This window comes from Hymenobacter sp. BT730 (genome assembly GCF_030542105.1).
Taxonomy (GTDB): Bacteria; Bacteroidota; Bacteroidia; order Cytophagales; family Hymenobacteraceae; genus Hymenobacter.
Map to the genome: position 1 here is coordinate 1 of NZ_JAUOFB010000006.1, position 171,031 is coordinate 171,031.

The following is a 171,031-nucleotide window of genomic DNA, read 5'->3' on the forward strand; positions in this document are numbered from 1 at the left end:
ACGCGGGGCACCTACCAGCCCTTCGTTACCCTGCTGACCAACGATGGGGCTGTCGTCACGGCAACGGCTCAACCCATCACCGAGGCGGTGCTAGCCGGGTTCGACGTCTACGTTATTGCCAACGCCCGCGGGACCGGCGACTTAAACGATACGCCCGCGTTTACCGAGGCCGAGTGCACCGCCATTCAAGCGTGGGTGCGCCAGGGCGGCGGGCTGCTCTTAATCACGGACCATTTCCCCATGGGCGCTGCAGTGGAACGGCTGGCCCGGAAATTTGGCGTGCAGATGCAAAAGGGCCTGGTGCAGGACAGCGTGTACCACGACCCGGCGGTGAAGGATGAAAGCCAGCTGGAATTTTCCCGGCAAAACCACTTACTAGCCGATGGTCCCCTCACCCAGGGCGTGGAGAAGGTCATCACCTTCACCGGGCAGTCGCTGAAGTGTGAAAACCAGTGCCTGTCCTTTCTGAACCTTTCCGATGCGGCCTATGATTTGACGGCTCAACCTGCCATTGTCAAGGACGGGGACGACACGCGGGTGACGGTGACCTTTGACCACCCGCAGTCGGCGAAGGGCCGGTCTCAGGGGGTGGCCCTCCAGGAGGGGCAGGGCAAAGTGGTGGTGCTGGGCGAAGCCGCGATGCTCAGCGCCCAACGCAACCGGGACAACACCAAATTCGGGATGAATGTGAACCCCGACAACAAAAAGCTGGCGCTGAATATCGTCCACTGGCTGGCCAGCAACTAAAGCCTGGGGCCTGAATGCCATTCCCGACGCGTCAGGCGCCGGCAATACCGGTCTAGGATAGCTTAGGACAGCCCGCTCCTATTCCTAGGAGAATACTTCTTTCAAAATTTATGCGGTCCGGGCCATGAGGATAACAGGTAAACAAACGACCATCTTTTGATACCGCCACACCGGTTAGCTGGTAGTTATCATCTGAAAACACTTGTTCCCATTGATTGCTACTTGTACTCATGAGTGGATAGTTTTAATTGAAATGTTACCAATAGAAATTTTACAGGTCAATACGTTTCTATGCTTGCTTTTTATAAATAAACTTAAAGTGTCCATTATCCTCCGGGCCACTCTTTTCATCATGAAATTTTACCAGCAAGACTTATAATTTTGAACTTGAATAAAGTGGCAAAACCTTCATCCTGGGTGAAAATAAAAATATCCTCCGAACGAGAAGCAATGAAATCTTCCTCCTCAGAGCCTCTGATGATATAGTCTTTATCGGCCGAAGCAGTCCGGTTGTTTTTAATTTAATCAAGGATTAAAATTCTCCGCCGTAACCTTAAGCAAATCCATATCCGGGAAACTGCCAAGCAACGAAAGCGCATGTTTAGTTAATTCCTGGGGAATACGGCCCGCGAGGTGTTTTAAACGGGCACCATTGTCAGGAAAAACATCGAAAATGCCATACTCACCATTAGGCAGGCGGATGGCAAACCACGCAATAGTCTCTTCTTCTGCCATGGCCAAAGGCTGGGCATCTTTTAAAAATTGTACCACCTCCTGCTCGTGGCCCTCTTTCGCTTTAAAGGTGAGCAATAGTCCTTTTGTATTAGGTTCAGTTGGCGGTTGGGATGGTAGTTTGCTGGCAAGTATCTCTATTTTCTGGATATGCGGGGAGGTTTCAAATAATTCATCTGCTTTTTGTAGCAAGGCGCTGGCAACCGCCCCGTTAAGATGTGCATCACGGGATTCTTCATCAGGGAAAAAATCGACTATGCCATATTCAGACCGGCCAAAACGAACGGCAAACCAGGCTTTTGTTCCGGCCTCCTGCCGTACTAATGGAAGGGCAGAAGAAAGAAAATCTTCTACCTCGTCATCTTTGCCGTGTTTCGCCTCTAAACGAACGAGTAATCCTTTTGTAGTCATAGTCATGGTTCAATGAATTAATATGATTCTTTAAATTTCGTCTATTAAAGTGCTAGAAATTAATAGATTTCTATGCTTGTCTATTCCTAAGTTAGGTTTTCCTGTTTCATCCTTTTTTCGCCAAGTCGCGGCAAGGCAAAGTAGACGTACAGCAGCAAAACAGGGACAATGCTGAAAGGCACGCTCCACAGGCAGATGATTAAGGCAACCAAGTGCAGCGCAGGGGCAATTGCATATTCCTTTGTTAGAAAACGAATAAGCCTCTTATCAGTCTGATCTTCCAAAATTTCATCCTTTTTAATTGCGTACCACCAAACACAATTGTAAAAAAATGTCATTAGCACCAATGTGCCATGATATATCAATGCTGCCGTTCGCTCATCTGGTTTGCCTACATGACGAGCCAATAATCCGGTGGTAAAAGATTGAAGTGTAACAAACATCAAAAATAAAATATTCAGTATAAGTAGGTACTGGTCCGTCTGTTTTATATAAATAAACATATTGTGATGATTGGACCAGGCAATACATATAAATAGGAAAGACGCCGCGAACGCCGCATAAGCAGGCCATTGTTTGACAATCTCTTGTAGCAAGCCTGTTTCGGTTTCCGGTTTAGGCAGTTCAGTGGCTAGCAATGTTGCCGCTATAGCTAAAACAGCATCACTAAAATATTCGAGCCGATCAGTTGGCCGATGATTATGCATAAGAACTGTTTAAAATTCAACAATAATATTACCCTGACATCATCACTGGTTTCTTCTCTTTGCCGGGTTGAATTCGTGGCAATGGCCATAGAGTTCCTGCTTGCAAAACAGGCAGCTGCCGCAGGCAATGTTGAACGGCACCAGCACATGGTCGCCGACTTTTAGCTTTTCAGCGCCTGAGTCGACGGCTTCCCCTATGCCGGTAAATTCATGATCGAAGGTCATGCCCACGCGGGTGTCGGGGACCAGGCCATGGTAGAGGTGCAGGTCCGAGCCGCAGATTTAAGGAGTGGGTCACCCGCACAATGGCCTAATCGGGGTGTTTGATTTCGGGTCCGCACGGATGCGGAAGGGCCCGCGAAAATTCATGGCTAACATAGACCAGGTAGGTTAAGAGGAGGTTGAAAAAAAGCAGGTGGTGAACCCGCAAGGCGCACCTAGCACAATCATTTCTTCTACCTGCTCCGCAGAGAACTGAACCCGCAATGGCGAATGAGACAGAAGCCCGAGGCGATTCTCCTACGAAGGGGCGCAGAGCATCAACTACCGGTAATACAATCTCTTACGAACGGACCGGGGAGGTGGCTAAAAACTAGAAAATAAAACTAGAGAATACGGATTTCCCATCCGTTTTACTACGGAATCTTCATGCTCCAATCGGTTTTCACGACTGGAGCAGCAGGGGCAGTTGGCCCAAATGGTGCCCACCGCTCCACAGTGGGTTTAAGAAAAGGGTAGAATTGGTAATCGCGCAATAGCTGAATTCCTCATTAATCATTAATAAGGCCCCCTCAAGCTTAGCAAAGGCCGACATAAGTAGCTACTTCCTACCAAGTAAAGGTATTTGCCGAAATATTACCCCATGGCCCCAGTCACCTTTTAGGGCTGATATAAGCGTCGCTCAGATTTGATCATGACTCAACGAACGAAGGCCCTGCTGTTTTTCCTGCTCCTGCCGACGTGCGCGTTTGCGCATGGAGAAGAGGTGTTGGCCACGGTTTTCCTCTTCCTGGGGTCCCTGTTGCTCTTCTTTGTGTTGGTGCTACTGATCCCTGTGCCCTATGCGCAAAAGCAGTACTGGTCGCCGTTTATTTGACTACCCTGGGTGTAGCAGCTTACGGAACCAGTGGCCTGCCGTACCGGGATAATATGACCTTGATCAACTGGGTGATCGGGCTAACCCCGGTATTGACTACCGGTGCGGCTTATCTGTGGATGTCGAGCAGATGAAGGAAGCAAAACATGGACTAGACAGGACTTTTCTGTATGAGGCGCTCCTAGAAAGTCCTTTCCTCCTCTCGTTTCTGTCCCTATACATATGATTTACTTATCGGACAGCCTCCAACAGCTGCACTCGGAAGCCACGAGCAATCACGTAATCAACACCCAGGAACAAAACGCTATACGGTTTTTCCACTGGAGTCAGCACTTCTTCCGGCTCAAAGTAGCGTAGGGTGACTCCCTGTTGGTGGCAGATGGAGATGACCTTTCGCGCGAGGGATAAAGGAGCACTCTGCAGCAGGATTCCTTGCCCATGGCGGATACTGGTGCGCGGGGCCTCCCGGTGTTGAAACGTATAGGAGCGCCAGGTGCGCCAGCCATGGCTCACTTGCGCTATGCACTGTTCAATAGCTTCTATCAATGCCTCCGGATTGCTTGGTTTCGATCCTAGGTGGAGCGTTACCTTCGGTTCGTTGTGATCCAGAAGCAGCGGATGCTCCACAAAGTAGACGAAGGCCCCCTCTGTCCCTTTCCGCAATCGGAATTCCGCTTTGCTGATAAAATCAATGCGGTACCTGCCAATCGAAGTGGCTACCTCGATATAGGTGGCTTGCGTGAAGGTGATAGCGGCAGACGGGCAAATAGCGAGCAAATCCGGGAGCAACATACCGGTACAGAAGCCTATAGAGAAAGGGATGATAAACTAGCGGCATCACGCTGTTGACCGCAGCAGTCTGCCATTATGGGTAGCCCTTTAATTGAACATAAGCTATAGCCCCCATCTTATATCACTCACAAGGTATCTTCAAATTATCTCTTAACATAAAGTGAGGTATCAGACGAGTCTGAGAATCGTGGTAGTTTTTGCTCCTACCTTCCCTACCTTGGAATGGTGGTACTTTGGCGAGTAACAGGGCTTCATTTGGGCGTTCACGCAACGCCTTCCTTTAGTCCCTTTCGTAAACAGTGAATGGTATACTAACTCCTTAAACTCCCCGGCAGTGTAGCGCCCTGCTTGCCACCAGGTGTTGTGTCGATTCTCAATGTTGAGTGAAAGGAGGAATAACTTGCTCGTATGATGGAAAATGCTTCTTGGGCTAAACAAGTAGTTCGGGCCATTAGTGACGTGGCAGACACGGCCTTTCAGCAACGGGCATGGATGGGGGCTGGTCCCGAGATGTCTTCCTTTGTGGAAACCTATTCCACCCTGTACGATGATAATGCCTTCGATGACTTCTTGGCTCAGCCAGAATGGAAACTGACAGGGTTGAACCACGCTGTGCGGCAGGAAATGGTACTCCTCGACCAGTTATTCCAAGCCTATCAAGAACCGGAGTCGCATGCAGAGATACTTGCCGACCCTAAGTGGCAGGAAGTGGTTCAACAAGCGCAGCAGGTCCTACGAACCATAGGTGAAGGACCAGCCAATGCTGAGCAGGAAGAAAACAGCTAGAGTTTAAGAAACGGTGCTTTAAGTAAGGCATGGGTGGACCTTATCTGGAGCTTGTCACATTTTACAAACGGTCGTTTCGGTAACGTGACAGGTTGGGCAGCTTATAAAAGAGCGTTTCCCACCTATGCCCGGCCCATTTGTAACAATAAGGGCCGCCTCACTTAAAAACGAGGCGGCCCTTCCCATAGGCAGGAGCTGGCAACTACTTACCTGACGAGGTAAAACAAATATACGCCAAGATACCCTTCTCCGCTTGAGACATGAAAAAGGAAAACAGGCACAGGAGCAAAATATAGAGGTATGTACTCCTACACATATCCCGAGAAAACAAAAAACCCGTTTCTGGATCAGAAACGGGTTTTTGTGGAGCTGCAGGGATTCGAACCCTGGTCCAGACAAGGAAGGCGTCGAGCTTTCTACGTGTGTATCTATGCTTAAATTTTCGTGGGAGCCCAGGCGCACATCAGGCCCTTGGTTTCCCCTTATCTGTTTGAGTTTCGCCTTGGCATCACAGCGCCACCAAGACTATCCTAACTACTTACGACGCCCCGAACTCACCCGTGAGAAGGAAGACGGGTGCGGGACGATGACATTACTTAGTACCTAGACTAAGCAGCCATGGCGTACGAATAGTCGCCATTTATTGTTTGGACGGCTTTTTAGCGGGAGATTCATCCAACTCCCGACACGCTTACTCGCGACTTGCTCAAGCTGTCAATTCCAGTCAGCCCCAGAAAAGAAAGAACGATACCCGCCCCAAGAGGCGGGGTGCGAAGGTACGCACATCAGGGAATAAACGTTGCTGCGGGGTGAATTTGTTCCATTTAAAGTAGTCCGGAGCAAGCACTATTGGCTACTTTCTACAGCCGACGCCCCACTTCCAAAGCCCGGGTTTTCGCGGTATCTTTGTGGCTAGTCGTATGGAGAATTTCGTTGTATCTGCCCGCAAGTACCGCCCAGCCACGTTTCGCAGCGTGGTGGGTCAGCAGCACGTAACCACTACCCTGCAGAACGCCATTCTGAGCAACCACCTGGCGCAGGCGTTTCTCTTTTGTGGGCCGCGCGGTGTGGGTAAAACCACCTGTGCGCGCATTCTGGCCAAAACCATCAACTGCACCAGCCTCACGGCGGAAGCTGAGGCGTGCAACGAGTGCGAGTCGTGCCGGGCGTTCAACCAGAACGCATCCTTCAACGTGCACGAGCTGGATGCGGCTTCCAACAACTCCGTGGAGGATATCCGCTCCCTGGTGGAGCAGGTGCGCTACGCCCCGCAGGCCGGCCGCTACAAGATTTATATCATCGACGAGGTGCACATGCTCTCCAACGCGGCCTTCAACGCCTTTCTGAAGACGCTGGAAGAGCCGCCGAGCTACGCCATTTTCATTCTGGCTACCACCGAGCGCCACAAGATTATCCCCACTATTCTCTCGCGCTGCCAGATCTTCGACTTCAACCGTATTAAGGTAGATGATATGCGCAGCCACCTGCGCTACGTAGCTACCCAGGAAAAAGTACAAGCCGAAGACGACGCCCTGCACCTGCTGGCCCAGAAGGCCGATGGCGGCCTGCGCGACGCGCTGTCCATGTTCGACCAGATGGTGACCTTCTCGGGCCACAATCTGACTTATAAAGACGTTATCCAGAACCTGCATATTCTGGATTATGAGTACTACTTCCGCTTGGTTGATGCTCTGCTGACGGAGAACCTCTCGGCGGCTTTGCTGCTGTTGGAAGAAGTGATGCAGAACGGCTTCGACCTGCACAATTTTGTGGTAGGCGCCGCCGAGCACCTGCGCGGTTTGCTGGTGTGCAAAGACCCGGTAACGGTGCAGCTGCTGGAAGTATCGGAAGGCATTCGGACGCGCTACGTGCAGCAGGCCCAGGCTGCGCCGCTTGCGTTTCTGCTCTCGGCCCTGAACCTGGTGAGCCAATGTGACCGGGAGTTCAAGCAGGCCAAAAACCAACGCCTGCACGTGGAGCTTACGCTCATGAAGCTGGCCTACCTTAACGGGGCCGTGCAGTTTGCCCGTGACCTGCAAGGCTCCGCCTCCGCCAGCAACGGCGAGGCGAAAAAAAAAACTAGTGTAGCGTCAGTTGCCGCTCCTGCTGCCAGTAGCCCGGCTAAACCACCCGTAGCGGCAACCCCGCAACCCACTAGCGACTCGCAAACAGCCGCTGCGCCTATCAAAGCTATTCCTGCCGATCCGGAGCCCCTGATTCCGGTGAACAACGGCGTAGAGGAGCTGCACGATACGCCCAGCATTGAGAATCCGCCTACGCCGGTGCCCACGCACCGCCAGGTGCTGGACAGCACGCCGCACGTGGAAACGGGCCGCCCCAGCGTGGCTGGCCACGAACCCGGCGACATACCAGTAGTAGCGGCGCCCATTCGGCCCATGCCTTCTCTCGCCAAAAGCGGGAGCATCTCTAAATTACCCAGCCTGGCCGGCATAAAAGAACAGGCAGCCCGGGAAAACACGGCCAGTCGTGCTACGGCTGTGGAAGAAGATGCGCCCACTATGTCTGGCGCGCTGCCCACCATTGATGATGCCCTGTTGCAACAGGCCTGGACCACGCTGAAGGACAGCTACAAAGCCAGCAGCATGAGTGTGTACACCGTGTTGAACCGCCCAATCCAAGCCGATGAAAAGCATGTCATCAAGCTCCTCGTTGATAACCCGGTGCAGGAAGACGTGTTCAACGAGTTTCGGGCGGAGCTGACGGGTGAGCTACGCCGCCGCACCGGCTACCCGCGCCTCACCTTGCAGGCCGAAATAGTAGAGCAGCAAAGCTCCGGCCGCAAGCTTTATACCTCTGCTGATAAGTTTGAGTATCTGGCTGAGAAATTCCCCGCGCTGGTAGAAATGCGCCAGCGCCTGGGCCTGGACACGGATTTTTAGGGAGGAGAAGCAAAGAAGTAGAACGCAACTCCCCTCCTTTTTAGGGAGGGGTGGCCGCAGGCCGGGATAGTAAATGACGTTGTTTCGTTTCACGAAGCCCTACCGTTATAAATCAAAAGGTGGTCATGCAGAGCGCAGCCGAAGCATCTCGCTGGTGTGGTAAACTCCAATGAAGCGGGCGAGATGCTTCGGCTGCGCTCTGCATGACGTTTCAGTAAACAACGCCACCCCTAACCCCTCCTCATCTGAGGAGGGGAACTAGCTTTTAGCCGAAGCATAACATAACGAGGTTTTAGGCACGCCATCAGCTATTCTGGCTTTGTTCTTTTCTATCAAGCTAGAATCCAAATTGGCTTTTAATTACAAGGCGGGCGGCCTATCTTTGATTTCTTGTTTCCTGCCTGAAATTCCGCTTCTGCTCTCGTGAAAAAACCCTTTCTGCTTTTGTTCCCGGCGGTAGTTGCGCTGGGCCTGACAACTCAGTGCCAGTCCAGTAAGCCTGCTGCTTCGGTCACCGAAACGGCTACCGCCCCGGCTTCCCAAACCAAGGAATATAAGTATACCACTGTAGAAGGCGACCCGCTGAAGGCCCGCATCTATACCTTGGATAACGGCCTGACGGTGTACCTCTCCGACTACGAGGACGCCCCACGCATTCAGACTTACGTGGCGGTGCGTGCCGGCTCTAAAAACGACCCCAGCACGGCTACCGGCCTGGCGCACTACCTGGAGCATATGGTGTTCAAGGGCACTTCCCGCCTGGGCACGCAAAACTGGGCCGCCGAGAAAACCGAGCTGGACAAGATTGAGGCGCTCTACGAAGTCTACCGCTCCAAAACCGACCAGACCGAACGTAAGCGCCTCTACCATCAGATTGACTCCATCTCCAGCGTGGCGGCCAAATACGCCGTGGCCAATGAGTACGATAAGGTGATGGGCGCCATTGGCGCGAAAGGCTCCAATGCCTACACCGCCAACGAGCAGACCGTGTACCAGGAGGATATTCCCTCCAACCAGATCGAGAAGTGGGCCGCCATTCAGGCCGAGCGTTTTGGTGAGCTGGTGCCGCGCCTGTTCCACACGGAGCTGGAGGCGGTATACGAGGAGAAAAACCGCGGCCTCGACAACGACTTCAACAAGGAGTTTGAGGCCCTGAATGCCAGCTTGTACCGCAAGCACCAATACGGCACCCAAACCACCATTGGTACCATTCAGCACCTGCAAAACCCGTCCATCACGGAAATCAAGAAGTATTTCGACCAGTATTATGTACCGAACAACATCGCGGTAGCCCTGAGCGGCGACCTGGACTACGACCAGGCCATCCGGGTAATTGACAAGTACTTTGGGCAGCTGAAGAGCAAGCCGGTACCTACGTTTACTGTGGCCCAGGAAGACCCCATTACGGCGCCCATTGTTAAGGAAGTGAAAGGCCCCGACGCGGAAAACGTCATGCTTGGTTTCCGCTTCCCCGGCACTACTACGCCCGATGCGCTGGTGCTGCGCATGATTGACAAGATTCTGAGCAACGGCCAGGCTGGCTTGATTGACCTAGACCTGAACCAGCAGCAGAAAGTGCTGCAGGCTGCCTCATTCACGGACATTAACTCCGACTACGCCTCACACATTCTCTACGCCACCCCGCGCCAGGGCCAGAGCCTGACGCAAGTGCGCGACCTGCTGCTGGGCGAGCTGACGAAGGTGAAAAAGGGCGACTTCCCGGATTGGCTGATTCCGGCCATCATCAACAACGAGAAATTGCAGCGCACCAAAAGCTACGAGAGCAATGAGGCCCGCGCCGGTGCTTTTGTATCGGCCTTTATTGCCCGTCAGGACTGGAAAGACTACCTCAAGCAGATTGACGACTTCGGTAAAATTACCAAGGCCGATGTGATGCGCGTGGCCAACCAGTACTACCAGAACAACTATGTGGCCGTGTACAAGCGCACGGGCAAAGACCCCAATACCGTAAAGGTGGTGAAGCCGGCCATTACGCCGGTGCCCGTAAACCGTGAGGTGGCTTCCGGCTTCTACAAACAGGTAACCGAAATGCCTTCGCCGGAGCTAAAGCCGGTGTTTGTGGACTACAAAAAGGATATTCAGGAGCTGAAGCTGGCTTCGGGTGTGCCGGTGTTCTACACCCATAACACCGAGAATAACCTCTTCGATTTGTATTACGTGCTCGATATGGGCACCAACAACGACCCGCGCCTGGGTTTGGCGGCCGACTATTTACAGTACCTGGGAGCCGGAAAATACTCGGCGGCACAGCTTCAGCAGGAGTTCTACAAGCTGGGCTGTTCCTTTGGCGTGCAGAGCGGGCAGGACCGCATCTACGTGAGCCTCTCTGGCCTCGACGACAACTTTGAGCCGGCTTTAGAGCTGTTTGAAAGTCTATTGGCCAACCCCAGGCCCGATGCCGCGGCCCTGAAAAACATGGTGGATGGCGTGCTGAAAGCCCGCCAGGACGCCAAGCTGAACAAGCAGGTGATTCTGAGCCAGGCCATGGTGAACTTCGCCAAGTATGGCCCCAAGAACCCCTTCACCTCGCAGTTGAGTGAGAAACAGCTGAAGGCCCTGAAACCCCAGCAGCTTACGTCGCTCATTCAGAAGCTGCCCACATATGAGCACCGGGTACTGTATTACGGGCCACGTTCGTTGGAAACGTGGCATAAAGAAGTCACACCCACTCAAGATTCCAAAACGCCTCAGACCCGCGTGCTGGTGCCTGGAATACTAGACATTCTTGAAAATAAGCACCGCACACCCGCCACGCTCACCCCTGTTCCAGCTAACAATGACTTCGTGGAGCAACCTATGAAGGACCGCAAAGTCTATTGGGTCGATTATAACATGGTGCAGGCCGAAATTCTGTTTTTGACGAAGGGTGATGCGTACGACAAGAATCTGGTGCCTACGGTGAGCCTGTACAATGAATACTTTGGCGGCTCCATGGGCAGCATCGTGTTTCAGGAGCTGCGCGAGAGCAAGGCCCTGGCGTACTCGGCTTCGTCGCGGTATGCCAATGCCGATAAGCTGGGCCGCTCAAACTATATCCTCTCCTACATCGGCACGCAGAGCGACAAGCTGCCCGAGGCCATGGCCGGCATGCAGACGCTGCTGAATGATATGCCCGTGGCCGAAGCCAACCTGCAGATTGCCAAAAACGCCATCCGCAACAGCATTGCCACGGAGCGCATCACCAAGTCCGATATCCTGTTCAGCTACGAGCGCGCCAAGCGCCTGGGCCTGGACTACGACCTGCGCCGCGACGTGTATGAGAAAACGTACAACATGAGCTTTGATGACCTGAAGAAGTTTCAGGAAGCCAAAGTGAAAGGCCAGAACCAGAGCATCCTGGTTATTGGCTCGAAAGAGCGCCTCAACTTCTCGGAATTAGCCAAATACGGGAAGGTGCAGCAGCTCACCTTAAAAGAAATTTTCGGGTATTAAGGCAGAGCTTAGGAATTAGGGCCTTGCTCTTAGTTTCTTTGCACCGCCTTATAGGCACCCACCTTGTTTTTGTAGTACCCGCGGCCAGAACTCTCCGTCACTCCGGCCCGGTCCGGCATCTATCCTTTCACATTAAACTTAAGACCTAAGACCCTAAGTCCCCAAGTCCTTACATACCAATGGCAGAGCAAAAAATCACCATCAAAAACGGCAAGCTGAACGTACCAGACCAACCCATTATTCCCTTCATTGAGGGCGACGGTACGGGTCCGGACATTTGGGCAGCTTCCGTAAAAGTGTTTGACGCGGCAGTAGAAAAAGCCTACGGCGGCAAGCGCCAGCTGATGTGGAGAGAAGTGCTGGCCGGGGAAAAATCATTCAAGCAGACCGGTAACTGGCTGCCCAACGAAACGCTGGATGCCTTCCGCGAATTCCTGGTGGGCATTAAAGGTCCGCTCACTACGCCCGTAGGCGGCGGCATTCGTTCCCTGAACGTGGCCCTGCGCCAGGAGCTGGACCTGTACGCCTGCGTACGTCCCGTGCGTTGGTTCCAGGGTGTGCCTTCACCCGTGAAGCACCCCGAGCTGACGGACATGGTTATCTTCCGCGAAAACACCGAGGATATCTACGCCGGCATTGAGTACATGAACGGCACGCCCCAGGCTCAGAAAATGCTGGAATTCCTGCAGGACGAGATGGGTGTGAAGAAAATCCGCTTCCCTGAGTCGTCATCGTTCGGCATTAAGCCCGTTTCGAAGGAAGGCACCGAGCGCCTGGTGCGCGCCGCCATCCAGTACGCCATTGAGCAGAAGAAGCCTTCCGTGACCATCGTGCACAAAGGCAACATCATGAAGTTCACCGAGGGTGCCTTCAAAACCTGGGGTTATGAGTTGGCCGAGCGTGAGTTCAGCGACAAAGTATACACCTGGAGCCAGTACGACAAAACCGCCGCCAAGCAAGGCCAGGAAGTAGCCGATGCCCAGCAGAAAGCGGCCCTGGAAAGCGGTAAAATCCTCATTAAGGACAGCATTGCCGATGCTTTCCTGCAGCAGATTCTGCTCCGCCCCGCCGAGTACTCGGTAGTGGCTACCCTGAACCTGAACGGCGACTATATCTCTGATGCGCTGGCAGCCATCGTAGGTGGTATCGGTATTGCGCCCGGTGCCAACATCAACTACATGACCGGCCACGCCATTTTTGAAGCTACCCACGGCACGGCGCCCAAGTACGCCAACCTGGACAAAGTGAACCCCGGCTCGGTTATCCTCTCGGGTGCCCTGATGCTGGAGTACATGGGCTGGCAGGAAGCCGCCGACCTCATCTATAAAGGCATCGAAGCCGCCATTGCCTCCAAGCGCGTGACCTATGACTTCGAGCGTTTGATGGAAGGCGCTACCCTGCTGAAGTGCAGCGAGTTCGGCGACGAGATTATCAATCGGATGTAGTAGTTTGGCTCTTGCCAATTCATAAGAAACCCCGCGTTGGCTTTAGCTGGCGCGGGGTTTTTGTTTACGTTTAATCAAATGGATTTTTTTAAAATTTTCCTTACAATAGCTCCCTTTATTTCTGCTGGTTTAGCTAGCTTCCTTACTTATTCCTTCGGCACGAAAGCCAAAAGAAAAGAATACCTATATCAAAACCGTGTCGAAAGCTTCAGACAAATAGCAATTAAGGTTTCAGAACTGAAAAAGTATTGTTTTGGAAAAATAGCTCTCATTCAGGGCAATGAATTCTCTCCCTTTTTCGACTTAGAAGGCAGCGGATTAATGCATAGAAGTGCTATTGCTGACACTGTTGACTTCAATCAAATATTCCTAACCAAGAAGAGCAGGCAGTATTTGGATGAACTTATTGCTCACATGTCTTTTATCTGCAATAAAGAGCTTGCTATATCAGGAAGGGGAATGCATGAAGAGCCTTCGAATGACAGTTCTGTATATGAGTCAACAGTTAAAAAAGCTGATGAATGCCTAGCAGTGTTGTACCGAGAGCTTGACTTAGATTAAAGCTCCTCACTGATACGAGCTTAAATCTTGTGACTAGCCTTTAGGTGAACTTCCTGTTACTCCTGCTATCCAATCTATGCCTTTGTTCCCACCTCTATCCATTCCGCTCGCAGCCGTATCCGTAGGCAAGCCCCAGCAATTAGGCTCGCCTGATGCCCCAAACCCACTGGCACGAAAATGGGTAACGGGCATTCGTAAAACCGCCGTTACGGAACCGCTGTGGCTGGATGCGCTCAACCTAGCCGGCGACGGGCAAGCCAACCTAAAAGCCCACGGTGGCCCCGATCAGGCATTGTGCGTGTATCCCGGCACCCATTATAGGTATTGGTCGGAGCGGCTGGGCCAGTCCCTGCTGCCCGGGAGCTTCGGCGAGAACCTCACGCTGGCCGGCCCCTGCACGGAGCAGGATGTCTGCCTCGGCGACGTATTTCAGTGGGGAGAGGCGCAGATTCAGATTTCACAGCCCCGCTCGCCCTGCTTTCAGCTGGGTTTGCGCTGGCAGCTGCCTTTACTACCCAAATGGCTGCAGGATTCAGGCTTCACGGGCTGGTACATGCGCGTGCTGCAGCCCGGCCGGGTGTCGGCGCAGGATACGCTGGAGCTAATAGAGCGGCCCTACCCTGAGTGGACGGTGGCCCGCGCCAACAGCGTGAAATATGAGCTGCGCGAAGACCTGGCGCTGTCGGCCGCGCTGGCCGCCTGCCCGGCATTGGGCCATTTGTGGCGGCAGAAAATGCTGGGCCGCACCTCCGGCGCCCTCCCGCTTTATGACGACGCCAACCGGCTGGAAGGACTTACCGCTGGGTAGCCCCACCAGCCGGTTGCCGGACGACTTAGTTTACCTGCTTTAGATACTCCGCCGCCGCGGTGTTCTTGGGATTGAGCGCGAGGGAGCGTTGATAGTTCTTTTTGGCCTGCGCCTTGTTATCCAAAGCCGCGTAGATTTCGGCCAGACTATCGTAGGCATTGGCGCTCTGCGGATACAGGCTCACGTTCAGCCGGAAGATTTCCAGCGCATCCTGCGGCTTGTTCTGTTTCAGCAGCGAATACCCCCAGGCATTCACCTCGTTTTCAGGCAACTGTAGCTTGGCATCTTTCTTTTTGGCCTGCTTCACGGCTTCCTGGGCGTGCGTAAACCCGCGCTGGCGCAGCTGCTGGTGCAGCGCCCGAATGGTGGGTGGCAGCCCAAAGCCCGTGGCCAACTGCATATCAGGAATATAAAAGCCCGCCAGCTCGTCGATGAAGGTATCGGGGTTGGCACCCGTCAGGTTGGTGAGCACCACAATGGCCAGGTCGTCGGCGGGGTAGAAGAATACAGCCGAGCGGCCACCACCCACTGGCGCCACTGCCCGATGCTCGGGGCGCGAAATGGTGGGCCAGCCCAGGGCATAGCCGTTCAGCAACCGGCTGAAGCCATCCTGCCCGCCGTTGTTGAGCTGGCCGGGCGTCCAGAGGGTAGTTATGCTGGCAGGTTTCAGCAGCTGGCCCTGTTGCAGGGCCAGCATCCAGAGGGCCATTTCCTCGGCCGTAGAGCTCATGCCCGCGGCAGTACGCAGCATCGGCGAAAACACCTCAAACATGTTGCGGAGCTGACGGCCCCGGCGCATTTGCCCATCAATGTTCTGATAATATGTGTAGCCCCGGGCGCTGTGCAGCAGTACGTCGTGCGCATCGCCGGAAGAAGTCAGCGGCATGCCCACCACGTTGAGCTGCCGCTCCTGAATAAACTGCGTGAAAGGCTGCCCGCTGAGCTGGTTGATAATTTTGCCCAGCAGCAGGTAGTTGGTTTGATTATAGGCGAACTTCTCACCGGTCTTAAACTCCATGGGCAGGGTTTGCACCTTGGCCCAGGCAGCAGTTTCGTTTTCTTCCGTCACCTGCACGCCTTCGGGCAGGATGTCGGGCAGGCCGGAGGTGTGCGTGAACAGCTGCCGCACCGTTACGGTCTGCCAGGCCGCGGGCAGGCCCGTCAGGTACCGCGACACGGGAGCGACCAGATCCAGCTTGCCGGCTTCCACCAGCTGCATGGCCGCTACGCCCACAAAGGCTTTGGTAATGGAGTTGAGCATGAAGCGCGTTTGCCGGGTTACCGGCACCGAGTCCTGCACATTGGCCAGCCCGTACTGCCCCAGCTTCACAATTTTGCCATGCCGCATAACGGCCAGCTGCAGGCCCGGAATGCGCTTTTGCTGCATGATGGTAGTCAGGAACGTGTCCACGCTGTCGGGGGCGACAGAGCTAGCTTGCACCCGAAAAAAACTGCTCATCAGGAGCAAAAGCAGGAGTCCTGGCAGGAAGCCTCGGGGGTGGATAAGGGTTGTTTTCATGTAGCGTAGGGGACAGGAATAGGAGATTTAAAAGGCAGATGCGCTAACCAGGGTAAACGTTGCCCGGTTTTATTAAAAATTCAATATATACTATAAAATACATGTACCTCGCGGCTGGTGCGGGTTTAGCCGTCGGGGCGTAACTTGCGGCTTCATTCAGTTCAGGTATGATGCTGGTTTCTTTATTGCGGACTTCTTTGGGGCGCCTGCGGGCGGTTGGGTTGCTGGAAGGCGTTTCCTTTCTGGTTTTATTGGGCATTGCTATGCCGCTGAAGTACCTGGCCGGGCAGCCGGAAGCCGTGCGCCTGGTGGGTATGGCCCACGGAGTACTGTTTGTGCTGTATGTGCTGCTGGTTATTCAGGCCGCTCTGGAGCATAGCTGGAGGTGGCAGAAAAGCCTGCTGGCACTGGTGGTATCAGTGCTTCCCTTCGGCACCTTCTGGGCCGATAAAAAGCTTTTCCGGGGGTAGTACCTTATTTCCAGGTGCGGCCTGGCAGGACTAATAAAATAAAAAGGGCACCCCAACCGGAGTGCCCTTTTGCCTTATTACGGCGGAGTAACTGGTTATAAATTACCAGCCGAATGCGGCAGGTACTCCATGCTTTTCAGGCGCTGGTAAGTGTCCTGCGACTGGCTGTACTGGCGCTCAATTTCCTGCCGGATTTCACCCGACAATCCCGGAGCCTGCAGGGCTTCCCGGTAGGCTTTCAGGGCCCATTCCTCGCCGTAGATGTTGGAGCCGAGGATGGCGTTTTCATCGAAACCCGTAACGGCAGCTTTGGCGTCCATCCAGCCCCGGTAGAGTTTGCCTTTCATCGTGGTGCTGGTTTCTGGCCTGATGCCTTGCTGCCGCAGGTAGCTGTTGAGCTTGTTGGCAAACTGCTGGCTTTGGTTGACCAATTGGCTATAATAGCTGGTAAGCTCGGGGTCCTTGCTTTCTTTTACGGCGCGCTGGTAGCCTTCTATCCGGTCGTTTACAAACAGGAGCAGCTCCTGCAGCGCGTCCGTCTGGCTTCTGACCAATGAGCCACCCGAGCTGCCGCTCTTCAGCAAGGAGCTTACCCCCAGCAGCAGCAATGCGCCGCCCAGAATTTTTTGCGTGGTGCTCATACTCCCAATCATGCCGCCTACCGTGCCTTTGCCAAACAGCGCAGAGCCTTTGCGGGAGGAGTATATATCGTGCTCGTCATACTCCGGGCTATAGGAGGCATAGCGGGACGAGCTGGTGCGGCCGGCTTTGCGGCTTTCCCAATTGGATTGATTTGCATAGTCCATAATTGACAGAAAAAAAGGGTTAAAAATCCAAAAATCTGTTCTAGCAATTACGGTGGTACCGGGGAGCAAGCAAGTAATACAAGAGTCAGGTATTCAGCACTTCACCCCCATTGGGATGCAGCGCCTGACCCGTAATATAGGAAGCGTCTTCGCAGGCCAGAAACACGTAGCATGGGCCTACTTCGGAAGGCTGGCCGGCACGCTTCATGGTAGTATCCTTGCCAAACATGGCCACTTTCATAGCCGGGAAGCTGGCCGGAATAAGCGGCGTCCAGATAGGACCGGGCGCTACGGCATTCACCCTTATTTTCTTGTCGGCCAGCTGCTGGGCCATAGAGCGGGTGAAGGCCGTGATGGCCCCTTTGGTGGAGGTGTAGTCTACCAGCTGCTCATGGCCGCGGTAGGCGTTGATAGAGGACGTGTTAATGATAGAGTCGCCTTCCTGCAGGTGCTCCAGCGCGGCTCTTGTGACGCGCACAAAGGAGAAGAAATTCACCTGAAAGGTATCCTCCCACTGCTGGTCGGTTATTTCTGTAAGGTCTTTGCTGGGAAACTGCTCGGCGGCGTTATTCACCAGGATATTGAGGCCACCCAGCTCCTCCACGGTGCGGGTCACTATTTCCTGGCAAAAGCCAGGGTCACGCAGGTCGCCGGGCATGGAGAGGCAGCGGCGCCCCTCCTGCTCTACCAGCTGGCGCGTTTGGTAGGCATCTTCTTCCTCAGATGGCAGGTAGCAAAAAGCTACATCGGCACCCTCACGGGCAAAGTGCACCGCTACCGAACGACCTATGCCGGAGTCGCCGCCCGTAATGAGGGCAATTTTGCCTTGTAGCTTGTCGCTGCCTTTGTAGCCGGGGCGGATATATTCCGGCTGGGGCGTCATTTCGCTTTCCAGACCAGGCTGCTGATCCTGGTGCTGAGGTGGTTGGAAGGTTGGTTTAGCATTCATAACGATTCAGCCATAATGTAGATAGACACTTTTCCAACGCAGGCAAAGTGGATAGGTTAATGGTTGAGCAGCAGTTTCATTTAAAAGATTTTGTCGTCGAAGCGAAGGGTACTCAACAGGAGGGCCTGGATTTTTTAGCGGTCTAAAGTCGGGGCTGATTTGTTTTCATTAGCCCGACAACCTGCCAAAGCAGCAACCTGCAGCGGCAGGATAATCCTCGCCAAACATGCCACGCCCTTCTATGTCTGTATCGGCCCATCTGCTGACCGACCGCCAGCTGCTCTTTTTGCTTTTGGGCTGTTTAGGAGAGCAAAGTCGCCGTAGAAGGCAAACTGATATCTTGGCGGCCCAACCGCTACCCTACTCTTTTCCAACCGACCTTTTCTTTCGATGCCTAAAATCATTTCGCCCCAGGTAGAATATGCCGGCCTGCTGGCCCAGGTAAAACAGCTGACGCCGGAAATCTTTGATCAGGACGGCCGCTTTCTGAATTTGCTGGAAGGCCGCTGGCAGGAATCCGGCACCCCCCGGGAGTTTATCTCGCCGGTAGATGGCACGGCGCTGGGTGGGCTGCCCATGCTGGACCACGCCGCCGGCCTGCGCGCCGTGCAGGCCGCCAAGCAGGAAGCCGCCGCCTGGGCTGCCACCGATTTGGATGAGCGAAAACGCCGCGTGCAGGACTGCCTAAACCAGCTGCGCCCGCAGGTAGACCTCATTGGCAAGCTGCTGATCTGGGAAATCGGTAAAACCTACAAGCTGGGCTTTACCGACATTGACCGCGCCATTGAGGGCGTGCAGTGGTACGTGGACAACATTGAGGGCATGCTGGACCAGCGCAAGCCCCTCGGCCTGGTAAGCAATATTGCTTCCTGGAACTACCCCATGTCGGTGCTGCTGCACGCGGTGCTGGTGCAGGCGCTGTGCGGTAACTCCGTTATTGCCAAAACCCCTACCGATGGCGGCTTTATTTCCCTGAGCGTGACGTTTGCCATTGCCCGCCGCTGCGGCCTGCCCGTTACGCTGGTGAGCGGCCCCGGCGGAGAGTTGAGCGACGTGCTGGTTAAGAACGAAGCTATTGATTGCCTCTCTTTTGTGGGCGGGCGCTACAACGGCCGCAACATTGCTGATGCCCTGAGTACCCACAACAAGCGCTACATGCTGGAAATGGAAGGCGTAAACACCTACGGCATCTGGGATTACTCTGACTGGGATGCCCTGGCCGACCAGCTCAAAAAGGGCTACGACTATGGCAAGCAGCGCTGCACCGCCTACGTGCGCTTTGTGGTAGAGCGTCGCCTGTTCCCGCAGTTCCTGGAAACCTACTGGAACACCATCCGCAGCCTGAAAGTGGGCAACCCCACGCTGGTAGATAATGTTGATGATAAGCTACCGGACCTGGCCTTCGGCCCCGTTATCAACAAAGCCCAGGCCGAAGACCTGGACCGCCTCTACGCTGATGCGCTGAAAACCGGCGCCACACCTATCTATGATGGCAAGCTGGACGACAGCCTGTTTCTGCCCGGCCAGGACCGCTCCGCTTACCGCGCCCCGCGCGCCCTGGTAAACCTGCCACGCCAGAGCGAGCTGTACTTCAAAGAGCCCTTCGGCCCCATCGACAGCATTGTACTGGTAGACCGGGTGGAAGAGTTGGTGGGCGAAATGAACATTAGCAACGGCGCACTGGTAGCCGCCGTGGCCTCGGACGATGCCAAGTGGGCCGAGCGCACGGCAAAGGAAGTACGCGCCTTCAAAGTGGGCATCAACAAGCTCCGCTCCCGCGGCGACCGGGAGGAAGTTTTCGGCGGTTTGGGCGAGTCGTGGAAGGGCGCGTTTGTGGGTGGCAAGCTACTGGTAGAAGCCGTTACACAGGGAAATACGCCGGTGCTGGGTAACTACGAAGACGCCACGCTGCTGCCGGAAAAGCCTTAGGCAGAGAATTTCGATTAAAAGTAAAAAGCCAGTTCACCACCCTAAAAATGAAGGGGGTAAACTGGCTTTTTACTTTTAATAATCAGTTTACCCTTATCGTCATTAGGGCACTTGGCGGTTGAGGTCTATATTTAGACCCATGCTCCAAGTATCAGACCGCGGCATGGCGCTGCCTTTATCTCCGTATCGTAAGCTGACGCCTTACGCGGATGCCGCCGAGTCCCGGGGCGTACACGTGCACCACCTCAACATTGGCCAGCCCGATATTGAGACACCGCCTACCATGCTGGCAGCCGTACAGCAAGCCAGCATCCGGGTGCTGGAATACAGTCCCACGGCCGGCTACCCCAGCTACCGGCACAAGCTGGCCAGCTATTACCAACGCGTGGGAATGCCCGTGGTGGCCGATGATATTCTGGTGACTACCGGCGGCAGCGAGGCCCTGCTGTTTGCCTTTATGTGCTGCTTTAATCCGGGTGATGAGCTGATTGTACCGGAGCCTTTCTATGGGCCCTACCTGGGCTTTGCGGAGGCCGCCGGGGCCCGTATTGTGCCCGTAATGTCGCACCTGGATAATGGCTTTGCGCTGCCGCCTATTGTCGAGCTGGCCGCCCGTATTACCCCGCGCACCAAGGCCATACTCATCTGCAACCCCAACAACCCCACCGGCTACGTGTACCGCCGCGACGAGCTGGAGCAGTTGCTGGCCTTGTGCCAGGAGCATCATCTGTACCTGTTTTCAGATGAAGCTTACCGGGAGTTTTGCTACGATGCACCCTTTCTCAGCCCGCTGCAGCTGCACGGCGCCGCCGAACATGTGGTAGTGCTGGACACCATTTCCAAGCGCTACAGCGCCTGCGGGGCGCGCATCGGGGCCTTTGTAACCAAGAGCAAGGCCCTATTCCAGGCCGCTTTCAAGTTTGCGCAGCTGCGGGTGAGTCCGCCGGGCCTGGCGCAGCTGTTTGCCGAAGCGGCCGCCGAGCTACCCCTCAGCTACTTCGACCATACCAAGGCCGAGTATCGTGCCCGCCGCGACCTGCTGCTGCGCCGCCTGCGCGCCATGCCCGGCGTGGAGTGCCCTACGCCCAGCGGCACGTTCTACATTATGGCCCGCCTGCCCGTGGACAGCACCGAGCGGTTTGCGCAGTGGCTGCTGGAAGAGTTTGACCACGATGGCCAAACCGTAATGGTATCGCCGGCATCGGGCTTCTACGCCACCCCTGGCGCAGGCCAGAATGAAGTACGCTTAGCCTACGTGCTGAATCTGCCGGCGCTGGAGGCAGCCATGAACTGCCTGGGGCATGCCCTGGAAGTGTATCCCGGTCGGTGTTAATAGCCCGCTGGTCGATAGTCCGTTGGTGGGAGCCAGACAAACATCTATCTTCCGGCCCTTCCTTTCCTGATTTCCCTTCTACTCTTCTGCATGGCACAGCCTACCATAACCGAAACTTCTTCTGCTAAAAAATACTCTGCCGGTCTGCGTATCTGGCACTGGGCTAACTGGGCCGTTATTTCGGGCCTTCTGAGCACCATTCTGTTTCTGAAGGTTATCATCAATATGCGCGGCCTGTTTCCGAAGATGCAGGAGGCCCTGGCGAAAAATGGCATTGAAGCCACCAAGGAGCAGCTGCGTGGTATTGGCGGGCTGGTCAGTCACCGCATCTGGGACTGGCACATTTACCTGGGCATAACCCTGTCCGGGCTGCTGCTGTGGCGCATTGTAGTGGAGATTACCCAACCGGCTTCGCAAAAGTTCAGCGCCCGCCTGCATCAGGCCAAGCAGTCTACCCAAGATGCCCCGCTTAAGCCTTTCCGCCTGCGGCACTCCGTGGCGGTAAAGTATTCTTACCTGATTTTTTATGTGCTGCTGCTGGTGATGGTCGTGACCGGGCTGGCCCTCACTTACGCTGATGACGTGGAGGCGCTACACAAGCTGGAGCACACCATTAAAGAAGTGCACAACGTGAATATGTATCTGATCCTGGCCTTCTTTGCGGTGCACCTCGGCGGGGTGGTCTGGGCAGAGCTGACCAAGGACCGCGGCGTGGTTTCTGAGATGATTCACGGCGGCGGGCCCCATCCGACGGATAAGCGGGCCTGATCCTTGCAGACTGAGTTTTTCTCAGGAAAAACGCCCGCCGAATGGTAACTTCCATCCGCCCTGGCGGCCACAATGCTGGCTCCTGGGGCGGATTTTTGGTTTCTTATCACTGTTTTGTATGCGCCGTTGTCTTTTGCTGTTGGGTGTTTTAGGATCGGGGTGGCTGATAAGCAGTACACCGCCGAAGCCGGCCGCCGCTCATTTTCTAACGCTGCGCCGCAATGGCGAGGCCATTGTGGCGGATACCCTCAGCTCCCGTTTTGATGTAACCCCCAGTGCCGGCCAAGTCCTCACGCTCACCATCGTGCCCGCCGACTCTCCCGATGACCCCGGCCTGACCATTATGGTGGATGAATTTAAGCCCGTCCCCGCCGTATACCGCTTCAAGGAGATACTGAGTGGCCACGTGCGTGAGGCCTCCTACCGCGTGGGCGAGATGTCTGCCGAATCCAAAGCCTGCCAGCTGAACGACGGCGAAGTGCGCATTACAGCCGTGGATTTGGAGCATCACCAGCTCACGGGCACATACCGGGCAGTACTTTGCCAGACCAATGTGGCCCGCAGTGCTGCCAAACGGCTGGTACTGGAAGGCAGCTTTACGTACCCATATGAGGTGCGGTAAGAGCACAAAAAAACGTCCTGCGAAGCGCAGTTGCCACATCTTGCCGGGGTAGCCATTACCATCCCGTGAGATGCGTCAACTGCGCTTTGCAGGACGCTAGTACTTGATTCTGTGCTTATAGCGTGGCCATATCAATCACGAAACGGTATTTCACGTCGGATTTTAGCATCCGCTCGTAGGCTTCGTTGATGTAGTTGATGGGAATCACCTCCACGTCGGAAACGATGTTGTGGCGGGCGCAGAAGTCGAGCATTTCCTGCGTTTCCTCGATGCCGCCGATGAGCGAGCCGGCAATGCGGCGGCGCTTGGCAATGAGGTTGAAGGCATGCAGCTGCGGGGCTTCCGGGGGTACCCCCAGCAGAATCATCGTGCCATCACGGCGCAGCAGATTCACGTACAGGCTCATGTCCAGCGGCGCCGAGACAGTGTTGATGATGAAGTCGAAGTAGTTGTTCACGCGCTTCAGCTGCTCAGCATCCCTGGTAACCACAAACTTGTGGGCACCCAGCGCTTTGGCATCGGCCTCTTTGTTAGGCGAGGTGCTGAGCACCGTTACTTCGGCGCCCATGGCTACAGCCAGCTTTACGGCCATGTGGCCCAGCCCGCCCAGTCCCATAACGCCCACGCGGTGCCCCTCACCTACTTTCCACTGACGCAGCGGCGAGAAGGTGGTAATGCCGGCGCACAGCAGCGGGGCCACTCCGGCCAGCGGCAGCGTATCAGGCACGCGCAGCGTAAAGGCTTCCGCTACCACAATATGGTTGGAATAGCCGCCGTAAGTGGGCGCGCCCGATTTCAGCTCGCGGCCGTTGTAGGTGCCCACAAAGCCTACTTCACAATATTGCTCCAGCCCCTCGCGGCAGCTGGGGCAGGTACGGCAGGAGTCTACCATGCAGCCCACGCCGGCCAGGTCGCCGGGCTTAAACAGGCGCACATGCTCGCCTACTTTTACCACCCGGCCTACTATTTCGTGGCCAGGTACCATGGGGAAGATGGAACCGCCCCACTCGTCGCGCACCTGGTGCAGGTCGGAATGACACACGCCGCAAAACAGAATTTCAATTTGCACATCGTGCGGGCCTACTTCGCGGCGCTCAAACTGGAAAGGCTCCAGCGGAATGTTTGCCGCAGGAGCAGCATAGGCTTTGGTTGGTAGCATAAAACAGGTTTATAAGTGCGGAGATAGAAACGTTAACTGATCCGGCGAAGGAAAGTTGGTGTGGATGCAGCGCATATTGCGCTTTCCCTATTTTTGAGGAATTCTACGGCTCCTCTATGTCTGCACTTTATTCGCCTTCCCGTCGGTTTTATGGCGGCTGGCTGTTGGCTTTTTTCTTCCTCAAAATACTGGGGCAGTACTTGCTCATTCACCCGGCCTACGAGCTCCACCGCGACGAATACCTGCATCTTGACCAGGCCAACCACCTAGCCTGGGGCTACATTTCGCTGCCGCCGCTAACCTCCTGGGTAGCGTGGCTGGTGCAGGCACTAGGCAACGGGGAGTTCTGGGTGCATTTCTTTCCGGCGCTGTTCGGGGCGCTTACGCTGGCCCTGGTGTGGGCCCTGGTGCACGAGCTGGGCGGCGGGCTCTACGCCAAACTGCTCGCCGCTACGGCCGTGCTGCTTTCGGCGCTGCTGCGCCTAAACCTGCTGTTTCAGCCCAACTCCTTTGATATTCTGGCCTGGACGGCCGCTTATTACTGTCTGATTCGGTACCTGAACACCCGGCGCACCGGCTGGATGCTGGCCTTGGGTATAGTGCTGGGCCTGGGCCTGCTAAACAAGTATAATGTGGTATTCTGGGCGGCGGGTATGCTGCCGGCCCTGGCGCTTTCCGAGCATCGGAACCGGGTGTTTGGCCACCGGGCTACCTATCTGGCGCTGGTCCTGGCACTGCTGATTTTCCTGCCGAATCTGCTCTGGCAAATACAGCACGGCTTCCCGGTGGTCTGGCACATGCAGGAGCTGCAAAAAACTCAGCTGGTACACGTAGAGCGCGCCGGGTTCCTGAAAGAGCAGCTGCTGTTTTTTTTGAATAGCCTGTTTGTGCTGGTGGCAGCCTTGGTGGGCCTGTGGCGTTATGCCCCTCTGAAGCCCTATCGGTTTGTGGGCTGGAGCGTGCTGTTTACGCTGGTGCTGTTTACGTACCTGCGGGCCAAGGGCTATTATGCCGTGGGACTGTACCCGGTGTTGCTGGCCATAGGGGCCGTGTATCTGGAGCACTTGCTACGCGCCGGGCGCTTGCGCTACGTGCGGCCGGTATTAGTGGCGGTTATAGCCGCATTGTTTATACCCATGCTGCTGATTGCCTTTCCCAACCGGCCACCCAAGGTCATTCAGCAAAAAGGTGAGCGGTATCGGGCAATGGGTTTGCTGCGCTGGGAAGATGGCCGCGACCATGCCCTACCCCAGGATTTCGCCGATATGCTGGGCTGGCGCGAAATGGCGACCAAGGCCGTGCAAGCGTATCAGCTGTTGCCTGATTCCCTGCGGCAGCACACGCTGGTGCTCTGCGATAATTACGGGCAAACCGGTGCGCTCAATTATTACGCCCTGCACCGGCTGCCTCCGGCCGTTTCCGTCAATGCTGATTACGTGTACTGGTTTCCGGACTTGCGCCACCTCCAGGCTATTGTATTGGTATCCAATGATGCGCTGTCGGCGGAAGATGCCCGGCATTTTGCCCACGTGCAGCAAACCGGCACCGTAGCCGAGCCCCTGGCCCGGGAGTTTGGCACCCGTATTTACCTGCTCATCGGCCCCGATGCGGCTATTCTGCGTCAGTTGGAGCAGGAGATAACGGATGGGCAGCAGCTAAAATAGCCGGCAGCTTACTGGGCCTTCTTTAATTGTTCCTGGGCGCCTTTACTGGTTTCTGCGGCTTCTACGGGCGGAGCTGCCGCGGCTGGCGGCGCCGTGTGGCCCGAGCGCAGCATTTCTTCCACCTGCGCGTGCAGCCGCTTCATAGACTGATGCGCAAAGCGGCGCTGCAGCATCCGCCCAAATAACTTAAAGCCCAGCCAGTAAAACGGGTTGCTGATCTTGCCTACCTGCGAAAAAGCATGGATGCGAAATACCACGCGGCCGGTACTTAGAAATTTATGCACGGTGAAATCAATCTGCCCGCGTTCAAAATGGCCTTCCAGCGTGCGGTAGTTGTAGCCCCACACTTGTTCTTCGCCCTCGGGAGAAGCCCGCTTTTCATCGGTTACGCCCCCAATACGCACGCCAAACCAGAAGGTAAAAACCAGGAAGCGCCCCCGTAGCACCATCAGGCGTTTTTCCAGCGGCTGCTCAGGCACGAAAATGCCGGTAATCAAGTCGGGAGGCGGGAAGGAATAGCGGCGCAGTACCTCCCGGGCAGCGGCCCAGCTACCATGCTCCTCCACGGGACCAGGCGTTTCGGGTGGCAGCTCTATTTCATAGTCATCCACGCGCCATCCGTTTTCGGCGGTGTACTCATTGGTAGCGGTTAAATCGAAGTTGACTTTGGCCTTTTCGTAGGCTTCCAGCCGGGGGCGGAACTGTTCCCAGAGCGGCCGCGGCTCAGCCGTGTTTAACATCGTGCTTGGCATGGTCGTGGTCGATGGTTTCAATAGTGACCGGGCCCAGCGCCCGGCCGCCGCTGTCTGCAGCCACCCGCTCGCAGAAGATGCGCCAGGTATGCTCCTGCACCAGCTTGCCCACGCCCAGGGTGTCATAGGCAAAAGCCACGAGGCCGTCGCGGGAGCGGGCCCAGGAGTGAATTTCGAAGCGAAAAACCTCCTGTGGCTGGCTTTCCAGGGAAAAGCGGATACGCCCCGCTTCCGGGTGGCCTTCCAGCGTTACAAACTCAAAAAAGGTTTTCTCGACTTTCGTTACCCGCACAGTACCATTCCAGGGGCCCAGAATCTTGATCCGAAACTCGTCGCCCACATCCAGGCAGTCAGATGCGCCTTGGCTTTTCTCGAATTCAGCCAGTAAGTCGGGGCAATACTCGGGCACGCGGCACCGCACGTGCTGCATAAGTTGCTCCACTGTTTGGGTGGCGCCCACAATATCCACGAAATAGCGGCGCTCCAGCAGCGGACCGGCCCCATCTGGCGCCTCCTGTTTGGCTTTACTCATGTGGCTTGTTTATTTTATGGCGGTATGTGCCCGGCTTGAGGCTAACGCAAGCAGTGAATTTCAGGTTGACATAAGCTGAGGCGCACAGGGTTTCCTACATTTGATACACGCAGCGTTTAGGCGGTTACGCCGTCTGTGGCTACGTTTTCTTTTCTCTACTTCTTTCTATGCGTAACTCCTTATTTGCTGGCCTGGCGCTTGGCTTGGGCAGCTTGTTGTTGAATCTGGCCCCTCGGCCCGCGTTGGCGCAGTCCGGCCCCGCTTCTTCCTTCGTAGCCGACAGCCTGGACCGCTACATCCAGCGCGGCATGCGCCAGTGGGAAATTCCTGGCCTGGCCGTGGTCATTGTGAAAGATGGCCAGGTAGTGGCCGCCAAAGGCTACGGCGTGCGGGCAGTGGGCAAGCCCGAGCCGGTAGATGCCAACACCCTGTTCATGATTGCCTCCAACACCAAGCTGTTCACGGGCACTGCCATTGCCAAGCTGGCCGAGGAGAAAAAACTCTCCCTCAACGACCACGTGCAGCAATACCTGCCCGGCTTCCGCCTGTACGATTCCACTGCTACCCGGCTGGTAACCGTGCGCGACCTGCTGGGCCACCACCTGGGCACCAAAACCTTCCAGGGCGACTTCACCTTCTGGGACTCCAACCTCAGCCGCCAGGAAATCATTGACCACATGCGCCTGCTGAAACCAGTAGCTCCCTTCCGCCAGGACTACGGCTACTGCAATGCTGGTTTTCTGGCGGCCGGCCAGATTATTCCGGTAGTTACGGGGGGCACCAGCTGGGAAGACTACGTGCAGCAGAACATGCTGCAGCCACTGGGCATGAACAATACTTACATGCTCACAGCCGGTATGGGCCAGCGGCCTAATCTGGCCCTGCCCTACACCAACACCTACGCCCCACTCAGCCTGCTGCCCTTAGACCAAGTAGACAACCTTGGCCCGGCCGCCAGCATGGTTTCCTGCGTGAATGACCTGGGCAAATGGCTGCGCCTGCAGCTGGACAGCGGCAAATACGAAGGCAAGCGCGTGCTGCCTTGGAGTGTGCTGCGGGCCACGCGGGATGCCAATACGCTGCTGACGACCCGCAGATCCACTCTACTGCCCACGCACTTCCGCACCTACGGGCTGGGCGAGTTTGCTACCGATTACAACGGCAAGCAGGTATACTGGCACACGGGCGGAGCTTCGGGCTACGTGAGCAACGTGTGCTTTGTACCGGAAGCCGTCCTGGGCATTGCTATTCTCACCAACCAGGACAACCAGAGCTTCTTTGAGGCCCTGCGCTACCAGTTGCTGGATAGCTACTTGGGCGTGCCCTACGTGGACCGCAGCGCCCAGTTTCTGGCTGCTTCCCGCCCCGGCAACGAGGAAACCAAAGCGGCCGTGGCCAAGCTGAAGGAACGGGTAGCCAAGAAGACCAGACTGGCGCTACCGCTTGCTGCCTATGTGGGCCAATACACGCACCCGCTTTACGGCCCCATCACCATTGAGAAAAAAGGCAAGCAGCTGGTAGCCAGCTTCAGCCGCCACCCCGCCCTGCGTGCTACGCTGGACTACATGGACGGCCAGGAATTCCGCGCCACCTACTCCAATGCTACCTACGGCATATTCCCGGCGGTTTTTGCGGTGAAAGACGGCAAAGTGCAGAGCGTGGAGCTGCGCGTGAACGAGGGCATCGACCAGGACCCGTATCTATTTGCCAGGAACTAATAATTGGTATGGATGAATGCCCGAACGGGCCGGTGGTTGCACAACTACCGGCCCGTTCGTCGTATAGGGAAGTAGATAACAACCGTCCGCTCGCGCGGAGTCGTGGCATTACGCTAGGGTGCTATACCCCAGCATTGTCTTCACGCCCGGTGTCCCGATTTCGCTCAACCGGACGAACGATTTTGTCCTTCTAATTCCTGACTTGATTCTTATGCCCTATTACCGTCCCGCCCATCCGCCCGTTGATCCACTGATAGTCCGAGACCTGACGCAGCTGCAGGAAACTATGCGCAAGCAGGTGCGCCTGGAGCCCCTGGCCCATGAGCCGCAGTTTATTGCCGGCTGCGACTCCTCTTTCCCGACACCGACTACTATCCTCTCGGTATTTGTGCTCCTGAAGTACCCGTCGTTGGAGTTGGTGGAAAAGGTGTGGAATACGGAGGTGGTTGAAATGCCCTATGTGCCGGGCTTCCTGTCCTTCCGCGAAGCGCCCAATCTGCTGAAAGCGTATACCAAGCTGCACCAAAAGCCCGATGTGATTATGGTAGATGGACACGGTATTGCGCACCCCCGCCGTATGGGTATTGCCGCACATCTGGGCGTGTTGCTGAATAAACCCACCTTCGGGGTAGCCAAACAAAAGCTCACCGGTACCTATACCGAGCCGGATATCACCAAAGGCAGCATTTCACCACTCACGGATAAAAACGGCGAGCTGCTGGGTGAAGTAATTCGCAGTAAGGACAAGGTAAATCCGCTGTTTGTGAGCCCGGGCCACCGCTGCGACCAGGCCACGGCCACGCGCCTCACGCTGGCCTGCCTGCGTGGCTACAAGCTACCCGAGCCTACCCGCCTGGCCGATTATTGGGCCGAGGAGTTCAAAAAAGAGCTACGCTAAACTGATAAGTATGGGCCGCTATTTTATATCAGTTGCCGGGGTGGTGAGCATGACGCTGGGCCTGCTGGCATGCAAGCCCGATTCGCAGCCTACCACGGCATCCACCTCCCCTACGGCCGCAACACCGCCCCGGCAGGAGACGAAACCAGCTACTCCTCTTCCTGATACTACCCTGTTGGCTGCCTGGCAGCAGTTCGACCAAGCCATACGAGCCCATGACACGCTGGCCCTGCAACGCCTGCTGGACCCCGCCGTAGGCCTGTGGGTACTGGAGCAGCCCGGCGCTATGCCGCGCGTCACGCACGTAGCCCACGTGCGCGACTTCCGCCGTGACTACCAAAGCCTCCCCCTGTTTTCGCTGGCGGAGCAACTGATGACGTGCTCCACTCCGCTGGTGGTAAAGCAGCTACCTGCCTTTGACTGTGGCATGCAGACGGATACTACCTCCGGTTATGCGCGGGATGGTTGCTTCGTTAGTTCAGCGGCTGAGTTTCGCCGTCTGGATGTGTGGCCCTATGCTACGGTAGTGGGTGGTACGGCTGCGGAAGGCCAAGGGGCGCAACGCCGCGCTATGCGGACCATCCTGCAAACCCGCTTCAGCTTTAAATTTCACTTTGCGAAATCAGCCGACGGTACCTGGCGGCTTGTGTTTCTGGATCTGCGTATTCCCTGTAGTGCCTGACAGGGGGAGCAAGCCAGACATGGCAAACGCCTCTTGTAGCGCCGCTAATGACTGGCCCGCTGGTTCCGGTAGCTCCAACAGGCGCGCTACGGCAGCATACACCGGCTGTGGAGTAGTTGCTTCACCCATTATTCCTCTATCTAAAACCTGCTGCTGCGACTTAGAAAGCTTCTGCCCATTGGCGGCGGGCAACAGCGGGTGATGCACAAACCGGGTGGTGCTAAATGCCGCCGTGGCAGGTACCTGCGCGGCCAGCCAAAGCTGGGCAGCGGTACTGGGCAGCAAATCGAGCCCGCGCACAATGAGTGTGGTGCCCAGGCGCACATCATCGGCAATAGAACCAATCTGGTAAGCAGCGGTGCCGTCTTTTTTGCGCACCACAAAATCGCCCAGGTTCTGCGCCAGCGGCACTTCTATCTGGCCTTGCCAGAGGTCGGTGAAAGCAATACGCAGGGTCAGGGGTACGTGGGCCCGCCAGGCGGTTTCAGGTATATCAAAGGAGACGTGCTGCTGGCGGCAGGTACCGGGATAGAGGCCATTATGGGAAGCACGTAGGATATCGGTACGGGAGCAGCGGCAGGCATACAGCAGCCCGGGCACGGCACGTAGCTTGTCCAGTAACTGTTGATATTCAGCCAGGCGGTGCTGCTGGGAGTAGCTCCGCTCAAAGTCCTCGGGGCCGCTGGGGCCTTGGTCATAGTCGAGGCCCAGCCATTCTATAGTGCGGAAAATATTGTCCAGGTAAGCCGGGCGGAGACGGGCGCGGTCCAGGTCATCAATGCGCAGGTGCAAAGTACCGTGGGCACGGCGTACCAGCAGCCATGTCAGCACGAAGTTGACGGCATTGCCCAGATGCAGGTAGCCGCTGGGCGTGGGCGCTAGGCGCGATACGACGGGAGAAGGATTGGCGCTCATTTAGACGCGAAAATTACGCTTCCCGGGCATTTGCAGGCGGCAGGATGGTTGAAACAAAAAAGAAAGTCATGCCGAGCTTTTCGAGGCACCTCGCCCGCTTCGTCTGTCATCCTGACGAAGGAAGGGCTTTTTCCCGCAGAAACGAGTCGTTGTTACGATGGTCGTTCCTCAGGCCTAAGGGCCTTCCCATAGCTCAGGATGACGTTTCTATCTATATGACGTTCGTTCAACCTATAGTTCTTACTTCAGCCGGAAACATTATTACCTCAATTGATGTATGTACATATATCAGACAGAAAACCACTTACCTTCTGCCCTGATTTTCAACCTACAGCATTATGAAAACGGTTTTCCACGCGGCTTCTACCCGCGGCCATGCCAGCCACGGTTGGCTTAACTCTTACCATACCTTCAGCTTCGGCGGCTACCAGAACCCGGATCGGGTGCATTTTGGGGCTCTCCGGGTGCTAAATGATGATACCGTGGCGGCGGGCATGGGTTTTGGCCGGCACCCGCACGACAACATGGAAATCATCAGTATTCCACTGTCCGGCGACCTGGAGCACCAGGACAGCACCGGCCGCAAAGCCGTTATCCGCCACGGCGACGTGCAGGTGATGAGCGCCGGTACGGGCATTGCGCACAGCGAGAAAAACCACAGCAACACGGAGGAAGTAAAGTTTCTGCAGATCTGGGTGTTCCCTAATAAGCGCAATGTAGCGCCGCGCTACGACCAGCAGACCTTCCGGGCCGAGGACCGCCACAACCTGTTCCAGCAGATCCTTTCCCCTTCCGCTGATGATGCGGGTGTCTGGATTCATCAGGATGCCTGGTTTCACCTGGGCGACTTCGACGCTGGCCAGACCACGGAATATGCAGTTAAACGCCCCGGCAACGGCGTATATGTATTTGTGCTGGAAGGCGACGCTACGGTGAACGGCCAGGCCCTGCACCGCCGCGACGGTCTGGGCGTTTGGGATACGGACTCGCTGCAGATTTCCGCCGATAGCCATACCCAACTCCTGCTCATGGACGTACCCATGAGCCTGTAAGCTGAGTTTTCAGCCTGCGTGTTCTTTTTTCGGCGGCTTTGGCTGCACTTTTTCGGCTACGGATCCTACCCGCGCCTTTTTGATTTTTCGATATGAAAGTTGCCACCACCACTTACCCGGTTCATGAGCTGATTCGCAAACGCTGGAGCCCCCGCTCGTTTGCCAGCTATCCGGTAGCGCCCGAAACCATGGGCCAGCTGTTTGAAGCCGCCTCCTGGGCCCCCAGCGCCATGAATGAGCAGCCCTGGCGCTACATCTACGCCCACCACGCCGATACCGAAGCTTTTCAGAAAATGGTAGACTGCCTGCTGCCCGGCAACCAGCCCTGGGCAAAGAATGCGGCCGTCCTGGTGCTGGCCTTGGCCAAAACCCACTACGATAACGGTACGCCCAACGGCGCTGCCCTCCACGACCTGGGCCTGGCCAACGGCAACCTGATTCTGGAAGCTACGGCTCTGGGGCTGCACGGCCACTTTATGGGCGGTTTCGACCGGGCCAAAGCGCAGGCAACCTTCCATCTGCCCGAGAACCTACAGCCCGCCGTCATGATTGCCTTAGGCTATCAGGGAGAAGCCGAACAGCTGGAGGAGCCCTTCCTGAGCCGTGAAAAGGCTGGCCGCCAGCGCAAGCCGGTACAGGAAATTGCCTTTCATCAAAGCCTGTAATCTTCACACATCTTCCCGAGCATTCTTATGCACTACCGCATCATCCGCGCCGCCGAACGGGGCCTGAAGGATATTGGCTGGCTGCAGAGCAACTTCACGTTCTCCTTCAGTAACTATTACAACCCCGAGCGCAGCGGCTTTGGCCTATTGCGGGTGTTTAATGATGATTTTGTGCAGCGTGGAGGCGGCTTTGGCCTGCACGCGCACAGCAACATGGAAATCATCTCGGTGCTGCTGGCCGGACGCATGAACCACAAGGACAGCTTGGGTTACTCGGAAGTGATTGAGCCGGGTGGCGTGCAGATTATGAGTGCCGGCAGCGGCCTGCGCCACGAAGAGCACAATGTGGGCGACGAGGAAGTGAACTTTCTCCAGATCTGGATTGAGCCCAAGCTGCAGAATGTAACGCCCCGCTATCAGCGTCGGCAGTTTCCGGAGGAAAAGCGCCGGAACCAGCTGGTCACTATTGTGAGCAATGAGGAAGGCACGGCACATTGCTGGATCAACCAGAATGCGCGGCTCTCGCTGGGCTATTTTGAGGCCGGCCGCACACTAGACTATGCCCTGAATCCGCTGAATAAAGCGGTATTCTTATTTGTGATAGAAGGCAGCGTGCTGGTAAACGGGCAGGCCGTAGAGAGGCGCGACAGTATAGGCCTGTGGGCTACCGATAAAATTGCCATTGAATGCTCTGCCGAAAGTAAGTTCCTCCTTATTGAGGCTCCTATTAATTCCTGAGCCGCTCCACTTACCTTATACCTAAAAGCCTCTCGCCCGGGAGGCTTTTTTATTTACCAATAACCGCCCCTCCAGGTACCTGCGCCACAACCACTCCGGTCTGATTTACGTTTTAGCAAACACAGGATCAACTGGTTAACTCCCTCATTTTAAAAACAAAAACCATGCGGCTCCCTAAATACATCTTCGCTCTGCTGCTCGCATTCTTTATGCTGGGCAGCAACCTCACCAGTGCCGTGGCCCAAACCAAGCCCAAGAAACACTGGAGTAAAAAAGCCAAAGGCGCCGCTATTGGAGCTGGTGCCGGTGCCGTAACGGGTGCCGTAGTGGGCGGTGGTAAAGGTGCCGTAGTAGGTACGGTAGCCGGGGCCGCAGCTGGCGGGCTTATCGGCAAGAAAAAGGATAGGAAGAAAGACCCCGTGCGCTATAAGCACTACACGCGCAAAGATTAAGCAGGCTGCCCTTTTCCCGAACACTCCAGTCGCTCCCGCTGGGGTGTTCGTTTTTTTGCCCGGACCGGAAATGGCCTGCTGGTTGGTGTGCGAAACCCGGGGTGCCAGTAAAGCATACCTTTCGCTTTATAGGAAGAAACTATTTCCTACCTTCTGGCACCCTATAACCACCCACCCAGGTGCTAACTCTCTCCACCCCTTTATTCCACCGAATGAAGCCCACTTCCTTCCTAGAAACCGAGCAAAGCCATCTGGCCCTGGCGCAGTACTACCGCTGGTTCCAGATCTACGAGCGACCCTACACAGAGAATCGCATAAAAAATGCCACCGCGCTGCTGGCTGATGATGCTTTAATCAAGTCTGTTATAGGTGACCTGAATGGCCCGGCCGAGTTTCAGGAACGCTTAATGGAATACAAGGACTGGCAAAATGCGCATCATGTGCAGTATGCAACCATCACACCTCTCTCCGATGATAAACTGTCTCTGCTAGGCCACGCCCTTTTTCAGAACATCCGCCCCGATGGCACCCGTCACAGCTTCACCATTCAGTATGATGCCCAGCTGACGCAGGTATCCGGTGATTTACCGGTGTTCACTTTTTTTAAGCTTACCCCTACCAGCACCGTAGAACCGGCTGAGTTTGCTGACGCTTATCCCCAAAACCGGGTGACTTCTTTTATGCATTACTGGCTGTATTGCATGGAAACCCATAAGGGTGATGCCACCAAAATGAGGGAACTGTTTACGCCAGATTTTGAGCTGAATATGGCCACGGGCGGACATATTAATAATTGGGAGCAGTTTGAGGCCTGGATAAAATCTACCTACTCCCGTATTCGCTATACCAGCCACCGCACCCGCAATCTAACGGTACAGCCCAATCCTGATGGCACCCTATCTGCATCGTTTATGATGGACTGGCAGGGCATTTCGGCCGATGGCGAACCCATGATAGCGGAGATGCAACACGAGTGGCTGCTGGAAGATAACCTGGACAACCGCTTTGCGGCACTTAAAAAGGTACAGGTGGTTGCTACCAAGCCTTTTCAGGTAAGCTATTCGTTTTAACGGGCGGCTTTCCGTTATAGGTTTCAGATGAGTGACCTTGCTGCCTACCAGGATTACGCCGTAAAAGCGCCCGACCCCAACCCCGAGAATACCCGCCAAGTCCTAACACAACTGGGGGCACATTTTGCCGGCATTGATCAGCAGCGCGACACGTATTTTGCTGAAGCGCGTGGCAAATTAAAGCTCAGGGAAGGCACCATCGAACACCTGCTGATTCATTATGAACGGCTGCCCGATGCACAGGGCGCCCAACGTACCCGCACGTATCATTACGAGGCAAGTCCCAGCCCGGAGGCGGTAGCGGCCTTGTTCGCCAGCCGTGCTGTACTGGGCGTTGTAGAGAAGGTGCGGCGTATCTACTTCCTCAGCAACGTCAAATTTCATCAGGACACGCTCCCCAATGGCGGGCAGTTCATTGAAGTAGAAGCCATGGATAAGTATGGGCAGTTGGCTCCGGAGCAGCTGCGGCAGCAATGCTTGGCTTACCTAACCTTGTTTGGCATAGAGCCAGACCAGATCCTGCCGGCCGGCTATGGCCCCCAGGCGGCACCGTAGTCCCATATCCAGACTGGTCAGTAGAGGTTGCTAGCCCGGCGCATCATAGGTAATAGCTACCACCTCTACTTCTTCTTCCTTCGGCCCCAGGCGCAGGGCAACGGTTTGCCCAAGCCGGGCGCCTATGACTGCCCGCGCAATAGGGGCTACAAAGGCTACTTTGCCTTCGGCAATGGACGCTTCGTCTACGCCTACAATGGTAAAATGGCGCTCTGCTCCAGGTTTGCCGCCGCTGCGCGTGCGCAGGGTGATGGTAGCGCCAAACCGTACTTCGTTGGTGGGCTGGGTACGCGAATCTACCACTTTGGCGCTGCCAATCCGCTCCTGCAGGGCTCCCAGGCGGCCATTGAGCACGGTAAGGCGGCGGGTGCGGTCGGCTTCATTCTCGCGGTTGGCCTCGGCCTGGGCACGCTCAGCCTCCAGCGCCAGTAGCTCAGCGCGAAGCTGCTCGAGGCCTTGCGGCGTTACATAATTGGGCGTACCCGGTGGCAGTGCCGCCCGCGGCGGAATAATGGGCGCCTCCAGGGAATCATCTTCTTTGGTAAATGCACGGCTCATGCTTCCTGCTAACGCAGCCTGGGGTACCAGGTTACTGCTACATCTGCTACGGGTTAGCCCACAAAAGGCCATACCAAACCCTGACCGAGCAGCTGTGCTCGGCTAGGACTTGATGTAGTTAGGAAAAGCAATTGCCAGCCTATTTACCCGGAATAACGCCCAGCAAGTGTAGCACCCAGCCAAGCAGGTAGAAGCTAGGAATCAGCAGCATGTACACCCACCAAGGAATGTGACTCATTCGCTCACGGAGGCCAATTCTTCTTCTCGTAATTGCCATAGCAGTATCCAACGTTACTGTGTTGTCACCTCAATATAAGCAACTTACGTCATATTTTATCCGCATATTTTTCAATTCAGCAGGGCTTTTTACCTGGCGGAGCTTTTCTTTCCTGGACGAGGAAAATGGCGCTGGATCAGGGGTAGTGTAGTTGCTATGCAACGGGGCTATATGGGGTTTAAATGCGCAAAGCCTGTATTACTATTCAACCTGCCGGCCAAATCTGCGTAAGTCGTAGCACGTTTTTGTTATTGTTTTTACCCATTTATTACCTCTTAACCATGAATCAACCACAGCAACCTAATCAGGGCGGCAACACTGGCTCTGCCAATTCGCAAGCAAACAATACAGGCAGCCGTACCTCCACCAGCACTAACACAAGCGGAGCTGATGATAACTCTTTGCTGGGTCAGGCTAGTCAGTGGCTCGGCCAGGGAAATGTGTCAGATTTAATCGGACGTTTGCCGGAATCGGTACAGGGCTTGGGCACCAAAGCCGTAAGCCGCTTCAACCAATTAACGACCACACAGAAACTGGTAGGCGGCGCCCTGCTGGTACTGGGCGTGAGCTACCTCACCCGTAGCGGCTCTAAATCATCTAATGGCGCTAAGAGCGCGGCTTATGATTACGATTCCTCGGATACGGCTGACACCTTGCACGAACTACTTTTATTTGTAAACGACCGGATAGAAGGCTACCAGCGGGCCGTGAAAGAAAGCCAGGATCCACAGCGGACTGGCTACTATAAGCAGTTGGTAAGTCAAAGCCAGCGTTTTGCCAACGAGCTGAACGATTACCTGCGTCGCCACGGCGACGACCGGGAAACCAGCACCACGATGAAAGGCAAGCTCTACCGGGGCTGGATGGATACAAAAGCGGCCCTGACCGGCTTCGACGAAGACGCCATTCTGGGCTCTAACATCTACGGCGAAGAGTGGGCTATCAAAGCCTACAAAGACGCCTTGGATAGCGGCTCACTTTCCGGCAGCCTCCGGCAGGCTGTGGAGCGCCAGTATGCGCAGTCGCAGAAAACGTATCAGGAGCTAAAGCGCATGGAAGGCAAGAAGTAAGCAGCCTTTTCACGCATTATCAAAAGCCATTAGGGGCCGCACGAATTCGTGCGGCCCCTAATGGCTTTTTTGCTTTCCCATATAGATCTGGCAGGCTATTTTCCGGTTTCGGTGCCTTCCAGCTTATAGCGGTTCATGAGTTTGAGCAGCACGCCGTTGGTCCAGCCAAAGCCGTCCTGCAACGGGTACTCGCCGCCGCCGGCTTTCAGTTGGGTATCCAGTACGTTGTACTTCTCCATCAGCTTGCCGGTTTGCTGGAATACGCTGGCGTTTAGATGCACCCAGCGGGTAGCAATAGTGCGCGCCAGCGCTGACTGATGGTAGCGCTCCAGCCCATCAATAGCCAGCCATTGCAGCGGGGCCCAGGCATTGGGCGCATCCCACTGCTGGCCACTTTGGTTTAGTGTGGTTACCAGGCCGCCATCTTTCAGAAACTTATCCTTCAATACATCCGCTACTTTTTTCGCCTGACTGGATGAGGCCAGCCCAAATGCCAGCGGATAGACGCCTGCCAGCGTTGGCACCATGGAACGCTGCTTCAGTCGAAGGTTATAGTCCTGAAACCAGCCAGCATTCTTATCCCAGCAGTATGCCAGTATGGCTTTTTTTCGTTGCTTGGCTTTGTTGTGAAAGGTCTTTGCCTGCGCAGCGTTTCCCTGCAGTTGATAGGTTCGGGCCAACGTGGATTCCAGGTAATACAGCAAGCAGTTTAAATCAACTGGGACAATATCCAGGGTTTGAATGGAGCCCAGTTGGCCATCGGGGCCAAACCAACGGGTGCTGAAATCCCAGCCAGAAGCGGCAGCAGCGCGCACGTTCTGGTAAAATGCATCGGGCGTTTGCTTGCTTTGTTTGGCGGCCGCTACGTCTTCGGCGTAGGACTCTTCCCGGGGCTGCTGGCTGCTGTCCCAGTAGCGGTTGAGCACCTCGCCATTGGGCATTTTTACTACCATGCGGTGCATGGTGCCGGGCTGCTGGAGGGAGTCGGTGCCGCCCATCCAGAAGGCATATTCCCGCAGCAGTTGGGGCTGGTAGCGCACCAGCGTAGCCTCTCCTTCTTCTTCGGCCAGCAGGTTCACCATCAGGGCAAAAAATGGCGGCTGCGAGCGGGTGAGGTAGTAGGTGCGGTTGCCGTTGGGAATGAAGCCATACTGGTCAATCAGGTAGGCAAAGTTGTCCACCATGTCCCGAATAACCGGGGTGCGGTGGCTTTGCTGCAAACCCAGCATGGTAAAGTAAGAATCCCAATAATACACCTCCCGAAACCGCCCGCCGGGTACGATATAAGGCCGCGGCAATGGTAGCAAGGAAGAGAACTGGGTTCCGGTATCCGGCTGCCGTTGCAGCACCGTCCAAAGCGTATCAATGTGGTGACGAATGCCGGCCGAAACCTGACTCTGATAGTGCCCGCCTACTTCGCCGGGGGCTATAAAATGCATGGCGACAAAAGCCTTCAGATCGAAACCCGGCTGGTCTTTTTGCTGCTGGTAGGCACGCAGTATGGCTTCCGGTTGCTCCCGGCCCACGGCATCCACGAAGGTTTTATTATCGGGAAACACGTGGGCCAGCTGCACGGCCTCAAACAGGCCGGGATATAGCTGCCGGGGCGAAGCTGTCTGGGCCTGCCCGCGTACACTCAGCAGCAGGCAGCCCAGCAGCAACAGCCGGTTGATAGAATAAGGAAGGCAGAGAGTCCTGCGCATGCGTTAACCTTTGAGGATGTCCTACTTCTGCAGTTCCAGCACCAGGGCGGTTTTGGCCGGCAGTTGCAGGGTGGAAATGTCGTTAATGGTTTCGTTGGTCAGTACGTTGCGGGCTTTGGTGAAGCCTTTGGTGCGCTCCACAAAGCGGGCCGTGGGTAGCACTGCTACTTTATCGGTGGGGTTGGTAGCTACCATCACAGTACCACTGTCATTGTAGCGGAAGTACACGTAGAGGTTGTCCTGCGGCAGGTACTGCATGAGTTTGCCCGAGTGCAGCGCAGGGTGCGTTTTGCGGTAGGTGGCCAGGGTGCGCACAAACTGGAAGGCCGCATTTTCCTGAGCCGTGCGACCGGCCGCCGTGAACTTGTCTTCCTTGTCGCCGGGCCAGCCGCCGGGGAAGTCCTTGCGCACTTCGGCATCGGTGGGGTTCTTGAAGTTCTTCATCAGGATTTCCGTGCCGTAGTACATGCTGGGAATTCCACGGGTGGTAAGCAGCCACGTAAGGCCCATTTTGTACTTGTCGAAATCCTCGCCGATAACCGACAGGTACCGGTCGTGGTCGTGGTTATCCAGGAACGTGACCAGCTTGGTGGGGTCCTGGTACACGGCATCCTGGGCCAGGGCCTCATACATACGCTGGGCGTTGCCCTCGTGCTTCAGCCCTTCTACCATGGCGCCTTCCAGCACGAAATCCAGTCCACCGGGCTGGTTGGATTTGAAGGGGAAGTTGATGTTGTTTTTCACGTAGTACGACTGGTCCACCACGTTATTCACCGACGACTCGCCGAAGATGTGGATGCGCGGATACTCCGTGAGCAGGGCCGCGTTGCAGCGGTTCATAAACGGCTGGTCGTTGTACATGTAGGTATCAATGCGCCAGGCATCTACCCCAAAGTTCTCCACCGACCAGATGGCGTGCTGAATCAGGTAGTTGGCCACATATGGGTTGCCCTGATTCAGATCGGGCAGGAAGGGTACAAACCAGCCATCCAGCGTCACCTTGCGGTCTATCTGGGAGGCGTGCGGGTCCGTGATGGGCTGCTGGCGGTAGGACGTGTTGGTGTAGGTGGGCCACTGGTGCAGCCAACTTTTCATGGGCAAATCCTGCAGAATCCAGTGGGTGTTGCCTACGTGGTTGTATACGGCATCCTGCACTACTTTCAGGCCGGCCGCGTGGGCCTTTTGCACAAAGGATTTGTACGCCTCATTGCCCCCAAAGCGCCGGTCAATGTTGTACTGGTCCGTGAAGCCGTAGCCGTGGTAGGAGGCGCGCATGGTGCCGCCCTCGTTGGTGAGCGGCTGGTTGTTCTCGATAACGGGCGTAAACCAGATGGCCGTAATGCCGAGGTCTTTTAAATAAGGAATGCGCTGGGCGGCGCCCTGCAGGTCGCCGCCGTGGCGGAAGAAGGGGTTATTCCGGTCGTGGTTGGGGTCGCGCAGGTCGGCGAATTTATCGTTGCTCGGGTCGCCGTTGGCAAACCGGTCGGGCATGGCCAGGTAGATGAAATCGGCCTGCGTGACACCCTGCCCTTTGGGGGAATTATCGCGCGCTTTCAGCTCCCAGGTTTTGGTGACGGTCTGGCTGCCTTTTTTGCCCACAATCCGCACGGTGCCGGGCTTGGCCGAGGCCGCAATGGTCAGGTCCAGGAAAGCGTAGTTAGGGTTCTCGACGGTGTTGGTTTTCACCAGCTTCACGCCAGGGTAAGCAATAGTGTAAGTAAGCGTGCCGGCGTTGGGACCATACACCAGCAACTGCAGATTGGGCCGCTTCATGCCTACCCACCAATTGGTAGGGTTGATGCGCTGAATGGCCGGGGTTTGGGCCAGGGCTATTTCCGGAAGTACCAGCACTAGTAGGGCCAGCAGCAGACGTAGAAAAGCTTTTATCATCTTGCTTATGGGAGAAATTGAAGTGTAAGAGGAAGTAGCTGTAGAAGGTGGAAAAGTAGCGTTTATTACCACCACTTTCCCACCCTTTCAGGAAATCGAAAATAAGAGGCCTTAACAGAGCTAATCCAGCAGTTGCTGCATCTGGCGGGCATTACCTACCGCTGCGCCACCCATGCCATTATTGAAATAGAGGTACACCTGCTTTACCTGTTTGGCGGCCTGTATTTCGTGCGCAATGCGCTGCAGAAAAACCTCATCATAGGGCGTTTTGTAGAGCTCCGGCACGCCGTGAAAACGGTAGTACAACACGTCTGTGTTGGCCACTACTTCGTCGGGCAGGGGCATGGGGTGGCTCTGGCCCACAAAGGCAATGCGGTGGCGGGCCAGTTCGCGGTACACCTCCCCTTCCCACCAGCTTAGGTGCCGAAATTCTACTACGTTGGTAAAGGCAGGATCCAGGCAATGCAGCAGGCGGGCCATCAGCTCCTCAGTATACGCGGCTTTGGGCGGGAGCTGGAAAAGTACGGGACCCAGCTTGTCGCGCAGGCCTTCCTGAATGGTGCCGTAGAAATCCTGCAGCACTGGCTCGGCCTCGGCATTAAACTTTTTGTAGTGCGTTACCAGGCGCGGGGCTTTCACAGCGAACTGAAAACCGGGCGGGCTCTGGTCGTAGAGCTTTTCCAGAAAGCCCAGCTCCGGCATTTTGTAGAACGTCACATTCAGCTCCACGGTGTTAAACTGCGTGCAGTAGTACTCAAACCACTTGCGCGGCGGCACTTCCGGCGGGTAGAAAACACCTTTCCAGTCGCGGTACGAAAAGCCGGAGCAGCCAATATGGTAAGCGGGCATCAGAGAGGACCATTGGTGGGAGCGTCCTTCTACGCGGTTTTTGGTAGGAGTTGTGATATTATCCAGATAGATAATGTGCCGTTGGCCATCCGGCAGCCTGCCTTTTCACCGAAATTGCAGGCTCCTTAACGATAAATTCAACCATGAAACTTATAGATAAAATTGCCTGGCTGCACCTGCACGAAGGCAGGCTGCTGAGCACCCGCAGCCGGGGCAAAGACCGGTACTACATTCCCGGCGGCAAGCGCGAAGCCGGCGAAACCGATACGCAAACTCTATTGCGCGAAATTCAGGAAGAGCTGACCGTCCAGCTGGACACGGCTGGTATAGTGTACCAAGGCACTTTTGAAGCGCCCGCGCACGGCCACCCCGATGGTATCCGGGTGCAGATGACCTGCTACAGTGCCCCTTATACCGGAGAGCTGCAACCCGCCGCCGAAATAGAGGAAATAGTGTGGCTCACGTACCGGCACCGGCCGTTGGTATCGGCTGTAGACCAGCTTATTTTTGATTGGCTGCGAGAGCGGCAGCTGCTGGCTGATTAGTGCGGGAGTGTGCGGGAGAAACCTCCAGGCACCCAATGTAGTAAGCAACGGAAAACCTTATGCCCTTTATCCTCTACTCCTGCCGCCATGAACACCGTGCATACTTTTTCTGCTGAAACCGAAGAAGCCCTGTGGCAGCAGGTATCTGCTGATATTAAGCGGGAAGAAGGATTATTAGAATACAACGCGGAGCTGATTCAGAACGGCTACCACATTGAGCTGGATATAGACATTGACTTAGGCGGCGGCTTTGAGGGTGGCTATGAAACTACCAAGTTTACGGCCCGGGTGCCTAACCACACCTCCCTGCGCTTTGCCCTGCACGAGCAGGACTGGGTGCATGAAATAGGCAAGTTTCTAGGCCTGACCGATGTAGAGCTGGGCGACCCGGAGCTGGACGCCGCCTTCATCATCACTACCAACGATACGGACGCCCTGCGCCGCCTGCTGCTCTCGGAACCGGCAGTGCGTCAGATGCTGCTGCGCTACCAGGAATTCCGCCTCACGCTGGCTCCTGCCTCGCACGATGCCGACGCTGAAGTGTACCTGACGTTTTCCAAGGATGCTGCCCTGGTAGAGCCCGAGCAGCTACGGGAAGTGTACCATATGCTGTATACCCTGCTGCGACAACTCTCTCCTTTACCGACTAGTAACGGGCTGAGTAGCTAGTCCAGTCAATCAACGCCTGCCTCATCTGCTAATGACCAAGGCACTAAGTGGCGCCCGCCAAAATCTACTGCACTACTGAGGCTACCAGCCTGGTATCAGCCCACCGCCAGGCGGCGTCCAGTTTCTGCTTGGTTTGCTGTGCCTGGGCCGTATTTCCAGAGGCCAGATAGGCCTGGTACAAGCCCGACAACGCCCAGCCATTATGAGGCAGATGCCGCAAATCCTGCTGGTACACCGCTATGGCCTCCGGATACTTTTTGGCCACCAGCAGCACCGCTCCCAGCTGATGCCGCACGGAAAAAAACCAGTCTGGCGGCTCGTTGTATTTGAGCTGGTCTTCCAGGACTACGGCTTCACGCAGCACCGTAATGCTTTGCTCGTACTTGCCCTCCTGCTGCAGAATAGCACCCTCCAGCTCCCGTTGGGCAATTTCAGTAATGGCGTGCATCTGGTTAATCCCGAATAGAATCCCCTTTAGCGCAGCTGTATCCCGGCCCAGAATGCGCAGGCTGGCCAGCTCTTTTCTGGCATTAGTCGGGTTCTTTTTACCCACCCAGGCCATGCCCCGCGCATAGTGCCGGATGGCTTGCGGATACACCAGCGTGGTATCGAAATTACGCATGGCCAGCACCTCATCCCAGCGCCCAAACTTCACGGCTACGTTATAGGGCGTGGTATAGAAATGCTGCAGCGAGGGCCCCATCATCGGGTCCTTCATCAGGGGCTTGTTGACGTATGCCGCCAGCTTTCTGGCGCCACGTAACGCCAGCTCCTGGTTGCCTTCCAGGGTAGCAGTGGCTGTTAGAAAGTGGTAGTTGTGCGGGTAATAGCCCAAGGGATAAGCGCCCTGCGCGTGGCAGGCGGCCGTGTAGCTGCTATCCGCCTGCAGGGCGCGCAGGTTGGCCAGCGTGCCCGCATGGTAGGCGCCGGTACGGATGTAGGTGTGGGAAGGCATGTGCAGCAGATGGCCCGCGCCGGGCACCAGCGAAGTCAGCAGCTGCGCACTGTGGTTGGCCGCTTCCGGGTGAGCCGAGGCCTCGGTGGCGTGAATGTAGAAGTGGTTGGCCCCGGCATGCTGGGGACTTTGCTTGATTACCTGCTCCAGCGTGTTCATGATTTCCGCCGTCCAGGGCTGGGGCTGGCCATTTTTCTGCCAGATGTCCCATGGATGCAGGTCCATCAGCGCCTCCGCGTACATGGCCCCAATGTCGGGGTCGGTGGGGTATTGCTGAAACACGGATTTGAGGGCCGCCGCGTAGGCTTTGTCATAAGCGGAGCGGTCCGTAACCGGCGTGGGTGGGTAGCGTTTGGCCAGGGCCGCAATCAGGGCCTGCTCTTTGGGCGTGGCCCGGGCGGCCAGGCGCTGCGCCGTTTGCACGGCTTTGTAGGCCCGGCTGAAATTATCGGGCTCCATACCGGCATTGTAATTAGGCCCCAGCACGTAGCTGTAACCCCAGTAGGCCATGGCGCAGGTAGAATCCTGCCGAATGGCCTCGTAAAACGAGCGGGCCGCCTCGGCGTGGTTGAAGCCATACGCCAGCATCATTCCCTGCTGAAAATAAGCTACTGCCTCTGGCTTTTGGGAGGAGATGGACATGGTGATGCCCGTTAGCCCCGGCAGCTTCGGCGCTTTCTTGCCTGAAGTGTACCAGGCCGTATCGGCAATGATGGGCGCGGCGCAGCTGGTCACGGTAACAGGCTGCCGCGCGGGCGGTACTGCGCTGCTCGTATTCTGCTGCTTGGTGACACAACCCGCCAGTGCGGCCAACGCCAGTAGCCAGGGGTTTATTTTTTCCTTCAGCATGGCCCTCTTTCCTTTAGATAAAACATGTCTTAGAAGCCCGCCCAACAGCTATGGCACCTTCCATGGGCTGCACTAGCTTGCTATGCGCCCAAAAGAGCGTTGGCTAGGAGCGGCAACCGGCCAATCATATAATTACATAAAATAATAACTATATACAAAAACGCATATAGAGCGAATTTGGCGCTATTTCCTACCGCAACCCCACTTTACGTAGTCCTCCCAAGCCGCCTTTTCGGAATTAATTTGTCTGTTTATCAGTAAATTATATAGAATTCCATTCACCCTTAACACTTACAGCCATGAACGACCAAACCGCCTTGATTACCGGTGCCTCCAGCGGCATTGGCTTCGAGCTGGCCCGCTGCTTCGCGCGCGACGATTACCGCGTCGTGCTCGTGGCCCGTCACCTCGATGAGCTGAAAGAAGCTGCCCGCCTGATTCACCAGGAATTTGGGGGCATAGACATTGTGCTGCTGCCCTATGATTTGAGCCTCCCCGAAAGCTCTGAGCAGATTTATGCCGAAACCACCCAGCGCGGCCTACGGATTGACGCCCTGGTGAACGATGCCGGATTCGGTGAAACCGGCTATTTCACCGATACTGACCTTCAGACCGAACTCAATATCATTCAGGTAAATGCGGCCTCCTTAGTGCACCTCACCAAGCTTTACCTGCGGGAAATGGTAGCGCGCAACGAAGGCCGGATTATGCAGCTGGGCTCGGTGGCCTCCTTCTCGCCCAGTCCTTGCCAGGCCGTGTACGCCGCTACCAAGGCCTTTGTGCTCAGCTTCACGGAGGCAGTGCAGCACGAGCTGAAACAGCAGAAATCGGCCGTTACTATGACCCTGCTCTGCCCTCCCCCCACCGATACCAACTTCTTCCGCACGGCGCACGCCGAGAATACCCGCGCCGCCCACCGCACCGCCGATGCCCGCCAGGTGGCCGAGGATGGCTATGATGCCATGATGGATGGCGAGGCCCGTTCCCTGCCCACCTTCACCGCCAAGGCAAACTTCTTCTCCAGCCTGCTCCTGCCCGATTCTGTACTGGCCACGCTGATGAACTCCCAACTGCACGAGGAACACAAATAAGGCTTTAACACTACGCCCACGCCTTCCAGCTACTAGTAGCTGGAAGGCGTGGGCGTTTTCAAGCTGTAGTGAATCATCTAAAGCCCGGCCTGGAAAGCCTTTTCCTTAAGAAAGCGCCTGCGGCGGCGGAGAGCCCGCTGGCCGGGACTTATCCTCGGGCAGGGGCACAAACTCGGCATTATCGTTTGGGGGCAAAGCAATGCGCCCGGCCTTCCAGTCGGCTTTGGCCTGCTCTATCCGTTCCCGGCGCGAGGACACAAAATTCCACCAGATAAACCGCTCCCCTAATGGCTCGCCACCCAGCAGCATGAGTGTGCTGGCTTCGTGGGCCACCAGTACCGGGTCCTGACCAGCGGTAAACACCAGCAGCTGGCCCGCCGTGTAGCGCTGGCCGCCCACTTCTACGCTGCCCTTGGCCACGTAGGCGCCGCGCTCAGGGTAGCCGCGCGGCAGCCCGAAGCGGGCACCCGGCTGCAGTACCACGTGCAGATAAAATAGCGGGGAGTGGGTTTTTACGTCGTTTCTCAGCCCAAAAGCGTCGCCGGCAATGAGCCGCATCCACACGCCGGGCTCGGTGAAGATGGGCAGCTCCTGCGGCTGGTAGTTGGTGAAGGCCGGTGCCGATTCCTCGGCAGCTTCGGGCAGGGCTACCCAGGTCTGAATCATTTCCAGGGCGCCGCCGGCCAGCGCGGCCGGGTCCTCAAACCGCTCCGAGTGAGCAATGCCGCTGCCGGCCGTCATCCAGTTTACTTCGCCGGGCCGAATGATCTGCTCCACGCCCAGACTGTCGCGGTGCGTTACCTGGCCGCCGAACAGGTAGCTCACGGTGCTAAGGCCAATATGCGGGTGCGGAAGCACGTCCAGGTTATGCATTTCCGATGGTGTAGCATTTACGGGGCCGGCGTGGTCCATGAAAATAAACGGCCCCAGCATGCGCCGCAGCCGATAAGGGAGAATGCGCCGCACGTTAAACCCAGCGCTAATGGCCGCCGGCCGGGCATCAATGACAAGGTCGAGCATGGGAAGGAAAGAAAAAGTGAAGATGACAACCGGCTACTGCCCTACTAACGCCAGCAGCTGCCGGGCATTGCCAATAGCGGAGGCATCAATATCGTTATTGAAGTAGACATACATTTCCTGCACCGGTACTTCCGCCTCCTGCACTTCCTGCACCAGTCGGCGCAGGAAGTCTTCTTCGTAGGGCGACTTATACAGCTCGGGCACGCCGTGCAGGCGGTAGTAGCCGGTAGAGGTGGTCTGCACCACGGCATCGGGCAGCAAGGGGTGGCTTTGTCCGCAGAATATCACGCCCCGGTTGGCCAGGGCCTGATACACCTCCGCCGTCCACCAGCTGGAGTGCCGGAACTCCAGCACGTTGCGGAAAGCGGGGTCCAGACTGTCGAGGATGCGGTTCAGCCGGTCTTCGGAATAGGCCATGCGCGGGGGCAGCTGAAAGAGCACGGGGCCCAGCTTGTCGCGCAGCCCTTCCTGCACCGTGGCGTAGAAATCAGTGAGCAGTTGGGTAGTGTTGTTGAACTGCTTATAGTGCGTGATAAGGCGCGGAGCTTTTACCGAGAACCGGAAGTCAGCGGGGCTGGCCTCGTACCAGGTTTCCAGAAAAGAAAGCTGCGGAAACCGGTAGAAAGTCACGTTCAGCTCCAGCGTTTGGAAATGCTGGCTGTAGAACTCAAACCACCGGCGCTGGGGCAGCTTATCGGGATAAAACACGCCTTTCCAGTGGCGGTAGTGGTAGCCGGAACAGCCAATGTGCCAGGTGAGCATAAGCAAGACTGGTTGAAACGAAGCGTGTACGGGCCACCGGACCGTGCGCGTTATCGGGTGCTTTGCTTACGACCGTTTCAGGCCCAGGCGCTCCACCGTTTCGCCCTCAAAATCAAACTGAATGAGAATGGCAGGCTCCGCGCCTACCACCCAGCCATCGTGACCCGGCGCGATGGCTACTACCTGCGGCGCTACATACTCTTCCACTGCTCCATCGGCGTACTGAACGGCGAGGTGGCCGGCCGCCAGAAAGCCCACGTGCGCGTGCTGGCAAAGCTCTGTGCCCACCTTCGGCTTGATGTCCTTCGACCACCGGAACCCCACCGGATACACCATCCGTTTCACGCGCGAGTTGCCGGTTTGCACTACATCAACTTGTACACCGCCAATTTCGTGGCGCGTGGCATTCTTTAAGGGGCCTAACAGGTCAGTGGTATTCATGGCTATGGGCGGGATGAAGTGTGGTAGTAACAGGAATCTAGCAGAATGGAATATAATAGATTAGTTACGTAACCAACTGCGGTTCCGGCACAACGCTGCTCTTGCTTACCCAGGCTGCAGAAGCGTTTAGGTGACATTGCGTAAGAAGTCTTAATTTTGCGGCCATCTCCATAAAACCCTGGTTTATGTAATAGCTGATTTCTTTCAAAAAACGAGTAGCCAACCCATGCGGCGGATGGCTATATCCCATTGCTTTTTGCGAAAGAATTCATGCTACTTCTACAAAACCTTGGGTATGCACACCCCAATAAAGATGTGCTGTTCGATGGCCTGAATCTGGCCGTCAACCACCACCAGAAAATTGCCCTGATTGGCAATAATGGCGTCGGAAAATCTACCCTGCTGAAAATTATGGCGGGCCTTCTGCCGCCTTCCAGCGGGCACGTACAGGCCAGTTCCACGCCGTATTATATTCCGCAGCATTTCGGGCAGTTCGACGACCTGACGGTAGCGCAGGCCCTGCACATCGAAGGCAAAATCATGGCCTTGCAGGAAATCCTGGATGGCCAGGCCACGGACTCTAACCTGGCTGTGCTGGACGATGACTGGACCATTGAGGAACGCAGCCAGGAGGCCTTACTACAGTGGGGACTGGCGGAGTTGAGCCTCACGCAACGCATGGCCAGCCTCAGCGGCGGGCAGAAAACCAAGGTTTTCCTGGCCGGCATAGCCATTCACCAACCCGAAATCGTGCTGCTCGACGAGCCCAGCAACCACCTGGATACCGCCGGCCGGCAGCTGCTCTACCACTTCCTACAAACCAGCTCCAGCACGCTGCTGGTAGTAAGCCACGACCGGAAACTGCTGAACCTGCTCGATTCCGTGTGTGAATTGAGCAAGCGGGGAATTACGCTGTACGGGGGCAATTATGAGTTCTACGCCGAGCAGAAGCAGGTGGAAAGCAATGCCCTGAGCCAGGATGTGAAGAGCCGGGAAAAAGCCCTGCGCAAAGCCAAAGAGACCGAGCGCGAGGCCCTGGAACGCAAGCAAAAGCAGGACGCCCGCGGTAAGAAGAATCAGGATAAGGCAGGCCTGCCCACCATTATGCTTGGCATGATGCGCAATAGCGCCGAAAACAGTTCTGCCCGCCTCAAGGGCATCCATGCCGAGAAAGTGGGTGCCCTTTCGCAGGAGTTGAGTGAGCTGCGCCAGGAGCTGCCCGATACCGACAAAATGAAGCTCGGCTTTGATAACTCTACCCTGCACAAAGGCAAAATATTGCTTACTGCCCAAGAGTTGAACTATGACTACGGCTCCCATTTGCTGTGGCGCGAGGCTTTAAACTTCCAGATTCAAAGCGGCGAGCGGCTGGCGCTACGCGGCCTGAACGGGTCGGGCAAAACGACCTTAATCAAACTGATGCTGGGTGAGTTGGAACCGACGCAGGGCACGCTATACCGGGCCGGGAATAAAGCGGTGTTCATTGATCAGGATTACTCCCTCCTCCACGACCAGCTCTCAGTGTATGAGCAGGCCCAGCAGTTCAATACCTCGGGGCTGCAGGAGCACGAAGTCAAGATTCGCCTGACGCGCTTCCTGTTTACCAGGGCGTATTGGGACAAACCTTGCAGCATCCTGAGCGGGGGCGAGAAAATGCGGCTCCTGCTGTGCTGCCTCATGATTAGCCACCAGGCCCCCGACCTCATCATCCTGGACGAACCCACCAACAACCTGGACATCCAGAACCTGGAAATCCTGACGGCCGCCCTCCACGACTACTACGGCACGCTTATCGTGGTATCGCACGACGAAGTTTTTCTGCAGCAGCTCCACGTGGAACGAGCAATTCTGTTGGGCTAAATCCGCAGCACAGCTTGCTAAAGCCCTTTCTACAATTACTTTACCCATACCCCAAACAAAATAACAGGCACTTACTTTGAAATACAAAGTTCTTTTAGTTGCTTTATAACTGACACTAAAGACTTACTCTCATGACCCTCAACAAAAGCATTCTGCGCATTGCCCTTGTCACAGCGTTCCTCTTGCTGATACCCCTGGTGGCCATGCAATTCAACACGGGAGTAACCTGGACCTTGTTCGATTTCGTGGTGGCCGGCACGCTCTTATTTGGTACGGGCCTCACGTATACCCTGGTGGCGGGGAAATGGAACAACACCACGTATCGAATGGCCGTGGGCGTGGCGGTGCTGGCCGGGCTCCTGCTGGTCTGGGCGCAGCTGGCGGTGGGGCTGGTCGGGAGCGAGGACAACCCCGTGAACCTGCTGTTTGGTGCGGTGCTTCTCGTTGCCATCATCGGGGCCATAGTGGCGCGCTTCCGGCCCCGGGGCATGTCTAATGCCATGTTCGCGGCCTCACTCACGTATGTGGTAGCTACCATTATAGCGGTGTTTATCTGGCTGCCCTCACCCGCCACCGCTGAACCCCAGGTGGGCCTGGTGAATGTGCTCGGGGCCAATATGGTTTTCGCTGCGCTGTGGGCTGTTTCGGGTTGGCTGTTCCGCCGGGCCAGTACCGCTGGCTCAACTCAGAACGGGCAGTTGGCGTCGTAGTTCATTAACCATAGAATTGCGTCCTAAATTATTAGCCTACAGAATATTATAACCATCCATAAACAAGAAATGCCCCGCAACCGGAGAGGTTGCGGGGCATTTCTTGTTTATGGATATAAAGGCTTTACTTAGTCTTGCCCGTCTGTAGCTTCTGATAGAACATAGCGGCAGCAGCCTGCAGCAGAGGCAAATCCGTGGTGCGCTCTTCACAGCGCTGCATATCATAGTGGCAAAGAGTACCGAAAGGCTTACCCGCCTCATCCTGAATCAGTACGCCACAATACGACACCACAGAAGTATCAATCACGCCTTTCACCCGGTCGTCAACCGCGGAATCGGTGATTTCCAGGGGAGCTTCCTGCCGGCCAACCAGGGAGCAGTAGGTGGCTTCCATGGGCGTAGCGCCGCCTTTGAGCAACTCAGAATCGTACCGGTCAAACAACAGTTCATTGTGCAGCACGTCGCCATCAAAGCGGAAGATACCGGTATAGCGGTGCGGCGTTCGACTGTTGAGATACTTCAGTGCCGCGTGAACTCCCTGCCGCTGCACTATCTCTTCCAGAGTCGATATTTCTTGCTGTTGCGGAGCATCCTGCCCTTTCAAAGAAGTTCTCATGCTATGCAATTTCGGCGTCAGATACTCAGGCCAGCTGGCAAACGTATGTCTACTCTGCCTAAAGGTAGAACACCTGCCTTTTGTTTAAGCAGGAAAGATTTGTAGTAATCTAAATTGCTCCGCTGGCTGGGTTTCGTTGCAGAGCATTTGCCTGCCTGACATGCTGAGCTTGTCGAAGCAGCTCCTCTACCGCTTTGCCCTGTACTGGCGCGAGTTTAACGGAGCGTAACTCCTGAAAATTCCTGGCGGGAGGCTACGCCTTCCGCCGTTCGCACCGCTTGCAGCCGGACTTGGTTCTGCGTAGCCTGCCGCTGCGCGTCAGTACAGTACCACCTCTATCACCTGGCTGGTCCAATGAGCTACATGCCCGCGCTGGTTAGGGCTCTGCCGCAGTAAGGGCAAGTCATGCCCCGTTCGCAAAACCGCTATAACTTGCCGGCCAGCTGAGCGGAGCACTACCGCCATAAACGTTTGATAACGGCAATCAGGTAACGAGCACACAGAATATGACTTCAGGTTTTTTTGCGCTACTGGATGATATTTCCGCTTTGGTAAAAGCAAGCGCGGCTAGTTTAGATGACGTACCCGCCCAGGTAGCCAAAACCACCGGCAAAGTATCCGGCATTGTCATCGACGATACGGCGGTGACGCCCAAATATGTCGTGGGCCTCGACCCATCCCGGGAGCTTTCTATTATTTATCAGATAGCCAAAAAATCACTATTCAATAAATTATTGATTCTGAGCCCGGCCGCCCTGGTACTGGGATATTTTGCCCCTTGGGCCATTACGCCTATTCTAATGCTGGGCGGGGCGTATTTATGCTTCGAGGGGTATGAAAAGGTGCACTCTATGTTTAGCCAGCACCACGAGGTGGACGTGGAAAGCGAGCAAGTAGAAAGGATTACGCCGGAGGAGTTGGAAAAGGAGCGCGTGGCAGGGGCCGTACGTACCGATATTATCCTGTCGGCCGAAATTATGGCCATTGCTTATAGCCAGGTAACCGACCAGCCGATCCTAAACCAGGTTTTCGTAATGCTTGCCGTGGCCGTTTTTATTACGGTGGCAGTTTATGGCTTTGTGGGCTTAATTGTGAAAGCCGATGATGTGGGGGTGCATATGGCCCAGGATAAATACCACCCCGCTACCCAAAAACTGGGGCGCGGCATCGTAAAATTCATGCCGCACTTCCTGAATATCCTAAGCTATGTGGGCACGGCCGCCATGCTTTGGGTAGGGGCCGAAATTATAGCCCACGGCATTCCATTTACCGCTCATTTACTGCACGATCTGGAAGAGGCGTTAGCCCACCTACCGGCGGTAGCATGGCTTGCCAAGGCGCTATCCTGTGCTATTGGCGGGTTAATGATTGGTTTCGTAGTTGAGAAAATAGTGCTGCTGGTGAAGAAGGTATTTCGGAAGGGAGAATAAGCTGCGCGGTTTTTCCGGCTTCCATCCCCTGTTTCTCCAATACTGCGGTGCTGACGCAAGTTTAGCGTACCGTTCGTGAGGCTACGCCTTCCATTGCCTGTTCTCTTGCCGGGTTGCCCCAACGTAGTTTGCCGCTTATTCCCAGTTACGTTATTCTTCACTACAATTTCTGACCGAAAATCTTCTCTTCATATCAGCACCTGCCCATGCGTCTGCTCTATATTACTCTATTTATTCTTTTGCTTTTTAACAACCGCTCTGTACAGGCTCTTACCTATAATGAGCCTTGGCACGAACAGGTAGTAAAAAATGCCGATTTTTTCGTTTTGGCTAAGGTCATATCGTCTGATCCAGACAAAGGATTGACGGCAAACATTATCCGTTCATTGGATGGCAGTAACCTCTCGGGCATCATTACAATAAATAATTTTTATCAGCTTGATATCTGTAGTTCCTCCGGTGGCCACGGACCTGAGTTTCATTTTGAGAAAACTGATACCTGTTACTTCTTTTTAAAGAAAAATGCAGCGGGCGTCTATAGTATAGCTACCCCAACCTCAGGATTTGCGCCTGTAGCAAATAAGAATGTTCGGGCTACATACCGCCATAGTTATCATCAAGCATCTGTTCCGCAGTCGGTATATGAGCCTACTATGACTGCTATTTTTCGCAAATACCATGGGCAAGATTTTGACACTGCTTATATCAATGACTTCATTAAGAAGTCACTTGCCTTAGCACCTGCTAAAATTGACGAAGAAGGCATGTCAACCTTCTTTTTACAGCATGTGGCCTTAGAAACAATGTTTCATCTAGGATTGACCAGTAACTATGCGCTTGTTCTTCCCTTCCTGCACGATACCAGTAATTTTCATGCACAGTTGAGTGCTGCTCGTGCCCTTACAGGTATTAACACACCGGAATCAAAACAGCAACTGCTGGCTATGCTTAACGACAAGGCAACGGGCGACTTCCCTAAGACGGTAGCAGTATGGACGTTGGCCTCTTATAATCCCAAAGATTTGAAAAAAGACTTAGAGAAGCTTCTTAAAAGAGCATCCAAAGAGGAAACCGGATTCGGCGGAAATTTTATGGACCCAAGAATCTGTACTAGTGTCCCAACGGTGAAAGAAGCACTTACTAAACTAACTGCACAGTTATAGGATCCGACTAACCATATTATGCGCTCAACAAAGATCATACTGCTTTTTTGTCTGATTTATTTCGGTTAAATTTCAATTACACGGTCAAAAAGACAGCAAAAACTCTTCTGCACCCGGTTTGCTAGGCCACTCGTAGAACTTCTTAACCGAAGCATCTACTTAAGCCCTATCAGCCATGAACTTTAACAACTATACCATTAAGGCACAGGAGGCCGTGCAAAAGGCCACTGAAATTGCCGGCGCCAACCAGCAGCAGGCCATTGAAACGGGCCATTTGCTGAAGGGTCTTTTCCAGAGCGACGAGAATGTGTTGTCGTTTCTGGCCAAAAAGCTGGGTGTCAACTTGAATATTCTTACCCCGCGTCTGGATGCTATTGTGGCCGCCTACCCCAAGGTGAGTGGCGGCTCGCCGTATCTGTCCAACGATGCTAACTCGGCGCTGCAGCGCGCCTCAGGCTACCTCAAGGAGTTCGGGGATGAGTATGTATCCGTAGAGCACCTGCTGTTGGGCTTGCTGGGCGGCAAAGACAGCGTGGCTACGCTGATGAAGGATGCGGGCTTTAATGAGAAAGACCTGAAAGCCGCTATTCAGGAGCTGCGCGGGGGTCGAAAGGTTACTAGCCAGACCGCCGAAGACCAGTACCAGAGCCTGAACCGCTACTCCCGCAACCTGAACGAGCAGGTCCGCTCCGGCAAAATGGACCCTGTTATCGGCCGCGACGAGGAAATCCGCCGCGTTCTGCAGATTCTCTCCCGCCGCACCAAGAACAACCCCGTGCTGCTGGGCGAGCCCGGCGTGGGTAAAACCGCCATTGTGGAGGGCCTGGCCCAGCGCATTGTGGCCGGCGATGTGCCCGAAAACCTCAAGGACAAGATCATCATGTCCCTGGACATGGGCTTGCTGGTGGCCGGCGCCAAGTACAAGGGCGAGTTTGAGGAGCGCCTCAAGTCCGTCATCAAAGAAGTAACCGACTCCGATGGGCAGATTATTCTGTTCATTGATGAGATGCACACGCTTATTGGAGCCGGCGGCGGTGGCGAAGGCGCTATGGACGCGGCCAACCTGCTGAAACCCGCCCTGGCCCGCGGCGAGCTGCACTCCATTGGCGCTACCACGCTCAAGGAATACCAGAAGTACATTGAGAAGGACAAGGCCCTGGAGCGCCGTTTCCAGGCCGTAATGGTGGATGAGCCTTCGCAGGAAGATGCCATCAGCATTCTGCGCGGCATCAAGGAGAAGTACGAGCTGCACCACGGCGTGCGGATTACAGACGACGCCGTTATTGCCGCCGTGGAGCTGAGCAGCCGCTATATCACCGACCGTTTCCTGCCCGACAAGGCCATTGACCTGATGGACGAGGCGGCCGCCAAGCTGCGCATCGAGCTGAATTCCATGCCCGCGGAACTGGACGAGGTGCAGCGCCGCATCATGCAGCTGGAAATTGAGCGCGAAGCCATTCGCCGCGAAAACAACAAGGACCGTGAGGCTATCCTGAGCAAGGAGTTGAGCGAGCTGAGCGAGAAGCGCGACGACCTGAAAGCCCGGTGGGAAAACGAGAAATCGGTGCTCACCAACATTCAGGAGCAAAAAGAAGCCATTGAGCGCTACAAGCTGGAAGCCGACCAGGCCGAGCGGCAGGGCGACTACGGCCGCGTGGCCGAGCTGCGCTACGGCAAGATTCAGGAAGCCGAAGCCAAGCTGAAAGAGGCGCAGGACATTGCCAACGCCAGCAAAGAAGGCGGCTCTATGCTGCAGGAAGTGGTAACCCAGGAGGACATTGCCGAGGTGGTGGCCAAGTGGACGGGCATTCCGGTGAGCAAAATGCTGCAATCGGACCGCGAGAAGCTGCTGCACCTGGAGGAAGAATTGGGCAAGCGCGTGGCCGGCCAGAGCGAAGCCATTGCGGCCATTTCTGATGCCGTGCGCCGCTCCCGCGCCGGCCTGCAGGACCCCAAGCGGCCCATTGGCTCCTTCATTTTCCTGGGCACCACCGGCGTGGGTAAAACCGAGCTGGCCAAGGCCCTGGCTGAGTACCTGTTCAACGATGAAAACGCCATGGTGCGCATCGATATGAGCGAGTACCAGGAGCGCCACGCCGTATCGCGGCTCATTGGGGCACCTCCCGGCTATGTGGGCTACGATGAGGGCGGCCAGCTGACGGAGGCCGTGCGCCGCAAGCCGTACTCGGTGATTCTGCTCGACGAAATCGAGAAGGCCCACCCCGATGTGTTCAACATCCTGCTGCAGGTGCTGGATGATGGCCGCCTCACGGACAACAAAGGCCGGGTGGCGAACTTCAAGAACACCATCATCATCATGACCTCCAACACGGGCGCCGACATCATTCAGAAGAACTTTAAGGAGCTGAATGAATACAACCACGATGAAGTGGTGGACCGCACCCGCGAGGAAGTGGTAGAGCGCCTGAAGCAGCACATGCGCCCGGAGTTCCTGAACCGCATCGACGAGATTGTGATGTTCCAGCCGCTGAAGCGCAAGGAAATTCGCCGCATCGTGGATATCCAGTTCAAGCAGATTCAGCAGCGGCTGGAAGAAGCCGGCATCCGGCTGGAAGCTACCGACGAGGTGCTGGACTTCCTCGGCGAGCAGGGCTTCGACCCGACCTTCGGTGCCCGGCCACTGAAGCGCGTGATTCAGCGCCTGGTGCTGAACGAGCTGTCGAAGGACATTCTCTCCGGCCGCGTGAGCAAGGATGCCGTGGTGGAAGCTGTGCTGGAAGACGGCCACATCCGGTTTAACAACGTGGAAATTCCGGCCGTTGGATAATTAGCATTGATTAACAAAAAGCCCCGTTGGCATGTGTCAGCGGGGCTTTTTGTTATTGGCTGTGGGACGAAAAAACGAAGGCAGGTTTAGTTTCTTCCCATTCTATTGCAGTGCTCATTTATAAGCTTAGTTTGGCTTTATAATTCATACGAAGCTTCAACTAAAGCCATGGCCACGCAACCCACTGATGCCATTACCCAGGAAGGAAAGCATGTTGAATCTTCATCCCGTGATGCATTTACCATTGGCCGAAAAGTTGGCATTCTGTTATTGCTGCAGTTAGCGGCCGCTCTCACGCTGCCCTTTATATTGTCTAAGTCCATAACGGTTGGCTCGCCGGCTTTTCTGACTGCTGTGGCCGCGCATTCCTTTCAGATTCGCGCGGCGGTGCTTCTCTCTTTTGTGGGTGCCGCGCTAACGGTATATCTGGGGGTCACGGCATATCCGGTATTCCGGCGCTATAGTAAGTCGGCGGCGCTATTGTTCTTGGTTGTTTGTGCCATCAGTGCAACCCTGGATATCGTGCAGGCCGGCACTATTATGTCGATGCTGGCTATCAGCAATCGGTTCGTTGAATCCGGCACCACCAATTCCGAGCTCTATGAGGTGGTTGGTGCGGCCGTTGCTTCCGCGAGACGCTCAGCCCACGCTACGCAGCTGCTTGCTATTGGTGCCTGGATATTTGTCTTCTATATTTCTCTGTTACGCTTCCAGCTGGTCCCGCGTGCGTTAGCGGTGCTGGGAGTTATTGGAATTACCCTGCAATTCATTGGCGTAACCTTAATGATGTTCCTTGGCTACCCCTCCATCGGACAGATGGCCATGCCATTGCTTCCCATTCAGATAATGGTGGCGGTCTGGCTGATTGTGAAAGGGTTTTACTGGCATCCGGACCGGCGCGAGCTTAGCGCAGCGTAATTCCTTGCCAGCTCTGAGGTGGAAGAAGGTTACATCGAGTTTAACAAAGTGGAAATTCCGGCGGTCTGGTAAGTAAGAATAATTAACAAAAATCCCTGCTGCCATATGGCAGCAGGGATTTTTGTTATACAGCATCAGTATACCCTTTGAAATGCTTAGGCTTTAAACGCCGTCGAATGTTTTTAGGAATTGGTTTGCCTTGCTGGTAGGCGGTGATGATTTCTTCTTCCCGTTGTTTACTAAACCGCACGCTTTTAGCAATGGTAATACCTGAAAGTATTACGCCTATGCCAAGCATATTCCCTGCTCCATATACCCCTTGGGCGCTAGCCACCGCACCATATCCCAGAAAGTAACCAGCCGGGAAGCCTAAGATGGCGCTGCCCGTACGACGACTGGCAAACAGGCGTTTCACAGCTTTAGCGGAATCGGCAGAAGCCGTTATTTGAGTAGAAACTCGTGTTGTTTGAGCAGAAATGGATAAGGTACTCAACCCTAATAATCCAGTGAGCAAACTGGCCCGGAGTATAGGTGCAATCATGAAGAAAATGGATAGATAGAAGGTGAATTATCCAGCAATTCTATCCCATTTTCCTCGATAAGGAAAACGCACCAACCATCATTCTTGAACTAAGAATATATTATCTGTCCTAAACTTAATTTCATGACAGGCAATCCTCGCTGGTGTTTTGCAAATTCATGGTATTAATGCCTTTGCTGGCTTTTAGAGGCATGCAAGCCGTTTATTTACCAGCGCCAGCCCACAGTAGCACCACCGTAGTAATTGCGACCCGGCGCGGGCTGGTAGTAGCGGTTGCCAAATGCGTTCAAATCGTTGCCCAGACTGTAGCGCCGGTCAGTAGCATTTTCGATGCCGGCAAATACATCCAGTTCTAAGTGTTGGCGGAGCACCTGGTGCCACCCACCGCGGGCAGCAAAGGTCCAATAGCCGCGGGCAAAAGTGGTATTGGCATCATTGAGAGGCAAACGAGCCTGGTGGGCGAGGCTGGGCGTTAAGTAAAACCCTTGGCGGAGGCTGGCATTGAGGCCTGCACTAAGGGTGTGCGGCGCGGTACCGGTGAGGCGGTTGCCGCTAAAATCGTTGCTGCCTTGCTGGTAACCCCGAAAGCGGAAATGGTTGTAGGTATAGCTGGCCCAGGCCTGCAGACCGGTTTCGGGGTGGGGCACATTACTTGTACCCTCATCTGACTGCGCTGGCTGCCACAACCAGCCACTGGCTGCCACCTCGGCCCCAAGCTGACGAGTGGCGCCCGAGTTGGAAAACAAAGCGGTGCCCTGTGCATTGCTGCGGGTTACAATGGTTTGGCGCAGCTCAAAATCAAAGACCGATACATCGAAGCGCAGGCGGTTGTGGAATAGCTGACCCCGCGTACCTAGTTCGTAGCTGGTGCCGCGCTCCGCCTGCAGATTGGCATTGAGGCTGCCGTCGGAAGGACGGATTTCCTCTTCGGTAGGTGGCGAAAAGCCGGTGCTTACGCTGGCATAGGCGGATATTCCGGGGGTTACCTCTTTCAGCAGAGCTACCCGGGGTGAGATTTCCGGACGAAAGCGACGCTCAAACCGGTAGGCATCCGGGCGCGCGGCTGCATCTGATACCCGGGCAATGTGGTAGGTCAGCCGGTTGTAGCTGGCGCCCAGCGTCAGGAGCCAGCCAGCGGGCAGGTCCCAGTCGGCTTGTGCAAAGCCAAAGCCAGTGCCAGTCCGGATTTCATCGTCGTAGCGCAAAGGGCCGGGGGTGCCGCCGAGGTTGGTATAGTTGCGGGAATTCTCAAAACTGCCCTGTAGCTCTGCTCCCACCGCCAGGCGCAGGGCCTGTCCGGCTAAGCTACTTTGGTAGCGAAAGGTGGTTCGCCCCCCTACTCCCAGCATGGTGTTACGCTCATAGTCTACCAGAAAAGGCGTGCTAATGACCGAGCCGGACAGGTAGAGCGTCGTTTTGTTCACCAGGCGGGAAGTGAAGCGGTACTCGTGCGTGCCGCCCACCAGCGCCGTGCGGGAGCGGTAGGCGGCCTGTTGTGCCACGGTGCCCGGCCCGGCGGGGCTATTGGGGCGAGCCTGCCGGGGGTTCTGCTGAAACTGCGCCAGGGTAAGGCCGCCGGGCAGCTGATAGTCCAGATTCGTGTAGAGCAGATGCAGCGCCACGCTGCGCTGGCTGGAGGGTGTCAGCTCACCATCGAGGGCCACTACCTCACGGCGCAGAGCACTTTGCTGCCGGTATCCATTCAGGGTTTGGCGTGCGTACTGGGCGCGCCAGCTGGTTGTTTCCGTACTGCTTTCCGCAGCCACGGTGTAGCGCCGCAGCCCAAAGCTGCCGCTGGTAAACCCAGCCTGGGCGCGGGTACTGCCCGCAGCCGGCCGGTGGGTACTGAACAATACTGCTCCGCCCGTTCCGGCCCCGTAGGCGCTGCCCGCAGGGCCTTTCACCACCTCCATACGACCAATGATGGCGGGGTCCAACAGATTCAGCGGGGTGCTGCCACTAGCCTCGGTGAAGGGAATATCGTTGTAGTAGACTTTCACATTGCGCACTCCAAACGGCGAGCGGAGCGTGCTACCCCGCATGCTGAGGCGGTAGCTGGCCGTAGCGCGCTCTTCCAGCCGCACACCCGGCAGCGTATTCACGGCGGCCGTAAGGGAAGGCTGGTTGAATTGACTGATGACGCGGGCATCTATTACCCCAATACTGGCCGCCGTTCGGCGCAGGGGCAACTGCTGGCCGTAGCCGGTTACGGTGGTTTCCGGGAGCAGTACGGTGCGGGTGGTATCCGGTGCGGGCAGGGTTTGCGCCAGTAGCGGGACGCTGCCCAGCAGCAATCCACTCAACAGGAAAAATCGGAACATCAGGGACAGGAAAAGCGGGTTTCTCCCAACGCGGAAGCCGTGCAGCGGGTTTGGCCGGGGCGGCGGCCAGTCGGGAATGATGATGCAACAACCAGCAAGCCCCCAATGGTTATAAACCAATGAGGGCTTGCGTAAAGTCAGGCTGTAGCTGACTTATTTTGAATCGTTGTTCGTTTTTTGGGCCGGGCGCTGCATCTGTTCCCGCTCTTGTTGCTGGCGAATTGCCTCGCGTAGGTAGGCCGCTTCGGCAAAGTGATTGGCATTAAGGCGGCTGCGGTATTTAGCAGGAATGGGCTTACCGGCTGCATACGCGGCGTCTACGGACTTTAGATGCGCTTTATTGAACATATTGGCATGCACAATAAAGCCCACTATGGTACCGGCCAGCACCGCAGCTCCCAGCGGGGGCGAAACCGCTTCATCGGCTACACTGCGGTTGCCGTACTCATCGGTGTGCTCTACGGGAAGGGCCAGCAGGGTGCCGGCCATGAAGGGCAGCACGTAAACCCAGCCCGCGTAGCGCTTTTTGCGGAACATGCTCAGCAGGGCGCCGGTAGTATCGGCCTCGGTACTTTTGGGGTGGTAGCTGGGCAGGTACCAATCGTTGAACAGCAGCACCGCTCCGGAGTCAACGGGAATAACGGGTTTGGTAGTAGCTGCTGCTGATGGCAGTGGTGGCGTTTGGGCCTGCACCGCCAGGCCAGTCAGCAGGAAGACCACGAGAAAGGCTAGTTGCTTCATGCTTAGTTGGCCGGCTTAACTTCGACAGGCTTGTACTGGATAATCGGCTGGTCGAAGAATCGGGGCTTCAGCTTGCGGCGCACATTGCGCGGGAGTGGTTGCCCGGCGCCGTACGCCGTGACGGTCTTTTCCAGGTTGCTGTTGCTATAGTGCACCATCTTGCCTATCCCATAGGCCACCAACGGCAAAACCACTAAGGCCGCAGCCGGGCTGGGTGCCTCCTCCTGAATGACGTAGCCGCCCCCGATATCCGTCTGCCGCCCGCTGGCGGTAACAATGCGCAGCGCCGTCAGGGCCGAGCCTACAATCCAGCTGGCGCCGCCGGCCTGCCGCTTGCTGTAGAGGTTAATCACGGCCTGCGCCGTATCGTTTTGCAGATATTGACTGCGCAGGCGCTGCTTGAAGGTTTCGGACTCCAGATTGGTGACCGGAGCCTGCGCCAGGGCACTCACGGCAAACAAGCTCATAAAGCCACTTAAGAGTAGGGGTTTAATCATAAAAGCGAAACGATAACTGAGAAGTAAATTTCCTCGCAAAATACTGCCTTCGCACAGGAGTAACAGCATTACTGCGCCTGATTTCTGGCTTCGATTTACGGCTGCATTTCAGACCTGTCTTCAGTTCGGCTTCTTTCCATCTTCCATCTGCTGAAGTTATGCCTGCTGAATAATTCAGCACTTAGCGCAGTTTTGCCAGCTGCCGGGGCAACTGACGTTGCATACGCCGGGGTAATTCATGTTTCTGCTCGTAAATCAACACCATTTCCCGCTCGCTAACCCGCGAGTTCCTGGCGGAAGCGTTAAGAGCGACATAGCCCAGGACACCAGTGCTAATTGTACCTACCACGATTTTTATAATAGAACTCGTTTGGGGGTTATCTGTTCCGCCGCCGGATGAGTGCCAACTAGGCCCAAAATCCCACTCACTGAGGACCGAATAAGCGGTACCAACGGCAAGAACGGGAGTCAAACCCAGCATCACTCGCGCGCTGCGGCGGTGTTTTAGGTAAATAGCCTGAATGGCCCGCAGGGTATCGGCGTGGGTATAGGTTGCGGCAGCAGCTGCCGGTTGGGCACTACGGATGATGGAATCAGCGGGGGTTTGCGACCAGGAGCTATGAGCTATACCGGTAAGTAATCCGAGAAAAAGCACTAATCGGAGCATAATCAGGAAGTAGTATATAGACACTTACGGCGGTAATATAGTAGTTCAGACTCCCGTGCCTAGCTTTGCCGTATGTCGTCCGTATTCCAGACCTACCTTCAATTAGGCTTCTTTCACATCTTCAATCTGCAGGCCTACGACCATCTGGTGTTTCTGCTGGCTTTATGCGCACCCTATGTGCTGCAGGACTGGCGGCGTGTGGTAGCCTTGGTTACCAGCTTCACCGTGGGGCACTCCATTACGCTGGCATTGGCTACCCTTGGTTTTATGCAGTACAGCCCCTCCCTGATTGAAGTGCTGATTCCCATTACCATTCTGCTCACGTGCCTGGTGAACCTGCGCAAGGCCGGGCAGCGCCCCAACCCCAAGGCGCCCATCGTGCTGGCGTTGCCTAACCTACTGGCTGTCAGCTTCGGCCTGATTCATGGCCTCGGGTTTTCCAGCTACCTGCGCGAGTTGCTGGGCCACCAGAGCCGGCCAGTGCTGGAACTGCTGGCTTTCAATGTGGGCGTGGAACTAGGGCAGCTCTTAATTGTGTCTTTGATCCTGATACTGGGCTTTATTGTACTGCGCATGCTGCGTGCTGCCCGCCGCGACTGGCTATTGGTAGTAAGCGGCGCCGCCGCCGGTATTGCGGCTATTTTATTGCTGCAGCACGTGTAAGGCAGGCTAAAGTCCAACCTGTATAGGGGCTGCTAATCTGATGCAACGTTATCAGCCCAAAAGTGTCTTATTTCGCATTGCCATTTCGTAGCTTTGATTTTCTGTCCTTTGCTTTTCGTTTCACCCCAGTTTTCATGCTGAAACATTTCTTCCTCACAGCCGGTGTGGCGGTGCTGGTAGCGGGCCCTTTAGCCGCCCAGAACACCAACTCCGGCACCGATAAATTCTCCCAGTTGGGGCCAGAGCTGCCCACGCCCAACACGTATCGCACGGCCTCCGGCGCCCCCGGCAGCGAGTATTGGCAGCAGCGCGCCGACTACAACATTCAGGTGAAGCTGGATGATGAGAAGCAGTCCATCACGGGTTCCGAGGACATCACCTACACCAACCTCTCGCCCGATGTGCTGACCTATCTGTGGGTGCAGCTGGACCAGAACATCATGGACAAAAACTCCATCACGCAAGCCACGGAAGTCGGCGAGCTGTCGGATAAGATGTCCTTCCGCGGGTTGGAGTACCTGATGAACTCTGATTTTGAAGGTGGCTTCAAGATTTCGGAAGTAAAGCTGAAGGGCGGCAAAGCCCTGCCCCACGTTATCAACCACACCATGATGCGCATTGACCTGCCCACGCCCTTGCGGCCCAAGCAGGCGGTTACGTTCAGCATCAAGTGGAGCTATAACATCAACGACCAGCTGAAAATCAATCAGCGCTCCGGCTACGAGTTTTTCCCCGAGGACAAGAACTACCTCTACGAAATTGCCCAGTTCTACCCCCGCATGGCGGTGTACTCTGACTTTCAGGGCTGGCAGCACAAGCAGTTTTTGGGCAATGGCGAGTTTGCCCTGCCCTTCGGTGACTACCGCGTGAGCATTACGGCTCCCGCCGACCACGTGGTAGCTTCTACCGGCACCCTGCAGAACCCTGGCGAAGTACTAACCGCTACCCAGCGCCAGCGCCTGGAGAAAGCCAAAAACGCTAAAACGCCTGTGCTCATCGTGAGCCAGCAGGAAGCTGAAGCCGCCGAGCAGAAGCGTGCCAAAGGTACCAAAACCTGGACCTACGCCGCTAAAAACGTGCGTGACTTTGCCTGGGCTTCGTCCCGCAAATTTATCTGGGATGCCATGCAGATTAAGCAGGCCGGCAAGCCCGTAATGTGCATGAGCTACTACCCCAAAGAGGGCAACCCACTGTGGGGCAAATACTCCACGGAAGTAGTAGCGCACACCATTAAAACCTACTCCAAGTACACCATCGACTACGAATACCCGGTAGCTATTTCAGTGCACGGCCCAGTGGGCGGCATGGAATACCCCATGCTGTGCTTCAACGGCGGCCGCCCCGAGAAAGACGGCACCTACTCAGCGGAGCGGAAATACGGGATGATTTCGGTGATTATCCACGAAGTGGGCCACAACTTCTTCCCCATGATCATCAACTCCGATGAGCGCCAGTGGACGTGGATGGACGAAGGCCTGAACACCTTTGTGCAGTACCTCACGGAGCAGGAATGGGAGCGTGGCTACCCCTCGCGCCGCGGCGAGCCCAAGCTGATTGTGGACTACATGCGCACCGGCAAAAACGTGCAGACCCCGATTATGACCAACTCGGAATCGGTGCTGCAGTTTGGGCCGAACGCCTACGCCAAGCCCGCTACCGGCCTGAACATTCTGCGCGAGACCATTCTGGGCCGTCAGCTTTTCGATTACGCCTTTAAGGAATACGCCCGGCGCTGGGCCTACAAGCACCCCGAGCCCGCCGACTTCTTCCGCACAATGGAAGACGCTTCCGGCACCGACCTGGACTGGTTCTGGCGCGGCTGGTTCTACACCACCGACTACACCGACCTCAGCATTGAGGGCGTGAAGTGGTACACCGTAGACTCCAAAAACCCCGAAATTGAAAATGCCCGCAAGCGCGAGCAGCTGAACGCGGCCCCCAAGACCCTTTCGGAGCAGCGCAACCTGCAGGATATCAAGCGCACCCTGGTAGACGACAAGCCCGAACTGAAGGACTTCTACAACCAGTATGACCCGCTGGCTACCACGGAGGCCGACAAGAAGCGCTACCAGGAGTATGTATCTAAGCTCACCCCTGAGCAGCAGAAGCGCCTTTCCGGCGGCCTGCACTTCTACGAGGTAAGCCTGAAAAACCTGGGTGGCCTCACCATGCCGGTTATTGTGCAGATGACCTACGAGGACGGCAAGCAGGAAGTAGTGAACATCCCGGCTGAAATCTGGCGCAAGAACAATGCCCAGGTAACCAAGGTGTTCATCACCGAAAAGCCGGTAGTAAGCTTCGTGCTGGACCCCTTCCTGGAAACGGCCGATACAGACCTCTCCAACAATGCCTTCCCGCACCGGAATTCGCCTTCGCGCTTTGAGCTGTTCGAACAGCAGCAGCGCGTGCAGACTAACCCGATGCAGAACGCCATGCAGCAGACGGAGAAGAAGTCAAGCGGCAGCAGCACAGGCGGCAGTAACTAGATATAGATAATAGTAGAAATATCACTCGTTAAACGACCTCCTTGCTTAGGCAAGGAGGTCGTTTTTTATGTAGCTTCCAGAAGCTAAATACACCGTGCTACATATGAGCTTTCAAGAGGATAAAGAGTACTTCGCGTTTAATGAACAAAGATTTAATTATTGGCCTATATACGATACTATCAAGCAGTATTACCCTCTTGGGATATATACCAATGAAGAGAGCAGGGGATTATATGATAGTTATCCTGGCAGCAAAGCATTGCAGTCAGTTATACATAACAATATCTGGAACAAAAAGAATTTCAGCCAAGGATGGAGCGAATTTGAAAAATTCCTTCGCCAATACTTTAAGAGGCAGGTTATAGGGACGACCTATGCAAATGCACCTAGCTTTAGTTCCTATGTATTATTAGAAAAAACCCACTTAGATAAGCTATTCCATTATAAAGAGCTGCATTTCACCGTTAGTTTACTTGGCCCCTTCTACACGATTTATGGCCTTGATTTCACTGGTATTAAACTAGAAGAAATATGGGACCCATTAGATACTTCAAATAGAAGAATAGTTGACCGTAGCTCTATTAGTGCTATTACAACTTCTCCTTACCTAGAGTATGAAACTCACTTTATTGACTTAGAGGCACAGATAAAACAGCGTTATCCTCAGTTTCGGATGGTTCCATTCAACATGAACATGAAGAGCATAAAAGGACTACGCACAGGATTGTATCTTCAACAAGAAAACTGTGTCTTCCACGCTTTATTTAATGAAATCCATTCTTTAGCTGATACTCACATAGTTCGTGGGGATAAGTTTTATGGCCATAACGAATGGAGAATTTAGTAGATAAGACCAACTTGTTAGTTAGGAGTTTGAAGAATTACGTTACCTAAGTTTTCAACAACTTTTCACATGGGACTACTCGACGGCTTACTCGGCAATGCATCAGAAAAGGATGCGCAGGAACTACAGGATGAGTTGACGAAGGTGCTGGCTTCTACCGAGCGGGTAGAACGGGCCTACGTGCTCATCCGGGACCAGATAGTGTTTACCAACAAGCGCCTGATTACCGTGGATAAGCAGGGAATAACGGGCAAAAAGGCTGAGCTGCTGAGCATTCCTTACCGCAGCATCACGCAGTTTTCTATGGAAACCACCGGGCACTTTGATATTGAGTCGGAGCTGAAAATCTGGGTGCGCGGTCAGGCGGCCCCCATCATCAAAACCTTCCGCGACGATAAAAGCATCCACGACATTTACCGGGCCCTGAGCGAGTACGCCTTGTAGAGCAGCTGCCTGCAATCATTTCGGCAGGCCAAGGCTCCTTAAGGCATACCCCTACTCTACCCCTGTTTATGCATAAGTTATTTCTGGCTACCGTTGTCGGCTTGTTAGCCTTGGGGCTGATTAGTAGCTGCAGGGAAGAAAATGTAGATCTGCAAATGGACTGCGCCCGTGGCCGGGTAATTAGCCACAGCTGCAACGGCTTGCTTATTCAGTTGCTAGAGGAGCCTACCATTGGTCAAAGCATTACGTATCAGGACACGGTATATACCAACGTTTTTGGCACCTACTCCCCACTTTCTGATACGCTAAGCGCTGGCGACACCTTCGTATTCAGTCTGCAGCCTGCCACTGATGCGGAAGCGGGTGCTCATCCTTGCCTGGCCATCTACCAGAGTTTCGACGTGCCCCAACTCACAGTGGGGCCGGCTAAATGCCAGAAATAGTTCTGGCTCCCAGGGCTGGCTATGTTAAACCGTGTTTAGCATAAGGGGCGGTGGGCCTGACTTATTATTTCATCTGCCCATGGCTCGATTTACTCGTACCCAAACCATTGCCCAAGCGAGGCAAACTCCGCTTATTCCGGTGTTTTATCACGCGCAGCAGTCCTATGCCCGCCAAGTCTTAAAGGCCTGTTATGAAGGCGGGGTGCGGCTTTTTGAGTTTACCAATCGGGGCCCCAACGACTTTACCATCTTTGCCGAGCTGCAGCGCTTTGTGGAAGCAGAATACCCCGACCTGCAACTGGGCGCGGGCACTATTTTCACGGCCGAGGAAGCGGAGCACTTTATTGATGCCGGGGCCGATTTTATCATCCAACCCATCATCAGCCCGGAAGTAGCCGCCGTTTGTCAGCGCCACGATTTGGCCTGGCTTCCCGGAGCCATGACGCTCAACGAGGTATACCAGGCCCAGCAAATGGGGGCCGCCTTGGTAAAGCTTTTTCCATCGGCGCAGTTAGGGCCAGCCTACCTGAAAGCATTGCGAGGCTCGATGCCCACCCTGCCCATAATGGTTACGGGCGGCATCCAGCCTACCGTACCGGTCCTCACGGAATGGCGCGATGCGGGCGCCACTTGTGCGGGGATTGATGCCCGCCTGCTGCTGACGGATAATCCAGCCACCTTATCGGCGCAGGTAACTATGCTGCTGCGGGCCCTGAGTACCAAAGTAGAATAGACAGGACTTATGAAACAAGCAGTGGGGCCCGGTAACGAATAGTACGTTACCGGGCCCCACTGCTTGTTTTTAGCCGAATAGGCTACCCTACCGGCGTTTGAATAGCTGGCGGTGCGGGGTTGTACTGGGGCGTAGCATTCTGGTGTTCGGCGGGACGCTTGCCTTTGTCGTCCTTCATATCCCGGCGGCTGAAGGGACGAATAATGAGGCGCAGCGCTTGGTCGGAGCTGAAGTAGCTGAAGGCCCAGTCGACGAAGGCTACCACTTTATTGCGGAAGCCCACCAGTGTCATCAGGTGCACAAAAAGCCACGTAAACCAGCCCATAATGCCGTTGAAGTGCACATCTTTGGGCAAGTCTACCACGGCCTTGTTGCGGCTCACAATGGCCATAACGCCTTTGTTCAGGTACTTAAAGTTTTCGGGCGCTTGTCCCTGCAGAACCCGCACCAGGTTCTTAGCCAGTAAATCCGCCTGTTGCTGGGCTACGGGTGCCAGCATGGGCAAGCCGCGGGGCATTTCCTCGGTCACCATATTGGCTACGTCGCCAATAGCGAAGACATTTTCGAAGCCTTCCACGCGGTTCCACTGGTTGACGTTGATGCGCTTATTGCGCGCCACAATTTCGGGCGGCAAGCCCGCCACGGCAGCCCCATTTACCCCGGCTGCCCAAATAAGGTTTTCGGTTGGAATAAAGTCAGTTTCGGAATAATAAGCCCGGCAGTTTTCGTAGCGCTTTATAGAAGTATTCAGGCGAATCTGCACGCCCAGCTCTTCCAGATATTCCTGTGATTTCTGCTGCGACTTTTTAGACATCGGCCCTAGTAGCTCTCCCCCGGCTTCTACCAGAATAATCTGCATCTGGCGCAAATCCAGCTCGGGGTAATCTTTGGGCAGTACGTGCTTGCGCATCTCCGCCAAAGAGCCACTGATTTCTACTCCAGTGGGCCCACCACCCACGACTACTATATTCAGCAGCGCCTGCCGCTCATCCGGATTTTCGGTGAGCAGCGCTTTTTCGAAGTTCTGAAAAATAAAGCTGCGCAGATTCAGGGCATTGGGAATGCTTTTGATCTGCATGGCATTGCGCTCCAGGCTCTCAATACCAAAGAAATTGGTGAGGGAGCCGGTAGCCAGCACCAGATAGTCGTAGCGAATGTCGCCGATGTGGGTAACCACCGTGTTGCGCTCCGGATCTACGCGCTGCACATCGGCCATGCGGTAGAAGAAATTCTCCTGGCCCGCAAATATTTTACGAATGGGATAGGCAATGCTGTCAGCTTCCAGCGCGCCGGTAGCTACTTGATAAAGAAGCGGTTGAAAATTGTGGTAGTTATTCCGGTCGATGACCACTACCTGCACTGGGGCGTGGCGCAATTCTTTAGCCAGACGCAGGCCGGCAAAGCCACAGCCTACAATTACTACCCGCGGATTTTTTGAAACCGGAAGGTTCGTATCCATATAAAATCAGCTACTAATGAAGCAAACACTGGCTTTACCGGGAAAACCCTTCGGAGGTTGCCTTGCGCAGCACGGGAACCGGGTAAAACGAAAAACGCCATGCTGGGGAGCATGGCGTTTCGTATGGTGGATTAGCACAGACGCTTAGTATTCGTCGTCCGTTTTCTTTTTGAAGTCGCCTTTTTTCACCTGGTTGATAAGCTGCAGCCAGCTAAAGGGGTTCAGCAGTGGGTTGTTGGCCTGCACCGATGGGCCGATGCCCATGCGCCGGTCCCGGTCGAACTGCTGCTGCTGCATAGTTTGGCGGTAGTTACCCACACTGGTAACCGGGGCATTGTTGAAAATGCGCCGCATAATCTCCTCGTTAAGGTTTTCGGCGGTGCGGGAGCCCCGCTCGGTGGGCAAGCGCAGGGCCAGAAAGGCCTTTTTAAAGTCTTTTTCCGTCACGTAGGGAAAAATGCGCACTTCCGGCAGCATGGTGGCATCTTCCTTCAGCTGCACAATAACGGAGTAGCTCTGGCGCGGGTAGTCCGGCGGAATTACCACCCACTGGTTGCGGTAGCCCAGGGAGCGAATCACAATACTATCACCGGCCAACACGGGCAGGGAGAAATAGCCGTAGGCGTTGGTGGCTGTGCCACGGCCGGCCTGGGGTACCATTACGGTGGCGCCTGGTACGCCCAAAAGGGAGTCGCCGGTAGCTACAATGCCCGTAAACTGCACTACGCGCCGCTGGCCCTGTGCCTGGGCACCCAAAGAGCAGGCCGCCCATATCAGCAGCACTAACGCGGCAAAAAGGTATTTATATCGAACTACAACAGACATACAAGGCATTACAGACTACAAGTATACGGCGCTTTTGGGGGGAGCCGGCCGGTTTAGCGTAAATTTGTGGCGCCCCCGGCCACTGGTTCTGCCCTCCTGCTTTTACAAAAGATGCGCCTAAAACACTTCACCGTTGCATTTGGCCTCCCAATTTTTAAAGCCCTCGGCGACGAAAGCCGCGTCCGCATCCTGCACTTGCTCTGGCGAAACCAGGAAATGTGCATTTCCGACCTGGAACAGGTGTTGGACTTCACTCAAACAAAGACTTCCCGCCAATTATTGTTTTTAAAAAATGCGGGGCTCGTCAGCTTCCGCCGCCTCGATAATTGGGTGTTCTATTATCTCAAGGACGAGGTGATTGAGTTGATGCAGCAGTTGCTGGGCTACCTGGAGCGCGACCCGCAGCTGGTGCAGGACCAGCAGGTGTATCAAACGCTCTGGTCTAACCGGGAACTGGCCGCGTATAAGCTGCAAAACCGCCGCTGGATCGGAACGCCCGTTTCTTAATCCATCCGTCCTTCTCCGTCTGCCCTCTTCCCTCTTCCCATGCTGCTTGATCATCACCTATTCGTCTGCACCAATCAGAAAAACGAAATCGGCCAGGATGTTGCCAGGGCGCTCAAAATGGAGCTTAAAAAGCAGGGACTGAAAAGCCTGCTGACGGGCGAAAAAAAACGCCGGAACCGCGTGCAGACCTGCAACTGCCTGGACCAGTGCAAGCACTGCAAGAAAGGTCCTGGCGCGGCCTTAGTCATTTACCCTGAGGGCACGTTTTATGGCGACGTGAAGCCGAAAGACGCCGCCGAAATTGTGCAGAAACACTTGGGCGAAGGCCAGGTTATTAAGCGGTTACTGATTGATTAATTCGCTTAGTCATCCAAATCTGCCTGTTATCCTTCACCGGGTCAGAAAGACAATGGAAAATACCCTCATCCCTCATTACTAGCTTCCTTGAAATCTTATCGTCACCTCTTTTTCGACCTTGACCACACGCTCTGGGATTTCGAAACCAATGCGGATGAAACCCTACGTCATCTGTTCGACCACCATGATCTGGCGCGTTACGGCACATTTACGGTCGACGAGTTTATTCAGGTGTATTCCGATATCAACCACGGCCTGTGGCGCCTGTATCAAAACAATAAAATAACGCAGCAGCAACTACGCGCCACTCGTTTCCCGCGAACCTTCGTGAAGCTGGGCCTGACAGAAGCGGACTCGCCGGCCGGCATTTCAGAGCAGTTCACGGATATTCTACCTAAGAAGTCAGCGGTATTTCCCTACACCTATGAGGTGCTGGACTACCTACGTGACAAAGGCTACGAGCTGCACCTGATTACCAATGGCTTCAAGGATATTCAGTACATCAAGCTAAGTGCCTCCAGCCTGACGGACTATTTCCAGGAAATTGTCACCTCTGAATGTTGTGGTCACCTCAAGCCCGATACGCGCATTTTTCAGCACGCGCTGGAGCGCACCGGTGCCACGGCCTCCGAGAGCCTGATGATAGGCGACAATCTGGAGTGTGACGTGCTGGGTGCCTATAATGCCGGTATTGATCAGGTGTATTTCAACCCCGAAAAGCGCCGCCACTTTAATGAGGTAACCTACGAAATCAGCTGCCTGAGCGAGTTGCGCGAAATCCTCTAACCACGCTTTTCCCATCAAGGGCTGGCAATTGCACCGTTCCTCCCGACCTTTGCCCGCTATGGTACAACTCATCGGACTCTCGGGAAAGCGCGGCAGCGGCAAAGACACCGTAGCTCACCTGATTCAATTATTGCAGCCCGAGCGCAACTGGCAGATCATGTCCTTCGGGGATGCCATTAAAGCGGTATGCGCCACGCTGGCGGGCGAAGACACCGCTCCATACTACAACCAAACGGGCAAAACCGAGCTGCTACCCGCTTTCGGCCGCACTCGCGGCGAAATGCTGCAGCAAGTGGGCGCGGCCCTGCGCGCCTGGGACTACGAAATCTGGGTGAAGGCATTTTTTGCCCGTCTGCCGCAAAATCAGTTTGTCATCATTCCGGATGTGCGCTTCCCCAACGAGGCCCAGCCTATTCTGGACCGCGGTGGCATTATGCTGCGCGTAGAAGGCGACCCACTCCACCAGCGCGGCGACGGCACCCGCGACGACAACCACCCCAGCGAAACGGTAATGGATACGTATGACCAGTTCACGGCCGTACTGCGCAACTCCGGCTCCCGCCAGGAGTTAGAACAGCAGGTACGGAACTTGCTCCAAAAACTTTAGAAAACAGTGTTATCTGAGCCTATATGCCCTTTAAAGAAACTGCACGTTGGACACTGTTATTTCTGATAACAATTCCTACTAGCTGTGTTCTGCTATTCACTTTTATACTAGGCAACTACTCGAGTTGGGTAACAAGCCAAGGACCCTCGGCTACAGCTATTGTACTAGCAAAGCGAGACAGTGTCCCTTCTAGGGCCATGACTCGTGATTATCGAGTCCGAGTTGTTTTTCAAATCGAAAACACCAGGTCAGTTATTGCTGACGCTGAAGTGAACAGTAATACGTATTCCTCTCTCCATATTAATGATAGGGTTAATTTACATTATGATGCTAAGCAGCCCATAAAAGTGGCTTTATCCTCAGAAGCATGGTTTCACTGGAACAGTTTGGCTGTACTACTGTTGGGCCTAGTATTGCTTTTGCCAATAGCCACAGCAAAGCATTATATCAGGAAGTGACTTATAGTATTTCCTAACCGATACCCGCTTTACTCTCTACCTTTGCCCCGCCCATCCCTACAATAATCTGCAACCCAAACCCGCAACCGCTATGGCCAACGGCTTTTTTAACGTTCCCACCCCGATTAATGAGCCTGTAAAAGGCTATGCGCCCAACTCGCCGGAGCGCCTGGAGTTGCTCAAGACTCTGAAAGAGCTTAAGCAGCAGCAGCGCGACATTCCCATGCACATCGGCGGCAAGGAAATCCGCACGGGCAAAACCCAGAAAATCACTCCTCCTCACGACCACCAGCACGTCCTCGGCCATTTCCATGCCGGTGATGCTTCGCACGTAGGTCAGGCTATTGAAGCGGCTCTGGCCGCCCGCACCTACTGGGCCGAAATGCCCTGGGAGCACCGCGCCGCAATCTTCCTGAAAGCCGCCGACCTGCTGGCCGGCCCCTACCGTGCCCGCCTGAACGCAGCTACTATGCTGGGGCAGAGCAAAAACGCCTTCCAGGCCGAAATTGACGCCGCTTGCGAGCTGATTGACTTTTTCCGCTTCAACGTGCACTTCATGCAGGAAATCTACCGGCAGCAGCCGGAGAGCCTGCCCGGCATGTGGAACCGCCTGGAGCACCGCCCGCTGGAAGGCTTCGTGTTTGCCCTTACGCCTTTCAACTTCACTTCCATTGCCGGTAACCTGCCTACTTCCGTAGCCATGATGGGCAATGTGGTGGTATGGAAGCCCGCCAACACCCAGATTTACTCAGCCCAGGTGCTGATGGAGCTGTTCAAGGAAGCCGGCGTTCCGGATGGCGTTATCAACCTGGTGTATGTAGATGGCCCTACCGCCGGTGATGTTATCTTCTCGCACCCCGATTTTGCTGGTATCCACTTCACCGGTTCTACCGGCGTGTTCCAGAACATCTGGAAGACCATCGGCCAGAACATCAGCAACTACAAGAGCTACCCACGCATTGTGGGTGAAACCGGCGGCAAGGACTTTATCCTGGCCCACCACTCGGCGCATCCGCGTCAGGTGGCCACGGCCATCAGCCGCGGTGCGTTTGAATATCAGGGCCAGAAGTGCTCCGCGGCTTCCCGCGTGTATATCCCCAGCAACATCTGGGATGAGGTGAAAGGCTACCTGCAGGAGGACCTGAAGTCGTTCAAAATGGGCGATGTGGAGGATTTCTCCAACTTCATCAACGCTGTTATCAGTGAGACCTCCTTTGATAAACTGGCCAAGTATATTGACGGTGCCAAGGCCGACGACTCCGCCGAAATCATTGCCGGCGGTAACTACGACAAGTCGAAAGGCTACTTCATTGAGCCCACGATTATCGTGACCAAGAACCCGCAGTACATCACCATGTGCGACGAGCTGTTCGGCCCCGTGCTCACACTGTACGTGTACGATTCGCAGGAATTCGAGAAAACGCTGGACCTGGTCGACGGCACCTCGCCCTACGCCCTCACTGGCGCTATCTTCTCCCAGGACCGCTACGCCATTGATCTGGCCTCGAAGCGCCTGGTGCACGCCGCCGGCAACTTCTACATCAACGACAAGCCCACAGGCGCTGTAGTTGGTCAGCAGCCCTTCGGCGGTGCCCGCGCCAGTGGCACCAACGACAAGGCCGGCTCCATGCTGAACCTGCTCCGTTGGGTGTCGCCGCGCGCTATCAAGGAAACCTTCGTGCCACCGGTCGATTACCGCTACCCCTTCCTAGGCGTAGACAACCACGAGGACCTGAACGTAGCGAAAGGCGGCTTCTAAGCCATTTGCCTTTGTATAGAAAAAGCCGCTCCGGATTACCGAGGCGGCTTTTTCTATACTACGAGTGTCATGCTGAGCTGGCCGAAGCATCTCTCCCGCTTCGTTGTGATGAATTAATCTTCGCTATCATCTTCAATTAGCCACTCAGCCTCATTATTTACGGGGCGAGGTAGTCTACCCTCTAGCCATGTTTTGAGATTATCAGGTGTGAAGTTCTTATCAGTATTTTCAATTACCCAAGACAGAAATTCCTGTGGGCCACCATTCATGTAAGGTGGTGGCGAAACTGGATAAAAAGTAGTAGGCAATTTCTCATCTAAGGACAGGTAATTGACAATATGGCCTAGTTCCTGAACTACTTGCCAAGCCAGTGGATGCTTAATATCAATTCTGAACTTCACCCACCATATCCCCTCTCCGCTTATTCCTTTCCCAATCGTGCCTTCAATGGCCGGTACTTGCAAGAGAAGGCGCTGAAGCGAGTTGAATATTTGGTCATTCATCATTGACAAATATGATATTCATGCGAAGCAGTAGAGATGCTTCGGCCAGCTCAGCATGACACATTCTACTACAACTCCGCCGGTGGCTGCGCCCGCATCGGCGTAATGTCTATTTCATCATAAATATCACGCACCCGCAGCGTGCTGGCCAGTTCCGGAATTTCGAGCGTGTCCGTCAGCTCGCCCAGCGGCGTGAACGACCACACGCCGCTTTCTTCGCGCCGAAACCACTCTACCAGGCAGGTGTGCTGGGAAACCAGCAGGTAGTGCTGCAATGAAGGGAGCTGTTTGTACTGATTGAATTTCCAGCTCCGGTCATGGTCGGCGGTGGAGGGCGAGAGGATTTCGATAATGAGCACCGGATGGCGCATGGTGCGTTCAGCTGCCAGATCTTCGGTATCACACGTCACCATCACATCCGGATAGGTATGATAATGACCCTCCTGGACCGCTAGCTGCACACCTTCCAGAAAAACGCGGCATCCTTTGCCACGCACGGCCTGCCGCAAGGCGAAAGCGCAGTTTTGCGCAATGAGGTTATGCCGGGGAGTAGCCCCCGACATAGCATACACTTCCCCCTCAAAAAACTCGTGCCGCTGCTCTGAAACTTCTTCCAGCGCCTGGTACTCTTCTACGGTATAGCGCCGTGGTGGGGATTGAGGATGTGCCATATCACAACTGCTGATTTGCCCAAATATACGCCATTCCCTTACCCACCCGGTTTAACCTTTGTTCCCAACCCTCCAAGCCCTACCTTTGCCCTTCAATGCCGTTCCCGAACGGCCTTTTCCCGTTGCTGCTTATGCTTCTCGCTGTAACTACCAACTACCAGCCTTCTGACTTTCTGCCGATTATCGTGCAGTTTGTGCTGGCTATTGCCTTCGTGGCTTTTTCCATGATTGCCTCTCACCTCATCGGTCCGCGCCGCAAGAGCCGCGTGAAAGATGAAGCCTTTGAGTGCGGTATCGAATCGGTGGGCAATGCGCGCACACCTATTTCGGTGAAGTACTTCCTCACAGCCATTCTGTTTGTACTGTTTGATGTGGAAGTAATCTTCATGTACCCCTGGGCAGTGAACTTCCGGGAGCTGGGCAAAACCGGCTTCTACGAAATGATTGTGTTCCTGGCGCTGCTCATGGCGGGCTTTGCTTACGTCATTAAAAAGGGCGTCCTGCGCTGGAACGAAGCCCGTTAGGGCAAACTTTTAGCCCGAAACGGGTGTTCAAAAGTGGAATTTTCCACTTTCTTCTACTGACCTTTCCTCATGGATAATAGAGTTCCTGAAATCAAAACCGTAGAGGCACCGGAAGGCATTGAGGGTGCAGGCTTCTTCGCTACGTCGCTGGAAAAGGTGGTGGGCATTGCCCGCGCCAACTCCCTGTGGCCGTTGCCTTTCGCTACTTCGTGCTGCGGTATCGAGTTCATGGCTACCATGGGCTCGCACTACGATATTTCCCGCTTTGGCTCCGAGCGTCCTTCGTTCTCGCCGCGCCAGGCAGACCTGCTGATGGTGATGGGCACCATTGCTAAGAAGATGGCTCCCATTGTAAAGCAGGTATACGAGCAAATGGCCGAGCCCCGCTGGGTACTGGCCATGGGCGCCTGCGCCTGCTCCGGTGGTATTTTCGATAGCTACTCCGTGCTGCAGGGCATCGACCGGATTATCCCGGTAGACGTGTACGTGCCTGGCTGCCCACCCCGCCCCGAGCAGGTGCTGGATGGCCTGATGCGTGTGCAGGATCTGGCCAAAAACGAATCTATGCGCCGCCGCAACTCGCCCGAGTATCAGGCCCTGCTGGCGTCTTATAACATTAAGTAAGAAGCCGGCAGCGGGGAGCGGGAAGTTCATTCCTGCTCCTCGCTGCCCTTCTCTCCTCTAGCTTCTTCCACCAGAATGGCTGAACAGAACGAAGAATCTCCCGCTGCCCAGGAAACTGCCGCGGCACTGGACCCGGCCGCGCAGAAAAACGCGCAGCTGCTGGCTTTGCTGCACCGCTTGTTCGGGGCCGATGCCTTTACCGATGTAGAGGAGCCCTACGGCATGCTGACGGTGACCACCACGCGTGAGCGGATTCACGATATCCTGGCCGGCCTGCAACAGGACCAGGAATTGCAGCTCAACTTCCTCACCACCATGTGCGGCATGCACTGGCCGGAGCGTGAAGGCGAGGAGCTGGGCATGGTCTACATGCTGCACAGCCTGGTGCACAACATCCGTCTACGCCTGAAAATTTTCTTCCCCATTGCCGACCCCGTAGTGCCCACGATGACGGACATCTACGCTACGGCCAACTGGATGGAGCGCGAGGCTTATGACTACTTCGGCATTCTGTTCCCCGGGCATCCTAACCTCATTCGCATCCTCAATGTGGAGGACATGGACTACTACCCCATGCGCAAAGAGTATGCGCTGGAGGACGGTACCCGCGAAGACAAAACCGACCTTTTCTTCGGCCGCTAGGCCCCTGATACCTTTATCATGGCAGTAAACGACACGCTGGAAGGCACCCATAAAATCATTGAGTCAGCGAAGGAGCAGGATGCGCGCATCAACCCGATGCACCCGGCCGTCAACGACTTCAACCAGGAGCTGACCACGCTGAACCTGGGGCCCACGCACCCCGCTACCCACGGCATCTTCCAGAATATTCTGCAGATGGACGGAGAGCGAATTATTTCGGGCGTGCCCACTATCGGCTACATCCACCGCGCCTTCGAGAAAATTGCTGAGCGCCGGCCTTTCTACCAGATTACGCCCCTGACGGACCGTATGAACTACTGTTCGTCGCCCATCAACAACATGGGCTGGCACATGACGGTAGAGAAGCTGCTGGGCGTTACGGTGCCCACCCGCGCCCAGTATATGCGCGTGATTGTGATGGAGCTGGCGCGTATCACCGACCACCTCATCTGCAACTCCATTCTGGGGGTAGATACCGGCGCATTTACGGGCTTCCTGTATGTGTTTCAGGAGCGTGAGAAGGTGTATGAGATTTACGAGGAAATCTGCGGTGCCCGCCTCACCACTAACATGGGCCGTGTGGGTGGCATGGAGCGTGACTTTACGCCCGTTGCCCTGCAGAAGCTGCGCGACTGGCTGAAGACCTTCCCGGCTGTGATGCGGGAGTTTGAGAAGATGTTCAACCGCAACCGCATCTTCATGGACCGCACCCAGAACGTGGGCGGTATCACGGCGGAAAAGGCACTGAACTACGGCTTCACGGGCCCCAACCTGCGCGCCGCCGGCGTCGACTACGACGTGCGGGTGATGAACCCCTACTCTTCCTATCAGGATTTCGATTTTGAAATTCCGGTGGGCACCAACGGCGACACCTACGACCGTTTCCTGGTGCGCAACGAGGAAATTTGGCAGAGCCTGCGCATTATCAATCAGGCCTTGGAAAACCTGCCGGAAGGCCCCTTCCACGCCGATGCGCCGCATTACTACCTGCCACCCAAGCAGGCCGTGTACCAGAACATGGAGGCCCTTATCTACCACTTCAAAATCATCATGGGTGAGATTGAAGCGCCGGTGGGTGAAGTGTATCACTCCGTGGAAGGTGGTAACGGCGAGCTTGGCTTCTACCTCGTTTCGGACGGGGGCCGCACGCCCTACCGCCTGCATTTCCGCCGCCCTTGCTTTATCTACTACCAGGCTTACCCCGAAATGGTGGTGGGCTCAACCCTCTCCGACGCCATCGTGACCTTGTCGTCGATGAACGTTATTGCCGGGGAGCTGGACGCGTAGTTTTTTGCTGAATTTGACTGATATGGAACCGACTACTGCGCCCGCTAAGCCGCAATTTTCTGAAGCTGCGAAGGCCGAAATTGCGCGCATTTGCAAGCAATATCCTGAAGAGCGCCGCAAGTCGGCCCTGCTGCCTGTGCTGCACATTGCCCAGGCAGAATTTGGCGGCTGGGTAAGCCCCGAAGTACAGGACCTGGTGGCCGAAGTACTGGGCCTGGCCCCGATTGAGGTGTACGAGGTGTCGACGTTCTACACCATGTTCAACCTGAAGCCGGTAGGCAAGCACGTGCTGGAAATCTGCCGCACGGGCCCCTGCATGCTGCGCGGCTCCGATGAGCTGACCGCTCATCTGGAGCGCATCACCGGCGCTAAAGTAGGCGGCGCCCCGTCAGAAGACGGTTTGTTTACCCTAAAAGAAGTGGAGTGCTTGGCCGCCTGCGGCTTTGCCCCCATTGTGCAGGTGCGCGAGAAGTACTACGAGCAGCTGGACACCCAGGAAGCCGTGGATGCTATGCTCCTGGAGCTGCGCAACCAGGTACACCGCCCGGCGCTGCCGTGGGAAGAAAATGGCCTCCCAAACGCGCTGGCCAACAACTAACGTCTTTCAGCTTACCGCTCAGAACTTATGGGACGCAAACTGCTGACCGAACATATTAACGTTGAAGGCATCGAAACCCTGGAGGTATACCGCAAGCATGGCGGGTACCGCTCGGTGGAGAAGGCCATCAAAACCATGACGCCCGATGAGGTGGTGGAAGAAGTGAAGAAGTCGGGCCTGCGGGGCCGCGGCGGCGCTGGCTTCCCCACGGGCATGAAGTGGAGCTTCCTGGCCAAGCCTGAAGGCGTTCCGCGCTACCTCGTCTGCAACGCCGACGAATCGGAGCCGGGCACCTTCAAGGACCGTCAGCTGATGTCGAAGCTGCCGCACCTGCTCATCGAGGGCATGATTACGAGCTCCTACGCGCTGGGCGCCAACACCTCGTACATCTACATCCGCGGGGAGTTGTTGTACGTGCTGCGCATCCTAGAAAAAGCCATTGCCGAAGCCTACGCGGCCGGTTACCTGGGCAAGAACATATTGGGCTCGGGCTACGACCTGGACCTGTACGTGCATCCCGGTGGTGGCGCTTACATCTGCGGTGAGGAAACGGCTCTGCTGGAATCCTTGGAAGGCAAGCGCGGCAACCCGCGCAACAAGCCCCCATTCCCGGCCGTGCAGGGCCTGTACGCCCGCCCCACGGTGGTAAACAACGTGGAATCTATTGCCGCGGTGCCGGTAATTGTGAACGAGGGTGGCGAGGAATACGCTAAAATCGGAGTTGGCCGGAGCACCGGTACCAAGCTGATTTCGGCCTGCGGCCACCTCAACAAGCCGGGCATCTACGAAATTGAGCTGGGCCTGCCCGTTGAAGAATTCATCTATTCCGATGAGTACTGTGGCGGCATCTGGAAAGGCCGGGAGCTGAAGGCGGTAGTAGCCGGGGGCTCTTCCGTGCCGATTCTGCCCAAAGAGCTTATCCTCAAAACCGCCGCTGGTGAAAACCGCCTGATGACTTATGAGTCGTTATCGGATGGTGGTTTCGTGACGGGTACCATGCTGGGCTCAGGTGGCTTTATTGCCATGGACGAGACGACCTGCATCGTGCGCAACACCTGGAACTTCTCCCGCTTCTACCACCACGAGTCGTGCGGGCAATGCTCGCCCTGCCGCGAGGGTACGGGCTGGCTGGAGAAAGTGCTCCACCGCCTGGAGTACGGGCACGGCCGCATGGAAGACATCGACCTGCTGGTGAGTGTAGCCAAGCAAATCGAAGGCAACACCATTTGCCCGCTGGGCGAAGCGGCTGCCTGGCCGGTTGCTGCCGCTGTGCGCCACTTCCGCGAGGAGTTTGAATGGCACGTGACCAACGCCAAAGATGCTGTGCAGCCCGGCGCAGTATTCCCCGGCAAGGCCGTGTTGGTTTAATTTTCTGGTAATTGACTTTCTCTTCCCTCACGGAAGCTTTGAATAATGGCTAAAATAACCTTCGACGGCATCGAGGTGGAAGTTCCGGACGGAACCACCATCCTCAACGCAGCCCGCCAGATTGGCGGCAGCATTGTGCCCCCGGCCATGTGCTACTACACGCCCCTGAAAGGCTCGGGCGGCAAGTGCCGCGCCTGCCTGGTGCGCGTAGCCGCCGGCTCGGCCAAGGACCCGCGCCCCATGCCCAAGCTGGTGGCCTCGTGCGTAACGCCCGTGCAGGATGGGATGATAGTGGAAAACACTACGTCTGAGCAGGTAATGGACGTGCGCAAAGGCATTGTGGAGATGCTGCTCATCAACCACCCACTGGACTGCCCCGTTTGCGACCAGGCCGGAGAGTGCGACCTGCAGAACTTCGCCTACGAGCACGGTGTAAGCACCACCCGCTACGTAGAGGAGCGCCGCACCTTCGAGAAAATCGACATTGGGCCGCTGATTCAGCTGCATATGACGCGTTGCATCCTGTGCTACCGCTGTGTGTACACCGCCGACCAGCTGACCGACAAGCGCGTGCATGGCGTACTGGGCCGTGGCGACGCCGCTGAAATCGGCACGTACATCGAGAACATCATCGACAATGACTTCTCCGGCAACGTTATTGATGTGTGCCCGGTAGGCGCTCTGACCGATAAAACCTTCCGCTTTAAGCAGCGCGTGTGGTTCACGAAGCCCGTGAATGCGCACCGCGACTGTGAGAACGAGAAGTGCGGCGGCCGCGTGGTACTCTGGTACAAAGGCAAAGATGTGCTCCGCGTAACGGCCCGCAAGGACGAGTACGGCGAGGTAAAAGAGTGGATCTGCAACACCTGCCGCTTCGACAAAAAGGAAACCGCTGACTGGACCATCGAGGGCCCGGCCCACATTGACCGTTCCTCGGTTATTTCGGCCAACCACTACGAGCTGCCCGTCGTGAATCCGCAGGTAATTGCTGATTTGCCCGAAAGCTCTATTCGTGATTTGGAGCAGAATCCGCCCATGAAACTGGGTAACTAGGTTTAGTATACACGGTTCTGCCACCCTTTTCTGAGGGTGATTTTAAGCAAGCAACTCTCCCATGATAGAAATACCAACCCTGGGCTGGCAATCCATCGTCATCTTCGTTGTATTCGCGCTTTCGCTGCTGATTGCTACGTATTGCACCTACGCTGAGCGGGTAATTGCCGCGTTTCTACAGGACCGCGTGGGCCCGGACCGTGCCGGCCCCTATGGCCTGGCCCAACCCCTGGCCGATGCGGTGAAGATGTTCACGAAGGAAGAATTCTTCCCCGGTGGCGCCAATAAGGCTCTGTTCATCTTCGGCCCCTGCCTGGCCATGATTACGGCCCTCATGTCGTCGGCGGTTATTCCGTTCGGTAACAACGTAAGCTTCGGCAACAACCTCTTTTTCCTTCAGGGAATTGAGGTGAACATCGGCATGCTGTGGATCTTCGGCGTGGTTTCGCTGGGCGTATATGGCGTGATGATTGGCGGCTGGGCTTCCAACAACAAGTTCTCACTACTGGGCGCCATCCGGGCAGCTTCCCAGAACATCAGCTACGAGCTGGCCATGGGCATGTCGCTGATTGCGGTGCTGATGATTTCCGGCACGTTGTCGCTGCGCGAAATCACGCTGCAGCAGTCCATTGCCGGTGAGTGGCACTTCTGGAACATTGTGAAACAGCCTTTGGGCTTTATCATCTTCCTGGTGTGCGCTTTTGCCGAAACCAACCGTACGCCCTTCGACTTGCCCGAGTGCGAGACGGAGCTAGTAGGCGGCTACCACACGGAGTATTCTTCCATGAAGCTGGGCCTATACCTGTTCTCGGAGTACGTGAACATCTTCGTGGTGTCAGCCGTGATGAGCGTGCTGTACTTTGGTGGCTTTAACTTCCCCTTTCAGTACGAGCTGCGCGACTGGCTGGTGAGCAACCATGATTGGACGCTGGCTTCAGCTCAGAACCTGATTACCTTCCTGGGTACGGCCGGTCTGTTCCTGAAGATCTTCGCCTTTATCTTCTTCTTCATGTGGATTCGCTGGACTCTCCCGCGCTTCCGCTACGACCAACTGATGCGCCTGGGCTGGACCATGCTCATTCCCTTGGCCGTAATCAATATCCTCATCACCGGCGGGCTCATCCTGTTCGGGGTGATTTAGTAACTTATCAGTAGCTCCCAAGCTGCTCCCTGACTATGCAACTCACCAACCGAGCCAAGGTACTGGAGAAAAAGCCGATGACGCTGGCCGAGCGGGCATACCTGCCGGCTATTTTCCAGGGGCTAAGCATCACGATGCGGCACTTCTTCATGAAGAAGGCCACCATCCGCTACCCCGAAGAAACGCGCCCCTTCTCCCCCATCTTCCGCGGCCTGCACGTGCTCAAGCGCGACGAGCAGGGCCGGGAGCGGTGCACCGCCTGCGGCCTCTGCGCCGTAGCCTGCCCCGCCGAAGCCATTACCATGGTGGCCGGCGAGCGGAAGAAAGGCGAAGAAGGCCTCTACCGCGAGGAGAAGTACGCCGTCAGCTACGAAATCAATATGCTGCGGTGCATTTTCTGCGGCCTCTGCGAAGAAGCCTGCCCGAAAGCCGCCGTATACCTGCAGCCCGATAAAATGGCTCCGCCACGCTATGAGCGCGACGAGTTCATTTACGGCAAAGACCGGCTGGTAGAGCCCGTGTCGCCTGATGCCCGCTCTATCCGTGGTATTCAGCTGACGCCGGAACAGGCCGAGGCGCTGCGCAGCAAGCTGGCTTAATTCAACTCCTCTATGGTGCTGCGCCGGCGCGGCACCACATTATTACTCTGATATGTCTCCACTCTTTCTCTTCCTGGCATTCGTGGCGCTGCTGAGCGCGCTGGGCGTGGTGTTTGCCAAAAACCCGGTGCACAGCGTACTGTTCCTGATCCTGACGTTCTTCGCGCTGTCGGGGCACTACCTGCTGCTGAACGCGCAGTTCCTGGCCGCCGTGAACATCATTGTGTACGCCGGCGCTATTATGGTGCTGTTCCTGTTCGTGATTATGTTCCTGAACCTGAACGTGGATACGGAGCCGCATAAACCTGCACTGGCCAAAATTGCTGCCGCCGTAGCTGGTGGCTCGCTGCTGCTCATCATGGTAGCCGCCATGAAAGACGTGCAGCCCGCTGGTTACGATGCCGCTACGTTCAACTCGCAGATTGGCATGGTGGATAAGCTGGGTATGGTGCTTTACACTCAATACCTGTTGCCGTTTGAGCTGGCCTCGGTGTTGTTCCTAGTGGCTATGGTGGGTGCCGTAATGTTGGGCAAGCGCGAACTGGGAGAGCGGAATTTCTAGACTTTCTTGTTCTATAAAAAAGCAGCGGCTGAGTTTTCAGCCGCTGCTTTTTTATGTTTGCCTCCATGGAAATCAAGCTATACAAATCACCTTGGCGAGCAGTAAAGCTTTTATTAGGATCTGGCGCTTTTGTGGCCTTAGGGGTGTGGCTGCTTCAGCAGGAAAATACGCAGCCATTAATCGTCTGGGCCTGTGTTCTGTTCTTCGGTCTTGGTATCCCGCTGGGCATTTTTCAACTACTGGACCGTCGCCCGCAAATCATTATCAATGAGGTGGGCATTTTTGATAGAACCACTTATAAAGGCATTATCAATTGGGAAGTAATTCAGGATGCCTATTTAGTAAGCGTACACCGGCAGAAAATCCTTTGCCTGGTAGTGCCCGAACAGTTCGAACCCTCCTACCACAAAGGGGTTCTTTCCCAATCCTTAGCGGAGCTTTCCAAATCCCTGGGGTTTCAGGAGCTGAATATTCCGCTGGGTATGATCAGCATTAATGAGTTGCGCTTGATTGAATTCATTCTGGCCATGGCAAAGGCGGAGCATCCGTCCCGTGCCACACTTTTGCAGGAGTATCAGGCCTAACCCCCATCTATCACCAGCCTCCCCGGTAGCTTTCTCCTAGTATGACTTTACCCGAAGCCACTTCCGCACCACGTGGCCCTTCCACAGCCACAAACCGGAGAGAATTACCACCGGCATAAACACGAACCGCACGGCAAAAGCAGCCCTCGCAATGCTGGCCACGGGGCCATAGATAAACCCCAGAATCGGAATGCTGAGCAACAGGTGTAGCCAGCGAATCAGCTTACGTTCGGTTGCAGCTTTCATAAGGTTTCTGTGAAAGTGACGGATTGCATTTCACAAAAAAGCGGCGACTGATGTCTCAGTCGCCGCTTTTCGTTTATTGGGCTTGGGAAGCAGACTGAGGTTGCTCAGCGGGCATGCGCATCCACGGCGGGCCGCAGCTGGTGCGCATTTTCTGGCGGAATTTCTCCCGCTCTTCTTCCGTCATGCCCTGCATGCGGGTTTCCATTTTATTGCGCCAATGTTCCTGGGCACGGGCTTTCCAGGTAGCGCCTCCCCCACCTTTGTGAAAACCGCCGAACAGGATGCGGCTCAGGACCAGCAGCCCCAGGGCCTGCACAAAGGTGAGTAGTGGCAGGCCGAAAATGGCGGGCATGAGCCAGTTCCAGAGGCTCATCACTACAAAGCCGGCCAGCGCCACAAATAGGGCGGCAAAAAGAAGGAATTTTAGGCCGCGAAGCAGCCAGAAGGAGCGGTTCATATATGAGTTGTTGTCGGGGTGCGAGAAGGAGGTATGACTAGCCGTTAAATCGTCGGCTTATTTAATCCGTGAAGAGGTCGGTGTAGAGGTCCTGCAGTTTGGTGCGCAGCTGCTGCACGGCGTAGTGCTTGCGCGAAATCAGGGTTTTAAGGGGCACGCCGGTTTCTTCCTCCATCTGCCGGAAGGTTTTGCCTTCGAACTCATGCCACACAAACACCTGGCGCTGGGCGGGCGGCAGCTCATCCAGGGCATCCAGAATGGCTTCCATAATGGCCTCACGGGCCAGTGCGGTTTCCGTGGAAGAGTCGGCGGCGGGCAGCACGTCAGCCAACAGCAAGGATTCTTCCGCGTCCTGGGTGGCATGGAAGGCGGCAGCTTCTTCTAAGGAAGAGGTTTTGGGCCGGCGGTACCGGTCGATGATTTTGTTGCGGGCCACGCGAAATAGCCAGGCCGCTACCTGCTCCACAGGCTTTACCATGCGGTAGCTTTGCACCAGCTCGTAGAACACATCCTGCAGCACGTCTTCCGCATCGGCCTCATCCGGAATACGCCGGCGGATGAACGACAGCAGCCGGCCGCGCTGCGCGCGCACGGCCTCCTGTATCTGCTGATCCTGGTGGCCGGCCGTCATGAAGGAGGCGTCGTCGTAAGTGATAGGTAGTGTTGCCATTCTGCTGATACAGACGGACAGGCGAAGAAAATACTTTATTGATGGATGCGCATTTTTTATTCGTCCTAAAAAGAGGAAGGCAACGACCAGAAGTCGTTGCCTTTCATCTTAACCAAATCAAAATCTTTGTTCTCCTAAGCCTACACAGGCGTTAAAGAACGGGGTAGCTTATTTGCCCATGGCGGGCAGCATTACCTTCAGCTCGGCGGAATACAGGCGGCCGATGAAAGGCGACGCCACAAACTCGCGCACTTCGCTGTCGAATACATTGCTCACCTGCGCCGAGGCGGTGAGGTATGTGTTGATGCGGTAACCAGCGCTCAGGTCTACGTTCACGAAGCCGCCCAATGGGCCGTAGTTCCAGGTGCGGCCGTAGCGCGCGTTTTCCTTAATGCCCAGCTCGGGGTTGGCCTCGGCAGCTACGTTGATACCGGAGAAGAAATCATATTCCTGTACCCAGCGCGTGAACACCGAGCCAAAGAACTTCTTGCCGCTGTAGTTCACGGCCAGGCTCATTTTGTGAGCAGGCGTGTTGATGGGCAGGTCGATTTCCGCTACTACTTTGCCGTCCTTATTGCCGTCGTTGCGCAGGTCTTTCTTGTCGAGTTCGTAGCCGAACCAGGAGTAGTTCAGGGCCAGGCCCACGGTTTTGGTGAGGTAGTAGTTCAGGCCCAGATCGGCGCCGTAGGTATTTACCTTGCCAAAGTTCACGTAGGTGAGCAGTACCGCCGCACCGGCATCGGGCGTGCCCGGAATTACCTGACTGATGGGCGTATCGCCGCGCTTCACCACTTTGCGGCCCTGCGTGGCAATGTTGATGGCTGGGCTCAGGAAGTTTTCCGACACGTTGTAGTAGGCGTTGGCATCTACGAAGAACTTCTCCGAGAGCTTGCCTTTGTAGCCAGTTTCAAACGAGTTGATGGTTTCTACTTTTAGCTTTTCGATTACGGTGCCGTCGCTGAGCGTGTAGCCTTCCCCGTTGCCAATCAACAGGCCGCCGAACAGGTAGCCATCCAGGTTTAGAATGGTGGGTGCGGCAATGCCGCGGCCGTAGGTTAGGCGCACCGACTGGTCGTTTTTCGTCCAGACTAAGGCCGCTTTCGGAATGAAGTTGAAGCCGTACCGGTCGTGCTGGTCAGCGCGGGCCGCTACAATGGCTTTGAAGCCCGAGCCAAAGGCCCGCTCCACCTGGCCATATGCACCAATCTGATTGATGACGATAGCGCCGTTCTGGTCGAACAGGTAGGTGTGCTTGCTGTCGGCTATGTCGCGCTGGTACTGAGTGCCCAGCACCACGGCAAAGCCTTTGAACTCGTTGTTGTACTGCAGCTCCCCATTGATGCGGCGGGAATCATCACGGAACAAGGCGCCGCGCTTCAGGGCAATGCCGGCATCCTGGTTCTGGCCAAACCACTGCTCGCTGTAGGAGCGGCGGCGGGCCTCTTCCTCACTGAAACCGGCATCCTTAAAGCTCAGGTAGTTCTGGGTGCGCTGGTTGATGGCGTAGGTTTTATCGGTCATGCTCCAGGTGTGGTACAACTGCGCAAACACGTGCGGCGACACGTAGCGGGCGTGCAGGTAATGCACCTGCCAGTCCTTAATCTGGTTGCGGCCGGCGTTGGTCTGAGCCACGTAGCTGGAGTTGTTGCCGCCGTAGCTCAGAATCACGTCGGCTTTATCGGTCAGGCTGTAATACAGGGCTGCTTCGCCGTGCAGGCTCTTGAAGCTGCGGTCCAGTTCCAGCTCCTCGGCAGCGTGGAATTTGGGTGGCACGGCGGGCGTAGTCGGCGTAGCGGCTTTGGCAAATGCCGTGTTGTTGTAATACACGGTATCCACGTAAGGGAAATCCATGCCCTTGGTGTATTCTCCGGTCACCTTAAAGGCGAACTTGGAATTCAGAATCTGCGCGTGCCGGAAGCGGGCCGAAAACACGCTTTGGTTGCCTACACCCAGCGCCGCCGTGGTACCGGCGGAAGTGCGCGGGTCTTTGCTCAGGGTGTTCACCAAGCCATTATGGGCATTGGGGCCGTACAGCGCCGCCGATGGTCCCAGAATCACTTCTACCCGCTCAATATCCTCTTTCACTACGCTGGAAAGCGGCCCCAGCGGCAGACCGGTGGCAATGAGCGTGGAGAGGCGTGCATCATTCATCTGCAGGTTTTTGGGGTTGAAGGCGCTGTTAAAGCCGCGCACGTTCAGGCCCGTACCCAGCACGCCGGTCCGGATGTAGTCCACGCCTTTCTGGCGGGCCAGCAACTCGCCCACGTTAAAGGAAGGCAGCTCCGAAATCTGCCGGGAATTAATAACGCTGATGGTGGCCGGAGCTTCCGTTAGCTTCTCAGGCCGGCGCGAGGCCGATACTACCACTTCCCCGGCCATGACGGAGGCGTCGCTCATGGTAACGGTGCCCAGGTCGGCTACGTCCTCTCCCACTGTCACGGTGCGGTCGGGCAGCTGGTAGCCTACCATGGAAAAGCGCACGGTGTGCGTGCCGGGCGAAATGCCACTGAGCGTAAAAGTGCCATCGGAGGCGGTGGCAGTGCCCATGTTGCGGCCGGGGAGCGTAACGTTTACGCCCGTCAGGGCCTGCCCACTTCCATCGGTAACGCGGCCCCGGATGCCGCCGCTCTGGGCCACGGCCCACAGTGCCTGGGTGCTCAGCAGGAGAATTAGTAGAATTCTGGAGGCCATAATAGGTAGGGTTATTTGAGTGGGAAGTTTGGGTTGGGAGAGAGTATAGGCTGAATCTACAGGGCTCCTTAACCGCCTGCTTTCCACGGCATTAAAAAAGGAAGGTGGACTTAACCAACCTTCCCTCTTCACTTAATCAACAACTATCTTTTTATCAACCACTTATCTCCGAGACCAGCAGCATGGACTTTATACGCACGCACAGGTGCGGAATGCAGGATTTTACCTCCGCCAGCAGGTCCAGCAGCAGGCGCTGCTTGTGCGCATTGCCAAAATGTGGCCTCCCCGACTCTACCATTTTCGCTACTAATTGCTCGTCATCAATTTCGTTTTCTACATACCTACTAATGTGGTAATACCACTGCAGCGTGGGCAGATAATTAGGCCGCGCCTGGTATTCCGCCTCCTTGTGCAGTAGCTGAAATTTGCGACACGCTTTCAGCAGCTTATCATATTTTTCCTGCAGCACCAACGACTGAAAATAGGCCACGAAAAAGATGTGCCAGCGGTGCGCCAGAATATCCTTGCTGTTATCGCGCAGGAAGCTGTCGGCCATTTTTTCGCCGTCGGCGGGCTGGCCGTTCAGGTTCAGGCATTTAATGTAAAAAGCCATAAACCCGATTTTATTCCGCAGGTTATTCGTGTGCCGCAGCGAGGGAAATGACTGCTTCATTAAAGCCAATGCCTCGTGTATTTTGCCCTGCCGCAGCAGAATGGCGCTGTAATTATTGAGGTAATGTAAGTGGTCGGTATTTTTCTGTTTAATAGATAAATACCCGTACTCTTCGGCCTGCTGCAGCACGTCGAATTTAGAGTGCAGCAATACGCAATTGGCGTAATAATTAAACAGGATGCGGCGCGAATAAAATACGCCCTTTTTGAGCAGCACATCCAGCGCATCGTACACCTCTTTCAGCTTATCAAAAGCCGAATAATTAAAATACAGAAACGTAAGCCGCACCACCGCGAAATAGCGGTTTAAACCATCCAGCGTTTCGTCATTAAAGGTATCGAGCAACCACTGCTCCCACTGCCGGCTTTCGGTGGTATTCTGTGCGTACTGGCTGGTAATGTCCAGGGTAGCATCGTGCAGTTTTTGGAATACCTCCTTGCTCTTCTCGTAATTCGGGCGCTGCCGCTCAATGAACTGCGACACCGTGTGGTGGTCTTTATAGCGCATCCGGATCAGCAGAAACTGCCGGTAGCTCAGCGTCAGCTCATAGAATTTGGTGAAGTAATATTCCGGCCTATCATAGCGCGCAATAGCCTGCAGCAGCACTTTTTCCTCCGCGGGGCTGATGGAATCCGTCATGATTTTCTGATCCAGCTGGTTGATGTGGATCAGGTGCTTGTCCACGTCAATGCTGTCCAGCCGCTGCTGAATCCACTGCTTCAGGTTGGAGTACTTGCGCTTATCAATGGCCGTGCGAAACGCTACCGGTGTGCGCGGGTGCTGGCAGTTATGTTCAATAGTCTGCAGAATTTCCCGGTTGTCGGCGTCCTGAAACTGCTGCACCTGCATGAGCCAGGCAATTTCGTGTGGCAATACATCCGACGCGAAATCAGCGAATTTCTCCAGTTTCTTTTTCATCGGGCAGGCGGGAATTGGGTTGGTAGCGCGCCTTCGAAGTTAGTGCTTTCGTCTTCGCGAAATGCAGGAATATTTCCGGCAATTTTCACCCCTCAATTGGCTCGATAATAAGTCGTCCTTTATTCAACCATCAGAAAAACCGCGGAGGTCATTAATCCAAATTTAAGTTGTAAACCATTGGATATCTGCTTACTTAGTGAAGCACATTTATCCATCATTCTATTATTCCTCTGCTGATATGAAAAGACTGGAAAACAAAGTGGCCGTTATTACGGGCGGTGCCGGCAGCATTGGCAAAACCACCGCCAAGCTGTTTTTGGCGGAAGGAGCTAAAGTAGTGCTGGTAGACCTCAAAGAAGACGACCTGAAAAAGGCCGCCGATGAGCTGCAGGGCGGGGCTAACCTCACTTACTGCGTCGCCGATGTTACCCAGTCAGACCAGGTCCGGAAATACGTGGGGGAAACGGTAAAAGCCTTCGGCAAGATTGACGTGTTTTTCAATAACGCGGGCATTGAGGGCGTGGTAAAACCCATTACCGAGTATCCAGAGGAGGTTTTCGACAGGATTGTGGCCGTTAACATTCGCGGCGTGTGGCTGGGGGCCAAGTACGCCTTGCCCCAGATGAACGATGGCGCCAGCATGATTATTACCTCCTCAGTGGCGGGCCTCAACGGTAGCCCCAACGTAAGTGCCTACATCACCAGCAAGCACGCCGATGTGGGGATTATGCGGGCCGTAGCCGTAGAGGCCGCGCCCCGCCGAATTCGGGTAAACTCCGTGCATCCCTCGCCGGTAGAAAACCGCATGATGTATTCTTTGGAAGAGGGATTCGCCCCCGGTCACGCCGAGGACGCCCATAAATCTCTGGTTGCCACCATACCGCTGGGCCGCTACGCCCAGCCGGAGGAAATCGGCCAGCTCGTATTGTTCCTGGCCAGTGACGAAAGCCGCTTTATTACCGGCACCACGCAGGTAGTAGATGGCGGCATGGGCGTGATATGAACTAGTACTGTAGCCAATAATGCCACTGGCCCCACCCGAAACCGATTGGTTTCCGGCGGGGCCAGTGGCATTATTACTACGACTATACGAAGTGATACAGGAACGTAATAACGCCGGTGTACGCCGGCTTTTTAACGTCTTTGATTTCCATTGTTACCTCTATGCGTGCCTTGGCAATGCCGCGCAGATCTTTTACTGAAAGCAGCTTGGCGTGCAAACGCACCTCACTATTCACCAGCACTGCCTGATTAAACCGAAGGCTTTCGATTTCATAGTTCACCTGCATTTTCAGGTTCTCAATGGCCACAATCTGACACCAGAAATACGGCAGCAACGACACCGTGAGGTAGCCATGCGCAATAGTGGCCCCAAACGGGGACTCCGTTTTGGCCCGCTCGGCATCCAGATGAATCCACTGGTGGTCAAGCGTCGCGTCAGCAAATTGGTTGATCTGCTGCTGGGTGATGGTGTGGAAATCGGTTACGCCCAGGTCCTGCCCTTCGTACTGGGCCAGCTCAGCCAGGCTGCTGATAGTAATGATGCTCATTGGAAATGAAAGTGGTGGAGGAAACCAGTAACGCAAAGATGCGTTGCCGGGGCCATTTTATTCCGCCACAAATTCCTTCACCAGCTTATTAAATTCCGTGGGCTGCTCGTAATGCGCAAAGTGCCCTGCCTGCGGCAGCAGCACCTGCCGGACCTGCGGCAGCCGCGCCACGCCGGCGGCGGATACCTGCGCCGTAGTCAGCGTGGGGTGCAGCCCCCGGTTCGGTATCAGGAAATCATCGGCCCCAAACACCACCAGCGTGGGTTGCTGCACCTGCGGCAGGCGCTCAAACACCGGCCCGTCCAGCATGCCCGACATGCTGTTGACTACCGTTTGCGCGTACTGCCGGAAGTCCTCGCACTGCATCATAGCCAGCCGCTCTTTTATCCAGAGGTCCACGCTGGCTGGCATCTGGTAGAAGTTGTACTTGTGGTTCATGCGCACCTGCGCTTCCGGTGTGTTGACGATGGACTCCACCGTGTAGAAATTGCGCAGCACCTGGGCTTCCGAAGCGGTAAACGTCTCGAAACCGGCCGGGGCCACCAGCACCAGCTTTTTGATTTCCTGCGGGTATTTCAGGGCGGCCGTCACGGCAATCTGCCCGCCCATGCTGTGGCCCACTAGCGTCACATTTTTAAGTTTCAGCTTGCGGATAAACTCGTGCACTACATCGGCATAAAACTCCATGGTGCCGGGGTAGCTGCCTTTGGACGACTTACCATAGCCGGGCAAATCCAGCGCCAGGCAGCGTGCTGATTTGCTGACTTCGGGAATCGTCCGTTCCCAGGCCCGCACGTAGCTGCTCAGGCCGTGAATGAAGATGAGCGTTTGCGGGCCTTTGCCGGCATCCACGTAGGCTATTTGCAGGTTGCTGGCCAGCTTGGCGGTATGCTCGGGCAAGCCGTAGGAGCCGATGACTTCGCGCATCGACAGTTCTTCCGTCTGAAAACTCATAACCGGGTAGCTGGCTAGAAGCAGAAATAGGATGGGCAGAAAGCGGAGGGCGCGGTTCATAGGCTGGCTTTCAATACCTTTTTATTGATTTTGCCGGTATCGTTTTTGGGCAGCTCTGGCACCAGCTCCACGTACCTGGGCACTTTAAACCGGGCCAGGTTGCCGGCGCAGTAGGCCAGCAGCGCCTCGGTGGAAATGGTAATGTCTTTGGTCACGATGAAGGCCTTGCCTACCTCGCCCCAGCGCGCATCCGGCACCCCAATCACTGCCACTTCCGACACGCCCGGGAACGTGAGCAGAAACCGCTCTATCTCGGCGGGGTACACGTTTTCGCCGCCGGAGATATACATGTTCTTGATGCGGTCCATCACGAAGAGGTAGCCTTCCTCGTCTTGGCGCAACAAGTCGCCGGTGCGGAACCAGCCGTCGGGTATGGCCTGGGCGGTGGCTTCGGGGTTGCGCCAGTAGCCGGGCGTAACTACGGGGCCGCGCAGGCACAACTCCCCTACTTCGTTCGGCCCCACGGTCTGGCCCTGCTCGTCAATTAGCTTGATATCGAGGTAGAAATTGGGCCGACCGATGGAGCCAATTTTGCGGATGGCATCGTCTTGGTGCAGGGAAAACAGGTTGGGGCCAACTTCCGTGAGGCCGAAGCCCTGTCGGATTTTGATGCCTTTCCGGTCCCAGGTTCGGATAACGTCCAGCGGCAGCGCCTCGCCACCCACAATGAAATAGCGCAGGCTGCTGAGGTCGGCAGCGGCAAAAGCCGGGCTTTCCAGCATCATTTTGAGCATGGTAGGCACACCCATGAAAATGTCGGCCCGCTCCTGCTCCAGCAGCTGCAAAATCCGCTCGGGCTGGAATTTCTTGAGCAACCCCACCGTAGCGCCGCGGTGCAGAAACGGCGTAACCAGCACGTTCCAGCCGCCGGTATGGAAAGGCGGCATGCAGTTGATGGTGGTGTCCTGGGGCGTAATTTCCAGGCTCATGGTAGTGTTCAGGCTGTTCCAGAGCAGCATGCGGTGCGTGTAGAGCGCGCCTTTTGGGAAGCCGGTAGTGCCGGAGGTGTACAGGATGAACACCGGGTCGTCTTCGTCGGGCTCCAGCCCCACAAACAGCGGCACGTGCGGTAGCGCCAGCCCCTGCTCACAGATAGCCCGCACTTCCTGTAATGGCCACACCTGAGGCACCGTAAGAAGCGAGGGCAGTTGCGAGGCTTTCTCTTCAAACTGTTCCTCGTATATCAGCAGCGCCGGCTCGCAGTTCTGCAGCAGATAGTCAATTTCCGCCCCGGCCAGCCGATAGTTCACGGGCACCAGCACCAGGCCGGTTTTCTGCGCCGCCACAAACAGCGTCACGTACTCCAGGCAATGCTCGGCAATAACCATTACCCGGTCGCCGGGGCGCAGGCGGTGGCGTTGGGTCAGCTCGGTGGCCAGGTGGTTAGCGGCCTGGTTCAGCTCGGCGTAGGTACGTGTGCGGCCCGTGTCCAGCTCATTCAGCGCCAGCTTGTGGGGCGAGTACAGCGCCCACTTCGCTACCCAGTCTTTGGTGTACATGATTGGAGAAAATTGAGGGTGGGAATGGGGAATCAGAAACGAAGACAGGCAAGCTAAGCGGCTACCGCCACGGTTTTTTCCGGCACCGACGCGCGGTGCAGGGCCAGGTACAGCACGCCCCCCACGACCACAGCGGCCACAATGCCCAATGCCGCAGATACACCGGGGTTGCGCACCGGCAGCTGCATGTAAGGCGTAAGCCGACCGTAGTACACGCCAAAATGCACCAGCAGCGCCGTAACGGAAGCCACCGTAACGGCCAGGCGCGGGGCATCCCGCAGAAAGATACCAAAGCTGATGGGCACAAAAGCCGCCGCGAAATAAGCGTACACGCCGTTCTGCGCGAAGATGGCCACGCTCAGTTTGGCGTTCAGCAGCTGGTCGTACGACAGCCAGATGGCCACCGCGCCCAGGACCGTAATCACCAGCCGGTTCAGCCAGATTTCGCGCCGAAAACCGCCCGTGCCGCTGAATACCGTGGGACTCAGCAGCGGCTTAATAATATCCGACGTAATGGTACTCGACAAGGACTGAATCAGGCTTTCCAGGGTGGAAATACCGGCCGAAATCAGCCCCATAATCACCAGCAAACCCACGTACACCGGAAACTCCCGCACCACGTACGCCGACATGATCTTGTCCATCTTCAGCTCCTGCCCATTCAGCTGCAAACCGGGAAAAGCTAGGCGCGCGTAGAGGCCGGCAAATACCACCGAGAAAAACACGGTGAGCACCAGCACCGCCGTGAGCAAGTAACGGTTTACGTCCCGCTCGTTGTCCAGCAGCAGGGATTTGGTGATTAGGTGGGGCTGGCACACAATGGCCACGCCGATAACTATCTGGCAGAAAATGATTTCAAAATAGTCGCGGAACAGGTAGCTCTGCGGGTTGGTAGCATGCGTCAGGGCGGGGTCGATGGCCGCGAGCTTCGCCAGAAAACCGTGCACGCCCTGGCTGAAATGCTCGTAGCCGGAGGTAAGCAGCACCACCGCTACCACCAACTTCAACAGGGCCTGAATAGTGTTGGTATACACCATGGAGTTGGCCCCGCCAAACATCATGTAGCCAAAAATGAACACCACAATCCCCACCAGCACCGGCAGCGGCGGCGCATTCAAGGCATTGCTGAGCACCTGCGTGAGGCCTACACAAATGAGCACGATAAAGGTGATGAGTAACAAGGACAGCCACCCGAAATAGCGCGTGAGGCCGGTACTCTGAAAGCGCGAGCCAATCCACTGCGCCAGCGTCAGGGCCTTCACGGTTTGGCCGTGCTTGCGAAAGCCTTTGGTAAACACCACCAGTGAAATCATAGAGGCCAGCGGCATCACCACCCCAAAGGAGAGCATCCCACTTAGGCCATACAAGGCAATAAAGCCAGGGTTGATGATGAACGTAGCCGCGCTGGTCATGGAGGCCGCCAACGACAGTCCCACCGCTATGGGCGAAAACCGCACCGAGCCCACGGCATAATCAGCCATGCTCTTGATGCGTAGCGCCCCGCGCACCACGAAAAACAGAATCACGGCCGCATAGCCGACCAGCAGCAGAGCAGTGGCGGTTACCTGTTCGGGAGTAGCTATGTTATTCATGATGGGGTAAGATAAGGGCTATCAGAATCGGAACGCAGCGCCCGCGAAGGTTAGGCCACCGCCGGAGCCAATCAGAAAAATAAGGTCGTTTTCCTGGATGCGGCCGTTGGTTACGGCATCATCCAGCGCCATGGGAATGGCGGCTGAGCCGGTGTAGCCGTAGCGGTCCATAATGATGGGCGCCCGCTCGCGCGGCACCTGCAGCCGGTCCAGGGTTTCGTGGATGGCATGAATGTTCAGCTGGGTCATTACGTAGTGGTCCACGTCCTGCGGACGCACGCCAATATCGGTGGCCATTTCCTCGGCCAGTCGGGTCCAGGTGTCCGGGTTCAGCTCTTTGGGGAAGCGGTGCACAAACTTCAGCTTGTGGTCGTTGCGGGCCACTACTTCGGCCGTTATGGGCTGATTAGAGGCGCCAGCGTAAATGCCCATCCAGGAGGCGTACTGGCCTTCGGTGTGCAGGCGGCTGGTCAGGAAGCCCCGGTCGGTGCCGGTGGCGGCGGTGAGCAGCACGGCCCCAGCCCCATCGGCAAAGAGCGTGACGGTTTTCTTGTCCTGCAGGTCCAGGTACTTGCTCATGGTGTAGCCGCCCAGCACCAGCACCCGGTTGTAGCGCGTATCGGCGCTGATGTACTTGGCGGCCACATCCAGCGCCGTGACAAAACCGGCACAGGCCGCATTCAAGTCGAAGGTGCCGGCGCGGGTGGCCCCCAGCCGATGCTGCAATACTGTGGCCGTGGCCGGCGACACATACTCGGGCGTATCGGTGGCCACAATGAGCAGATCCAGCTCATCGGGCCGCACGCCGGCGCGGTTCAGGGCCTGCCTGGCGGCATGCTCCAGCAAATCGGCTACTGATTCGCCCTCGGCGCACCAACGGCGCGTGTGGATGTTCACGTTCTGCCGTAGCCAGGTGTCCACGTCTTCGCCCAGCAACTCGTTAAAGTAGCTGTTGGGCAACTCGCGCGCCGGCGCGTAGGAGCCGGTGGCGGTAATGAGGGCGCGGCGGGTGGAGGTTGCTGGCATCGGGCTAGATGGTTACCGCGCCGTCCACACTCAGCACCGTACCGCTCACAAACCCGGCCTCATCGGAAGCCAGAAACAGGTAAGCGGCGGCAATTTCCTCGGGGGTTCCCAGGCGGCGCAGCGGGGTGCGCCCCTTCAGCATATTGATGACCTTTTCGGGTATAGTCTCAATCATATCGGTGGCAATGAAGCCCGGGGCTACGGCATTCACGGTGATGTTGTACTTGCCCAACTCGCGGGCCAGCGTCTTGGTCAGACCGATGAGGCCGGCCTTGGTAGCCGCGTAGTTGGCCTGCCCGAAGTTACCGTACAGCCCCACCACTGAGGAAGTGTTGATTATGCGGCCGCTCTGCTGCTGCTCCATATAAGGTGCCACAGCCTGGGAGCAGACGAACACGCCGGTCAGGTTTACATCGAGTACCTGCTGCCACTGTTGCAGGGTCATTTTGCGCAGGGTGGCGTCGCGGGTAATGCCAGCGTTGTTGATGAGCACATCGATGCGGCCAAACTGCTGGTGGGCGGCCTGGGCGGCGGCCTGTACCTGCTCGGGTTGAGTGGTATTGACTAAGGCAAAAGCGGCGCGGCCGACCTGGGCTTCTAACTCGGCGCGGGTAGCTTCTCCCTTTTCCTGGTTCACATCCCAGATAATGACGGTGGCGCCTTCGGCCGCGAATCGTAGGGCCGCAACCCGGCCAATTCCGCTGGCGCCGCCGGTAATGATGACTACTTTATCCTGTGCTCGTTTCATGCTGAGGTTGTATGCAGCCTGAAAGTAGCGGGGGCCTTTTGCCTGGTGCAGGAACCCAAAAGAAAAAACGGGTGGACTTAAGCCATTTAACTCTTTATCAGCGCAACTATATTGCTGTATTTCAATTAATTACTCCCTAATTACCCCTACCCGACTTTCCTACAAACCCAGCCATTCCCACACTACCGAAGGCATAAAAAAAGGCAGCCCCAAGTGGAGCCGCCTTTTTAGGCTTTTTTGAAACAGATTACTCAACTACCAGCTTCTGCGTGAGGCGGCCTTCCGCCGTTTGCAGCGAGACGATGTACATCCCGGCAGCCAGCTTAGCGGCAGGCTTCACGGCCATATCCTGCTGGTCCAGCGTCAAGTTCACCGCCATCCGGTACACCTCGCGGCCGAAGCCGTCGGTGATACGCAGCGTGCCGGCAGTGCCTTTCAGACCCTGTATCAGTACATTGAATTGAGTGCCCTTGGCAGGGTTAGGATAAGCTTGCAGTGCTGCTTTGGCAATGCCGGCCATCTTCACCACTACCACGGAGCTGTACGCCGTGCGGCCGTCATTATCTACCTGGCGCAGGCGGTAGTACGACTGGCCCTGGAATGGACGGGCATCGGTAGCGGCATACTCAACACGGGTAGTGCTGGTGCCTTGGGCTGCCACTTGGGCTACTGCTTCAAATGCCCTACCATCCAGGGAGCGTTCTACTACGAAGTGCGAGCTATTGCGCTCCATGGAAGTAGCCCAGGCCAGCTGCACTTTAGTACCTACCATCTTAGCGGTGAAAGCTACTAGTTCTACTGGCAGCGGCGTGTAGGCATTGTTGAGCGGGTTATCTACTAGGTTGGTAGAAGCCAAAGCAAACAGCGAGTTGTTGGTGATGCTGGTAACACCTGATGTAACGTAACCGGCAGGAGCAGCTGGCGAGAATACACCAGCCCCGCCTTCGTTCGTCCAGGTGCCGCCAGCAGCCGTAGCCCGCGCTACGCGTAGGTTGCTGGGCACATTAATCTCTTCATCATTAATATTGGTGTTAAAGCTAAGCTGTACCGTAGGGTTCGTTATAGCTCCACTCAGTGCCGTAATGCTATAATAGCGCACTCGTGACAGGTTGGAAATGCCCGAGCCGGCTGCTACGGCACCGGTTGCTGAAGTTTGCACCATCTCAACCTGTACCTCCGTGCCCGCGGTGCTGCCACCCTGTGCCACAATAGTTACCGGACGGTAGAAGTTGATAGAAGCATCACCCGGCTTAAAGTTGCCCACTGGGAATGTGCGCGTGGCCCCTGCCTCTGTGGGGAACGTAATGGCCAGTTTGCCCAGAATATAGGCATTTAGGCTTTCCCCCGTCACTGGCTGTGTAGCCGTGTTGGTCAGATGCAGCGTGTTGGCTCCCGTCACAATATTACCCTGGTTCAGATTAAGCAGGTTGCTTACCGTTGCGCTCTGCTGCATGGTTAAAGCACCCGTACCTTCCTTGTACACATTGTAGAAAGTGGTAGCCAGCGTACCGCCCAGGTTGCGGGCCGTGTTGCTCAGGAAACGGACAGCACTGGTCCCAGCGGTGAATACGCCGGAGTTGGTCCAGTTGCCCTGCAGGTAAACATTGCTGCTGCCTGCGTTGAAAGTGCTCTGGTTGGTGAAGTCACCAGTCAGCGTCAATTTGTTGGCATTGGCATTGTAAATACCGGAGTTTACCAGATTACCCGTAACTGTCAGGTCGCCGTTGCCGGCGCTGAAGAGATTAGACGTGGCCAGGTTGCCCCCTACGGTAATAACACCATTCTGACCAGCGGCATTGAACGTACCGGAATTCGTGAGGTGAGAGGCCACCTTCAGGGCGCCCGCGCCCGTCTGATAGCTACCCGAGTTCACTAATACCGTTCCAATGACCACGTCACCAGCTGCGGTAGTGATGGTGCCGGCATTCATCAGAGAGGTACCAACAGTGGTTTTACCACCACCCAGCGTTAGCGTAGCACCGGTATTATTGGTTAGCGACTCTGCAATAGAAAGAGCACCATTACCCAGATTGAAGGTACCGTTGTTCACGAAACCCTTAGCCGGGTTCACCAGCGTCACATCAATGTCACTTTCGTTATTGATGGTGGTGGTGGCATTTACCAGCACAGAGCCATTTACCTGCAGCGACACGTTACCCAATGACTTCGTGGTATTAATACCGGAGAAAACCAGGTTATTGTAGATCGAGCGGGGCGGCAGCGTCACAATAAAGCCTGTGTACTCTACTGTACCACCAGCCGTGCTCGTAAAGTCAGTGTAGTTACCGGCCGGGAAGGTTGAAGAGTTAATAATCAGACGACCTGTGCCCGTTACTACCCCAAAGTTATTGGAGGTGAAGTTGCCAATATTTAATGTTCCGCTCAGCGTGAGTGAGGACGCGTTGCGGCCTGCCTGAGAAGTGTTAATCACGTGGCCTGGCAGAATCACGACCGGGGTACCGGCTGCAGGAGCCGTAGTAGCCGTCTGACCGGCTGGAGAATCCGAACCATCCGGGTTAAACGTCCAGGAGCTGGGCGTATCCCAGTCAGCACCAGTGGTAGTGATATTAGGAGCTGCATTGCGGCTGTAGTACACTTTCACTGCCTGGAATTCACTCGTTAGCCCAGCCGTGTAGTCACCATTGATGTAGCTTACATACGTATTAGCCGTAGTGGAAGCCAAATTGATAGTGTGAGTAGCAGCATCCACAGAAGTAGCAATACCCCCAATAGGTATCCACTGATTAATCAGGAAGCGCCCCGTCCGGTAATTTGCTTCCTGGGCTGCTGTTGCATCTGTGCTCACATATTGATAGACGTGCCGAACGGACAACCCGCTAAAGCCCGTGCTACCCACCCGCCAGTAATACTTCAACTCTGTATTGCTGGCAGCATCTGTATTGGAAGGATGAGCCGAGTTAACCGGCGCTACTGTAATAGTACCTACTGCCGTATTGGCGTTAACCGTATAGGTTGCCGGTGTATATTTCCCGGTAACACCTACTGGGAAAACAAATGAGGTAGCAGCAGCCGGGAAGGATTTCTGCACCCCTTCATCTGCCACGTTACCGTTTGTGATGATCATCTTGGTGGTAGAGAAGGTGCCACCGGCTACTGCAGTACTGCTGGTATTAGTCAGTTTCAGCAGGTTGGATCCAATAGTCAGGTTACCATTGGTCAGCGTGAGTATACCATCTACCTGTTGCGCTGCCAATGCGGTAGCGCCATTGCCGCCATTATTGATTTCCAAATTGCCGAAGATGCCGTAGCCGTCACCGCCAATGGTCTGAGCAACAGCGCCAATGAGTGCCACCTTGCCCGCACCACTATGCTTAGCCGAGTTCACTACATTGCCCAACACTGAAATAGTGTTGCCACCATCAGCCAGTTCCCCTTTGGTCAAGGTAAGCTGCCCATGTACACGCAGAGCAGTATTGTTAGTCTGCAGGTTTACTTGACCGCTGGTGTTCGTGTTATTAATAACCAGATTGCCGAAGTTGGTCAGATTACCAGTGGCCCCGGTGAGCAGTTGGTTATTAGTCGAGGCGTTCAGGGTAGTAGTTTGGGTAGCCAGCTTAGCCTGATAACCGCCTACCGTTAAACCGGTGGTAGCTGTAGTGTTGCCGTTAGTAAAATTGCCGGCAATTGAAACATCCAGTCCATCTGTATTGAATATGGAGTTGGCATTACCAATTGTCAGGTTCCCCTTCAGCGTGAGCGGGTTCTGAAGCAGAGTAGCTGTGTTATTATTAGCAGTACTAGCTCCATTATCCACTTTCAGGCTAAACAGCGGAACGGTTGTATCCAGCTTCAGGTTAGCCGCTGCCGTTGCAGTTGGATTACCCAACACAATTTCGCCTCCGGTAACTGTGCTGGTAGCCGGGTGCAGATATACATCTGCCGTAGCAGCAACGCCAAGGGTTCTGAGTACCGTCAAGGCACCTCCTGTCATGGTAAAGGAGCTACCTGCGTTCAGCACTTCAAACTGGGCCCGGCTAGCATCAAAGTTGTTGCCTCGCACCAGTACGTTGCCACCGCTTTGGCTGTACGTCAGGGCGCCTTGCGTTGTAGTAAGTGGGCGACGAATCTGCCCATCTACGTTCAACGTTCCGCTCGTTACCACAATTTCCGGCTGCGTAGCACCAGAGTATTCGATGCTACGACCTACGTTGATGGTACCAGCCAGCGCGCTCAGACGACCATCCAGCTGCAGAGTAGCTCCAGTGGCCAGGTTAATAACTGCTCCAGCTCCATTTACCGACAGGCCAGCCGTATTTCCAATGGTATAGGTGCCAGCATTCACCAGAATGGTAGAACTCGGTTTTGCAAAGCTGAAGGTGCCATTCGTAAGCACCAGCCAGTTATCCGTAGCAGGAACTGATAAAGTACCTGCTACATCCAAGGTTAAAACCGGCGTGCGGGAAGTGCCTTTGTTAACCGTGAGCTTATTAATGGATGTGGCGGTGCCGGTACCCGTTATTTTCTGGTCGGTATCACCTACAAAGGTTACATCAATCTTGCCACCAGCAGGTGCCAGGGCAAGCGTACCGTTGTTGATGACGCTACCACCAATCTGCAGCGTATTAAGTACCGTACCAGTTATAATGCCGAAGGTAGCGCCAGTGCTTACAAGCACATTATTGCCTACAGTTACATTGCGTGTGGCAGCACCATAACGTAGCTGTCCATTCTGAACCTGGACATTACCATCAATTGTCAGGTCCCCATTGGCACCTGCGCTTAGCGAAACCAATCCATTGAAACCGGTTTGGGTACCTGTGCTCAGGTCATTATAAATATGTAGATTCTGATTGGGCAGCGTGAGTGTACGACTAGTACCAGCATTCAGAACCAGATTGTAGTAACTGGACACTGTATTAGCAGGCAGTGTGTAGGCAAAAGCGCCTACTGTATAGTACTCTACCGTACCACCCTGTGGACCTAGGAAGTTGGCAAAATCGCCGCCGGGGAATACTGCCGGCGAAACCGTGCTGGCAATTCGCAAAGTACCGGAGCCCTGCACAATTTCCTCAGGCAGCGAACCAAAGTTGTGTCCCGTAGTAGTACCCAGGTCTAGTGTAGCCCCTTTGTCGATTTGCAGACTACCTGAACTGGCTCCATTAGCCGTTACCGTTACAGTGTAGTTGTTGCCAATAAACACGGGGTTGCCGGCACCTGGCACATCTGTAGCAGCTACTCCATCGTAGCCCGTTCTGGACCAAGTATCCGCAACGTTCCAGTTTCCGTTTTTACGGCTGTAAAACTTATTGATAGTCCCGAAGGCCGTGCGGTAGTCACCGGCAGTATACTCGCCATTAATATTGACAGCAGAGAAGTTGATATCAATGGTGGCAGCGTTTTTTACTACATCAGTAGCCAGGTTGTTTGTCTTCCACGTTACAGTAGCGGGGTCGTAGTAAGCCGCTACGTAGAAAGCCTTATTTCCCCCAATGAGAGCATTAGAAGCGGTGTATTTATGCACCACCTTATTAGCTGCCAGACCAGCAAAATCAGACTCAGATACCTTCCAGAAATATTGCAGGCTGTTTGGCTTATCCGTAGAGAAGGGGTTCACCACCTTCACTGGTGCCACATTTATCTTACCATATCGTGCCGGCGCTGCCATGAGGTTAATGGCGGCTGGGGTATAGTAATATGTGCCGCTTACCTGCGTGCCCACCGGAAAAATGAAGGTCTCAAGTGAGCCATAGGTTTTGCGGATACCCCCGTCGCTCTGGTTACCAGCCGTCAGAATCATGCGGGCGTTAGAGAACGAGCCGCCGCTGGCCACAATGGCATCTTTGCTTACGGAGGTAATATACAAGCGGTGGGTACCGATGTCGAACAACCGGTCATTAGCTAGGGTAAGGGTACCGCTGACTGTTTGATCAGCCGTGGCCTCTACTGCTTTCGGGCCATACGTAGCATCCGCCGTGCTCAGACTATTGTTCAACACCAGGTTGCCAAAGATGCCGGAGCCATCACCCCCGATGGTTTGATGCGTAGTGCCTGCCAGTGTGATGCTGCCGGTGGTGGTACCGCTGCTGGTATGCGTGGCCGAGTTCACCACATTACCCAGCACCGTCAGCACCTTGCCGGCATCATTAAATACGCCGCTAGTGAGTGTAAGCGTGCTGCGTACCCGCATAGAAGTGGTAGACGAACCGGCCAGCGTCAGCGTGCCGTTCGACTTGTTCATCAGCATTTCATTCAGGCCCAAAGCACCGGTTATGCCAATGGTTCCATCAATCTGCAGGTTCTGATCCTTGCTGCCGGTAAAGCTTGTGATGTTAGTACCGGGCAGGTAGACGGCTTGCGCGCCCACTATAAAATTACCCTGTACTGTTACGTTGTTGCTGTTAGTCTGCAGCGTAGCCTGGTTAGCACCGCTTGTCAGCGTCAGGTTATTCAATACGGTAATGGGTGCCATCAAGGCAGCCCCTGTCGTACCTGCAGCTGCAGTTGGCTCCGAAATCGTCATATTCCAGAACGGAGCAACCGAATTGATATTAACTGTGCCTGGGTAAGCATCAGCGGCAGGTGGTAAGATGATATTAAAGTCACCACCAGTAACAGAGTAGTTACCTACTGCTGTGGCGATATCAACCCCATCATTGCCTTCGGCATTGTATACGTTAATGATGCCACCACTCATGCTGAAGGTTTGCGTAGCAAAGGGGATGGCAAAACGCGCATAGGTTTTCTGCTTATCCAACTGTGCACCTGTACCCCTCACGTTAAAGGTTCCGCCCGTCATCGTAAAGCTACCTACTGGGGTACCTTCCTTTCTTGGGCTGAACTTTTCTACGGTTACAGTGCCGCCTTCAATCAGGTAGCTGCCTACATCGCCAATTACTGCACCATCGTTGCCAAGGCTGGTAAATGACCCGCTTGAAATCCGGAATAAGCCGCGTGCAATTAAGCCGCCCGAAATGCCTTTGTTACTACCACCAGTATTACCGGGCAAAGTCACCGATGCCCCGTCAATCCAAAGACCAGCGGTGGCAGGCAGTTCATATCCGCCCTGTCCGTTGGTATCACCCATCAGTCTCGACAAGGTGATATTTTGGCCCAGCTTCAAAGTACCGTTCTGCAAATCAACGATATACCCCGAGTACGCCTCATTTAACTGGAAATTACCTGCTACGGCCGCAGTAATAGATAAAATGTATTGCTGGCCTGCCCCCTTATTAACAATAATGTTATTGAACTTAGTAGCGCCATTGGCTTCCAGGCTTCGGTTTGTAGTCCCGGTGAAAGTGATACTACCTGTGCTATTGATGCTGCCGTTGTTGGTGATATTACCACTGGTAGTAATAGCGCCACTGCCTGAAAGCGTAGTGCCTGCCGCCAGGGTCATGTCACCGGCAATGGACAGGGTGTTTGCACCCAAGGCCAACGTCAGGGCACCTACACCTGACTTCTTAGTGGTCAGCGTACCCAGTACCGTAGTGCCGGTTGCAACGGAAGCCGTCATAGCCGTTGCCTTACTGTTGCTGAACAGCAGGTTATTGTATTGGGTAACTGAAGGCAGAGTAATCGTACCTAAGTCGTAAAACTCCACTGTTCCCGTTCCCGCATCGTCAAAATTATTGGTCGTAACGGCAGGAAAGTTTGTGCTGGCTAAGCGAAGCAGGCCCTGGCCTTCCAACTTGGTAATAGCGCTGCCGAAGCTAAAGGTCTGCATGTCCAACACGCCACCTTTCTGAATAGTAATGCTATGCCCGGTGGTAGCAACGTTGGCCGTTAGATTAACGGTATAGCCATTTAGTATTACTACCACGTCCCCGTTAGCCGGCACCCCCGTATTCGTAAGCACGGAGCCTGTGGGATCAGTTGTCCAAGTTTTAGTAGTAGCTGTATTAGCCCACGGGCCATTTGTACCCCCACCTACATAAGTATAGTAGGTGGTTGCATGTGCTAAGGCACTACTGAGAATCAGTAGTAACAGAGTAAGTAATCTTCTCATAAGCAGCAAGTAATATGAAGTAGGTTAAGCAAATTCAGTATGGAAGTGCAATTTGAGAACTTTACTACTTATAAAGTAGACTTAGTATAGTACAGAATGAGATAATTATCATTTTTTTGCTTTTTTATAAATATTACTATAAATTTTATATAAATAGGTCTATTATATTTTTGACCCTGTTCGTACTGTGCGCGCTTTATAATCCGGCTTATCTTTATAAGTAAAGCGAGAATAAAGTGGAAGGCTAACTTGTTGAATCCTAGTAAAGTTCAACTCCTTAAGAAAAACCCAAGGCTGATTATTGCTTCCTCTGTGGGAAATGTGCTACACTGCAAATGCAGCAATAGCCTGGTATGGATTTCCCGATTTTCAGGATACCTTTGCCAGCTAATTGCCCCGCCCTGTCCAGGTAGTGCGGGGCTTCGTTCCGCCGTCAGCCTTCCCGCATGGATCAGAACATACCGCAGGTTATCCAAACGGTTCCTCTTCAGTACTACGTCTTCTTCGCTACTGCCCTGTTTTCTATAGGCGTGCTGGGCGTTCTTACCCGGCGCAATGCCATTATTATTTTTATGTGTGTGGAGCTGATGCTCAACGCCGTAAACGTGTTGCTGACGGCCTTCTCGGCCTACCGCGCCGACCCTAACGGACAGGTATTTGTATTCTTCATTATGGCCGTGGCCGCTGCCGAAGTGGCGGTGGGTCTGGCTATTATTGTAATGATTTACCGGAACCTGCAGAATACTGACGTCAACCTGCTCAACCGCCTGAAGTTCTGATTTCGCTTCTGCTCTGCCAAGCAGCCGGAAGCCTCTATAAGGCTCCCCGCTCTGCTCCGCAGGACTGAAACAATTCTGCATCTCTCTTATGCAAGAAACTGTAATACCCGCTGCCGGCGCGCCGTACTCTACTTTGTTGTACGTCCTGATTCCGCTGTTGCCGTTCCTGGGCTTTCTCATCAATGGTCTGCTCAACCGCCGGCTTTCTGGCACCGTGGCCGGGCTCATCGGTAGCGCTACCGTACTGGGCTCGTTTGCCATTTCGGTGTTTCTGTTCCTGAATTTCCAGTATCAGTACACCGTCACGCTGTTCGACTGGATTTCCGTCGGCTCCCTGCAGATTCCCTTCTCCTACCAGATTGACCAGCTCAGCCTGATTATGCTGCTGCTGGTAACGGGCGTGGGTTTCCTGATTCACGTGTACAGCATCGGCTACATGCACCACGATGAGAACGTGGGCAAGTTCTTCTCCTTCCTGAACTTGTTCATTTTCTCGATGCTGGTGCTGGTGCTGGGCGCCAACTTCGTGATTCTGTTTATCGGCTGGGAAGGCGTGGGCCTCTGCTCCTACCTGCTCATTGGCTTCTGGAACAAGAACACCAGCTACAACAACGCCGCCAAGAAAGCCTTCATCATCAACCGCGTCGGCGACCTGGGCTTCCTACTTGGCATCTTCCTGATCTACCTCACCTTCGACTCCGTACAGTACGCCGAGGTATTCCAGAAGGCCAGCACCCTGCAGATTGGCACCATGACCGTGACGGCCATTACGCTGCTGCTGTTCGTGGGTGCCGCCGGTAAATCGGCCCAGCTGCCGCTCTACACCTGGCTGCCCGATGCTATGGCCGGCCCCACCCCGGTTTCGGCCCTGATTCACGCCGCCACCATGGTTACGGCGGGTATCTATATGATTCTGCGGGCTAACGTGCTATTCACGCTGGCTCCCCATACGCTGGAAGTCATTGCCATCATTGGGGCGGCTACGGCGCTGTTCGCGGCCACCATTGGGCTGGCCCAGAATGATATTAAGAAGGTACTGGCTTACTCCACCGTGTCGCAGCTGGGCTACATGTTCCTGGCGCTGGGCGTTATGGGGTACAGCACCAGCCTGTTCCATGTGCTTACCCACGCCTTCTTCAAGGCGCTGATGTTCCTGGGCGCGGGCTCCGTGATTCACGCCATGAGCAACGAGCAGGACATGCGCCGCATGGGCGGCCTGCGCAAGGCGCTGCCCATCACCTTCATTACCTTCCTGATTGGCTGCCTGGCCATTGCCGGCATCCCTCCTTTCTCGGGCTTCTTCTCGAAAGATGAAATCCTGCTGCACGTGTATGAGCACAACAAAGTGCTGTACGCCGTGGGTCTATTCACCGCTTTCCTGACGGCTTTCTATATGTTCCGGCTGTTGTTCCTCACCTTCTTCGGTGAGTTTCGGGGCACCCAGGAGCAGAAGCACCACCTGCACGAGTCGCCGGCCAGCATGACGCTGCCGCTGATTATCCTGGCTATTCTGGCTGCTGTGGGCGGCTTCATGAACGCGCCGCTGGTGCTGGGCAAAGGCTACCTGGCCGATTATCTTGCTCCCCTCTTCACCTACTCGCAGCGCCTCAACCCGGCCGCTTTTGGCGCCGAGGTTGACCATGCTACCGAGTACATGCTTATCGGCCTTTCGGTGGGTGCGGGCGTGCTGGGCATCCTACTAGCCTACGTGCAGTACGTGAGCCGCGGCGTGCGCCCTGTGGAAGATGGCGAGTCACGCGGCTTCCTCGAAAACCTGATTTATCACAAGTATTACATCGACGAGCTGTACAATGCCCTGATCGTGCGCCCCATTATGTGGCTCTCGCGCGGCCTGTACCGCTTTGTGGAACAAGGCATCATCGACCCGGTGGTAAACGGCTTCGGCCGCGTAACGATGGGCGGCGGACAGCTGCTGCGCTACGTGCAAACCGGCTCCGTGGAAACCTACCTCATCCTGATGGTGGTGGGTATCGTGCTGGTGCTGGCGCTGAATTTTGTAAAGTTTTAAGTAACCTAACTCTGTTCTATGCGCGGTGTGCTGTTGTTTTTGGGAGATTTTGGCAGTGTAGAACTAATGATCATCCTGATCATTCTTCTTCCTATTGTTTCCGTTCTGCATTTCCTGCCTTCTATTATCGGCTTCAAACGTCCTGATAGGCTCCTGATTTTTTTGGTTAACCTGCTAGCTGGTTGGTCTATCATTGGCTGGTTTGTAGCACTGTATTTAGCTCTCCGCAAAGCCCCAGTACCTAATCCTTTTTCATCTTCTTCTGCCTTCACTGGTACTTCTGCAACTTCGGTAGCAGATGAGCTAGGAAAGCTGCGTGATTTACGCAACCAGGGCGTATTGACCCAGGAAGAATTTGAGCGTCAAAAGAACAATCTGATTAGCTAATGCTCACTGTCCTCCTTCTACTTTGGCCCTTGGCGGCCGCCCTGCTGCTGCACTTTTTCAAAGGCAGAGCTGCCCGGGTGGCGGCGCTGGGCGCGGCCCTGATTGAATTTGTTCTGGCAGCGTATGCGGCCGTGCTCTTCAGTAATAACAATACCGGTCAGCTCTCCTTCAACCACGACTGGATTGCCTCCGCAGGCATTAACTTCCACGTGGGCATGGATGGCCTAAGCCTCCTGCTTGTGCTGCTGACAGCTTTCCTAGTGCCGATTATTCTGCTGGCTTCCTTCCGCCGCAACTTCGAGAATGAGTCGGTGTTTTATGCGCTGGTGCTGTTCATGCAGACTGGCCTGATTGGCGTATTCACGGCTCAGGACGCTTTCCTATTCTACTTCTTCTGGGAAATAGCCCTGATTCCGATTTACTTCCTGGCCGGGGTTTGGGGCGGCGTGAACCGGTCCCGCGTCACCTTCAAGTTCTTCCTCTATACTATCGTCGGCTCGCTGTTTATGCTGGCGGGCTTCGTGTATCTGTATTTCCAGACCGGGCCCGCTGCCAACGGTCTAGCGGCGCATAACTCCGAGCTGGCCTCGTTCTATAACCTGAACCTGCCCGCCGAAACCCAATCCTGGCTGTTTTGGCTGATTTTTGCGGCCTTCGCCGTGAAGATGCCCATCTTCCCCTTCCACACCTGGCAGCCCGATACCTACACCGAAGCGCCGGCTCCGGCGACCATGCTGCTCTCAGGCATTATGCTGAAAATGGGTATTTATGGTACCATGCGCTGGCTATTGCCGGTGGTGCCCATGGGCGTAAATCAGTGGCAGAATCTGGTGCTGATTCTCTCTATCATCGGCATTATTTACGGCGCTATCATTGCCATTCGGCAGCAGGATATGAAGCGCCTCATTGCCTATTCCTCCCTCTCGCACGTGGGTTTGATGGCAGCCGGGGTATTCTCACTCACGCAAATCGGGTTGCAGGGCGCCAGCATTCAGATGCTGGCCCACGGCGTGAACGTGGTGGGCATGTTCTTCATTGTCGACGCTATTGAGCGCCGCACCGGCACCCGCCTGATTCCTGACCTGGGCGGTCTGACGCGCCAGGCGCCGGTACTCACGGTTTGCTTCCTGGTGCTGTTACTGGGTACTGTAGCGCTACCGCTCACCAACGGCTTCGTAGGTGAATTCCTGCTGTTGGCCGGGGTATATCAGTATAATGCCTGGATGGGTGCTGTTGCCGGTGTTACCATTATACTAGGTGCTGTATACCTGCTGCGCATGTTCCAGCGCGTGATGCTGGGCCCGGACTCGGCGCACACTGCCACCTTCACCGACCTTACCGGCTCTGAACTGGCCCTGCTGGTGCCACTTATCATGCTGGTTTTCTGGATTGGCCTGTTCCCGAACACGTTCCTGCACCTGTCGGAAGGCAGCGTGATGAGCATTTTGAACGAGGTAGTAAAACGCTAAGCTTCTGCTTCGCTCTATATTGAGACGAATATGAATTCCATCATTCTACTTTCCGTTCTGGGCCTTGCGAATCTGTTTCTCGGATTCCTGCGCTCCAACCGGCTCCTGTTGCCCGCAGCCATGCTCATGCTGGCGGTGGTGTTCGGGGTGAACCTTATTGACTGGAACGCCGGCGCCCAGACGTTCTTCAGCGGGATGCTGGTTATCGATAATTTCTCGGTAGCCTTCACCGGCATTGTGGTACTCACGGCTCTAGTGCTCCTACCCTTCTCGCAGAAATACGTGCGCGACGGCGAGGCTAACCTAGCCGAATACTATTCGCTGCTGCTGTTCTCGCTGGTAGGCGCCATTATGATGGTGAGCTACAACCACCTGCTGATGCTGTTCCTGGGTATCGAAATCCTGAGCGTGGCCATGTACGTGCTGGCCGGCTCCGATAAGCGCAACCTGCGTTCCAACGAAGCCGCCCTGAAATACTTCCTGATGGGGGCATTCTTCACCGGCGTGCTGCTCTTCGGCATGGCGCTGGTATATGGCGCTACGGGCACCTTTGAGCTTACTAAAATTGGGGAAGCAGTACTGATTCCCGCTAATGCCTCGCTGACGCCCATGCTGTACATCGGCATGCTGCTCATGCTGATGGGCATCGGCTTTAAAGTATCGGCGGCGCCATTCCACTTCTGGACGCCGGACGTGTACGAAGGAACGCCTACCTTCTTCACCGCTTTCATGAGCACGGTGGTAAAAACCGCTGGTTTTGCTGCCTTCCTGAAATTGCTGGTGCAGGCCTTTCCGGCCGCCTCGGCTATGGGTATCTGGCTGCCTACCCTTACAGCCATGTGCATACTCACTCTGCTCATTGGCAACGTGGGGGCGGTAGCGCAAACCAGCGTGAAGCGTATGCTGGCGTACTCCAGCGTGTCGCATGCGGGCTACCTGCTGATTGCCCTAGTGGCCTTTAACGGGCAGTTGCAGGGGGCTTCGGCTAATGGCATTTTCTTTTACTCACTGGCTTACTCTATAGCTACAGTGGCAGCTTTCGGCGTATTGAAGCTGGTATCAGATTCCCGCGGCCGCGAAGACTACAACGGGCTGAATGGTTTGGCCAAAACCAACCCGCTGCTGGCCTTCGTGATGACGGTAGCCATGCTTTCCCTGGCTGGTATCCCGCTCACGGGTGGCTTCTTTGGTAAGTTCTTCATCTTCTCGGCCGCTGTGGAGAATGGCTATATCTGGTTGGTCGTGTTTGCTGTGGTCATGTCGATGGTAAGCATCTACTACTATCTGCGCCCTATTATTGCCATTTACATGCACGATGCCGACGCTGATTCCGCACAACCGGTTTATGTGAGCAGCTTTCAATCAGCCGCTCTCCTTTTGCTGGCGCTGCTGACGATAGTGCTGGGTGTGCTTCCCGGCCTGGTAAGCGGTATTTTGTAGGTCAAGACCAAGCTGATACCAGCAAACAAAAAGAGCGGCCCATATGGCCGCTCTTTTTGTTTGCTTATGATGGCACATTTTCTAAATACGCTCGCAAAGAAAAGCCCATTCTCATTGCTGAGAACAGGCTTTTGCTGGTATCTAAAACCGACGCTACTTTTTCGTCACGCGCACATCTACGCGGCGGTTCTGCGCGCGGCCTTCGGGGGTATCATTGGAGGCAATGGGGTGCTCCTGCCCATAGCCTTCCGCCGCCACACGGCCGGCATCAATACCGCTATTCATCAGCGCTTTGCGGGCAGCATTAGCGCGGTCGGCGCTTAGCGTTAGGTTCATATCGGCCTTGCCTACATTGTCTGTATAGCCGCCAAACTTAATGGCGGCGTTGGGGAAGGCTTTCAGGATGGCGGCTATGTTCTTTAACTGCGCCTGCGACTCGGCCGTGAGCGTAGACTTACCGGTATTGAAGTACACCCGGTCCAGGCTGAACCAACCCTGGGTCTTGTCGTCGCTCACCGTCATGGTGGCATCGTTGAGGAAGTTGAACAGACGGGCTTCCGTGGAGTTGGACCCTACATTAAGCACCGTGCCATCAGAAAGCTTGATTTCCGTAGTGGAGCCAGTGTCATAGATGTAATTGCCGGTAGCCTTATCATAGCGGCCTGTGGGAGCGGTAGCCGGTGCGGCTGGCGCCATACGGCTGGTCGTGTCCATCGGCGCTTCCGTGGTGGTAGTGTCAGTGGTGTCTGGTTCCCGGTTGCAGCCCCGCATAAAGTACCAGAGCGCGGCCAGGGCCAGTAAGGCCAACAACAGCCAGGGCCAGCGGGCAGGGGTGGCTGTGCGCTCCGGCACGGAAGCAGCACCCCGGTTGGTATCCGATGGATTCCGGGCGGCCGCCGACATCGTGCTGCCCACGTTGCGCGCCGCCCCGGCCGCAGCATTTCCCACGCTGGCGGCGGCCCCGGCAGCGCCCAGTCCCAGACCGGCTAACATATTACCTAAGCCACCCGGCAAACGACTCAATGCTCCGGACAGGCTATTGCGCTGGCTGTTGATATACGTGCCAAAGCCTACTTCATCCAGATTGTTCTGCGCCGCGTGGCGGCCCATTAGCCCCAGCCCTACCGGCACAGCCATGCTTAACAGACTATGAATAGAAGAGCTTTTTACGCCAGCCTGTTGCCCTATCTGCTCTATGGCAGGGGTATAGCTGCTGCCCAATACCGAGCGCAGGAGTTCGGCACCGCGGTTTAACAAGCCGCCATCAGCATCGGCAGTCATTGTGCTGCCGCGGGTCATGCCTCCAAGTAAGTCGCCCAGATTACCCAGAATGCCAGTGCTATGCGCCTGCCGGGCCATCCCATATACCTCAGCCGTGCCGCCCGGCTGCTGGGCACGGCCAAACAGAGCGGCCAGGGCCAGCGGAATAACGCTACGCAGGGCCGTACCAACACTACTTTCACTTTCGCCCAGCGCAGTGCTGGTTTGGTGCACCGTGTCGCTGCTGAAATAGCCTTCAACAAGCTCAAGTAAGTTCTGGCTCATGGTAGTAGGGTTTAGGGTGAAGAATCTCCCTACTTACGTAGCCATACAACCAAAGGCTATATATAAGCCTAAATATTCATGATTATATCCAAATTTTTTCAGTCCATTTTGTCTTATTACCCTGACCGCCCTGTTTCAGACGCGGCGCATCACCGCCGCTACTTCGTCGGCATACACAATGGCCTCGTCGCCAAAAGGCTCTTCGCCCCTAAATTTCTGCAGAACCCGGGCTGTGGTGATGATATCCTTCTGGCAGTAGTGCACGATGCGCGGTAAGTCTTTCTCGTTGTAATACACCCGGGCTACATCGGCCCCACTGATATCATCTTTGGGGGTAGGAATGCCGAACATGGCGGCCAGTAGCGCCAGGGAAGTGAAGGATTTTCGGTCACCAAACTTCCATAGTTCCATGGTATCCAGGTGGTTAATCTCCCATGGCTTTTTGCCGGCCACGTCCAACTGGGGCGGCAGTTGCAGGCCGTTGATAAGCAAGCGGCGGCCCAGGTAGGGGAAGTCGAATTCTTTGCCGTTGTGGGCGCACAGCAGATATTGGGGCTTGCGGGCCAGCAGGGTAGAAAACTCGCGCAGCATCGTTTTCTCATCGTGGTCGGCAAAGCTTTTCACGCGGAAGCGCCACCGCTCCTCCTGCTTGTCAAAGAAGAAGCAGCCCACGGAAATGCACACTACTTTCCCGAACTCAGCGTAAATCCCGGCTTGCTCAAACAACGAAGACGGGTGTAGATGAGCAGGTATTTCTGTCACGTCGGCAGCGCTGGAGTGCCAGCCTTTTTCCCGGCGCAGGGCGTGGCACTTATGCTCCCACAAAAGCCGCAGCATGTCATTCAGTTCATCGTGGCAGCCTACGCAGGGCACGGTTTCAATATCGAGAACGAAGACTTGATCCAGAGAAACTTTGTGCAGAATCTGCATAACGGGGCGCGGCTAACGGTATTCGGATTCCGAAGATACTTTTTTTAGTAAGCTGCACAGAAGAATTTTAACGGAAGAACCAGGCACATAGAAACGCCCGGCCCAGAACTTGCGTCCTGAGCCGGGCGTACGCGGGGCACCCCGTGCAGCCAGGGCGCCTAAAGTTGCTGAAGCCTGTTGGCTGCTAGGCCAACGCGGGCCGGTGCAGCATCCACAAACCCAATAGCATAATGGAAATGGTAGTAGTCGAGGAGGAAGCCGCTGGTTTCATAGGTAAGGCCACCCGCTCCGGAACCCTCCGTTACGACCCGGATTTGCCGAAGCAAGTGGCGAAGGGTAAGTTGGGCTGCTTTGCCGGCATTGTCAATCACATGAATATGTGATGCGCTTGCCTGCAGTTTAGGTCAGCCCCTGGCGCAGGGCCTTGCTCACGGCTTCCGTCATGGAGCGCACGTGCAGTTTTTCGTAAATTTTTTTGATGTGTGAACGGACAGTATCCAAACTGATGCCACGGTCGGCGGCAATCATCTTGTAGCTGTAGCCTTCCACCAGCAAGCCCAGAATCTCCTGTTCGCGCGCACTCAGGTTCGCCGGCGACTCATCAGGCACGGCGCGGGGGGGCACCCGGGGAAACAGCTTGAGCACCTGGCGGGCAATGGCCGGCGTCATGGGCGCGCCACCCGCCCGCACTTCTCCAATGGCTTCCAGCAGCTTGGCCGGCGGGGTTTTCTTCAGCAGGTAGCCGTCGGCCCCGGCGCAGATGGCATCAAACACCCGGTCGTTTTCGTCGAATACTGTAAGCATTACCACATTTACGCCGGGGGTAGTGGCTTTAATGCGCCGCAACCCTTCAATGCCGGTAATGCCGGGCATATCGATATCCATTAGGACTACATCAGGCTGCAATCGGGCTATGTCAGCTTCAGCCTGGGTACAGTTGCTGAGGGCACCAGCCAACTCCAGCCCCGGCGAGCCGCCCAACAGCTGACTCAGGCTGGCGCGCAGGTCGGCGTTGTCTTCGTAAATCAGAACACGAGTGGGCTTATCCATAGCAGAAAGGAACGAATGGGCGGGTAGAGATTTTACCGAAGATACTGGAAGGGACGCCTGGGCGGCTTCACATAATAATGTGAGTAGCCAGCCGGTTTAGCTGCTTAAGGGCACACTCAGTAGCAGCTCGGTGCCTTGGCCCGGTGCGGTCCGGATTTCCAGTTTGCCGTGCAACGTTGCGGCGCGGGCCCGCATGTTGGCCAGACCGTTGCCGCCACCCTGGGCAGGCGCTTTCATATCAAACCCTACCCCGTCGTCGCTCACTGTCAGTAGCAGGCGGTTGTGCTGGTGGTCGAGGTGAATGGTGGCTTGCTGACAGTTGGCGTACTTGGCCAGGTTGTTTATGGCTTCCTTGAAAAGCAGATAAAACTCCCGGCGGGCCCGCATTTGGAGGCGCAAGCCCTGCACCTCGGGCGTTACAGTAAACGAGAAGTCAATGCCACGGGCTTCCAGCACCTCGGAGGCAAAGATGCGCATGCGCGTGGTCACGGCTTCCATGGAATCATGCGCGGGGTTGATAGCCCATACAATATCATCCATGGAGTCCAGCATACGGCGCGAGCTTTCCCCTATCTGATCCAGCAGCGCCGCTGCCTGCTCCGGGCGGTTTTCATGCTGATGGTTGCGGGCCAGCTGACTTAAAATGGAAATGCTGCTGAGTGTAGAGCCCATATCGTCGTGCAGGTCGCGGGCAATATGGTGGCGCACCCGCTCCAGGGCCAGCAGTTGCCGCACCCGCACCCGATATAGCAGAAACAGCACCGCAAAACCTGCCCAGCCGGCTACCACCCGAAACCACCATGTCTGGTACCAAGGCGGTGTCACCATAATTTTCAACTGGGCTCCCTGCTGGTTCCATACCCCGTCGTTGTTAGCAGCCCGCACCTGAAAGGTATAGGTACCGGGGTCCAGGTTGGTATACGTTGCCTCCTGGCGGGCGCCGGCCTCAATCCATTTTTCATCAAAGCCATGCAGTTTATACTGGAAGCTGTTCTTGGCAGGCAACTGATAATTCAGGGCCGCAAACCCAATGGAAAAGAAGTTATCGTGTGGGCCCAGGTGCAGGGTACGCCGCTCCGTAATGCTGGTATCCAGGGGCACGGGCTGGTTGAACTTTCGAAAATCGGTGAGCACAACGGGTGGTACTACGGCATTGCTGGGTACTGTGGCGGGCAGAAAGCTCAGCAGCCCGTTGCTCCCGCCGAAGTACAGGCGGCCATCGGCGGCGCGCAGATAGGAGCCAGCGTTGAACTCGTCCTGTAGCAGCCCGTCGCGGGTATCGAAGGTGCGGAAGCGCTGCGTGGCGGGCGTAAAGCAGGCAATACCCAGGTTAGTGGATAGCCAGATGTTGCCGCGGTCATCTTCCGCCATACCATACACCACGTCATTAGGCAGGCCCTGCGGCTCCCGGAAAGTGGTGAAGAGGCCTTTTCCCAAGTCATCGAGGCGGTTCAGGCCGCCACCTTCGGTCCCAATCCATAAGGTACCGTTGCGGTCCTGCAGAATGCAGCGCACAAAATTGCTGCTCAGGCTGCGGGGCTTGCCGGGCACGTTGCGGTAGGGCACGCACTTCCCGGTGCGCGCATCCAGCAGAACCAGCCCGCCACCGCCAGTACCCACCCAAAGGCGTTGCTGCCGATCAGTGTACACCAGCCGTACATAGTTAGTCCCCAGGCTGGAGGCCGGCTGCCGGGGGTCGTCGCGGAATACGGTGCAGCGGCCGGTGACGGGGTCCAGTAGGTTCAGGCCGCCCTCCGTACTCACCCACAACTTACCGGATCCAGCCGGACTAATGGCCCGCACCGCATTGTCGCTGAGCCTGGCGGGCTCAGTAGATTGATGGCGGAGGTGCGTGATTTTGCCCGTAGCGGGGTTCAGGCAGTCGAGCCCACTGCGCTGAGTACCTATCCAGAGGCGGCCTTCAGTATCAAAGCACAGGGCCCTCACAAAATCCTCGCTCAGGCTCTGCGGCTGCCGGGGGTTGTGTCGGTACATCTGGCGCTGGCCGGTAGCAGGATTGTAGCTAATAACGCCCTGCGTTTCGGTACCGGCCCACAGGCGGTGTTGGGCATCTTCAGCTACGGCCCAAACGGGCTCCGGTTTTGCCGTCAGCGGCACCGGCACAAAGGCATTGGGGCGGGGCGAAAACGAGCTGACGCCGGCATCTGTCCCTACCCACAGCAACCCATTCCGATCCTGAAACAATGCCTGCACCGTATTATCAGGCAGGGAGTAGCTATTGCCGGGGCGGTGCTGATAAACGGTAAAATCATTTGTAGTACGGTCCAGCAAATGCAGGCCTTCAGTAGTCCCTACCCAGAGTCTGCCCTGCTTGTCCTCTACCAGCGCGCGCACTTCGTTGCTGCGCAGACTCCGATTATTACGCGCATCATAGCGCCAAGTAGCGGGAGGTTGATGACCGGTGAGAGCTACGCGGCGCAGGCCATTGGTTTCGGTGCCCACCCAAAGCAAGCCGGCCTGATCGGGGTATAAGGTGGTAACTGCAGAGGAGGAAGACCAAGCCGGATGCCCCACTAATTGCTGCTGTGCAGTATCCAAATGGCACACCTGCCCGGCCCCGGTACCTACCCAGATGCGCCCCTGCGCATCTTGGGCAATGGCCCGAATGGAGTTAAGACGTGGGTTGGCCGGCGCGTTGCCGGGGTGGGCAAATAGCTGAAACCGGCCGGATTTGGGATTGTAGCGATGCAGCCCGCCTTCTGTGCCGGCCCATATCGTGCCCGACCGGTCGCAGAAAACGATGCGAACAAAGTCATCCGTTAGGGTGCCAGTCTGGCTTTCCTGGTGCTTGAAAACCCGGAATTTGCCCGTAATGGGGTCAAAGCGGTTCAGGCCGCCGCCGCCGGTGCCAATCCACAGGGCACCCTGCGCATCCACAGCCAATGACAGGATAAAGTTGCTGCTCAGGCTCCCCACTTGTTGTGGGTCGTTGCGGAATACTTTGAAGGTGCTGCCATCGTAGCGGTTCAGGCCATCCTGGGTACCCATCCAAAGAAAGCCGCGCCGGTCCTGCACCACACTGTACACGCTGTTTTCCGACAGGCCTTGCTCCGCAGTGAGGGTGCGGAACGTGAGAGGCATAGTAGGCTGGGCTGAGGAAATCCCCGCCAACAGGACCAGAAATGGCAGAAAGAGAGCAGGTAGAAAGCTACGGTTCATGCTGATTTGGCGAGCACCCACAATGCAGGGCCGGCTCGTCAAAGCTAGCAAAATAGGTGGCTGGCGCTACTCCTGCCGTGCCCAGGTTTTTCAACTAAGCAATTTCGCAATTATGATTAGGAGAATACTCTCCGAAACATGCTTCCACTTATGGTTAGCTCACAGACTCAACCATTCATTATGTGGTGGCTCACCACAATAGTAGACAATGTCACATTCTCCAAATATCAGTACGATACCCTCTGCATAGGGCCCGATTTGATCTAGTGCCATTGCAACAGACATTTCCTTTCCATCCAATTTCTTATCAACAGAAATGATATAACAATTGGGTGCCTTTGATAGTCTCGCAACCTGTTTTAGAATATCCTCCTTATAAAATGCATTTGCTCTCCTGAGTTTACTGTACTCGAAATCCTGTCCGTGGTAAAGCATGTTGAGGAATTCACCTCGGCGCTTCGGTTTCTCAATAAAGCTTAGGTATCGTTGACATTTATTACTGACCACATATTTATTAATAAAGACTGTTTCTAAAGCGAAATTCATAAACTGAAGGTAAGAGAAACAAAAAACGGCGCTACTAAGGGCGCCGTTTTTAATAGCAACAAAAGTATCAGAACTATTACTTAGCTACCACCGCCGTCTTAATACTCAACTCCTTTAGCTGCACCTCTGAAATAGTTGAAGGCGAATCAATCATGACGTCGCGGCCCGAGTTGTTTTTGGGGAAGGCAATAAAGTCCCGGATGGAGTCGGCACCGCCGAAGAGCGAGCAGAGACGGTCGAAGCCGAAGGCAATACCGCCGTGGGGTGGCGCGCCGTACTCAAAGGCATCGAGCAGGAAGCCGAACTGCGCTTTGGCCTCTTCATCGGAGAAGCCCAATAGCGAGAACATGCGGGCCTGCACGGCACGGTCGTGAATCCGGATGGACCCGCCGCCCACTTCCACGCCGTTTATCACCATGTCGTAGGCGTTGGCGCGCACCTGGCCAATGGTTTCGGGGTTATCGAGCAGCGCTACATCCTCGGGCTTGGGCGAGGTGAACGGGTGGTGCATGGCGAAGTAGCGGCCTTCTTCCTCAATGTATTCCAGCAGCGGGAAATCGACTACCCACAGGGCGGAGAAGGTGTCTTTGTCGCGCAGGCCCATGCGCTGGCCCATTTCCAGGCGTAGCTCGCTTAGGGCTTTGCGGGTTTTGTTGGAGTCGCCGGCCAGAATCAGCAGCAGGTCGCCGGGGTTGGCGTTGAAGGCGGCTTTCCACTTCTGCAGCTCTTCCTGGGAGTAGAATTTGTCTACCGATGATTTTACGGTGCCATCGGGCTCCACGCGGGCGTACACCAGGCCGGTGGCTCCCACCTGTGGGCGCTTCACGAAGTCCGTCAGCTCATCCAGCTGCTTGCGGGTGTACACGGCGGAGTTGATGGCATTGATGCCTACTACCAGACCGGCGTTATCGAACACGGGGAAGCCCTGGCCTTTTACCAGGTCATTCAGCTCCACAAACTTCATTTCGAAGCGCGTGTCGGGCTTGTCGTTGCCGTAGTAGCGCATGGCATCGGCGTAGGTCATGCGGGGCAGGGTGCCAATATCGAGGCCCTTCACTTCCTGAAACAGGTACTGCACCAGCCCTTCAAACGTGTTGAGGATGTCTTCCTGCTCCACAAAGGACATTTCGCAGTCAATCTGCGTGAACTCGGGCTGACGGTCGGCGCGCAGGTCTTCGTCGCGGAAGCACTTCACAATCTGGAAGTAGCGGTCGAAACCCGACACCATTAGCAGCTGCTTGAAAGTCTGGGGCGACTGCGGCAAGGCGTAAAACTCGCCGGGGTTCATGCGGGAGGGCACCACAAAGTCGCGGGCACCTTCTGGGGTGCTTTTGATGAGCACGGGGGTTTCTACTTCAATGAACTCCTGGCCATCGAGGTAGCGGCGGGTGGCCTGGGCCACGCGGTGGCGCAGCATCAGGTTCTGGCGCACGGGGTTGCGGCGCAGGTCCAGGTAGCGGTATTTCATCCGCAGGTCGTCGCCGCCGTCGGTTTCGTCTTCAATGAGGAAAGGCGGCAGCTTGGCGGGGTTCAGCACCTCCAGCTGCTCCACCCGGATTTCAATGGCCCCGGTGGGCATTTTGTCGTTTTTGGAGTAGCGCTCAGCCACTTTACCGGTCACGCAAATCACAAATTCGCGGCCCAGCTCCCGGCCTTTCGCGCGGATTTCCTCGCTCTCCACGCCTTCTTCCAAAGCCAGTTGGGTGAGGCCATACCGGTCGCGCAGCACAATCCAGAAGATACCGCCAGCGTCGCGGGTGCGCTGTACCCAGCCGCAAAGCGTAACGGTTTGGCCAATATGGTCGGGGCGAAGTTCGCCACAGGTGTGCGTACGGAGCATAAACAGAGATAGTCAGATGAAAAGAGCCGGCGGCCCGCCGCAAAGATAGAAGACCGGGGCGGGCGTACCACACGCCTGCCCACAAGCTTGTTGATTTTGCGGCCGATGGGCGAACTTACACCGCCCATGCCCTGGTGACGCAGATTTTAGAGCAACACAGGAATTTAAGCACACCCCCGCTATGAAAACAAGGTAGAGCCGGCCTCCTACCCCAAGCCTTCCAACGGCCTCAACCGCGCCCGGAAGTCGTTTATCTTAATCCTTAATGGGAAACATGGAGAAAGAAGGTCACTCCGCCGAAAACGTGAGGGCGCTTACTGAGAAAAAGGCATCACCCCAAACAGGAACCTCATAGCAAGCCCGGTCGTTATGAGTCGGGTTTTCGTTTATAGGAGCACTTTGCTACACTTGTTGAAATATTCGCGTATACGCCGCTCAAAGCAACATTTTCAAGTTTGGCCCGACTTCTGCAAAGACCGTTAGTACGGGCGGTTGCTCGCTTCCTTAGCCTTCTCTACATTCTTATGAAACGTTTCGCAATTCTTGCCCTCGCTACTGCTCTCAGCTTCTCCGCCGCGCAGGCTCAGACTAAAATTAAAACGAAGGCCAAAGACGAAGATGCCTCGGTGAAATCGAAAAGCACCACGCACGACTCGGTGGTGCTCAGCGGCCCTATTAAGCGGGTAGAAACGCTTTCCGGCATCGATGTATATCCCAACGCCAGCACCAACACCATTCTGCTCAGCTTTACGCAGCAGTTCACCGTGCCTGGCACCTTAGTGATGACTAACTACAAAAACGAACCGATTTACACCACGCCGCTGGATCCGGCCAACAACACCGGCCAGCCGGTAGACCTGGGCCGCATCCCGGCCGGCACCTACCTGGTAGAAGCCAAAACCGGCAACTATGTGTACTGGAAGAAAGTGCGCATTAAATACCCCACGGTAGCCAGCAGCAGCACCAAAAAGAAAAAGCATCGTCGCTAATCGGCTTTTTGCTATCGAATTGCAGCCTCCGCAGCCAGCCTGGTTTCGGAGGCTTTTCTTTACGGCCGCGCACGGTAGCTGCTGCCTTTCCCGTTTTTCACCCAGATTGCAGCGCCGAAATGCCTTGCCTCCGGCTCCTTCCCTTTTCCAACTTATGAAACTCCGCCTTTTTTCCTCCCTCTTGCTGGTCTTCTTACTGACGTTGACAGCTTTGGCTGGTCCGCGCCCCAAACTCAAGAAAACCTCCATTAATAACCGCATCAGCCTGGGAGTGCCCGTGGGTTTTATCCCGCTGCCCGATGAAGGCATTGCCGCCAAGTTTCCCGCTCCGCGCAAGCCGTTGGCCGTATTCAGCGACCCAAGTGGCCGCACGGATTTGAGTGTGGCCCAAAAGCAAACGCCCTTCACCAGTCAGGACTATGGCTTGCTGTTGAAAGTGTACAAAGCCAGCATTCAGAATATGTATACCAAAGTCGAATTCCTGGCCGAAGACATTCGCACCATCAACAAGCGGGATTTTGTGGTGCTGGAATTCATTTCCACCCTCTCCGATACGCGCCGCAACGGTAACCTGGCACCTATTCGCCGCTACCAGATGGTACAGTATGCCATTGATGGTGACCAATTGGTGGTATTCACCTTCACGGCGCCAGTGGAAGATCAACCCAAATGGCAGCCCACGGCGCAGGCCATTATGCAGAGCATTTCTATGAAATAGCAAGGCCGCTGTGGATAGTTAGAATCATTTTCCTGATTTTTGAAAATATATTCTGTCAATTATCCACATATCCACAACACTTATCCACATCCCTTTTCCGTGACACTTTCCCTTTATTCCGATGAGCAATACATGCGCGAGGCGCTAAAGCAGGCGCAGTATGCGCTGACGGAAGAGGAAATTCCGATTGGGGCGGTAGTGGTGATGGACCGGCAGATTATTGCCCGCGCCTACAACCAGACGGAAAAGCTGCACGACGTAACAGCCCACGCCGAAATGCTGGCCCTAACCGCCGCGGCTAATCATGTCGGCAACAAATACCTTTCCGACTGTACCCTGTATGTAACCGTAGAGCCCTGCGTGATGTGCGCGGGCGCCAGCTTCTGGGCCCAGGTAAAGCGCGTGGTATATGGCGCCTCCGAGGACAAGCGCGGCTTCCGGCGGCACGGCAACCTCTTACACCCACGCACGGAGCTGGTTAGTGGTATTATGGCCAACGAATGCGCGGCCCTGATGCAGGAGTTTTTCGCCCGCAAGCGTAAATAATCTACTTTTGGCGCCGCTGCTGCCCGCGCATCGTAACCCAAACGGCCCGGCGGCGGTTAGTAGATAATTCCCTCCATCCTTCACTAAAACTCCTTTCGCTATGGCTTTCGAACTGCCCCAGCTGCCCTACGCCTACAATGCCCTTGAGCCACACATTGATGCCCGGACTATGGAAATCCACCATACCAAGCACCATCAGGCTTACGTGACCAACCTCAACAATGCCATTGCCGGCACCGAGCTGGAAGGCCAGAGCCTGGAAGAGCTGATGCACAACATTGCGGCCGCTCCGGTTGCGGTGCGCAACAACGGCGGTGGCCACTGGAACCACTCCCTGTTCTGGACCATTATGAGCCCCAACGGTGGCGGTGAGCCTACCGGCGCTATTGCGCAGGCCATTACAACGGCTTTCGGCAGCTACGAGAAGTTCAAAGAGGAATTCACTAAAGCCGCCACCACGCGCTTCGGCTCCGGCTGGGCCTGGCTGTGCAAGCAGCCCGATGGCTCGGTCCAAATCTGTTCTACACCTAACCAGGATAATCCCCTGATGCCCGACACTGGCTGCAAAGGCACGCCGGTACTGGGCCTGGATGTATGGGAGCATGCCTACTACCTCAACTACCAGAACCGCCGCCCCGACTACATCGCGGCCTTCTACAACCTGATTAACTGGGATGAGGTAAACCGCCGCTTCGCGGAAGCCCGCTAACCATTGGCTGCTGACCACTCAGCAGCTATCTACGGACCCGGCCGACTTGTGCGACCGGGTCCGTTTTTCGTTTATATAAATCTTGCATTCAGCATCTGATCATTGCCTTTGCCATAACAAGTAAAGAGCTGGCGCACCAGATAATCGGATTGATTGTTGTATGATATCCTGTGCTTAGATCGGTCTTTTCCTCATCCTATCAGAACGTCTATTTCTGACTGATATCCTCCATTATATCCTCTCCCTTTCTGTATCTTTCTCTTCTCTATGGATACTCAACTTGTCGCCAAATCGGCGGGGGCTTTGTCTGATAAATACCGCCTTAGCATTGTACTGGCCCTAAGTCAGCAACCTACACTGGCGTTTGCCCAGGTGCAGGAACTGACGGGACTGTCGCAGCCCTGCGTCTCGCATCACCTGAAAATACTGGCCGACAGCGGACTGATCCAGTTACAAAAGAGCGGCCGTTGCGTTAGTATTTCCCTCAACCGTGGAGCGCTGCAGGAACTGGCCTTGTTTTTAGGCGGCCTCAGCTAAAAACACAAAAAATTTACCGTAATCCATCCAAACATTTGAATGAATTGATGCTTTACAGTGTCTATCATCATAATCTAACGCTGACTTTTCCATATGGCTTCCAAGCTTTTTTCGCCGGCCCAACTGGGCTCCCTCACGCTTTCCAATCATATCGTAATGGCCCCCATGACGCGCAGCCGCGCGCTGGGCAACGTGCCTAACGCCCTGATGGCGGAATATTATGCGCAGCGTGCTTCGGCCGGCCTTATCATTACCGAAGGCACCGCGCCTTCCGCCAACGGGCTGGGCTACGCGCGCATCCCCGGTCTTTTCAACCTGGAGCAGGTAGCCGGCTGGAAGCTGGTGACGGATGCTGTGCACGCTAAAGGCGGCCGAATCTTTGTGCAGCTGATGCACACGGGCCGTATTTCGCACCCGCTAAATATGTCTGCTGATGCCGAAATCATTGCCCCATCGGCTATTGCCGCCGCCGGCGACATGTGGACGGATCAGGAGCAGATGAAGCCCCAGCCTACTCCCCGTGCCCTGACTACGGAGGAAGTAAAACAGGCAGTACAGGAATATGTAACCTCGGCTAAGCTGGCTATCGAAGCTGGTTTCGACGGCGTGGAAATTCACGGCGCCAACGGCTATCTGATCGACCAGTTCCTGAACCCCAAGAGCAACCAGCGCACCGATGAATACGGTGGCAGCACCGAAAACCGCGCCCGCTTTGCTCTGGAAATTGCCCAGGCTACGGTAGCAGCCATCGGCGCCGAGCGCACCGGCATCCGCCTCTCCCCTCACGGCGCCATGAACGACGTAGCCCCTGCTTACGACGACCTGCAGGACCTCTACTTACACCTGGCCACTGAACTTCAAAAGCTGAACCTGGTGTACCTGCACCTGGCCGACCACAGCAGCATGGGTTCCCCCGAGGTGCCCGCTACTGTGGTGACCAGCATCCGCGAGCAATTCACGAACACCCTCATCCTGAGTGGTGGCTACGATGTAGAGCGGGCCGAAGCCGACCTGCAGAGCGGCCGCGCCGACCTCGTAGCTTTCGGCCGTGGCTTCATTGCCAACCCCGACCTGACCGAGCGCCTGGCACAAGGCACCGAATTGGCCCAGGCCGACCAATCCACATTCTATGCCCCCGGCCCCGAAGGCTTCCACCAGGGCTACACCGACTACCCTGTGCTGGCTGAAACGGAGGCTGCGCGCTAACCACCTGGCTTGTTAAGCATGGAAAGCCCTTCTACCAGTGGTAGAAGGGCTTTTTTTTACTAGCTGCTCCGGCAGAATGCTGCATGAGCCTAACAAGAAGCTATACTATATAACAGCGGCTACTGCTTATAAAAGGCCTATTCTGCCGGGACTTGGTTTGTCGGCTCTGGGAAGTTTTCTTGTATCTTTAGGTGCAAAACGTACTTCCTACTTTCCCCAAACCTGCCCTGCATGAACACTAAGCTGCGTCTTATTGTATTGAGTTTCTTACAATTCTTTATTTGGGGTTCTTGGCTGATAACGATTGGGGCTTATTGGTTTAAAACCAAAGAATGGTCGGGGGCTGAGTTTGGGGCTATTTTCTCCACTATGGGTATTGCGGCCATTTTTATGCCCTCCCTCATGGGCATTCTGGCCGATAAGTATTTCAATGCCGAAAAGCTTTTCGGCGTGCTGCATATTCTGGGCGGAGCCGTCTTGATGATGGTGCCTTCCGTCAACGACCCCGGCACTATGTTCTGGGTGATGCTGCTGAACATGATTTTCTACATGCCTACGCTGGCCTTGTCTATTGCCGTGTCGTACTCGGTATTGAAAAAGGAGGGGTTGGATGTTGTCAAGGATTACCCGCCTATTCGGGTATGGGGCACCGTGGGGTTCATTGTGGCTATGTGGACGGTGAGTCTGCTGCATATTGAAACTTCCGCCAGTCAGTTTTACGTGGCTGCCGGGGCGGCTTTCCTGCTGGGCATCTACTCCTTTACGCTGCCTGCCTGCCCACCGCAGGGGGCCAATCAGTCCAACAAGTCGCTGGCTGATGCGCTGGGGCTCCACTCCTTTGCGCTGCTGAAGGACCGGAAAATGGCCGTCTTCTTCCTTTTTGCGCTGCTGCTGGGCGCCGCCCTGCAGCTGACCAATGCCTACGGCGACGTCTTCCTGCACGACTTCGACAAAGAGCCTGTCTACAACGGCACGCTGGCCGTGCGATACCCGGCCATTATCATGTCGATATCGCAGATTTCGGAAACCCTGTTTATCCTCGCTATTCCGTTTTTCCTGCGGCGCTTCGGCATCAAGCAAGTGATGTTCTTCAGCATGATTGCCTGGGTGCTACGCTTTGGCCTGTTTGCTTACGGTAACCCCGGCTCCGGCCTCTGGATGATTATTCTCTCGTGCATTGTGTACGGCATGGCCTTTGATTTCTTCAACATCTCGGGCTCTCTCTTCGTGGAAACGCAGACCAAGCCGGCCATCCGGGCTAGTGCCCAGGGCTTGTTTATGATGATGACCAATGGTTTTGGGGCAGTACTGGGCAGCTCCATCAGCGGTCTGGTTATCCAGCACTTCTTCACTAACCCCGACAACACCAAAGACTGGCACGGCATCTGGCTCTCATTTGCCGGCTACTCCCTGGTTATTGCGGTGCTGTTCGTTATTCTGTTCAAACACAAGCACGACCCACGCGCAGTGGATACCACGCAAGTGGAGCCGCTGCTTACCGTGGAGCAAGCCTAGGATAAACGCCTATATTGTCTCCTACCTCGAGGCCGGCTGCATGGCTCCAATCAAAGCAGTTTCTTTCTTCTTTAACCAGAAAGGCCTGCGTAGGTAATCTAGTTTTAAATCAGCATAAAAACAGTTTATAAATAGCCTGTTTTTAGCAAACAAAAAACCCATCTGGCAAGCTGCCAGATGGGTTTTTTGTTGATTTCACGGAAGAGAAGTCAAAAGCTAGCTTGCTTTATCTCTCCGGCTAAACTTAGAACTGCTCGTTAGCAGCGAAGAAGAAGTCACCTTCGATCTGCGCGTTTTCATCGGAGTCAGAGCCGTGTACGGCGTTGGCCTCAATGCTCTTGGCGTACTTCTTACGGATGGTGCCTTCAGCTGCCTGAGCGGGGTTGGTAGCACCGATGAGCGTACGGAAATCAGCAACGGCGTTATCCTTCTCCAGAATAGCGGCTACGATGGGGCCCGACGACATGTACTTCACCAGGTCTCCGTAGAAGGGGCGCTCTTTGTGTACGGCATAGAACTCACCGGCACGCTCTGGCGTGAGGAGAACTTTTTTCAGGGCTACGATGCGGAATCCGCCTTCCTCCATCATGTTCAGGATGCCACCAATGTGGTTTTCCTGGGTGGCGTCGGGCTTAATCATCGTGAACGTGCGGTTCGTGGCCATATGGTTTCTAACGTTTGGGTTGAAATGAATTGACTTAGGGGAAGCAAACGAGTTTGCGGCCGCAAAAGTAGCCGATTGAAAACGAAGAATGCACCATGTGGAAAAATCTACCGCTGGCCTTCCGCGCCCCGCACCTTGGCCAATGCAAGGCAGAATGGCCCCGGCAGAACATTCAGCGCCATTCCTGCCGGCTTTCTGCCCCCAACTGAGGGGCGCATTTATTATTTAGCGCGCCGGATTGTACTCAGTTGGCGCACCAATCCGGAGGCCGGTTTGTTGAAACCCGGATTATTTCCGATTTTTGCCCCCTTGTACACGGCGTAAATCACCGGATTTCAGCTACCTATCAGCAGCAAATGCACGATATAAACGCTCTGCGGGAGTTGCTAGCGCAGCCCAAGCAGATATTTATCACCACACACCACAAACCTGACGCCGACGCCCTGGGCTCGTCTTTAGGGCTGGCCGGGTACCTACGCAAAAAGGGACACCATGTAACGGTGGTTACTCCCTCTGACTACCCCAACTTCCTGGCCTGGATGCCCGGTAATGAGGATGTCATCATTTACGAGCGTAACCAGAATGATGCGCAGGTGCGGGACATTATCAACCGCGCCGAGGTCATTTTCTGTCTCGATTTCAGTTGCCTGGGCCGCATCAATGAGATGGGCGAGTACATTCGCCACGCGCCCGGCACCAAGGTGCTCATTGACCACCACCTGGAGCCCGAGCAGTTTGCCGATCTGGACTTCTCCAACCCCAAAGCCGCCGCTACGGCCGAGCTTGTGTTTGAGGTAATCCGGGACCTGGGCGACCAGCACCTGATTGATGTGGGTATTGGCGAGTGCCTCTACGCCGGCATTATGACGGATACGGGTTCTTTCCGCCACCCCAGCACTTCCCGCAACGTGCATCTGATTATTGCTGAGCTCTTGAACGCCGGCATTAACCTGAGCGACGTGCACCGCCGCATCTACGACTCACACTCGGAAATGCGCCTGCGCTTCCTGGGCTTTGTGCTGAAGGACAAGCTCACCGTATTGCGTGAGTACAACACCGCCTACATTGCCATTACCCAGGACGAGCTGCGTCAGTACGACTCTAAAACCGGCGATACGGAAGGCCTGGTCAACTTTGCCCTCAGCATTGAAGGCGTAGTATTTGCCGCCATTCTCATTGACCGGGGCCCGGCCGTGAAGATTTCCTTCCGCTCCGTGGGCGACTTCTCCGTGAATGAATTTGCCCGCAAGCACTTCAACGGCGGCGGCCACCACAATGCCGCCGGTGGCATCAGCTATGAGCCGCTGGAGCCTACCGTGCAACGTTTCCTCGACTTACTGCCTCAATATCAAACGCAGCTGGTCACGAGTCCTTTGGCAGTTGCGCCCCCTTCGGCGTAACTTGCCTGAAATTTATTCCTCATCCTCTTTTCCTTTTCATGCGCTCTACCAGCCACTTTCTGTACCTCGCACTGGCTGCCGGTACTATTAGCCTATACTCCTGCAACAAAGGCAGCGGGGACTTCGCCAAAACCAAGTCTGGCGTTGAATACAAGATTTTCAAGAACGAAGGCGGCAAATTCACCTCTAGAGAGGTAAGCGAAAGCGACACGACCTACAAAGGGCGCATCGGAAAGATTATTGCGCTGGACGTAGAGTACCGCACGGCCAAAGACTCGGTGCTGTTCAACTCCCGCAAGCAGCAGGGTGTACCGGTTATGGTGCCGCTGCAGGACGTTACCACCAAAGGCGGCCTGGAAGAAGCTATTTCCATGCTACAGCCCGGCGACAGCGGCGTATTCCGCTTTAACCTGGATACCATTTTCGAGCGCTCCTTCAAGACGCCCGTTCCTCCCTTCATGAAGAAGGCTGGTAATACAATGACTGTGTACGCCAAAGCCGTTAAGCTAATGTCGCGCGACGAGGCCGTGGTGGAACAGCAGAAAATGATGGCCGAGCAGCAGCAGAAAATGATGGCCTACGCTGAGCAGCAGCTCAAGAAGGACGACGTAGTGCTGCAGGACTACATCAAGAAAAACAACCTGAAGGCGCAGAAAGACCCTTCCGGGATTTACTACATCGTGAACACCGCTGGCACAGGCGCCAAGCCTAAAACCGGTCAGGTGGTATCGGTACAATACAAAGGCACCCTGCTTGATGGCAAAGAGTTCGACTCTTCGGCTAAGAGCAACGGCGGCAAGCCAATTCAGTTCCCACTGGGCGTGGGCCAGGTAATTCCGGGTTGGGATAAGGGCATTGCCCTGCTCAGCAAAGGCACCAAAGGCACCCTGCTCATTCCTTCGTCGTTGGCCTACGGGCAGCGCGGCGCTGGTTCCGACATTCCGGCTGATGCTCCGCTGCGCTTCGATGTGGAGCTGGTGGACATTCAGAATGCTCCGGCGGCACCGCAGGGCGGTCCTGCTATGGGCCGGTAATTAGCCGCTGAGGTTAGTAGAAATTCATATCCGCGCCGCAGAATAGCGGCGCGGCTTTTTTCCCACATTATGGTACGCTCCTTTTCCTTGAAACGCTCCTTCCTTCTCCGCACCCTGGCAGTACTCCTGGCATTTGCTGCGCCAGTGCTTTCCAGCTGCAGCTCTGAGCCCGATTATATCAAAGCCGCCAAGCAGCATGAGGCAGAGCAGAAGGTGAAAGACCTGGCGGCTATTCAGGAATGGCTCACGGCCAATAACTACGCCGGCTCGCAGGTGCAAACTACGGAGTCGGGTATTTCTATTGTGACGCTGGAAGCCGGTAATGGACCTGCGGTAGCGAAGGGCAAAACCCTGCAGGTAAAGTACATTGGCAAACTCCTGAATGGTGTCAAGTTTGATAGTTCCATTGATAACGGCTCCGTGTGCGGGTGCTTTAGCTTTTTAGTAGGCGCTGGGTCCGTTATTCCAGGTTGGGAAGAAGCCGTGCTGCTGATGAAGGCAGCCGGCAGTACCCAGGATCAGACAGGCGACCACAAGCTTATTCTGATTCCCTCATATCTAGCTTATGGTGCTTCGGCCCGCGGCAACATTCCAGCAGACTCGCCGCTGGTGTTTGATATGCAGTTACTCGGCCAAAACTAGTCCATGCAGATCTGCCGGATTACAGGAAGAATGGCTATTCTGACGCTGCTCTTGCTGCTTGCTCATTTATGCCCGGCCCAGATACCGGGTGCCGCCGCTGATACTGTGAAGCTGGCCAGCGGTGTGCGCTACGTAGTGCATGAGCGTGGGGCAGGCGCTATTCCCCGTTCAGGGCAGGTAGTATACGTGCACTACACGGGCTTTTTGCCCAATGGGCGCATGTTTGAATCCTCGGCGGCCGAAGGGCGGCCGGTTCGCCTGCGGCTGGGCAGGAAAGAGGTAATTGCTGGTTGGGAAGAAGTACTGGCTTTGCTACCGGAAGGCTCCAGGGCCTGGGTGTACATTCCGGCCCAACTGGCCTACGGCAGAAAAGGCGTTATGATGCCCGACGATGAGCAGCAGCGCTACTTAATTCCGCCTAACACCGACCTCGGCTTTGAGCTGCAGGTAGTGAAGGTGAAGTAAGTTGGCAGATAACAATTTTTATTAATTGTAAAAGAAAAAGCCCCGCCCATTATAATGGGCGGGGCTTTTTCTTTTACAGCTATTACTCTGCCAGCACTTCAGACAGGACCGCTAAGGAACGTATTTCACCAAGCTTTTCTATATGAAGCTGATAGTAGCGAATGAGCACCAGCAGCAGTTCCCGGCGTACGCGGCCATTGGGCACGGTGGCATGGCCCGGGTCGCGCAGCAACTCATCAAAATACTGGTCGAACTCCTGAAAGCGTAGCACGGTGGGGCCGGAATCGGCGGCAGTAGTGGGCGCGGCGCCGGCAAAGGCCACCTGGGAGGTGATTTCCTGGCCTGACTCGGCGCCAAAACCTAAGTAAGAGGCCAGGCGCAGCAGAAACGCCAAAGCAAAATTCTCAAATCCTTCCTTCTGCTGATCAAAAGCCAGAATAGAATCGTGCAGGAAAGTGAATAGGGGCACGTTTTCCTCTTCTTCCAGCACTGTGCGGCTCACTACTTCCGAGAGAAACAGCACTACACTGCTCTTGCGCACATCATAGGGAATAGACGAAAATGACTCCGCGCACCGAAACTCCGATAACCGGGTGATGCCGCCCTGCCGGGAGGTATACGCCACCAGATCCAGCAGTGTAAAGGGCTGAAACAGTGCAATGCGCCCGGGCGGCTTGGCTTTGCGGACCCCATTTACCACATACGTCTGCAGGCCCAGTCGCTCGGTATAGACGCGGGCAATAATGGACGTTTCGCGGTAGCGGATATAGCCTAGAACAATACCGCGGGTTTTAATGAGCATATAGCAGCTTGAAAGACAGAGGAATATAAATAAGCGGCGAAATTACCCGCTTCAGGTGTTTCCCGGCTGGGTATACTATAACAAAACACCGGCCCTACGCATTCAGCTCGTCCGCCTTATTTCTGATATTACTTCTCCACTACCGCTACTTTGCTGATGCAGCCATTCTGGCCATCTGCATCGGAGCTTAGTACCAGATAGACTCCTGACTGGACCCGGCGACCGTTATAGTCCTGCAGGTTCCAGACCACGGTGCCGCCGCTGGCGCGCGTTTGGTACACGAGCTGGCCAGCTACGTCAGTAATCTTGACCACCGCATTATTGGCCAGACCGGAAATGCCCACCTGCCCCGTGAAATTACGGCGCACCGGGTTGGGGAAAACCTTAGCGCAGCTGGGTGCCCCTTCCGTTACGGTAGCAGAGCCGCGGTAGCTAACCAGACCGGCTTCCGTGGCCACAAAAACGTCCCCGGTTTTATCGTTCACAGCCACATCTACAATGCGGTTGGAGGGTAGCGGACTATTGGCGGTGGTAAAGTGCTGGAGTGCCTCGTCGCCGTCGGCGTTAAAGAGCCAGAGGCCGTTATCGGTACCAAACCATTTGCGGTTGCCGCCATCTACGGCAATGGCTTTTACCACCTCTGTAAAGAGCAAGGGAAAGCCACTGCCCGCGCCACGGCGCACAATAGGCGCCCGCAGCCCCGGGCTACCCGCCAGAAACACCTGACTGGGGTCGTTGTACACGGCTACTCCGGCAATAGTAGCTACCCATATATCGCCGGCGCGGTCCTTTTCTACATCGTACAGCTCCAGGGCCGGCAGGCCACCATCTTCTTTGGTAAACAGCCGATGCGACTGGGTTTTCCGGTCATATACTACCAGGCCCCGGCCATTTTTGCGGGCCTCGGTAATCCAGGCGTAGCCATTATCGTCGATAGTAATCCGGTCCAGATTTTCGGCGCCGGAAAAATACGGCACCGTGGTCCATTGCTTGGTGGCAGGCTGGTACAGGAACAGGCCGGAGGTATTGGGTGCCTCGTGCCGGTTTACTACCCACACATTGCCTTCAGCATCCAGAGCCACATCATTGATACGAGTAAACTTGGGGTCAGCAATAACGCTCAACAAGGGGTTAGGCTGATTGCTGACGGGGTTAAACAGCCGGAATTTGCCCGGCCCCTGCCACTCCAGCAGCCCGTTACCATAGCTCCCGATATACAGTGTGCCATCGGGGGTACGCACGCCGCGCGTCAGGTCTTTGGGCTGAGGATACAGGGAGAGGTCCGGCAGGGTTCTGGGTGTCGTATTCTGCCAGTGCCCATTCGCATACTCGTAAAAGCCATCATAGAGCTCTGCCTGCAGATACCGGTCGCCATAGCCGCCGGTAAAAACCGTTACGCGGCCATTGGGCTCCGTCAGGATACTGAATGCCCGGGCCGTTTCCGGAGCATTGGTCACGAAGCGGGTAGCTTGCTGGCCATCGGGCGTAACGGCGACCAGACCATTGCCATCATCCGCAATATATAGCTCCCCGTTGCGGGCGCGCGTAACGGCACGCGGGTTCTGAATCAGGTCCGGCGAATAAATATGGGCTTGCCCGTCGCGGCCCAGCACGGCTACGTTCCGCTCCAGGGCTACCAGCAGGCCAGCGGCTGAAGGAGTCAGCTGCCTATATTGATTTGCGGCCAGCGCGGCCAGCGGAACCCACTCCTTGCCGGTGAAGCGGTACAGCCCTACGCCGTTTACGCCCGCATACACCTTTTCCTCCTGGGTAGCCAGCGTGCGGTACGGCTCACCGGAACGACCCGAGCCGCCGGTATCGGTGCGCCAGCTATGATAGTCTACCAGATTATCGGTGAGGCGGCCACGTAGCAAACCCTGGGAGGTAGCCGCGTACAGCGAATCGTGCAGAATAGTGGTGGCAAACACGCGCACAGCCTCACCACCCGGCCCAATATTGGTGTAGGTGTCGCGCACTTCCAGCCGATTCATATCGACTACCACTAACCCAAAACTGCCCGACAAATACGCTCGTCGGGCATGGAAATAGATGCTGTAAATAATTTTCTCCCCGGTGAGCTGCTTACGCAGAATGTCAGAGAGGTTATGGATGGAGCCATCGGGCCGCAACACGTCCAGATTTGCATTCCGGTACACGACCAGCACGGACTGCGTCAGGGAATCATAGGCCACAGTACGCACGCCTACATCGTGTAGTCCGTCGCGACGAGAAAGCAACCGGATGGTCTTCAGCTCCTTATCAAACAGTACGAAAGCATCATCGGTGGCTACGTATACCCGGGAGCCGGCATCGGCCAGGGCGCCGGCCCGGTTAGTGGGCAAATGCAGCTGCCAGTCGCCAAAGCCCACAGCGCCCTGCCCCCACGCGGTGCCAGCTACCAGCAGAAGGCCAGCAAGCAGGCCGGCAAAAAACCACCGCAGGCAGTGTACAAAGTGCAGCATCAGCAAAAGCAGCAAGCGTGAGGGGAACCAGAAGAACGTGAAAGGCTGGCTATTGGTGCTTGACCGTGGCCCCGCTTGCCTCCGCTTCTTCCGACTTATCCTTCAAACCCTCCAGAAAGCAGTGGCGGCAGCGGGCTTCGTAAGAGTCGGTTTCGCCCAGCAGAATTTTGTCTTCGGAAGCGGCAATACGAAAAGAGTAGCTGGCAATTTCGCCGCAGCGCACGCACACAGCGTGTACCTTGGTTACGTATTCAGCCACGGCCATCAGCGCAGGCATAGGCCCGAAGGGCTTGCCCATATAGTCCATATCGAGGCCAGCCACAATTACACGCTTGCCGTGGTTGGCCAGCTGTATGCAGACATCTACCACGGAAGCATCAAAGAACTGGGCCTCATCGATACCCACCACGTCGCAGCCGCTGGCCAGCAGCAGCATTTCCTCCGGCAGCTGCACGGGCGTAGAGCGGATGCTGTTGGCATTGTGCGATACGACATCCAACTCGTGGTAGCGGGTATCGAGAGCAGGTTTAAAGATTTCAACGTGCTGACGGGCAATCCGGGCACGGTTCAGGCGCCGGATCAGCTCCTCTGTTTTTCCCGAAAACATCGAGCCGCACACGACTTCAATCCAGCCCCGGCGGGGCGTTTCACGGGCATTGCCGACACGGGGTTCTATAAACACGGAGTAATCAGTTTTCGGTGGTCAGTAGTCAGATGCCTGACAGTTCTCAGAACTCTAAAGTACGGCTTTCAGCGGCTAAGCTCAAATCCTGGACCAGCCGCAGGCAGCTTATGATAAGACAATCAAGCTATAAGAAATACCGCAAAGCGCTGCTTTGTATCAGGCGTTAGGGAGTAGTGCGCAGCCAGCCCTGTGCGCTATGATACCACTACTTGGTGTATTGAATATGCGGCAGCTTGGTAGCCTGGGGCACATGGCCGGTTACCTGGCCAGCGGGCAGGCGCGTCTGGCAGGTGAGGCGTTCGGTGGCAAGCAGGCGGCCGGCGGCACGGTAGCGCAACTCCGCATCGGTTGGCGGCGTTAGGAGCTCAGCCCCTTCCTGCACAATAATGCGGCAGGTAGTACATCGGCCTTTTGCCCCACAGGCGTGCATCCAATCGTGCCCCGCCGCCTGCAAGGCGGCCAGCAAAGTGGCTCCGGCTGGCACCTCCAGCGTGGCACCGGGCATATTTTGCACCGTCAGTGTGGGCATCTTTCTCTAACTTTCCCGCCTGAACAAGGCTTGCGATGAAGGACAAATATAGCCAACCCAAACTCGAAGAGTACGGCCGCCGCTTGGCCACCCTGCTCTGTGAACGACATTTTGGTCCCCAGCCGGGGGCCACGCTTGATGGGCCAGCCGTGCTGCGGTTTACGCCGGTACGGCAGGTAAACCTGTTTGTGGTGCAGCAGCTGCTGGCCAAATGGACTGAGGAAATGGCAGCTCTGCGTAGCCCCTACTTTGATTTTGAAGATACAGAGGTGCGGCAGGCACTTACCCAGTTCATGAACGTGCTTTCCCGCCGTATTCGCCTGGGTCGGGAGGTGTTTGAGCCACTGCTGGCCCGGGCCGTGACGGATACTTTACGGGTAGCGGCGGAGCCGACAGTGGGTTTTGATGAAAAACTGCTGCATGGCCGCGCAACTGCTGCCAAGGAACAACTCCTGGAAGGGGTGCGCTATATAGATGTAGAGAAGCCCCTGTTTCAGGGTTTTCTGGAAAGCTTGCCCACTACTACTGCCCTGCCGCGGGAGGAACTGCTAAAACAGTTCCGGCAGTATCAGGAGGCCAACTACCAAACCCTGCACCCGCTGGAAACTGTGGTGAATGAGCTAAGCGCTTTGCTTCCTCTTTCGGAAATAGACCTGCGAGAAGAGGAAGCTACGCCACTAATAGTCGCCGCCGCGCCGCTGACGCCGCCCGCAGCCCCACAGCCCTCACCTGTAGTTCAGGCAACCACAGCACCTGTTGCGCCCCTGACCCCTACCCCTGAACCAGAGCCGGTAGTGCAACAGGCTGCCCCCGTAAGCAGCCCGTTAGCTGCTGAAGCACCGGCAACCGCAGCGGAAAAACCGCTTTATGAAAAGCTAAAAACCGAGCGCACCTCGCCCCCACTGGCCGAAACACTGCGTACCGAGCGCACAGCTGCTACGCTGGCTGAGAAAGCCCCCAAAGTAGAGTCGTTGCGGGAGGCTATTTCCATTAACCAGCGCTTTGGCTTTATCAATGAGCTGTTCAATGGCGAGAACATGGAATATCATGCGGCCATTCAGAAGCTGGATGCAATGAGCGACGCGGCTTCGGCGCGTCGCTACGTACAGGAAGACCTAGCCAAGCAATATGGCTGGGTGCGCAAAGAAGAGCACGTGAATAAGCTCCTGCGCCTGATTGACCGAAAGTTTGAGTAGCCCTACCTGCTAGATAAGTGAACTTCTGCCCTGCTGCGCCCCGCGTAGCAGGGCTTTTTTTAGCGGTTCAAATCCTGCTTGCGGTAGGCATCAATAGCCAGCAGAATAAACAGCAGAATAGTAAACGACCACAACGATGAGCCGCCATAGCTGAAAAACGGCAGCGGGATACCGACCACCGGCGCCAGGCCAATGGTCATGCCGATGTTGATGCAGAAGTGGAAGAAAATAATGCTGGCGACGCAATAGCCATAGGTGCGCCCAAACACTGATTTCTGCCGCTCAGCCACATACAAAATGCGGGAGAGGAGGGCTACAAAAAGAATGATAACGGTGATGGTGCCTAGCCAGCCCCACTCCTCGCCTACCGTGCAGAAAATAAAGTCGGTGCTTTGCTCAGGCACAAAATCAAACTTGGTTTGCGTGCCTTGCAGGAAGCCTTTGCCGGTGAAGCCGCCGGAGCCAATGGCAATTTTAGACTGCGTGACGTTCCAGCCCACACCTAAAGGGTCAGCAGACGGGTTCAGCAGTACTTCAATGCGCTTGCGCTGGTAGTCATGCAGCACGCTGTTGAAGAAATAATTAACCCCGAACACCATTCCAATTACAATGGCCCACACACTGAGTGCTACGGGCAGATGGTGCCGGAAAATGCGCGTGTTAAACACGAACACCAGGACCAGAATCAGGGTGAAAGCGCCCAGCAGCCAGAAAGTGGGCACCAGCAGTGCCAGAATCAGAATGATACCGGCTGAGGCCAGGATAATCAGAATCAACGGCGACATGCCCTCCCGGAAATACGCCAGCAGCAGGGCCGCGTACACCAGGGCCTGCCCGGTTTCGTTGGAGGCAATGATAAGGGCAACGGGCAGCAGCGTCATACCAGCCAGCACCAGTTGGTCGCGCCAGTTCTGGTGGCGCAGGTTAATGCTGGCCATGTAGCGCGACACGGCCAGGGCGGTAGTGAACTTGGCAAACTCTGCCGGCTGCAGGCGCACAGGCCCTAGCTCCAGCCAGGAGCGGGAACCGGCAATGGGCCGGGCAATGAACAGTGTGAGCAGCAGCAGCACAATCATGCCGCCATACAGCACGTAGGCCAGTGTATCGTAGGCTTTGTAATCAATGACCAGCAGAATAACAATCAACACCACGGCGGTGCCAATCCAGACCAACTGCTTGCCGTAGTTAAAGTCGAAGCTGAACAGGGAGCCGGGGGCCTCCGGCGAGTAACTGGCCGCGTACACGTTCAGCCAGCCTAGCAGCACCATGAAGGCATACAGCCCCACGGTAACCCAATCTATACTGCGAGAATAGCGCGCTGGTGCGGGCATAGTGGAATGAAAGCTGAAGAGAGAAAAGGCCGCAGCGGCCGAAGGCTTAGTGTTTCTTTTTGCTGATGAATTTGCCGTTCATTACCCAGTACTCCCACCGCTTACGACCGGGAGACACGCTGCCGCGCAGGTATTTCTCCATCATGAGCGAGGCCAGCGGGGCGGCAGATACCCCACCAAAACCGGCGTTTTCGATAAACACGGCAATGGCAATTTTGGGGTCTTCGGCCGGGGCAAAAGCCGCAAACGTGGCGTGGTCTTCACCGTGGGGGTTTTGCACCGTACCCGTTTTACCGGCCACGGAAATACCCAGGCTGGCCAGGCTGGCAAAGCTGCCGGTAGCACCCCGACCCCCATCTACCACGGCCTGCATGCCGGGAATGAGGGCCTCAAAATATTGGGGGTCTACGGTAGTCACGTGCTTCACCTGATACTCCGGCCGCGGCCCGCCTTTCCCAATTCCCCGCACAAAGTGCGGTGGGTAGTAGTAGCCTCGGTTAGCAATAGTGGCCAGGATATTGGCCATTTGCAGGCCCGTAATTCCGATTTCGCCCTGCCCAATGGCCAGCGAATATATCGTGCGGAAATTCCAGTGGTTTTTGCCGTAGCGCTTGTCGTAAAAAGTTGGGGATGGAATCAGGCCCATCCGTTCGCCCGGCAAATCCACGCCCAAGTGCTGGGCCAGGCCAAAGCTTACCACGTTCTGCCGCCAGTCGGCCAGCCCCAGGGCTGCGTCCTGGTTTTTCTTACTGGAGCGGCCGCGCATCACGGTAGCCCGCATTACCTGATAGAAATAGGGGTTACAGCTGTTTTTAATGGCAATGCTCAGGTTGCTGGGATTCTCGTGACGGTGGGTGCAACGCACCAATTTCCAGTTGCAGGGAAAGCCGGTAGAGGGCGTTACCACCCCTTCCTGCAGGGCAATCAACTCGTTTACCAGCTTAAACACCGAGCCAGGGGGATAGGTCGCCATCAGGGGGCGGTTAAACAAAGGTCGCTCCTGGTTGCGCAACAAATCCATGTAGCGGTTGCCCAGGCCTTTGCCCGTGAGCTGAGTGGGATTATAGAATGGCGCCGAGACAAAGGCCAGAATCTCCCCGGTTTTAGGATCAAGGGCTACCACGGAGCCACGCTTCCCTTGCATCAGCTGCTCGCCGTAGCGCTGCAGCTCCAGGTCGATGCTGGTGTGCAAATCCTGCCCGGCTACGGAGAGGGTATCAAACTCACCATCCCGGAAAGATCCTTTCTCAATGCCACGCACGTTTACCATGCGGTACTGCACGCCGCGGTGCCCCATCAGCTCATTCTCGTAGAAGGACTCCAGCCCACTAATGCCCAGGTTGTCGCCGGGCAGATACTTGGCGTATTTAGGTTTTTCCAGGTGAGCCGGCGTTACGGGCCCTACGTAGCCCAGCGCGTGGGCCAGTAGCGTATCCTGATAGGAACGAGCCATGCGGGCTTTGATGCTGAAACCCGGAAAATCCATCAGGTTATCCTGGATGGCAGCTAGTTCGGGCGTGCTCAGGTTCTGCACCAGCGGCGAGGCCTTCACGCGGGAGTAGATTTTGGCAGCCAACAGCGCTTCCCGCAACTCCTCTATGGGCAGTTGCAGCAACTGGCAAAAGCGGGCCGTATCCAGGGTTTTTACTTCGCGCGGCACCACCATCAGGTCGTACACCGGCGTGTTCTGCACCAGTATTTTGCCGTTGCGGTCGTAAATCAGCCCCCGATAAGGGGTTTGTACGATGCGCTGCAACGTATTCCGGTCGGCGGCCAGCTTGTAGCTACCGTCGAGTACCTGAATGTAGAAAAGGCGGGTACCAAATACCAATGCCACGGCCAGGAAGATGGCCAGAACCACGTATTTGCGGCCTTCGAGATATTGCAAAACAGAGAAAACTAATAGTACGCAGCAACGGCCTAATGGCCAGATTCACAAAGGTAAGTGGTGGCCGCTTAGCAGAGAGTAATCCTTAAACTACCAGCAGGCGAAAACAGAGCAAACAACACAACCAACCAAACTTTTCGCCCACATAACGGACAATACCCCCCCCTCAGTTCCAGGAACTCACACCACTAATAAAGCTGGCTTATTTACCGGCTGCTGCGCCGCGTAGAGAAGAAAACCAGCTGGATAATGAGTAGCACAATTCCCGTAAACAGGGTACTCACGATAATCTTGCCCAACGTCAGCCCGATTGAGCGCAGGCCACCCAGCTCCACAAAGAAAAAGGCGGCATGGTGGATACCCAGCAACAAAACCGTGTAGACCACAAACCATTGCCACCCCATGCGGTGAATATTTACCGAGTCAGCGGCATCGTAGCCGTCGCGGGGGGTGAGCAGGCGCAGCACCCAGGGCCGCAGGTAGGCTACCAGCACGGATGCCACCGCATGCACGCCGCCGGTATCAAAGAAAATATCCAGCGAAATACCCATGATAAAGCCCAGCACCAGTTGCAGTACAATGGGGGTGTTAATGGGCAGAAACAACAGAAAGCCCAGGTACAAAAAGCACCAGCCCAGCCCAAACAGGCCGTCGGGCGCCAGCCGGCTGACCACAAAAACCTGCAGCGCCAAGTACAGCGCAAACCGCAGCAGCTGAATTATAATGGTCCCAATGGCTCCTTGCATTAGCGCGTAGCTCCTTCCGGCTTTATGCCCGAGTGTACCGTGAGCGTGTCGCGCTCGGCCTGCGAGCGGCTACCCACTACGTACACGTAGGTCAGGTTTGAGAAATCGGTAGCCAGGCGCACCTGCACCGTCCAGAAGTTTTTGTCCGGCTCTTTCCGGAAACCATCAATCGTCCCAATCATCACGCCTTCCGGGAATACGGCGTTATAACCGGAGGTAACCACCGTATCACCCCGCACCAGCTTATTTTGGCGTGGAATGTAGTCCAGCAGCGCGTGCTTGGGGTCGTCGCCCAGCCACTTAATACTGCCAAAGGTGCCGTCGCGCAGAATTTTGGCCGAAATAGTGGTTTTGGAATGCAGCAGAGAGGTAACAGTAGCATAATGCTCACTGACCACTTTCACGCGGCCTACCACGCCCGAAGCCGCAATGACACCCATACCCGGCTTGATGCCTTCCCGGTTGCCCACGTTCAGGGTCAGGTAGTTATCCACGCGCTGCAGGGTGTTACTGATCACACGGGCTGGCGTAAGCGGGTACTCGGGGTCGGCGGCCGGCAGGTTACGCATGCCCAAAAGCAGCGAGTCCGGCTTGCCTTTGGCCTGCAAACGAGCCTGCGTGATGCTGTCCTGCCTGACGGGCAGTACGGGAGCTTCGCGGCGCGATAAAGTAGTGGGAAACAGCTGCTGCCGCAGGGCCGCATTTTCGGCTACCAGCGTGCGGTTTACATCTACCAGCCGGAAATAGTCATACACCTGCGTGCGCAGGGCCAGCATCTGGCCGGTATACTCATTGGCCGAGTTGAAGAAGGCCGCCCGCTGATATGAGCTATTGCGCAGCAGCAGAAACACGCTTATCACCTCCAGCAGCACAAATACCAGCGCCCCCCGATAGCGGAAAAGGAAGGTGAAAAGATTTCTCATGGGGTACTTCTGAAGTAGAAAAAGTGAGTTCTGAATTGACCAGTCATCAGATCTGGCCCTAGCCTCTGACTACATAAACAGTCAATTCAGAACTCATCATTCAACACTCAGAATTAGGTAAGCAGCACGCTGCGGAAGGCCTGAATATCCTTAATGGCAGCTCCCGTACCACGCACTACGGCGCGCAAGGGGTCTTCGGCAATGTGAATGGGCAGCTTGGTTTTGGCAGCCAGGCGCTTGTCCAGGCCGCGCAGCAAAGCGCCACCACCGGTGAGGTGAATGCCGTTTTCGTAGATATCCGCCGACAGTTCGGGCGGGGAGATTTCCAGCGCCTTCAATACTGCCTCTTCAATCTTGGCCACCGACTTATCCAGGGCAATGGCAATTTCTGAGGAGGTTACTTTGATAACCTTCGGGATACCGGTCATCAGGTCGCGGCCACGTACTTCGAAGTCCGGGGGCGTTTCGTCCAGCTCCGTCAGGGCAGCGCCTACTTCAATCTTGATACGCTCGGCCGAACGTTCACCAATCAGCAGGTTGTGCTGGCGGCGCATGTAGTCCAGAATATCCTGGTTGAAGACGTCGCCGGCGGTTTTAATGGACTGGTCGCAGACAATACCGGACAGGGCAATAACCGCAATTTCGGTGGTGCCCCCTCCTATGTCAATAATCATGGAGCCGATGGGCTGCTCCACGTCGATACCAATGCCAATGGCGGCGGCCATGGGCTCCTGAATCATCCAGACTTCCTTAGCGCCGGCATGCTCAGCGGAGTCACGTACGGCGCGCTTTTCTACTTCCGTAATGCCCGAGGGAATGCAGATAACCATCCGGTGCGACGGTTGAAACAGCCGGTTCCGGGTATCAATCATCTTAATCATCCCCTTAATCATCTCCTCGGCGGCGTGGAAGTCGGCAATTACGCCGTCCTTCAGCGGGCGAATGGTTTTGATGTTATCGTGGGTTTTCTCGTGCATTTGCTGGGCCTGACGGCCTACCGCAATGACTTTATTGGTGGTGCGGTCTTTAGCAATGATGCTCGGCTCATCCACCACGATTTTATCGTTGTGAATGATGAGGGTGTTGGCCGTTCCCAGGTCGATGGCAATGTCACTGGTCAGGAAATTGAAGAAACCCATTGAGTAGCGGCAAATGAATGAAAACGGGCGGGTTGCGTCCGTTAAAAGAGGTGCAAAAGTAAACAGATTTCAGGGAAGAACGACTTATAGTACTTTGGCATTGTGAGGGAAACGCAGCAATCTAGGCTGAGTAACACCCAAAGCTTCGTAAAGTGAAAAAGCCCCGGTGCCAGCACGGGCACCCAGGGCTTTTTTATTGAGTAGTTTCTCTTACAAATCAGGGTAAGAAATTATTTTCTGTTAATGCTTGAAGTGGCGCACGCCCGTCAGCACCATGGCCATGCCCAGCTGGTCGCAGGCATTGATGCTGTCCTGGTCTTTGATGGAGCCGCCGGGCTGTACTACCGCCCGGATGCCGGCCTCGCCGGCAATTTCCACGCAGTCGGGGAAGGGGAAAAATGCATCGGAAGCCATAACGGCCCCGTGCAGATCGAAGCCGAAGGAGCGGGCTTTTTCAATGGCCTGGCGCAGGGCATCCACGCGGGAGGTCTGACCAACGCCGGAAGCCAGCAACTGGCCGGGACGGGCCAGCACAATGGTGTTGCTCTTGGTATGCTTGCACACTTTCAGGGCAAACTCCAGCGCCGCCGTTTCCTCGGCCGTGGGGGCCGATTTGGTGACGGTGCGGAAATCCTTGGCGGTTTCCGTCTGGCGGTCGAAGTCCTGCTCAATCATGCCGTTCAGCAGGGTTTTTACTTGCTTGGCGGGGAACTGCACCGGCTTCTGACGCAGCAAAATGCGGTTTTTCTTGCTTTGCAGAATAGGTAGCGACTCAGCCGCAAACTCGGGCGCAATCAGCACTTCAAAGAACAGCTTGTTCAGCTCTTCCGCAGTGGCTGCGTCCACGGGCTTGTTCACGATAATCACCCCACCGAAGGCGGATACCGGGTCGCAGGCCAGGGCGTTGAGGTAGGCCTGCTGCAGGGTTTCCGCCTGGGCCACGCCGCAGGCATTGGTGTGCTTGAGAATGGCGCAGGCGGCGGGGCCATCGGCCTCAAACTCTTGCATGAGCAGCACGGCCGCATCCACATCTACCAGGTTATTGTAGCTGAGCTGCTTGCCGTGAAGCTGGTCGAAAAGGGCATTCAGGTCGCCGTAGAACGTGCCGGCCTGGTGGGGGTTCTCGCCGTAGCGCAGGGCAGTGGCGGGCTTCTGGCTTACTTTCAGAACGGTGCCTTCCAGCGCGGTGCCGCGGCTCATGTAGCGGAATATTTCAGTGTCGTAGTGTGAGGTGGCTTCAAAAGCAGCCGCCGCGTACTGCTTCCGGTCGGCCAACTCGGTAGCGCCGTTCTTTTCGCGCAGCAGCTCAGTCACCGCAGCGTACTGGTCACGGCTGCTGACTACCAGCACGTCACGGAAATTCTTGGCGGCAGCGCGTAGCAGGGAGATGCCGCCGATGTCAATTTTCTCAATCACATCCTGCTCCGGCGCGCCGGAGGCTACGGTTTCCTCGAAGGGGTACAGGTCCACAATCACCAGGTCGATGGGTGGAATCTGGTGCTGCTCGGCTTCCTGCCGGTCACTGGCTTCGTGGCGGCGCTGCAGAATACCGCCGAATACTTTGGGGTGCAGGGTTTTTACGCGGCCTCCAAACACTTCGGGGAAGCCCGTCAGGCTTTCCACGGCAGTAACCGGGGCGCCCAGGTCTTCAATGAACTTCTGGGTGCCGCCCGTGGAGTACAGCTGCACGCCATGCTGACGGAGGACCTCAATCAGCGGCTCCAGCCGGTCTTTGTAATACACGGAAACCAGGGCGGAGCGAATGGGCTGCATCATAACAAGAAAAGGTTGGGCTGAACGACGGCACGAAGGTAGGCAGCCCAAGCTTAGCGGGGCAAGCCGCTATGCTACCGAATTGTTACCTGTGTCTATTTAATAATTCAGCATCCTTCACAAAGGCGGGCCCAGAAGCCAACCTACTTTCCATTCGGCAGGTCATTCCATCAGCTTATTCCCTGTTTTTAAATGTGCCGAAGGGAGAAATCTTCTTAAAAAGCCTCATTAAAGGCGAAATACAGGCCGCTGGATTCGCCCGACCCAACGCCATAATCGATGCGGATACTTAGCCGGTCTTTGCGGTTGACGTCGATTCGCAGACCGGCGCCGCCGGCTACGTTAAACTGGCCGGGGCGGAAATCGGAAACCTGAGGTTGCACTTGCCCCACCCCGCCAAACAACACACCCCGCAGCCGCCAGAACAGTTGCTGCCGCACCTCTGCCTGGGCTGCTATAAGTTGCCGGTCCCGGAAGCGGCCTTCGTAAATGCCGCGCATCATTCGCTCGCCACCTAGATTGGCCAGCTCCCGGAATGGCACGGTACCAGAATGAAATATACCCTGAACCTGCCCGGCCAGCACCGTTTGTTCTGCTTCTGCCGGCCCCAGCACCCAATACTGGCGGGCATCAAACTGCATTCTTGTAAACTGATAGTCGCTGCCTAATGCCTTGCTTACGAAGAGCACGCTGGCATCCAGGAAGCGGCCCCGGTGGGCGCTCAGGATGTTGTCGCGGGTATCATAGAGCAGGGCGGGGCCCAAGCCCGAGGTAAGCGTAGCCTGCCGCTCCCGGGCGTCGCGCTCCAGTAGCCAGTTGGGGCGGGTGCCGTCGTCGGTGAAGGCATCATCAATCCGCACATGGTACATATTGGTCAGCCGGTACAGCCCGCCCACAAACAGGCCTGGCCGCAGACGCTTCAGTACCCGCTGATTCAGAATAAATACCTCGTACGAAATGTCGCTTTTTTCACTTTTTCGGGTGTCGTTGCCTACGCCGTAATAGTAAATCGGGAAGTTGAAGTACTGCGCCTCACCGCCAACAAACCACCTTTCTCCGGGCGTAAAGATGGAGTGTGTGAGGCTGGCGCTGGACTGCTTGCGCTGGGTACGATAGGCCAGCACCCGGGCATTAGAGCTACGGGTGGTGGTATCGGGCCCAAAGCGCCACACGGGAAGCACCGCAGCGCCGTAGGCCACGCCCGTTTCAGGCTGCGAAAATACAATGGGCAGCACCGCTATTTTAACGCGACGCGGCTTTTTAAGCGGGCTGGAATGAGCTACCGAATCGGTGGGCGACTGGGCAGCGACGGACAGCGTAAGCAGACTCAGCAGCAACGCGGCCCCAAAACGAAACGCAGGCATACGGCGGGCGTGGTTGGAAGAGGGAGGGTTCCTAAATGTACAGGTTTAACCCAGACCTCCTACCGCTTACTTTCGTTGCCCAGGGTCTTTTGAAGCACTTCATCAACAGCAGGATAAAGCCCATTTATTCTGTATGCCAACTGGCATTATATAGTTCAGGCGCAGAAGTAATTGCTCCCGTCCCCTCCACTCTTATAGCCAGTAGCCAGCCTGTGCCAAGCTTTACTGTTGAACTGTTCTATACCAGCAGCATAGAAAGTACGCCTGCCAGCATGAGGAGCTTGCACCAGAGACTAAGCCGCGCAAAGTGACTTTTGCGGTCGGCGCGGGCCAGTTGCCAGGAAAATAGCAGTAGTGGCAGCAGTACCAGCCCGCCAAGCCAAGCACCCAGAGCCCAGCGGCCCGTATGCAGGCTCTGCCAGATGGCGCCGGCTAGGAGTACGGCCAGATTCAGCAGGAAAAAGCCGGCTATCCACTTGGATTTGGCCACACCCGCCACAATAGGCAGTGTACGGCAGTCGTGCTGCGCATCGCCGCGCATGTCTTCTATATCCTTGATGATTTCGCGCACCACGGAGAGCAGAAAGGCCGCCAGCGCATATACCCATATCGGCTGGGTACCTGTACGCAGCTGCAGCTCTGGTAGCAGCACGGAGGCGGCCGTGAGGGCCGCAATGCTCAGATTACCGACCAAAGCCACCCGTTTAAACCGCACCGAATAGCCCCACAGCAGTAGCGCCGAGCCCATATGCACCAACCCCAGCAACGGTGACAAGGCACCGCTGATCAACACACCCAGCCCAGACAGAATGAGATGCGTGAGCATGGCGTGGCGCCTATTGATGGCACGCCCTACCACCAACCGTTCCGGCCGGTTGATGGCATCTATCTTAACATCATAGTAATCATTGATGATGTAGCCGGCCGCCGCCACGCATACTGTTGCCAGCACCAGCAGGGCAAAAGGCACATCCAGGCGTTGTAGAATGGGCAGATGCGGCTGTAGCAGACCTACGCGCACTAGCACCATACATAGCATAATGAGCAGCAGATTGGGCAGGCGCACCAACCGCCATAGCTCGCGCAGCCCTGCACCGGCAGGGGCAGCAGTAGCAGCAGAGGCAGGAGGAAACGGGGCGGCCATAGGCAAACACAACTCCGGGGAAGATACAAAGATGCGACAAGCTCCATACACTGCGAGCAGGGCGCAAAAAAAGGAAAGCCTCCCCATAATGGGGAGGCTTTCCGCAAGCAAAAAACCTTGTCAGGCGAGATGCCTTACAGTTTCTTCACATTCACCGCATTAACACCTTTGCGGCCTTCCTGCGTGTCAAACTCCACGCGGTCATTTTGCTGAATCTGGCCCCCGTTAAGGCCGGTAACATGGACGAAGAAGTCTTCCTTCGTGCCGTCTTCCGTAATGAAGCCGTAGCCCTTCGACTCATTATAGAATTTTACGGTTCCTGTTTTCATGAAAAGAATAAGAAAGTGTGAATGGATGATTTTGTAAAGATAGAGGGATTTTATAAAAACACAACCGGTGCTTTTCGTCCCTGAAAATCAAAAAAATCCACTCTAAAACCCTCTCTACCAGGTCTGTTGGCACTTCATAACGTTTTCCACCAGCTCGCGCACGGCGCCTTTGCCGCCGGGTAGCTGGGCTATGTAATTGCAGATTTCGCGCACATCGGTGGCGGCATCGGAGGGGCAGGCGGCAATGGCGCAGCGGCGCATTACTTCTACATCGGGCATATCGTCGCCCATGTAGGCAATATGGGCGGGGTCGAGGCGGTGCAGGTTGATGTACTTGTTGAAGATGACCATTTTATCATCGACCCCCAGGTAAATATCCTGCACATCCAAGGACTCCAACCGCCGACGCACCCCTTCTTCCTCGCGGCCGGAAATAACCACAATGCGGTACCCCTTGCGCAGCGCGTGCCGAATGGCAAATCCGTCGCGGATGTGGAAGGCACGGGCCTGCTCACCGGAGTTCAATGCCAGCAGAGTGCCATCGGTCAGCACTCCGTCCACATCAAAAATAAAGGCCTTCACTGCCGATAAATCCGGCGTTTCTACAACTACTGACATGCAAGCGGGATAAATAAAGGATATCCGGGCAAAAGATAACGAAGTCCTGGCTGGGAAAGCAGTTGGTGGCTGCTACGCCAGAACCAATGGCCCCGGCATTTTATTTTTGATTATCACGCCACTCATATACCCACTTGGCCTGAATCTGCTCCAGGTGGCCTTCAGTGGCCTGCTCACGGGTGCCTTCAAAGTTAGGCAGGCTTAGGACCCAGTCCAGCAGATCGGTAAAGCGGATTCGATAAATCTTGGCTTCGGAAAAATCGTCGCCAAATTTCTCGTACAGGGCCATGGCAATATCTTCATGGTCGCTCCACTTAATGGGGGGCTCGAAATAGTTCATCTTAGTTCAGTTGAGGGTGGTCAGCTGTCCGCACTGGTCTTGCTGATGAAGCAGCGTAAACGTGCCTGAAGCAAATCAGTATAGGAAACTGAAAATTAATGGCCCAGAAAATCCTGCGGCGGCACTAGAATAACCAGGTCTTCGTGACCCTGTACGACGCACTGGCAGCCCAGACGGGAGTTGATGCGGGGGTTAACAGCCCGATCAATAAAGTCTTCTTCCTTGTCGCTGATTTCTGGCAGATCATCCTCGCCCTGTAGTACATATACATGGCAGGTGCTGCAGCCGCAAACCCCGCCGCAGTTATGCTGCAGCTGAATTCCGTTGTTCAAGGCTACATCCAGTACCGATTCTCCTTCCGCGGCCACATGGGTCTGCTCGGGCTGTCCGTCCTCGAATTTAAAGGTGATATTAACAGCTTTCACGGCGTGGGGGTAAAGTGGCAAATTGCGGGCACAAAGGTAGGCAGGCAGGCCCCCGAATCAAAGCTGGGAGTCGGATATGCTCGGCTCCTGTCCCTGCTGCCGCTGGATATCGATGGTAAGCTGAGCATAGAGGTTTTGCCAGGCAGGGTGTGCCGCCAAAGCTGCCTGATGCGCCGCTAAGGTGGGCTGGTCGTTGCGCACAGCCGGGCCGGTTTGCACGCTGAACGGGGAATGTGCCAAGGCTTTATCTACTGTTTCCCGCACCAATGGCTCCAGCAGCTGCAGCGGCAGCCCAGCCTCTGCCATGAGCTGATGACTGATGCCTAGTAGGTGGTTGGTGAAGTTGCAGGCAAAAACTGCCGCTACGTGCAGAGCCTGCCGCTGTGGCGTGGCCACCAGTTGAGTACGTTGTGGGCTTAGGCTGCGGGCTAGCTCTAGCAGTAACGTTTCAGCAGACGGCTCGGCGGCTTCAATGCACAGAGGCACCTGCTCCCAGTTGATAGCGCGGCCGGGGCTGAAGGTTTGCAGCGGGTAGAACACGCCTCCACGCAAGGCTGGATAGGCCGCGAATATTGCAACTGGCACCGTACCGGAAGTATGTGCTACCACGCTACCCGCTGGAAACCGCGCCTGCTGCAATACTGCCGGAACAACCGCATCAGGTACCGCCAGCAAATAGATGGTAGCGGGTGGCACCTGTGTAAAATCAAGTGAGGTGAGCACGGGCGTACCGGATACGGTGCCTGCCACGGCAGCCGCATGCGCTGGCGTGCGGCTCCATACGCCACTTACCGCCCAGCCCGCCCGGGCCAGTGCGGGCACCAATTGGGCGGCTACCTTTCCCGCTCCGACTACCAGCACGCGCCGGTCAGAATCAGAAATGCTTGTCATAGAAGGCACAAAATTGCGCCGAAAGAACCGACTTATTCTTCGGACTCAATATTTTCCTATCTAACTTGGCTACGTCCTAAAAGTTAATAGCCCGACTTAGCCCATAAACCAGCACCTTTGCGGGTTGATTTATTTGATTCTACCACTCCTTTTTTACTATATGAAGCATTTGTACGCATTAGTTCATCGTTTTGCCTATGCCATTGGCTGCCTGGCCCTGTATCTGGCCGCCGGGCCCGTTCAGGCCCAACGCCTGGATTACTCTAGCCGGGGGTTTTCTGCCTTTGCCGGCACCTATACCGACTTAGGAACCACAGGTACGGTAATTACTATTCCCGCTGACGCCACTAACTCGACGGCGCAGGAAATTGGGTTCACCTTCCACTTCAACGGGCAGGATTTCACCCAGTTTGTTTTCAATTCCAACGGGTTTTTGCGGCTGGGGAATGAAGGGGCCAAAACCGTGGACTTCGAATATGAGGCAGACCTTACCCATAGTGCCATCACCACCGCTGACCCTGCGGATGCAAACCTGATTGCCCCCTTCCTCATAACCTTAACGGGCTCTTCTACTCAAACACCCGAATACCGCGTGGCTACCACCGGTACGGCGCCTAACCGGGTTTGTACCATTCAGTGGGAAAACGTAGCTGACCTGGGTGTTAAAAAGCCCCGCCAGTTCGCAGCTATGTCGTTCCAGGTAAAGCTTTACGAAACCAGCAATACCATTGAGTTCGTCTACGATAAGATTACGCCTACCACTAATACCGCCACTCCCATTGGAGCGGCTGTTGGAATAAAGGGGTCTAAGGCAGCAGAAAATCAGGTGGTGGTGCTTTCTAAAGCTAGTACTGTAGCCTGGGCAGCGCCCACCAAGGTTGCCAATTTGCCATACAGTGATGCATTTGCCACGCGCCGCACGGTATTGCCTACTGCCGGGCTCACCTACCGGTTCAAGGCTACACCTCTGCTGGATGCTACGGTTTCCAACGTCTATACGCTGGGGCAAATGCCGCTCACGGGTGCTGCCCCCCATAAGGTGAAGGCGCGCATTCTGAATACGGGTATCAATGCTTTAAGCGGCGTAAAAGTAACGCTCACGGTAACCGGCGCGGTAGAATTTACCAGCACACGCACCATTGACCTGCCCCAGTATGAAGGAGCCATTGTGGAGTTTGATGGCTATACCCCCCTGCTGAACGGCACCAATCAGGTAACGGTTAGTCTAAGCAGTGATAATGATGAGACAAACAATTCGCTGACGGTAACTCAGGAGGTTAATCCTTCACTGCTGAGCTACGCCGATAATAAGCCCATACTGGCCAGCACGCGCCGCGCCGGGGAACGGCTAACACTGGTACGCCATTCCCTGTTGCAGCCAATGGCCGTTCAGGCTGTTCGGGTACTGATAGCCAATAACACCTATTGCAAGGGCCAAACGGTATACGGTGTGGTAACTGACGCCGCCGGCACTATCATTGGCCGCTCGCCCAACTATCGTATTCAAGCGGAAGACCTCAGCCAGGAACTCACCTTCCGCCTGTACTCGCCTATTAAAATGGAGGCGAATACCAACTATTATCTTGGCCTGGCGCAAACCCTTATTACGGGCGGCGAATACGACACCTACGAAGCAGTAGCGGAACAGGCAGAAAGCCCTACCCGGCCGGACAGTGCCTATTTCCGGGCTCCACTGGCAGGCGGCATGCCGCACTCTGTCATGGTTTCGCGCTTTGTTATCAGCGCCCAACTGACTGACGTACCCACCTGCCTGGCCCCGCTGCAACTGGCTGCTTCTGACATTAAAGCGACGGGCGCTACGCTAACGTTTACGCCCGTAGCCGGAGCCACTACCTATGCAGTAGAGTACGGCCCGCAAGGCTTTATGCCCGGCACTGGTAAAGGCACTATTGTTAACAATGTAGTGGCCAGCCCTTACCAGCTGACCGGTTTGACCGCCGGCACATTGTATGATGTATACGTGCGCACTGCCTGCTCAGAAACCAGCACCAGTGGTTTTGTAGGTCCCGTAACGGTACAAACGGAATGCGGACCAGTAGTAGCCGCCGCCATTCCCTATACCTTCAACTTCAGCAATGTAATGGTGGGCACGCTGCCTTGCGGCGTTACCGTCTTCAATGCCAACCCCGATCAGGACGAATACAAGTACACCTGGGTGGTAGCTACAGACCCCGGCTTTGACTACCAGAAGGTAATGCGGGCCGATTATGGCGGTGCCGGTCCTTCCGATGACTGGTTCTTCACCGCGCCGCTCCAACTCAATGCCGGAAGCCGTTATTTGGTTAGTTTCGACTACCGGGGCGAATTCCCTGGTTTACCAACGGCTTTGGCGGTAACCTACGGTAGCGCCGCTACGGTTGAGGGTCAGGATAAGGCCCTATGGAGCAACACCGAAATTGCTACTAGTGAATACGTGCCGGCGGAGGGTGTCGCGCTTATTGAGCCCACTACTACCGGCAGCTACTACGTTGGCTTCCATGCCATCAGCGAAACGGGCCATGGCTATTTATATGTCAAGAATGTGCAGGTAGTAGCCGCCGATGTAACGCCCGCCTCCAGCGCTCTTTCCCGCTCTATAAGTGCTTACCCCAACCCTACTGCTGATCAACTTCTGCTGGAGGTGCGCGGAGCCAATGCCAAAGGCACCCTGCAGGTAGAAATTGTGAATATGCTGGGCCAGCGCGTGTACGCCAGCTCTGCCCGCGACAACTTCATCAACCGCCTGGATGTGTCTAAGCTGGCCTCCGGCCGATACATCCTGAAAGTGCAGTCAGCGGATGGCTACGCCGTGCGGGCCATTCAGGTACAGCACTAATCTGCATTATCTCAGGCACAACAAAAAGCCCGAACCACAATGGTTCGGGCTTTTTGTTGCTATTACACTTCTTGATACCGCTACGCTACCTGAGCGGAAGCGGACTGCTTGCGGCGGGCTGGGGCATCGGGGCGCGGCGGCTCCTGCTTGCGCTGGCGTAAGGCCATCAGGAAGCCCAGGCCCATAAGCAGCGTGCCGCTCCAGAGCAGGTTAATGAAGGGCTTCTCCATAGCTTTCAGAATGATGTAGTCCTTCTGTGTGGTGCTTACCCCAAAGGTGAACTTGCCTTTGGTGGGGTCTACGTTGTTGAAGGACAGGCGCAGGCCCAGGTCTTCTACTTCATCGGGAATACGGCCAATCATTTTATCGCGCACTACAAACACGGGGTGCACGTGGTACTGCTTCTTCTCGCCGGACACGATAAAGTCGCCCTGAATGGCGAGGTCACCGGGTTTCAGGCCCAGGCCCGCGCTTTCGTGAGCCGGCTCAATGGCGCGCAGCACGGCAAAGTAGTCGTTCAGGTAAATCGTGTCGCCTACGGCCAATACGTGTTCCTTCACCTTGCTCCAGTCCTTTTCCTTGGAGGGGTCAGGCACAGTGCTGATGTGGGAGTAGATGTCATGGTCCCAGAACTTCTTGATGTCCGGGGAAGCCAGCAGGCCCTCACCCATTTCCTCGTTTACCTGTGCCCGGGGGTAGAGCGTGAAAGATTTACCGGTTTTCCGATCTTTGTATTCGACACGGTAGTAGGTGTTCTCAGGGCGGATTTCGAGCGTGTCGCCTACTTTATAGTACACCCGGTCGTTCTGCTTTACCTCGGCGCGGGCAATGGCTTTGAACTCATCGTCGGTGCGGAAAAGCAGGTCTTTATTGACATACTCCGGCAGGCCGGGAACATCATAGTACTGGCCCGTGTAGCTCACGTCGTAGCCCTGCATGGGGGCGGCTTCATTGCGCCACAGCAACACATTGTCGCGGTTTACATCCTCCGGAAAATCCTTGGAATACACCAGGCCCGATACGTTCTGCGAAATGATATTGGAGTACCCGGCCGAGGCCAGAATGCCCAACAGCATCAACGCAATACCCAAGTGTGACACGGCGCCGCCCGAAAGCTGAATGCGGCGCTTCAACAGGCGCAAAATAGTGCCCACATTAGCCAACACGCCAAACAGACCGGCCGTTACCAGCACAATGTAGACTGGCTTCATAGGGTGGCCATAATAACGCACCAGCAGCATGGCCAGGGCGGCGCCCAGCAGCGTGAGCACTACCGGCACCGTGAGGGAGTTGGTCAGGCTTTCTTTATCGTTGCGCTGCCACCACATCACCTGCCCCAGACCGGAGAGGAAAGCAATAGCCACGCCCATCCAAAGCTGGAACTTGGTGTAGTGCGCAATCTGGTCGGCGGGCAGGGCCAGGTTCGATTTGATGCCCAGGAAACCCAGGAAGGCATTATACACCGGAATGCTGGTAGTTACCAGTACCTGGAACGCGCCCAGACACAGCACCGTGGCCCCAATGAATACCCACAGCTCCGGGTTATAGGTCGTCAGCTCTTTCTCCGATACGGGGATATGCTTCCATTTCGAAACCAACAAGACCACCGCCAGCACTACAAAAGCAGCCAGGTAAATAATCAGCTGGCCGGAAAGTCCTAGGTCCGTGAAGGAGTGCACGGAGGCATTGCCCAGCACACCGCTGCGCGTGAGGAAGGTAGCGTAGAGGATAAGCAGGAAGGTGGAAATCACCAGCACAAATGCGGTGCGCAGGCCCGTACGGCGGCGCTGCCACAGCACCAGGGCATGCAGCCCGGCTACCAGCACCAGCCACGGGATGTAGACGGCATTTTCTACCGGGTCCCAGTTCCAGAAGCCACCAAAGTTCAGCGTTTCATAGGCCCAGTAGGCGCCCATCATAATACCAATGCCCAGTACGGCACCGCCCACCAGACTCCAGGTAATGGCCGGCTTCACCCATTTAGTTAACTCGTTCTTCCAGAGGCCGGCAATAGCAAAGGCAAACGGCACCAGGGTGAGGGCAAAGCCCAGAAACAGCGTGGGTGGGTGAATCACCATCCAGTAGTTCTGCAGCAGCGGGTTCAGGCCAGTGCCATCGGTAGGCACAAAGTTGGGGTTGAGGCGAAATACCGGCGCATCGGTCAGGAAGTCGCGCAGCAGGATAAAGGGCGAGGAACCAATTTTCATGTCCAGCACCACCACCCCTAGAATCATGGAGGTAAGGAAGAACTGCACACCCGCAAATACGGCCATTACCGGGGCTTCCCACTGGCGGTTGAAACGCATAATGGCAAAGCCCAGCAGTACGTGCCAGAAAATCCAGAGCAGGAACGAGCCTTCCTGCCCTTCCCAGAAGCAGGAAATCATGTAGTACACCGGCAAGTGGTTGCTGGCGTGGCTCCACGCGTAATGGTATTCGTATCGGTGGTTATAAATGATATTGAACAGGCAGATGATGATAGAAAACACCGCCGCGCCATGTACAAAAAACGCCCCGCGTGCCAGCCGTAGCCAGGAGGCATCGGCAGAGCCCAGGGGCTGGTTGCGGGCCGCCATGAAGTAGGAATAGGTAGCAACAATGGCCGCCACAAACGCTACAATGACACTCAGATGTCCGGCGTCGCCAATAAATGTGTTCAGCATATCACTTCTGAATTATGAATTCAGAACTATGAATTGAAAATCGGATTCCGCTTCAAGCAGCATACAGCCGCCCAAAGCGGAATCAGCATTCCGAACTCATAATTCCATACTTACCGCGCAGCGGTAGCGCCTTTAATATCTTTCTCCACGTACTTCGAGGGGCACTTCAGCAGGATCTTATCGGCCACGAACACGTCGTTGCGCATAGCGCCTGTAATCACCACCTGCTCGGATTTGTCGAAGTCCTGAGGCTTGGGGTTGAAGTACACCACGCGCTGGGCAATGCGGTTGGTATCTACCAGCGTGAAGGCGAAATAATTGGGGTCGAGCGTGGGGTTGTATTCCAGGCCCATAATGTTTTTCTGCGTGTCGCGGGGCAGGCGGCCCACTACGTGCACTTTGGTGGTATTGCCTTCGGCGGCCAGTTCGCGGGCCTCCTTAAAGGACACGTATTGGCTTACATCACCGGCCGTGGTTACCAGAATGCCGATGGCAATGGCAATGACGGTCAGGATAAGCAGGTGTGATTTTTTCATGGTATTACGGAGCGGAAAGCACGAAGCTGGCTGTTGCGGGGCCAACTCATCTGAACAACCAAAACGGGCCGAATAAATCCGCCGGTCCAACGGAAATCTAAAGGAACTGAGCACAGTGAAAGTTTATCCCGGAACACTTCCAGGCTACCGGCTGTGGTCAGCTGCTTTACTTTATTTCTTTTTCCAGCCGGCCCAGTTTGCGGTCCAGGGAAATGAGGTAGGCGAACAGGGCGGCCAGCAGCACGACGATAACGGCCACCACCACATATATTTTACCGCTCTGACGCAGCATATCAGCCATTTCGGGCGTGTCGGTGGCAGTTTGGGCGGCGGCGTGCAGCACAGGCAGCAGCAGAGCCAGCACCAGCAGAAGGGCGTTACGCAAGCTGTTTTTCATATACTTTTTGTTTAAGCAGCGAAAGGCGCACAGCCAGCTGTGTAATCCAGACGCCCAGCAGCGTCCAGCCAATCACAGCCGGATAGAACACCAGGCGCATATCACTGTCGAGGTCGTAGCGGGCAAAAGCCGGGTTACCGCCCGCGCCCGGATGCAGGGAATCAGTAAGGCGGGGCAGAATAAAGAAAAGCGGCATGGCTGCCGAAAAAGCGAAGATGTTGTAGATGGCTGATACCCGGGCGCGCTGCTGCTCATCCGTAAAAGAAGAGCGCAGCACCAGGTAGGCCCCGTAAATCAGCATAGCAATGGCCGCGCCGTTCAGCTTGGGGTCGTTGGTCCACCAAGTGCCCCAAGTAAAGCGGGCCCAGATGCTGCCTGTTGCCAGGCCAATCAGGCCCATCAGAATGCCGGTTTTAGCAAACTCGTGCGACAAAGTATCCAGGCGGCTGGTAGGATGGCGCAGGTAGCGTACGGAAAACACCACGGAGGTTGTCAGGATAATCGTCATCCCGAACCACATGGGCACGTGGAAGTAAAGGTTGCGGATGGTTTCGTTGAGGATAGCCAGGCGCGGCACCGGCATCAGCAGCCCGGCTATAGCCGTGTACAGCACCAGCACCACGGCCAAAACTTTCCACCAATTGCTCTTGATCATAGAAACGTTGGAATCAGCTTCGCCACAAAAAAGGAAACAGGATGTAGGACACCGCGCCCACAATCAGATTCAGGGCCACCAATGTGAGCATAGAGCCCCGGCTGGCTTCCCATTCCAGCCCATCCAGCGCGTTTTTCGACACTTTAATGAGCATGAGCAGCATCGGAATCATGATGGGAAAGCCGAGCACGGCCATGAGTGTATGGCTGTTGGTGGCTTTGGCCGCAATGCCCGATACCAGGGTGAGGGTAGCCGCAAAGCCCAGGGCGCCCAGCAACACATTACTTACAAACAGAGGTACATCCTGTACGGGGTTACCCAGTACCAGCGCATACACGCCAAAGCCCACGGTAGAAAGCCCCAGCAGCAGCATGGCGTTGTAGCCAATTTTGGCCAGAATAACGGCCTGCGGCCGCACCAGAGCATAATAGTAGAGCTGCCGCCCGCGGCTTTCCTGCAGGAAGCCCTTCGCCACGGCATTCACGGCGGTGAAGAGCAGAATAATCCAGAACAGGGCATTCCAGGCCGGCACCGGTAGCTGGCCACCACGCAGGGCAAAGCTCATGTAGCACACAAACACCGTGCTGCCCACGTACAGCAGCATGCCACTCAGGGCCGCGCGCTGTCGCCATTCCAGACGAAAGTCCTTCTGTATCAAATACCAAATCTCACGGAGGAGCTGCACGGCAACAGGAGTGGTGAACGGGACGGCAAAGATACAACCCAACTCCCGGATGGCCACACCCCGGTGCTACCTATGACGAATGTCATGCCGACACCAGCCCCGAAAAATGCCAAAATCCCTTGCCTGCGGCAGCAGACAAGGGATTTTTCAAGTAGCCCTGGAAATGGCCGGTTAAAAATCGTACCCCAGGGTGAAGTAGAACTTGGGGCCATTCCGCTCATAATCCTCTTCTCCCCAAGCCACATCCAGCTTACCGTAGAAGCCCAGAATAGTGCTCCGGGCGCCTACACCATAGCCCATCAGTAGTGGGTTGCGGAAGCGCACCACCGTGGCCGAAAAGGCATTACCGTTGCTGGGCCGGATCTGGGTGTTATAAGAGTTCTTCTCTGTAAAGGGGTTTGCACCGGAGTAAGCGCTGCCAGCATCGCCGAAGGCAGTGAGCTGCAGATTGCGGAAGAAGCCGGAATAGATGGGCTTGTTAGTGAAGTACTGAATAATGGGAATGCGTAGCTCAGAGTTAAACAGCACGTATTTGGGGCCACTGCGGGCATTATAGTTGAAGCCGCGCATGTTGGTCACAAATTCCTGGTAGAACACATTGGCCGGCTCCCCCCGAAACACCTCGCTGGCCGGACCATTGTAGCTATTGTTCAGCCAGTTGTCCATACCACCCAAACGGAAGGTTTTGGGCGACTTACCAAAGAACTCGCCATAGCTGGCGCGGTTAGCCCAGATAATCTGCCGGTGGATTTTCTGATAATGCCGCAGATCCACGAAAAACTTATTGAAGCTCTGGTTGACGTCCCGCGTGGCGTGCAGCACTTGTACCCCGGCTTTCATGCGGGTGCCTTCCAGCATGTTTACACCGGTAGAAATGGCATTATCAAACACCAGTTCAGAACTGCCGCCCAGGAAGTTTTCCACCACATCCCGATCCGAAAGCTTATCCAGCCGCGTGGTCCGCACATTTACATAACGGGCCGCTACGCGCACACTCAGGTTAGGCGTAAGCGGATAGGCCAGGCGCGGAGCCACCTCATGGCGGGTAAAACGGGTATCACCCAGTTCAGTGCCTACGCTGTAAGACTGTTTCTGATAGCTCAGGCCCCAGTCATAACGGCCGCGCAGGTTAGAATACTCGGTGAAGATGTTGCTGGTTCGCAGGTCGGTAAGGGCGAAAATCCCGGCCCGGATGCGGTGGTCCTCAAATAAGTCCGACATCGATGCCTGCCCAATCAGCCCCCACCCCAGCAAGGGGTCTACGTACACAGTAGACACTACTTTATTGATGCTGAACTGCCGGCCGTACCGGATGGGGCCTACCAAGCCAATACCATCGGCAGGGGCCGTAGCGGCTGCCCGCTGAGCCGTACGCTGTTGGCCACGTATAGGCGTATCTTCCTCATACTGGTAGTCCTGCCCCTGGGTCCGTTGGGTAGTTTTTTGTTGCTGTGTAGAGTCAGTAGCTATGGGGTGTTGCACGGTATCCTGCACAACCGGGGCGGGGGCCGGCGTAACGGTGGCCGGCTTGGAGCGGTCTTCCAGAATTTCCTGACGGGCAGTTTTCGAAAGCTGCAGGCCGGCGGGCAGCGGATACGCCGGGTTTAGGAACACAAAGGGGCGGGCACGGTCATTGGCTACATACGCCAGCGTAGAAGTGGCGGCGCTGTAGTCATAACTGCGCAGGTTGGGCAGCAGGCTGGTAGCCGGGGTACGCTGCTTGGTTGTGAGATTGTAGCGGTAAACGTTGCGCACGCCGCTTTCCTCACTCAGAAAAAGCACCTCGGTATCAGACAGAGCCCGCGGAGCGCTTTCGTTGGAGATAGTGGCCACCAACGACTCTACCGGCTGCGGACGACCATCCAGATGGTACAGAAACAGGTCGTAGTTATTCACTACATACGCAAAGTTGTTCTTCGTCTGCCCCGTGGTATCCATCCAACGGTTAGAGCTGAACACAATGCCCTGTCCATTGGGCAGAAAAGTGGGCTGCACATCATCAAACAAGTCATTGGTAAGCCGCTCCGGCGTGCGGCTACCGCTGCGCAGCAGAAACAGGTCGTTCTGGCCATTCACGGCCGCACTAAACACTAATGATCTGCCATCGGGTGAGTATTGCAGGCCCATTATCTGCGTATAGCGGCTCAGAATAGTGGAGCCTTCGCGCCCACTAAATGGTAAGGCTTCCCAAACGCGGGCCAGAATACCGGCCGGGCCGGCATTAGCCGGGCGCAGCCGCAAGCTCATTTCACCCCGGTCGGTTTCGGCCACGGCCAACTCGCCATTATTGCGCCAGGCCAACACAGGCAAGCGCTGATCTACCTGCTGATCGGGGGTTTTATAGCCGCCGCGGTGCACTACGTGCCGGTTGCCGCCGGTAGCAGCATTGCTCACAATTACCCGGTAGCGGCCCCGGTCGTTCATCACGTAGGCCAGCTGACGGCCATCAGGACTGAGCGCTACCTGCGAGTACTGTACCTCGTGCCGGTTGCGCTTCACCAGCCGGGCTTTACCATCGGGCAGGGTGGTGTAGGGAGTGGTAGCCTGGGCATTCAGCTGGCGGTAATAGATCAGCCAGTCTTTCAGAAAGGTTTTATACGGCACATTCAGCGAGCTGCTGATGCCAGTCTCTACGTCACGGGTAATGCGCGTGAGGTTTAGGATATTCTGAATGGAGGTGTAGCCGTAGCGCTCAGCAATGTAGTTCCATACCGACTGCCCAGCCAGTTCGGGGCTGCGGGCGAAGAAGGGGGAAGGACGGTTGGCGTCTATCTGCTGCGTCATGTCGCGCATATACTCGTCCATTTCCACGCTCCAGCCCTCGGCGGTATAGGCTGCCGCGCCGGTTATAAACCAATCCGGCAATTGCAGCAGGTAGTTGCTTTGGATGACTTCCTTTAAGGAGCCGCCATACATCATGTCGTGCAGCAGTACCCGCGTTACCTGAAAGCTTACGTCGCGCTTCAGCTGGGTTTGCTGGCCCTGGAAGGCAATCTGCACTTTATCCATGCGCAGCAAATCCGTTTCACCGCCCATCTGGTACTTGTCATCGTTCAGGCCGATGTTGCTCTGCCGCAAATCCGTGACGGAGTTGTAGAGCATGAGCGTGGTTTTGGAGTAGGGATAATACCCCAACAGCGAGGTGATGCGCTGCAACTCCTTTTCCGCGTACTCGGCCGTGCGCCGGGCCGTAGCCTCGCCGCCGGCGTAGAAATACACGTTGAAGTTGGCCGTGGAGAAATAGCTCCAGTCAAACTTTTTATACTGAATCCGGACCCGTCCAAACGGCTCCTGCGACGTTTGCGCCACCGTGCCAGTGAGCGTGCTCAACCACAACACGGCCGTCAGTAAGCCAGCCAGGAAGAGCCAGTGCCGCCGTTGCCGAAAGGAAGTATACAGGTACATCATCGAGCTAAAGAGCAAAAAATATCAGGAAGATATAACCGCTGCCAGAGAGGCCGCAGAATAGAACGACTGAAAGCGCTGAATATTGACCTCGGACCACATTTCTGTAGTACCCACCAGCACATCGGCAAAGTGCTCAGCCAGCAGGGGGGCCATAAGCACACCCTTGGACCCGAAGCCGTTGCATATACTGAGTAAAGGCTCCGCCGGATGCGTGCCCAGTAAGGGTTTTCGGTCGCGCACGGCCGGGCGTACACCCGCCCACTGCTGCAACACTTCAAACGGCAGGCTGGTTACTTCCGCAAAGCGCTGACTAAGCTCGGTGCGGGCCTCTGCCGTAGTGCCCGCCGCAAACGGCGGCCAGCGGTAGGTAGCACCCACCCGGAACCGCTCCTGCCCCAGCGGCACCACATAGGCTCCTTTATTTAATACCTGCGCTTCTGATAAACCCGGGCAATGCACGTCTAGTACCTCGCCCTGGTTGGGGGTAAGTGGCAACCAGCTAAACCACGGATTATATACTGCCCCCGCACCTTCGCAGAAGATAACGCGGCCAGCCTGCACCGTATCGGCATAGCTGACGTCCGTGGCATTGATAACAAGATGCTCCGGGGCGAAAGTTTCCACGCGCAGCCAGCCTTCTGCTACGCCTTTTTTAGCCTGAGCGGACAGCATTTCCCGCACCTGCACATACCCGCCTCCGCGGATACGCATGCCACCAAAATCCTGCCGCACGCCCGGTAATGGGGGGAGCTCCGCGCTAAGCTCTTCCACAAACTCCTGCCAGGGGTGGTCGGCGCTGCGGGCCATGGCGTTGTTCTGATCCGCTACCGAGGAAAACAGCTTCAGAATGGGCATTAGATGGAGAAACGATTCGCCCAATTCCTGCTCCAGGCTTTGGTAGTAGTGAATGGCAGCGGGTAGAAATTCGGCTACCCGCCAACCCAGCGCCAGGCGCTTACCAGCCACGGGGTTCAGTAGTCCGGCTGCCACATTGGAAGCCGTATCCACCGGCGCCGCATCCAGCACCAGCACGCGGTGGCCGCGACGGCGCAGTACGGTAGCTAGCGTAGCACCGGCCAGTCCGTGGCCTACGAGCAGATAATCGTAGTACTCCCTCATGCGGCCAAGGTACACAAGTACGGCCCGAATGTGTAACTTACCTCGCCATTGAGCCCGTTTTTGGGCTGATTTCAGACTTTTCTGCATGCTTGTTTCCGGGTTTACCTTCAACGCCTTTTCCGAAAACACTTACCTCCTGCACGACGATACCAAAGAGTGCGTCATTGTAGATCCGGGCTGCTACTCAGCCGCCGAGCAGCAGGCCCTGCAGCAGTACATTGAGGAGCATCAGCTACGGGTAGTATTGCTGCTGAATACGCACGCCCACATCGACCATGTGCTAGGCAACCGGTTTATAATGGATACTTATAAAGTACCCTTCCTGCTGCATGAGGCCGATTTTGCTACCCTGCGCTCCGTAGAAGCTTACGCGCCGGCCTACGGCTTTGCGCAATACCAGCCGGCTGAGCCGACGGGCGCACTTACCCCGGAAGAACCCATACGCTTTGGCCAGACTGAGTTGGAAGTGCGCTTCACACCGGGCCACGCTCCCGGCCACGTGGTGTTCTACCATGCCCCCACGCAGACGGTCATCGGCGGCGACGTGCTGTTCCAGGGTAGCATTGGCCGCACCGACCTGCCGGGCGGCGACTACGCCACGCTCATCAACAGCATTAAAACGCAGTTGCTCACCCTCCCTGATGAGGTAACGGTGTACCCCGGCCACGGCCCGGCTACCACCATTGGCGCAGAGCGCCGTTCGAACCCGTTCCTGCAGTAAGGGACAATTATTCCCATACTTTCTACCACCACCAAGACTCTTCCCTTGAAACGACACCTTCCCAACGCCGTTACCTGTCTTAATTTATTTGCGGGCTGCCTGGCGCTGGAACAGATTTTTGCGGGTAATCCGCAGGCGGCAGCTTACTTAGTAGGTATTGCGGCGCTGTTTGATTTTGTGGATGGCTTGCTTGCCAGGGCACTGCACGTCAGTTCGCCGATTGGCAAAGACCTCGACTCACTGGCGGATATGGTTTCGTTTGGGGTGGTGCCAGGCGCTTTCTTGTTTACACTTCTGCAGCAGGCGCTTCCCGCCGCAGGCCTACCCGCATGGCTGGCCTATGCGGGTTTTATCGTCACGGTATTTTCAGGGCTGCGGCTGGCTAAGTTCAATAATGATACCCGGCAGACCACCTCCTTTATTGGTTTGCCCACGCCAGCCAACACGCTGCTGGTGGCTTCGCTGCCGCTTATTCTGGCAAACGATACTTTCGGCCTTACCTCCTATATTCTGAACCCGTGGGTACTGCTGCCGCTCTCACTGCTGCTGTCTTATCTGCTGGTAGCCGAAATCCCGCTATTTGCGCTTAAATTCAAAAACATGAGCTGGCAGGACAATTCCCTACGTTTCATTTTTGTGCTGCTGGCTCTGGGCCTGGTATTGTTACTTCAGGCCACCGCTATTCCTCTGATTGTCTTGTTATACGTGGCCCTATCCATGCTAAAACCCAGCTATAGCTAGGCTACACAATAAACTCCCTGAAAGGCAGTTACTATCGGAAGGCAGGAATGAACCGTCGGTGTGGCGTAGCTGTTCCTAACGCCTCTCCCCTGCTCGTTTATCTTGCTCTTGCCGCTGATTTAAACCTCTATGCCCCGTCGTCCGCTGTTGCTGCTGCTTTGGATGCTGCTGGGCTGGTCGTGGGCCGGACAGGCACAGACTCCCGATGACCACGCGCTGCGGGTAGCGCTGCATTGGCAAGGCACCGAAACCGTTTACCTGCCCCAGGGCCGCACCAGGCAGGTTCCTACGTTTGCAGAAGCGGGTTTCCGGCCTGGTCAGTTGCTACCCTTTTATCAGTTTAGTGTTGATGGCCGGGTGGCTACGGATGAGTTGCAAGATGCCGTGTACGAGCCACTGACTGCGGCCGAAATAAAAGCGCTAGGCACTGCTCCTATTGCCGGCACATCAGAGCTTCGCCGCGCCAGTGGCATGGAGAATCGGCAGGCCCGTACCCTTCTTACTCTTACACCTCTGCGCCGCAATGCTGGCACGGGGCAAGTGGAAAAGCTGATTTCGTTTACCTACTCCTACACCATTCAGCCGGCAACGCAAGCCCTGCGCCGGGGCGGTGCCCATGTCTACGCAGCTAACTCTGTACTAAGCCAAGGCCAATGGTACAAAATTGGTGTACCCGCTAGTGGTATTTATAAGCTGGACAAAGCTACCCTACGCACCTTGGGCCTGGATGTGCAGACCCTGGACCCGCGCCGTCTGCAGCTTTACGGCAACGCTACCGGCCAGCTCCCCCAGCTCAATAGCGCCCCTCGCCCTGATGACCTGGTGGAAAATGCCATCTACGTATCCGGCAACAACGACGCAACTTTTAACGACGAGGAGTATGTGCTTTTCTATGCGCGAGGACCCCATACCTGGGAGCCCAACCCCAGCAGCCCGCGCACCTTTCGGCATCTTTACCATACCTATACCGATACCGCTTATTACTTCCTGACGGTAGGAGTTGTCCCCGGCCGCCGTGTAGCACCGGCAGCCACCATTACTGGCACGCCCACCGCCACCGTCACCGCCTTTCCCGATCATCAGTTTCATGAAATTGATCTGGTAAACCTGCTTAAATCGGGCCGCCAGTGGCTGGGCGAAGGGTTTGACGCTGGTACCACACAAAAGGATTTTTCCTTTTCCTTTCCTGATCTGGTAGCCAATGAACCCGTATCCGTTACCAGCCTCACCGTAGCCACTGCCAATACAACTACGTCTTTCCAAGTGGCGCTTAACGGGCAACCTATCGGCTCCCAGTCTATTGCCAGGCTAAGCGGCGACTACTTTCCAGAAGCCGCTAACCTGCAGTTGTCCACCTTTACCAGTTCCGCTCCCAGTACCACCGAGTTAAAAGTAAGTCTGACTTATAACGCCGGCGGCGACTTCTCAGCGAAAGGCTACCTCGATTACCTGGAAATTACTGCCTGGCGCAAACTGCGCTTGAGTGGTTCAGCCCTGGAATTTCGCGCCTTGGCTAATGCTACGGCTGGTACTATACAGGAATTTGTGCTGGAGAATGGCGCCAGTGCCACCGTGTGGGATGTTACCAATCCGCGTCGGGCGCAGGAGCGGCCGTTAACCAATGGCACCTTTCTGGCTCCGGCCGATTCTCTTCGGGAATTTGTGGCTTTCACTGGCAGCAGCTTCCCGCTGCCCCGCCTGTTCGGCCGTGTAGCCAATCAGAACTTACATGCCCTCAGCCAGGGTAACCAGCTGGATGCGGTAATTGTAACTCATCCGATTTTTCGGGCAGAAGCTGAGCGGCTGGCCGCACACCGCCTCCGCCACGACGGCCTGCAAATGCAGGTGGTCACCACCGAGCAGGTGTATAATGAGTTCAGTTCCGGCGGTCAGGACATCACCGCCATCCGCGACTTTATGAAGATGGTCTACGAGGCTAACCAGCGGCCTGCTGGCTCGGCACGCATGGCCTTGCTTCTCTTCGGTGATGCTTCCTACGACTACAAAGCCGACCCCGGCAATGACCCCAAATTTCTGCCTGAATACTGGTCTCAGCGGCAGATAACCGACAAGAATAACCAAAACTACGTCCCGGTTTACGAATCCTACGAGTCGTTTGCCCGCATTTTTCCCCGCGCTTTCAACGATGGTATCTCCTTTTCTTCGGATGACTATTTCGGCCTGCTGGACGACAATGAAGGCGAATGGAAAGAAAGTTATGAAGCTGATATAGAGCTGCTAGATATTGGCATAGGCCGTCTGCCGGTGCGTACCCCTAACGGCGAGCCGCACTCTACCGCCCAGGCCCGCCTGGTAGTGGATAAGCTAATTGCCTACGATCAGCCTACCAGCTTTGGCAAGTGGCGCAACCGTATCACCTTCGTTTCGGATGATGGGGATTCCAACCTGCACTTACGCGGCGCTGAGCTATTGGCCAACCAGATAATGAAGCAGGAGCCGGCCTACAATGTGCACAAGGTGTACCTGGATATGTATCCGCAGGTAGTGGTAGCTGGTGGTCAACGCTCACCGGAAGCAGCCCGTGCCATTGACCAAAGCCTGGAGGAAGGCTCCCTGCTGATAAACTATACCGGGCATGGCGGCCCCAAGGCGTGGAGCGATGAACAGATTTTTACCATCGAATCCATTAAAAAGCTGCAGAATACGCAGCGGCTGGCCTTTCTGCTCACTGCCACCTGTGACTTCAGTACGTATGATGACCCCGGTTTTGACTCCGCCGGGGAGGTAGCACTGACTGATGTAGCGGGCGGCGCCATTGGCCTGCTTACTACTACCCGCGTCGTCTTATCTGGCAATAATTCTCTGCTGAATCAGCAGTTTTTTAATGCCGTCTTTAAAGAAGAAAACGGTCGACTACCAAGCTTAGGTGAGGTCATGATCCGCACTAAAAACCAGAGCGTTTCGGGTGCTTACAACCGCAACTTTGCCTTACTCGGCGACCCTTCTATGCGGCTGGCCTATCCAAACTATACTACTACGCTGCGCGAGCTGAACCACCACGCCATAACCACCACACCAACGGATACGCTCAAGGCTATGTCTACGGTGGCGTTGGCGGGGGACGTAACTGACCGGTCCGGCGCGCTGGCCTCTTCCTTTTCCGGTACGGTACAGGTAACCGTGCTAGATAAGCCTGCACCAGTGGTTACCTTGGGCAATGAGCCTAACGATGGGCAGCAAACGGTGCAGGTACAGGAAAGTGTGCTCTACGATGGTAAAGCCACGGTGCGTGACGGCCGCTTCCAACTGGAGTTTATGGTGCCGCGCGACATCAACTACAACATTGGGCCCGGTAAAATCAGCCTGTATGCGGCCGCGCCTCAGTTGGGCCTGGATGCGCATGGTGCCAATAAAGATGTCTTGGTAGGCAGTGTAGCCTCCGATATAAAGACCGATACCATTCCACCCGTAGTACAGCTGTTTCTGGATTCAGAATCTTTCGTTTTTGGCGGCCTTACCGGTTCTGAATCCATGCTCTTGGCCCAGCTCAGCGACAGTAGCGGTATTAACACAGCCGGCGCCGGCATTGGCCATGAAATAACCGCTGTACTGGACAACGACCCCAGCAAGCTCCTCGTTTTAAACAGCTACTATACCGCCGATGTCGATAACTTCCGTAGTGGCCGCGTACGGTACTTACTAAAAGATCTGGCCCCCGGCCCGCACGTATTGCGCCTAAAAGCCTGGGATACCTTCAACAACTCCACGGAGCAGGAATTGGAATTCATTGTAGTACGTAACGAAAAGCTGGCGCTGGAGCACATCCTGAACTATCCTAATCCGTTTGCGACCACCACTACGTTTCACTTCGACCACAACCGCCATGGTGAGGATCTGGACGTACAGGTGCAGATTTTCACCGTCACTGGTAAGTTAATTCGTACTCTGGCCACCTCAATCCCGACCAGCCCTGCTCACGTAGGTACGCTCAGCTGGGATGGGCGTGATGAATTTAATGACCAAGTTGCGCGTGGCGTGTATCTATATCGGCTTCATGTTCGTTCTCCCCGCGACGGTGCGCAGGTAAGTAAGTTTGAAAAACTTGTCCTCTTGCGTTAACCTGTTTACTTGCATCTCCATTACCCACCTTTTCTAATGTATATGTTGTCGAAGTTGACTGTGCGACTGAGTTTTCTCACCACCACCGGGCTGCTCACCTTGTCGGTAGCCGCTTCGGCCCAGCAGCGTGATGACCACGCCATTACTACGGCCGTGCCCATCCTCACACTCAGTCCTGACGCCCGCTCCGCTGCTTTAGGTGAGGCTGGTGTGGCCATTTCGCCCGACGCCAACTCCATGTACTATAATGCCGGAAAGCTGGGCTTCGTGCCGTACAACACCGGCGTATCACCTTCCTACACACCTTGGTTGCGCTCTATTACAGATGATATGGGCTTAGCTCATGCCTCTGCTTACCACCGTGTAGGCCAGCGCGCCGCTTTTGGAGCTTCGCTTACTTACTTCGATCTGGGCACCATTCAGTACCGCGACAACCTCAATAACTCCAAAGGAGATTTTAACCCTAAGGAATATGCCTTTAGCGTAGCCTATGGCCAGCGGCTGAGCGAGAACCTTGGGGTAGGTGTAGCAGCGCGCTTTATCCACTCTAACCTTACGGGCGGCGATACGGATACGAAACCCGGCAACGCAGCTGCAGTAGACTTGGGCGTGTACTACACGAAAGATCTATCCATCGGTGTCCAGGATTATAACTTGGCTCTTGGCGCTTCTATTACCAACATCGGCAATAAGATTTCCTACACGAACCCCGAGGAGGGCAACTTCTTGCCCACTAATCTGAAAGTAGGTACAGCTATTACCAAAGAACTGGACCCCTACAACAAGCTTACCTTTACTTTTGACGCTAATAAACTGCTGGTACCAAGTCCCTATTACATTACGGGCGATACCACGGGCAGCGGCAGACAAGCACTGGAACAGATAGATTCTGAAAACAGAGCGCGAGCCAGCAAATCAGTGGTTAGCGCTATCCTAGGCTCCTTTGGAGATGCTCCAGGTGGCTTTAAAGAGGAAATGCAGGAAATAAACCTGTCCGCTGGCTTAGAGTATTGGTATAAGGATTTGCTAGCCGTACGTGCAGGCTATTTCTACGAGCATCCCCAAAAAGGAGCCCGGCAGTACCTCAGCTTTGGAGCTGGATTGCGTTACCAGGTTTTCGGAGTTGACGCCGCCTACTTGGTCCCTAACGATAAGAACAATCCCCTTTCGCAAACTTTACGCCTCTCTCTGCATTTTAACTTTGGTGAAGGCGCCAACACTTCAGGCGCTACAGACTCCCCGATACCAACCAATTAGCCTATGCTCAACCGCTTGGTTGCCCCTCCCGTTCAGCCGCTGGCCAGTGTAACGCTGCCCGCGGCTGATGTGCTTTTACTGCCTAATGGCAGCCGTCTGCACGTTCTCCATAATGCGGCTCAGCCCGTAATACGTCTGCAAGTAGTGTTCCGTGCCGGAAAATGGTACGAGCCCGCGCCCGGTGTTTCGCTTCTAACAGCCCGTATGCTCTTGGAAGGGACCCGCACCCGCACGGCTCGCCAAATAGCTGATGAAGTAGCCTTCTACGGTGCCTCTCTCGAATGTGAGCAAGGTTTTGACCGGGCTACCCTAACACTGTATTGTCTTACTCGACATTTAGAGAAACTGCTGCCCTTAGTATACGATGTCCTTTCTGAGCCTACGTTCCCTGAGCCAGATCTAAGTTTACTCAAAACCCGCACTATTCAAAATGTGCAGGTAGAGCGGCAAAAGACTAGCTATTTGGCAGCAGAACGCTTTTCTCGGAACTTATTTGGTAGTGCACATCCCTACGGTATTGTGTTCGATGAAAATAGCTTTCAAGCTATTACCCAAAGTGAAGTATTAAGCTTCCACCGACACGCCTATAATCTGGCAGGATCAGAAGTCTTTCTTTGCGGTGATGTTACCGCAAAGCATGTAGAACAGGTTCAGGCTTTAGTAGGAATAGGAAACCGGTCCTCTCAGGATCAATCTCCCCCTACTGCCTTTACGGCTCCATTAGCCACCCCAACACAAGATTACGTTACCGTGTCCGATAGTATTCAATCTTCACTTCGCATCGGGAGACTATGGCCATCCTCAAATCATCCGGACGCGCATAAGCTTCAGGTACTGGCTAAAATCTTAGGTGGCTATTTTGGATCACGGCTAATGAAAAACATTCGTGAGGACAAAGGTTTCACATATGGTATCTACGCCAGTGTAGGCCCCCGGGAGCACGCTACTAGCTTTGTCATAGGAACTGATGTAAATGCTGCCAGTACTAAAGCCACAATTACCGAAGTGCATCATGAACTTAAAAAGCTACAGCAAGAACTAGTTCCAGCAGATGAGCTGCTAACTGTCAAGAATTACATGGCAGGCAAATTTGCAAACGAACTTAGTACTGTCTTTGAGCAATGTGACAAGTATAAAAGCTTGATATTCCTCAATCTCCCTGTATCCTATTACACTGACTTTTTACAGAACGTTAGTAATATTACTACGGCTGAAATTCAAGAACTGGCCCAACAGTATCTCTCGCCAAAGGACATGATTGAAGTAGTTGCCGGGCCTGAATCCAATTAGAATGCATTAGACATAAAAAATCCTGCTAGTTATTTCTAGCAGGATTTTTTATGTCTAATGCATGCTTATAGTTACTCGGCTGCAGTTAATAAGCCTAATTTAAAAAAGTAAAAGCGCTTCAATCATCGGATTCACTCTTCAAAGCCCTAGAATTGGCCAAGCAATTCAACTTTGTGTACAAGCAAGAAGGCCTCCCGCAGCACGAAGTCGCGGGAGGCCTTACAAGATAGGGTTGGCGGCG

152 protein-coding genes and 1 other RNA gene are annotated in these 171,031 nt (G+C 55.5%); 79 read left to right on the forward strand and 74 right to left on the reverse strand.

The window, feature by feature from the left end; all coding sequences use genetic code 11:
- Nucleotides 1-747: type 1 glutamine amidotransferase family protein (locus Q4G72_RS14635; RefSeq protein ID WP_303312178.1), on the forward strand; the 747-nt coding region annotated here is incomplete at its 5' end.
- A gap of 525 nt (nt 748-1,272) precedes the next feature.
- Here Q4G72_RS14635 and Q4G72_RS17955 read toward each other — a convergent pair.
- The 3 genes from Q4G72_RS17955 to Q4G72_RS17960 form a co-directional block, all read right to left on the reverse strand.
- Nucleotides 1,273-1,890 (reverse strand): putative quinol monooxygenase, encoded by a 618-nt coding sequence (locus Q4G72_RS17955; RefSeq protein WP_303312179.1) that lies wholly within the window; start codon nt 1,888-1,890, stop codon nt 1,273-1,275.
- Nucleotides 1,891-1,976: 86 nt separating this feature from the next.
- Nucleotides 1,977-2,597 (reverse strand): TMEM175 family protein, encoded by a 621-nt coding sequence (locus Q4G72_RS14645; RefSeq protein ID WP_303312180.1) that lies wholly within the window; start codon nt 2,595-2,597, stop codon nt 1,977-1,979.
- Between the two features lie 42 nt (nt 2,598-2,639).
- Nucleotides 2,640-2,822: an alcohol dehydrogenase catalytic domain-containing protein gene (locus Q4G72_RS17960; RefSeq protein ID WP_502213686.1), complete on the reverse strand. Its 183-nt coding sequence runs from the start codon at nt 2,820-2,822 to the stop codon at nt 2,640-2,642.
- Between the two features lie 688 nt (nt 2,823-3,510).
- Between Q4G72_RS17960 and Q4G72_RS14655 the strand changes: the two genes are divergently transcribed.
- Nucleotides 3,511-3,693, forward strand: coding sequence for a hypothetical protein (locus Q4G72_RS14655; protein WP_303312181.1), 183 nt, complete (start codon nt 3,511-3,513; stop codon nt 3,691-3,693).
- 231 nt (nt 3,694-3,924) lie between these two features.
- On the opposite strand, the gene Q4G72_RS14660 is transcribed toward Q4G72_RS14655, so the two are convergent.
- Nucleotides 3,925-4,485, reverse strand: a complete 561-nt coding sequence (locus Q4G72_RS14660; RefSeq protein WP_303312182.1) for a hypothetical protein — start codon at nt 4,483-4,485, stop codon at nt 3,925-3,927.
- Nucleotides 4,486-4,893: 408 nt separating this feature from the next.
- Between Q4G72_RS14660 and Q4G72_RS14665 the strand changes: the two genes are divergently transcribed.
- Nucleotides 4,894-5,271 (forward strand): SCO4402 family protein, encoded by a 378-nt coding sequence (locus Q4G72_RS14665; RefSeq protein ID WP_303312183.1) that lies wholly within the window; start codon nt 4,894-4,896, stop codon nt 5,269-5,271.
- Nucleotides 5,272-5,632: 361 nt separating this feature from the next.
- On the opposite strand, the gene ssrA is transcribed toward Q4G72_RS14665, so the two are convergent.
- Nucleotides 5,633-6,003, reverse strand: a transfer-messenger RNA (tmRNA) gene (gene ssrA / locus Q4G72_RS14670).
- Between the two features lie 188 nt (nt 6,004-6,191).
- Between ssrA and Q4G72_RS14675 the strand changes: the two genes are divergently transcribed.
- The 5 genes from Q4G72_RS14675 to Q4G72_RS14695 all read left to right on the forward strand — a co-directional run bounded on the left by Q4G72_RS14675 (nt 6,192) and on the right by Q4G72_RS14695 (nt 14,438).
- The gene (locus tag Q4G72_RS14675; protein WP_303312184.1) at nt 6,192-8,171 is read left to right on the forward strand and encodes a DNA polymerase III subunit gamma/tau; all 1,980 of its coding nucleotides are present in this window, start codon (nt 6,192-6,194) and stop codon (nt 8,169-8,171) included.
- A 423-nt stretch (nt 8,172-8,594) separates the two neighbouring features.
- Entirely contained in the window at nt 8,595-11,624 is a 3,030-nt protein-coding gene (locus Q4G72_RS14680) for a M16 family metallopeptidase (RefSeq protein WP_303312185.1), read from the forward strand.
- Between the two features lie 179 nt (nt 11,625-11,803).
- Nucleotides 11,804-13,069: an NADP-dependent isocitrate dehydrogenase gene (icd, locus tag Q4G72_RS14685; protein WP_303312186.1), complete on the forward strand. Its 1,266-nt coding sequence runs from the start codon at nt 11,804-11,806 to the stop codon at nt 13,067-13,069.
- A gap of 36 nt (nt 13,070-13,105) precedes the next feature.
- Complete coding sequence (locus tag Q4G72_RS14690; RefSeq protein ID WP_303312187.1) at nt 13,106-13,630, forward strand: hypothetical protein; 525 nt, start codon at nt 13,106-13,108, stop codon at nt 13,628-13,630.
- Nucleotides 13,631-13,706: 76 nt separating this feature from the next.
- On the forward strand, nt 13,707-14,438 hold the full coding sequence (locus Q4G72_RS14695; protein WP_303312188.1) for an MOSC domain-containing protein: 732 nt from the start codon (nt 13,707-13,709) through the stop codon (nt 14,436-14,438).
- A 25-nt stretch (nt 14,439-14,463) separates the two neighbouring features.
- Here the strand turns inward: Q4G72_RS14695 and Q4G72_RS14700 are convergent, their stop codons facing one another.
- Entirely contained in the window at nt 14,464-15,957 is a 1,494-nt protein-coding gene (locus Q4G72_RS14700; protein WP_303312189.1) for a serine hydrolase, read from the reverse strand.
- A 167-nt stretch (nt 15,958-16,124) separates the two neighbouring features.
- On the opposite strand from Q4G72_RS14700, the gene Q4G72_RS14705 reads away from it, so the two are divergent.
- Complete coding sequence (locus tag Q4G72_RS14705) at nt 16,125-16,427, forward strand: DUF3817 domain-containing protein (RefSeq protein ID WP_502213687.1); 303 nt, start codon at nt 16,125-16,127, stop codon at nt 16,425-16,427.
- A gap of 95 nt (nt 16,428-16,522) precedes the next feature.
- Here the strand turns inward: Q4G72_RS14705 and Q4G72_RS14710 are convergent, their stop codons facing one another.
- Together Q4G72_RS14710 and Q4G72_RS14715 are read right to left on the reverse strand one after the other, a co-directional pair.
- Entirely contained in the window at nt 16,523-17,233 is a 711-nt protein-coding gene (locus Q4G72_RS14710; RefSeq protein ID WP_303312190.1) for a ferritin-like domain-containing protein, read from the reverse strand.
- 85 nt (nt 17,234-17,318) lie between these two features.
- Nucleotides 17,319-18,182, reverse strand: coding sequence for an SDR family oxidoreductase (locus tag Q4G72_RS14715; RefSeq protein ID WP_303312191.1), 864 nt, complete (start codon nt 18,180-18,182; stop codon nt 17,319-17,321).
- A gap of 390 nt (nt 18,183-18,572) precedes the next feature.
- Between Q4G72_RS14715 and Q4G72_RS14720 the strand changes: the two genes are divergently transcribed.
- The 4 genes from Q4G72_RS14720 to Q4G72_RS14735 all read left to right on the forward strand — a co-directional run bounded on the left by Q4G72_RS14720 (nt 18,573) and on the right by Q4G72_RS14735 (nt 22,834).
- On the forward strand, nt 18,573-20,111 hold the full coding sequence (locus Q4G72_RS14720) for an aldehyde dehydrogenase family protein (protein WP_303312192.1): 1,539 nt from the start codon (nt 18,573-18,575) through the stop codon (nt 20,109-20,111).
- 139 nt (nt 20,112-20,250) lie between these two features.
- The gene (locus Q4G72_RS14725; protein ID WP_303312193.1) at nt 20,251-21,444 is read left to right on the forward strand and encodes a pyridoxal phosphate-dependent aminotransferase; all 1,194 of its coding nucleotides are present in this window, start codon (nt 20,251-20,253) and stop codon (nt 21,442-21,444) included.
- Nucleotides 21,445-21,534: 90 nt separating this feature from the next.
- The gene (locus Q4G72_RS14730; RefSeq protein ID WP_303312194.1) at nt 21,535-22,212 is read left to right on the forward strand and encodes a cytochrome b/b6 domain-containing protein; all 678 of its coding nucleotides are present in this window, start codon (nt 21,535-21,537) and stop codon (nt 22,210-22,212) included.
- 118 nt (nt 22,213-22,330) lie between these two features.
- Nucleotides 22,331-22,834 (forward strand): hypothetical protein, encoded by a 504-nt coding sequence (locus Q4G72_RS14735; protein WP_303312195.1) that lies wholly within the window; start codon nt 22,331-22,333, stop codon nt 22,832-22,834.
- A gap of 115 nt (nt 22,835-22,949) precedes the next feature.
- Here Q4G72_RS14735 and Q4G72_RS14740 read toward each other — a convergent pair whose 3' ends face one another.
- Complete coding sequence (locus tag Q4G72_RS14740; RefSeq protein WP_303312196.1) at nt 22,950-23,993, reverse strand: NAD(P)-dependent alcohol dehydrogenase; 1,044 nt, start codon at nt 23,991-23,993, stop codon at nt 22,950-22,952.
- A 116-nt stretch (nt 23,994-24,109) separates the two neighbouring features.
- On the opposite strand from Q4G72_RS14740, the gene Q4G72_RS14745 reads away from it, so the two are divergent.
- Nucleotides 24,110-25,657: a glycosyltransferase family 39 protein gene (locus tag Q4G72_RS14745; protein ID WP_303312197.1), complete on the forward strand. Its 1,548-nt coding sequence runs from the start codon at nt 24,110-24,112 to the stop codon at nt 25,655-25,657.
- Nucleotides 25,658-25,665: 8 nt separating this feature from the next.
- On the opposite strand, the gene Q4G72_RS14750 is transcribed toward Q4G72_RS14745, so the two are convergent.
- A complete protein-coding gene (locus tag Q4G72_RS14750; RefSeq protein ID WP_303312198.1) occupies nt 25,666-26,409 on the reverse strand; it encodes a DUF1990 domain-containing protein in 744 nt (247 codons plus the stop codon).
- Complete coding sequence (locus Q4G72_RS14755) at nt 26,381-26,941, reverse strand: DUF1990 family protein (protein WP_303312199.1); 561 nt, start codon at nt 26,939-26,941, stop codon at nt 26,381-26,383. The genes Q4G72_RS14750 and Q4G72_RS14755 overlap by 29 nt, the downstream gene beginning before the upstream one ends.
- 167 nt (nt 26,942-27,108) lie before the next feature.
- Between Q4G72_RS14755 and Q4G72_RS14760 the strand changes: the two genes are divergently transcribed.
- The 3 genes from Q4G72_RS14760 (at nt 27,109) to Q4G72_RS14770 (ending at nt 30,239) form a co-directional block, all read left to right on the forward strand.
- Nucleotides 27,109-28,659, forward strand: a complete 1,551-nt coding sequence (locus tag Q4G72_RS14760; RefSeq protein WP_303312200.1) for a serine hydrolase — start codon at nt 27,109-27,111, stop codon at nt 28,657-28,659.
- A 211-nt stretch (nt 28,660-28,870) separates the two neighbouring features.
- Nucleotides 28,871-29,557: a deoxyribonuclease V gene (nfi, locus tag Q4G72_RS14765; protein WP_303312201.1), complete on the forward strand. Its 687-nt coding sequence runs from the start codon at nt 28,871-28,873 to the stop codon at nt 29,555-29,557.
- 10 nt (nt 29,558-29,567) lie between these two features.
- Nucleotides 29,568-30,239, forward strand: a complete 672-nt coding sequence (locus tag Q4G72_RS14770) for a hypothetical protein (protein WP_303312202.1) — start codon at nt 29,568-29,570, stop codon at nt 30,237-30,239.
- Here Q4G72_RS14770 and Q4G72_RS14775 read toward each other — a convergent pair.
- The gene (locus tag Q4G72_RS14775) at nt 30,180-31,154 is read right to left on the reverse strand and encodes a glutamate--tRNA ligase family protein (protein WP_303312203.1); all 975 of its coding nucleotides are present in this window, start codon (nt 31,152-31,154) and stop codon (nt 30,180-30,182) included. The two genes, Q4G72_RS14770 and Q4G72_RS14775, sit on opposite strands and share 60 nt — an antisense overlap.
- Nucleotides 31,155-31,492: 338 nt before the next feature.
- On the opposite strand from Q4G72_RS14775, the gene Q4G72_RS14780 reads away from it, so the two are divergent.
- The 6 genes from Q4G72_RS14780 to Q4G72_RS14805 all read left to right on the forward strand — a co-directional run bounded on the left by Q4G72_RS14780 (nt 31,493) and on the right by Q4G72_RS14805 (nt 35,686).
- The gene (locus tag Q4G72_RS14780; RefSeq protein WP_303312204.1) at nt 31,493-32,206 is read left to right on the forward strand and encodes a pirin family protein; all 714 of its coding nucleotides are present in this window, start codon (nt 31,493-31,495) and stop codon (nt 32,204-32,206) included.
- 92 nt (nt 32,207-32,298) lie between these two features.
- Entirely contained in the window at nt 32,299-32,871 is a 573-nt protein-coding gene (locus Q4G72_RS14785) for a nitroreductase family protein (protein ID WP_303312205.1), read from the forward strand.
- A 27-nt stretch (nt 32,872-32,898) separates the two neighbouring features.
- Nucleotides 32,899-33,609 carry a pirin family protein gene (locus Q4G72_RS14790; RefSeq protein WP_303312206.1) on the forward strand — a complete coding sequence of 237 codons (711 nt, stop codon included), beginning with the start codon at nt 32,899-32,901 and terminating at the stop codon, nt 33,607-33,609.
- A 164-nt stretch (nt 33,610-33,773) separates the two neighbouring features.
- A complete protein-coding gene (locus tag Q4G72_RS14795) occupies nt 33,774-34,061 on the forward strand; it encodes a YMGG-like glycine zipper-containing protein (protein WP_303312207.1) in 288 nt (95 codons plus the stop codon).
- A 212-nt stretch (nt 34,062-34,273) separates the two neighbouring features.
- Nucleotides 34,274-35,131 (forward strand): nuclear transport factor 2 family protein, encoded by an 858-nt coding sequence (locus Q4G72_RS14800; protein WP_303312208.1) that lies wholly within the window; start codon nt 34,274-34,276, stop codon nt 35,129-35,131.
- 27 nt (nt 35,132-35,158) lie between these two features.
- Nucleotides 35,159-35,686: a class IV adenylate cyclase gene (locus tag Q4G72_RS14805; RefSeq protein WP_303312209.1), complete on the forward strand. Its 528-nt coding sequence runs from the start codon at nt 35,159-35,161 to the stop codon at nt 35,684-35,686.
- A gap of 30 nt (nt 35,687-35,716) precedes the next feature.
- Here Q4G72_RS14805 and Q4G72_RS14810 read toward each other — a convergent pair whose 3' ends face one another.
- Complete coding sequence (locus tag Q4G72_RS14810) at nt 35,717-36,244, reverse strand: GreA/GreB family elongation factor (RefSeq protein ID WP_303312210.1); 528 nt, start codon at nt 36,242-36,244, stop codon at nt 35,717-35,719.
- Nucleotides 36,245-36,802: 558 nt separating this feature from the next.
- Here Q4G72_RS14810 and Q4G72_RS14815 point away from each other — a divergent pair.
- The gene (locus Q4G72_RS14815; RefSeq protein WP_303312211.1) at nt 36,803-37,591 is read left to right on the forward strand and encodes a ferritin-like domain-containing protein; all 789 of its coding nucleotides are present in this window, start codon (nt 36,803-36,805) and stop codon (nt 37,589-37,591) included.
- Nucleotides 37,592-37,686: 95 nt separating this feature from the next.
- Here Q4G72_RS14815 and treF read toward each other — a convergent pair whose 3' ends face one another.
- From treF to Q4G72_RS14830, 3 genes are all read right to left on the reverse strand, one after another.
- Nucleotides 37,687-39,294, reverse strand: a complete 1,608-nt coding sequence (gene treF / locus Q4G72_RS14820; protein ID WP_303312212.1) for an alpha,alpha-trehalase TreF — start codon at nt 39,292-39,294, stop codon at nt 37,687-37,689.
- A 21-nt stretch (nt 39,295-39,315) separates the two neighbouring features.
- Nucleotides 39,316-41,184, reverse strand: a complete 1,869-nt coding sequence (locus Q4G72_RS14825; protein ID WP_303312213.1) for a glycoside hydrolase family 13 protein — start codon at nt 41,182-41,184, stop codon at nt 39,316-39,318.
- A 120-nt stretch (nt 41,185-41,304) separates the two neighbouring features.
- On the reverse strand, nt 41,305-42,033 hold the full coding sequence (locus tag Q4G72_RS14830; protein ID WP_303312214.1) for a DUF72 domain-containing protein: 729 nt from the start codon (nt 42,031-42,033) through the stop codon (nt 41,305-41,307).
- Nucleotides 42,034-42,176: 143 nt separating this feature from the next.
- Here Q4G72_RS14830 and Q4G72_RS14835 point away from each other — a divergent pair, with 143 nt between their 5' ends.
- A complete protein-coding gene (locus Q4G72_RS14835) occupies nt 42,177-42,578 on the forward strand; it encodes an NUDIX hydrolase (RefSeq protein ID WP_303312215.1) in 402 nt (133 codons plus the stop codon).
- Nucleotides 42,579-42,665: 87 nt separating this feature from the next.
- Entirely contained in the window at nt 42,666-43,247 is a 582-nt protein-coding gene (locus Q4G72_RS14840; protein ID WP_303312216.1) for a hypothetical protein, read from the forward strand.
- Between the two features lie 64 nt (nt 43,248-43,311).
- Here Q4G72_RS14840 and Q4G72_RS14845 read toward each other — a convergent pair whose 3' ends face one another.
- Nucleotides 43,312-45,051, reverse strand: coding sequence for a tetratricopeptide repeat protein (locus tag Q4G72_RS14845; RefSeq protein ID WP_303312217.1), 1,740 nt, complete (start codon nt 45,049-45,051; stop codon nt 43,312-43,314).
- Between the two features lie 299 nt (nt 45,052-45,350).
- Here Q4G72_RS14845 and Q4G72_RS14850 point away from each other — a divergent pair, with 299 nt between their 5' ends.
- Entirely contained in the window at nt 45,351-46,142 is a 792-nt protein-coding gene (locus Q4G72_RS14850) for an SDR family NAD(P)-dependent oxidoreductase (protein WP_303312218.1), read from the forward strand.
- Between the two features lie 105 nt (nt 46,143-46,247).
- On the opposite strand, the gene Q4G72_RS14855 is transcribed toward Q4G72_RS14850, so the two are convergent.
- The 3 genes from Q4G72_RS14855 to Q4G72_RS14865 all read right to left on the reverse strand — a co-directional run bounded on the left by Q4G72_RS14855 (nt 46,248) and on the right by Q4G72_RS14865 (nt 48,365).
- Entirely contained in the window at nt 46,248-47,162 is a 915-nt protein-coding gene (locus Q4G72_RS14855) for a pirin family protein (RefSeq protein ID WP_303312219.1), read from the reverse strand.
- A 33-nt stretch (nt 47,163-47,195) separates the two neighbouring features.
- Nucleotides 47,196-47,924 carry a DUF72 domain-containing protein gene (locus tag Q4G72_RS14860; RefSeq protein WP_303312220.1) on the reverse strand — a complete coding sequence of 243 codons (729 nt, stop codon included), beginning with the start codon at nt 47,922-47,924 and terminating at the stop codon, nt 47,196-47,198.
- A 66-nt stretch (nt 47,925-47,990) separates the two neighbouring features.
- Nucleotides 47,991-48,365, reverse strand: a complete 375-nt coding sequence (locus Q4G72_RS14865; protein WP_303312221.1) for a cupin domain-containing protein — start codon at nt 48,363-48,365, stop codon at nt 47,991-47,993.
- Between the two features lie 270 nt (nt 48,366-48,635).
- On the opposite strand from Q4G72_RS14865, the gene Q4G72_RS14870 reads away from it, so the two are divergent.
- Nucleotides 48,636-50,225 (forward strand): ABC-F family ATP-binding cassette domain-containing protein, encoded by a 1,590-nt coding sequence (locus Q4G72_RS14870; RefSeq protein ID WP_303312222.1) that lies wholly within the window; start codon nt 48,636-48,638, stop codon nt 50,223-50,225.
- 131 nt (nt 50,226-50,356) lie between these two features.
- Nucleotides 50,357-50,935, forward strand: a complete 579-nt coding sequence (locus Q4G72_RS14875) for a hypothetical protein (RefSeq protein ID WP_303312223.1) — start codon at nt 50,357-50,359, stop codon at nt 50,933-50,935.
- A gap of 124 nt (nt 50,936-51,059) precedes the next feature.
- Here Q4G72_RS14875 and Q4G72_RS14880 read toward each other — a convergent pair whose 3' ends face one another.
- Nucleotides 51,060-51,551, reverse strand: coding sequence for a hypothetical protein (locus Q4G72_RS14880; RefSeq protein WP_303312224.1), 492 nt, complete (start codon nt 51,549-51,551; stop codon nt 51,060-51,062).
- Between the two features lie 506 nt (nt 51,552-52,057).
- Between Q4G72_RS14880 and Q4G72_RS14885 the strand changes: the two genes are divergently transcribed.
- The 4 genes from Q4G72_RS14885 (at nt 52,058) to Q4G72_RS14900 (ending at nt 57,850) form a co-directional block, all read left to right on the forward strand.
- Nucleotides 52,058-52,981, forward strand: a complete 924-nt coding sequence (locus Q4G72_RS14885; RefSeq protein ID WP_303312225.1) for a DUF808 domain-containing protein — start codon at nt 52,058-52,060, stop codon at nt 52,979-52,981.
- 206 nt (nt 52,982-53,187) lie between these two features.
- Entirely contained in the window at nt 53,188-54,144 is a 957-nt protein-coding gene (locus Q4G72_RS14890) for a hypothetical protein (RefSeq protein WP_303312226.1), read from the forward strand.
- 175 nt (nt 54,145-54,319) lie between these two features.
- Nucleotides 54,320-56,932, forward strand: coding sequence for an ATP-dependent chaperone ClpB (clpB, locus tag Q4G72_RS14895; protein WP_303312227.1), 2,613 nt, complete (start codon nt 54,320-54,322; stop codon nt 56,930-56,932).
- A gap of 168 nt (nt 56,933-57,100) precedes the next feature.
- Nucleotides 57,101-57,850, forward strand: a complete 750-nt coding sequence (locus Q4G72_RS14900) for a DUF4386 domain-containing protein (RefSeq protein ID WP_303312228.1) — start codon at nt 57,101-57,103, stop codon at nt 57,848-57,850.
- A gap of 124 nt (nt 57,851-57,974) precedes the next feature.
- Here Q4G72_RS14900 and Q4G72_RS14905 read toward each other — a convergent pair whose 3' ends face one another.
- The 5 genes from Q4G72_RS14905 to Q4G72_RS14925 all read right to left on the reverse strand — a co-directional run bounded on the left by Q4G72_RS14905 (nt 57,975) and on the right by Q4G72_RS14925 (nt 62,617).
- The gene (locus Q4G72_RS14905) at nt 57,975-58,391 is read right to left on the reverse strand and encodes a hypothetical protein (RefSeq protein WP_303312229.1); all 417 of its coding nucleotides are present in this window, start codon (nt 58,389-58,391) and stop codon (nt 57,975-57,977) included.
- 206 nt (nt 58,392-58,597) lie between these two features.
- Nucleotides 58,598-60,712, reverse strand: a complete 2,115-nt coding sequence (locus tag Q4G72_RS14910) for a TonB-dependent receptor (protein WP_303312230.1) — start codon at nt 60,710-60,712, stop codon at nt 58,598-58,600.
- Between the two features lie 153 nt (nt 60,713-60,865).
- Nucleotides 60,866-61,453: a hypothetical protein gene (locus Q4G72_RS14915; RefSeq protein ID WP_303312231.1), complete on the reverse strand. Its 588-nt coding sequence runs from the start codon at nt 61,451-61,453 to the stop codon at nt 60,866-60,868.
- Between the two features lie 2 nt (nt 61,454-61,455).
- Nucleotides 61,456-61,950 (reverse strand): hypothetical protein, encoded by a 495-nt coding sequence (locus Q4G72_RS14920; protein ID WP_303312232.1) that lies wholly within the window; start codon nt 61,948-61,950, stop codon nt 61,456-61,458.
- A gap of 181 nt (nt 61,951-62,131) precedes the next feature.
- A complete protein-coding gene (locus Q4G72_RS14925; protein WP_303312233.1) occupies nt 62,132-62,617 on the reverse strand; it encodes a hypothetical protein in 486 nt (161 codons plus the stop codon).
- A gap of 72 nt (nt 62,618-62,689) precedes the next feature.
- On the opposite strand from Q4G72_RS14925, the gene Q4G72_RS14930 reads away from it, so the two are divergent.
- The 6 genes from Q4G72_RS14930 (at nt 62,690) to Q4G72_RS14955 (ending at nt 68,230) form a co-directional block, all read left to right on the forward strand.
- Nucleotides 62,690-63,280 carry a HupE/UreJ family protein gene (locus tag Q4G72_RS14930; RefSeq protein ID WP_303312234.1) on the forward strand — a complete coding sequence of 197 codons (591 nt, stop codon included), beginning with the start codon at nt 62,690-62,692 and terminating at the stop codon, nt 63,278-63,280.
- A gap of 134 nt (nt 63,281-63,414) precedes the next feature.
- A complete protein-coding gene (locus Q4G72_RS14935; protein ID WP_303312235.1) occupies nt 63,415-65,766 on the forward strand; it encodes a M1 family metallopeptidase in 2,352 nt (783 codons plus the stop codon).
- 103 nt (nt 65,767-65,869) lie between these two features.
- The gene (locus Q4G72_RS14940) at nt 65,870-66,610 is read left to right on the forward strand and encodes a hypothetical protein (RefSeq protein ID WP_303312236.1); all 741 of its coding nucleotides are present in this window, start codon (nt 65,870-65,872) and stop codon (nt 66,608-66,610) included.
- 69 nt (nt 66,611-66,679) lie between these two features.
- On the forward strand, nt 66,680-67,054 hold the full coding sequence (locus Q4G72_RS14945) for a PH domain-containing protein (RefSeq protein ID WP_303312237.1): 375 nt from the start codon (nt 66,680-66,682) through the stop codon (nt 67,052-67,054).
- Between the two features lie 68 nt (nt 67,055-67,122).
- Nucleotides 67,123-67,497: a hypothetical protein gene (locus Q4G72_RS14950; protein WP_303312238.1), complete on the forward strand. Its 375-nt coding sequence runs from the start codon at nt 67,123-67,125 to the stop codon at nt 67,495-67,497.
- 79 nt (nt 67,498-67,576) lie between these two features.
- On the forward strand, nt 67,577-68,230 hold the full coding sequence (locus Q4G72_RS14955) for a beta/alpha barrel domain-containing protein (RefSeq protein WP_303312239.1): 654 nt from the start codon (nt 67,577-67,579) through the stop codon (nt 68,228-68,230).
- An 82-nt stretch (nt 68,231-68,312) separates the two neighbouring features.
- On the opposite strand, the gene Q4G72_RS14960 is transcribed toward Q4G72_RS14955, so the two are convergent.
- Nucleotides 68,313-69,689 (reverse strand): NAD(P)/FAD-dependent oxidoreductase, encoded by a 1,377-nt coding sequence (locus Q4G72_RS14960; protein WP_303312240.1) that lies wholly within the window; start codon nt 69,687-69,689, stop codon nt 68,313-68,315.
- A 144-nt stretch (nt 69,690-69,833) separates the two neighbouring features.
- On the reverse strand, nt 69,834-70,514 hold the full coding sequence (locus tag Q4G72_RS14965; protein WP_303312241.1) for a carboxypeptidase-like regulatory domain-containing protein: 681 nt from the start codon (nt 70,512-70,514) through the stop codon (nt 69,834-69,836).
- A 111-nt stretch (nt 70,515-70,625) separates the two neighbouring features.
- On the opposite strand from Q4G72_RS14965, the gene Q4G72_RS14970 reads away from it, so the two are divergent.
- The 5 genes from Q4G72_RS14970 (at nt 70,626) to pruA (ending at nt 74,988) form a co-directional block, all read left to right on the forward strand.
- On the forward strand, nt 70,626-71,021 hold the full coding sequence (locus tag Q4G72_RS14970; RefSeq protein ID WP_303312242.1) for an ArsR/SmtB family transcription factor: 396 nt from the start codon (nt 70,626-70,628) through the stop codon (nt 71,019-71,021).
- Nucleotides 71,022-71,060: 39 nt separating this feature from the next.
- Nucleotides 71,061-71,378 (forward strand): (2Fe-2S) ferredoxin domain-containing protein, encoded by a 318-nt coding sequence (locus tag Q4G72_RS14975; protein ID WP_303312243.1) that lies wholly within the window; start codon nt 71,061-71,063, stop codon nt 71,376-71,378.
- A gap of 87 nt (nt 71,379-71,465) precedes the next feature.
- Nucleotides 71,466-72,164: a YjjG family noncanonical pyrimidine nucleotidase gene (locus Q4G72_RS14980; protein ID WP_303312244.1), complete on the forward strand. Its 699-nt coding sequence runs from the start codon at nt 71,466-71,468 to the stop codon at nt 72,162-72,164.
- Between the two features lie 58 nt (nt 72,165-72,222).
- Nucleotides 72,223-72,771 (forward strand): nucleoside/nucleotide kinase family protein, encoded by a 549-nt coding sequence (locus Q4G72_RS14985; RefSeq protein WP_303312245.1) that lies wholly within the window; start codon nt 72,223-72,225, stop codon nt 72,769-72,771.
- Between the two features lie 549 nt (nt 72,772-73,320).
- A complete protein-coding gene (gene pruA, locus Q4G72_RS14990; RefSeq protein WP_303312246.1) occupies nt 73,321-74,988 on the forward strand; it encodes an L-glutamate gamma-semialdehyde dehydrogenase in 1,668 nt (555 codons plus the stop codon).
- Nucleotides 74,989-75,101: 113 nt separating this feature from the next.
- Here pruA and Q4G72_RS14995 read toward each other — a convergent pair whose 3' ends face one another.
- On the reverse strand, nt 75,102-75,494 hold the full coding sequence (locus Q4G72_RS14995; protein WP_303312247.1) for a hypothetical protein: 393 nt from the start codon (nt 75,492-75,494) through the stop codon (nt 75,102-75,104).
- A gap of 65 nt (nt 75,495-75,559) precedes the next feature.
- Nucleotides 75,560-76,162 carry a Uma2 family endonuclease gene (locus Q4G72_RS15000; RefSeq protein WP_303312248.1) on the reverse strand — a complete coding sequence of 201 codons (603 nt, stop codon included), beginning with the start codon at nt 76,160-76,162 and terminating at the stop codon, nt 75,560-75,562.
- A gap of 131 nt (nt 76,163-76,293) precedes the next feature.
- Between Q4G72_RS15000 and Q4G72_RS15005 the strand changes: the two genes are divergently transcribed.
- From Q4G72_RS15005 to Q4G72_RS15055, 11 genes are all read left to right on the forward strand, one after another.
- Nucleotides 76,294-76,686: an NADH-quinone oxidoreductase subunit A gene (locus Q4G72_RS15005; protein WP_121238596.1), complete on the forward strand. Its 393-nt coding sequence runs from the start codon at nt 76,294-76,296 to the stop codon at nt 76,684-76,686.
- 69 nt (nt 76,687-76,755) lie between these two features.
- Complete coding sequence (locus Q4G72_RS15010) at nt 76,756-77,310, forward strand: NADH-quinone oxidoreductase subunit B (RefSeq protein ID WP_054414011.1); 555 nt, start codon at nt 76,756-76,758, stop codon at nt 77,308-77,310.
- A 75-nt stretch (nt 77,311-77,385) separates the two neighbouring features.
- Nucleotides 77,386-77,952 carry an NADH-quinone oxidoreductase subunit C gene (locus Q4G72_RS15015; protein WP_303312249.1) on the forward strand — a complete coding sequence of 189 codons (567 nt, stop codon included), beginning with the start codon at nt 77,386-77,388 and terminating at the stop codon, nt 77,950-77,952.
- Nucleotides 77,953-78,048: 96 nt separating this feature from the next.
- Nucleotides 78,049-79,239 (forward strand): NADH dehydrogenase (quinone) subunit D, encoded by a 1,191-nt coding sequence (gene nuoD, locus Q4G72_RS15020; RefSeq protein WP_044516265.1) that lies wholly within the window; start codon nt 78,049-78,051, stop codon nt 79,237-79,239.
- A gap of 22 nt (nt 79,240-79,261) precedes the next feature.
- Nucleotides 79,262-79,837: an NADH-quinone oxidoreductase subunit NuoE family protein gene (locus tag Q4G72_RS15025; RefSeq protein ID WP_303312250.1), complete on the forward strand. Its 576-nt coding sequence runs from the start codon at nt 79,262-79,264 to the stop codon at nt 79,835-79,837.
- Nucleotides 79,838-79,864: 27 nt separating this feature from the next.
- Nucleotides 79,865-81,205 (forward strand): NADH-quinone oxidoreductase subunit NuoF, encoded by a 1,341-nt coding sequence (gene nuoF / locus Q4G72_RS15030; RefSeq protein ID WP_303312251.1) that lies wholly within the window; start codon nt 79,865-79,867, stop codon nt 81,203-81,205.
- A gap of 45 nt (nt 81,206-81,250) precedes the next feature.
- Nucleotides 81,251-82,258, forward strand: a complete 1,008-nt coding sequence (locus tag Q4G72_RS15035) for an NADH-quinone oxidoreductase subunit G (protein ID WP_303312252.1) — start codon at nt 81,251-81,253, stop codon at nt 82,256-82,258.
- A gap of 61 nt (nt 82,259-82,319) precedes the next feature.
- Entirely contained in the window at nt 82,320-83,399 is a 1,080-nt protein-coding gene (gene nuoH, locus Q4G72_RS15040; protein ID WP_502213688.1) for an NADH-quinone oxidoreductase subunit NuoH, read from the forward strand.
- 35 nt (nt 83,400-83,434) lie between these two features.
- The gene (locus tag Q4G72_RS15045) at nt 83,435-83,998 is read left to right on the forward strand and encodes a NuoI/complex I 23 kDa subunit family protein (protein ID WP_303312253.1); all 564 of its coding nucleotides are present in this window, start codon (nt 83,435-83,437) and stop codon (nt 83,996-83,998) included.
- Nucleotides 83,999-84,050: 52 nt separating this feature from the next.
- On the forward strand, nt 84,051-84,560 hold the full coding sequence (locus tag Q4G72_RS15050; RefSeq protein ID WP_044511878.1) for an NADH-quinone oxidoreductase subunit J family protein: 510 nt from the start codon (nt 84,051-84,053) through the stop codon (nt 84,558-84,560).
- A gap of 65 nt (nt 84,561-84,625) precedes the next feature.
- Complete coding sequence (locus Q4G72_RS15055) at nt 84,626-85,144, forward strand: STM3941 family protein (RefSeq protein ID WP_303312254.1); 519 nt, start codon at nt 84,626-84,628, stop codon at nt 85,142-85,144.
- A 36-nt stretch (nt 85,145-85,180) separates the two neighbouring features.
- Here Q4G72_RS15055 and Q4G72_RS15060 read toward each other — a convergent pair whose 3' ends face one another.
- The 5 genes from Q4G72_RS15060 to Q4G72_RS15080 form a co-directional block, all read right to left on the reverse strand.
- Complete coding sequence (locus Q4G72_RS15060) at nt 85,181-85,390, reverse strand: hypothetical protein (RefSeq protein ID WP_303312255.1); 210 nt, start codon at nt 85,388-85,390, stop codon at nt 85,181-85,183.
- A 73-nt stretch (nt 85,391-85,463) separates the two neighbouring features.
- The gene (locus Q4G72_RS15065; protein ID WP_303312256.1) at nt 85,464-85,847 is read right to left on the reverse strand and encodes a hypothetical protein; all 384 of its coding nucleotides are present in this window, start codon (nt 85,845-85,847) and stop codon (nt 85,464-85,466) included.
- Between the two features lie 61 nt (nt 85,848-85,908).
- Complete coding sequence (locus Q4G72_RS15070) at nt 85,909-86,517, reverse strand: RNA polymerase sigma factor (RefSeq protein WP_303312257.1); 609 nt, start codon at nt 86,515-86,517, stop codon at nt 85,909-85,911.
- Between the two features lie 168 nt (nt 86,518-86,685).
- A complete protein-coding gene (locus Q4G72_RS15075; protein ID WP_303312258.1) occupies nt 86,686-89,208 on the reverse strand; it encodes a TonB-dependent receptor in 2,523 nt (840 codons plus the stop codon).
- Between the two features lie 154 nt (nt 89,209-89,362).
- On the reverse strand, nt 89,363-90,799 hold the full coding sequence (locus tag Q4G72_RS15080; protein WP_303312259.1) for a hypothetical protein: 1,437 nt from the start codon (nt 90,797-90,799) through the stop codon (nt 89,363-89,365).
- A gap of 238 nt (nt 90,800-91,037) precedes the next feature.
- On the opposite strand from Q4G72_RS15080, the gene Q4G72_RS15085 reads away from it, so the two are divergent.
- The gene (locus tag Q4G72_RS15085) at nt 91,038-91,802 is read left to right on the forward strand and encodes an SDR family NAD(P)-dependent oxidoreductase (RefSeq protein ID WP_303312260.1); all 765 of its coding nucleotides are present in this window, start codon (nt 91,038-91,040) and stop codon (nt 91,800-91,802) included.
- An 82-nt stretch (nt 91,803-91,884) separates the two neighbouring features.
- Here the strand turns inward: Q4G72_RS15085 and Q4G72_RS15090 are convergent, their stop codons facing one another.
- The 7 genes from Q4G72_RS15090 to Q4G72_RS15120 form a co-directional block, all read right to left on the reverse strand.
- The gene (locus tag Q4G72_RS15090; protein WP_303312261.1) at nt 91,885-92,349 is read right to left on the reverse strand and encodes a MaoC family dehydratase; all 465 of its coding nucleotides are present in this window, start codon (nt 92,347-92,349) and stop codon (nt 91,885-91,887) included.
- Between the two features lie 57 nt (nt 92,350-92,406).
- Complete coding sequence (locus tag Q4G72_RS15095) at nt 92,407-93,363, reverse strand: alpha/beta fold hydrolase (RefSeq protein ID WP_303312262.1); 957 nt, start codon at nt 93,361-93,363, stop codon at nt 92,407-92,409.
- The gene (locus Q4G72_RS15100) at nt 93,360-94,862 is read right to left on the reverse strand and encodes an acyl-CoA synthetase (RefSeq protein WP_303312263.1); all 1,503 of its coding nucleotides are present in this window, start codon (nt 94,860-94,862) and stop codon (nt 93,360-93,362) included. Before Q4G72_RS15100 ends, Q4G72_RS15095 begins: the two co-directional genes overlap by 4 nt.
- A 53-nt stretch (nt 94,863-94,915) precedes the next feature.
- Entirely contained in the window at nt 94,916-96,454 is a 1,539-nt protein-coding gene (locus Q4G72_RS15105) for a sodium:solute symporter family transporter (RefSeq protein ID WP_303312264.1), read from the reverse strand.
- 21 nt (nt 96,455-96,475) lie between these two features.
- Nucleotides 96,476-97,480: a 3-oxoacyl-ACP synthase III family protein gene (locus Q4G72_RS15110; RefSeq protein ID WP_303312265.1), complete on the reverse strand. Its 1,005-nt coding sequence runs from the start codon at nt 97,478-97,480 to the stop codon at nt 96,476-96,478.
- 4 nt (nt 97,481-97,484) lie between these two features.
- The gene (gene fabG / locus Q4G72_RS15115) at nt 97,485-98,228 is read right to left on the reverse strand and encodes a 3-oxoacyl-ACP reductase FabG (protein WP_303312266.1); all 744 of its coding nucleotides are present in this window, start codon (nt 98,226-98,228) and stop codon (nt 97,485-97,487) included.
- 247 nt (nt 98,229-98,475) lie between these two features.
- A complete protein-coding gene (locus Q4G72_RS15120) occupies nt 98,476-106,047 on the reverse strand; it encodes a T9SS type A sorting domain-containing protein (RefSeq protein ID WP_303312267.1) in 7,572 nt (2,523 codons plus the stop codon).
- A 596-nt stretch (nt 106,048-106,643) separates the two neighbouring features.
- Between Q4G72_RS15120 and nuoK the strand changes: the two genes are divergently transcribed.
- The 5 genes from nuoK to Q4G72_RS15145 all read left to right on the forward strand — a co-directional run bounded on the left by nuoK (nt 106,644) and on the right by Q4G72_RS15145 (nt 112,301).
- Nucleotides 106,644-106,976 carry an NADH-quinone oxidoreductase subunit NuoK gene (nuoK, locus tag Q4G72_RS15125; RefSeq protein ID WP_044511864.1) on the forward strand — a complete coding sequence of 111 codons (333 nt, stop codon included), beginning with the start codon at nt 106,644-106,646 and terminating at the stop codon, nt 106,974-106,976.
- 88 nt (nt 106,977-107,064) lie between these two features.
- Nucleotides 107,065-109,005 (forward strand): NADH-quinone oxidoreductase subunit L, encoded by a 1,941-nt coding sequence (gene nuoL / locus Q4G72_RS15130; protein WP_303312268.1) that lies wholly within the window; start codon nt 107,065-107,067, stop codon nt 109,003-109,005.
- Nucleotides 109,006-109,023: 18 nt separating this feature from the next.
- The gene (locus Q4G72_RS15135; RefSeq protein WP_303312269.1) at nt 109,024-109,392 is read left to right on the forward strand and encodes a superinfection immunity protein; all 369 of its coding nucleotides are present in this window, start codon (nt 109,024-109,026) and stop codon (nt 109,390-109,392) included.
- Complete coding sequence (locus Q4G72_RS15140) at nt 109,392-110,861, forward strand: complex I subunit 4 family protein (protein ID WP_303312270.1); 1,470 nt, start codon at nt 109,392-109,394, stop codon at nt 110,859-110,861. Before Q4G72_RS15135 ends, Q4G72_RS15140 begins: the two co-directional genes overlap by 1 nt.
- Nucleotides 110,862-110,891: 30 nt before the next feature.
- On the forward strand, nt 110,892-112,301 hold the full coding sequence (locus Q4G72_RS15145; protein WP_303312271.1) for an NADH-quinone oxidoreductase subunit N: 1,410 nt from the start codon (nt 110,892-110,894) through the stop codon (nt 112,299-112,301).
- Between the two features lie 153 nt (nt 112,302-112,454).
- Here Q4G72_RS15145 and Q4G72_RS15150 read toward each other — a convergent pair whose 3' ends face one another.
- From Q4G72_RS15150 to aspS, 7 genes are all read right to left on the reverse strand, one after another.
- Nucleotides 112,455-113,846, reverse strand: a complete 1,392-nt coding sequence (locus Q4G72_RS15150) for an OmpA family protein (RefSeq protein WP_303312272.1) — start codon at nt 113,844-113,846, stop codon at nt 112,455-112,457.
- Nucleotides 113,847-113,981: 135 nt separating this feature from the next.
- Nucleotides 113,982-114,776 (reverse strand): 3'-5' exonuclease, encoded by a 795-nt coding sequence (locus tag Q4G72_RS15155; RefSeq protein WP_303312273.1) that lies wholly within the window; start codon nt 114,774-114,776, stop codon nt 113,982-113,984.
- Between the two features lie 158 nt (nt 114,777-114,934).
- Entirely contained in the window at nt 114,935-115,147 is a 213-nt protein-coding gene (locus Q4G72_RS15160; protein WP_303312274.1) for a hypothetical protein, read from the reverse strand.
- A 28-nt stretch (nt 115,148-115,175) separates the two neighbouring features.
- Nucleotides 115,176-115,826, reverse strand: coding sequence for a response regulator (locus tag Q4G72_RS15165; protein WP_303312275.1), 651 nt, complete (start codon nt 115,824-115,826; stop codon nt 115,176-115,178).
- 96 nt (nt 115,827-115,922) lie between these two features.
- Complete coding sequence (locus tag Q4G72_RS15170) at nt 115,923-118,928, reverse strand: sensor histidine kinase (RefSeq protein WP_303312276.1); 3,006 nt, start codon at nt 118,926-118,928, stop codon at nt 115,923-115,925.
- Between the two features lie 237 nt (nt 118,929-119,165).
- A complete protein-coding gene (locus tag Q4G72_RS15175) occupies nt 119,166-119,552 on the reverse strand; it encodes a hypothetical protein (RefSeq protein ID WP_303312277.1) in 387 nt (128 codons plus the stop codon).
- 76 nt (nt 119,553-119,628) lie between these two features.
- Complete coding sequence (aspS, locus tag Q4G72_RS15180; protein WP_303312278.1) at nt 119,629-121,392, reverse strand: aspartate--tRNA ligase; 1,764 nt, start codon at nt 121,390-121,392, stop codon at nt 119,629-119,631.
- Between the two features lie 524 nt (nt 121,393-121,916).
- On the opposite strand from aspS, the gene Q4G72_RS15185 reads away from it, so the two are divergent.
- From Q4G72_RS15185 to Q4G72_RS15215, 7 genes are all read left to right on the forward strand, one after another.
- Nucleotides 121,917-122,381, forward strand: a complete 465-nt coding sequence (locus Q4G72_RS15185) for a T9SS type A sorting domain-containing protein (RefSeq protein ID WP_303312279.1) — start codon at nt 121,917-121,919, stop codon at nt 122,379-122,381.
- Between the two features lie 154 nt (nt 122,382-122,535).
- Nucleotides 122,536-123,099: a DcrB/PsbP domain-containing protein gene (locus Q4G72_RS15190; protein ID WP_303312280.1), complete on the forward strand. Its 564-nt coding sequence runs from the start codon at nt 122,536-122,538 to the stop codon at nt 123,097-123,099.
- 99 nt (nt 123,100-123,198) lie between these two features.
- Nucleotides 123,199-123,645 carry a nucleoside deaminase gene (locus tag Q4G72_RS15195; RefSeq protein WP_303312281.1) on the forward strand — a complete coding sequence of 149 codons (447 nt, stop codon included), beginning with the start codon at nt 123,199-123,201 and terminating at the stop codon, nt 123,643-123,645.
- Nucleotides 123,646-123,745: 100 nt separating this feature from the next.
- Nucleotides 123,746-124,354 (forward strand): superoxide dismutase, encoded by a 609-nt coding sequence (locus Q4G72_RS15200; RefSeq protein ID WP_303312282.1) that lies wholly within the window; start codon nt 123,746-123,748, stop codon nt 124,352-124,354.
- 267 nt (nt 124,355-124,621) lie between these two features.
- Nucleotides 124,622-124,891: an ArsR/SmtB family transcription factor gene (locus tag Q4G72_RS15205; RefSeq protein ID WP_303312283.1), complete on the forward strand. Its 270-nt coding sequence runs from the start codon at nt 124,622-124,624 to the stop codon at nt 124,889-124,891.
- A gap of 93 nt (nt 124,892-124,984) precedes the next feature.
- Entirely contained in the window at nt 124,985-126,097 is a 1,113-nt protein-coding gene (locus Q4G72_RS15210; RefSeq protein ID WP_303312284.1) for an alkene reductase, read from the forward strand.
- Between the two features lie 231 nt (nt 126,098-126,328).
- Nucleotides 126,329-127,612 (forward strand): nucleoside permease, encoded by a 1,284-nt coding sequence (locus Q4G72_RS15215; protein WP_303312285.1) that lies wholly within the window; start codon nt 126,329-126,331, stop codon nt 127,610-127,612.
- A gap of 244 nt (nt 127,613-127,856) precedes the next feature.
- Here Q4G72_RS15215 and Q4G72_RS15220 read toward each other — a convergent pair whose 3' ends face one another.
- Nucleotides 127,857-128,276, reverse strand: a complete 420-nt coding sequence (locus tag Q4G72_RS15220) for a nucleoside-diphosphate kinase (protein ID WP_121238517.1) — start codon at nt 128,274-128,276, stop codon at nt 127,857-127,859.
- 356 nt (nt 128,277-128,632) lie between these two features.
- Between Q4G72_RS15220 and Q4G72_RS15225 the strand changes: the two genes are divergently transcribed.
- From Q4G72_RS15225 to Q4G72_RS15240, 4 genes are all read left to right on the forward strand, one after another.
- On the forward strand, nt 128,633-129,676 hold the full coding sequence (locus tag Q4G72_RS15225) for a DHH family phosphoesterase (RefSeq protein ID WP_303312286.1): 1,044 nt from the start codon (nt 128,633-128,635) through the stop codon (nt 129,674-129,676).
- A 38-nt stretch (nt 129,677-129,714) separates the two neighbouring features.
- Nucleotides 129,715-130,710: an FKBP-type peptidyl-prolyl cis-trans isomerase gene (locus Q4G72_RS15230; RefSeq protein ID WP_303312287.1), complete on the forward strand. Its 996-nt coding sequence runs from the start codon at nt 129,715-129,717 to the stop codon at nt 130,708-130,710.
- A gap of 69 nt (nt 130,711-130,779) precedes the next feature.
- On the forward strand, nt 130,780-131,352 hold the full coding sequence (locus Q4G72_RS15235) for an FKBP-type peptidyl-prolyl cis-trans isomerase (RefSeq protein WP_303312288.1): 573 nt from the start codon (nt 130,780-130,782) through the stop codon (nt 131,350-131,352).
- A gap of 30 nt (nt 131,353-131,382) precedes the next feature.
- Complete coding sequence (locus tag Q4G72_RS15240) at nt 131,383-131,817, forward strand: FKBP-type peptidyl-prolyl cis-trans isomerase (protein ID WP_303312289.1); 435 nt, start codon at nt 131,383-131,385, stop codon at nt 131,815-131,817.
- Between the two features lie 82 nt (nt 131,818-131,899).
- Here Q4G72_RS15240 and recO read toward each other — a convergent pair whose 3' ends face one another.
- The 4 genes from recO to Q4G72_RS15260 all read right to left on the reverse strand — a co-directional run bounded on the left by recO (nt 131,900) and on the right by Q4G72_RS15260 (nt 136,295).
- Nucleotides 131,900-132,619: a DNA repair protein RecO gene (gene recO / locus Q4G72_RS15245; RefSeq protein ID WP_303312290.1), complete on the reverse strand. Its 720-nt coding sequence runs from the start codon at nt 132,617-132,619 to the stop codon at nt 131,900-131,902.
- Nucleotides 132,620-132,747: 128 nt separating this feature from the next.
- A complete protein-coding gene (gene porZ, locus Q4G72_RS15250; RefSeq protein ID WP_303312291.1) occupies nt 132,748-135,081 on the reverse strand; it encodes a type IX secretion system anionic LPS delivery protein PorZ in 2,334 nt (777 codons plus the stop codon).
- 49 nt (nt 135,082-135,130) lie between these two features.
- Nucleotides 135,131-135,763, reverse strand: coding sequence for a thymidine kinase (locus tag Q4G72_RS15255; protein WP_303312292.1), 633 nt, complete (start codon nt 135,761-135,763; stop codon nt 135,131-135,133).
- Between the two features lie 208 nt (nt 135,764-135,971).
- Nucleotides 135,972-136,295, reverse strand: coding sequence for a 2Fe-2S iron-sulfur cluster-binding protein (locus tag Q4G72_RS15260; RefSeq protein WP_303312293.1), 324 nt, complete (start codon nt 136,293-136,295; stop codon nt 135,972-135,974).
- Nucleotides 136,296-136,330: 35 nt separating this feature from the next.
- On the opposite strand from Q4G72_RS15260, the gene Q4G72_RS15265 reads away from it, so the two are divergent.
- Nucleotides 136,331-137,491: a DUF8457 domain-containing protein gene (locus tag Q4G72_RS15265; protein WP_303312294.1), complete on the forward strand. Its 1,161-nt coding sequence runs from the start codon at nt 136,331-136,333 to the stop codon at nt 137,489-137,491.
- A 59-nt stretch (nt 137,492-137,550) separates the two neighbouring features.
- On the opposite strand, the gene rodA is transcribed toward Q4G72_RS15265, so the two are convergent.
- The 13 genes from rodA to Q4G72_RS15330 form a co-directional block, all read right to left on the reverse strand.
- A complete protein-coding gene (rodA, locus tag Q4G72_RS15270; protein ID WP_303312295.1) occupies nt 137,551-138,822 on the reverse strand; it encodes a rod shape-determining protein RodA in 1,272 nt (423 codons plus the stop codon).
- Between the two features lie 46 nt (nt 138,823-138,868).
- Nucleotides 138,869-140,710, reverse strand: coding sequence for a penicillin-binding protein 2 (gene mrdA, locus Q4G72_RS15275; RefSeq protein ID WP_303312296.1), 1,842 nt, complete (start codon nt 140,708-140,710; stop codon nt 138,869-138,871).
- 206 nt (nt 140,711-140,916) lie between these two features.
- Nucleotides 140,917-141,456, reverse strand: coding sequence for a hypothetical protein (locus Q4G72_RS15280; protein WP_303312297.1), 540 nt, complete (start codon nt 141,454-141,456; stop codon nt 140,917-140,919).
- The gene (gene mreC / locus Q4G72_RS15285; RefSeq protein ID WP_303312298.1) at nt 141,456-142,379 is read right to left on the reverse strand and encodes a rod shape-determining protein MreC; all 924 of its coding nucleotides are present in this window, start codon (nt 142,377-142,379) and stop codon (nt 141,456-141,458) included. The genes Q4G72_RS15280 and mreC overlap by 1 nt, the downstream gene beginning before the upstream one ends.
- A 113-nt stretch (nt 142,380-142,492) precedes the next feature.
- On the reverse strand, nt 142,493-143,518 hold the full coding sequence (locus Q4G72_RS15290) for a rod shape-determining protein (protein WP_044511790.1): 1,026 nt from the start codon (nt 143,516-143,518) through the stop codon (nt 142,493-142,495).
- A 240-nt stretch (nt 143,519-143,758) separates the two neighbouring features.
- On the reverse strand, nt 143,759-145,294 hold the full coding sequence (gene purH / locus Q4G72_RS15295) for a bifunctional phosphoribosylaminoimidazolecarboxamide formyltransferase/IMP cyclohydrolase (protein WP_303312299.1): 1,536 nt from the start codon (nt 145,292-145,294) through the stop codon (nt 143,759-143,761).
- A 212-nt stretch (nt 145,295-145,506) separates the two neighbouring features.
- Complete coding sequence (locus tag Q4G72_RS15300; RefSeq protein WP_303312300.1) at nt 145,507-146,655, reverse strand: BamA/TamA family outer membrane protein; 1,149 nt, start codon at nt 146,653-146,655, stop codon at nt 145,507-145,509.
- 238 nt (nt 146,656-146,893) lie between these two features.
- Entirely contained in the window at nt 146,894-147,799 is a 906-nt protein-coding gene (locus Q4G72_RS15305; protein ID WP_303312301.1) for a geranylgeranylglycerol-phosphate geranylgeranyltransferase, read from the reverse strand.
- Nucleotides 147,800-147,933: 134 nt separating this feature from the next.
- Nucleotides 147,934-148,128, reverse strand: coding sequence for a cold-shock protein (locus Q4G72_RS15310; RefSeq protein ID WP_044511773.1), 195 nt, complete (start codon nt 148,126-148,128; stop codon nt 147,934-147,936).
- A 114-nt stretch (nt 148,129-148,242) separates the two neighbouring features.
- Nucleotides 148,243-148,746, reverse strand: a complete 504-nt coding sequence (locus Q4G72_RS15315; protein ID WP_121238478.1) for a KdsC family phosphatase — start codon at nt 148,744-148,746, stop codon at nt 148,243-148,245.
- Between the two features lie 100 nt (nt 148,747-148,846).
- Nucleotides 148,847-149,086: a Fe-S cluster assembly protein IscX gene (iscX, locus tag Q4G72_RS15320; RefSeq protein WP_303312302.1), complete on the reverse strand. Its 240-nt coding sequence runs from the start codon at nt 149,084-149,086 to the stop codon at nt 148,847-148,849.
- 95 nt (nt 149,087-149,181) lie between these two features.
- Nucleotides 149,182-149,511 carry a 2Fe-2S iron-sulfur cluster-binding protein gene (locus Q4G72_RS15325; RefSeq protein WP_303312303.1) on the reverse strand — a complete coding sequence of 110 codons (330 nt, stop codon included), beginning with the start codon at nt 149,509-149,511 and terminating at the stop codon, nt 149,182-149,184.
- Between the two features lie 57 nt (nt 149,512-149,568).
- Nucleotides 149,569-150,402, reverse strand: a complete 834-nt coding sequence (locus Q4G72_RS15330) for a Rossmann-like and DUF2520 domain-containing protein (protein ID WP_303312304.1) — start codon at nt 150,400-150,402, stop codon at nt 149,569-149,571.
- 160 nt (nt 150,403-150,562) lie between these two features.
- On the opposite strand from Q4G72_RS15330, the gene Q4G72_RS15335 reads away from it, so the two are divergent.
- Complete coding sequence (locus Q4G72_RS15335) at nt 150,563-153,238, forward strand: NIDO-like domain-containing protein (RefSeq protein ID WP_303312305.1); 2,676 nt, start codon at nt 150,563-150,565, stop codon at nt 153,236-153,238.
- Between the two features lie 80 nt (nt 153,239-153,318).
- Here Q4G72_RS15335 and ccsA read toward each other — a convergent pair whose 3' ends face one another.
- The 7 genes from ccsA to Q4G72_RS15370 all read right to left on the reverse strand — a co-directional run bounded on the left by ccsA (nt 153,319) and on the right by Q4G72_RS15370 (nt 162,701).
- Nucleotides 153,319-155,901 (reverse strand): cytochrome c biogenesis protein CcsA, encoded by a 2,583-nt coding sequence (ccsA, locus tag Q4G72_RS15340; RefSeq protein ID WP_303312306.1) that lies wholly within the window; start codon nt 155,899-155,901, stop codon nt 153,319-153,321.
- Between the two features lie 110 nt (nt 155,902-156,011).
- Complete coding sequence (locus Q4G72_RS15345; RefSeq protein ID WP_303312307.1) at nt 156,012-156,437, reverse strand: cytochrome c maturation protein CcmE domain-containing protein; 426 nt, start codon at nt 156,435-156,437, stop codon at nt 156,012-156,014.
- A 166-nt stretch (nt 156,438-156,603) separates the two neighbouring features.
- The gene (locus Q4G72_RS15350) at nt 156,604-156,834 is read right to left on the reverse strand and encodes a CcmD family protein (RefSeq protein WP_303312308.1); all 231 of its coding nucleotides are present in this window, start codon (nt 156,832-156,834) and stop codon (nt 156,604-156,606) included.
- Entirely contained in the window at nt 156,815-157,486 is a 672-nt protein-coding gene (locus Q4G72_RS15355; protein ID WP_502213689.1) for a cytochrome c biogenesis protein, read from the reverse strand. Before Q4G72_RS15355 ends, Q4G72_RS15350 begins: the two co-directional genes overlap by 20 nt.
- 16 nt (nt 157,487-157,502) lie before the next feature.
- A complete protein-coding gene (locus tag Q4G72_RS15360; RefSeq protein WP_303312319.1) occupies nt 157,503-158,144 on the reverse strand; it encodes a heme exporter protein CcmB in 642 nt (213 codons plus the stop codon).
- 201 nt (nt 158,145-158,345) lie between these two features.
- Nucleotides 158,346-161,582, reverse strand: a complete 3,237-nt coding sequence (locus Q4G72_RS15365; RefSeq protein ID WP_303312310.1) for a hypothetical protein — start codon at nt 161,580-161,582, stop codon at nt 158,346-158,348.
- A 21-nt stretch (nt 161,583-161,603) separates the two neighbouring features.
- Nucleotides 161,604-162,701 carry an NAD(P)/FAD-dependent oxidoreductase gene (locus tag Q4G72_RS15370; protein WP_303312311.1) on the reverse strand — a complete coding sequence of 366 codons (1,098 nt, stop codon included), beginning with the start codon at nt 162,699-162,701 and terminating at the stop codon, nt 161,604-161,606.
- An 85-nt stretch (nt 162,702-162,786) separates the two neighbouring features.
- Between Q4G72_RS15370 and Q4G72_RS15375 the strand changes: the two genes are divergently transcribed.
- The 5 genes from Q4G72_RS15375 to Q4G72_RS15395 all read left to right on the forward strand — a co-directional run bounded on the left by Q4G72_RS15375 (nt 162,787) and on the right by Q4G72_RS15395 (nt 170,790).
- Nucleotides 162,787-163,422 (forward strand): MBL fold metallo-hydrolase, encoded by a 636-nt coding sequence (locus Q4G72_RS15375; RefSeq protein ID WP_303312312.1) that lies wholly within the window; start codon nt 162,787-162,789, stop codon nt 163,420-163,422.
- Nucleotides 163,423-163,467: 45 nt separating this feature from the next.
- A complete protein-coding gene (locus Q4G72_RS15380; protein ID WP_303312313.1) occupies nt 163,468-164,163 on the forward strand; it encodes a CDP-alcohol phosphatidyltransferase family protein in 696 nt (231 codons plus the stop codon).
- A 129-nt stretch (nt 164,164-164,292) separates the two neighbouring features.
- Entirely contained in the window at nt 164,293-168,243 is a 3,951-nt protein-coding gene (porU, locus tag Q4G72_RS15385) for a type IX secretion system sortase PorU (protein ID WP_303312314.1), read from the forward strand.
- A 42-nt stretch (nt 168,244-168,285) separates the two neighbouring features.
- The gene (porV, locus tag Q4G72_RS15390) at nt 168,286-169,500 is read left to right on the forward strand and encodes a type IX secretion system outer membrane channel protein PorV (protein WP_303312315.1); all 1,215 of its coding nucleotides are present in this window, start codon (nt 168,286-168,288) and stop codon (nt 169,498-169,500) included.
- A 3-nt stretch (nt 169,501-169,503) separates the two neighbouring features.
- A complete protein-coding gene (locus tag Q4G72_RS15395) occupies nt 169,504-170,790 on the forward strand; it encodes a M16 family metallopeptidase (protein ID WP_303312316.1) in 1,287 nt (428 codons plus the stop codon).
- The last annotated feature ends 241 nt before the right edge of the window (nt 170,791-171,031 follow it).

What these genes read in the sequence shown, in the direction of transcription:
- Q4G72_RS17955 (WP_303312179.1), bottom strand. Translation starts at nt 1,890, where the DNA reads ATGACTACAAAAGGATTACTCGTTCGTTTAGAGGCGAAACACGGCAAA.
- Q4G72_RS14645 (WP_303312180.1), bottom strand. Translation starts at nt 2,597, where the DNA reads ATGCATAATCATCGGCCAACTGATCGGCTCGAATATTTTAGTGATGCT.
- Q4G72_RS17960 (WP_502213686.1), bottom strand. Translation starts at nt 2,822, where the DNA reads ATGACCTTCGATCATGAATTTACCGGCATAGGGGAAGCCGTCGACTCA.
- Q4G72_RS14655 (WP_303312181.1), top strand. Translation starts at nt 3,511, where the DNA reads ATGACTCAACGAACGAAGGCCCTGCTGTTTTTCCTGCTCCTGCCGACG.
- Q4G72_RS14660 (WP_303312182.1), bottom strand. Translation starts at nt 4,485, where the DNA reads ATGTTGCTCCCGGATTTGCTCGCTATTTGCCCGTCTGCCGCTATCACC.
- Q4G72_RS14665 (WP_303312183.1), top strand. Translation starts at nt 4,894, where the DNA reads ATGATGGAAAATGCTTCTTGGGCTAAACAAGTAGTTCGGGCCATTAGT.
- Q4G72_RS14675 (WP_303312184.1), top strand. Translation starts at nt 6,192, where the DNA reads ATGGAGAATTTCGTTGTATCTGCCCGCAAGTACCGCCCAGCCACGTTT.
- icd (WP_303312186.1), top strand. Translation starts at nt 11,804, where the DNA reads ATGGCAGAGCAAAAAATCACCATCAAAAACGGCAAGCTGAACGTACCA.
- Q4G72_RS14695 (WP_303312188.1), top strand. Translation starts at nt 13,707, where the DNA reads ATGCCTTTGTTCCCACCTCTATCCATTCCGCTCGCAGCCGTATCCGTA.
- Q4G72_RS14700 (WP_303312189.1), bottom strand. Translation starts at nt 15,957, where the DNA reads ATGAAAACAACCCTTATCCACCCCCGAGGCTTCCTGCCAGGACTCCTG.
- Q4G72_RS14705 (WP_502213687.1), top strand. Translation starts at nt 16,125, where the DNA reads ATGATGCTGGTTTCTTTATTGCGGACTTCTTTGGGGCGCCTGCGGGCG.
- Q4G72_RS14710 (WP_303312190.1), bottom strand. Translation starts at nt 17,233, where the DNA reads ATGGACTATGCAAATCAATCCAATTGGGAAAGCCGCAAAGCCGGCCGC.
- Q4G72_RS14715 (WP_303312191.1), bottom strand. Translation starts at nt 18,182, where the DNA reads ATGAATGCTAAACCAACCTTCCAACCACCTCAGCACCAGGATCAGCAG.
- Q4G72_RS14720 (WP_303312192.1), top strand. Translation starts at nt 18,573, where the DNA reads ATGCCTAAAATCATTTCGCCCCAGGTAGAATATGCCGGCCTGCTGGCC.
- Q4G72_RS14725 (WP_303312193.1), top strand. Translation starts at nt 20,251, where the DNA reads ATGCTCCAAGTATCAGACCGCGGCATGGCGCTGCCTTTATCTCCGTAT.
- Q4G72_RS14730 (WP_303312194.1), top strand. Translation starts at nt 21,535, where the DNA reads ATGGCACAGCCTACCATAACCGAAACTTCTTCTGCTAAAAAATACTCT.
- Q4G72_RS14735 (WP_303312195.1), top strand. Translation starts at nt 22,331, where the DNA reads ATGCGCCGTTGTCTTTTGCTGTTGGGTGTTTTAGGATCGGGGTGGCTG.
- Q4G72_RS14740 (WP_303312196.1), bottom strand. Translation starts at nt 23,993, where the DNA reads ATGCTACCAACCAAAGCCTATGCTGCTCCTGCGGCAAACATTCCGCTG.
- Q4G72_RS14745 (WP_303312197.1), top strand. Translation starts at nt 24,110, where the DNA reads ATGTCTGCACTTTATTCGCCTTCCCGTCGGTTTTATGGCGGCTGGCTG.
- Q4G72_RS14750 (WP_303312198.1), bottom strand. Translation starts at nt 26,409, where the DNA reads ATGCCAAGCACGATGTTAAACACGGCTGAGCCGCGGCCGCTCTGGGAA.
- Q4G72_RS14755 (WP_303312199.1), bottom strand. Translation starts at nt 26,941, where the DNA reads ATGAGTAAAGCCAAACAGGAGGCGCCAGATGGGGCCGGTCCGCTGCTG.
- Q4G72_RS14760 (WP_303312200.1), top strand. Translation starts at nt 27,109, where the DNA reads ATGCGTAACTCCTTATTTGCTGGCCTGGCGCTTGGCTTGGGCAGCTTG.
- nfi (WP_303312201.1), top strand. Translation starts at nt 28,871, where the DNA reads ATGCCCTATTACCGTCCCGCCCATCCGCCCGTTGATCCACTGATAGTC.
- Q4G72_RS14770 (WP_303312202.1), top strand. Translation starts at nt 29,568, where the DNA reads ATGGGCCGCTATTTTATATCAGTTGCCGGGGTGGTGAGCATGACGCTG.
- Q4G72_RS14775 (WP_303312203.1), bottom strand. Translation starts at nt 31,154, where the DNA reads ATGAGCGCCAATCCTTCTCCCGTCGTATCGCGCCTAGCGCCCACGCCC.
- Q4G72_RS14780 (WP_303312204.1), top strand. Translation starts at nt 31,493, where the DNA reads ATGAAAACGGTTTTCCACGCGGCTTCTACCCGCGGCCATGCCAGCCAC.
- Q4G72_RS14785 (WP_303312205.1), top strand. Translation starts at nt 32,299, where the DNA reads ATGAAAGTTGCCACCACCACTTACCCGGTTCATGAGCTGATTCGCAAA.
- Q4G72_RS14790 (WP_303312206.1), top strand. Translation starts at nt 32,899, where the DNA reads ATGCACTACCGCATCATCCGCGCCGCCGAACGGGGCCTGAAGGATATT.
- Q4G72_RS14795 (WP_303312207.1), top strand. Translation starts at nt 33,774, where the DNA reads ATGCGGCTCCCTAAATACATCTTCGCTCTGCTGCTCGCATTCTTTATG.
- Q4G72_RS14800 (WP_303312208.1), top strand. Translation starts at nt 34,274, where the DNA reads ATGAAGCCCACTTCCTTCCTAGAAACCGAGCAAAGCCATCTGGCCCTG.
- Q4G72_RS14805 (WP_303312209.1), top strand. Translation starts at nt 35,159, where the DNA reads ATGAGTGACCTTGCTGCCTACCAGGATTACGCCGTAAAAGCGCCCGAC.
- Q4G72_RS14810 (WP_303312210.1), bottom strand. Translation starts at nt 36,244, where the DNA reads ATGAGCCGTGCATTTACCAAAGAAGATGATTCCCTGGAGGCGCCCATT.
- Q4G72_RS14815 (WP_303312211.1), top strand. Translation starts at nt 36,803, where the DNA reads ATGAATCAACCACAGCAACCTAATCAGGGCGGCAACACTGGCTCTGCC.
- treF (WP_303312212.1), bottom strand. Translation starts at nt 39,294, where the DNA reads ATGCGCAGGACTCTCTGCCTTCCTTATTCTATCAACCGGCTGTTGCTG.
- Q4G72_RS14825 (WP_303312213.1), bottom strand. Translation starts at nt 41,184, where the DNA reads ATGATAAAAGCTTTTCTACGTCTGCTGCTGGCCCTACTAGTGCTGGTA.
- Q4G72_RS14830 (WP_303312214.1), bottom strand. Translation starts at nt 42,033, where the DNA reads ATGCCCGCTTACCATATTGGCTGCTCCGGCTTTTCGTACCGCGACTGG.
- Q4G72_RS14835 (WP_303312215.1), top strand. Translation starts at nt 42,177, where the DNA reads ATGAAACTTATAGATAAAATTGCCTGGCTGCACCTGCACGAAGGCAGG.
- Q4G72_RS14840 (WP_303312216.1), top strand. Translation starts at nt 42,666, where the DNA reads ATGAACACCGTGCATACTTTTTCTGCTGAAACCGAAGAAGCCCTGTGG.
- Q4G72_RS14845 (WP_303312217.1), bottom strand. Translation starts at nt 45,051, where the DNA reads ATGCTGAAGGAAAAAATAAACCCCTGGCTACTGGCGTTGGCCGCACTG.
- Q4G72_RS14850 (WP_303312218.1), top strand. Translation starts at nt 45,351, where the DNA reads ATGAACGACCAAACCGCCTTGATTACCGGTGCCTCCAGCGGCATTGGC.
- Q4G72_RS14855 (WP_303312219.1), bottom strand. Translation starts at nt 47,162, where the DNA reads ATGCTCGACCTTGTCATTGATGCCCGGCCGGCGGCCATTAGCGCTGGG.
- Q4G72_RS14860 (WP_303312220.1), bottom strand. Translation starts at nt 47,924, where the DNA reads ATGCTCACCTGGCACATTGGCTGTTCCGGCTACCACTACCGCCACTGG.
- Q4G72_RS14865 (WP_303312221.1), bottom strand. Translation starts at nt 48,365, where the DNA reads ATGAATACCACTGACCTGTTAGGCCCCTTAAAGAATGCCACGCGCCAC.
- Q4G72_RS14870 (WP_303312222.1), top strand. Translation starts at nt 48,636, where the DNA reads ATGCTACTTCTACAAAACCTTGGGTATGCACACCCCAATAAAGATGTG.
- Q4G72_RS14875 (WP_303312223.1), top strand. Translation starts at nt 50,357, where the DNA reads ATGACCCTCAACAAAAGCATTCTGCGCATTGCCCTTGTCACAGCGTTC.
- Q4G72_RS14880 (WP_303312224.1), bottom strand. Translation starts at nt 51,551, where the DNA reads ATGAGAACTTCTTTGAAAGGGCAGGATGCTCCGCAACAGCAAGAAATA.
- Q4G72_RS14885 (WP_303312225.1), top strand. Translation starts at nt 52,058, where the DNA reads ATGACTTCAGGTTTTTTTGCGCTACTGGATGATATTTCCGCTTTGGTA.
- Q4G72_RS14890 (WP_303312226.1), top strand. Translation starts at nt 53,188, where the DNA reads ATGCGTCTGCTCTATATTACTCTATTTATTCTTTTGCTTTTTAACAAC.
- clpB (WP_303312227.1), top strand. Translation starts at nt 54,320, where the DNA reads ATGAACTTTAACAACTATACCATTAAGGCACAGGAGGCCGTGCAAAAG.
- Q4G72_RS14900 (WP_303312228.1), top strand. Translation starts at nt 57,101, where the DNA reads ATGGCCACGCAACCCACTGATGCCATTACCCAGGAAGGAAAGCATGTT.
- Q4G72_RS14905 (WP_303312229.1), bottom strand. Translation starts at nt 58,391, where the DNA reads ATGATTGCACCTATACTCCGGGCCAGTTTGCTCACTGGATTATTAGGG.
- Q4G72_RS14910 (WP_303312230.1), bottom strand. Translation starts at nt 60,712, where the DNA reads ATGTTCCGATTTTTCCTGTTGAGTGGATTGCTGCTGGGCAGCGTCCCG.
- Q4G72_RS14915 (WP_303312231.1), bottom strand. Translation starts at nt 61,453, where the DNA reads ATGAAGCAACTAGCCTTTCTCGTGGTCTTCCTGCTGACTGGCCTGGCG.
- Q4G72_RS14920 (WP_303312232.1), bottom strand. Translation starts at nt 61,950, where the DNA reads ATGATTAAACCCCTACTCTTAAGTGGCTTTATGAGCTTGTTTGCCGTG.
- Q4G72_RS14925 (WP_303312233.1), bottom strand. Translation starts at nt 62,617, where the DNA reads ATGCTCCGATTAGTGCTTTTTCTCGGATTACTTACCGGTATAGCTCAT.
- Q4G72_RS14930 (WP_303312234.1), top strand. Translation starts at nt 62,690, where the DNA reads ATGTCGTCCGTATTCCAGACCTACCTTCAATTAGGCTTCTTTCACATC.
- Q4G72_RS14935 (WP_303312235.1), top strand. Translation starts at nt 63,415, where the DNA reads ATGCTGAAACATTTCTTCCTCACAGCCGGTGTGGCGGTGCTGGTAGCG.
- Q4G72_RS14940 (WP_303312236.1), top strand. Translation starts at nt 65,870, where the DNA reads ATGAGCTTTCAAGAGGATAAAGAGTACTTCGCGTTTAATGAACAAAGA.
- Q4G72_RS14945 (WP_303312237.1), top strand. Translation starts at nt 66,680, where the DNA reads ATGGGACTACTCGACGGCTTACTCGGCAATGCATCAGAAAAGGATGCG.
- Q4G72_RS14950 (WP_303312238.1), top strand. Translation starts at nt 67,123, where the DNA reads ATGCATAAGTTATTTCTGGCTACCGTTGTCGGCTTGTTAGCCTTGGGG.
- Q4G72_RS14955 (WP_303312239.1), top strand. Translation starts at nt 67,577, where the DNA reads ATGGCTCGATTTACTCGTACCCAAACCATTGCCCAAGCGAGGCAAACT.
- Q4G72_RS14960 (WP_303312240.1), bottom strand. Translation starts at nt 69,689, where the DNA reads ATGGATACGAACCTTCCGGTTTCAAAAAATCCGCGGGTAGTAATTGTA.
- Q4G72_RS14965 (WP_303312241.1), bottom strand. Translation starts at nt 70,514, where the DNA reads ATGTCTGTTGTAGTTCGATATAAATACCTTTTTGCCGCGTTAGTGCTG.
- Q4G72_RS14970 (WP_303312242.1), top strand. Translation starts at nt 70,626, where the DNA reads ATGCGCCTAAAACACTTCACCGTTGCATTTGGCCTCCCAATTTTTAAA.
- Q4G72_RS14975 (WP_303312243.1), top strand. Translation starts at nt 71,061, where the DNA reads ATGCTGCTTGATCATCACCTATTCGTCTGCACCAATCAGAAAAACGAA.
- Q4G72_RS14985 (WP_303312245.1), top strand. Translation starts at nt 72,223, where the DNA reads ATGGTACAACTCATCGGACTCTCGGGAAAGCGCGGCAGCGGCAAAGAC.
- pruA (WP_303312246.1), top strand. Translation starts at nt 73,321, where the DNA reads ATGGCCAACGGCTTTTTTAACGTTCCCACCCCGATTAATGAGCCTGTA.
- Q4G72_RS14995 (WP_303312247.1), bottom strand. Translation starts at nt 75,494, where the DNA reads ATGATGAATGACCAAATATTCAACTCGCTTCAGCGCCTTCTCTTGCAA.
- Q4G72_RS15000 (WP_303312248.1), bottom strand. Translation starts at nt 76,162, where the DNA reads ATGGCACATCCTCAATCCCCACCACGGCGCTATACCGTAGAAGAGTAC.
- Q4G72_RS15005 (WP_121238596.1), top strand. Translation starts at nt 76,294, where the DNA reads ATGCTTCTCGCTGTAACTACCAACTACCAGCCTTCTGACTTTCTGCCG.
- Q4G72_RS15010 (WP_054414011.1), top strand. Translation starts at nt 76,756, where the DNA reads ATGGATAATAGAGTTCCTGAAATCAAAACCGTAGAGGCACCGGAAGGC.
- Q4G72_RS15015 (WP_303312249.1), top strand. Translation starts at nt 77,386, where the DNA reads ATGGCTGAACAGAACGAAGAATCTCCCGCTGCCCAGGAAACTGCCGCG.
- nuoD (WP_044516265.1), top strand. Translation starts at nt 78,049, where the DNA reads ATGCACCCGGCCGTCAACGACTTCAACCAGGAGCTGACCACGCTGAAC.
- Q4G72_RS15025 (WP_303312250.1), top strand. Translation starts at nt 79,262, where the DNA reads ATGGAACCGACTACTGCGCCCGCTAAGCCGCAATTTTCTGAAGCTGCG.
- nuoF (WP_303312251.1), top strand. Translation starts at nt 79,865, where the DNA reads ATGGGACGCAAACTGCTGACCGAACATATTAACGTTGAAGGCATCGAA.
- Q4G72_RS15035 (WP_303312252.1), top strand. Translation starts at nt 81,251, where the DNA reads ATGGCTAAAATAACCTTCGACGGCATCGAGGTGGAAGTTCCGGACGGA.
- nuoH (WP_502213688.1), top strand. Translation starts at nt 82,320, where the DNA reads ATGATAGAAATACCAACCCTGGGCTGGCAATCCATCGTCATCTTCGTT.
- Q4G72_RS15045 (WP_303312253.1), top strand. Translation starts at nt 83,435, where the DNA reads ATGCAACTCACCAACCGAGCCAAGGTACTGGAGAAAAAGCCGATGACG.
- Q4G72_RS15050 (WP_044511878.1), top strand. Translation starts at nt 84,051, where the DNA reads ATGTCTCCACTCTTTCTCTTCCTGGCATTCGTGGCGCTGCTGAGCGCG.
- Q4G72_RS15055 (WP_303312254.1), top strand. Translation starts at nt 84,626, where the DNA reads ATGGAAATCAAGCTATACAAATCACCTTGGCGAGCAGTAAAGCTTTTA.
- Q4G72_RS15060 (WP_303312255.1), bottom strand. Translation starts at nt 85,390, where the DNA reads ATGAAAGCTGCAACCGAACGTAAGCTGATTCGCTGGCTACACCTGTTG.
- Q4G72_RS15065 (WP_303312256.1), bottom strand. Translation starts at nt 85,847, where the DNA reads ATGAACCGCTCCTTCTGGCTGCTTCGCGGCCTAAAATTCCTTCTTTTT.
- Q4G72_RS15070 (WP_303312257.1), bottom strand. Translation starts at nt 86,517, where the DNA reads ATGGCAACACTACCTATCACTTACGACGACGCCTCCTTCATGACGGCC.
- Q4G72_RS15075 (WP_303312258.1), bottom strand. Translation starts at nt 89,208, where the DNA reads ATGGCCTCCAGAATTCTACTAATTCTCCTGCTGAGCACCCAGGCACTG.
- Q4G72_RS15080 (WP_303312259.1), bottom strand. Translation starts at nt 90,799, where the DNA reads ATGAAAAAGAAACTGGAGAAATTCGCTGATTTCGCGTCGGATGTATTG.
- Q4G72_RS15085 (WP_303312260.1), top strand. Translation starts at nt 91,038, where the DNA reads ATGAAAAGACTGGAAAACAAAGTGGCCGTTATTACGGGCGGTGCCGGC.
- Q4G72_RS15090 (WP_303312261.1), bottom strand. Translation starts at nt 92,349, where the DNA reads ATGAGCATCATTACTATCAGCAGCCTGGCTGAGCTGGCCCAGTACGAA.
- Q4G72_RS15095 (WP_303312262.1), bottom strand. Translation starts at nt 93,363, where the DNA reads ATGAACCGCGCCCTCCGCTTTCTGCCCATCCTATTTCTGCTTCTAGCC.
- Q4G72_RS15100 (WP_303312263.1), bottom strand. Translation starts at nt 94,862, where the DNA reads ATGTACACCAAAGACTGGGTAGCGAAGTGGGCGCTGTACTCGCCCCAC.
- Q4G72_RS15105 (WP_303312264.1), bottom strand. Translation starts at nt 96,454, where the DNA reads ATGAATAACATAGCTACTCCCGAACAGGTAACCGCCACTGCTCTGCTG.
- Q4G72_RS15110 (WP_303312265.1), bottom strand. Translation starts at nt 97,480, where the DNA reads ATGCCAGCAACCTCCACCCGCCGCGCCCTCATTACCGCCACCGGCTCC.
- fabG (WP_303312266.1), bottom strand. Translation starts at nt 98,228, where the DNA reads ATGAAACGAGCACAGGATAAAGTAGTCATCATTACCGGCGGCGCCAGC.
- nuoK (WP_044511864.1), top strand. Translation starts at nt 106,644, where the DNA reads ATGGATCAGAACATACCGCAGGTTATCCAAACGGTTCCTCTTCAGTAC.
- nuoL (WP_303312268.1), top strand. Translation starts at nt 107,065, where the DNA reads ATGCAAGAAACTGTAATACCCGCTGCCGGCGCGCCGTACTCTACTTTG.
- Q4G72_RS15135 (WP_303312269.1), top strand. Translation starts at nt 109,024, where the DNA reads ATGCGCGGTGTGCTGTTGTTTTTGGGAGATTTTGGCAGTGTAGAACTA.
- Q4G72_RS15140 (WP_303312270.1), top strand. Translation starts at nt 109,392, where the DNA reads ATGCTCACTGTCCTCCTTCTACTTTGGCCCTTGGCGGCCGCCCTGCTG.
- Q4G72_RS15145 (WP_303312271.1), top strand. Translation starts at nt 110,892, where the DNA reads ATGAATTCCATCATTCTACTTTCCGTTCTGGGCCTTGCGAATCTGTTT.
- Q4G72_RS15150 (WP_303312272.1), bottom strand. Translation starts at nt 113,846, where the DNA reads ATGAGCCAGAACTTACTTGAGCTTGTTGAAGGCTATTTCAGCAGCGAC.
- Q4G72_RS15155 (WP_303312273.1), bottom strand. Translation starts at nt 114,776, where the DNA reads ATGCAGATTCTGCACAAAGTTTCTCTGGATCAAGTCTTCGTTCTCGAT.
- Q4G72_RS15165 (WP_303312275.1), bottom strand. Translation starts at nt 115,826, where the DNA reads ATGGATAAGCCCACTCGTGTTCTGATTTACGAAGACAACGCCGACCTG.
- Q4G72_RS15170 (WP_303312276.1), bottom strand. Translation starts at nt 118,928, where the DNA reads ATGCCTCTCACGTTCCGCACCCTCACTGCGGAGCAAGGCCTGTCGGAA.
- Q4G72_RS15175 (WP_303312277.1), bottom strand. Translation starts at nt 119,552, where the DNA reads ATGAATTTCGCTTTAGAAACAGTCTTTATTAATAAATATGTGGTCAGT.
- aspS (WP_303312278.1), bottom strand. Translation starts at nt 121,392, where the DNA reads ATGCTCCGTACGCACACCTGTGGCGAACTTCGCCCCGACCATATTGGC.
- Q4G72_RS15185 (WP_303312279.1), top strand. Translation starts at nt 121,917, where the DNA reads ATGAAACGTTTCGCAATTCTTGCCCTCGCTACTGCTCTCAGCTTCTCC.
- Q4G72_RS15190 (WP_303312280.1), top strand. Translation starts at nt 122,536, where the DNA reads ATGAAACTCCGCCTTTTTTCCTCCCTCTTGCTGGTCTTCTTACTGACG.
- Q4G72_RS15200 (WP_303312282.1), top strand. Translation starts at nt 123,746, where the DNA reads ATGGCTTTCGAACTGCCCCAGCTGCCCTACGCCTACAATGCCCTTGAG.
- Q4G72_RS15205 (WP_303312283.1), top strand. Translation starts at nt 124,622, where the DNA reads ATGGATACTCAACTTGTCGCCAAATCGGCGGGGGCTTTGTCTGATAAA.
- Q4G72_RS15210 (WP_303312284.1), top strand. Translation starts at nt 124,985, where the DNA reads ATGGCTTCCAAGCTTTTTTCGCCGGCCCAACTGGGCTCCCTCACGCTT.
- Q4G72_RS15215 (WP_303312285.1), top strand. Translation starts at nt 126,329, where the DNA reads ATGAACACTAAGCTGCGTCTTATTGTATTGAGTTTCTTACAATTCTTT.
- Q4G72_RS15220 (WP_121238517.1), bottom strand. Translation starts at nt 128,276, where the DNA reads ATGGCCACGAACCGCACGTTCACGATGATTAAGCCCGACGCCACCCAG.
- Q4G72_RS15225 (WP_303312286.1), top strand. Translation starts at nt 128,633, where the DNA reads ATGCACGATATAAACGCTCTGCGGGAGTTGCTAGCGCAGCCCAAGCAG.
- Q4G72_RS15230 (WP_303312287.1), top strand. Translation starts at nt 129,715, where the DNA reads ATGCGCTCTACCAGCCACTTTCTGTACCTCGCACTGGCTGCCGGTACT.
- Q4G72_RS15235 (WP_303312288.1), top strand. Translation starts at nt 130,780, where the DNA reads ATGGTACGCTCCTTTTCCTTGAAACGCTCCTTCCTTCTCCGCACCCTG.
- Q4G72_RS15240 (WP_303312289.1), top strand. Translation starts at nt 131,383, where the DNA reads ATGGCTATTCTGACGCTGCTCTTGCTGCTTGCTCATTTATGCCCGGCC.
- recO (WP_303312290.1), bottom strand. Translation starts at nt 132,619, where the DNA reads ATGCTCATTAAAACCCGCGGTATTGTTCTAGGCTATATCCGCTACCGC.
- porZ (WP_303312291.1), bottom strand. Translation starts at nt 135,081, where the DNA reads ATGCTGCACTTTGTACACTGCCTGCGGTGGTTTTTTGCCGGCCTGCTT.
- Q4G72_RS15260 (WP_303312293.1), bottom strand. Translation starts at nt 136,295, where the DNA reads ATGCCCACACTGACGGTGCAAAATATGCCCGGTGCCACGCTGGAGGTG.
- Q4G72_RS15265 (WP_303312294.1), top strand. Translation starts at nt 136,331, where the DNA reads ATGAAGGACAAATATAGCCAACCCAAACTCGAAGAGTACGGCCGCCGC.
- rodA (WP_303312295.1), bottom strand. Translation starts at nt 138,822, where the DNA reads ATGCCCGCACCAGCGCGCTATTCTCGCAGTATAGATTGGGTTACCGTG.
- Q4G72_RS15280 (WP_303312297.1), bottom strand. Translation starts at nt 141,456, where the DNA reads ATGCAAGGAGCCATTGGGACCATTATAATTCAGCTGCTGCGGTTTGCG.
- mreC (WP_303312298.1), bottom strand. Translation starts at nt 142,379, where the DNA reads ATGAGAAATCTTTTCACCTTCCTTTTCCGCTATCGGGGGGCGCTGGTA.
- Q4G72_RS15290 (WP_044511790.1), bottom strand. Translation starts at nt 143,518, where the DNA reads ATGGGTTTCTTCAATTTCCTGACCAGTGACATTGCCATCGACCTGGGA.
- purH (WP_303312299.1), bottom strand. Translation starts at nt 145,294, where the DNA reads ATGATGCAGCCCATTCGCTCCGCCCTGGTTTCCGTGTATTACAAAGAC.
- Q4G72_RS15300 (WP_303312300.1), bottom strand. Translation starts at nt 146,655, where the DNA reads ATGCCTGCGTTTCGTTTTGGGGCCGCGTTGCTGCTGAGTCTGCTTACG.
- Q4G72_RS15305 (WP_303312301.1), bottom strand. Translation starts at nt 147,799, where the DNA reads ATGGCCGCCCCGTTTCCTCCTGCCTCTGCTGCTACTGCTGCCCCTGCC.
- Q4G72_RS15310 (WP_044511773.1), bottom strand. Translation starts at nt 148,128, where the DNA reads ATGAAAACAGGAACCGTAAAATTCTATAATGAGTCGAAGGGCTACGGC.
- Q4G72_RS15315 (WP_121238478.1), bottom strand. Translation starts at nt 148,746, where the DNA reads ATGTCAGTAGTTGTAGAAACGCCGGATTTATCGGCAGTGAAGGCCTTT.
- iscX (WP_303312302.1), bottom strand. Translation starts at nt 149,086, where the DNA reads ATGAACTATTTCGAGCCCCCCATTAAGTGGAGCGACCATGAAGATATT.
- Q4G72_RS15330 (WP_303312304.1), bottom strand. Translation starts at nt 150,402, where the DNA reads ATGACAAGCATTTCTGATTCTGACCGGCGCGTGCTGGTAGTCGGAGCG.
- Q4G72_RS15335 (WP_303312305.1), top strand. Translation starts at nt 150,563, where the DNA reads ATGAAGCATTTGTACGCATTAGTTCATCGTTTTGCCTATGCCATTGGC.
- ccsA (WP_303312306.1), bottom strand. Translation starts at nt 155,901, where the DNA reads ATGCTGAACACATTTATTGGCGACGCCGGACATCTGAGTGTCATTGTA.
- Q4G72_RS15345 (WP_303312307.1), bottom strand. Translation starts at nt 156,437, where the DNA reads ATGAAAAAATCACACCTGCTTATCCTGACCGTCATTGCCATTGCCATC.
- Q4G72_RS15350 (WP_303312308.1), bottom strand. Translation starts at nt 156,834, where the DNA reads ATGAAAAACAGCTTGCGTAACGCCCTTCTGCTGGTGCTGGCTCTGCTG.
- Q4G72_RS15365 (WP_303312310.1), bottom strand. Translation starts at nt 161,582, where the DNA reads ATGATGTACCTGTATACTTCCTTTCGGCAACGGCGGCACTGGCTCTTC.
- Q4G72_RS15370 (WP_303312311.1), bottom strand. Translation starts at nt 162,701, where the DNA reads ATGAGGGAGTACTACGATTATCTGCTCGTAGGCCACGGACTGGCCGGT.
- Q4G72_RS15375 (WP_303312312.1), top strand. Translation starts at nt 162,787, where the DNA reads ATGCTTGTTTCCGGGTTTACCTTCAACGCCTTTTCCGAAAACACTTAC.
- porU (WP_303312314.1), top strand. Translation starts at nt 164,293, where the DNA reads ATGCCCCGTCGTCCGCTGTTGCTGCTGCTTTGGATGCTGCTGGGCTGG.
- porV (WP_303312315.1), top strand. Translation starts at nt 168,286, where the DNA reads ATGTTGTCGAAGTTGACTGTGCGACTGAGTTTTCTCACCACCACCGGG.
- Q4G72_RS15395 (WP_303312316.1), top strand. Translation starts at nt 169,504, where the DNA reads ATGCTCAACCGCTTGGTTGCCCCTCCCGTTCAGCCGCTGGCCAGTGTA.